The sequence below is a fragment of the Aeromonas sp. MdU4 genome (assembly GCF_041929505.1).
Taxonomy (GTDB): domain Bacteria; phylum Pseudomonadota; class Gammaproteobacteria; order Enterobacterales; family Aeromonadaceae; genus Aeromonas.
In genome coordinates, this window is record NZ_JBHFMW010000024.1 from 115,343 (window position 1) to 346,028 (window position 230,686).

General features: G+C 56.4%; 205 protein-coding genes, 5 tRNA genes, 1 pseudogene and 1 other annotated feature (2 of these 212 cut by a window edge). Of the genes and pseudogenes, 84 read left to right on the top strand and 127 right to left on the bottom strand.

The features are described from left to right. The 5 genes from ACE1BR_RS14085 to potA form a co-directional block, all read right to left on the bottom strand. Positions 1-485 carry the 5' portion of a glutathione S-transferase family protein gene (locus ACE1BR_RS14085; protein ID WP_374871276.1) on the bottom strand. 142 nt of this gene lie to the left of the window's left edge, so the window shows 485 of its 627 coding nt (coding positions 1-485); the start codon lies at positions 483-485; its stop codon lies beyond the left edge, outside the window. Between the two features lie 147 nt (positions 486-632). After that, a complete protein-coding gene (locus ACE1BR_RS14090) occupies positions 633-1,700 on the bottom strand; it encodes an extracellular solute-binding protein (protein ID WP_374871278.1) in 1,068 nt (355 codons plus the stop codon). 81 nt (positions 1,701-1,781) lie between these two features. Continuing rightward, positions 1,782-2,552 (bottom strand): spermidine/putrescine ABC transporter permease PotC, encoded by a 771-nt coding sequence (gene potC, locus ACE1BR_RS14095; protein ID WP_374871280.1) that lies wholly within the window; start codon positions 2,550-2,552, stop codon positions 1,782-1,784. Continuing rightward, a complete protein-coding gene (gene potB, locus ACE1BR_RS14100; protein WP_374871282.1) occupies positions 2,549-3,436 on the bottom strand; it encodes a spermidine/putrescine ABC transporter permease PotB in 888 nt (295 codons plus the stop codon). Before potB ends, potC begins: the two co-directional genes overlap by 4 nt. Further along, complete coding sequence (gene potA / locus ACE1BR_RS14105; protein WP_374871284.1) at positions 3,423-4,526, bottom strand: spermidine/putrescine ABC transporter ATP-binding protein PotA; 1,104 nt, start codon at positions 4,524-4,526, stop codon at positions 3,423-3,425. The genes potB and potA overlap by 14 nt, the downstream gene beginning before the upstream one ends. Positions 4,527-4,727: 201 nt before the next feature. Between potA and ACE1BR_RS14110 the strand changes: the two genes are divergently transcribed. Both ACE1BR_RS14110 and ACE1BR_RS14115 read left to right on the top strand, forming a co-directional pair. After that, positions 4,728-5,465, top strand: a complete 738-nt coding sequence (locus tag ACE1BR_RS14110) for a hypothetical protein (RefSeq protein WP_374871737.1) — start codon at positions 4,728-4,730, stop codon at positions 5,463-5,465. Between the two features lie 16 nt (positions 5,466-5,481). Beyond that, complete coding sequence (locus tag ACE1BR_RS14115; RefSeq protein WP_374871286.1) at positions 5,482-6,168, top strand: DUF2987 domain-containing protein; 687 nt, start codon at positions 5,482-5,484, stop codon at positions 6,166-6,168. Positions 6,169-6,270: 102 nt separating this feature from the next. Here ACE1BR_RS14115 and ttcA read toward each other — a convergent pair whose 3' ends face one another. The 11 genes from ttcA to ccoN form a co-directional block, all read right to left on the bottom strand. Further along, complete coding sequence (gene ttcA, locus ACE1BR_RS14120; RefSeq protein ID WP_374871288.1) at positions 6,271-7,179, bottom strand: tRNA 2-thiocytidine(32) synthetase TtcA; 909 nt, start codon at positions 7,177-7,179, stop codon at positions 6,271-6,273. A 74-nt stretch (positions 7,180-7,253) separates the two neighbouring features. Continuing rightward, positions 7,254-8,201: a universal stress protein UspE gene (gene uspE, locus ACE1BR_RS14125; protein ID WP_374871290.1), complete on the bottom strand. Its 948-nt coding sequence runs from the start codon at positions 8,199-8,201 to the stop codon at positions 7,254-7,256. A gap of 150 nt (positions 8,202-8,351) precedes the next feature. Continuing rightward, on the bottom strand, positions 8,352-9,107 hold the full coding sequence (locus ACE1BR_RS14130) for an FNR family transcription factor (RefSeq protein WP_182925460.1): 756 nt from the start codon (positions 9,105-9,107) through the stop codon (positions 8,352-8,354). 68 nt (positions 9,108-9,175) lie between these two features. Beyond that, positions 9,176-9,862 carry a sulfite exporter TauE/SafE family protein gene (locus ACE1BR_RS14135; protein WP_374871292.1) on the bottom strand — a complete coding sequence of 229 codons (687 nt, stop codon included), beginning with the start codon at positions 9,860-9,862 and terminating at the stop codon, positions 9,176-9,178. Further along, positions 9,846-10,034, bottom strand: a complete 189-nt coding sequence (gene ccoS / locus ACE1BR_RS14140; RefSeq protein ID WP_374871294.1) for a cbb3-type cytochrome oxidase assembly protein CcoS — start codon at positions 10,032-10,034, stop codon at positions 9,846-9,848. Before ccoS ends, ACE1BR_RS14135 begins: the two co-directional genes overlap by 17 nt. Before the next feature lie 138 nt (positions 10,035-10,172). Next, a complete protein-coding gene (locus ACE1BR_RS14145; protein ID WP_374871296.1) occupies positions 10,173-12,557 on the bottom strand; it encodes a heavy metal translocating P-type ATPase in 2,385 nt (794 codons plus the stop codon). 3 nt (positions 12,558-12,560) lie between these two features. Further along, complete coding sequence (locus tag ACE1BR_RS14150; RefSeq protein ID WP_374871298.1) at positions 12,561-13,061, bottom strand: FixH family protein; 501 nt, start codon at positions 13,059-13,061, stop codon at positions 12,561-12,563. Between the two features lie 141 nt (positions 13,062-13,202). Further along, positions 13,203-14,183, bottom strand: coding sequence for a cytochrome-c oxidase, cbb3-type subunit III (gene ccoP / locus ACE1BR_RS14155; protein ID WP_374871300.1), 981 nt, complete (start codon positions 14,181-14,183; stop codon positions 13,203-13,205). Continuing rightward, positions 14,180-14,362: a CcoQ/FixQ family Cbb3-type cytochrome c oxidase assembly chaperone gene (locus tag ACE1BR_RS14160; protein WP_033136848.1), complete on the bottom strand. Its 183-nt coding sequence runs from the start codon at positions 14,360-14,362 to the stop codon at positions 14,180-14,182. The genes ccoP and ACE1BR_RS14160 overlap by 4 nt, the downstream gene beginning before the upstream one ends. A gap of 11 nt (positions 14,363-14,373) precedes the next feature. Further along, positions 14,374-14,988, bottom strand: coding sequence for a cytochrome-c oxidase, cbb3-type subunit II (gene ccoO, locus ACE1BR_RS14165; protein ID WP_374871303.1), 615 nt, complete (start codon positions 14,986-14,988; stop codon positions 14,374-14,376). 16 nt (positions 14,989-15,004) lie between these two features. After that, positions 15,005-16,429: a cytochrome-c oxidase, cbb3-type subunit I gene (ccoN, locus tag ACE1BR_RS14170; RefSeq protein ID WP_374871305.1), complete on the bottom strand. Its 1,425-nt coding sequence runs from the start codon at positions 16,427-16,429 to the stop codon at positions 15,005-15,007. Here ccoN and ACE1BR_RS14175 point away from each other — a divergent pair. From ACE1BR_RS14175 to ACE1BR_RS14220, 10 genes are all read left to right on the top strand, one after another. Continuing rightward, positions 16,421-16,588, top strand: coding sequence for a hypothetical protein (locus tag ACE1BR_RS14175; protein ID WP_374871307.1), 168 nt, complete (start codon positions 16,421-16,423; stop codon positions 16,586-16,588). The two genes, ccoN and ACE1BR_RS14175, sit on opposite strands and share 9 nt — an antisense overlap. Positions 16,589-16,712: 124 nt before the next feature. After that, complete coding sequence (locus tag ACE1BR_RS14180) at positions 16,713-17,174, top strand: hypothetical protein (RefSeq protein ID WP_374871309.1); 462 nt, start codon at positions 16,713-16,715, stop codon at positions 17,172-17,174. Between the two features lie 93 nt (positions 17,175-17,267). Then, entirely contained in the window at positions 17,268-17,726 is a 459-nt protein-coding gene (locus ACE1BR_RS14185) for a GAF domain-containing protein (protein ID WP_374871311.1), read from the top strand. A gap of 102 nt (positions 17,727-17,828) precedes the next feature. Then, the gene (proQ, locus tag ACE1BR_RS14190) at positions 17,829-18,470 is read left to right on the top strand and encodes an RNA chaperone ProQ (RefSeq protein WP_374871313.1); all 642 of its coding nucleotides are present in this window, start codon (positions 17,829-17,831) and stop codon (positions 18,468-18,470) included. 8 nt (positions 18,471-18,478) lie between these two features. Continuing rightward, on the top strand, positions 18,479-20,494 hold the full coding sequence (prc, locus tag ACE1BR_RS14195) for a carboxy terminal-processing peptidase (protein ID WP_374871315.1): 2,016 nt from the start codon (positions 18,479-18,481) through the stop codon (positions 20,492-20,494). A 149-nt stretch (positions 20,495-20,643) separates the two neighbouring features. Then, positions 20,644-23,268 (top strand): aminopeptidase N, encoded by a 2,625-nt coding sequence (pepN, locus tag ACE1BR_RS14200; RefSeq protein WP_374871317.1) that lies wholly within the window; start codon positions 20,644-20,646, stop codon positions 23,266-23,268. A 92-nt stretch (positions 23,269-23,360) separates the two neighbouring features. Continuing rightward, positions 23,361-23,582 (top strand): DUF2835 domain-containing protein, encoded by a 222-nt coding sequence (locus tag ACE1BR_RS14205; protein ID WP_374871319.1) that lies wholly within the window; start codon positions 23,361-23,363, stop codon positions 23,580-23,582. A 279-nt stretch (positions 23,583-23,861) separates the two neighbouring features. After that, positions 23,862-28,700: an NAD-glutamate dehydrogenase gene (locus ACE1BR_RS14210; protein WP_374871321.1), complete on the top strand. Its 4,839-nt coding sequence runs from the start codon at positions 23,862-23,864 to the stop codon at positions 28,698-28,700. A gap of 78 nt (positions 28,701-28,778) precedes the next feature. Next, positions 28,779-29,789 carry a quinone-dependent dihydroorotate dehydrogenase gene (gene pyrD / locus ACE1BR_RS14215; RefSeq protein WP_374871323.1) on the top strand — a complete coding sequence of 337 codons (1,011 nt, stop codon included), beginning with the start codon at positions 28,779-28,781 and terminating at the stop codon, positions 29,787-29,789. Between the two features lie 89 nt (positions 29,790-29,878). After that, entirely contained in the window at positions 29,879-30,415 is a 537-nt protein-coding gene (locus ACE1BR_RS14220; RefSeq protein WP_374871325.1) for a cell division protein ZapC, read from the top strand. Positions 30,416-30,632: 217 nt separating this feature from the next. Here ACE1BR_RS14220 and ACE1BR_RS14225 read toward each other — a convergent pair whose 3' ends face one another. The 8 genes from ACE1BR_RS14225 to ACE1BR_RS14260 are packed head-to-tail and all read right to left on the bottom strand — an operon-like array spanning position 30,633 to position 37,925. Next, positions 30,633-30,872 carry a response regulator gene (locus ACE1BR_RS14225; RefSeq protein ID WP_374871327.1) on the bottom strand — a complete coding sequence of 80 codons (240 nt, stop codon included), beginning with the start codon at positions 30,870-30,872 and terminating at the stop codon, positions 30,633-30,635. Between the two features lie 14 nt (positions 30,873-30,886). Further along, the gene (locus tag ACE1BR_RS14230) at positions 30,887-31,951 is read right to left on the bottom strand and encodes a chemotaxis response regulator protein-glutamate methylesterase (protein ID WP_374871329.1); all 1,065 of its coding nucleotides are present in this window, start codon (positions 31,949-31,951) and stop codon (positions 30,887-30,889) included. After that, on the bottom strand, positions 31,948-32,808 hold the full coding sequence (locus tag ACE1BR_RS14235) for a CheR family methyltransferase (protein ID WP_374871331.1): 861 nt from the start codon (positions 32,806-32,808) through the stop codon (positions 31,948-31,950). Before ACE1BR_RS14235 ends, ACE1BR_RS14230 begins: the two co-directional genes overlap by 4 nt. Next, positions 32,808-33,341, bottom strand: a complete 534-nt coding sequence (locus tag ACE1BR_RS14240; protein WP_374871333.1) for a chemotaxis protein CheW — start codon at positions 33,339-33,341, stop codon at positions 32,808-32,810. Before ACE1BR_RS14240 ends, ACE1BR_RS14235 begins: the two co-directional genes overlap by 1 nt. A 10-nt stretch (positions 33,342-33,351) precedes the next feature. Continuing rightward, positions 33,352-35,034: a methyl-accepting chemotaxis protein gene (locus tag ACE1BR_RS14245; protein ID WP_374871335.1), complete on the bottom strand. Its 1,683-nt coding sequence runs from the start codon at positions 35,032-35,034 to the stop codon at positions 33,352-33,354. A 45-nt stretch (positions 35,035-35,079) separates the two neighbouring features. Next, positions 35,080-37,233 (bottom strand): chemotaxis protein CheA, encoded by a 2,154-nt coding sequence (locus ACE1BR_RS14250; protein ID WP_374871337.1) that lies wholly within the window; start codon positions 37,231-37,233, stop codon positions 35,080-35,082. Next, a complete protein-coding gene (locus ACE1BR_RS14255) occupies positions 37,220-37,540 on the bottom strand; it encodes a lipid asymmetry maintenance protein MlaB (RefSeq protein WP_374871339.1) in 321 nt (106 codons plus the stop codon). The genes ACE1BR_RS14250 and ACE1BR_RS14255 overlap by 14 nt, the downstream gene beginning before the upstream one ends. A 16-nt stretch (positions 37,541-37,556) precedes the next feature. Further along, positions 37,557-37,925, bottom strand: coding sequence for a response regulator (locus ACE1BR_RS14260; protein ID WP_197930010.1), 369 nt, complete (start codon positions 37,923-37,925; stop codon positions 37,557-37,559). A gap of 250 nt (positions 37,926-38,175) precedes the next feature. Here ACE1BR_RS14260 and rlmKL point away from each other — a divergent pair, with 250 nt between their 5' ends. The 4 genes from rlmKL (at position 38,176) to rmf (ending at position 42,925) form a co-directional block, all read left to right on the top strand. Then, a complete protein-coding gene (gene rlmKL / locus ACE1BR_RS14265; RefSeq protein WP_374871342.1) occupies positions 38,176-40,371 on the top strand; it encodes a bifunctional 23S rRNA (guanine(2069)-N(7))-methyltransferase RlmK/23S rRNA (guanine(2445)-N(2))-methyltransferase RlmL in 2,196 nt (731 codons plus the stop codon). Continuing rightward, entirely contained in the window at positions 40,371-40,601 is a 231-nt protein-coding gene (locus tag ACE1BR_RS14270) for a glutaredoxin family protein (RefSeq protein WP_374871344.1), read from the top strand. The genes rlmKL and ACE1BR_RS14270 overlap by 1 nt, the downstream gene beginning before the upstream one ends. A 73-nt stretch (positions 40,602-40,674) precedes the next feature. Then, positions 40,675-42,588, top strand: a complete 1,914-nt coding sequence (locus ACE1BR_RS14275) for an ABC transporter ATP-binding protein (RefSeq protein WP_374871345.1) — start codon at positions 40,675-40,677, stop codon at positions 42,586-42,588. A gap of 157 nt (positions 42,589-42,745) precedes the next feature. Next, complete coding sequence (gene rmf / locus ACE1BR_RS14280) at positions 42,746-42,925, top strand: ribosome modulation factor (RefSeq protein ID WP_005315693.1); 180 nt, start codon at positions 42,746-42,748, stop codon at positions 42,923-42,925. Positions 42,926-43,008: 83 nt separating this feature from the next. Here the strand turns inward: rmf and fabA are convergent, their stop codons facing one another. Both fabA and ACE1BR_RS14290 read right to left on the bottom strand, forming a co-directional pair. Continuing rightward, the gene (fabA, locus tag ACE1BR_RS14285; protein WP_196783564.1) at positions 43,009-43,548 is read right to left on the bottom strand and encodes a 3-hydroxyacyl-[acyl-carrier-protein] dehydratase FabA; all 540 of its coding nucleotides are present in this window, start codon (positions 43,546-43,548) and stop codon (positions 43,009-43,011) included. Positions 43,549-43,646: 98 nt separating this feature from the next. Next, positions 43,647-45,623, bottom strand: coding sequence for a Lon protease family protein (locus tag ACE1BR_RS14290; protein ID WP_374871347.1), 1,977 nt, complete (start codon positions 45,621-45,623; stop codon positions 43,647-43,649). A 215-nt stretch (positions 45,624-45,838) separates the two neighbouring features. Between ACE1BR_RS14290 and ACE1BR_RS14295 the strand changes: the two genes are divergently transcribed. Beyond that, complete coding sequence (locus tag ACE1BR_RS14295) at positions 45,839-47,287, top strand: ISNCY family transposase (protein ID WP_374871349.1); 1,449 nt, start codon at positions 45,839-45,841, stop codon at positions 47,285-47,287. 181 nt (positions 47,288-47,468) lie between these two features. On the opposite strand, the gene ACE1BR_RS14300 is transcribed toward ACE1BR_RS14295, so the two are convergent. Further along, positions 47,469-47,765: a hypothetical protein gene (locus ACE1BR_RS14300; protein ID WP_374871351.1), complete on the bottom strand. Its 297-nt coding sequence runs from the start codon at positions 47,763-47,765 to the stop codon at positions 47,469-47,471. Between the two features lie 71 nt (positions 47,766-47,836). Here ACE1BR_RS14300 and ACE1BR_RS14305 point away from each other — a divergent pair, with 71 nt between their 5' ends. Then, entirely contained in the window at positions 47,837-47,977 is a 141-nt protein-coding gene (locus ACE1BR_RS14305; protein WP_374871353.1) for a hypothetical protein, read from the top strand. Between the two features lie 771 nt (positions 47,978-48,748). Here the strand turns inward: ACE1BR_RS14305 and ACE1BR_RS14310 are convergent. The 6 genes from ACE1BR_RS14310 to ACE1BR_RS14335 all read right to left on the bottom strand — a co-directional run bounded on the left by ACE1BR_RS14310 (position 48,749) and on the right by ACE1BR_RS14335 (position 54,644). Further along, positions 48,749-49,954: a hypothetical protein gene (locus ACE1BR_RS14310; protein ID WP_374871355.1), complete on the bottom strand. Its 1,206-nt coding sequence runs from the start codon at positions 49,952-49,954 to the stop codon at positions 48,749-48,751. A 292-nt stretch (positions 49,955-50,246) separates the two neighbouring features. Next, positions 50,247-50,570: a hypothetical protein gene (locus tag ACE1BR_RS14315; protein WP_374871357.1), complete on the bottom strand. Its 324-nt coding sequence runs from the start codon at positions 50,568-50,570 to the stop codon at positions 50,247-50,249. A 171-nt stretch (positions 50,571-50,741) separates the two neighbouring features. Continuing rightward, positions 50,742-51,305 (bottom strand): hypothetical protein, encoded by a 564-nt coding sequence (locus tag ACE1BR_RS14320; protein ID WP_374871359.1) that lies wholly within the window; start codon positions 51,303-51,305, stop codon positions 50,742-50,744. 810 nt (positions 51,306-52,115) lie between these two features. Continuing rightward, positions 52,116-52,451: a hypothetical protein gene (locus ACE1BR_RS14325; RefSeq protein WP_374871361.1), complete on the bottom strand. Its 336-nt coding sequence runs from the start codon at positions 52,449-52,451 to the stop codon at positions 52,116-52,118. 232 nt (positions 52,452-52,683) lie between these two features. Further along, positions 52,684-53,961 carry a tyrosine-type recombinase/integrase gene (locus ACE1BR_RS14330; protein ID WP_374871739.1) on the bottom strand — a complete coding sequence of 426 codons (1,278 nt, stop codon included), beginning with the start codon at positions 53,959-53,961 and terminating at the stop codon, positions 52,684-52,686. 386 nt (positions 53,962-54,347) lie between these two features. Beyond that, the gene (locus ACE1BR_RS14335; protein WP_374871363.1) at positions 54,348-54,644 is read right to left on the bottom strand and encodes a YebG family protein; all 297 of its coding nucleotides are present in this window, start codon (positions 54,642-54,644) and stop codon (positions 54,348-54,350) included. A 170-nt stretch (positions 54,645-54,814) separates the two neighbouring features. Between ACE1BR_RS14335 and ACE1BR_RS14340 the strand changes: the two genes are divergently transcribed. Then, positions 54,815-55,690: an esterase/lipase family protein gene (locus tag ACE1BR_RS14340; RefSeq protein ID WP_374871364.1), complete on the top strand. Its 876-nt coding sequence runs from the start codon at positions 54,815-54,817 to the stop codon at positions 55,688-55,690. An 80-nt stretch (positions 55,691-55,770) separates the two neighbouring features. Here ACE1BR_RS14340 and ACE1BR_RS14345 read toward each other — a convergent pair whose 3' ends face one another. Then, positions 55,771-57,744 (bottom strand): SDR family oxidoreductase, encoded by a 1,974-nt coding sequence (locus tag ACE1BR_RS14345; RefSeq protein ID WP_374871366.1) that lies wholly within the window; start codon positions 57,742-57,744, stop codon positions 55,771-55,773. Between the two features lie 247 nt (positions 57,745-57,991). On the opposite strand from ACE1BR_RS14345, the gene ACE1BR_RS14350 reads away from it, so the two are divergent. The 4 genes from ACE1BR_RS14350 to ACE1BR_RS14365 all read left to right on the top strand — a co-directional run bounded on the left by ACE1BR_RS14350 (position 57,992) and on the right by ACE1BR_RS14365 (position 61,300). Continuing rightward, positions 57,992-58,564, top strand: a complete 573-nt coding sequence (locus tag ACE1BR_RS14350; RefSeq protein ID WP_374871368.1) for a phasin family protein — start codon at positions 57,992-57,994, stop codon at positions 58,562-58,564. Between the two features lie 91 nt (positions 58,565-58,655). Continuing rightward, positions 58,656-59,843: a patatin-like phospholipase family protein gene (locus ACE1BR_RS14355; protein ID WP_374871370.1), complete on the top strand. Its 1,188-nt coding sequence runs from the start codon at positions 58,656-58,658 to the stop codon at positions 59,841-59,843. Position 59,844: 1 nt separating this feature from the next. Further along, on the top strand, positions 59,845-60,486 hold the full coding sequence (locus ACE1BR_RS14360) for a TetR/AcrR family transcriptional regulator (protein WP_374871372.1): 642 nt from the start codon (positions 59,845-59,847) through the stop codon (positions 60,484-60,486). A gap of 25 nt (positions 60,487-60,511) precedes the next feature. Beyond that, positions 60,512-61,300: a hypothetical protein gene (locus ACE1BR_RS14365; protein ID WP_374871374.1), complete on the top strand. Its 789-nt coding sequence runs from the start codon at positions 60,512-60,514 to the stop codon at positions 61,298-61,300. Positions 61,301-61,406: 106 nt separating this feature from the next. Here the strand turns inward: ACE1BR_RS14365 and ACE1BR_RS14370 are convergent, their stop codons facing one another. Further along, the gene (locus ACE1BR_RS14370) at positions 61,407-62,840 is read right to left on the bottom strand and encodes a wax ester/triacylglycerol synthase family O-acyltransferase (RefSeq protein ID WP_374871376.1); all 1,434 of its coding nucleotides are present in this window, start codon (positions 62,838-62,840) and stop codon (positions 61,407-61,409) included. Positions 62,841-63,097: 257 nt separating this feature from the next. Next, complete coding sequence (locus ACE1BR_RS14375) at positions 63,098-63,433, bottom strand: polyhydroxyalkanoic acid system family protein (RefSeq protein WP_374871378.1); 336 nt, start codon at positions 63,431-63,433, stop codon at positions 63,098-63,100. Positions 63,434-63,692: 259 nt separating this feature from the next. Here ACE1BR_RS14375 and ACE1BR_RS14380 point away from each other — a divergent pair, with 259 nt between their 5' ends. After that, positions 63,693-64,421 (top strand): hypothetical protein, encoded by a 729-nt coding sequence (locus ACE1BR_RS14380; protein WP_374871380.1) that lies wholly within the window; start codon positions 63,693-63,695, stop codon positions 64,419-64,421. 254 nt (positions 64,422-64,675) lie between these two features. Here the strand turns inward: ACE1BR_RS14380 and ACE1BR_RS14385 are convergent, their stop codons facing one another. Genes ACE1BR_RS14385 through prpB form a run of 3 tightly spaced genes read right to left on the bottom strand, consistent with a single transcriptional unit; the run spans position 64,676 to position 68,157 of the window. Further along, positions 64,676-66,121 carry a bifunctional 2-methylcitrate dehydratase/aconitate hydratase gene (locus ACE1BR_RS14385; RefSeq protein WP_374871382.1) on the bottom strand — a complete coding sequence of 482 codons (1,446 nt, stop codon included), beginning with the start codon at positions 66,119-66,121 and terminating at the stop codon, positions 64,676-64,678. 10 nt (positions 66,122-66,131) lie between these two features. After that, complete coding sequence (prpC, locus tag ACE1BR_RS14390; RefSeq protein WP_374871384.1) at positions 66,132-67,259, bottom strand: 2-methylcitrate synthase; 1,128 nt, start codon at positions 67,257-67,259, stop codon at positions 66,132-66,134. A gap of 10 nt (positions 67,260-67,269) precedes the next feature. Continuing rightward, positions 67,270-68,157 (bottom strand): methylisocitrate lyase, encoded by an 888-nt coding sequence (prpB, locus tag ACE1BR_RS14395; protein ID WP_374871386.1) that lies wholly within the window; start codon positions 68,155-68,157, stop codon positions 67,270-67,272. A gap of 147 nt (positions 68,158-68,304) precedes the next feature. Between prpB and ACE1BR_RS14400 the strand changes: the two genes are divergently transcribed. The 4 genes from ACE1BR_RS14400 to rsmF all read left to right on the top strand — a co-directional run bounded on the left by ACE1BR_RS14400 (position 68,305) and on the right by rsmF (position 73,700). Continuing rightward, positions 68,305-68,931: a paraquat-inducible protein A gene (locus ACE1BR_RS14400; RefSeq protein ID WP_374871388.1), complete on the top strand. Its 627-nt coding sequence runs from the start codon at positions 68,305-68,307 to the stop codon at positions 68,929-68,931. After that, positions 68,915-69,517 (top strand): paraquat-inducible protein A, encoded by a 603-nt coding sequence (locus ACE1BR_RS14405; protein ID WP_374871390.1) that lies wholly within the window; start codon positions 68,915-68,917, stop codon positions 69,515-69,517. Before ACE1BR_RS14400 ends, ACE1BR_RS14405 begins: the two co-directional genes overlap by 17 nt. Before the next feature lie 58 nt (positions 69,518-69,575). Beyond that, positions 69,576-72,128, top strand: a complete 2,553-nt coding sequence (locus ACE1BR_RS14410; protein WP_374871392.1) for an MlaD family protein — start codon at positions 69,576-69,578, stop codon at positions 72,126-72,128. 135 nt (positions 72,129-72,263) lie between these two features. Then, a complete protein-coding gene (rsmF, locus tag ACE1BR_RS14415; RefSeq protein ID WP_374871394.1) occupies positions 72,264-73,700 on the top strand; it encodes a 16S rRNA (cytosine(1407)-C(5))-methyltransferase RsmF in 1,437 nt (478 codons plus the stop codon). A 226-nt stretch (positions 73,701-73,926) separates the two neighbouring features. Here rsmF and ACE1BR_RS14420 read toward each other — a convergent pair whose 3' ends face one another. From ACE1BR_RS14420 to yceD, 15 genes are all read right to left on the bottom strand, one after another. Beyond that, positions 73,927-74,199 (bottom strand): RepB family protein, encoded by a 273-nt coding sequence (locus ACE1BR_RS14420; protein ID WP_374871741.1) that lies wholly within the window; start codon positions 74,197-74,199, stop codon positions 73,927-73,929. A gap of 173 nt (positions 74,200-74,372) precedes the next feature. After that, entirely contained in the window at positions 74,373-75,401 is a 1,029-nt protein-coding gene (locus ACE1BR_RS14425; RefSeq protein ID WP_374871396.1) for a tyrosine-type recombinase/integrase, read from the bottom strand. A gap of 273 nt (positions 75,402-75,674) precedes the next feature. After that, positions 75,675-76,454 carry a TatD family hydrolase gene (locus ACE1BR_RS14430; protein ID WP_374871398.1) on the bottom strand — a complete coding sequence of 260 codons (780 nt, stop codon included), beginning with the start codon at positions 76,452-76,454 and terminating at the stop codon, positions 75,675-75,677. A gap of 26 nt (positions 76,455-76,480) precedes the next feature. Next, positions 76,481-77,428 (bottom strand): DNA polymerase III subunit delta', encoded by a 948-nt coding sequence (holB, locus tag ACE1BR_RS14435; RefSeq protein ID WP_374871400.1) that lies wholly within the window; start codon positions 77,426-77,428, stop codon positions 76,481-76,483. Beyond that, positions 77,413-78,039: a dTMP kinase gene (gene tmk / locus ACE1BR_RS14440; RefSeq protein WP_374871402.1), complete on the bottom strand. Its 627-nt coding sequence runs from the start codon at positions 78,037-78,039 to the stop codon at positions 77,413-77,415. Before tmk ends, holB begins: the two co-directional genes overlap by 16 nt. Continuing rightward, positions 78,039-79,040, bottom strand: coding sequence for an endolytic transglycosylase MltG (gene mltG / locus ACE1BR_RS14445; protein WP_374871404.1), 1,002 nt, complete (start codon positions 79,038-79,040; stop codon positions 78,039-78,041). The genes tmk and mltG overlap by 1 nt, the downstream gene beginning before the upstream one ends. After that, the gene (pabC, locus tag ACE1BR_RS14450) at positions 79,030-79,836 is read right to left on the bottom strand and encodes an aminodeoxychorismate lyase (RefSeq protein WP_374871406.1); all 807 of its coding nucleotides are present in this window, start codon (positions 79,834-79,836) and stop codon (positions 79,030-79,032) included. Before pabC ends, mltG begins: the two co-directional genes overlap by 11 nt. Positions 79,837-79,903: 67 nt before the next feature. Next, the gene (gene fabF / locus ACE1BR_RS14455) at positions 79,904-81,145 is read right to left on the bottom strand and encodes a beta-ketoacyl-ACP synthase II (RefSeq protein WP_374871408.1); all 1,242 of its coding nucleotides are present in this window, start codon (positions 81,143-81,145) and stop codon (positions 79,904-79,906) included. 82 nt (positions 81,146-81,227) lie between these two features. Beyond that, positions 81,228-81,464 (bottom strand): acyl carrier protein, encoded by a 237-nt coding sequence (gene acpP / locus ACE1BR_RS14460; RefSeq protein ID WP_005300909.1) that lies wholly within the window; start codon positions 81,462-81,464, stop codon positions 81,228-81,230. Positions 81,465-81,622: 158 nt separating this feature from the next. Beyond that, positions 81,623-82,357 carry a 3-oxoacyl-ACP reductase FabG gene (gene fabG, locus ACE1BR_RS14465; protein WP_374871410.1) on the bottom strand — a complete coding sequence of 245 codons (735 nt, stop codon included), beginning with the start codon at positions 82,355-82,357 and terminating at the stop codon, positions 81,623-81,625. Positions 82,358-82,370: 13 nt separating this feature from the next. Continuing rightward, entirely contained in the window at positions 82,371-83,306 is a 936-nt protein-coding gene (gene fabD / locus ACE1BR_RS14470; protein ID WP_374871412.1) for an ACP S-malonyltransferase, read from the bottom strand. Positions 83,307-83,377: 71 nt separating this feature from the next. Further along, positions 83,378-84,337, bottom strand: coding sequence for a beta-ketoacyl-ACP synthase III (locus ACE1BR_RS14475; protein WP_374871414.1), 960 nt, complete (start codon positions 84,335-84,337; stop codon positions 83,378-83,380). Between the two features lie 7 nt (positions 84,338-84,344). Further along, positions 84,345-85,364 carry a phosphate acyltransferase PlsX gene (gene plsX, locus ACE1BR_RS14480; protein ID WP_041207723.1) on the bottom strand — a complete coding sequence of 340 codons (1,020 nt, stop codon included), beginning with the start codon at positions 85,362-85,364 and terminating at the stop codon, positions 84,345-84,347. A 9-nt stretch (positions 85,365-85,373) separates the two neighbouring features. Then, the gene (rpmF, locus tag ACE1BR_RS14485) at positions 85,374-85,541 is read right to left on the bottom strand and encodes a 50S ribosomal protein L32 (RefSeq protein ID WP_005300935.1); all 168 of its coding nucleotides are present in this window, start codon (positions 85,539-85,541) and stop codon (positions 85,374-85,376) included. 19 nt (positions 85,542-85,560) lie between these two features. After that, positions 85,561-86,082, bottom strand: coding sequence for a 23S rRNA accumulation protein YceD (yceD, locus tag ACE1BR_RS14490; RefSeq protein ID WP_374871416.1), 522 nt, complete (start codon positions 86,080-86,082; stop codon positions 85,561-85,563). Positions 86,083-86,201: 119 nt separating this feature from the next. Between yceD and ACE1BR_RS14495 the strand changes: the two genes are divergently transcribed. Next, positions 86,202-86,783, top strand: coding sequence for a Maf family protein (locus ACE1BR_RS14495; RefSeq protein ID WP_374871418.1), 582 nt, complete (start codon positions 86,202-86,204; stop codon positions 86,781-86,783). Positions 86,784-86,881: 98 nt separating this feature from the next. On the opposite strand, the gene ACE1BR_RS14500 is transcribed toward ACE1BR_RS14495, so the two are convergent. Continuing rightward, positions 86,882-87,544, bottom strand: a complete 663-nt coding sequence (locus ACE1BR_RS14500) for an HAD family hydrolase (protein WP_374871420.1) — start codon at positions 87,542-87,544, stop codon at positions 86,882-86,884. Beyond that, positions 87,544-88,488: a 23S rRNA pseudouridine(955/2504/2580) synthase RluC gene (gene rluC / locus ACE1BR_RS14505; RefSeq protein WP_374871422.1), complete on the bottom strand. Its 945-nt coding sequence runs from the start codon at positions 88,486-88,488 to the stop codon at positions 87,544-87,546. The genes ACE1BR_RS14500 and rluC overlap by 1 nt, the downstream gene beginning before the upstream one ends. A 413-nt stretch (positions 88,489-88,901) precedes the next feature. Here rluC and rne point away from each other — a divergent pair, with 413 nt between their 5' ends. Then, on the top strand, positions 88,902-92,003 hold the full coding sequence (gene rne, locus ACE1BR_RS14510) for a ribonuclease E (protein ID WP_374871424.1): 3,102 nt from the start codon (positions 88,902-88,904) through the stop codon (positions 92,001-92,003). Positions 92,004-92,119: 116 nt separating this feature from the next. Next, positions 92,120-92,487 (top strand): annotated as a pseudogene (locus ACE1BR_RS14515) (IS3 family transposase); the annotation flags it as partial. A gap of 746 nt (positions 92,488-93,233) precedes the next feature. On the opposite strand, the gene ACE1BR_RS14520 reads toward ACE1BR_RS14515, so the two are convergent. The 4 genes from ACE1BR_RS14520 to apbC form a co-directional block, all read right to left on the bottom strand. Beyond that, entirely contained in the window at positions 93,234-94,706 is a 1,473-nt protein-coding gene (locus tag ACE1BR_RS14520; protein ID WP_374871426.1) for an inorganic phosphate transporter, read from the bottom strand. Between the two features lie 417 nt (positions 94,707-95,123). After that, positions 95,124-95,705, bottom strand: a complete 582-nt coding sequence (gene dcd, locus ACE1BR_RS14525) for a dCTP deaminase (protein WP_025326971.1) — start codon at positions 95,703-95,705, stop codon at positions 95,124-95,126. A 63-nt stretch (positions 95,706-95,768) separates the two neighbouring features. Continuing rightward, a complete protein-coding gene (udk, locus tag ACE1BR_RS14530; protein WP_374871429.1) occupies positions 95,769-96,413 on the bottom strand; it encodes a uridine kinase in 645 nt (214 codons plus the stop codon). 110 nt (positions 96,414-96,523) lie between these two features. Then, positions 96,524-97,606, bottom strand: a complete 1,083-nt coding sequence (apbC, locus tag ACE1BR_RS14535) for an iron-sulfur cluster carrier protein ApbC (protein WP_374871431.1) — start codon at positions 97,604-97,606, stop codon at positions 96,524-96,526. Positions 97,607-97,792: 186 nt separating this feature from the next. Between apbC and metG the strand changes: the two genes are divergently transcribed. Then, positions 97,793-99,826: a methionine--tRNA ligase gene (gene metG, locus ACE1BR_RS14540; RefSeq protein WP_374871433.1), complete on the top strand. Its 2,034-nt coding sequence runs from the start codon at positions 97,793-97,795 to the stop codon at positions 99,824-99,826. Positions 99,827-100,001: 175 nt separating this feature from the next. On the opposite strand, the gene ACE1BR_RS14545 is transcribed toward metG, so the two are convergent. Next, positions 100,002-100,826 carry a CHAD domain-containing protein gene (locus ACE1BR_RS14545; RefSeq protein ID WP_374871435.1) on the bottom strand — a complete coding sequence of 275 codons (825 nt, stop codon included), beginning with the start codon at positions 100,824-100,826 and terminating at the stop codon, positions 100,002-100,004. Between the two features lie 15 nt (positions 100,827-100,841). Next, positions 100,842-101,114: an acylphosphatase gene (locus ACE1BR_RS14550; RefSeq protein ID WP_374871437.1), complete on the bottom strand. Its 273-nt coding sequence runs from the start codon at positions 101,112-101,114 to the stop codon at positions 100,842-100,844. Positions 101,115-101,478: 364 nt separating this feature from the next. Between ACE1BR_RS14550 and ACE1BR_RS14555 the strand changes: the two genes are divergently transcribed. After that, positions 101,479-102,669, top strand: a complete 1,191-nt coding sequence (locus tag ACE1BR_RS14555; protein WP_075113460.1) for a class I SAM-dependent methyltransferase — start codon at positions 101,479-101,481, stop codon at positions 102,667-102,669. A gap of 338 nt (positions 102,670-103,007) precedes the next feature. Next, complete coding sequence (locus tag ACE1BR_RS14560) at positions 103,008-104,192, top strand: acyltransferase family protein (protein WP_374871439.1); 1,185 nt, start codon at positions 103,008-103,010, stop codon at positions 104,190-104,192. A 34-nt stretch (positions 104,193-104,226) separates the two neighbouring features. Here ACE1BR_RS14560 and ACE1BR_RS14565 read toward each other — a convergent pair whose 3' ends face one another. After that, complete coding sequence (locus tag ACE1BR_RS14565; RefSeq protein WP_374871441.1) at positions 104,227-104,655, bottom strand: GNAT family N-acetyltransferase; 429 nt, start codon at positions 104,653-104,655, stop codon at positions 104,227-104,229. A 387-nt stretch (positions 104,656-105,042) separates the two neighbouring features. On the opposite strand from ACE1BR_RS14565, the gene selD reads away from it, so the two are divergent. Genes selD through ACE1BR_RS14580 form a run of 3 tightly spaced genes read left to right on the top strand, consistent with a single transcriptional unit; the run spans position 105,043 to position 107,885 of the window. After that, on the top strand, positions 105,043-106,080 hold the full coding sequence (gene selD, locus ACE1BR_RS14570) for a selenide, water dikinase SelD (protein WP_374871443.1): 1,038 nt from the start codon (positions 105,043-105,045) through the stop codon (positions 106,078-106,080). Positions 106,081-106,093: 13 nt separating this feature from the next. Further along, positions 106,094-107,209, top strand: coding sequence for a tRNA 2-selenouridine(34) synthase MnmH (gene mnmH, locus ACE1BR_RS14575; RefSeq protein ID WP_374871445.1), 1,116 nt, complete (start codon positions 106,094-106,096; stop codon positions 107,207-107,209). 31 nt (positions 107,210-107,240) lie between these two features. Then, complete coding sequence (locus ACE1BR_RS14580; RefSeq protein WP_374871448.1) at positions 107,241-107,885, top strand: MBL fold metallo-hydrolase; 645 nt, start codon at positions 107,241-107,243, stop codon at positions 107,883-107,885. A 167-nt stretch (positions 107,886-108,052) separates the two neighbouring features. Here the strand turns inward: ACE1BR_RS14580 and rnd are convergent, their stop codons facing one another. The 7 genes from rnd to ACE1BR_RS14615 all read right to left on the bottom strand — a co-directional run bounded on the left by rnd (position 108,053) and on the right by ACE1BR_RS14615 (position 115,674). Continuing rightward, positions 108,053-109,165 (bottom strand): ribonuclease D, encoded by a 1,113-nt coding sequence (gene rnd, locus ACE1BR_RS14585; protein WP_374871450.1) that lies wholly within the window; start codon positions 109,163-109,165, stop codon positions 108,053-108,055. A 108-nt stretch (positions 109,166-109,273) separates the two neighbouring features. Then, positions 109,274-110,950 carry a long-chain-fatty-acid--CoA ligase FadD gene (fadD, locus tag ACE1BR_RS14590; protein WP_374871743.1) on the bottom strand — a complete coding sequence of 559 codons (1,677 nt, stop codon included), beginning with the start codon at positions 110,948-110,950 and terminating at the stop codon, positions 109,274-109,276. 197 nt (positions 110,951-111,147) lie between these two features. Next, a complete protein-coding gene (locus ACE1BR_RS14595) occupies positions 111,148-112,023 on the bottom strand; it encodes an alpha/beta fold hydrolase (protein WP_374871452.1) in 876 nt (291 codons plus the stop codon). 8 nt (positions 112,024-112,031) lie between these two features. Next, positions 112,032-112,547 carry a Slp family lipoprotein gene (locus ACE1BR_RS14600; protein WP_374871745.1) on the bottom strand — a complete coding sequence of 172 codons (516 nt, stop codon included), beginning with the start codon at positions 112,545-112,547 and terminating at the stop codon, positions 112,032-112,034. Positions 112,548-112,658: 111 nt separating this feature from the next. Beyond that, complete coding sequence (tsaB, locus tag ACE1BR_RS14605; RefSeq protein WP_374871454.1) at positions 112,659-113,360, bottom strand: tRNA (adenosine(37)-N6)-threonylcarbamoyltransferase complex dimerization subunit type 1 TsaB; 702 nt, start codon at positions 113,358-113,360, stop codon at positions 112,659-112,661. A 90-nt stretch (positions 113,361-113,450) separates the two neighbouring features. After that, positions 113,451-115,361 carry an ATP-dependent DNA helicase gene (locus ACE1BR_RS14610; RefSeq protein WP_374871456.1) on the bottom strand — a complete coding sequence of 637 codons (1,911 nt, stop codon included), beginning with the start codon at positions 115,359-115,361 and terminating at the stop codon, positions 113,451-113,453. 67 nt (positions 115,362-115,428) lie between these two features. Continuing rightward, on the bottom strand, positions 115,429-115,674 hold the full coding sequence (locus tag ACE1BR_RS14615; RefSeq protein WP_075113349.1) for a hypothetical protein: 246 nt from the start codon (positions 115,672-115,674) through the stop codon (positions 115,429-115,431). A gap of 184 nt (positions 115,675-115,858) precedes the next feature. Then, positions 115,859-115,983, top strand: a sequence feature (His leader region). Between the two features lie 29 nt (positions 115,984-116,012). On the opposite strand from ACE1BR_RS14615, the gene hisG reads away from it, so the two are divergent. The 8 genes from hisG to hisIE all read left to right on the top strand — a co-directional run bounded on the left by hisG (position 116,013) and on the right by hisIE (position 123,399). Next, complete coding sequence (hisG, locus tag ACE1BR_RS14620) at positions 116,013-116,909, top strand: ATP phosphoribosyltransferase (protein WP_005352174.1); 897 nt, start codon at positions 116,013-116,015, stop codon at positions 116,907-116,909. Positions 116,910-116,921: 12 nt separating this feature from the next. Then, complete coding sequence (gene hisD / locus ACE1BR_RS14625) at positions 116,922-118,247, top strand: histidinol dehydrogenase (protein WP_374871458.1); 1,326 nt, start codon at positions 116,922-116,924, stop codon at positions 118,245-118,247. Beyond that, entirely contained in the window at positions 118,244-119,314 is a 1,071-nt protein-coding gene (hisC, locus tag ACE1BR_RS14630) for a histidinol-phosphate transaminase (protein ID WP_374871460.1), read from the top strand. Before hisD ends, hisC begins: the two co-directional genes overlap by 4 nt. A 15-nt stretch (positions 119,315-119,329) precedes the next feature. Continuing rightward, complete coding sequence (hisB, locus tag ACE1BR_RS14635) at positions 119,330-120,469, top strand: bifunctional histidinol-phosphatase/imidazoleglycerol-phosphate dehydratase HisB (protein ID WP_374871462.1); 1,140 nt, start codon at positions 119,330-119,332, stop codon at positions 120,467-120,469. Continuing rightward, positions 120,469-121,110, top strand: coding sequence for an imidazole glycerol phosphate synthase subunit HisH (hisH, locus tag ACE1BR_RS14640; protein WP_374871464.1), 642 nt, complete (start codon positions 120,469-120,471; stop codon positions 121,108-121,110). Before hisB ends, hisH begins: the two co-directional genes overlap by 1 nt. Positions 121,111-121,115: 5 nt before the next feature. Then, a complete protein-coding gene (hisA, locus tag ACE1BR_RS14645; RefSeq protein WP_374871466.1) occupies positions 121,116-121,877 on the top strand; it encodes a 1-(5-phosphoribosyl)-5-[(5-phosphoribosylamino)methylideneamino]imidazole-4-carboxamide isomerase in 762 nt (253 codons plus the stop codon). Then, the gene (gene hisF / locus ACE1BR_RS14650; RefSeq protein ID WP_374871468.1) at positions 121,877-122,650 is read left to right on the top strand and encodes an imidazole glycerol phosphate synthase subunit HisF; all 774 of its coding nucleotides are present in this window, start codon (positions 121,877-121,879) and stop codon (positions 122,648-122,650) included. Before hisA ends, hisF begins: the two co-directional genes overlap by 1 nt. A 128-nt stretch (positions 122,651-122,778) precedes the next feature. Beyond that, positions 122,779-123,399 (top strand): bifunctional phosphoribosyl-AMP cyclohydrolase/phosphoribosyl-ATP diphosphatase HisIE, encoded by a 621-nt coding sequence (hisIE, locus tag ACE1BR_RS14655; RefSeq protein WP_374871470.1) that lies wholly within the window; start codon positions 122,779-122,781, stop codon positions 123,397-123,399. Positions 123,400-123,432: 33 nt separating this feature from the next. Here the strand turns inward: hisIE and ACE1BR_RS14660 are convergent, their stop codons facing one another. Beyond that, the gene (locus ACE1BR_RS14660; protein ID WP_374871472.1) at positions 123,433-124,959 is read right to left on the bottom strand and encodes a P-loop NTPase fold protein; all 1,527 of its coding nucleotides are present in this window, start codon (positions 124,957-124,959) and stop codon (positions 123,433-123,435) included. Positions 124,960-125,285: 326 nt separating this feature from the next. On the opposite strand from ACE1BR_RS14660, the gene ACE1BR_RS14665 reads away from it, so the two are divergent. After that, on the top strand, positions 125,286-126,587 hold the full coding sequence (locus ACE1BR_RS14665) for a diguanylate cyclase (protein ID WP_374871474.1): 1,302 nt from the start codon (positions 125,286-125,288) through the stop codon (positions 126,585-126,587). Between the two features lie 74 nt (positions 126,588-126,661). On the opposite strand, the gene ACE1BR_RS14670 is transcribed toward ACE1BR_RS14665, so the two are convergent. Then, positions 126,662-128,284 carry an acyl-CoA synthetase gene (locus ACE1BR_RS14670; protein ID WP_374871476.1) on the bottom strand — a complete coding sequence of 541 codons (1,623 nt, stop codon included), beginning with the start codon at positions 128,282-128,284 and terminating at the stop codon, positions 126,662-126,664. 235 nt (positions 128,285-128,519) lie between these two features. Next, a complete protein-coding gene (locus tag ACE1BR_RS14675; RefSeq protein WP_374871478.1) occupies positions 128,520-128,708 on the bottom strand; it encodes a hypothetical protein in 189 nt (62 codons plus the stop codon). Positions 128,709-129,223: 515 nt separating this feature from the next. On the opposite strand from ACE1BR_RS14675, the gene ACE1BR_RS14680 reads away from it, so the two are divergent. Beyond that, a complete protein-coding gene (locus tag ACE1BR_RS14680; protein WP_374871480.1) occupies positions 129,224-129,763 on the top strand; it encodes a glycine zipper 2TM domain-containing protein in 540 nt (179 codons plus the stop codon). Between the two features lie 106 nt (positions 129,764-129,869). Here ACE1BR_RS14680 and xdhC read toward each other — a convergent pair whose 3' ends face one another. From xdhC to mocA, 11 genes are all read right to left on the bottom strand, one after another. After that, positions 129,870-130,355, bottom strand: coding sequence for a xanthine dehydrogenase iron sulfur-binding subunit XdhC (gene xdhC, locus ACE1BR_RS14685; protein WP_374871747.1), 486 nt, complete (start codon positions 130,353-130,355; stop codon positions 129,870-129,872). Beyond that, on the bottom strand, positions 130,355-131,233 hold the full coding sequence (gene xdhB, locus ACE1BR_RS14690) for a xanthine dehydrogenase FAD-binding subunit XdhB (protein WP_374871482.1): 879 nt from the start codon (positions 131,231-131,233) through the stop codon (positions 130,355-130,357). The genes xdhC and xdhB overlap by 1 nt, the downstream gene beginning before the upstream one ends. Further along, positions 131,226-133,544 (bottom strand): xanthine dehydrogenase molybdenum-binding subunit XdhA, encoded by a 2,319-nt coding sequence (gene xdhA, locus ACE1BR_RS14695; RefSeq protein WP_374871484.1) that lies wholly within the window; start codon positions 133,542-133,544, stop codon positions 131,226-131,228. Before xdhA ends, xdhB begins: the two co-directional genes overlap by 8 nt. A 349-nt stretch (positions 133,545-133,893) precedes the next feature. After that, the gene (locus tag ACE1BR_RS14700; RefSeq protein WP_374871749.1) at positions 133,894-135,195 is read right to left on the bottom strand and encodes an NCS2 family permease; all 1,302 of its coding nucleotides are present in this window, start codon (positions 135,193-135,195) and stop codon (positions 133,894-133,896) included. A 375-nt stretch (positions 135,196-135,570) separates the two neighbouring features. Continuing rightward, positions 135,571-136,887 carry a guanine deaminase gene (gene guaD / locus ACE1BR_RS14705; protein WP_374871486.1) on the bottom strand — a complete coding sequence of 439 codons (1,317 nt, stop codon included), beginning with the start codon at positions 136,885-136,887 and terminating at the stop codon, positions 135,571-135,573. A gap of 53 nt (positions 136,888-136,940) precedes the next feature. Then, entirely contained in the window at positions 136,941-138,464 is a 1,524-nt protein-coding gene (locus ACE1BR_RS14710) for a nucleobase:cation symporter-2 family protein (protein WP_374871488.1), read from the bottom strand. A gap of 124 nt (positions 138,465-138,588) precedes the next feature. Further along, positions 138,589-141,468, bottom strand: coding sequence for a molybdopterin-dependent oxidoreductase Mo/Fe-S-binding subunit (locus ACE1BR_RS14715; protein ID WP_374871490.1), 2,880 nt, complete (start codon positions 141,466-141,468; stop codon positions 138,589-138,591). Continuing rightward, positions 141,465-142,241 (bottom strand): molybdopterin-dependent oxidoreductase FAD-binding subunit, encoded by a 777-nt coding sequence (ygfM, locus tag ACE1BR_RS14720; RefSeq protein WP_374871492.1) that lies wholly within the window; start codon positions 142,239-142,241, stop codon positions 141,465-141,467. Before ygfM ends, ACE1BR_RS14715 begins: the two co-directional genes overlap by 4 nt. Positions 142,242-142,337: 96 nt before the next feature. Then, positions 142,338-143,666: a putative aminohydrolase SsnA gene (gene ssnA / locus ACE1BR_RS14725; protein ID WP_374871494.1), complete on the bottom strand. Its 1,329-nt coding sequence runs from the start codon at positions 143,664-143,666 to the stop codon at positions 142,338-142,340. 3 nt (positions 143,667-143,669) lie between these two features. Next, the gene (ygfK, locus tag ACE1BR_RS14730) at positions 143,670-146,780 is read right to left on the bottom strand and encodes a putative selenate reductase subunit YgfK (RefSeq protein ID WP_374871496.1); all 3,111 of its coding nucleotides are present in this window, start codon (positions 146,778-146,780) and stop codon (positions 143,670-143,672) included. Between the two features lie 432 nt (positions 146,781-147,212). Beyond that, positions 147,213-147,878, bottom strand: coding sequence for a molybdenum cofactor cytidylyltransferase (gene mocA, locus ACE1BR_RS14735; protein WP_374871498.1), 666 nt, complete (start codon positions 147,876-147,878; stop codon positions 147,213-147,215). Here mocA and yqeC point away from each other — a divergent pair. Both yqeC and yqeB read left to right on the top strand, forming a co-directional pair. Beyond that, positions 147,877-148,725: a selenium cofactor biosynthesis protein YqeC gene (gene yqeC, locus ACE1BR_RS14740; RefSeq protein WP_374871499.1), complete on the top strand. Its 849-nt coding sequence runs from the start codon at positions 147,877-147,879 to the stop codon at positions 148,723-148,725. The genes mocA and yqeC overlap by 2 nt on opposite strands. A gap of 27 nt (positions 148,726-148,752) precedes the next feature. After that, positions 148,753-150,345: a selenium-dependent molybdenum cofactor biosynthesis protein YqeB gene (yqeB, locus tag ACE1BR_RS14745; protein ID WP_374871501.1), complete on the top strand. Its 1,593-nt coding sequence runs from the start codon at positions 148,753-148,755 to the stop codon at positions 150,343-150,345. A gap of 83 nt (positions 150,346-150,428) precedes the next feature. On the opposite strand, the gene ACE1BR_RS14750 is transcribed toward yqeB, so the two are convergent. The 7 genes from ACE1BR_RS14750 to ACE1BR_RS14780 form a co-directional block, all read right to left on the bottom strand. After that, positions 150,429-151,358, bottom strand: coding sequence for a DMT family transporter (locus ACE1BR_RS14750; protein WP_374871503.1), 930 nt, complete (start codon positions 151,356-151,358; stop codon positions 150,429-150,431). 277 nt (positions 151,359-151,635) lie between these two features. Then, entirely contained in the window at positions 151,636-152,568 is a 933-nt protein-coding gene (gene arcC / locus ACE1BR_RS14755) for a carbamate kinase (protein WP_374871505.1), read from the bottom strand. An 89-nt stretch (positions 152,569-152,657) separates the two neighbouring features. Beyond that, a complete protein-coding gene (hydA, locus tag ACE1BR_RS14760; protein ID WP_374871507.1) occupies positions 152,658-154,091 on the bottom strand; it encodes a dihydropyrimidinase in 1,434 nt (477 codons plus the stop codon). A gap of 109 nt (positions 154,092-154,200) precedes the next feature. Next, the gene (locus ACE1BR_RS14765) at positions 154,201-155,418 is read right to left on the bottom strand and encodes a YgeY family selenium metabolism-linked hydrolase (RefSeq protein ID WP_374871509.1); all 1,218 of its coding nucleotides are present in this window, start codon (positions 155,416-155,418) and stop codon (positions 154,201-154,203) included. 110 nt (positions 155,419-155,528) lie between these two features. Next, positions 155,529-156,728 (bottom strand): diaminopropionate ammonia-lyase, encoded by a 1,200-nt coding sequence (dpaL, locus tag ACE1BR_RS14770; RefSeq protein ID WP_374871511.1) that lies wholly within the window; start codon positions 156,726-156,728, stop codon positions 155,529-155,531. Between the two features lie 130 nt (positions 156,729-156,858). Further along, the gene (ygeW, locus tag ACE1BR_RS14775; protein ID WP_374871513.1) at positions 156,859-158,046 is read right to left on the bottom strand and encodes a knotted carbamoyltransferase YgeW; all 1,188 of its coding nucleotides are present in this window, start codon (positions 158,044-158,046) and stop codon (positions 156,859-156,861) included. A 491-nt stretch (positions 158,047-158,537) separates the two neighbouring features. Beyond that, positions 158,538-159,509, bottom strand: coding sequence for a Wadjet anti-phage system protein JetD domain-containing protein (locus ACE1BR_RS14780; protein WP_374871515.1), 972 nt, complete (start codon positions 159,507-159,509; stop codon positions 158,538-158,540). 224 nt (positions 159,510-159,733) lie between these two features. Between ACE1BR_RS14780 and ACE1BR_RS14785 the strand changes: the two genes are divergently transcribed. Further along, the gene (locus ACE1BR_RS14785) at positions 159,734-160,969 is read left to right on the top strand and encodes an esterase/lipase family protein (RefSeq protein WP_374871517.1); all 1,236 of its coding nucleotides are present in this window, start codon (positions 159,734-159,736) and stop codon (positions 160,967-160,969) included. Between the two features lie 346 nt (positions 160,970-161,315). Here ACE1BR_RS14785 and preA read toward each other — a convergent pair whose 3' ends face one another. The 9 genes from preA to cmoM all read right to left on the bottom strand — a co-directional run bounded on the left by preA (position 161,316) and on the right by cmoM (position 173,712). Beyond that, positions 161,316-162,551: an NAD-dependent dihydropyrimidine dehydrogenase subunit PreA gene (gene preA, locus ACE1BR_RS14790; protein ID WP_374871519.1), complete on the bottom strand. Its 1,236-nt coding sequence runs from the start codon at positions 162,549-162,551 to the stop codon at positions 161,316-161,318. Further along, complete coding sequence (locus ACE1BR_RS14795) at positions 162,545-163,786, bottom strand: FAD-dependent oxidoreductase (protein ID WP_374871521.1); 1,242 nt, start codon at positions 163,784-163,786, stop codon at positions 162,545-162,547. The genes preA and ACE1BR_RS14795 overlap by 7 nt, the downstream gene beginning before the upstream one ends. Positions 163,787-164,142: 356 nt before the next feature. After that, complete coding sequence (gene def, locus ACE1BR_RS14800) at positions 164,143-164,643, bottom strand: peptide deformylase (protein WP_374871523.1); 501 nt, start codon at positions 164,641-164,643, stop codon at positions 164,143-164,145. A 265-nt stretch (positions 164,644-164,908) separates the two neighbouring features. After that, positions 164,909-165,406: a GNAT family N-acetyltransferase gene (locus ACE1BR_RS14805; protein WP_374871525.1), complete on the bottom strand. Its 498-nt coding sequence runs from the start codon at positions 165,404-165,406 to the stop codon at positions 164,909-164,911. Between the two features lie 103 nt (positions 165,407-165,509). Then, entirely contained in the window at positions 165,510-165,923 is a 414-nt protein-coding gene (locus ACE1BR_RS14810) for a septal ring lytic transglycosylase RlpA family protein (protein ID WP_374871527.1), read from the bottom strand. Positions 165,924-166,359: 436 nt separating this feature from the next. After that, positions 166,360-170,787, bottom strand: a complete 4,428-nt coding sequence (mukB, locus tag ACE1BR_RS14815) for a chromosome partition protein MukB (RefSeq protein WP_374871529.1) — start codon at positions 170,785-170,787, stop codon at positions 166,360-166,362. A gap of 3 nt (positions 170,788-170,790) precedes the next feature. After that, the gene (mukE, locus tag ACE1BR_RS14820; protein WP_213391489.1) at positions 170,791-171,510 is read right to left on the bottom strand and encodes a chromosome partition protein MukE; all 720 of its coding nucleotides are present in this window, start codon (positions 171,508-171,510) and stop codon (positions 170,791-170,793) included. Then, complete coding sequence (gene mukF, locus ACE1BR_RS14825; RefSeq protein ID WP_335878169.1) at positions 171,491-172,825, bottom strand: chromosome partition protein MukF; 1,335 nt, start codon at positions 172,823-172,825, stop codon at positions 171,491-171,493. The genes mukE and mukF overlap by 20 nt, the downstream gene beginning before the upstream one ends. A gap of 110 nt (positions 172,826-172,935) precedes the next feature. Next, a complete protein-coding gene (gene cmoM / locus ACE1BR_RS14830) occupies positions 172,936-173,712 on the bottom strand; it encodes a tRNA uridine 5-oxyacetic acid(34) methyltransferase CmoM (RefSeq protein WP_234603236.1) in 777 nt (258 codons plus the stop codon). Between the two features lie 101 nt (positions 173,713-173,813). Between cmoM and elyC the strand changes: the two genes are divergently transcribed. From elyC to pfkA, 3 genes are all read left to right on the top strand, one after another. Next, on the top strand, positions 173,814-174,584 hold the full coding sequence (elyC, locus tag ACE1BR_RS14835; protein ID WP_374871532.1) for an envelope biogenesis factor ElyC: 771 nt from the start codon (positions 173,814-173,816) through the stop codon (positions 174,582-174,584). A gap of 135 nt (positions 174,585-174,719) precedes the next feature. Continuing rightward, positions 174,720-175,475, top strand: a complete 756-nt coding sequence (tpiA, locus tag ACE1BR_RS14840; RefSeq protein ID WP_374871534.1) for a triose-phosphate isomerase — start codon at positions 174,720-174,722, stop codon at positions 175,473-175,475. A gap of 150 nt (positions 175,476-175,625) precedes the next feature. Continuing rightward, positions 175,626-176,597, top strand: coding sequence for a 6-phosphofructokinase (gene pfkA / locus ACE1BR_RS14845; protein WP_163128485.1), 972 nt, complete (start codon positions 175,626-175,628; stop codon positions 176,595-176,597). A 1,553-nt stretch (positions 176,598-178,150) separates the two neighbouring features. Here the strand turns inward: pfkA and ACE1BR_RS14850 are convergent. Then, the gene (locus ACE1BR_RS14850; protein WP_374871536.1) at positions 178,151-179,392 is read right to left on the bottom strand and encodes a dicarboxylate/amino acid:cation symporter; all 1,242 of its coding nucleotides are present in this window, start codon (positions 179,390-179,392) and stop codon (positions 178,151-178,153) included. 269 nt (positions 179,393-179,661) lie between these two features. Here ACE1BR_RS14850 and ACE1BR_RS14855 point away from each other — a divergent pair, with 269 nt between their 5' ends. The 3 genes from ACE1BR_RS14855 to ACE1BR_RS14865 all read left to right on the top strand — a co-directional run bounded on the left by ACE1BR_RS14855 (position 179,662) and on the right by ACE1BR_RS14865 (position 183,131). Further along, positions 179,662-179,946 (top strand): pyrimidine/purine nucleoside phosphorylase, encoded by a 285-nt coding sequence (locus ACE1BR_RS14855; RefSeq protein WP_374871538.1) that lies wholly within the window; start codon positions 179,662-179,664, stop codon positions 179,944-179,946. 153 nt (positions 179,947-180,099) lie between these two features. After that, positions 180,100-181,485 (top strand): L-serine ammonia-lyase, encoded by a 1,386-nt coding sequence (locus tag ACE1BR_RS14860; RefSeq protein WP_374871540.1) that lies wholly within the window; start codon positions 180,100-180,102, stop codon positions 181,483-181,485. Positions 181,486-181,760: 275 nt separating this feature from the next. Beyond that, the gene (locus ACE1BR_RS14865) at positions 181,761-183,131 is read left to right on the top strand and encodes an L-serine ammonia-lyase (protein WP_374871542.1); all 1,371 of its coding nucleotides are present in this window, start codon (positions 181,761-181,763) and stop codon (positions 183,129-183,131) included. Positions 183,132-183,848: 717 nt separating this feature from the next. Here the strand turns inward: ACE1BR_RS14865 and ACE1BR_RS14870 are convergent. Next, entirely contained in the window at positions 183,849-184,127 is a 279-nt protein-coding gene (locus ACE1BR_RS14870; protein ID WP_374871544.1) for a YcgL domain-containing protein, read from the bottom strand. Between the two features lie 107 nt (positions 184,128-184,234). Here ACE1BR_RS14870 and minC point away from each other — a divergent pair, with 107 nt between their 5' ends. The 5 genes from minC (at position 184,235) to mtgA (ending at position 187,360) form a co-directional block, all read left to right on the top strand. Beyond that, entirely contained in the window at positions 184,235-184,960 is a 726-nt protein-coding gene (minC, locus tag ACE1BR_RS14875; RefSeq protein ID WP_374871546.1) for a septum site-determining protein MinC, read from the top strand. An 18-nt stretch (positions 184,961-184,978) separates the two neighbouring features. Then, positions 184,979-185,791, top strand: coding sequence for a septum site-determining protein MinD (gene minD, locus ACE1BR_RS14880; protein ID WP_005336847.1), 813 nt, complete (start codon positions 184,979-184,981; stop codon positions 185,789-185,791). A 2-nt stretch (positions 185,792-185,793) separates the two neighbouring features. After that, entirely contained in the window at positions 185,794-186,060 is a 267-nt protein-coding gene (gene minE / locus ACE1BR_RS14885) for a cell division topological specificity factor MinE (RefSeq protein WP_042012553.1), read from the top strand. A gap of 197 nt (positions 186,061-186,257) precedes the next feature. Continuing rightward, positions 186,258-186,584, top strand: coding sequence for an HI1450 family dsDNA-mimic protein (locus ACE1BR_RS14890; RefSeq protein WP_374871548.1), 327 nt, complete (start codon positions 186,258-186,260; stop codon positions 186,582-186,584). Further along, positions 186,569-187,360 (top strand): monofunctional biosynthetic peptidoglycan transglycosylase, encoded by a 792-nt coding sequence (gene mtgA / locus ACE1BR_RS14895; protein ID WP_374871550.1) that lies wholly within the window; start codon positions 186,569-186,571, stop codon positions 187,358-187,360. The genes ACE1BR_RS14890 and mtgA overlap by 16 nt, the downstream gene beginning before the upstream one ends. A 3-nt stretch (positions 187,361-187,363) precedes the next feature. Here the strand turns inward: mtgA and ACE1BR_RS14900 are convergent, their stop codons facing one another. Then, on the bottom strand, positions 187,364-187,492 hold the full coding sequence (locus ACE1BR_RS14900) for a hypothetical protein (protein WP_374871552.1): 129 nt from the start codon (positions 187,490-187,492) through the stop codon (positions 187,364-187,366). 148 nt (positions 187,493-187,640) lie between these two features. Here ACE1BR_RS14900 and ACE1BR_RS14905 point away from each other — a divergent pair, with 148 nt between their 5' ends. Next, on the top strand, positions 187,641-187,964 hold the full coding sequence (locus ACE1BR_RS14905; RefSeq protein ID WP_374871554.1) for an HI1450 family dsDNA-mimic protein: 324 nt from the start codon (positions 187,641-187,643) through the stop codon (positions 187,962-187,964). Positions 187,965-188,000: 36 nt separating this feature from the next. On the opposite strand, the gene ACE1BR_RS14910 is transcribed toward ACE1BR_RS14905, so the two are convergent. Beyond that, positions 188,001-188,315, bottom strand: coding sequence for a DUF1289 domain-containing protein (locus tag ACE1BR_RS14910; protein ID WP_374871556.1), 315 nt, complete (start codon positions 188,313-188,315; stop codon positions 188,001-188,003). A 1-nt stretch (position 188,316) separates the two neighbouring features. Then, positions 188,317-189,195: a S1 RNA-binding domain-containing protein gene (locus tag ACE1BR_RS14915; RefSeq protein ID WP_193392564.1), complete on the bottom strand. Its 879-nt coding sequence runs from the start codon at positions 189,193-189,195 to the stop codon at positions 188,317-188,319. Positions 189,196-189,426: 231 nt separating this feature from the next. Between ACE1BR_RS14915 and ACE1BR_RS14920 the strand changes: the two genes are divergently transcribed. From ACE1BR_RS14920 to ACE1BR_RS14935, 4 genes are all read left to right on the top strand, one after another. Beyond that, positions 189,427-190,641: a UPF0149 family protein gene (locus tag ACE1BR_RS14920; RefSeq protein ID WP_374871558.1), complete on the top strand. Its 1,215-nt coding sequence runs from the start codon at positions 189,427-189,429 to the stop codon at positions 190,639-190,641. Between the two features lie 170 nt (positions 190,642-190,811). Then, positions 190,812-191,276, top strand: coding sequence for a MarR family winged helix-turn-helix transcriptional regulator (locus tag ACE1BR_RS14925; RefSeq protein WP_374871560.1), 465 nt, complete (start codon positions 190,812-190,814; stop codon positions 191,274-191,276). Between the two features lie 2 nt (positions 191,277-191,278). Then, on the top strand, positions 191,279-191,467 hold the full coding sequence (locus ACE1BR_RS14930) for a DUF4250 domain-containing protein (protein WP_374871562.1): 189 nt from the start codon (positions 191,279-191,281) through the stop codon (positions 191,465-191,467). A 162-nt stretch (positions 191,468-191,629) separates the two neighbouring features. Then, the gene (locus tag ACE1BR_RS14935) at positions 191,630-191,809 is read left to right on the top strand and encodes a hypothetical protein (protein ID WP_374871564.1); all 180 of its coding nucleotides are present in this window, start codon (positions 191,630-191,632) and stop codon (positions 191,807-191,809) included. A gap of 122 nt (positions 191,810-191,931) precedes the next feature. Here the strand turns inward: ACE1BR_RS14935 and ACE1BR_RS14940 are convergent, their stop codons facing one another. Beyond that, positions 191,932-192,519, bottom strand: coding sequence for an FMN-dependent NADH-azoreductase (locus ACE1BR_RS14940; protein ID WP_374871566.1), 588 nt, complete (start codon positions 192,517-192,519; stop codon positions 191,932-191,934). Positions 192,520-192,745: 226 nt separating this feature from the next. On the opposite strand from ACE1BR_RS14940, the gene ACE1BR_RS14945 reads away from it, so the two are divergent. The 4 genes from ACE1BR_RS14945 (at position 192,746) to ACE1BR_RS14960 (ending at position 196,307) form a co-directional block, all read left to right on the top strand. Then, a complete protein-coding gene (locus tag ACE1BR_RS14945; RefSeq protein ID WP_374871568.1) occupies positions 192,746-193,636 on the top strand; it encodes a DMT family transporter in 891 nt (296 codons plus the stop codon). A gap of 85 nt (positions 193,637-193,721) precedes the next feature. Next, on the top strand, positions 193,722-194,900 hold the full coding sequence (purT, locus tag ACE1BR_RS14950; RefSeq protein ID WP_374871570.1) for a formate-dependent phosphoribosylglycinamide formyltransferase: 1,179 nt from the start codon (positions 193,722-193,724) through the stop codon (positions 194,898-194,900). A 129-nt stretch (positions 194,901-195,029) separates the two neighbouring features. Beyond that, complete coding sequence (hxpB, locus tag ACE1BR_RS14955) at positions 195,030-195,689, top strand: hexitol phosphatase HxpB (RefSeq protein WP_374871572.1); 660 nt, start codon at positions 195,030-195,032, stop codon at positions 195,687-195,689. 414 nt (positions 195,690-196,103) lie between these two features. Further along, complete coding sequence (locus tag ACE1BR_RS14960) at positions 196,104-196,307, top strand: CPXCG motif-containing cysteine-rich protein (RefSeq protein ID WP_374871574.1); 204 nt, start codon at positions 196,104-196,106, stop codon at positions 196,305-196,307. Positions 196,308-196,584: 277 nt separating this feature from the next. Here the strand turns inward: ACE1BR_RS14960 and ACE1BR_RS14965 are convergent, their stop codons facing one another. Next, entirely contained in the window at positions 196,585-197,202 is a 618-nt protein-coding gene (locus tag ACE1BR_RS14965) for a riboflavin synthase subunit alpha (RefSeq protein ID WP_374871576.1), read from the bottom strand. Between the two features lie 134 nt (positions 197,203-197,336). Between ACE1BR_RS14965 and ACE1BR_RS14970 the strand changes: the two genes are divergently transcribed. The 7 genes from ACE1BR_RS14970 (at position 197,337) to ACE1BR_RS15000 (ending at position 199,804) form a co-directional block, all read left to right on the top strand. Beyond that, a complete protein-coding gene (locus ACE1BR_RS14970; protein ID WP_005345813.1) occupies positions 197,337-197,543 on the top strand; it encodes a YaeP family protein in 207 nt (68 codons plus the stop codon). Between the two features lie 147 nt (positions 197,544-197,690). After that, complete coding sequence (locus ACE1BR_RS14975; protein ID WP_374871578.1) at positions 197,691-199,070, top strand: MATE family efflux transporter; 1,380 nt, start codon at positions 197,691-197,693, stop codon at positions 199,068-199,070. 170 nt (positions 199,071-199,240) lie between these two features. Next, positions 199,241-199,317 (top strand) — tRNA-Val (locus tag ACE1BR_RS14980). Between the two features lie 13 nt (positions 199,318-199,330). Then, positions 199,331-199,407: transfer RNA gene (locus tag ACE1BR_RS14985), tRNA-Val, on the top strand. An 18-nt stretch (positions 199,408-199,425) separates the two neighbouring features. Continuing rightward, positions 199,426-199,502 (top strand) — tRNA-Val (locus ACE1BR_RS14990). A gap of 109 nt (positions 199,503-199,611) precedes the next feature. Beyond that, positions 199,612-199,688 (top strand) — tRNA-Val (locus ACE1BR_RS14995). A gap of 39 nt (positions 199,689-199,727) precedes the next feature. Next, a tRNA-Val gene (locus ACE1BR_RS15000) sits at positions 199,728-199,804 on the top strand. Between the two features lie 166 nt (positions 199,805-199,970). Here the strand turns inward: ACE1BR_RS15000 and ACE1BR_RS15005 are convergent. The 5 genes from ACE1BR_RS15005 to fadR form a co-directional block, all read right to left on the bottom strand. Beyond that, entirely contained in the window at positions 199,971-201,806 is a 1,836-nt protein-coding gene (locus ACE1BR_RS15005; RefSeq protein WP_374871580.1) for a sigma 54-interacting transcriptional regulator, read from the bottom strand. Positions 201,807-201,988: 182 nt separating this feature from the next. Beyond that, positions 201,989-202,873, bottom strand: a complete 885-nt coding sequence (locus ACE1BR_RS15010) for an AEC family transporter (protein WP_374871582.1) — start codon at positions 202,871-202,873, stop codon at positions 201,989-201,991. Between the two features lie 12 nt (positions 202,874-202,885). After that, a complete protein-coding gene (locus ACE1BR_RS15015) occupies positions 202,886-203,443 on the bottom strand; it encodes a YaeQ family protein (protein WP_374871584.1) in 558 nt (185 codons plus the stop codon). Positions 203,444-203,632: 189 nt separating this feature from the next. Further along, a complete protein-coding gene (locus ACE1BR_RS15020) occupies positions 203,633-203,773 on the bottom strand; it encodes a TIGR02808 family protein (protein WP_005336889.1) in 141 nt (46 codons plus the stop codon). A 264-nt stretch (positions 203,774-204,037) separates the two neighbouring features. Continuing rightward, entirely contained in the window at positions 204,038-204,751 is a 714-nt protein-coding gene (fadR, locus tag ACE1BR_RS15025) for a fatty acid metabolism transcriptional regulator FadR (protein WP_374871587.1), read from the bottom strand. Between the two features lie 324 nt (positions 204,752-205,075). Between fadR and nhaB the strand changes: the two genes are divergently transcribed. Then, positions 205,076-206,656, top strand: coding sequence for a sodium/proton antiporter NhaB (gene nhaB, locus ACE1BR_RS15030; protein ID WP_374871589.1), 1,581 nt, complete (start codon positions 205,076-205,078; stop codon positions 206,654-206,656). 96 nt (positions 206,657-206,752) lie between these two features. After that, positions 206,753-207,274 (top strand): disulfide bond formation protein DsbB, encoded by a 522-nt coding sequence (gene dsbB / locus ACE1BR_RS15035; RefSeq protein ID WP_374871590.1) that lies wholly within the window; start codon positions 206,753-206,755, stop codon positions 207,272-207,274. Between the two features lie 109 nt (positions 207,275-207,383). Here the strand turns inward: dsbB and fdhD are convergent, their stop codons facing one another. The 6 genes from fdhD to ACE1BR_RS15065 all read right to left on the bottom strand — a co-directional run bounded on the left by fdhD (position 207,384) and on the right by ACE1BR_RS15065 (position 214,653). Continuing rightward, positions 207,384-208,229, bottom strand: coding sequence for a formate dehydrogenase accessory sulfurtransferase FdhD (fdhD, locus tag ACE1BR_RS15040; protein WP_374871592.1), 846 nt, complete (start codon positions 208,227-208,229; stop codon positions 207,384-207,386). Beyond that, complete coding sequence (locus ACE1BR_RS15045; RefSeq protein WP_374871594.1) at positions 208,226-210,358, bottom strand: sigma 54-interacting transcriptional regulator; 2,133 nt, start codon at positions 210,356-210,358, stop codon at positions 208,226-208,228. Before ACE1BR_RS15045 ends, fdhD begins: the two co-directional genes overlap by 4 nt. Before the next feature lie 490 nt (positions 210,359-210,848). Next, the gene (locus ACE1BR_RS15050; protein WP_374871596.1) at positions 210,849-211,262 is read right to left on the bottom strand and encodes a hypothetical protein; all 414 of its coding nucleotides are present in this window, start codon (positions 211,260-211,262) and stop codon (positions 210,849-210,851) included. Next, a complete protein-coding gene (locus ACE1BR_RS15055) occupies positions 211,259-211,693 on the bottom strand; it encodes a hypothetical protein (protein WP_374871598.1) in 435 nt (144 codons plus the stop codon). Before ACE1BR_RS15055 ends, ACE1BR_RS15050 begins: the two co-directional genes overlap by 4 nt. Positions 211,694-211,775: 82 nt before the next feature. Then, on the bottom strand, positions 211,776-213,920 hold the full coding sequence (gene fdhF, locus ACE1BR_RS15060) for a formate dehydrogenase subunit alpha (protein ID WP_374871600.1): 2,145 nt from the start codon (positions 213,918-213,920) through the stop codon (positions 211,776-211,778). A 124-nt stretch (positions 213,921-214,044) separates the two neighbouring features. Then, positions 214,045-214,653, bottom strand: a complete 609-nt coding sequence (locus tag ACE1BR_RS15065; RefSeq protein WP_374871602.1) for a 4Fe-4S dicluster domain-containing protein — start codon at positions 214,651-214,653, stop codon at positions 214,045-214,047. An 823-nt stretch (positions 214,654-215,476) separates the two neighbouring features. On the opposite strand from ACE1BR_RS15065, the gene ACE1BR_RS15070 reads away from it, so the two are divergent. The 5 genes from ACE1BR_RS15070 (at position 215,477) to kup (ending at position 220,678) form a co-directional block, all read left to right on the top strand. Beyond that, the gene (locus ACE1BR_RS15070; protein ID WP_374871606.1) at positions 215,477-215,989 is read left to right on the top strand and encodes a GNAT family N-acetyltransferase; all 513 of its coding nucleotides are present in this window, start codon (positions 215,477-215,479) and stop codon (positions 215,987-215,989) included. A 3-nt stretch (positions 215,990-215,992) separates the two neighbouring features. Beyond that, entirely contained in the window at positions 215,993-216,631 is a 639-nt protein-coding gene (locus ACE1BR_RS15075; RefSeq protein WP_374871608.1) for a DJ-1/PfpI family protein, read from the top strand. Between the two features lie 172 nt (positions 216,632-216,803). After that, positions 216,804-217,709 carry a hypothetical protein gene (locus ACE1BR_RS15080; protein ID WP_374871610.1) on the top strand — a complete coding sequence of 302 codons (906 nt, stop codon included), beginning with the start codon at positions 216,804-216,806 and terminating at the stop codon, positions 217,707-217,709. A gap of 58 nt (positions 217,710-217,767) precedes the next feature. Further along, on the top strand, positions 217,768-218,214 hold the full coding sequence (locus ACE1BR_RS15085) for a GNAT family N-acetyltransferase (RefSeq protein WP_374871612.1): 447 nt from the start codon (positions 217,768-217,770) through the stop codon (positions 218,212-218,214). Positions 218,215-218,809: 595 nt separating this feature from the next. After that, positions 218,810-220,678 carry a low affinity potassium transporter Kup gene (gene kup, locus ACE1BR_RS15090; RefSeq protein WP_374871614.1) on the top strand — a complete coding sequence of 623 codons (1,869 nt, stop codon included), beginning with the start codon at positions 218,810-218,812 and terminating at the stop codon, positions 220,676-220,678. A gap of 300 nt (positions 220,679-220,978) precedes the next feature. On the opposite strand, the gene ACE1BR_RS15095 is transcribed toward kup, so the two are convergent. From ACE1BR_RS15095 to ACE1BR_RS15135, 9 genes are all read right to left on the bottom strand, one after another. Continuing rightward, the gene (locus ACE1BR_RS15095) at positions 220,979-223,201 is read right to left on the bottom strand and encodes a polysaccharide lyase family 8 super-sandwich domain-containing protein (RefSeq protein ID WP_374871616.1); all 2,223 of its coding nucleotides are present in this window, start codon (positions 223,199-223,201) and stop codon (positions 220,979-220,981) included. A gap of 192 nt (positions 223,202-223,393) precedes the next feature. Continuing rightward, positions 223,394-224,035, bottom strand: coding sequence for a bifunctional 4-hydroxy-2-oxoglutarate aldolase/2-dehydro-3-deoxy-phosphogluconate aldolase (locus tag ACE1BR_RS15100; RefSeq protein WP_374871618.1), 642 nt, complete (start codon positions 224,033-224,035; stop codon positions 223,394-223,396). A gap of 14 nt (positions 224,036-224,049) precedes the next feature. Continuing rightward, positions 224,050-225,015: a sugar kinase gene (locus ACE1BR_RS15105; protein WP_374871620.1), complete on the bottom strand. Its 966-nt coding sequence runs from the start codon at positions 225,013-225,015 to the stop codon at positions 224,050-224,052. Then, on the bottom strand, positions 225,005-225,532 hold the full coding sequence (locus tag ACE1BR_RS15110; protein ID WP_216953670.1) for a YgjV family protein: 528 nt from the start codon (positions 225,530-225,532) through the stop codon (positions 225,005-225,007). The genes ACE1BR_RS15105 and ACE1BR_RS15110 overlap by 11 nt, the downstream gene beginning before the upstream one ends. Before the next feature lie 52 nt (positions 225,533-225,584). After that, the gene (kduD, locus tag ACE1BR_RS15115; RefSeq protein WP_374871623.1) at positions 225,585-226,346 is read right to left on the bottom strand and encodes a 2-dehydro-3-deoxy-D-gluconate 5-dehydrogenase KduD; all 762 of its coding nucleotides are present in this window, start codon (positions 226,344-226,346) and stop codon (positions 225,585-225,587) included. A 91-nt stretch (positions 226,347-226,437) separates the two neighbouring features. Next, a complete protein-coding gene (gene kduI, locus ACE1BR_RS15120; RefSeq protein ID WP_236354829.1) occupies positions 226,438-227,274 on the bottom strand; it encodes a 5-dehydro-4-deoxy-D-glucuronate isomerase in 837 nt (278 codons plus the stop codon). Positions 227,275-227,394: 120 nt separating this feature from the next. After that, positions 227,395-228,789 (bottom strand): OprD family outer membrane porin, encoded by a 1,395-nt coding sequence (locus ACE1BR_RS15125; protein WP_374871625.1) that lies wholly within the window; start codon positions 228,787-228,789, stop codon positions 227,395-227,397. A gap of 24 nt (positions 228,790-228,813) precedes the next feature. Next, entirely contained in the window at positions 228,814-229,560 is a 747-nt protein-coding gene (locus ACE1BR_RS15130) for an SIS domain-containing protein (protein WP_374871627.1), read from the bottom strand. Then, positions 229,560-230,686: the 3' portion of a glycoside hydrolase family 88 protein gene (locus ACE1BR_RS15135; RefSeq protein ID WP_374871629.1), read on the bottom strand. 31 nt of this gene lie beyond the right edge of the window; the window shows 1,127 of its 1,158 coding nt (coding positions 32-1,158); its start codon lies off the right edge, out of view — the gene reads right to left on this strand; its stop codon occupies positions 229,560-229,562. Before ACE1BR_RS15135 ends, ACE1BR_RS15130 begins: the two co-directional genes overlap by 1 nt.

Here is a 230,686-nt window from a genome sequence, read left to right on the forward strand (position 1 = left end):
GCCACGCTGAACTGCTCGCCCAGTACCCAGGGGCCTGCCAGATAGTGCTGCTCAATCTGGGCAAAGCCATCGCGCATATTGCTGGCGACTTTCTGCTGCATGGCGGCAATGGCCTGCTCGTCATCGGCCCAGCGGCTGCCACGGCGACCGTGGGCATGGGAGACATGCACGGTGGAGGCGAGGAAGCTGCTGACCTCCTGCATGCGGGCCAGCAGGAACGGGTTGTCCAGCGGCGCCAGTTTGGCATCGGGGAAACGCTGCGCCACATAGAGCAGCAGGGCTGGGGTCTCGGTCAAGGTGCCCTGTTCGGTGATCAGGGCAGGCACCCGTCCTTTGGGGTTGATGGCGAGGTATTCGGGCGAACGCTGCTCACCGGCAGCCAGATTGAGCTGGCGGGCAGTAAATGGGGTGCCGGTTTCCAGCAGTGCGATTTGGACAGCCACGGCGCAGGAGCCGGGGGCGAAGAAGAGGGTCAGATCGGACATGAATACTCCTGATTGGCTCAGGCCACCCGCGATATCGGCGAAAGATTGCTTCGCGGAGCACCACGGAGGGTCATGAAAAAAGAGAGGGGGCAGCGTTTGCCCCCTCAACCAATCTACACCCCTGAGGGGGGATGAAAAAGCGCAGAATTAATCGGCTTTGGCCACCATGGCTTTAAGCTGCAGGAAGTACTGTTCGTAGAGGCGGGAGGCATCCCCCACATCGGACTGGAACTCGCCCTTGCGCTTGATCTCGTCGCTCGGGAAGACCATGGGGTTGTTGCGAAACGCCGGGCTGAGCAGGGGAATGGCATCCTTGACCGGGGTGGGGTAGCCAATTGCCTCGGCCACCTTGGCGGCCACATCGGGGCGCATCAGGAAGTTGATCAGGGCGTGAGCCTCATTCACATGCTTGGCCTTGGCCGGGATGGCGAGGTTGTCCATCCAGAGCACGGCGCCTTCTTCGGGGTAGGTCATCTGGATGGAGGGGTATTCGCGCTGGGCGCCGTAGGCCGAGCCGTTCCACAGCATGCCAATATTGACCTCACCGGCGATAAAGGGGTCAGCCGGGTTGTCGGAGTTGAACGCCTTGACGTTGGGCATCAGCTTTTTCAGGTATTCGAACGCTTCGGCGATCTGCGCCTTGTCCTGGGTGTTGGGGCTGTAGCCCAGCTGCACCAGCGCGATATGGAACACCTCGCGGGCATCGTCCATCAGCAGCAGGTTCTCTTTCCACTCCGGTGCCCAGAGCTGCTTCCAGCTGGTAACCGGCTGCTCGATGATATCTGTGTTGGTGCCGATCCCGGTTGCACCCCAGATATAGGGGATGGAGTAGCGGTTATCCGGGTCGTACTCGTGGTTGAGCAGGGTAGGGTCGAGGTGCTTGAAGTTGGGCAGCTGGGCGCGATCCAGCGGTTGTAGCATCCCCTCTTTGGCCATTTTCGAGATGAAATAGGTGCTGGGCACCACTACGTCGTAGCCGTCGCCATGGGTTTTCAGCTTGGCGTAGAGGGTCTCGTTGGCTTCGTAGGTGGAGTAGATCACCTTGATACCGGTCTCTTGCTGGAACTGCTCCAGCAGGCCGTCCGGCACATATTCCGACCAGTTGTAGAAGTAGACCACCTTGTCGTCGGCCGCGTGAGCGCTCTGGCTCAGCAGCGGAGTGGTGAGGGTGAGGGCGGCTGCCAGCAGGGCGCCGGCCTGGTGTTGGATTGTCATCAACAACTCCTTGGGGTTATGGGGCCTTGCGGCCCACCGTGACAGAGTTCGCCAAAGGTGGCGGGGACGAAACGGGCAGGTTCAACCCTGCCGTTTGCGCAGTAACAGTTGTGCCAGCAGCACCATCCCGAGAGAGGCGACCAGCATCAGGGTGGCCAGGGCGTTGACCTCGGGAGAGACTCCCACCTTGACCATGGAGTAGATCTTGAGCGGCAGGATCTCGTAGGCCGGGCCGGTGACAAAGGAGCTCACCACCACGTCGTCCAGCGACAGGGTAAAGGAGAGCAGCCAGCCCGCCATCACCGCCGGCAGGGCCAGCGGCAGTATGATGCGGCGCAGGATGATCCACTCGCCAGCCCCCAGATCCCGCGCGGCTTCCAGCATCCGCACATCGAAGCCACACAGCCGCGAGTAGACGGTGATCACCACGAACGGCAGACAGAAGGTGATGTGGGCAATCAGTAGCGACCAGAAGCCCAGCGCAATGCCGGTCACCACAAACAGGGTCAGCAGGGAGATGGCCATCACGATATCGGGGGACATCATCACCACAAACAGCATGCCGCTCACGTACTGCTTGCCGCGAAAACGGTAGCGAAACAGCGCCACGGCGGTGAGGGTGCCGATCAGGGTGGCCGTGGTGGCGGTGAGGGCGGCGATGGTCAGGGAGTGCTGGGCCGCCTGCATCAGGCTGGCGCTGGCAAACAGCTTCTCATACCAACCCAGAGTAAAGCCGCGCCAGTCGATGCCATATTTCGACAGGTTGAAGGAGTTGGAGATCAACACCCCGATGGGCACATAGAGATAGCCAAACACCAGTAGCAGAAACAGAGCCTTCAGTGCGCGCATCATGCCAGCTCCCCCTTCTTGCTGAGCAGCTTGCCCGCCCGCCAGTAGCAGTAGACCAACAGTGCCATCAGCACCGTCAGCATCACGCTGATGGCCGCGCCAAAGGGCCAGTCGCGGCTGTTGAGGAACTGGGTCTTGATCAGGTTGCCGATCAGCAGGTGCTTGGCGCCCCCCAGCAAGTCGGAGACATAGAACATCCCCATGGCGGGCAGGAACACCAGCAGACAACCGGCGATGATGCCGGGCAGGGTGAGCGGCAAAATGATCCGCACCAGCCGCTGCCAGCCGTTGGCGCCAAGATCCCGCGCCGCCTCCAGCAAACGGCCATCCAGCTTCTCGATGCTGGAGTAGAGCGGCAGCACCATAAAGGGGAGCAGCACATAGACCAGCCCGATGATGACGGCCACCTCGGTATACATCATCTGCAGCGGCCGCTCGACGAGCCCCAGATCCAGCAGCCAGCCATTGATCAACCCCCGGGTGCCGAGCAGCACTTTCAGTGCATAGGTGCGGATCAGGGAGTTGGTCCAGAACGGCACCACCACCAGAAACAGCAGCAACGGGCGGATACGCGTTGGCAGATTGGCCAGCAGCCAGGCAAAGGGGTAGCCCACCAGCAGGCAGATGGCGGTGGCGAGCAGCGCCAGCCAGAGGGAGTGGAGCAGCACCTCGAAATAGAGCGGGTCCAGCAGGCGGCCATAGTTGCTCAGGGTAAAGAGTGGCGCGATAAGCTCGGACTCATCACGGGTCAGGAAGCTGACGCCGATGATCATTAGGTTGGGCAGGAAGACAAACAGTGTCAGCCAGCCCAGGATCAGCGCGATGGCCGTGTTGCGAAAGCCGTTGTGGGCAAAGCTGTGCGGTACCCGCAGATTAGTGAGGCTCATAGGGCAGTACCACCTCCCAGCTGTCGACCCAGTGGATCGCCACCTCCTGACCGAGACGGTAGTCAAAATCGGGGTCATCTTCGTCGAAGAACTCGGAGATAAGCAGCTGTTTGCCACTGTCGAGTTCGATCACCGAATCCAGCGTTGCCCCCTTGTAGTTGCGCTCGCGAATATTGCCCCGCAGCGCGCCGGCCTGATCGTCATCCTGATCGAGAATGCGCAGATCTTCCGGGCGCAGCAGCACAAGTACCTTGTCATTTGGCTGGAACGGCAAGGTGGTATGAAGCAGGCATTCGCGCCCCTCTACCTCGGCCTGCCAGATGCCGGGCTCGGGCTGGCTGATCAGCTTGCCATCCATCACGTTGATCTCGCCGATAAAGCGGGCCACGAACAGATTGGCTGGTGACTCGTAGATATCGCGTGGAGTGCCGCGCTGGATAATCTTGCCGCCTTCCATCACCAGGATACGATCAGACATGGTGAGCGCCTCTTCCTGATCATGGGTGACGAAGACAAAGGTGATACCAAGGCGACGCTGCAGCGCCTTTAGCTCGCTCTGCATCTGCTTGCGCAGCTTGTAGTCGAGTGCCGAGAGGGATTCATCGAGCAGCAGCAGGCGCGGCTTGTTGACCACGGCGCGGGCAATGGCGACCCGTTGTTGCTGGCCGCCGGAGAGCTGATCCGGGCGGCGGTTGGCCAGCTCGGTGAGCTGCACCATGGCGAGGGTCTCCTCGACCCGCTGGCGGATCTCGCTGGCCGGCACTTTCTGCATCTGAAGGCCAAAGGCGACGTTTTCAAACACCGTCATATGGGGGAAGAGCGCATAGCTCTGGAACACGGTGTTGATGTGCCTGTGCTCGGCGGGGATATGGGTGATCTCGTTCCCGGCCAGATGGATGGTGCCACCGTCGACCGATTCGAGCCCGGCCAGCAGGCGCAGCAGGGTCGTCTTGCCGCAGCCGGAGGGGCCCAGCAGGGTAAGAAATTCACCGTCATAGATCTCAAGGTCAAGGTCGGCCAATATCGCCTTGCCGTCATAAAGTTTGCTGATCTTGTTCAGCGCGACAATTACCTGTGGATTGTTCATCATCCGCCAGTCTCACCCCAGCCAGTGGCCATCGTGTTGAAAGAGGGCCGCATTCTATGCAGCCGATGCATGAAATTAAAGGCTTTTTGGCTCTGTTCAGCCGCGAGTAGTCAGGAAAAACGGCTACGAATAGCAGGCCAAATCGCTATAATGTGCCACCTGATTTGGTCGTTTTCGATATTGGATAGTCAATTGAGTAATAAAATGCGTATTGGCGGCTCTCTCGAGCAATCTTTGAACAAGGGCTATCGCCTGGACCTGAAAGGGGTCATCCAGGAAGGATGGCAACAGACCCGCCGTACCGGATTTGGCCTGCTGCTGGCGATTGTCGGTGTCACGGCGATCTGGATCCTGCTCAGCAATATGTTGCTGGTGCCCTATCTGGGTGACGATGACCAGATGAATGTAGCCATGGTATTGAGTCTGTTGATCACCGTGGTGATGGCGCCCATGACCAGCTCCCTCGATATGCTGGGGTTGCAACAGTCGGTCGGCGTGCGCGCCCGGGCAAACCAGGTGTTCGACTTCTTCCGTCATTTTGTGCGCCTTGGCATGCTGAGCCTGCTGGGCAGTCTGCTTACCAGCCTGTTTGGCCCGCTGTTCGATCTGGTGGGGTTGCCTCCCATGCTGGCATTTATTCCCTCGGTCTTGATCGGTATGGGGCTGCTGTTTACCGTGCCGCTGGTGCTGGAGCGTGGCTTGACGCCGCCCCAGGCCATTCTGGTCTCCTTCAAGCTCTTTGTGCGCGGCTGGCCCAGCATAGTGCTGTTCCATGGCGTGATGGCTGCGCTGTTCTTTGTGGCCCTGATCCCCATGGGATTGGGTCTTATCTGGGTGGCACCGCTCTACTTCAACTGCAAGGGGATCCTCTATCGGGATCTCTGCGGGGTGGGGGTAGAGGTCAGCGAGGTGACAGAAGGCCCAAACCATTTCAATGCATGATGCAAAAGGACGTTGAATGACCCGTCGATATGGAGTGACCCAAGTCTTGCGCCAGAGCCTGCTTGCCAGTCTCTTGCTGCCAGGGCTGGCGATGGCTGAGCCGGTGCTGGATCTGCAATACAGTACCTTTTACAGCCAGATGAAAACCTTTGCCAAAGGGGAGTTTGGTCACGCCAGACTGGGGTTTTATCTGACCGATCCGCAAAATGGTCAGCGTTGCGGCTTGGCCGCTGCGCGGGTATCGACGCAGGACAAGGAGGTCGCGGCCGAGGTGACGGTAGACAACGAACTGCGACTACCGTTCGACGATGATCTCAACCTCGACAAAGGGATGGTGCAGGTCACGCTCAAAGAACCACACGCCAGCTGCGATATGGCGGTACAGGTGATGGCCGATGCGCCGAGCGGGCCCGAGCTGCCCTTGGCTGAGCTTGCGGCTCGTCAGCAGCAGATGCAATCGCTGCTCGACAAAATGGCGGGCATGGTCGGCAAACACTTCCTGCCAAAGATGGAAGGAGTGCGGATTACCCTGGTGGAGCAGAGCGGCACCGCTTATCTGATTGATGACGCCCGTCAGGAGGTGCTGCCCTGGCAGGAGGGACACCTGCTGCTGAGCAATAAGCAGCTGGCTGCGTTTGCCGCCGGGCAACTGCGTTTGCAGGGAGACGTGCTGCGGTTGACCCCCTGGCTGCACAAGGGGTGAGGCCGGTGGCGCGGTTACCTCAGTGACCGGCAGATTCAAGAAAGCAAAAAGGAGCGATCATCGCTCCTTTTTATTGCGTGGCGTTTGCCATGTGACTGCGGCTTAGCGCACTTCAATCACATCCAGCATGTCCATCTCGTCGATGTCCAGCAGCGGGGCTTTTGGCATCTCGGGCGGATCAAACGCCTTGTCGCCGCCATCGATGATGCCGGAGTCGCGGTTGATGCTCTTGAAGTCAAACAGCTTGTGATCGAGCAGGTGGCTCGGGATCACGTCCTGAATGGCGGTGAACATGGTTTCGATACGACCGGGGAAGCGGCGATCCCAATCCTGCATCATCTGCTTGATGGCCTGACGTTGCAGGTTCTCCTGCGAGCCGCACAGGTTGCACGGGATGATGGGGAAGGCTTTGACCTCGGCATAGCGAACCAGATCTTTCTCTTTGCAGTAGGCCAGTGGGCGGATCACCACATTCTTGCCATCGTCACTCACCAGTTTGGGCGGCATGGACTTGAGCTTGCCACCGTAGAACATGTTGAGGAACAGGGTCTCGAGGATGTCGTCGCGGTGGTGGCCAAGGGCAATCTTGGTGCAACCCAGCTCCTGGGCGGTGCGGTAGAGAATACCACGGCGCAGTCGTGAGCAGAGGGAGCAGGTGGTTTTGCCTTCCGGTACCTTCTCCTTGACGATGGAGTAGGTATCTTCCTCGACAATTTTGTACTCGATGCCGAGTGAAGCGAGGTATTCAGGCAGCACATGCTCGGGGAAACCGGGCTGTTTCTGATCCAGGTTGACGGCAACCAGATCGAAATGGATGGGGGCGCTGGCTTTGAGGCTCATCAGTATGTCGAGCATACCGAAGCTGTCCTTGCCGCCGGAGAGGCAGACCATGACCTTGTCGCCCTCTTCAATCATGTTGAAGTCGGCAATGGCCTGACCCACGTTGCGCCGCAGGCGCTTCTGCAGTTTGTTAAAACTGTATTTTTCTTTGGCGTTCAGCTCTTCTAGCATGCTCGTAAAACCCGGGACACAAATAAGCGCGTTATTATAGCCATGTCCCGGGGGAGGGCAAGGTGCCAGGCACCTTATGATTGATTGCGACGACTGTCGACCGGGCAGCTGTAGTCGGCCGGTTTGAGGATCAGGATGTCGCAGGAGAGGCGATCAATCACATGTTCGGCGGTATTGCCGAGCAAGGCGGCTGACAGGCCGGTGCGCCCGACGCAGCCCATGATCATCAGGGTCGCCTTGAGCTCTTCGGCCATATCCGGCAATACCTCTTCCGGTAGCCCTTCTGCTACCCGGGTCCAGAGATGACCAATCCCGAATTTGTCGGCATGGTTCAGCAGCAGACTTTCGTGATGTTTGCGGATTGCCTCGTTATAGGCATTGGGGTCAAACTCCGGCAGCTCGATGGCCACGTTGACCGGGGTGCCCGGGTAGGTGTTGATCAGATAGAGGTTGGAGCCCAGCAGCTCGGCGATATCGCTCCCTTCCTGGGTGATCCGCTCGTTGAGCAGTTTCTGATCCGGATCGTCGCTTGAGCAGTTGATGGCGGCGATGATGTTGCCACCCCGTTGCCAGTGACCCTCCTTGACCAGCAGGACAGGGCAGGGGCATTTGCGCAGCAGATGCCAGTCGGTGGGGGTAAAGATGAAGGTTTGCAGGAAGCTGTGATGGTGGGTGGCCTTGACCACCAGATCGTGGTGCTGCTCCAGTACTTCCTGGATCACGCATTCGAACGGGCGATTGTGCCAGATCACCTTCACCTCGCACTCGATCCCCTGCGCCCGATAGGGGGTCAGGATCTCGTCCAGCCACTCACGTCGCTGTGAAATGACACCATCACGCATCTCTTGCCGCTCGTCCACCGAGAGCATGGCAGTCATTTCATACGAGAAGTCATAGATGGTGAGCAGCAGGGTCAGATGGGCGTTTTCGTCCAGCTCGGCGACTTTGACTGCCCGTTCGAGGGCGATTTGACGCTCCTCTTCTGGATTGATAACCACCAGAATATTCTGATATTTGACCATCTTCTCCTCCTTGGAAAAGTCCAATGACGGCAGAATCTTAGCTATTACAGCTTAGCTCAGGAGGAGGGTATCTGGAACGTACCGGATCACATTCCAGAGGAAAGGACCCGGCAGGGAAGGCAGGATAAAGGCAGAATTGTAAGAGAAAAATCAGCCGCAGGGTGGGCGAGTAGCACCGGCCATCATGCCCAGCGCGACCTGGTCCAGCACGGTAATGTATTTGCCTTTGACGCTGATGAGACCGGACTTCTGGAAGCGACCAAGCAGACGGCTGATGGTCTCGACGGTGAGCCCCAGATAGTTGCCGATGTCACCACGGGTCATTGCCAGACGGAACTCTTTGGCAGAGAAGCCGCGCTCGGAGAAGCGTACCGACAGATTGTGCAGGAAAGCGGCGAGGCGCTCTTCGGCATTCTTCTTGGAGAGCAACAGGATCATCTCCTGATCGCCCATGATTTCGTTACTCATCAGCCGCATGATCTGCTGACGTAACTTGGGCATTTTACCAGAGAGATCGTCGAGTACTTCAAACGGGATTTCGCACACCATGGCGGTTTCCAGCGCCTGGGCGAAGGAGGGATGTGCCTGTTTGTGGATGGCATCAAAGCCCACCAGATCACCTGCCAAGTGGAACGCGGTGATCTGCTCGTCCCCTTGTTCGGTGATGGTGTAGGACTTGATGGTCCCGGAACGGATGGCATAGAGCGATTTGAACTCGTCACCCGCCTTGAACAGCTCTTCACCCTTCTGGATCGGCTTCTTGCGCTCAATGATGCTGTCCAGCTGATCAAGCTCATTGTCGTTCAGGGTGAAGGGGATACAGAGCTGACTGATACTGCAATCCTGGCAATGAATTGCACAGCCACCGCTCTGGATACGTCTGCCAGGTTTCTTTTCCGGGATCATAGGCTCATACGAATAATTGATTTATATCAAACAAGTTTACCATCAACTCATCCGTTTTGGATAGGGTTTCAAAAGGACGCAATGCCAATCCATAGGGTATGCACCCCGAACAAAATCAGCAGCAGGGCACCACCAAGGCGCAAACTGCGCAGGGTGAGCCAGTATCTGAGGCGATCGGCGAGCCCCCCCAAGGCGAACAAGGTGGGCAGGGTGCCAAGGCCAAAAAAGAGCATGATCAGTGCTCCACCACTGGCCGAACCGGCCGCCGCACTCCAGGTCAGCATGGAGTAGACCAGTCCGCAGGGAAGCCAGCCCCACACCATGCCAAAGGGTAATGCCTGCAGCGGTGAAGTGAAGGGAAGAAACTTGCCTGCCAGCGGTTTGATATGGGGCCAGAGCTTGGCACCGAGCCGCTCCAGCAGCAGGATCCCCTGCCACCAGCCCGCCAGATAGAGACCGAGGGCGATCATCAGCAGCGCCGCCACGAGGCGCAACCCGACGATGGCATGTTTGCCAGCGCCCAGCTCGCTTGTGGTGGCGAGTAGCCCACCCACCAGTGCACCGGCAATCACATAACTCAGGATTCGGCCGAGGTTGTAGTTGAGCAGATAGGCGAGTCGCCCCCAGAAGTGCTGCTTGTTTGCCGGGATTGCCATAGCAAGGGCGGCAGAGACGCCACCGCACATGCCAATACAGTGGGTAGATCCTGCGAGTCCGACCAGCAGGGCACCAAACAGATCAAGGTTGTTTGTCATCGTCGGCAGGTTTGGCTGGTTTGGAGAGGGGCAAGTCTTCATCAAACAGGATATTGGAGCCCTGTCGGTCGAGATCTTCAAATTGCTCGGAGCGAATGGCCCAGAAAAAGACCGCTCCGGCGATGATGACGAAGAGAATGGCGATGGGGATCAAGACAAAAATTATGTTCATGAGAAGTACCTTGGCATTCATCCGTGGCATGCGTCCCCCATGGTAACCCCGCTCGGGGGGAGGGCCAGCCGCTATCGGTCAAAAGTGTGGCCTGCATCGGAGGCAGGCCACATTTTCAGCTATTTTTCGTTACTGTCCTCATCGGTTCAGACGCATCGAGTTGGTTACCACGATGAGTGAACTGAGCGACATGCCTGCAGCTGCCAGATAGGGCGGCAGCCAGCCACAGGCCGCCAGCGGCAGTACCAGCAGGTTGTAGCCGATGGACCAGGCGAAGTTTTCGATGATGATCTTGCGAGTGCGCAGTGCCAGCGCTCTGGCATCGAGCAGACGGCCCAGATCATCGGCCAGCAGAATGGCGTCGGCGCTGTTCTTGGCAAGGTCAGTACCGCCAGCCATGGCAAAGGAGGCGTGTGCGCCGGCCAGCACAGGGGCATCGTTGATGCCATCGCCCACCATGATGCTGATTTCACCCTCTGCTTCCCGGGCTTTGAGATAAGCCAGCTTGCCATCGGGTGATACCCCCTTGACCAGCTCATCCACACCAAGCTCGCGGGCAATCTCGTCGGCTTGCCGGGAGCTGTCACCGGTCAGGATGGTCGTGTACAGACCGGCAGTCTTGAAGGCCTCGATCAGACCTTTGGCATCGGGGCGTAAGGTATCATCGAGCTCGAAGCGGGCAAGCAGCTGCTGCTCGTTGGCAAGATAAATGGCAAGGCCCTGCGGCAAGCTATTGTCACCATTGAAGCCCAGCCAGCTTGCGCTACCGATACGATAGCGTACTCCTTCCACCAGCCCGGTGATGCCGTGACCGATGACTGGTGTGATCTCGCTGGCCTGCGGCAACGAAACCGCCTCGTCGGCTGGCAACCGGAAGGCGCGGGCGATGGGATGCTCGGACTGAGCCTCCAGCGCCTGAGCGATCCCCAAGCAGCGGTCGGCATCGAGCGTGCCCAGCACAGTGGTGGCGCACAGGCGGATCTCACCGGTGGTGAGGGTGCCTGTCTTATCCATCACGATGCGGTTGGCCTTGGTCAATATGTCCAGCACATGACCGCGGCGCAGCAGTATACCGTTGCGAGTCAGATTGGCGGTTGCCGAGGTCAGCGCGGTTGGAGTCGCGAGCGACAGGGCGCAGGGGCAGGTAGCCACCAGCACGGCCAGGGTGATCCAGAACGCTTGATCTGGCTGATGAAAGTGCCAGAAGGTCCAGACGCCAGCAGCAATCAGCAGCAGTATCAGAATGAAGTGGCGTGACAGTTGATCCGCCATTTGGGCGATGGCCGGTTTGTCATCGAGGGCGTGATCCTGCAGCCGCATGATCTGGGATATGCGTGACTCTTCGATGCGGTGGGTTACCCGGATCTGCAGCGGCGCATCGGTGTTGATGGTGCCGGCATAGACCAGATCGCCCCGCTGTTTGAACAGCGGCAACTGCTCGCCAGTCAGCATCGCTTCGTTGAGGCTTGCTTCTCCCGCCACGATGACGCCATCTGCAGGCAGCGTCGCGCCTGCCAGCACCCGCACCCGATCACCGACCTGCAGGGTCTTGGCTGCCACTTCGCGTTCGCCATCCTGATCGATCAGCGTCGCCATGATGGGCACCAGTCGTGCCAGGTTGGAGCTCGACTCCGATGCCTTGCGCCGGGCCCGCAATTCGAGAAAGCGCCCCAGCAACAGGAAGAAGACGAACATGGTGATGGAGTCGTAGTAGACCTCACCGGTATTGAACACGGTGGCCCACATGGAGGCGATAAACGCCCCGATCAGTGCCAGCGATACCGAGACATCCATCGAGAGATGCCCCTGCTTCAGGCTGCGCCAGGCGTTGATATAAAAGGGTTGGGCCGAGTAGATCATGATAGGGGTGGAGAGCAGCAGGCTTATCCACTTGAAGTAGACCATGAACTCGTCTTCGACGCTGATAAAGAGGTCCATATAGAGCGCCACTGCGCACATCATTACCTGCATCGACCCCAACCCCGCCAGTGCCAGCCGGAACATATAGCTGCGCACCTCTTTGGCGTAGAGAGCCTCCTGCTGATGAGTCTGGAAGGGGTAGGCGCGATAGCCAATCTTGGCAAAGCCCTTGAGAATGTCGCTCAAAGAGAGCTGGGCCGGATCCCACTTGATGCGGGCGCGATGGGTAGTGGTGTTGACGTTGATGTAGCGCAGGCCGCTTAACGTCATCAGGTGGCGTTCGATAAGCCATGCGCAGGCTGCGCAGGTCAGCCCCTCTACGGTGAGCTGGATCTCCCGCACGTTGCCGCTGTCGGTGACAAACTCCTGCTGCACTTCCGCCAGATCGTAATGGGTAAGGGCGGCGAGCTCCTCGGGTACCAGCTCCCCCTTGATGCCTGGTGCGGTGCGGTGATCGTAATAGCTGGCAAGGCCGCACTCCATGATGGTCTCAGCCACGGCCTGACAACCTGGGCAGCACATGGGCCTGACGATCCCCTTTATCTCGAGGGAATAGTCGCTATTGGCGGGAACCGGATCGCCACAGTGAAAACAGCCGGTCATGACCTAGCGTCCTTTCGGATCGAGTTCGACAGGCGTCCGGGTGGGCAGTTGTACCGTCTCTTGCAGGCGCCACTCATGGTTGAACGCATCCACCCGAATGTGCCATTTGCCAGTGAGGGGTTTATCGAAATGGAGACGATAGGTGCCGCTCGCATCGGCGGTGATCATGTGTTCGCTGTCCTGACCGGCCAAGGTCGGGTGGAACAGCGAGAGATAGAGGGCTTGCCCGGCGGGAATATCGCCGCTGATGGGCTTGAGGGTCAGCTCGTTGCCGTCAACCTCCAGCCCAAAGCGGATATTGAGCGCTTCGGAGCGATCAAATTTACTCAAGTCCTGATTGATCTCTTTCCCTTGTTTGTAATAGTCCTCGGCCACCAGATTGACCCCATCCTTGCTGGCAAGAATGGCGGTGGAGATGCTGCCGATAACGGCGGCGGCGGGGAGGGCGATGATAAACCAGGGCCAGAATTGGCGATACCACGGTTTAAATACTGGTTGGGTCATGATGCTACTGCCGTGAAACGAATGATTAACGAGGAAAGTGGTTTTTATGCACCACAAGATAACAAAAAGCCTCGAGGAGTCGAGGCTTTTTGCTGTGTAATCACGTGTTTATCACATGTTACGACATTATATGACTGACCTTTATTTCGCAGGCTGATGAGACAGGCTGTAAACGTAGGAGGCCAGCAGGTGCACTTTGTCCTCGCCCAGGATGTCTTTCCAGGCTGGCATCACACCGTGGCGACCGTGAGTAATGGTCTGTACCACCACTTCGCGTGAGCCGCCGTAGAGCCAGGTGTTGTTGGTGAGATCTGGTGCACCGAAGGCGATGCCGCCCTTGGCATCGGGACCGTGGCAGGCCGCACAGATGGTGAAGCGAGCTTCCCCCTTCTTGGCCTCGACCAAGTCAACTTTGCGACCAGAGAGACTCAGCACATAGGAAGCCACTTCTTGCACTCCGTCTTTGCCCAGAATCTCACCCCAAGCCGCCATGATCCCCTGACGACCGCCCATGATGGTGGTCTTGATTTGATCGGGCTGGCCGCCCCATTGCCATTCGCTGTCGGTCAGGTTCGGGAAACCGCGCCCGCCGCGGGCATCAGAGCCATGGCACTGGGAGCAGTTCTGCAGGAACAGACGCTGACCCACTTTCAGGGCTTCCGGATCCTTGGCGATTTCGGTGATGGCGCGATAGGTCTTGCCATCCGCTTCATAGGTCAGTTCACGGAACTTGGCGCCATAGATCTCGTCAGCCTTGGCGACCTCACGGTCGTATTCCACGGCGCGACCTTCAGCCTTGGCTGATTCGGTGGCAGCTTTGGACTCGGCCAGCGAGCGCACATCCTGGTTGGAACTCTGCCAACCCAGCAGCCCTTTGAAGTTGCCAAGGCCCGGGAAGGCGACCAGATAGATCAGTCCGGTGACGATGAAGAAGAGGAACATGTAGGTCCACCACTTCGGCAACGGGTTGTTGATCTCCTCGATGCCATCGAAGGAGTGACCCATCGGCTTGCCTTCTTCAACGCCCATCTTGTCCTTGCGGCACCACATCAGCAGCAAGAAGCAGCCGAGAATGGTACCCAGGGTGATGACGGTTACGAAAATACTAAACAGAGTGCTCATTCTTGTTTCGCTCCTGCGTTCTTTTTATCAGCACCAGGTTGCTCATCATCGGCAAACACCAGATTGGCCGCCTCATCAAAAGAGGTCTTGCGGCGTTTGCTGTAGGCCCAGACGATGATGCCAATCATGATGGCCATCAACAGCAGGGTATACAGGCCGCGAAATGTGCCGTAATCCATCTTGAGACTCCTTATTTCAGGGCATGGCCCAGTGACTGGAGGTAAGCGATTAGTGCTTCCAGCTCGGTCTTGCCTTTGACCGCTTCCCCTGCACCCTGAATATCAGCATCGGTATAGGGCACGCCGAAGTGATCGCGGAACAACGCCAGCTTCTTGGCTGTCATCTCGCCGGTCAGCACGTTGGTGTCGAGCCAGGGATAGGCAGGCATGTTGGACTCTGGGACCACATCACGCGGGTTGATGAGGTGAGCATGGTGCCAGGCGTCGGAGTAACGACCACCGACACGGGCCAGGTCCGGACCAGTACGTTTGGAGCCCCACAGGAAGGGGTGTTCCCAGACGCTCTCGCCAGCGACCGAGTAGTGACCATAACGCTCGGTCTCGGCACGGAACGGACGGATCATCTGGCTGTGGCAGTTGGTGCAGCCTTCGCGAATGAAGATGTCGCGCCCTTCCATCTGCAGAGCGGTGTAGGGCTTGAGGCCCTCCACCGGCTCGGTGGTCTGCTTCTGGAAGAAGAGTGGGGTGATTTCAACCAGGCCCCCCAGGCTGATGGCGAAGATAATGGCCACCACCAGCAGAGGGACGTTCTTTTCAAGGATCTCGTGACGGTTATTGTTGCTCATGCTTAGACCTCTTCAATCATGCTGGCTGGGCGACAGGTTCCAGGGAACCTTTGGGCGCAGTGATGGTGCGATAGGCGTTGTAGGCCAACAGCAGCATGCCGGTGACGAAGAAGCAGCCACCCAGGAAGCGCACGAAGTAGAAGGGATAGGAGGCCTGCAGCGCTTCTACAAAGCTGTAGGTCAATGTGCCGTCTTCGTTGACTGCACGCCACATCAGGCCTTGCATCACGCCGGAAATCCACATGGCAACGATGTAAAGCACGGTACCCACGGTCGCCAGCCAGAAGTGGACGTTAATGAGCTTGATGCTGTACATGCGGCCCTGACCGAACAGGTTCGGGATCAGGTGGTAAACCGCACCGATGGAGACCATGGCTACCCAGCCCAGCGCGCCTGAGTGGACGTGACCTACAGTCCAGTCGGTGTAGTGGGAGAGGGCGTTGACGGTCTTGATCGCCATCATCGGTCCTTCGAAGGTCGACATGCCGTAGAACGACAGAGAAACGATCAGGAAGCGCAGGATGGGGTCATAACGCAGTTTGTGCCAGGCACCGGAAAGGGTCATGATGCCGTTGATCATGCCGCCCCAAGAGGGGACAAACAGGATCAGTGACATGACCATCCCGAGGGACTGGGCCCAGTCAGGCAGGGCGGTGTAGTGCAGGTGGTGCGGACCGGCCCAGATATAGAGGGAGATCAGCGCCCAGAAGTGCACGATGGAGAGGCGATAGGAGTAGACCGGACGACCTGCCTGTTTGGGCACGAAGTAGTACATCATCCCGAGGAAGCCTGCAGTCAGCAGGAAGCCTACCGCATTGTGGCCATACCACCACTGCACCATGGCATCCATGGCCCCTGAGTACATGGAGTAGGACTTCATGGGACTGAGCGGTACTTCCATGTTGTTGACGATGTGCAGCACGGCGACCGTGATGATAAAGGCGCCGAAGAACCAGTTCGCCACATAGATGTGGGAGGTGGTGCGTTTCATCAGGGTACCGAAGAAGACGATGGCATAGGCAACCCATACCACCGTGATGGCGAGGTCAATCGGCCACTCCAGCTCGGCATACTCCTTGGCTGAGGTATAACCCAGTGGCAGGGAGATAGCAGCGGAGAGGATGATGGCTTGCCAACCCCAGAAGACGAAGGTCGCGAGCGGACCACCAAACAACCTGGTTTGGCAGGTGCGCTGTACCACGTAGAATGAGGTTGCCATCAGCGCACTGACGCCGAAAGCAAAGATCACTGCGTTGGTATGGAGGGGCCGCAGACGACTGTAGGTCAGCCACGGAGTGTCGAAGTTGAGGGCAGGCCAGATTAACTGGGCTGCGATCAGTACGCCAACCGACATGCCGACAATTCCCCAGACAATCGTCATGACGGTAAACTGGCGAACAACGGTGTAGTTGTACTCAGGATGGTTAGTTGTATGGCTCATCGTTATATTCCGCTTCCGATGCTGCTGTTGTTTGGTTTTGTGTCCGGTGAACCGAACTGGCTCCATCAAGCCACCGCCGACCAGTTGTTAACATCTGTTAACGAAAGGAAAAGCAAAAGATGGCTAAATGAAAACTTCATGAGAATGATACTGAACTGACAGGTAAAATAACAGTATAAACAGTGATATATTTGGCTTCGCCAGCGCTCGTTTTGGCTGGTTTTTTACCTTGTTCGAGATCACAAAAAATATATTTTCTTTGCATCTAATCAGGGCTGTTTTAATGAAAGAGAAACTGACTGCGCGTAAAGTATTGCATCTCGCGCTGGTGTTGGTGGTATTGCTGGTTCTTGTTGCTTATCGCACCTGGTTTTCTGCAGCAAGCACCACAAAATCGGTGCAGATAAAAGATCAGATTTGTGATCTTTCCCACAACAGCTGTTCTTTGCAAATTGATGGCAAGCCTCTGACGGTGCTTATCCCCCAATTGCCTGTTCGTGCTGAACATGATTTTGTATTGCGGTTGGAGGGGGGGGATCCGGCGATCACTCCGGTGAAAGCCTGGCTGGAGGGGCGGGATATGTTTATGGGCACCATCCCGGTGAGTTTTGAACAAATAGCGGGTGGATGGCAAGGCTCCACTCTGGTCGGCAGTTGTACCTCTTCGATGATGGTCTGGTTGCTCAATATTGAATGGAGCAATGGCGTACACCAACAATTGGCGCTTTCCATAGCCCGTGAATAACGGCTCAACGGTGACCGCGTGGAAAAAAAGTTTGAAATTTCGCTGCCAGACGTTACCTTCCCTTCACTATCAGGGAGTGAAGTTCATTTAATCATGATTGAGAAAACACAATTCTATCGCACCCTCAATCAGCAGGCCAAGGCGCTGCTGGAGGGGGAAACTGACCTCATCGCCAATCTGGCCAATCTTTCCGCACTGCTTAATCAGGAGCTGGCCGAGATCAACTGGGTTGGCTTTTATCTGTTGCAAGGGGAAACCCTGGTGTTGGGGCCGTTCCAGGGCAAGCCTGCCTGTGTCCGGATCCCGGTTGGGCGCGGTGTGTGTGGTACTGCAGTTGCCGAAGGCAATACCCAACTGGTGGATGATGTGCATCAGTTTGCGGGACACATTGCCTGTGATGGGGCCAGCAATGCCGAAATCGTGATCCCGGTACGTCGTGATGGCAATATAATCGGGGTTCTTGATATCGACAGTCCGATTTTTAACCGTTTCGACCAACAAGACCGGATTGGCCTCGAAGAAACGGTGCAAATTTTGGAAAGCATGCTCTAAGTCATTGCTAGATGGTTCGCAAAAGGCCCCAAGCTCTCTATAATGGGGCCTTTGTTGTGCTCGGGACGTGCCCGTGCGTTTATATGAAAGCCAAGGTTATACATGGAAAACACTGAGAAGCTGAAGAACAGTAAAGAGATCGTTGCCTACCTGGTCGAGAAATTCCCGGCCTGCTTCGTTGCTGAAGGAGAGGCCAAGCCGCTCAAGATTGGCATCTTCCAGGATTTGGCCGAGCGTCTTGCTGACGATGCCAGAGTCTCCAAGACCATGCTGCGTTCCGCACTGCGTCAGTACACCTCCAGCTGGCGCTACCTGCATGGCCTCAAAGCTGGCCAGGCCCGTGTTGATCTGGACGGTAACCCGGGTGAACTGCTGACTGAAGAGCACATCGAGCACGCCAAACAAGCTCTGAAAGAGAGTAAAGAGCGCGTGTTTGCCAGCCGTCGCACCAATACCAAAGAGAAGGATGAAAAAGCCAAGAAGCCTCGTCGTCCTGCTCCCCGCAAAACCGAGAAGGCTGCTGATGCCGCTGCCAAGCCCAAGGCTGAAGCCAAGGCCGTGGTCGCTGAGGCTCCGCTGGTGAAGGTAGATGCTACTACGCTGAAAGTGGGCCAGAACGTGCGCGTCGTCATGGGTAAATTTCCGGTCGCAGCCACCATCAAGGAAGTGACCAAGGACGATGTACAGGTCCAGCTGCAGACCGGCATGATGGTGCGGGTCAAATCAGAGCACTTGGTTCTCTAAGGAGACAAATGTTGAAGCATGGCGTAATTCGTTTTTCCCTCGTTGCCTGTAGCCTGGCGCTTGCCGGGTTTGCACAGGCCATCGAGCCGGTGCTCAAGGAGAGTGATTTGCCTGTGTTGGCTCAAGAGAGCCAACATGCTACGGCCAGCAAGCGAATTACCAATCTGTTTACCCGCTCGCACTATAAACAGTTCAAGCTGGACGATGCTTTTTCTTCCGTGATCTTCGATAAGTATCTGGAGAATCTGGATTACAGCCGCAATCTGTTTTTGGCCTCTGATATCAGCCGTTTTGAAAAGTACCGTAACGGTTTTGACACCGACCTCGAAAGAGGCCGCCTGGCACCCGCCTACGAGATGTTCAACCTGAGTCAGCAGCGGCGTTATGAGCGGTACGAATACGCCCTCAAACTGCTCGATACTCCTTTCGATTTTACCCAGACCGACAACTATGTGTTTGATCGGGAAGGGGCGGCTTGGCCCAAAGATGAAGCAGAGCTCAATGAGCTGTGGCGTCAGCGGGTCAAGTTCGATGCCTTGAGCCTCAAGCTCAGCGGTAAGGAGTGGCCCGAGATCAAGGAGCTGCTTGGCAAGCGTTACAACAACGTCATCAAGCGGATGTCCCAGACCGAGAGCGAGGATGTGTTCCAGCTCTTCATGAACTCCTTTGCTCGTGCCATCGAACCGCACACCAGCTATCTCTCGCCGCGCAGTGCCGATCGCTTCAACACAGCGATGAACCTCTCGCTGGAGGGAATTGGCGCCGTGTTGCAGGCGGATGATGATTTTACCGTCATTCGTTCTCTGGTGCCGGGCGGCCCGGCGGCCAAATCCAACCACCTCAAGCCTGATGACAAGATCACCGGGGTTGGGCAGGAGGATGGCAAGATTGTCGATGTGATCGGCTGGCGTCTTGATGACGTGGTCGAGCTCATCAAAGGGCCAAAAGGCAGCAAGGTCAAGCTGGAGATCCAGCGCGGTAAAGGTGCAACAGCCAAAACCGAGCAGATCGAGCTGACTCGGGACAAGGTTCGTCTGGAAGATCAGGCCGCCAAGTCGAAAGTGATCACCGCCGAAGGCAAGAAGATTGGCGTCATCGAGATCCCGAGCTTCTATGTCAATCTGCATGACGATGTGATCAAGGAGCTCTCCAGCCTTAACAAGCAGAAGATCGATGGCCTCGTGATTGATCTGCGCGGCAACGGCGGCGGTGCGCTGACCGAAGCGTCTGCCTTGAGCGGCCTGTTCTTTGCCAGCGGTCCCGTGGTGCAAATTCGTGATCACATGGGCCGTATCACGGTCAATGGCGATGACGATGGCAACGTCTACTACGGCGGCCCCATGTCGGTGATGATCGACCGCTACAGCGCGTCGGCATCCGAGATCTTCGCTGCAGCCATGCAGGATTATGGCCGCGCCCTGATCCTGGGGGAAAACTCGTTCGGCAAGGGCACGGTGCAACAGCATCGCAGTCTCGCCAAAGTCTATGACTTCTACGAGCAGCCGTTGGGTCATGTGCAATACACCATCGCCAAGTTCTACCGGATCAACGGTGGCAGCACCCAGAACAAGGGGGTCGCGCCGGATATCAGCTTCCCGACACCGGTTGCGCCGGAAGATACGGGTGAGAGCCGCGAGTTCAACGCATTGCCGTGGGACAAGATTGCCTCGGCCAATTACGAGAAACTCGGCAACTTTGCCAGCCAGCTGCCCAAGTTGCAGACGGCTCACGATGCCCGGATTGCCAAGGATCCCGAGTTTGCTTATGTGATGCAGGACATTGCCGACTACAAGGAGGAGAAAGACAAGAAGTCGGTCTCCCTCAACGAGGCGGAGCGTGTTGCAGAACAGGCTAAACAGGATGAGAAAGCGCTCAAACGCACCAACGAGCGTCTGACACGTCTTGGCAAGCCAGCGGTGAAGAGTCTGGATGAACTGCCCGCTGATTTTGAAGCGCCCGACGAGTATCTCGTCGAGGCGGCCAATATCACGGCGGATCTGGCAAAAGTCAGCAAACGCAGCTGATCAGGCTACCAATAATGCACAAGGGCGACTCAGGTCGCCCTTTCTTTATTTGTTTTCAGGCGTATCTGCCGATATGCAAATTGTTTGACCCCGCCAGTTGGTTGTGACAGCCTCTTTCACGCCTTTAACATGCGTGGAAGCAGACAATAATGACCGATCACTCTCAGGCCATGCCGGCCAAATATCGCCAGGATTATCAGGCACCGCTCTACTGGATCGACACCATCGATCTCGATTTCCAGTTGCAGGAACCACAGACTCAAGTCACCGCCATTACCCGTATTCGTCGCAACGGTGAACATAATGCGCCACTGGTGCTGGATGGTGAGCAACTGACCCTCAAAAGCGTTGCCATTGATGGCATTCCCTGTGACCACCACGAGCAGGGCGAGAGCACCCTGACCATCTTCAATCTGCCAGCCGAGTGTGTGCTGACCATCGTTACCCTGCTGGATCCGGCTGCCAACACCGCGCTGGAAGGGCTCTACAAATCGGGTGATGCCTACTGCACCCAGTGTGAAGCTGAAGGGTTCCGCCGCATTACCTACTATCTGGATCGTCCCGACATTCTGGCGCGCTACAGCACCCGCATCACCGCCGACAAATCCCAGTTCCCTTTCCTGCTCTCCAACGGCAACAAGGTTGATAGCGGTGATCTGGGCGATGGTCGCCATTTCGTGCAGTGGCAGGATCCTTTCCCCAAGCCCAGCTACCTGTTTGCCCTGGTGGCTGGTGATTTCGATGTGGAACGCAATAACTACGTTACCAAAAGCGGTCGCAAGGTGGCCCTCGAGATCTTCGTCGATAAGGGCAACCTGGATCGTGCCGGTTTTGCCATGGAGAGCCTCATCAACTCCATGCGCTGGGACGAGCAACGTTTTGGTCTCGAGTATGACCTCGACATCTACATGATCGTCGCGGTGGACTTCTTCAACATGGGGGCTATGGAGAACAAGGGGCTGAATATCTTCAACTCCAAGTTCGTACTGGCCAACCCGGCAACCGCCACCGACAGCGACTACCACGGTATCGAGCGGGTGATCGGGCACGAATATTTCCACAACTGGACCGGCAACCGCGTCACCTGTCGCGACTGGTTCCAGCTCAGCCTGAAAGAGGGTCTGACGGTGTTTCGGGATCAGGAGTTCTCCTCCGATCTGGGTTCCCGTGGCGTCAACCGCATCGACAACGTACGCACCATGCGCGGACCACAGTTTGCCGAAGATGCGGGCCCGATGGCACATCCCATCCGTCCGGATGTGGTGATCGAGATGAACAACTTCTATACCCTGACCGTCTACGAGAAGGGCTCGGAAGTGATCCGCATGATGCACACCCTGCTGGGTGAAGCTGCCTTCCAGGCCGGTATGCGCCTCTACTTCGAGCGTCATGACGGCTCGGCGGCCACCTGCGATGACTTCGTGCAGGCAATGGAAGATGCCTCCGGGGTTGATCTTGGCCGTTTCCGCCGCTGGTATAGCCAATCCGGTACCCCCGAGCTGACGGTGACCGACGAGTACGATGCTGCGAGCGGCGTTTACCGTCTGCATGTGCGCCAGCACACTCCGCCGACTCAGGATCAGCCGCAAAAGCTGCCGCTGCACATTCCGTTCGATATCGAACTCTATGACGAGCAAGGTGCCGTCATCCCTCTGCAGTATCAGGGCAAGGCAATTGGCAACGTACTCGATGTACTGGAAGCTGAGCAGACCTTCGTGTTCGATCAGGTGTCGGCCAAACCGGTTCCTTCCCTGTTGCGGGACTTCTCCGCGCCGGTCAAGCTGCACTTTGATTACAGTGACGAAGCGCTCGCCTTCCTGATGCGTTTTGCCCGCAACGAGTTTGCCCGTTGGGATGCGGCGCAAATGCTGATCAACAAGGCGGTTATTGAAGGGGTTGCACGGGTGCAGCATGGGCAGGGGGTTGAGCTCTCCCGGACGCTGCTGGCTGCCTTTATCGCCATTCTGGAAGATGCCGAGCTCGATCCGGCGCTCAAAGCGGAGCTCCTGACCCTGCCGGGCGAAGCGACGCTGGCCGAGCTGTTCGAGGTGGCCGACATCGACGCCATCCATCAGGTGCGCAACGAGATCACCACCTCACTGGCACAGGCCTTTGGCGCGCAACTGCTGGCAACTTACGAGAGTCTCCACTTGCCGAGCTATCAAGTGGTGCATGCCGATATGGCCAAGCGTGCGCTCAAGAGTGTAGTGCTCGGCTATCTGGCAGCCCTCGATGCCGGCAGTGCCGATCAGCTGGTGCGCCAGCAATATGCCGCCGCCGACAACATGACCGACACTTTGGCCGCGTTGCAGGTGGCAAACCGCTATCTGCTGCCGTGTCGCTCCGAGCTCCTGGCCGCTTTCGAAGGCAAGTGGGCCAAGGATGGACTGGTGCTGGATAACTGGTTGCGCCTGGTTGGCAGCAAGCCAGCGGAGGATGTGCTGAGCGAGGTGCAGCAGGCGATGGCTCACCCGACCTTCAGTATTCGCAACCCGAACCGACTGCGGGCTCTGATCGGCAGCTTCGCCATGAACAATCAGGTGCAGTTCCATGCGGTTGATGGCAGCGGTTACCGCTTCCTGACCGATCTGCTGATCGAACTCAACGAGGTCAATCCGCAGGTAGCATCACGCCTCATTACCCCGCTTATTCAGTTCAAGCGACTGGATGAGGGGCGCAAGGCACTTATCCGCGCCGAACTGACCCGTCTGGCCAACCTTGAGGGATTGGCGCGGGATCTGTTCGAGAAAGTGAGCAAGGCGCTGCAGCAGTAAAACTGATGGGGCAGGGGAGTCGTTCTTCTGCCCCGTTTTTTGACCCTCTCCACTCGACCGCGAGGGAAACAAGAGATCTATAGGGAGTGAACGTGAAGCAATTTACCTTTCGGTTGTCACTGAGCAGTGACGAGGTGATGTTGATGTATCAGGGCCACGCCAGACGGCTGGTGGTACGCAGTGAGCAAGGGTTGACCCTTGAGCTTGGCATCGAGAAAATCCGGCCGTTCGTCACGATCAGTGGAGTACATGGCTACTTTCGTATCAAAACACAGGACGATTATCGCTTTATCAGTCTCGAACGCATAAATTAACAATAATTGAACAGATTACCGACTACTTACCTGTTTTTCGTTATTATCTATCCAAAAAATAGGCATAAAGGCAGTGGTAATTTCTGTTTTTTAGTCTGTAAACAAAATATCTCACAGTTTGAGCCGTGATCTGCACCTTGTTTTTAACATCCCATTAGCACCTTTTCTCGCCTTCCTTGATCCAAGCCATTACACTTCGCAACAACTCTGCACCAAGCGGGTAACCAGGGTGGTTGCCTCTGCGTCGGTGGTGAATGTCGTCCGATAAGGAATATAGAAATGGCATTGAAAGACGCCCCTACCTCAGTTCTGCTCGAAAACGTTCTCGGCCTGATCCACCAGAAATTGCCTGAGAAGAGTGCCTCTCTGGTTGAACGTTTCGTGGCCAAGTTTTACGGCAATATGGCGAGCTCCGATCTGCATGATCGCAACGACAGTGATCTCTACGGTGCTGCGTTGAGCCTGTGGAATGCCCTCAATCAACGTAGCGGCACCGAGCCTTATATCCGGGTCTACAATCCCGAGCTGACCCGCCACGGTTGGCAGTCTCCCCATACCATTGTCGAGGTTATCCTGCAGGACTCCCCGTTCCTGGTGGACTCCATCCGGATGGCGCTCAAGCGGCTCAATATCACTGCCCACATGATGCTGCATCAACCGCTGCACCTTATTCGTGGTGCGGATGGCAAGATCGGCGCCATCCTGGAGCTCGATAACACCGACGGGCAGACCTCGGTTGAAACTGCGTTCCTCATCGAGATCGATCATCTCACCAGCGAAGAGCAGATGGCCGCGCTGGCAGCCGAACTCAACTCGGTGGCAGGGGAAGTGGCGCTGGCGGTCGGGGACTGGCTGCCGATGTTGGCCAAGCTCAATGAAATCATCGATGAACTGCCCAAACGCAAGAGTCCGGTCAGCAAGGAAGAGGTAGCCTCCTGCGTTGCCTTCCTCAAATGGGTAGCCGCCCACAACTTCACCCTGATGGGCTATCGCCGCTACGACGTCAAGGCGGTGGAGGGGGACCACGAGATCCTGCCGCAGGCCAGTTCCAGTCTCGGTCTGATGAAGAACTCCATCAAGGATGAAGGGCAGCGCCTTGGCAATATGCCTGCCAGCGCCCGTCATGCCGCCCTGAGCTCTGACTTGCTGATCCTCACCAAATCTAACAGCAAGTCCCGGGTGCACCGCCCTGCCTATGTGGACTACATCGGCATCAAGCGCTTCGACGAGCATGGCAAGGTGGTCGGTGAAGATCGCTTTATCGGCCTCTACGCCTCCTCCATCTACAACACCAGCGCCACCCAGATCCCGCTCATTAGCCACCGTCTCGAGCGCATCATGGCCTCCTCCGGCCATGAGAAAGGCTCCCACGCCTACAAGGCGCTGCTGAACGTGCTGGAAACCTACCCCCGTGACGAGCTGATCCAGGCCCGTGAAGAGGAGCTGTTGGCTACCGGCCTGGGCGTGCTGGAGATGCAGGAGCGAGACATGTTGCGCCTGTTCGTGCGCCGCGATGTTTATGGCCGCTTCTTCTCCTGCATGGTCTATGTCACCAAGGAGCGCTACAACACCGCCCTGCGGATCAAGACCCAACAGATCCTGCAACAGTATTTCGGCAGTAGTGAAGAGGTGGAGTTCAATGTCTACTTCACCGAAGGGGTGCTGGCACGGACCCACTACATAGTGCGGGTCAACAACAACAACGTGGATGTGGATGTGAACGAAGTACAGAACAACCTGATTGAAGCGGCCCGCAGCTGGGACGACCGACTCGACTCCGTGCTGCTCTCCCACTATGGCGAAGCCCGTGGCAACGAGCTGCGCCGCCGTTTCAGCACCGCTTTCCCCCGCGCCTACAAGGAAGATGTGCTGCCGGGCTCTGCCGTTGCCGATATCATGGCGCTCGATAACCTGAGTGAAGCCGAACCCCTTGGCATGTTGTTCTATCGTGCCCAGGAGGAGGAGAACGACCGTCGGGTACGGCTCAAGCTGTTCCACCGCACTGAGCCCATTCACCTCTCCGACGTACTGCCGATGCTGGAGAGCATGGGGCTGCGTGTCATCGGCGAGACCCCTTATCAGGTACGCACCCCGAGCGGTGATCTGTTCTGGATCCTTGACTTCTCCATGCTGTTGCACGGCGAGCAGCCCTTTGAGCTGGAGCAGAGCCAACAGCGCTTCCAGCAAGCCTTTGCGGCTATCTGGAACAAGCAGCTGGAAGATGACGGTTTCAACCGGCTGGTGCTGGGCGCCAACCTCACTGGCCGTCAGGTCTCGGTGTTGCGCGCCTATGCCAAATACATGCGCCAGACCGGAGTCTCCTTCAGCCAGTCCTATATCGAAGAGACCCTGACTCGTTATCCCGATATCGCCCAGTTGCTGTTTACCTTGTTCGAGCAGCGCCTCGATCCGGCAGGCAAACAGGACGCTAAGGCAGAAGCCAAGCTGCACGAGGCGCTTGCCGCCAAGCTGGATCAGGTGGCCAACCTCGATGACGATCGCATCATTCGCCGCTATGTGGAGATGATCGACGCCACCTTGCGCACCAACTACTACCAGCTGGACAAGGCGGGCAACATCAAGCCCTACGTCTCCTTCAAGCTTGCTCCCGCCAATATTACTGACATGCCGCTGCCGCTGCCCAAATTCGAGATCTTCGTCTATTCGCCACGGGTAGAAGGGGTGCACCTGCGCTGGGGCAAGGTGGCCCGTGGCGGCCTGCGCTGGTCGGATCGCAAAGAAGACTTCCGCACTGAAGTGCTGGGTCTGGTCAAAGCCCAGCAGGTGAAGAACACCGTCATCGTGCCGGTGGGGGCAAAGGGCGGCTTCTACTGCAAACAGATGCCGGTGGGCGCGCCCAGAGCCGTCATCCAGGAAGAGGGCAAAGCCTGCTATCGCCTGTTTATCCGTGGTCTGCTCGATGTGACCGACAACATCATTGGCGGTGAAGTGATCCCGCCGAAATCCGTGGTGCGCCACGACGAGGATGACTACTATCTGGTAGTGGCCGCCGACAAGGGCACTGCCACCTTCTCCGACATCGCCAACGAAATAAGCCTTGAATACGGTCACTGGCTGGGCGATGCGTTCGCTTCCGGCGGCTCGGTCGGTTATGACCACAAGAAGATGGGCATCACCGCCCGCGGTGCCTGGGAGTCGGTCAAGCGCCACTTCCGCGAGATCGGCGTCAACTGCCAGACCACAGATTTTACCTGCGTCGGGATCGGCGACATGGCAGGGGATGTGTTTGGCAACGGCATGCTGCTCTCCGAGCACACCCGACTGGTGGGTGCTTTCAACCACATGCATATCTTCATCGACCCGACTCCGGATGCAGCCAAAAGCTTTGTCGAACGCCAGCGCCTGTTCGAGCTGCCGGGTTCCAGCTGGGATGACTACAACCGCGAGCTGATATCACAAGGGGGCGGCATCTTCCTGCGCTCTGCCAAGTCCATCAAGCTCAGCCTCGAGATGCAGACCCTGCTTGGTACCGACAAGGCCAGTATGGCCCCGAACGAGCTGATCAAGGCGCTGCTCTGCCTGAACATTGATCTGCTGTGGAACGGCGGGATCGGTACCTACGTGAAGAGCGCTCGCGAAAGCGATGCGGAAGTTGGCGATCGCAGCAACGATGCGCTGCGGGTCAATGGTCGCGATCTGCGGGCCCGTATCGTGGGTGAGGGGGGCAACCTCGGCTTTACCCAGCTTGGTCGGGTGGAGTACGCCAGCCAGGGCGGTCGCATCAACACCGACTTCACCGACAACGTGGGTGGGGTGGATTGCTCCGACAACGAGGTGAACATCAAGATCCTGCTTAACCAGTTGGTGGCGGCAGGGGATCTGACCCTCAAGCAGCGCAACCAGATGCTCTATGAGATGACCGACGACGTTGCCCAGATCGTTATCACTAACGCCTATCGCCAGTCCCAGTCCATCTCGGTCACCAGCTTCCGCGGTTCGGAACAACTCAAAGAGCAACAGCGCTTTATTCAGGGGCTGGAGCGGGAAGGCAAGCTGGACCGTGCGCTGGAGTTCCTGCCCTCTGATGAGGAGCTCTCCGAGCGGATGGCGGCAGGGCAGGGGCTGACCCGCCCCGAGCTGGCGGTGCTGGTGGCGTACGGCAAGATGGTACTGAAAGAGCAGCTCAACTGCCCGGAAGTGACCGATGAGCCCTTCCTCGCCAACATGCTGGTCACCAGCTTCCCGGCCAAGATACAGCAGCAGTTCGGTGCCCAGCTTGCCGATCACCCGCTACGCGGCGAGATCATCGCGACCCGGGTGGCCAACATGCTGGTCAACGACATGGGGCTAAACTTCGCCAGCCGAATGAAGGACGAGACTGGAGCCTCGGTGGCGGAAGTGGCCTGCTGCTTCGCTATGGCCCGTGAGGTGTTTGGCATGAACCGGCTGTGGCGCGATATCGAAGGGTGCGACAACCTGGTGGATGCCAAGACCCAGCTCGAGCTGATGTTCTACAGTCGTCGCATTGTGCGCCGCGCCACCCGCTGGTTCCTGCGTGCTCGCAACCGCAGCTGGAGCATCAGCGAGAACATCGCCTTCTTCCGCCCGGCATTCGAGACCTTGAGTCAGCACCTCTATGAGGTGATGGATGAGAGCGAAGTGGCTGAGCACAAGCTGGCCGTGAGCAAGCTGGTGGAGAAACAGGTACCGGAGGCCATTGCCTGTCAGGTCGCTCATATGAGCAGTCTCTTCTCCTGTCTGGATCTGGCGCAGATTGCCGCGGAGCACAAGACTGACATCCTGCGTGCCGCCAATGTCTACTATCGCCTTGGGGCCAAACTGGATCTGCACTGGTTCCTCGACCAGATCAATCATCAACCGGTGGGCAACCACTGGCAGGCGATGGCGCGGGCCTCGTTCCGCGAAGATCTGGACTGGCAGCAGCGCAGTCTCACTTCTGTGGTACTGGAAGGGTGCAAAAATCAGGGAGAATGCGCTACCATACTGGCCGACTGGATTTCGGAGCATGAGCAACTCTTGTCCCGTTGGACCCATATGTTGGCCGACTTCAAGACCACCAGCACTCACGAGTTCGCCAAGTTCTCGGTGGCCTTGCGAGAGTTGAACCTGCTCCAGTTGAATTGCCGGGCACTTTAAATTGCCAAATTAAGGCATCACACCGGCATTACACCCCAAGCCCCGGCCAGTTGCCGGGGCTTTCTTTAAGGAGCAAAGATGTTGTACCCCATCGCAAGGCATTTCCTGTTCAAGCTCAATCCGGAACAGGCGCACGATCTCTCCATGAAATATTTGCCCCGCCTTCTCGGTACGCCACTCGATTGTTTCTTCCGCCAGAATTTGCCGAAACGCCCCGTCACTGTTATGGGGCTTTCTTTTGCCAACCCGGTGGGATTGGCAGCCGGTCTGGATAAAGATGGTGAGTGCATTGATGCGTTAGGAGCCATGGGATTTGGCTTTATCGAGGTAGGCACCGTCACCCCCAAACCCCAGAGCGGCAATGACAAGCCTCGCCTGTTCCGGGTTATTCCGGCAGAGGGGATCATCAACCGGATGGGATTCAACAACAAGGGAGTGGATCATCTGGTAGCCAAGGTAAAAGAGGCTAAATATCAGGGGGTGATCGGCATTAATATCGGCAAGAACAAAGATACCCCCATCGAGCAGGGCAAGGATGATTACCTGATCTGCATGGACAAGGTTTATGATCACGCCGGTTATATTGCCGTCAATATCTCTTCCCCCAACACCCCGGGTTTGCGTTCGCTGCAATATGGCGAGGCGCTGGATGAATTGCTGGCAGCCCTCAAGGTGCGTCAGCAAGAGCTGGCCGCCCAATATAAAAAGTATGTGCCGCTGGCGGTTAAAATTGCCCCGGATTTAAGCCTTGCAGAAATAGATCAGGTTGCCGCCTCACTGGTGCGTAATGGCATTGATGGTGTGATCGCCACCAATACCACCCTTGAGCGCGAGATGATTTATGACATGCCCCATGCCGGTGAAGCAGGTGGCCTGAGCGGTCGTCCGCTGCAGTACAAGAGCACCGAGGTGATCCGCCATTTGGCCAAGGCGCTCGATGGTGCATTGCCGATTATCGGGGTAGGGGGTATTGATAGTGCCATGGCCGCCCGTGAAAAATTGGCCGCCGGTGCCAGTCTGGTACAAATTTATAGCGGTTTTATTTATAAAGGACCGGGTCTGGTCAAAGAGATCGTGACAAATATATAAGAAATAGTAGGGAGCCCTTTATTTGACGTTGCTGATTTTATCTACATGGAATAAAGTCAACTGATAAAATTTCAAGTAAGGGCTCCAACATGTTTATCCAACCGACCGATAGCTGGCAATGGCACTATGATGCCCAGAGTGACCGTCTGATGTTGGACCTGTCTGATAACATGTTATTTGCGACCGAGTATCAAGGGCGACAATTGGTACCCAGCTCGTTTGCTACCCAGCCATTTTGTGTCGATGATGCGGCGCTCTATTATCAGCTGATGGACAAAGCGGCCGAACTGGAGTGGAGTATTCCTCATCAGGTACAATTGGTTCTCAATGCAATAGCCGTTAGCCGTTTTTATAAGCCCCTGATGCCGCAAAGCTGGTTTTTTAGTGAACAGCATCCGGTCATTGCACCAAACAATGGTGATCTGATTTTGATGCATACACCCCATGGCAAAGGGGAATTTATGGTTATTGAGGCGGGTGAACAGGCCAGCGTCTGTTTGAACCTGACCGCCGATCTTATATTGACCACCAGTAAAACGCTGCCCCGTTTCGGCGTGATCAAGGTGATGAACAACCGGATGAAATCTCGCATGGTGGTGACCGAGCAATATCGTCAGGTGAGTTGATCCTCTGCGCTGTTTTACTGGCGTGTTTGATCACTAGCGTCTTATCATTTTTGTCTGAACAACATCCTCATTTTTATTTGTTCTTGCTCTGCTATTCACCATCAACCCGCCCCGCGTTCATGCTGTCGGCTTATCACCAAAGAGATGCCGGATGCAAAAAAGTGGCGGGATATTACTCCCGCCACAACCTCTGATACTCACAACATTTAGACTGGATCTAGTTACGCAAATTAAGTTGAATTGTGTAAACCCTGTCCATGCCAGGCATGTTGAGGTCGGTGAGCAGCAGATCCACATGGTCGATCTGCTGCAATTTATCGAGTGCATCCTGACCATCATTGGCGACATGGATCTGGCCAAAGCCCAGCGCCTGCAACAGGCAGGTCACCTCATATTGCTGGGTGCGAGAATCATCGACCACCAGAGCGCAGCGGCCCTGCCATTGCACTAATGACATAGTTAACCCTCTATTTAATCCGGACGCGCGAGCGTTTGTGTTATCTGGGCAAGTGACATCACTTCATCGACCCCTCCGTGTGCGATCGCCTCTTTGGGCATGCCAAATACCACACAACTGGCCTCATCCTGGGCAATCGTACGGGCGCCGGTATCGTGCAATTCCCGCAAACCACGGGCACCGTCGTCTCCCATGCCGGTCATGATGACGCCAAGGGCATTGTGACCAGCGCTGACCGCGATGGAGCGAAACAGCACATCGACTGAAGGACAGTGCCGCGAGACGGGAGGTCCCTCTTTCACCTCGGCCAGATACTGGGCACCGCTGCGCTGGATCAGCAGATGTTTGCCGCCCGGTGCAATCAGCGCCACCCCGGGAAGGAGGCGATCGCCAGTGACCGCTTCCTTGACTTCAATCTGGGATAAACCGTTCAGCCGCTCGGCAAACGAGGCGGTAAATCTGGCGGGCATATGCTGGACGATGGCCAAGCCCGGGCAGCTTGTTGGCAAACGGGTGAGCAGGTATTCCAGCGCCTGGGTGCCGCCCGTCGATGTCCCTACGGCAACGATCCGTTCGGTCGTTTTGAATTTAATCCGTTCAGCCGGGGGGGAGAGCATGGCATCGGCACTGCGTTTGGGAGACACGGTGAGTTGATTGGAGGCGGGGAGCAGATTGCGCAATTTGGCATTGGCCGCACCACGGATCTCCTGAATTAGCTCATTGGCAGACTGTTGCAGAAAATTTTTGATGCCGACACCCGGCTTGGTGATGATGGAAATGGCGCCTGCTGCGAGTGCCTCCAGGGTAATGCTGGCTCCCTCTTCGGTCAGGGAGGAGCAGATAATGACCGGGGTCGGGCGTTCGGTCATTATTTTCTTGAGAAATGTCAGGCCATCCATCCTTGGCATCTCGATATCGAGAATAATGACGTCTGGCCAGCCTTTCTTCATCTGTTGCATGGCAAAAATGGGGTCAAATGCGGCGCCAATCACTTCGATATCGGGGGATTTGCTCAGCATCTGGGTGAGTACCTCCCGCACCAGTGCCGAGTCATCAACGATCAATACCCGTATTGTCATAGATTATCCTTGGCCAGAGGAGCCTGACAGCGATAGCGAGAAGGCGCTTCCTGTTCCAGCGGGAGATCATGCTGGCGGATGATCTCCGAGTGGCCGACCAGCAGATAACCACCGGGCTTGAGCAGATCGCACAACTGCGACAGTACGCGCGCTTTGGTCGCTTCATTGAAATAGATGAGCACGTTACGCAGAAAAATGACGTCGAAATCCCGCTCAACGAAGTCACTGCAGGTAAGCAGGTTCAAGTTGGAAAAGGAGACCTTTCGGGCCAGTTCTGGCCTGACCCGGATCTTGCCTGAATACTCGTCATGGCCGCGCTGAAAATAACGCAGCCACAAATGGGGGGGGACATGCTGGGCCCGCTCCGCAGCATAGATAGCGCGCTGGGCAAAGGGGATGACCCGGGTGTTGATGTCGGTGCCATAGACTCGCCAGCGCTCGTTAATGCCGAGCTGTTCGGCCAGTACCATGGCCGCAGAGTAAGCCTCTTCGCCGGTGGAACAGGCGGCAGACCAGATACGCAGCGGCTGGTGGCGGTTAGCCAATAGTTGCTCGGCATGGTGTTTTAGCCAGTTGAAGTGCTGCGCCTCGCGGAAAAAATAGGTCTCGTTGGTCGAGAGCAGATTGATCGCGATTTGCCGCTCATTGTTTTCCGAGGCGTGATTGATCTTCTCCCAGTAGCTGTAGTAACTGCTGATATTGAGTGCCCGTAGCCGTTTGGCCAGCCGGGATTGCACCAGCGCCCGCTTGCAGGGAGCAAGGTCAATGCCGGCGGTGGTCAGAATAAAACGCCGGAACAGATCGAACTCCTTTTGGCTCAGTACCGGCCCTTGTTCAGGGGTAACGAGTGATGCCACTAGCATCCCCCTTGCTCGATATTGAACAGCTGGCTGGTGGTCGCTTCCGCCATGGCACTCAGTTCGGCAATCGAGAGGGCCTTGTGCATATCGAGCAGAATGGCGAACTGCTGCGCAATCGTGACTACCCCTTGAATAAAATCGCCTCTGATATGGGCGCCAAAGGTAGGCGCTGGCTCTATGGTATCGGTGGCGATCTCCAGCACTTCACACACGGCATCGAGCAACATGCCGATCTCCTGCTCTTCGCCACTGCTGTTTGACAGGGAGAGGATCGCCACACAGGTGGTCGGTTTGAGCTCGGTCTGGGCCCGGCCAAAGCGGATCGAGAGATCGATCACCGGCACCACGGCGCCCCGCAGATTAATGATCCCCCTGACAAAGCGCGGCATCATGGGCACCGGGGTCATCCCCTCGAACTCAATGATTTCACGGATGCAACTGATATCGACGCCATACAATTCCCCCCCCAGCATGAATGTCACGCAGTGAAAATGGGAGGTTGTTGCCTCAGGAGCTGGTTTCGTGCGCATATGCCGGCTCCTAGTAGTTGGTGAACTTGCCGTCATCAACTTCCCGCTCCAGATCCTCATCGTGGTGCAGGTGTGAATGCGGAGTCAGGATGTTCTTTTTCGGGCTCACACTTTTAGCCACATAGTGTGAACCGTGGAACAGCTGTGGCTGGCGCACATTGCCTCCTCTCAGGGTGAACTGTTGCATCAACTCTTGCAGTTGCAGTGCGGTGGAGCTCAGCTCTTCCGAGGTGGAGCTCAGCTCTTCGGCGGAGGCAGCAGAGGCTTGCATGCCATCGCTGATCTGGGTGACCGCGATATTTATTTGCGAGACGCTGGCTCGTTGTTCGCGGGAGGCAGAGGCGATCTCTTGTACCAGCGTGGCGGTCTGATCGATACCGGGCAGCATTTCCCGCAGCAGGGTCCCCGCCTGCTCGGCCACGCTGACGGAACGGCTGGCCAGTTCACCGATCTCTTTGGCGGCATTTTGGGATCGCTCGGCCAGTTTTCTGACCTCGGCGGCGACAGTGGCAAACCCTTTGCCATGTTCACCTGCTCGGGCTGCTTCGATGGCCGCATTAATTGCCAACAGATCGGTTTTGTTGGCGATGTCGTTGATCACCGTGATGCGGGAGGCGATCTCCTTCATGGCATGGACCATTTCGCCAACCGCTTTGCCACTGTCGGTCGCGCTGCTGGCCGCTTTGGTGGAGATGTTTTCGGTCACCTTGGCGTTGTCCGCGTTCTGGCTCACGGTAGCCGCCATCTCTTCAACCGAGGCGCTGGTCTGCTCGACGCTGGAGGCGAGCTCCGATGCGGTTTGGGAGAGCGAATTGGCGGTGGCCGCAACCTGTTCCGAGGCAGAACCGATTGCCTCCGACATGGCTCCGACTTCGTTGAGGGTGTCCGATAGTCGATGAGCCATGCTCTTGATGGCAAAGAGCAAGCTGGAGGAGTCATCGGCTCTCAGTTTGACCGGGGTGGAGAGATCGCCGTTGGCGACACGGGCGACTACCTGCACGGTATAGGAAGGGTCTCCTCCCAGCTGGCGCAAGATGCTACGGGTCACCAATAAGGCAAGTATCAGACAGATAACAAATGCCATAACCGATATTACGAGAAGGAGTCGCAGGTTCTCCTGATAGATATTCTGGCTTTCGTCTAGAGAGCTTTTCGCCAAGGAGGCATTAACGTCGACCAATTCCCTGAGAACGGCATCCGCCATATCGAAGGCAGGTCGACCCTTCTCACTCATCATGCGGTAAGATTTGCGGTCGGCGTCTATATCCATTCCTTGGGTCTGGGCCAACTTGAGAATGTCATTTTGGTACCCTTTGTATGCTGACCATGTCTGTTCAAAGCGGGAGAGCAGGTCAGTTTCCCGCTGGGTGAGATTGGTTTTACGGTAATTCGCAAGTGATTCCCACATCAGCTTTTCAAACTTGTCCATATTGGCTAACGATTGATCTTTCAAATCAGGATCGACTTCACCGATATAGCGATAAAGGGCGCGATTTTGATAAACCGCATACAGATTACCAGTGGCAATGTCTTTTATTGGTATCAGCTGGTTTGCATGCATATTGACCACCAGCTGAGCCATGGTTCTAGTGGAGCTGTAACTGGTCACTGTCAATGTGATCAGCAGTAGCATCAGGATGGAAAATGACAGCACCAGTTTTGTTCTGACTTGCAAGTTGTGAAACCAGTCCATGGTTTTGACTCCATAAATACCGTTAATGACAGTATGGGGGGCGACTCAATTTCTGATGTTAAATACCGCATCATTCTGTTGATGCAGCATGTGTTGTTCTCGGCGCCGAGCCAGCTCAATCAGCTGTGGCACATCAAGGATCAGTGCTGGCTGACCATTGCCCAGAATGGTGGAGCCGCTGACATAGCGCAGTGATTTGAATAACTCACCCAGTGGTTTGATCACGGCTTGTACCTCACCGACCAGCCGATCTACCACGATGCCAGCCCGGTTGTCGGCATAGTCAACCATCACCACAAAGGCGGGTTCGGTAGCTGGGGGGAGGGCAAACAGTTCGCGCAACACGATGAAGGGCACCCACTCACCACGAATATTGATCTGGCGAGCAGGGGTATCGAGCGCCTCCGGCGGCAGGTCGATACATTCGATCATCATGTCGAGGGGGATAACCAGTGAGGAGTGATCCACTTCGATACGAAAGCCGTCGATGATGGCCAGCGTCAGCGGCAATCGCAGGCGAAAGGTCGTCCCGGTCCCCAGGCGGCTTTCGATGGTGGCTTCTCCGCGCAGAGATTCCAGATTGCGTTTGACCACATCCAGCCCGACCCCGCGGCCGGAAAGATCGCTGACATCGGCCGCGGTGGAGAAGCCTGGCTGAAACAGAAACTGGAATATCTCCTGTTCCCCCAATACCTTGCCCTCTTGTGTCATGCCGAGCGCCAATGCCTTGGCCTGGATCTTTTCCCGATCGATACCACGACCATCGTCACTGACTTCGACGACCACGGCGCCTGCATCGTGGTACGCATTGAGAGTTATCACCCCGGATGCTTGCTTGCCTGCCTGCAGGCGTTGCAGTTCATCCTCGATACCATGGTCGACGGCGTTGCGGACCAGATGCATCAGGGGATCGGTCAGTTTCTCGACCATGGATTTGTCGATATCGGTATCGGCATTGTGAATGTGCAGACTGATGTTTTTGCCGGTCTGCTGGGAGAGTTCATGCACCAGACGGGGAAACCGGTTAAAGATCTCGTTGATGGGCACCATACGCAAGGTCAGGGCATCATCCCGGATCCCTTCGACCAGGGTGTTGACTGTGGCGACTGATTCGACCAGCTCGGCATCGCCCCGCAATTTTGCCTGTAATGTGGTTGCCGAGGTGGCGATCACCAGTTCGCCCACCCGATTGATCAGACGATCCAGTTTGGCCGCCTCAATGCGGATGTAATGACCTTCGGCACGCAACGGCGCAGGCTTGGCCTGGGACGTGACTGAGGGCTCGGTTTTACTCTCCGGCAGGGTTGCGGCGATTTGAATTGGTTGGGGAGAAGATGAATTGCCATATGTGTCGTGTTCTATGGCATCAGCTTCCGAGCGGGTCAGGGCACCGGCAGCCTCCCAGCGAGCCAGCTGCGCTGTCAATGGCTCATTGCGCCATTGGGCCAGCTTGGCGCCCTGTCTGGCATACTCGGCCAGATCCTGATGGGGGGTCAGCAAGCAGATAATGCTGGCATGGGCCACAAAGTCAAATGTGCTGCGAATTCGTTCGGGAGATTGCGCGCTACGCAACGCAATCTCGTAACCAAGGAAACACTCTGTTGGATCGAGCAACTGCAACGGGGGCCACTCATGCCAGACTGGTTCGATAAACCCGATCTCGCCCAGATTGCCGAGGTAGCGGATAAATGCCAGCAGGTCGAAGCCATCCTGATAAAGGGCTGGGTAGAAGCGCAGCGACAGGTGCCACGAGCGCATATCTTGTTCGGCAACTTCGTGCTGGACGGGCAGTGAAACCGGTGGATTGGGCAAACTCTGATGCCCTTGTAGCTGGGAGAGCAGCGCCAGGATCTGCTGGGTCTCGGTTTGCGGCAATTCCGGGTTGTGTTCGGCCCCTTGCAGCAGGTCGCGCAATTGGTCATTACAGGCCAGCAGCAGGTTGATCAGATGTTCATCGAGCTGGATCTCGCCGCTGCGCAGCCGGGTCAGCATGTTCTCCATGGCATGGGCAAAGCGCACCAGCATGGTGAGCCCCAGCATACTGGCCGACCCCTTGATGGTATGGGCGGTGCGAAACATCAGATTGTAGGTATCCGCATTCGCTGGGTAGGTATCTCTGTCAAGCAGGGCGTGTTCCAGATGGTCACACTGCTCGTAGGCCTCTTCAAAAAAGAGGATGCGCGCTTTATTGATATCCATCTTTGGTCCCCGCGATGGTCAGCATGGGTAACAGGCCGAGTTGGCTCAACGCCAGCTGCGCTACACTCTCTTCCCCGGTGCGGATCCGCAAGCGTTTGCTCTGCTGATTGGCTTCCTGCTGCAAAAGGGCGATCAACTGGGCACCGCAACTATCCAGCTCCTCCAACTGGCTGACATCCAGCACGACGATGGCAAAGTTAAGCAAGCCGAAGAGATCATCTTGCAGGTCCCCCAGGGTCATGATGGTGAGCTCCCCCGTCAGGATGGCCGTCGGGGGGGCATGCAGAATATCAAGCTCGAAACTCATCCCTGTAACTCCCCTTTCATGGCTGCATCACTTTGTAGACATCATCGATCAGCTTGAGTGGTTCAAATGGCTTGGTCAGCCAGATGCGCGCGCCAGCGTCGAAACCCTCCTGACGGATCTCTGCCGAGTTTTCGGTGGTCAGCATGATGAAAGGCAGATAACGGGTCGCTGGCTGCGCTTTGACCTGCCTGAGCAGGGTCATGCCGTCCATTCCCGGCATGTTGAGATCCGAAATGATGAGATGAACACGTTGGCGTTCGAGTTGGCCAAGGGCAGCATTGCCATCATCGGCCTCAATGACGACAAAGCCTGCGCTTTGCAACGTCATGGTGATGGTCGCTCGGATGCTGGCAGAATCTTCCACAACGAGGATGGTTTTGGTCATAAAGGCGGCTCATTCACAGGCGTTATTGATATCTGGCTGACATGGGGCGAGACCTCCTAATTGTTGTCCAATAAGTTGATGTGGGTGGACTTTTTAAAAATGGGCCAGCCTGCGCAGGACAAAAATTGGGGGAGGGGATGCAAAGCGGTTTTTCCGACGCTCAAGAAGGGGGCCAATAGGCGCTTGTCACGCCGTTTCTCCCTTCATTGCCAGCCACTTTTGCATGCTCAGAGTCACCTGATGAGGTATAATGCGGGACTATTTTTATGGGTTTCCCGTGAGCGTGATGAAAGAATTTTTTGCAACCTGCCCCAAAGGGCTGGAAAACCTGTTGGCCGACGAGCTGACCACCCTGGGCGCAGAGCAGGTCCGTGAGACCGTGGCTGGCGTCCACTTCAAAGGCGAACTGGCGATTGGCTACAAAGCCTGCCTGTGGAGCCGTTTTGCCTCCCGTATCGTGCTGGTGCTGTCCGAATTCCAGATGAACGACGATCTGGATCTCTATCTGGGCGCCCACACCATCCCCTGGGAAGAGCACTTCTCCGGTACTTCTACCATCGCGGTGGACTTTACCGGTACCAACCCCGCCATTCGCAATACCCAATATGGCGCGTTGAAGATCAAGGATGCTATCGTCGATCGCTTCACCAAGCGCGGTCACGTGCGTCCTGACGTGGACAAGAAGTCGCCGGATATCCGCATCATGGCGCACCTGGGCAAAGGCAAGGCCAATATCACGCTGGACTTGTCAGGCCCGGCGCTGCACCAGCGTTTCTATCGTCAGGGCACCGGTGAAGCACCGCTCAAAGAGAACCTGGCCTGCGCCATGATTGCCCGTAGCGGCTGGGCCGGTGAGCCCATGATGGACCCCATGTGCGGTTCCGGTACTTTGCTGATTGAAGCGGCCTTTATCGCCGCCGACATGGCGCCGGCGCTGCGCCGCGAGCGCTTCGGTTTCGATCGCTGGCTGCAGCACGATAGCGAGCTGTGGCAGAGTCTGATGATGGAAGCGCAAGTGCGCGCCAAACGCGGCATGCAGCGTTGCGAAGTGAAGCTGTTTGGCTGTGATGCCGACCAGCGCGTGCTGCTCAAAGCGCGCGACAACGCCAAAGCGGCCGGTGTTGCCCATCTCATCACCTTCAAGCAGGCCGACGTCACCAAGCTGGAAAACCCGCTGCCGATGCCTGCCCCTGTTGAAGGGGAAGAAGGTCAAGGGGAGGCCCGCCAAGTCGGTATGCTGATCTCCAACCCGCCCTATGGCGAGCGTCTTGGCGAGTTCCCGGCACTGCTGGAAGTGCACCAGGCCCTAGGTGATGCCCTGCGTCGCAGCTTCCAGGGTTGGAAAGTCTCCATTCTTTCCGCATCCCCCGAACTGCTCAGCTGTCTGCGCCTGCGTGCCGACAAGCAATATCGCCTGTTCAACGGTGCCCTCGAGTGTCAGCTGCGCAATTATCAAATCGCCCTGGACTCCGTGGCATCTCAGAAAGAGGTCGCACAGGACTTTGCCAACCGCCTGCGCAAGAATCTGAAAACCCTCGAGAAGTGGGCCAACAAAGAGGGCATCGATTGCTATCGCCTCTATGATGCCGACTTGCCGGAATACAACGCCGCCATCGACCGCTATCAGGACTATCTGGTGGTGCAAGAGTATGCCGCGCCCAAGGATATCCCCGCCCAGAAGACCCGCCAGCGTCTGCTCGACATGGTTCAAGCCGCCATCAAGGTGACCGGCATGGACGGCGAGAAGGTGATCCTGAAGGTGCGTGAGCGTCAGGAAGGCAAACAGCAATATCAGAAGCTGAACTCAGAGCAGCAGAGAATGGAAGTCCAGGAGTACGGTGCCCGTCTGTGGGTCAACCTCTACGACTATCTGGATACCGGTCTGTTCCTCGACCACCGTCAGACTCGCCGCATGCTGGGTCAGATGGCCAAGGGCAAGCGCTTCCTGAACCTGTTTGCCTATACCGGCAGTGCCACCGTGCACGCAGGTCTTGGCGGTGCTAGCGAGACCACCACGGTCGACATGTCCCACACCTACCTGAACTGGGCGCAGGACAACATGCGTCTCAACTCGCTGGTGGGCCGTCAGCACAAGTTTGTGCAGGCCGATTGTCTGAAGTGGTTGTCGGAAGCGGATGAGCAGTACGATCTCATCTTCATTGATCCGCCCACTTTCTCCAACTCCAAGCGGATGGACGAGAGCTTCGACGTACAGCGCGATCACCTGCTGCTGATGCAGCACCTGAAGCGTTTGCTGGCGGCCGATGGCACTCTGGTCTTCTCCAACAACAAGCGTCACTTCAAGATGGATCTGGCCGGTCTCGAGGCTATCGGTCTCAAGGCGCAGAACATCACCCAGAAGACGCGGCCGAAAGATTTCGAGCGCAACCAGCACATCCACAACTGCTGGATCATCACCCATGCGCCAGAGCTGGCCGGGGCGTGATGCTGACCCTGTTTCATACCGACGGTTGTCATCTGTGCGAGCAGGCCTGGACGCTGGTGGAGGAGGCAGGCCTTGCCGCCGCCACCCGCCAGTGCGACATCATGGACGATGAGCAGTGGCTTGCCGCCTATCGGGTGCGTATTCCGGTACTGCGTGACGAGGCTGGCCGCGAGCTCGGCTGGCCCTTCACGCTGGCCGAGCTCAAGGGTTGGGCCACCCGTCAGGGGTGAGAGTGATTTGACGATAAAACGGGGGCAGGCCCAGTCTGCTGCCCGTTTTTTTCATATGAAATAAGGAACAAACATGGCTCTTTTAACATTGCACGGCGCCTGTCTGTCGTTCAGTGATTTCCCGCTGCTCGACAATGCCGAACTGACCATCGAGCGGGGCGAGCGCCTCTGTCTGGTTGGCCGCAACGGGGCAGGCAAGTCCACCCTGATGAAGGTCATCGCCAGCGAATTGCCGCTGGACGACGGGCGTCTGGTGCTGCAACAAGATTTGAAAGTGACCCGCCTTGAGCAGGACCCACCGGCCTCCAGCGAGCTGACGGTGTTTGACTATGCTGCCGAAGGGCTGGCGGGCGTGGGTGAGTTGCTCAAACAGTATCACCACATCTCCATGGAGCTGGCGCACGATCCCTCAGACGCCAATATTCGCAAGATGAGCGAGTTGCAAGAGCAGCTCGACTATCAGAACGGCTGGCAATTCGAGACCCGTATCAGTCAGGTGTTGACCCTGCTGGGACTGGATCCTGATGTGACCCTCGACAGTCTCTCCGGCGGCTGGCTGCGTAAAGTGGCGCTGGCCCGTGCACTGGCCTGCGATCCCGATTTGTTGCTGCTCGATGAGCCGACCAACCACCTGGATATCGAAGCCATCAACTGGCTGGAAGATTTCCTCAAGGATTTTCGCGGCGCTATCGTCTTTATCTCTCACGATCGGGAGTTCATCCACAAGCTGGCAACCCGGATCATCGATCTCGATCGCGGCGCCATCACCTCCTGGCCAGGCAATTACGACGAGTACCTGCAAGGGAAAGAGGAGTGGTTGCGGGTCGAAGAGCTGAAAAACGCCGAGTTCGACCGCAAGCTGGCGCAGGAAGAGGTGTGGGTGCGTCAGGGCATCAAGGCTCGCCGTACCCGTAACGAAGGTCGGGTGCGGGCCCTTGAGGCGATGCGCATGGAGCGCTCCCAGCGCCGCGAGCTGCAGGGCAAGGCCAAGTTGCAACTGGACGAGGTCAATCGCTCCGGCAAGCTGGTGTTCGAGACCGAAGGGCTGGGGCTGGACTTTGGCGATCGCACCCTGTTCAAGGGGCTCGATCTGCAAGTGCTGCGCGGTGACAAGATTGCGCTGGTCGGCCCCAATGGCTGCGGTAAATCGACCCTGATCAAGCTGTTGCTGGGTCAGCTTGAGCCGACCCGTGGCACCGTCAAGGGGGGCACCAATCTGGAGGTGGCCTACTTCGATCAGTACCGCGAACAGCTCGATCCCGAGCAGACCGTGGTGGACAATGTGGGGGAGGGCAAGCAGGAGGTGATGGTGCGTGGCCGCTCCCGCCATATTCTCGGTTACCTGCAGGACTTCCTGTTCGAGCCCAAGCGGGCCCGTACGCCGGTCAAGGCACTCTCTGGTGGCGAGAAGAACCGTCTGCTGTTGGCCAAGCTGTTCCTCAAGCCCAGCAACTTGCTGATCCTCGATGAACCGACCAACGATCTGGATGTCGAGACCCTGGAACTGCTGGAAGAGCTGCTTGCCGATTACCCCGGCACCCTGCTGCTGGTCAGTCACGATCGTCGTTTCATCGACAACACCGTGACAGGTTGCTGGCTGTTTGAAGGGGATGGCCGCATCAGCGATTACGTCGGCGGCTATGCCGACATGATGGCGACTCGCGAGCAGCAAAATACACAGCAACAGGCCAAGAGTGTGCCGACCAAGGCGCCCGAGCCGATCGTTGCCGTCGCAAGCGAAGCGCCGAAGAAGAGCAAGAAGCTCTCCTACAAGCTGCAGCTTGAGCTGGAAGGGTTACCCGCCCGTCTCGAGCAGCTGGAAGCCGAGCTGGATGCGTTGCAAAGCGAGATCAACCAACCTGGTTTCTTCTCGCTGTCGGCAGATAAAACCCAGCCAAAACTGGATGCGCTCAACGCTGCCGAAGCAGCATTGGAGCAGGCATTTGCACGCTGGGAAGAGCTGGAAGGACTCAAAAATCAGGAGTAAGTTCCCTGTAATTAAAACTTAATCCAGTTCAGTGCCTTGTGTCACATAGCCCGGTTAGGGTGAAAGTTTTTGTTTGACCGGGTCAGCTCGCTGGGGTAAAGATGAAAGCGACCGATGAAGAATTGGTCGCTTTTTTGTTCCACGAAGAGGGTCGTAGATGATGAAGAGACAGAAGCGGGACCGTCTGGAAAGAGCTCGTGCTCGTGGTTATCAGGCTGGCGTGGTCGGCAAACAGAAAGAAGCGTGTCCGTATCAATGCCTGGATGCCCGTGGGCATTGGCTTGGTGGTTGGCGTGACGCCATGGAAGGGCGGGGCTCAGGCCTCTTCATGAAGTAACAACACTTCATCACTTATTACAAAAGGAAAGGGGCCGTTGTGGCCCCTTTGCGTTAATGCTGTTTTACCACTAATCAGAGAGATCAGAATGCGGTGGTATCTTTGAACAGGCCCACTTTCAAGTCGGTGGCGCTGTAGATCGGACGGCCGTCGACTTCGACCACACCATCAGCAATCCCCATCACCAGCTTGCGGTTGATGACACGCTTGAAGGTGATCTTGTAGGTCACTTTCTTGGCAGTCGGCAGGATCTGACCAGTGAATTTCACTTCACCCACGCCCAGAGCACGACCCTTGCCGGGGCCGCCTTTCCAGCCCAGGAAGAAACCAACCAGCTGCCACATGGCGTCCAGACCGAGACAGCCAGGCATCACAGGATCACCCGGGAAGTGGCAATCGAAGAACCAGAGATCCGGAGTAATGTCGAGCTCAGCCAGGATCTCGCCCTTGCCGTGCTCGCCGCCGTTGTCATTGATCTTGACGATGCGGTCCATCATCAACATGTTGGGGGCAGGCAGCTGACTGTTACCCTCACCAAACAGTTCGCCACGGCTGCAAGCCAGCAGCTCTTCACGGGTAAAAGAGTTCTTGCCCTGTTCGCACAGAGAAAGGCGGGCTTCCATGGTGGTATTGTCTACGGTCACGCGGTATTTCCTTCAAATGGGTCAAAGCCGGGCCAATTTAGCTTACAGTTGTTCGCTAAACAACTCCGATCACTTCATCAGCGGCCAAACAGGCGTCCCAGCAGGGCTCGCAGCAGTCCGACTTTGGCAGTGGAGCCGTTCAACTCGTCCAACCGATCCTGAATGCGGCCAAACAGGGTATCAGGCATATCAGGCTCACCGGCGACACAGCCGGTCAGCAACTCGATGGCCTCTTCCACATGATCCACCGGGTGGATATGGAACTGACCCGCTTCAACAGCTGCAATCACCTCGTCAGAGAGATTCAGCTGCTGGATGTTGGTGCCTGGCAGAATGATCCCTTGCTTGCCGGTGATGCCGTGGATTTTGCACACCCGGAAGAAGCCTTCAATCTTCTCGTTGACGCCACCCACCGCCTGCACATTGCCAAACTGATCGACCGCGCCGGTTACAGCGAAGTGCTGATAGATAGGCTGACGGGCGAGGGCAGAGAGCAGGGCACACAAACCGGTCAAAGAGGCGCTGTCACCATCGATTTCGTGGTAGGACTGCTCGAACACCAGATTGGCCGACAGGGGGGAGGGGTTCTCGGCACCAAATTTGTTGGAGAGATAACCGTGGATAATCATCATCGCCTTGGCGTGGATATGACCGGCCAGCTCCGCTTTGCGCTCGATGTCTGCCACATCGCCATCGCCGAGGTGGACGGTTGCGGTGAGGCGCACCGGTTCACCGAAGTCATAAGGGTGACCGGAGACCTGAATAACCGACAGGCCGTTGATCTGGCCGATCTCTTCGCCATCGGTTTGCAGCAGGATCTGGCCATCGATGACGCCCTGATCGGACTGCTCAACCAGATAGTTGAGGCGGTAATCCTGCTCCTCCAGCGCACCGCGGATATGTTCGTCGGTCACCACATCGGATCCCAGCTCCCGGGCCAGACTGTCAGACATCCGCATGATGGCGGCCAGCTGCACTTCGGAGAGCGACAGCCACTCCTGATGGTCACACAGGCGGCTGGCATGACGACAAAGGGCGGCGAGGGCGGCAGGCGTGAAGTCCAGCAGTCCCCAACGCTCGCGAACCCAGGCCAGATACTGCAAAAACTCCTGCAGATCCTCCTCAATATTCACCTCTGAGACCAGATCGGCGCGCAGGAAGATACGCTCGGACATATCCCGATCCAGCATCTGGAACTCTGCCACGTCGAGTCGGTCACCCACCAGGATCAGCTTGAGCTTGATGGGGGTCGCTTCAGGTGCGAAGAAGGGGGTCAGGGTTTTCCCTTCCTGATAGGCGTTCCAGTCCAGTTCGCCTTTTTGCATGGCATTTTTCAGCTTGAACCAGAGGTGTGGCTGATCCAGCAGCTCGTCCAGTTGCAAAATAAGGTAGCCACCGTTGGCTTCGCGCAGCAGACCCGGTTCCAGAAGGTGCTGGTTGGCATAGACAGAGCCTTGCTCAGTCTGGTAGTTGATAGAGCCAAACAGGGTATCCCAGTTGAGATCCCGGCCATAAATCACCGGAGCTTCCTGCGCCTCGTGATGGATCAGCAGGTTGATCAGAACGGGGTGCTGGAATTCCAACCCAAGGGCAACATGAGCCGCCAGATCGGAGAGGAAGTCATCGATCTTCGGATCATTGTTCTGCTTGCGCATAATGCGGGTCACGATGCGCTCGGCATCGAGATGGTGGCTCAGCAGCTTGAGCAGTTCGCCAACCATTTCACAGAATTCAATGCCGGTACCCGGTTGCAGTCGCAGCCAAATTGGTTTGTAGGGGTTGTTCAGATTCTCGGTGTAGCAGAGATCAAACAGGTCGCCATCCTTGCCGTGGGAGTCGGCAATCAGCGTCTGGCAAACGCCTTCATAATCTGCACCGGGGAACCCGTTGAGCAGCATGACCGGACAGTCACCATCAAAACTGGCCAAGCGCTTGATGCCAGATATGGCTCTGGGCTGCAGCGCTGCAAAGGGGATAGGTTCAAGCTCACTGAGCTTGGGGAACTGTTCAATCGCAAAAGCGGGTTTTAATTGTTCTGATGTTAATTCAGCCACTTAAGACATCCGGTCGAAGATAGGATCAATTGTTGCCATTATACACAGTTCAATAAGTGGTGACAGGAAACAAGATATTCAATTTAACATAATATACATTATGCGCAGTCTTGGTGTAAGGGCTAAGTTGTAATGTCGCATTCGAGCCAAATTGAAATGTCATCGGGTTCGTGTGTTAAGGTGGTTGTTCTTTGAACAATTCGGAGGGCTCCCCGATGGTACGCAGCGAGATCTGTTTAACCATGAAAGAGATCGACCGACTCAAGACCATCCAAGCAGTTGTTGATGGCCATCTCACCGCAAGCATTGCGGCAGGACGCTTGGGCTTATCCACTCGCCAGGTGTATCGATTAGTAGACCGTTATCGAGCATCAGGGCCATTAGGGTTGCGCTCTCGCCTTGTGGGCAGAGCTAGCAACCATCAGTTGCCAACAGGCATTAAGGAGCGAGCCTACCAGTTGATAGCAATGCACTATCCTGATTTTGGTCCCACATTGGCCTGCGAGAAGCTGGCAGAGCTGCATGGGATCAACCTCGCAAAAGAGACCATCAGGCAAATGATGATTGCCAGTGGTCTTTGGCTCCCTCGTCGGCAACGTGCACCTAAGGTGCAGCAGCCACGTATTCGGCGCGCTTGTTTGGGCGAGCTGGTACAGATTGACGGTTGCGATCACCGTTGGTTTGAGGAACGAGGCCCGGCTTGCACTGCCATTGTATTCGTTGATGATGCTACGAGCCGTATCATGGCCATGCGTTTTGTCGAAAGCGAATCGACATTGGCTTATTTTGAAACATTACACGACTACTTGCTTTCCCACGGTAAACCACAAGCACTCTATAGCGATAAGGCATCTGTTTTCCGAATTAACAAACAAGGAATAGGTGGTGATGGCCAGACACAATTTGCCAGAGCTTTAGATGAACTCAATATTGATGGTATGTGCGCCAATACCAGTTCAGCTAAAGGTCGTGTCGAACGGGCGCATCTGACATTACAAGATCGGTTGGTGAAAGAGCTGAGATTGCAGGGAATAGACAATATAGGCGATGCCAATACGTGGTTACCTTCATTTATTGAAGACTATAACCAGCGGTTTGGGAAAGCTCCTCTGCATGACTTTAATGTTCACAGGGTTATAGATGATCCTGGCAACTTAGATAAAATTCTTGTGTGGAAAGAGTATCGAAAAGTCTCAAAACGGCTTTCATTACAATATGATAAGCGTCTCTATCTGCTTGAGGATACACCAGAGCTGCGAGGACTTATTGGCCGTGAAGTTTCTGTCTTTCACTATCCTTCCGGTCAGATCCTGCTGGTCGATACTCATGACCGTGAACTCAAGTACACCATATATGACAAATTGCCAGTGATTAACCAAGGTGAGATTGTTGAGAACAAACGGCTAGGCCATGCCCTGTTGGTTGCCAAAGCCATCCAGGCCAAACGTGACAATGTCCGTTCTCGTAGTGCACCCAGTACACCTGGGGTTAATCGCCGTCGAGAACGTGTAAAAGGGCAGTACAGACCAAGAGAGTTATCGGAGGTTGATTACCTACAAGCACTTCAAGAAGTAAATGATTCGTTTGTATCTATTGCGGAAAGTCATGCAGAATTAGCATCGATACAAAAATCACCATTGCGTCGAACCCCTCATTCCAAATAAGAGCTGCCTGATAAAGGGGATGTATCCCATCTCCTTATCTTTGCATTGACTCTCGACTCTCTAAAGCCACTCTATATGACATTTCTATCTAGCTGGTTTTGAGACATTTCTAAATGGTGTTGACAGTGAGTTTGGGTTTTACAGACATACATAAGGACGCTTACCGGATTGGATGGCTCTGTTAGCCATGGGAAATGGGCTCAACTTCTGCACGGGCCGCCACTAACACATCTTGCGGACGTTCACGAACCACATCGACAGGTCTTGCACCTCGCAGCCAGCTATTGGCCGCCTGGAACCACAGCGCAACAAACACAGGACCGCGATCGGCTTGCAGAATGCTTATAATCTCGTCCAGTTCTGGTGATGGCGGCAGGTTCAGCTCGTCCAGACTGAGGACATAGCCACGGGCCAGCAGCTCCTCGCGGGTTGCACCATGCCACGTGGGTTTGGCGATGACCTGTTCACGTTCGGCCAAAAAATCGGGATCTACCGGCTCTGAGTCGAAGAAATCATCTCATTTTCCCATCGTTATCTCCTGGAGTACCTATGACTGAATCCGACTATCTGGCAGCCATGATCCGTATCGACGAACTCTGGGGGGCCGAGATCGGCTCGCCTGACGGTGCTGAACTGGAGCAGCTGGTTGCCCTGGTCGAGGCCTATGAGGCCGAGCACTACCCGATCTAATGCCGATAAATAGGGTTATCGGCACCAAAACCTTGAGCGACAATCTGTTCTTTGCCTGGGCGCCGACTGAACTGGCCTGCAAGGCACTCTTACAGGCCATCCTGTGCTTTGACACCAATGTAAAGGCGTTCCGGCAGCTTTCTCTTAGCCTCCGGTAAAGGGGCTGCGTTATCTGTGGAAGCATCCAGTGGGGTTCGCTCCCCTTGCCCACTTCATTAAGGTAACTCAACGGCTCTATGACAAGGCCAAACCCTTGCCGGGGCGCGGGTGTAGACAAGACCTCCGAACTGTTGAGCTTTAAGGTTGTAGCCAAGCCCCCTACCCCGTTTTTACCCCTTCAATGACTGAAATGATGGCGCGAGTCTTGCGCTCTGGATACAAGTCCCACGCCGATATGCGTAAAGAGTTGAAAGCGACCTGCTCTTCCTTGTTGTAGTTTTCCTATTTCGACATGGTTGAGGGGGCCTCAATTATTGGGAGGCCTGCAACAATTTGAGCGGCGATTGTGTGATGTTCCCCTTTGATTGATTGGTTGGGGTGAGAACCACGTGTAATGGCCGCTTTACTCTTTGTTATCTCTCACCACACACTTCCCTTCCAAACCGATATTGAAGGCCCCATTCAGAGCTGCCAGTCGGAAAGGTTGAGGAAGGAGCGTAGCGAGGACGATACCTTGTAGGCTATAGGGCATGGGTGGTGCCTGTGGTTCCTCCTGTCGGAGACAAGCCGCTCTCAAGGTCTTGGGATTTTTAATCATTAAATTCATTAGGATTACTTGGTATTTTCTAGTTGATTAATCCATAGCTCATAGGCTGTGTTTCCATACAGTTGATGCAATGCGCTCGTATTATTTTCAGCCTTCTTGAGTTCTTCTGAAATTGCTTTTTTCAGATTTTCCCATGTTTGCAGATTTTCATAGTCATTATTGTTTGGTGCATATTTAAGAAACTGTTTTAGTTCCTTTGTGAACTCTTTTCTGTTTACATTGAAATTTATCTCAATTTTCTTATTAAGAAGAGATATTAAATCGTCAATGTATCTCAGTAAATCGACTGTCTCCATTTGAGTTTCATTGTTAATCGACATGAATGATGTGGATGGTTCATGAATGAGATTATTTCTATGTATTCTTACTTTATTCAGATGTGCATATAGTTGCTTGCTTATAACATTATATTTTATCAACCTTTTCAAGATCTTATCTATTTTGTGTGGTGGATCTGTTTGGAGGTGTTTTTTATATATCAATTGAGTTAATTCTTCTATTGCTTTCCACGCATAGAATATAAATGTGAACTTTATCCCTAATTGTGCATAGGTTATAGCTAGGTTTCTATTTAATGGAATGAAAAAACTTTGTGTGGCCACCGTCATTTCTATGTATTTTTCAATATTTTTATCAACTTCACTGATTGAAATTCTCTTTGTGCCAATGAACTGAATTGCATAGTGTTTAAAGGTTTTTTCTTCGACGGGGGTATTTACATATAGTTCACATGCGCTGATAAAATTAGTGATTGCTTGACCTTTTTGTGAATGAAATTTCTTTTGATATACACTTTCGTCTTTGCATATAATTATTGACTCGTCGCAATAGCCTGATGTACTAAGTGATTCAGTTGGTAGTATGTTAAGTATATTGATGAAAAAACCCTTTATAATATGATAAGAGGCTACAACCCAATCTTGTTTGAACCATGCATTTTGACATATGTCATTTTGTTTTTCTTTTGGTATTTCAATGCTGACAGCTCCGCAGTAGTGCAGGTTTATGTTGCAATAAGTAAACTCTTCATCAGTTCTGGCTAGCTGGAATTTATATTGATAGGACTTTATTATTGAGTAAGGGCTTATTTGTTTATTTTTCAGGTACTCCATAATCCCAGAAATGTTACTTGACCATATTTCATTATCAACATCGTCTTGAATAAAAAAAACAGGCTCCTTTGGTAACACGCATAGATAGTATTTCTTCATCGCTGGCAGCCTTGATTTATGTGGAGGGAATGATATAGGGGCTCTGTCTGTTTTTTTGTATCTCGTCAGCTGCCCCCTTGTAGTAATTCGGGGGGAATTCTACCCCATCCCCTACCCTCTCGGAACCCTTGAACACTCCACGGCGGTTAGGTCCACTCTGGAGCATGTCCAGGGCTGGATCCGTTCACTTAAAGTGCATGTGCGCAGCCTTCATATTTAGTGGTGTTCGCGCCAATACGCATCATTTTTATCAACCCTAAAAATAGGGACCAACGGCCCCTTGAGACACAACTTAAGCTACAGCCCAATGTCGTCGTGCAGGCATTTTTTTACGAGGAGGCTGTTGGTTAAATTGTGACATTGCACGTTTAAATTCAGCTACGTCTTCATGATGAAGCGTCAAAGCCCAAAGAGCTCTACATTGACCGTAATGAAGTCCATCAGTGTACATAATGGTGTTATCTTGTATGCGCAGTTGATTATGGTGAGCCTCCATTTGGAGCCCTAGGTTGGGGAACCAGATATGCACTGTACCTGAAGTAATAAAGCTGAATTTGGCAATAATATCTCCATCTCCTGCAAGCTTGAATGTTTTTTCTACAACACGTAACTGCATAGTTCGTCCCTCTTATGCTCATATTGACATCCAAGTTAATAGGTTAACACTATGCCCTGTAGGCTCCATGTGAAATCATTGTTACTTGTGAGTCCGATCATGTTTCCATTTCCCTCATGAAGCAAAAAAGGGGCCATAGCCCCCAAAATACAAATAGGCCTCTTTTCTGTATTAGGCTGTGGTGTTAACCATGTATCCGCTGCTTGATTGATCTTCGGGTAATTTGCTTTTGAAGGATGTTAGAAAGTCCTGCAGGGATGGTTTCTTGCCATCTTGGCTGGTTATTCCCCCTGTCAGTGAATCGAACTGCTGTTGTAGCTGACTCAACGTGGGATTTGAGCTGTTCCCGCTGCTCAAGGCAGATATCAGGGAGTCCAGCCCTTGTTTAAACGGGTTGGCACCATTGCCGGCTTCTTTTGCTTCCGGAACTCCACCTTGCCCCCCACCCTGGTTGTCATCCCCATCTCCATCGCCATCTCCTTTGCCACCAAAGCCTTTCATTGCTCCCATCAGGGTATGCATGAGGGATGATAAGGCTGATTTGGTATCCGGGTTGGAGGTATCGACATTGACACCCAGAGATGAGAGGGCCGATGTGACATCACCCATCATTTTATCGCCACCACCGTGGTGATGATGATGTGGCTTTACTTGCTCAGTGTTAGCTGGAGAGGCTGCACTGGTGTTATACGAGGCAGAGACCGAAGAGCTGCTGATTGAGCTGATATCCGACATACCATGTTCCTTACAAGTAAGTGTGGACAGTGGCACCGAATGCCACTTTAGAAACTCTGCATATATCTTGCCACTATCATCATCGCGTTACGTGCTCGCAACATGTTGTTTTATATCACCATCATTTTATTGGGTTTCGTATGAGGTGCGGCAAAGTACCTTATAACAACCATCTTTTGCCGCCATGCATTGGCCGCGCTTCGTTTTCAGTTAGCCTTTGCCTCGCGCTTTCCTCCCGTCGAATGCGGCCATTTGCCGTTCAGATCTCTCCACTTGAATGATAGCTAGTGCCTCTATTCTCCGTCGATCGAACCTTACTCTTGTGGGGAAAATCAGGCAGTCATCCGTCATATAACAACAAGATTGCCATCAAGCGACGCACATGCACCTGAACGTGCGTGGCATGGATAATGCTGTGCATGCATCGCCGCTGTGGTCGTGGCTTGTTTTGTTTGGCGAATAATGGGATCGCAAAAAACCGGAGTGAGTTCCCTTCCTCTGGTTATCTACTATTCGGAATAGTTATTTAGGTCATTACCGACTGGTAATTCATGCCCTTCCCCTGAGATTCTTTACAGCAAACTACAACAGTCCCATTTTGGGACAAGAGTCCATTATTTAGAATTTTCCCCTCCTCCCCCATATGAATAATCATCAGCACATACCGAGCGTTGCTTGCAGCCAATCGAAAGTAATGAGTAGTAGATGTAAAATGGCACGGCTAAAGCACAATAATAAAAAAGGGCCTGCATATTGTAATGCTGGCCCTTCTCTCTTTTGACTGTAATTATTCAGTAATTTACTATCCGATCAGGCGACCAGCCACCGTTTGCGTTTTGGCATCGGGGTCGGTTGATGAGATCTACGAGTACTGGTGCACACCTCGATAATCAAGGTTTTTAGTTCACTCATATCAGCCGGATTGAGAGTCAATGACCAGAATGCTCTGGCTTGGCTATAGTGCATGCCATTGGTATAGAGAATAGTGTCATTTTCAAAGCGAAGCTGATTGCAAGGCGCTTCCATCTGCAGTCCCATTTCAGGAAACCAGATATTCAAAGTGCCCGAGGGGATCAGGGTAAATTGAGCCATCAGTTCGCCTTGTCCGACAACTTTGTACTGTTTTTTGATGATATCTAGCGGCATTGGGTTTCTCGGTATTTCAGCAAGCTATTTGGTTGATTGTTTTCTCTGAGCCGGAATGGATATGTATTCCGTTGATGGCAATGCGCTCGTTCCTTACCGCCCCGTTGTTCCCTGAACCGATTGCCATTGCAGAGGCATATAAAATAACCGCATCAGCTTGTATGAGACCTTAATGAAACATACTTTATTTTAAATGCAGATGGCAGAGCCACGTATCACGTATCTCCGTTCACTATTTTTCTTCATTGTTATCTCTCACGGTAAGGTTTAACCGGTCCAACGGCTTTTGTTGTGCGCTTTCATGTCGCTCGCTATTGCTGGTATGGAGGTATTTCGAGGTGGTGTCGATGCTGTCATGCCCGGCATCAGCCTGAACGTGGGAAAGAGGTCGCCCGTGCAGATTGATGTCGTGAGTGATCCCGGTGTGGCGAATGGCATGGGGGGACAGCTGCCGCATTTCAGCCGCATCCTGCACCAATCCATCCTGTTCTGCCAATTCGGCCCCTTTGCCAATGATCACCATGATCAGATCCCGGAGCTGGCGAATGCCGAGGTTGGCGTTTAGCTCGCCTTGTTCACGACCATGGGCCGCCGCTTTATGGCGAACGAACAGCGGAGTCTGTTCATCCGGTGCTGGCAAAGGTGAGAGGCCAAGAAATAGACGGTAGCGTTCGAGCGCAGCCAGCAGTGCTTGGGAAACGGCTACGGTACGTCGCTTGCCTCCTTTGCTCTGGGGAATGAAGTAGCCCCAGACGCCAGTTTTCCTATCGCGGCGAAACTGCCCCATCACGGGAGTAAAGCCTGGTCTGGCGGCAACTTCCGAAATCCGCAGATAGCAGGCGTACATCAAGATGGTGAGAAAGCGGCTGCGTTCGTGTTGCTCCGGGTGGTCGTTGGCCAGGGTATCTGCGGCTTGCATCACGTATGACCACTGCAATTCGCTAAAGCACTGTACCTGATCATCAGCTTCCTGCTGCTGCGGCCGTTTGACCCGCTGCAGCAGCAGGGCCGGATTGCGGTCCATATACTCCTCCTGGATCAGGAACTGGAAGAAGGCCGACAAGATGGCGAGCTTGGTCTTCATCGCCTGCTCACTCAGGCGATATGGCAGGGTACGACCCAGCTCCCGTTTGCCTAGAAACGGGCGCCATTGCGGATTGGGCAACCGCTCTCCCCACTCCTTGTCGAGGATAAACTGCGCCACGTTGCGGTAGGCGATCAGCGGCTCGGGAGGGGACTGACAGTAGTCGAGGTAGCGAGTCATGATGCGGCGAGTGAGATCTTTCGGGCTGATGGCGACCTCGCGAAAACACCAGTGTAAAAAGGTGGTCAGTTCGCTGCGATAGGTTTTGTAGTTGTTCTCGCTGTTGCGCTGTTCCAGCAGCCAGTCGACTGCCAATTCATATACCAATCCGGCATCGGGCACATCGTTGAGGCTGAGGTTGGCAAGGTACTGATTGACCTGCGGATTGCCAGCTTCCAGATAGACCAGGCTGTCAAATAGCGGCATGGCTGGCGGCAAGGATAATGGGTGTTGAGTCATGGTGTTGCTTGTTGGTGATGAGGTTAATCGATAGAGATCTGTGAACCGAGACGATAGAAAAGGGCTGAACCGTGATGCATCAATGCGGCTTCTATTTATGTTTGTGCAGTCCCTTGCTGTTGCTGGCAGAGGTCATTGGCTGGGGTCATCGGGAGCGATTTGGCCGTCTATCTCACTCTTGTCTGCTTGTTGATTCGGCGGATGTCGCCCATTACAGCACTCTATTCAGTTATGCATTGGATATGCACAGTTGTTAAAAAATTCTCGGGGTAAATAGCCGCAAAGATGCTTTTAAATGTAGTAAAAATGAATGGCTTTAGCTGTTTATCCCGAGAAATAGCAGACCGGGACAGTCAGGCTACCTGTTTGAGCGGCTTCTCTTTGCGTTTGGCCGCTGGAGCATCTTCCTCTTTCGCGCCAGCCTTGCCGCCGCGCAGCAGGGTTTGCAGCACATCACGCTGCTCTGCCAGATAGAATGCCAGACTCTCTTGTTGCTCTGGTGCCAGCTCGACAGGTGCGCCAGCTAACAGGGTCATCAACTCGTCGGCCGTATCCAGCAGCTTGTCATAGGCATCGGCCTCTTTTTTGCTGGCAAAGGTCATTTTCTCCACTCCCCCACGAACAACCACATATTTGATCTCGACAGCCATGATGGCCTCCTCTTGGTGATGATACATAGAGTATATGTATGGATATACAGTATTGCAAATAACCTCACCAGAAAAGAGATCGCAGTGTGTTATCGATAAAACTGGTGCGGGATCAACTCATCTCAAAGTGCCATTTGACATCCAAGCCTGACTGGTCGGATCATGGCCTTATGACGATCGTACAACACCTGTTTATTCTGCTGATGGTCGAGGTGCTGCTCTTTGGGAGCATCGCCCATCTGGTCGTGGGTCTGCCCTGGCCGCTGACCTTGCTGTTTGTGCTGTTTGCCTTGCTTGGTTTGCGCTGTTTAGTGGTGCTCGGCAGTTGGCTCTTTACCCGCTTTTACCCTTCGCCAGCCATCGGTGTCTGGCGCAGAGTGAAGATGATGGCCCAAGAGATGTTGGCCTACCTCTACACCTTCACCTGGTTGTTGCCTTTTGAACCTCTGCTGATGGCTCCCGATCGGTTGCGCCCTTGCCGGCAACCCGTACTGCTGGTACATGGTTACGGTTGCAGCCGCGGGATCTGGCGCATCCAGCGTGCCAGACTGGAAGCGGCCGGTCATGTGGTCGCCACCATTACCCTGATGCCACCCTTTGGCCATATTGACGATATGGTGCCCCTGCTGGCCAAGCGGATCGACGATGTATTGGCGGCAACCGATGCCAGCCGACTGGTATTGGTGGGTCATAGCATGGGGGGACTGGTATGCCGTGACTATCTGGCGGTGTGCGGTGGTGACAAGGTCGCGAGCCTTATTACTCTGGCCACCCCCCATCAGGGTAGCCAGCTGGCGATGCTGGGGTTGGGGGCCAATGCGCGGGAAATGGTGCCCGGCTCAGGCTGGTTACAACGCTTTTCTTGTGTTCCTCTCTGCGTGCCCGGGATCTCGGTGCGCACCAGTCATGACAACGTGGTGATGCCACAGGAGCGGCAACGATTGGCGGGCATGGAAGATATCGAACTGCCTGCCATCGGCCATCTATCCCTGCTCTACTCTTGCCGCACCACTGATCTGTTGCTTGGCCTGCTGGCCCGCTTCTGACATATCCCTGTAGCAATGCACCAAATAAGAGAAGGGCCTGATCACTCAGGCCCTTGTTCATTTTTTAGCGCATCATCCGGTTAGAAGTGGATGCCCTTGATCAGGGTAGAGACGGCGACCTGATCGGCAGTTGCCTTGGACTTATCGCCATCCTTGGGATCGGCAAAGGTGCGGAAACTGGTATTCATGATCACCTGGGCGACGCGTGGTGCCAGCGCATGGACCACTTGGCCGAACACCCCGAGACGGGTCGCCAGCCGTACATGCTTGTTGATGATGGTATCGCACACCAGATCGGTAGCCTCTTCCGGCGTCATCATCGGCACCTGCTCATAGACTTTGGTTGGCGCGACCATCGGTGTTTTCACCAGCGGCATGTTGATGATGGAGAAGCTGACACCCTTGTCGGCAAACTCCGAAGCGGCGGTACGTACCCAGGCATCGAGTGCCGACTTGGAGGCGACATAGGCGGAGAAGCGCGGCGCATTGGTCAACACCCCGATGGAGGAGATATTGATGATGTGCCCTGTTTTCTTCTCAATCATGGTGGGCAGTACCCCCATGATCACCTTGAGCGCACCGAAGTAGTTGAGCTGCATAGTGCGCTCCAGATCGTGGAAGCGCTCGAAAGAGTCTTCAATGGAGCGGCGGATCGAGCGGCCTGCATTGTTGACCAGAATATCGACGCCGCCGTGATCGGCCACGATGCGAGCGGTGATCTCCTCGGCCTGCGCCAGATTGGCGAGATCCCCCTGATAGATCTCGATGGTCAGTCCCAGCTCGGCAAACTCAGCTTTAGTCTCGGCAATCTTCTGTTCATCGCGAGCGATGGTCACGACGATGGCCCCCGCTCCCGCCAGCTTGCGCGCGGTGGCACGACCAATACCCGAAGTGGCACCGGTCACCAGCACGACTTTGCCCTCGACCCGCCCGCGCAGGGTGCGGTCGATAAAGAGCTCGGGGTCGAGATGGCGCTCCCAGTAGTCCCACAACCGCCAGGCGTAGCTGTGCAGCGGCGGTACTTCGATCCCCGTCCCTTTTAGCAGGCGCTGGGTTTCCCGGTTGTCAAAACGGGTGGGATAGCTGATCAGGCGGAAAATATCCTTGGGTAGCCCCAGGTCAGCGATGGCAGCATCGCGAATGCGGCGTACCGGTGCCATGGTCATCAGCATCGCCGTCAAATGGCGGGGAATGAAGTTGAACAGGGAGGCATTGATGCGGATCGCCGGTTCAGGAGCATGAGCTGCGCGCGAGAAGGTGCTGAGCATATCGCCGACCCGCATCGGGTTAGGGTCAGTCAGGTGGAAGGTCTTGTTCTCCTCCCCATCCTGATGGGCAATATGAGCCATGGCATCGACCACAAAGTTGACCGGCACAATATTGATGCGGCCTCCTTCCACCCCGATGGCCGGCATCCAGGGCGGCAACAGACGACGCAATTTCTGAATGGTTTTGAAGAAGTAGTAAGGGCCATCGACCTTGTCCATCTCACCGGTATTGGCGTCTCCTACGACAATACCCGGCCGGTAGATGCGCCACGGAACGGTGCATTCGTTGCGCACGATCCCTTCGGCTTCATGTTTGGTCTGGAAATAGGGCATGTCGAGGTGTTCGGCTTCGTCGAACATGTCTTCCCGAAACAGACCGTCAAACAGGCCTGCAGCAGCGATGGAGCTGCAATGGTGGAACTGGTGGGCCCCCAACCGCTCGGCGAGCTGTACGGCCTGACGGGTGCCTTCGATGTTGACCTGCTGCTGGACCCCGGCTTTGGCGTTGAGATCGTAGATCGCCGCGAGATGGAAAAAGTGATCGATATGGCCAGCGAGTTGTTCCTGTTCGGCAACGGATACGCCCAGCAATGGCAGCGTCATATCACCGAATATCGGGATGGCTCTTTGCTCATCCACATTCCAGAAGGAAAACAGATCCGGCAATTTATCCTGATGAGCGGATCGCATCAAAAAAAAGACCCGGTTGTCGGGTGCGGTTTCCAGCAACTTTTTGATCAATCTGCGCCCGATAAAACCGCTTCCGCCTGTGATGAAATAGTTCATGTCATTGTTCCGTTACTGATTTGGCTGTTACTTGCCGTTAGATATATCACGCTTCATATGGAAATCTTCAATTCAATTGTCGGTTCGTGAGCCAACCCAGATTTCAGCCACTTAGCTATTTCGTTATTAGGTAGAACCCTCTATTTTTTGTCCCTAGACTGGAGTTGAAAAATCAGTAATGCCACAACCGGATTGCCGTTGTTGTTGTCGCCATTACGTTTAACTGTCGTTATTCAAGGAGAAGATCATGGCTAAAAAACTCAAAGCACTGGCGAGTTCAGTGACCGACAACCAACTCACCTCCACCATCAAAGAGTCCACCCAGCAGATTTGGCTGGCGGGTCTGGGTGCCTATGCCAAGGCACAGGAAGAGGGCGGCAAGATTTTTGAAGCACTGGTACAGGAAGGGGAAGCCCTGCAGGCTAAAACCCGTCAGAGCGCAGACGAAAAGATTGCCGCAGTGACCGACAAGACTGCCAATACCTGGGGCCGTCTGGAGCAAGTGTTTGAAGATCGCGTCGCCCGCGCCGTTGCCAGCCTCGGCATTCCGACCCGCAAGGATATCGACAAGCTCTCCAAACGCATGGCCGAACTGACCGACGTGGTTCAGCAACTGCTGGATGCGCAGGAAGAAGAAGCCCCTGCTGCCGAAGCCAAACCGGCTGCCGCCAAAAAGCCCGCAGCCAGGAAGCCGCCGGTAAAAAAGGAGCCGATCGCCAAAGCCAAGGAGGCCGTCGTTGAGCAGGCCGCCGATCTTCTCTCCGCTGCTGAAGACGCAGTGAAAGAGGTGAAGGCCAAAGCGGAAAGCGTACTTCCCTGATCCCTCGTGGTGACGGAAGGTGATTGATACCGGCCCACGCCCCTCGCTGGGCCGGTCTTGTCATGGAGAGTGTCATGGATAGGGAGGTGCTATGAGTACGATCGCAATTGCTCTTGCTGGCGGTGGGCCGCTCGGCGGCATCTACGAGATCGGTGCCTGCGCAGCCCTCTCCGACAGCATCAGTGGTCTGCGCCTTGACCATGCCGACATCTATGTTGGGGTGAGCTCGGGGGCCGTAGTTGCCTCGGCACTGGCCAATGGTATCTCCCCGGCCAAACTGGTGCGGATCCTGCTCAGCGATGATGCGGGCGAGATGTTTGATCCCGCCACCCTGCTGCGCCCCGCGTTTCGGGAATATGCCGACCGCCTGACCTCCATTCCACCGCTGGCGTGGCAGAGCCTGACTTACTATCTGGCGGCCCCCTGGAAGCGCAGCTTGTTTGAATCGCTGCAGGGGCTCTCCAAGGCGATCCCGACCGGGCTGTTTGACAATCGCGGGGTGGATCGCACCCTGACCCAATTCTTCTCTCGTCCCGGCCGCAGCAACGATTTTCGTCAGCTGCGCAGTCGCCTGTTTGTGGTGGCCACCGAACTCGACACCGGTCATCCGGTTGCATTTGGCAGCCCCGGTCTGGATGACGTGCCCATCTCGGCGGCGGTGCAGGCCTCGGCGGCGTTGCCCGGCCTCTTTCCTCCTTCGCTGATCAATGGCCGTTACTATGTGGATGGGGCACTGATCAAGACGTTGCACGCCTCGGTGGCGCTGCAAGAGGGGGCGGATCTGGTGTTCTGCATCAATCCGCTGGTACCGTTCGATGCAGGCATGGCGGCAGGAGAGCCGACCAATCTGGTGGATAGCGGTTTGCCGGTCGTGCTGGCCCAAACCTTTCGCGCCATCATCCATTCACGGATGCATGTCGGGATGGATCGCTACAAACATCAATATCCCGAGGCCGACGCCCTGCTGTTTGAACCCTCTTCCGCCGACGGCGAAATGTTCTTCACCAATGTGTTCAGCTATCGGGATCGCCGCCGCCTCTGTGAGCATGCCTACCAGCATACCCGCCGGGATCTCTGGCAACGGCGTGACGAACTGGCCCCCGTGCTGGCCAAGCATGGTTTGGAGCTCAATCTGGCCTCGCTGGCAGATGAGGAGCGCACCCTGTTGGCGCCCAGCAGTGGCTCGGTCGCCGCCCTCGACAAGTCGCTGGAACAACTGCAACACTGGTTTGCCAAGCGTTATCGCCACGGCATACGTCGTTCACCCACAAAGGAGTAGCATGGATCGCAAACCCAAACGCCGTACCCGGGAGCGGATCCTGACCACAGCCCTCGCCTGCTTCAATCGGCAAGGGGAACCCAGCATCACTACCTCGGCCATTGCGGCCGAGATGGAGATAAGCCAGGGCAATCTCTACTACCACTTCCACAACAAGGAGGAGATCGTCAACGCCCTGTTCGGCGAATTTGAACAGCAGATGGAGCGCCTGCTGGATGCGGTCAGTACCCCTTCCGATGAAGCGGAAGATATCTGGCTCTTCCTCCATCTGATGTTTGAGACCATCTGGCAGTACCGTTTCCTCTACTACGATATCGCGACCCTGATGAGTGGTTATCATCAGGTGGAGCAACGTTTTTCCGTCCTGCTGCGCCGCAAGGAGCAGACTGCTTTCGCCATTTGCCACCACCTGCAAACAGTCGGGCTGATGGAGGGCACGGCACAACAGATGCACACGCTGGCGGCCAATGTGGCGCTGGTGGGCACATTTTGGATCTCTTATCAGCGAGCACTGCACCCCAAGGCGGATGCCGATATCGCCCTCGGCGTCTTTCAGGTGATGCAGCTGGTCGCACCCTATTTGCGGGCAGATGCCCGCGCTCATCTGGGCGCCCTCGCCCATCACTATACCGACAAGGTTTGATTCACATGCAACAGGGAGAATATGCATGAGCACTTCACAACTCGAATTTGTCCCCTTCCCTTACGCCGATGCGGCTTATGACTACTCAGGCGAGAAGCTGGCGGATCACTGGGAACGTCTCCATCAGGGGGATGCCGAGCCCTGGCCAGAGGATGAGCAGGTACAGGATGCCTGGCGGGCCTATCACGCCGGGGATTTTGCCCAAGCCGTTGCGTTGGGTGAGGATGCGGGTGAAGCGGGTCTTAACGTGGCGAACAAGGCGCTGGTGATCCACGCCAGCTACCTGCTTGAGGACAAGTATGCCAAGCGTGCTGCCTTCGAGCGGGCGGCCAGCCATGCCGAGAAGCTGCAAAAACGCCAGCCGGACAATGCCAACGCCTGGTATTTCCATGCCCTGGCCCTTGGCCGCTACAGCCAGGTTATCTCCGTCTCCAAGGCGCTCTCGCAAGGGGTCGGTGACAAGATCAAGGCCAGCCTGGAGAAGGCGCTGGCGCTGGAACCGGATCATGCCGAAGCCCATATCGCTTTCGGGGCCTGGCATGCCGAGATCATCGACAAGCTGGGCGCCATGATTGGCGGCCTGACTTATGGCGCCAAGAAAGAGGAGTCCGAGCGTCACTTCAAAGAGGCATTGGCCCTGATCCCCGACTCCGCCATCGCCCGTATGGAGTACGCCAATGCTCAGGTGATGCTGCACGGCAAGAGCCGCCTGAAAGCGGCGGAAGCCCTTTATGCCGAAGCGGCCGCGTGTGAACCGATGGATGCCATGGAGCGTCTCGATGTGGAGGCGGCGCGCGAGGAGCTGGAGGAGTGATCTCCGTCCTCCATTGATCTGCTCACACCGTTAAAAGCAGGAGGCCAACCTTGGGGTTGGCCTCCTTCGTTTATCGCTCCCGGTTGTTATCACCCAATCGGTTCACTCAACCGAGCAGTGCATCCAGCTCGCTGGGATCGTAGAGCAGCGCAGGCTCCATCAGCACCAACAGCAACAGTTGTTCGAACTCCACGGCAAAACGTGCCACCACCAGATCGGGATCCGGCACCAGCTTCTTGTCGGTGATAAGGCCCAGCTGCACCTTGTGATCGTAAGAGAGGATGGAGACGCCAACGCCGATATCCCCCGCCTGCGGCACCCAAAACAGCGGTTGACGCAGTTTTGCTCCGGCCAGATAGAGGGTCTGTTGCGGGCCCGGCACATTGGTGATCACCGCACTGGCCTTGGCCGAGAGCAGCTCGACGGCTTGCTGCTGTACTGCTTTGGGGGACATGCCAAGGGCGTGCAACAGGTTGAGCACCACCACGGGTTGTAGCGAAGTACGCAGCGCCTGCATCCGGTCACGTACGGTATAGAGCCGTTGCAGTGGATGTTCGACATCGATGGGCAGATCCAGGGCCACCAGCCCGAAGCGGTTGCCGAGCGCTCCATCATCATCCGGCGCACGCATATTGACCGGCACCAGGGCGCGGATCTCCACTTTGTTGGCATCGTCCCCCTTCTCCTGCAGGTAGTGACGAAATGCCCCTGCGGTGGCGGCGATCAGCAGATCGTTGACCGAGCAGCCGAGCACCTTGCCCACCGCCTTGATATCCGGCAGGGCTATTTGCTCCGACCAGGCAACCCGTTTGGTGCTGGCGGTCTTGCCCCGCAAGCGGCAGGGTGAATCATCACCGAGGGTGGCGATATTGCACAGTTCGCTCGCCACATCCCGTCCGGTTTTGAGGTAATCCACCGCTTTGGTGGGATGGGTGACCACTTCCACATATTTTGACCAGAGGGTGCCGGTCAGCTTGAGACCGGCCCGCACCAGACGGCTGCTGCCGTGATGACTGTCGTCCTCCTCCTCGTCATCGCCATCGAGCAGCGGTTCTGGCGATGGTGGACGGGGCGATCCTTCGGGACTGTTATCCATCATGGTGAGCATGGCCCGCACCAGCGAGAAGCCGTCGCCCATGGCGTGGTGGATCCGCACCACCAGCGCTTGCCCGCCCAGAGTGGTGTCGGTCAGGTGCATGTCCCACAGGGGACGCTGGTGGTTGAGCGGCGTCGAGGCGAGATCGGCCACCAGCTTCTCCAGTTCAATCTTGCCCGCCTTGCCCGGCAGGATCACCCGCTTGAGGTGCTGATCGAGATCGAAATCGGGGTCATGGCGCCAGTAGTAGGAGCCGCCTTCCAGTACAGCCCGCTGGTGGAAGCGGGGTTGTACCGAGATGGTGTGGCGTAATCCGGCCCGTAACCGCGCTTCATCAAGCTCCCCTTCAAACATCAGGACGCCGATGATCTGCATCAGATTATTGGGTCTGTCCATGCGTAACCAGGCGGTATCGACGCAGGAGATAAATTCATTCAGTGGCATGCGTGTTTCCCTACAAAATGCATTTACCGCGGCGGCCAATCACCGATGCTCTCAATATCAGAATCCGGATCTTGGTGATAAACATCCAAATGGTGGCGACCGCCGCGAAATTATGAAAAAGAAAAACAACAGAAACAGTAAATATCCGATTTGGACATTGTTCATATATCAATATGGCAAACAGGATGTGCCACCAAATTATTTAAAACAGACATCTTGCGGCAACAGGTTATTAAATGCCGGGATGGCCGATAGTTTCAAACACGTTTGGGGCAAGGCAACCGATTTTCTACATAATCGAGGATCTCCTGTTCCAGTACGCTGCGTACCGGTAACAGCATCAAGCCAAGATGGACTTTCAGTTCCAGGGTATCTTCGTCCAGCGTGAGTGAACCATGTACCCCTGAGCCACGAAACCGCAGCTCGGTCTCCTCGTCATCTGCCCATTCACAGTCGAGCTGATAGCTTTCGCTCATGTCCTGGGCGATGGCCTCGGCAGCGAGTCGTGCGGCGGCCAGTCCCAATGGATGCTGACGGCTGATCTGAATGGTGGAGAGTGCGCTGCTGCCAGCGAGCGAGTCATAAAAGAACATGGAAGATACTCTGAGTCATAAGATATTTATTGATATTAAACACATGTTCACAACAAGTGAAAGGGGCGTTCACATAAATGGGACTCACTTAACAGAGTCGACCGCAATGAACCCTGTGAATGGCTCACGTTATTTATTCCCTCCCCCTTGCGCGCTACACTAATCATCGAATTGACAGCAAAAGCTGCTTGTTTTTCATTCACTTGTATCGCTTTATCACCACATTCCAATCAATGGGCCCGAGGCCAGAGAGCTGTAGATGACGCATCAAGACCACGGCCACGATGACGATAGCACCCTGGGACGGCTCTACCGCCAGCTCAAGCGGGTCGCCGCCTTGCGCGAACAGATGCGTGCTCACCCCGAAGATCAGCAAGATCGTGACCGGTTACGCCAGTGGCAGGCCGACCGACTGGGGCGCACCCATCGCGATCTGCTGGAGAGCGACCGCTACGGTCCCGCCGCCGAGTTTTTCCTGACCGATCTCTATGGCCCGGGGGATTGTGCCCGTCGCGATGCGGACGTGATGCGGGTGATGCCGACCGCCGAGCGACTGCTGCCGGAGTCTGGTCTCAAGGTGCTGGCGCAGGCGATCGAGCTTGATGCCCTATCCGAAGAGCTCGATTACCTGATGGTGGTGGCGCTGCGCCGTATTGGCGGGCTTAACCCCATTACCGCCGAGCACTACACCATTGCCTACCGCGCCGTCGGCGAACAGGATCGCCGTGCGCATCAGATTGTGCTGGTCAGTGAGCTTGGCATGACGCTGGACCGGTTGGCGAGAAAACCGCTGTTGGGCGCAACCCTCAAACTGGTTTCTGGTCCGGCACATCTGGCGGGCTTGGGCGAGCTCTTCTCTTTTGTCGAGCGGGGCTATCAGGTGTGTCACCAGATGGGACGTGCCAACGAGTTTCTCGAGACCATTGCCGGTCGCGAGACGGCGATCATGACGGCGCTCTTTAACGGCGATAGTAGCGTGCTGGCTTAAGACAGTGGCCGCACAGATTGTTGCAAATAAATCGGTTTGAAATAGGCAACTGTTGCGCCAGTGAAACAGTTAATGATGAGCCCCATGTTTCATCAGGGCTGATTCTCACCCAATACCGATGTCCGATCTTCCGTAACAGGCAGCAAGGACATTGTGAGAGCGCGCAAGCGGTTGTCAGATAACGAGGTTGCCAGATGACAAAGCGGGCCGATGGGCCCGCTTTTCGTTTATCGCTGTTCACCAATAGATATCGATCAGATCACCAGCAGATCCATAAAGGCGTGCACCGGGGTGGCGGCAAGGCGCGGCCCATCCTGACAGAGGGCAAGGATGTCGCTGACCCGTTTGGCCGGGAAGCGGGTCGCCAGATTGTGCTGGAATTTTTCTACCAACAGCGGGATCCCCTCCTCCCGCCGGCGACGATGGCCGACCGGATACTCCACCTCGACCTTGGCAGTGTGAGTGCCATCCTTGAAGAAGATCTGAATGGCGTTGGCAATGGAGCGCTTGTCCGCCTCCAGATATTCGCGGCTGTAGCGCTTGTCCTCCTGCACCACCATCTTGTCGCGCAACCCGTCGATGCGGGGATCGGCGGCGACGTCGTCCTCGTAATCCTCGGCGATCAGGCGACCGAAGATCAGCGGCACCGCCACCATGTACTGCAGACAGTGATCTCTGTCAGCGGGGTTGTTGAGGGCGCCGACCTTGCTGATGATGCGAATGGCCGACTCATGGGTGGTGAGCTCGATGCGATCGATCTCGTCCAGTCGCCCCTTCACCTGACCATGCAGCTTCATGGCGCACTCCACCGCGGTCTGGGCATGGAACTCGGCGGGATAGGAGATCTTGAACAGCACGTTCTCCATCACATAGCTGCCGTACCCCTGATGCAGGGCGAACTGGTTGCCCTTGAACAGCACGTCGTAGAAACCCCACTTGGGCGCACTCAGCACACCGGGATAGCCCATCTCGCCGCTCATGGTGATAAGGGCGAGGCGCACTGCGCGAGAGGTGGCATCCCCCGCCGCCCAGCTCTTGCGCGACCCCGCATTGGGGGCATGACGGTAAGTACGCAGGCTCTGGCCATCAACCCAGGCCTGGGATACCGCATCGATTACCTGATCGCGGGTTCCCCCCAGCATATGAGTTACCACAGCGGTGCTGGCAACCTTGACCAGCACCACATGATCGAGGCCGACCCGGTTGAAGGAGTTCTCCAGCGCCAGCACCCCCTGGATCTCGTGGGCTTTGACCATGGCCACCAGCACATCTGCCATGGTGAGCGGCGCCTTGCCCTCGGCCACGCGAGTTCGGGAGAGCCAATCGGCAGTGGCGAGAATGCCGCCCAGATTGTCCGAAGGATGGCCCCACTCGGCGGCCAGCCAGGTGTCGTTGTAATCGAGCCAGCGGATGATGGCGCCGATGTCCCAGGCTGCCTTGACCGGGTCTAGGCAGAGTTGGGTACCGGGCACCCGGGCGCCATGAGGTACGAGGGTGCCGGGGACGATGGGGCCAAGATGCTTGGTACACTCGGGGAAGCGCAGGGCCAAGAGGCCACAGCCTAGCGTATCCATCAGGCAGTAGCGGGCGGTATCGAGGGCCGCCTGACTGACAATGGGGTGGTTGCAGACATAATCGGCAATATCGACCAGCACCTGATCGGGCTCGGGTCTGTGGTTGACGTCGACGTTGGCGGACATCGTGACTTCCTTATCGTTGTTGTAGAGAGACAAAGTGACGGGGTGCCGGGCCGACATAATCGGCGCTCGGACGGATAATCCGGTTGTGTTCGCGCTGCTCCATCACGTGGGCGCACCAGCCGGTGACCCGCGAGCAAACGAAGATAGGGGTGAACAGCTTGGTCGGGATCCCCATGTAGTGATAGGCGCTGGCGTGGAAAAAGTCGGCGTTGGGAAAGAGCTCTTTCTCCTCCCACATCACCTTCTCTGCCTCGCAGGAGACGCGATAGAGGCGATCATCACCCACCGCTGCGGCTAGCTTGGCCGACCACTCCTTGATGATGACGTTGCGCGGATCCGAGGTGCGGTAGATGGCGTGACCAAAGCCCATCACTTTATCCTTGGCCGCCAGTTTCGCCAGCAGTTCGCGCCTTGCCTGCGCCTCATCTTGCCAGGGCTCGATCATCGCCATGGCCGCCTCGTTGGCGCCGCCGTGCAGCGGGCCGCGCAGGGTGCCGATGGCGGCGGTGATGCAGGAGAACATGTCGGAAAGGGTTGAGGCGCAGACTCGCGCGGCAAAGGTGGAGGCGTTGAACTCATGCTCGGCGTAGAGAATGAGCGAGACGTGCATCACCCGCCGTTCCAGTTCACTCGGCGCCTTCTGGTGCAGCAGTGCCAGAAAGTGACCGCCGATACACTCCTCGTCGGTATCAAGGGCGATGCGCACCCCTTCGTGACTGAACTTGTACCAGTAGATCAGAATGCCCGGGAAGGCGGCCAGCAGCCGATCCGCCACTTCATGCTCATGCTCGAAACCATCTTCCGGCTCCAGATCGCCGAGCATGGAGCAACCGGTGCGCAGCACATCCATCGGGTGGGCATCGGCGGGAATGCGTTCCAGTACCTCCAGCAGCGGCTGGGGCAAGGCGCGCAGGCGACGCAGTTCGCGCTTGTACGCATCAAGCTGTTGCTCACCGGGCAGCTCCCCCTTGAGCAGCAGATAGGCGACCTCCTCGAACTGGGCGCTATCGGCCAGCTCCTTGATGTCGTAGCCGCGATAGGTGAGACCGGTGCCGCTCTTGCCCACGGTACAGATACTGGTCTCCCCTGCGCTTTGACCGCGCAGACCTGCCCCGCCCAACGGTTTCTGTTGTCCCATAAGCTGCCTCCTATTCCTTGGCTGAAAACAGACGATCCAGTGTCTGCTCGTAGTGGTGATAGCCGAGAAAGTCGTAGAGCGACTCCCGGGTTTGCATGGTCTCCACGACGGCGCGCTGATGGCCATCCTGGCGAATATGGTGATAGACGTTGAGGGCAGCCTGATTGGCAGCCCGGTTGGCACTCAAGGGGTAGAGCACCATGTCGACGCCGTGGGCTGCGAGCAACTCCTTGTCAAACAGCTCGGTTTTGCCGAACTCGGTCATGTTGGCAAGAATGGGCACTCCGGCCACCTGCTTGAACTGGTCGTACTGAGCCAGCTCGGTCACCGCCTCGGCGAAGATCATGTCGGCACCGGCAGCCACATAGGCGGCGGCACGCTCAAGTGCTGACTCCATCCCCTCCACTGCCAGCGCATCGGTGCGAGCCATGATGACGAACTCGCTATTCTCGCGGGCATCCACTGCTGCCTTGATCCGATCGCACATCTCCTCAAGCGTGACCACCGCCTTGTTGGGGCGGTGACCGCAGCGCTTCTGGGCCACCTGATCTTCCATATGGACGGCGGCAACCCCGGCCCGTTCGAACGCACGAATGGTGCGGGCGATATTGAATGCCCCACCCCAGCCGGTATCGATATCGACCAGCAGCGGCACCCGGGTGGCCGCGGTGATCCGCTCGGCATCGATCAGCACGTCGTTGAGGGAGGTCATGCCGAGATCCGGCAAGCCATAGGAGGCGTTGGCCACCCCGGCGCCGGAGAGGTAGAGGGCTTGAAAGCCGCTGCGTTCAGCCATCAGCGCCATATAGGCATTGATGGTACCGACGATCTGCAGGGGCCGTTCATTGGCTAGGGCGGTGCGAAAGCGCAGGCCCGCCGAGGGGGACAAACTGGACATCATGACTCCTTTCACCTGTCTAGTCTGGCTATCTAATATCACGTTTACGTTAACGTCAATTATACTTTCGTAACATTCAGGCAGCAGGCAAGACAGGGAAACGGTTTTAGGGTAAATTTCACCAATTCCTTCAACAGGTTGAATTGTATGATGGAGCCCAGTTCCGTGATCGTCTGCCCGGCGTGTGACTTGCTGATCCAGCGCAAGGCACTGCCGCTGCGTCGCCATGCCCATTGTCCCCGCTGTCACCAGCATCTCTATGGCCGTTATGCCTTTCGTCCCTCCCAGCTGATGGCACTGACCATCACCGGATTCTTGCTGCTCCCCTCTGCCTTTTTTGAACCGCTGATCTATCTGCGCCTGGCGGGGGTCAACTCCGATGCCAACTTGTTGCACGGGATTTTTGTGCTGCTTGATGAGGGCGAGTTCTGGGTTGCTGCGCTGGTGCTCTGGTGCGCCGTGTTGGCGCCGGTAGGATTGCTGGCAGGGATCTTTGCGCTGGCATCTGGCCTGGCCAAACGCATGCACATCCTTGCACCCACCTTGAAAGTGGTGGAGGTGTTTCGCCACTGGGCCATGCTGGAGGTCTATATCGTCAGCCTGCTGGTTGCCCTGTTCAAATTGATCGATATTGCCGATGTCAGGCTGGGTGGCGGGCTGCTCAGCCTCGGCATTCTGATGCTGCTCAACATGAGTTTGCTGGTCCTGTTTGATCCGGCGCCCTATTGGGATCGGATACCGCTCAAGGAGGAAGGCGATGACCAGCGCCCGTGAAATGGGGCTCTGCGGTTGCCATACCTGTGGCCTGCTGGTGCGCTATCAGGCAGGCAAGGTCTGCCCGCGCTGTGGCAGCAAGCTGCAGGTACGGATCCCCCACTCACTTGCCTGGTCATGGGGTCTGCTGGCGCTGGCCACCTTTATGTTGCTGCCTGCCAACCTGCTGCCCATCACCCACTTCTATAACAAGGGGCTGCTGCAGTCAGATACCATCTTCAGCGGTATCATGACTCTCTATCGCAGCAAGATGGGCGGAATTGCCACCATTGTGCTCACCGCCAGTATCGTGGTGCCGGTGGGCAAAATATTGGGGCTGGGCTGGATCTGCTGGCAGTTGCAACGGAGCAAACCGGTGCGGCGCAAGCGGCAACTCTTGATGTATCGAGTGATCGATTTTATTGGCCGCTGGTCGATGCTGGATCTGTTCGTCATCTCGCTGATGGTGGCGCTGGTCGATCGCGGCGTCATGCTGAGTGTCCGTGCAGGACCGGGTGCCACCGCTTTTGCCGGTGTGGTGGTGTTGACCATGATGTCAGCCCGGATGCTTGATACCCGTTTACTGTGGGACAAAGCGGCCCGTTGAGCTGTTCTCTATTTCTGTGTGTGATGTGCTGGTTAACCCAGCCAAATAAGGAGTCGGTATGATCGGGGCTGAACCCGTCATTGAAAAGCGCCGCTGGTTATCGCCGGTCTGGCTGTTGCCTTTGATAGCCCTGCTGTTGGCAGGTGGTTTTCTCTATCAGCAGGTATTGAGTCGTGGCCAGCTTATCCAGATCAACTTTGCTCAGGGCAACGGCATCTTGCCGGGCAAAACCCAGATCCGTTATCAGGGGGTGGCCGTCGGGGTGGTGCAGGAGCTGGAGCTGGCCGAGGATGGCCGCAAGATTGCGGTGATGGCCAAAATTGACAGCCGTGCCCGGCCGTTGATCCGCAAAGGCTCCGATTTCTGGCTGGTGAGCCCCAAGGCGTCGCTGACCGAGATATCCGGTCTCGATACCCTGGTCTCCGGCAACTACATCAACCTGCAGCCGGGGCGTGAAAGCAACCCGCTGGAAGAGACCTTCGATGCGTTGGAGGGCCCTCCCCCCGGCTATCAGGCTCAAGGGCGGATGCTGCACCTGACCGCCGATTCACTGGGCTCGATAGGGATTGGCGCCAAGCTCTATTTTCGTGGTATCGAAGTTGGTAGCGTTATTAATACCCGTCTGGGCCAGGACAACCAGAACGTCATTCTGGATCTGGTCATTGAGCCGCGGTTTGAACACCTGGTCAAAGCGGATACCCGTTTCTGGAACATCAGCGGTATCAAGGGCTCTTTCAGTCTGGCTGGCGTCAGCGTTGAGGCCGGCAGCCTCACCTCCATCCTGAGCGGTGGCATCGCCTTTGACTCGCCCAAAGCTTCGCCGGAGCCCGAGAAGGGACAGACTTTCGTCCTCTACAAAGGGTTGGCGGAAGCAGCACGCGGTGAGCGTATCGATATTGTGGCTGGCGATCTCCCGGTCAAAGAGGGGATGCCCATCCTCTATGAGGGGATCGAGATTGGTCGTATCGATCCCATTCGTCTCACCGACAAGGGGCGGATGGTCACGGCGCTGATCAATCCGGAGCAGGCCTATCGCATCACCGACAAGAGCCAGCTGGTGTGGGAGAGCGTCTCCCTCTCCCCGACCGGCGTCAAACATGCTGATCGTCTGTTGGCTGGCCCTGCCATTCGCCTCGACTATGTGGCAGGCAAACCGGCACAGAAGATGACCCTGACTGATCGTGCCCCCCAGAGTGGCACCAAAGTGACGCTGCAGGCCGACGATCTGGCCGGGCTGAATCAGGATGCACCGGTCTGGTACAAAGGATTGCAAGTGGGTCGCATCAGCCAGTTGATCCTGGATGCACGGGGCAATGCCAGTGTCGAGTTGGTGATGGCGCCTAACTATGGCCATCTGCTCAACCGCGCCCGCTTCTATCGCGCAGCACCACTGCAGATCGATGCCGATCTGAGCGGTATCAAGGTGGAAGCCAGTCCGGCCAGTGCCTGGTTAAGCGGCGGCATCAAGTTGGTACAGGCGAGCAGCGGCGAGCGAGTCAACCGTCTCTACCCGAGTCAGGAGCTGGCTCTTCTCGGCACTCGGGATGCCAAGCCCCAGCGCTGGTTGCTCACCGCGGATCAGGCAGATGGCATCGGCATTGGCTCACCGGTGCTCTATCTCGGGCTGGAAGCGGGCAAGGTCAAGCAGTTGCGCGCCGTCAAAGAGGGGGTCGAAATCGAGCTCGAAATTGATGGCGTGTATGCCCCCCTCCTCGCCCAGCAGCCACAGTTCTGGAAGAAAGCCGCCCTCGATACCCGGGTCGGGGTCGACGGTGTCAAAGTCAAGGTTGGCAATTTGGCGACCTTGCTGCGCGGGGCTATCGAGTTCGACAGGCTGGCCAATGGCCGCAGCAGCCATCAGCTGTTTGATAGCAAAGAGCAAGCCAAGGCCAAGGTGCGCCAACTGTCACTGGTGGCAGAGAGCAACCCGGGGCTCGGGGTTGGCAGCCCAATCCGTTATCGCGGGGTCGATATCGGCAAGATTGAGCAGATTGAGCTGGAGCCCTCTTTGGGTCAGGTGATCTTCAAGGCTGAACTCGATGGGCATTACGCCGAACGTTTCCTGCAATCCGGTGCCCGTTTTACTCTGGTGCAAGCCAAGTTGGGACTGGGCGGTGTCGCTCATCTCGATACCCTGATCAAGGGGGCATTCGTCGAAGCCCAGCCTGGTAAAGGCGCTGGCAAAGATCGCTTCCCCCTGAGCCAGAGCGGGCCGGTTGGTTTAGCGTTGACGCTCAAGAGCCCGTCGGTCAATGGCCTCTCGGTTGGTAGCCCCTTGCTGTTTCGCAAGATGGTCGTTGGCAGTGTCACCAAGGTGGCGTTGGCCCGCGATGGTAGCGAAGTAGTGATCGATGTGAGCGTAGAGCAGGAGTATGCCCATCTGGTGCGGACCAACTCGCGTTTCTGGAATGTCTCCGGGGTCAAAGCAGATATCGGCCTGACCGGCGGCACTATTGAAGTGGAAACCGTACAGAGCCTGCTAGCTGGCGGTATTGCCTTCAATACGCCGGAGAAGGAGATGGGGCCGACCGTCAAGGCGGGCCACAGCTATCCACTCTACGGCAAAGCCGAGAAAGAGTGGCAGGAGTGGAGCCCGCGCATCCAGCCCTGATCCCTCCCCTTCGCGTATCTCATTCAAGCCCGGCCCTGTGTCGGGCTTGTTATTTTACGGCGCTCATCAGGTTCAGCATATTCCTGGCTTTGTGGTAGGATATCGCCCCTTATTTTCGGTCAACGAGACGGCGCCGTGCACGACAACACCTTCCTTCCCGATTACTTTTTACGTCACATTGCGGCCATCATGCCGACCCATCTCTCGATGGATGAATTTGTGGCCAGTTGTCGGCGTCCGCTGCGGCGCAGTATTCGGGTCAATACCTTGAAGATCGCCGTCTCCGACTTTGTTGCCCTGATGCAACCACTGGGTTGGCTGCTCGACCCGGTACCCTGGTGTGACACCGGCTTCTGGCTGACCCGCAGCGATGAAACAGTGCCTCTGGGCAATACCGCCGAGCATTTGAGCGGGCTTTTCTATATTCAGGAAGCGAGCTCCATGCTGCCGGTGACGGCGCTCTTTGCCAGCGACAAGATCAAAGCGGACGGCATGTTGCTGGATGCCGCCGCCGCCCCCGGCTCCAAGACTACCCAGATCGCCGCCCTGATGAACAACCAGGGGATGCTGGTTGCCAACGAGTTTTCCAGCAGCCGGTTAAAAGTGCTGAGCGCCAATATCCAGCGTTGCGGCGTGACCAATGTGGGCATGACCCATTTTGATGCCAAGGTGTTTGGTCAGTGGTTGCCGGAGACATTCGACGCCATTCTGCTCGACGCCCCCTGCTCTGGCGAAGGGACGGTACGCAAGGATGAAGATGCCCTGCGCAACTGGAGCATCGAGAGCATCGATGAGATTGCGGCGGTGCAGCAAGGGTTGCTGGAGAGTGCCTTCCATGCCCTGAAACCGGGTGGCGTACTGGTCTATTCCACCTGCACCTTGAGCCAGCAGGAGAATCAGGCGGTTTGCCAATCCTTGCTGGACAAGTTTGGCGATGCCTTGAGCTTTGACTCGCTGGCTGATCTGTTCCCCCATGCAGAGCAAGCTTGCACACCTGAAGGATACCTGCACGTTTGGCCCCAAATCTTCGACAGTGAGGGTTTTTTCGTCGCCAGATTGCGCAAGCATCACTCGGTTCCCAACACCATGTTCAAACCGGGCAAGCTGGGTAAATTCCCCTTTGCGCAGCTTCCGGCCAAAGAGGCTGAGCCCATGTTGCGCGAGATTGAAGCCAACTTCGGGGTGGCGCCGCTGGGGCAACTGTTTGGTCGCAATGACGAGATCTGGCTCTTCCCCCAGCTGTTTGAGCAAGTACAAGGCAAGCTGCGTTTCGATCGCATAGGCATCAAGTTGGCCGAGACGTTCAAGAAAGGCTATCGCCTCACCCATGAGTGGGCGCTGGCCTATGGCGATAAAGCGAGCAAGGGCATTGTCGAACTGGATAGCGCCAATGCACGGGAATTCATGATGGGGCGGGATGTCTGGCCAGAGCAGGATGCTGGCGTTGGCGTTGGCGAGGTGATCGTCCGCTATCAGGGGCATACTCTGGGCATGGGGAAATGGGTCGGCAGTCGGGTCAAGAATGCCCTCCCCCGCGAGCTGGTGCGTGACAATAATCTGTTCAATGTATAGCGGGCTGTTCGGTGTATTAGCACTTGAACGAGTCTGAAATACCCACACTCTGGTTGAACTTTTCTTCGGATCTTGAAAAGCCTTGAGCCTTGTCTAAGCTTAAGGCAATCCGAACACCAGTTAGCGCACGGCTCTGCAAGGAGCCAATTCCCCTATGCCAGGTACAAGGAATTCGTACCTGGCTTTTTTTATCTCTTATCCAATGGCTGTTTCTTCACTGCCAGCACTATTCCACAATCTCTTCGACTTGGGTGGCCTTGGTGTTTTCAAACAGGGGTTCCCTACCCAGCTCATGTTGATAGAGCAGATCGATCGCCTGCTCTATCAGTGATGCCTGACTGTCTTCGAGATGGAGACCCAGTACGGCCAATCGCTCGGCATGGCGATTGCTGATCCAGCATTGCAACCGGGTATGGGTCTCCTGCTTGCGTTTTACATGTTGGCGCTGTCGTTCGGCATTGTTTTGGGGGGCCGCCTCTTGCTCTTCACGCACTGTCATTTCCTGGTTCATATGCTCTTGCGATGTTCCATTTCCGGATTTGTTATCTCTCATCACATGCCATTATCCATTGGAAGATGACCCTTCCACCTTGGGCTGTTGGCTGTGCGACAAATATATCATCAGATCAACAAGATATCATTTAACATAAATACCTCAGTGGCGCAGTGATATTAAAGCAAGCCATCGAGTGCATGATCGGAGAATTTGTGGGCGTCATCGAAATACTCCTGCAAGGTGCGCATATCCTTGTGGCGCGTCACCTCGATGATTTTGTTCATCGGCTTGCCGGCAGTGACTGCCGAGGTGATAAATCCACGTCGCAGGCTATGGCCACTGACGTAGAGATCGTCGATGGTCTGACCGGTTCGCCGCTTGATCATCAGGTTAATGCCCTGAGGGCCGAGCGGTTCGGCCATCAGTTGACCCCAGCGATTCATCCGCCGAAACAATGGCCCCTCGCTGATCCGGCTTTTGCGCAACCAGTTTTGCAGTGCCGACACAGGGCAATAGTGCTTGCCCGGGATCAGGGCGATCTCGGTTTCATGCAGCTGATGTTTGCTCGGTTTGAGGCGAAGGCGGATCCCCTGCCCCACAAAATCAAGATCGCACACCTCAATTCGGGCCGCTTCAGAGCGGCGCAAGGCGCCACTGAACATCAGAAGCAGCAGAGTGTGATCGCGTAAACCTGCCAAATCACCGGTGTCGATGCCATCGAGCACCTGGGTCAATGGCTGCAAAGTCAGGGCGCCGGTTTTGCGTTTGCGGTTATCCCCCAACCTGACAATACCGCGCATCATCTCCTTGATTTCGGGATGTTCGGTGGGCATGGGATGAATCCCTTTTTGCTTGAATGCATAACGGATCCCCGCCAGACGTCTCACAAGGGTTGCTGGTTTTCGCGGTTCGCCGTCACGCAACTCACCCTTCCCCTCTTCTTTATCCAGCCATACCCAGTCGGCCAATATGCCATCGGCCTGATCTGCCAGAAAGTTCATGATGTCGTGATGGGTCGTTTGCAGTGGATCCAGCCTGTGCAGCTGGCACCAGAATACAAAAATTCGGGTATCCGCCTGATAGGCATTGAGGGTGGAGTCGGCTTTTGCACTGCGCAAAAAGCGGCGTGCCCGACTATTTAGTTGGGCATCGAAAACAGTCTGCAGCGACTGATGAGCTGGATTGGAAAAGGTTGGATATGCCACGGAACACTATGATTCTTATGGAGTTTGAGTGGATCTTACAGGATCCTTTTCATACATCAAGTATCGATAATGAATATTATCGATACTTATAGCATCCTGTTTTAATACCCTTTGACCACCGTGGATAAACGACACATCGGAATATCATTCAACCCAGCTTTGCAGGAATGATGACTGGTTTGGTGAGAGATAACACACTGTGCTGGTAATATTGAGGTGGGTAATCAGCTTGGTATTTAAAAATGAAAAGCCCCGAACAACGGGGCTTTGTGGTTATTTTTTCGCCAGCTTAAAGAGTTCAAAGAAATTCCGGCTGGTCGCTTCTGCCAATTCACTGAGCGGCATGTGACGCAGATCGGCAATAAACTGGGCAACGTCCCGTACAAACGCAGGTTCATTCTCCCTTCCCCGGTGAGGTACGGGGGCAAGATAAGGCGCATCCGTTTCGACCAACAGTCGATCAAGAGGCAACGCCTTGACTACAGCCTGCAATGCCGATGCATTCTTGAATGTGGCGATCCCCGAAATAGAGATATAGAACCCCATCGCCATCGCCGCTTCTGCCATCTCGAGAGATTCGGTGAAACAGTGCAGCACACCGCCAACCTGATCCGCCCCCTCTTCGCGCATGATCTGCAAAGTATCTTGCTGGGCATCACGAGTATGGATGATCAGCGGCTTGTTCAGCGCACGGGCAACCCGGATATGTTCGCGGAAAGAGGCCTGCTGAACCTCTTTGTTCTCGGGGGAGTAGAAGTAGTCGAGACCGGTCTCGCCTATGGCGATCACTCTTTCATCAGCGGCCTGCGCCAGCAGCAAAGCGGCATTAACTCCAGGTTCCTGATTGAGCGGATGCACCCCGCAGGAGGCAAACACCTGAGGATATGGGGCGATGGCCGACATCATGGTCGGAAATTGTTCTTGCGTCACGCTGACACAGAGAAAGTATCCCACCTCCTGCGCTGCCGCCTTGGCCAGTACATCAGCCATGCTGATCTGCTTGCTGCCATAACTGAGGCGATCGAGGTGACAATGGGAGTCAACGAGTAACATACAAAACCTTTGTTGCGAATGAAGATCTATAACCAGCGACTAAGCCAGTTCATCAGATGAATGGTGGGGTTGGAGAGCTGTCCCGGCTGGCAAGCAGCCTTGAGGCCGACCAACTGCTGCTCGGCATCCAGCAGCTTTTCACTGGAGTGCAGCCCGGCAAACTGCTGACTCAGGATCGCCAGATCCGGCATCGCCAGTTGATGATGACCGCATCCCGCCTGGGTTTTCAGCGCATCGCATAAAAAGAGCTGTACCCAGTGCAGACGAACCAGTGTCTCCTGACCAAGCTGGCTGCACAACGCAGTCGCTTTGATCGGAGATTTGGCAAGTGCGACCAAATCTTCCAGCAGTTCACGACGGGCACCATCTTGCTGCTGCTCAATGTAGTCAAGCACCCGCAGCGGCGCCCCCTGACAGATCCGCACCTGAGCCAAGGTCGCCTGATGTCCCTGCTCTGCCAGCCAGCGTACCGTCTCTCCCTCGCTCGGTAGTTGGCACACATGTTTGTGACAACGGCTGAGAATGGTCGGTAGCAGACGGGAAACCTGGGAGGCGATGAGGATCAGCAGGCTGTCGCCGGCTGGCTCTTCCAGGGTTTTCAGCAGGGCGTTGGCTGCCGATTCGGTCATCCGCTCCGCATCCGGAATGATCACCACCTTGCCACGGCCGAGCTGGGCAGAGCCCTGCAGCCGGGTGCAGATCTCGCGGATTGCTTCGACCCCGATGGTCTTGCTATCGCGCGTGATAGTGCCGAGATCCGGGTGGTTGCCTTTGTCAAATAGCTGGCAAGAGTGGCACTGGCCGCACGGTTCGCCGCGTTGAGGTTGCTGACAAAGATGCAAGCGCGCCAGCCGTTCGGCCAACTGCTCCTTGCCAAGACCGGGATCGCCGAGCAACAACCAGGCATGACCCAGCCTGCCGGCTGCTGCCGTTTGGTTCAGTGCCTGCCAATCGGGGATCAGCCAGGGATACATAGGCGTGCATCCAGCGCAGCTTCAATCGCCGCTTTTACCTGATCCGGTGTTTGCGCCGCATCGATCACCACGATGGAATCATCCCCGGCGGCGAGTTCGAGATAACGGCTGCGGGTTCGTTCGAAAAAGCTAAGCTGCTCCAGTTCGATCCGATCCAGCTCACCGCGATGACGGGCGCGCTGCAGACCGAGTGCAGGGTCGATATCAAGATAGAGGGTGAGATCCGGTTTGAAGTTGCCGAGTACCGCCTGCTTGATGGCACCGATAAGAGCAGCATCGATACCGCGGCCACCCCCTTGATAAGCCTGAGACGAAAGATCGTGGCGATCACCCACTACCCAGACCTCTTCGGCCAGGGCGGGTTTGATGCGAGTCTCAACCAGTTGAACCCGGGAAGCGTACATCAGCAGCAGTTCTGCTTCGATGGTAAGGCGCTCGTCATGCACCTCTTTGACGATGGCCCGCATCCGTTCGGCCAGCGGCGTGCCACCCGGCTCGCGGGTGCACTCGATCCGATCGATGCCGTGGTGCCGCAGATAGTCGGTGACGTAACGAACGGCAGAGCTCTTCCCTGCCCCTTCCAAACCTTCAATAACAATAAATTTAGACATCAGGATTTCTTCAATATGTATTCGCGTACCGCCCGATTGTGTTCATCGAGGGTCTTGGAAAAATAGTGAGCACCACCGCCCTTGGCGACAAAATAGAGATAGTCGGTCGACTTGGGGTTGAGTGCGGCTTCGATGGATGCCTTGCCCGGCATGGCAATCGGGGTGGGCGGCAAGCCATCGATCACATAGGTGTTGTAGGGATTCTTGTCAGTCAGATCACTACGGCGAATGTTGCCGTCATAGCGATCCTTCACCCCGTAGATCACGGTGGGATCAGTCTGCAACTTCATGCCGAGGCGCAGTCGATTGACGAACACCGAGGCAATCTGCGCCCGCTCTTCAGGCAGACCGGTCTCTTTTTCGATGATCGAGGCCATGATCAGCGCTTCATAGGGGGTTTTGTAAGGCAGATTGGCCTGACGCTTGTCCCAGCTCTGCTGCAGGAAGGTCTCCATGTCCTGATGAGCGCGGCGCAAGATCGATATATCACTGGCATGAGTGGTATAGGCGTAGGTTTCCGGCAAAAACCACCCCTCCAGCTTGCCGTTTTCAATACCAAGCTCTTGGGCCAGCTCCGCTTCGGGCAGCTCGACAGTGAGCCGCTCCAGATAAGGTGCGCTGGACAACTGCTTCAGCCAATCTTCAAAGCGGGAACCCTCGACAAAGGTGAGGCTGAAATGAAACTCCTTGCCAGAGGCAAAGAGCGAGAGGGTCTCCTTGAGCAGGGCCCCCTCCTTGATTTCATAAGTACCCGACTTGATGGCAACCAGCTCGGGATGACCACGCAGCCAGAGGCGCACCGCCCAGGGACTGGGTTCGCCATCCCCCAACTCGGCGATCAGGCGAGCAGCATGAGCTCCCTTCTCCACCGTAAAGAGGCGAGTCGGCCCCTTATTGGTGAGCGTTTCCACCTGTTGCCATTTGTAATGCACATAGCCCCCGGCGACGGCCACAGTCAGTGCCGCCCCCGCGAGCAGGGTGTAAAGCCGATTAAACTTCAATGACCAAACGCTCCTGTAAACGGCGACTCAATACCGGGGCGGGATACTGGATATCCTCGATACCGTTGACCGGCACCACCCCCATCAGGGTATTGGTAAGCCACACCTCTTCCGCCTGCCATAGTGACTCCAGTGGAGCCTCTACCACACGCAACTCAATACTCATCTGTTTCAGCATCGCCATAACCTTGCGGCGCATGATGCCATCGACACCACCTCGGGCCAGATCGGGCGTAAACACCGTCTTGCCCCGACGCCAAAACAGATTGGCACTGACCCCTTCGATCAGAAAACCACGACTGTTAAGCACTACTCCTTCGACTGCACCACGGCTGACAAGTTCGCTCTTGAGCAGTACCTGCTCCAACCGGTTGAGAGTCTTGAGCCCGGCCAGCATGGGGGCATCGCCGATCCGCTGGCGACAAACCAGCAGGTTGATCCCCTCTTGTCGCCACTGGGCATACAGGGCAGGGAAAGGCGCCAGCGAAAGAATGCGGGTCGTCTGCTGGCAATCGCTGCCATCATAACCCCGGCCACCCTCCCCCCGGGTCAACATGATCTTGGCAACGCACAGCGCTTCACCTGCAACCAAGGTCTGGAGTTCCCGAGTCAACAATTCCCAGTCCGGTTCAACCATCCCAAGTCGGCTATTGGTCTGCTGCAGTCGCGCCAGATGAGCTGGCCACTGCAAGACCTTTCCTTCTCTCACCGCCATGGTAGTGAAATGGCCATCGCCATAGGCCAGACCACGGTCGCGAGCCGAGATGGTATCGAGCTTCAATCCATTGATAAGCAAAGGGATCCCTCCGATAAAAAAGGCCCGATACCGGCAGTATCGGGCCTCTGTCATTGCCCGCAGGCAATTATACGCGTTTGAAGATCAGGGAACCATTGGTACCGCCGAAACCAAACGAGTTGGAGAGGGCGTACTCGAAGTTACCAGGCTTGGCCACGTGGGGCACCAGATCCAGGTCGCACTCATCATCCGGGTTGTCCAGGTTGATGGTGGGTGGCGCAATCTGGTCGCGCAGGGCAAGCACAGTGATGATCGCCTCAATGGCACCGGCGGCACCCAGCAGGTGACCGGTCATCGACTTGGTGGAGCTGATCATCAGTGACTTGGAGTGCTCGCCAAACACCGTTTTCATGCCACGCAACTCGGCAACATCACCCAGCGGGGTCGAGGTGCCGTGTGCATTGATGTAACCCACCTGCTCGGGGGCAATACCGGCATCCTTGATGGCATTCTTCATGGCGCGAGCGCCACCATTGCCATCAGCGGGAGGTGCCGTCATGTGGTAAGCGTCACCACTCATGCCAAAACCGACCAGTTCGGCATAAATCTTGGCGCCACGGGCCTTGGCGTGTTCGTACTCTTCCAGCACCAGTACACCGGCGCCGTCACCCAGCACGAAACCGTCGCGCTCCTTGTCCCACGGACGGCTCGCCTTTTGCGGCTCGTCGTTGCGGTTGGAGAGCGCCTTAGCCGCGGCAAAACCACCCATCCCCATCGGGGTAGAGGCTTTTTCGGTACCGCCAGCCACCATCACGTCCGCATCACCGTAGGCGATCATCCGGCCAGCCATGCCGATGGCATGGGTACCAGTGGTACAGGCGGTGGTCACTGCGATGTTCGGCCCTTGCAGACCTCTCATGATGGAGAGATGACCGGACACCATATTGATGATGGTGGACGGTACAAAGAAGGGGCTGATCTTGCGCGGGCCGCCGTTAACGAGACTGCTATGGTTCTGTTCAATCAGACCCAGACCACCGATCCCGGAACCAATCGCCACGCCAACGCGCTCGGCATTGTCATCGCTGATGACGAGGCCGGAATCATCCAGTGCCTGAATACCGGCAGCAATACCGTATTGAATGAAGAGATCCATCTTGCGAGCTTCTTTACGGTTGATACCGAACTGCTCGGGATCGAAATCCTTGACCAGACCTGCGAAGCGGGTTGCAAACTCGCTGGCATCAAAGTGATCGATAAGGGAAATGCCGCTCTGCCCGTTGAGCAGGGCTTGCCAGCTGGATTCGGCAGTGTTGCCTACCGGGGAAAGCATCCCCAAGCCGGTCACCACGACTCTGCGTTTTGACACTGAGGTAGTCTCCGAGAGGTAATTTGAAAGGAAACAAATATAAAAGAAGCGGCCCTTGGGCCGCTTCTTTCAGAACAGGAACTTATTCCTGATTAGCGGTGATGTAGTCGATAGCCGCTTGAACAGTGGTGATCTTCTCGGCTTCTTCATCAGGAATTTCGGTATCGAATTCTTCTTCCAGCGCCATTACCAGTTCAACGGTATCCAAAGAGTCAGCGCCCAGGTCGTCGACGAAGGAGGCAGCGTTTTTCACGTCTTCTTCTTTAACACCCAGTTGTTCGATGATGATTTTCTTTACGCGTTCTTCGATGTTGCTCATGACCTGAATTTTCCTTTAAAAATACGCTATTTGCGTCTGGTTGGGGTAGTTTATTCAATTGACGTGAGTTTGCAAGTAGCTTGCCGCTGGTCAAACCACGAAATGTGCCAAACTTCGGCGTACTATCGCAAATTTGAACAGATCTCACGACAAATTGATTACACCATGTACATCCCGCCATTAACATGCAGGGTTTCGCCGGTGATATAGGCTGCTTCATCAGAAGCCAAGAATACCACAGCGGCGGCAATTTCTTTTGGATCACCCAAACGGGCAGCAGGCACCTGGTTCATGATGCCAGCACGTTGCTCGTCATTCAGGGCTCGGGTCATGTCGGTTTCAATGAAACCGGGCGCAACCGCGTTCACAGTAATACCACGGGACGCCACTTCCCGCGCCAACGATTTGGTAAAGCCAACCAGACCCGCCTTGGCGGCAGCATAGTTGACCTGACCCGCATTACCCATGGTTCCCACCACGGAGCCAATGCTGATGATGCGACCATGACGTTTTTTCATCATGGCGCGCAACACCGGTTTACTCAGACGGTAGAGGGAGGTCAGATTGGTATCGATGATCTCGTTCCACTCGTCGTCTTTCATCCGCATCAACAGGTTGTCACGGGTGATGCCCGCGTTGTTGATCAGGATGTCGATGTCGCCAAAGCGCGCCTTGATAGCGGCAAAGACGGCTTCGATGGATTCTGGGCTGGTCACGTTCAGCGCCATACCGCAACCATTGTCGCCCAAATAAGCGCTGATCGCCTCGGCACCGCTCTCGCTGGTGGCCGTCCCGACAACTTTGGCGCCACGGGCCGCAAAAGTTTCGGCAATCGCACGGCCAATGCCACGACTGGCACCGGTCACCAACACAACCTTATCGGTAAAGCTCATCACTTGCTCCTGTTTACTTGATCTGGGCCAGCGCCTGCTCGAAAGAGGCAACATCGTTGGCGTGAATACCTTCCACGCGCTTGTCGATGCGCTTGGCGAGCCCGGTCAATACCTTGCCCGGTCCCATCTCGATTTCGAGAGTAACGCCCTCATTGGCCATCCGCTCGACAGTCTCGGTCCAACGAACCGGGCTGAATAGCTGACGCACCAGCGCTTGCTTGATGGCGGCCGGATCCTGTTCACAGGATACGTCGACATTATTGATGACTGCGATGGTTGGAACCTTGATCTCGATCCCGTCCAGCGCAGCTGCTAATTTTTCTGCGGCAGGTTTCATCAGGGCGCAGTGAGAAGGCACGGAGACCGGCAGCGGCAGTGCACGCTTGGCGCCGGACTCTTTCATCAGCACGTTGGCACGCTCGACGGCCTCTTTATGGCCGGCGATGACCACCTGGCCCGGAGAGTTGAAGTTGACCGGAGAGACCACTTGTCCTTGTGCCGCTTTCTCGCAGTTGGCGGCGATAGCGTCATTGTCCAGCCCGATGATGGCGGCCATGGCACCAGTGCCTTCCGGCACGGCTTCCTGCATGGCCAGACCACGCAGCTCGACCAGTTTGACCGCATCGGCAAAGGCCAGTGCACCGCTGCACACCAGGGCGGAGTACTCACCCAGGCTGTGACCGGCCATCACGGCAGGCGTTGCCCCACCCTGCTGCTGCCACAAGCGCCACAGGGCGACAGAGGCGGTCAGCAACGCAGGTTGGGTGCGCCAGGTTTTATTCAGATCTTCAACCGGACCATCCATCACCAGGGCAAGCAGGTCATAACCCAGCACCTGGCTCGCCTCGGCGAAGGTCTCCTTGATCACGGCATGTTGTTCGGCCAGTTCGGCCAGCATGCCAACGGACTGGGAACCTTGTCCCGGGAAGGCAATGGCAAATTGAGTCATCATTGATTCCTTTTAGATAAGACAAAAATGAAATCGGTGACGAGATGATGGATACACCATCCCGCCGAAGATCAGAGGCGAACCAGCGCGGAACCCCAGGCAAAACCGCCGCCAAAGGCTTCCAGCAGTACCAGCTGACCCGGTTTGATCCGGCCATCCCGAACCCCTTCATCGAAGGCGATGGGGACGGAAGCAGCAGAGGTATTACCGTGCTTGTCGAGGGTCAACACCACCTTATCGAGGCTCATGCCGAGCTTCTTGGCAGTGGCGCTGATGATGCGGAAGTTGGCTTGATGGGGCACCAGCCAGTCCAGCTCGCTCGGCTCAATGCCAGCTGCGGCCAACGTCTCGGTCACGATCTCGCTCAGACGGGTGACCGCCACCTTGAACACATCGTTGCCCTTCATATACATATAGGCTTCGAGCTCGGCACCCGGCATGCCGCGACGGGGCTGCGGCAGCTTGAGCAGCTCACCATAGCGGCCATCGGCATGAAGATGGGTGGAGAGGATGCCCGGCGTTTCGCTGGCGCCAATCACCACCGCACCGGCTCCATCGCCAAAAATAATGATGGTGCCGCGATCTTCCGGATCGCACATACGCGACAGCACATCGGCCCCGACGACCAGCACGTGACGGGCGGCGCCGGACTTGACGAACTGATCGGCAATGGAGAGCGCATAGGTAAAACCGGCGCAGGCGGCAGCCACGTCAAAGGCAGGAATACCCGGTACACCAAGTAGCCCCTGCAGCTCGCAGGCCGCAGCGGGGAAAGCATTTTCAGCACTGGTGGTAGCCAGCACTATCATATCGAGATCGGCAGCGGTCAGACCCGCCGCCTCCAGGGCCCGCAGGGCGGCCTGGTAAGAGAGGGTGGCAACGGTCTCATCAGCACCGGCAATACGGCGCTCACGGATCCCGGTGCGTTCCACGATCCACTCATCACTGGTCTCAACCATCTGCTCGAGATCGGCGTTGGTACGCACTGAACTCGGCAGGTAGCTGCCAGTACCCAGAATTTTGCTATGCATAGAGTTCTTATAGATCCCTGTCAGAGAAGACAGCTTCAAGGCGATCTGCTATTTGCAGTGGAAGTTGATGTTTGGCCTCTTGTGCGGCCAGCAGGATCGCATTACACAGGGCGCGCCGTTCGGCCCGCCCATGACTTTTTACCACAATGCCGCGCAATCCTAACAGACTTGCCCCGTTATACTGGTCGGGGTTCAGGTAAGAAAAACGCCGTTTGAACATAAATCCGGCGATCCGGCCAAGAAAAGTGCGCTTTTTGCGGGGATATCCGGCCAGTTGGGCCATCATCCGCACTACCCCCTCCGCCGTCTTGAGGGCGACATTGCCAACAAAACCATCGCAGACGATCACATCGCACTCGCCACTGAAGATGCGATCCCCTTCAATGAAACCGACATAGTTGAGTGCGTTGCACTGGCGTAACAATTCGGCACTGTGACGCACCAAATCATTGCCCTTGATCTCCTCCTCGCCAATGTTAAGCAAGGCAACCCGTGGCGACGCAATGCCTTCGACCTTTTCGGCCACGACAGAGCCCATCACGGCAAACTGCAGCAAGGTATCGGCATCGCAACTGACGTTGGCGCCGAGATCCAGCATCACGGTGCGCTTGCCGCTCAATGTCGGCAATGCCTTGATGAGGGCGGGTCTGTCTACCCCTGGCAGGGATTTGAGCACGCACTTTGCCATCGCCATCAGGGCACCGGTATTGCCAGCACTGACGCAGGCATCGGCCTCACCGGCTTTCACCAGATTGAGTACCACCCGCATGGAGGAGTCTTTCAGAGTTCGCAACGCCACGATCGGTTTATCGCCCATGCCAACCACTTGGGATGCATGTACAAAACGAACACGGGGATGATTCAGCAAGCCATGTTGCTGCAGCAAAGAAGAGGTCTGGTGCTGGTCGCCGACCAGGATCAGTTTTAGCTGGGGTAAAAGAGACAGTGCCTGCACGGCGGCAGGCACTGTTTCCGAGGGGCCAATATCTCCCCCCATGATGTCTAGCGCGACAGTTTGCGTAGACAAAGGCAATCCTTAAGCGATTACCTTTTTACCGCGGTAGAAACCATCGGCAGTCACGTGGTGACGACGATGAATTTCGCCACTGGTCTGATCAACAGTCAGGGCAGCGGTGGTCAACGCATCGTGGGAACGACGCATGCCACGCTTGGCACGGGTTTTACGGTTCTGTTGTACGGCCATTGTAGGCTAACTCCTAAATTCACTTACGTTTAAGCTCTTCAAGAACTGCAAAGGGATTCGGCCGCTCATCAGCAGGTTCGATTTCACCCCAGGTCATCTCCATGTTTCCTCTCGGGCAGGCATCCAAAGGATGCATTGCGACTTGAGGCAACGAGAGGATGAGTTCATCCTCCAGGATTTGATGAAGATCTATCTCGCCGTTTTCGTCCAACTCAATGGGCTCATAAGCTTCCGGCAGTTCTTCCTCGTTTGTTCTTTCGAACAGCGGAGTGTAGATAAATTCAGCTTCACAGAGGTGTTCGAATGTCTCTCCGCAACGTTGGCAAACCAGGTCAACCTTGGCATGGGCAGTGCCTTTCATAACGGTCAACTTCTGGACATCTTTGCCAAAGTGCAGTGATACATCGATATCACTCTGCAAGCCAGCGGTTGATTCCTCCAGCCTGGGCATCTGCGACTTTTCCACTATCCCGATGTAATCGAGCAGCTTCAAGGCACTACGGACTGGATCAACCTTAACGGGCAACTTCACCTTTTGCATAGGGCGCGAATAATATAGGTCCAACAACTGATAGTCAAAGGAAAAAGTCCTTACCGCCGATGATTTTAACGTCACAAGTCCCTAGAATGCCGGTACCTGCTTTCATCGGTAACTCGATTATGCCACAGAATCTGATCCTCGCCTCAACTTCTCGCTATCGCAAAGCCCTGCTGGAGAAGCTCGGCCTCCCCTTTGAATGTGCGGCTCCTGACGTAGACGAACGACCACTGGCAGATGAATCCGCTCAGGAGCTGGTGGCCAGACTTGCCCGGGCAAAGGCCCAGGCCATTGCAAATAGTCGTGATCACGGGCTGATCATCGGATCTGATCAGGTGTGTGTCTGCAATGGCCGCATCCTCGGCAAACCGGGCACCATCGACAATGCCATAGCACAGCTGATGGCGGCCCAGGGGCGCAGCGTCACCTTTTACACCGGCCTGTGCGTACTTAACGCTGCAACCAATGAGATTCATCAATTGATTGAACCGTTTACGGTTCACTTTCGCGATCTCGACGAATCCGCCATTCGCCGCTATGTAGAGGCTGAACAGCCCCTCGATTGCGCGGGCAGCTTCAAATGCGAAGGGATGGGTATCGTGCTGTTCAAGGGGTTGGAAGGGCGCGACCCCAACGCATTGATCGGTCTGCCGCTGATCGGTCTGATCGAACTGCTGGAGCGCCACGGCATCGCCCTGCCCTGATTGTGGGCAAATAGATGAGCTAGACGATATATAAAAAGCCCGGTCAATTGGCCGGGCTTTTTATATCAATCAGACTGATGTCTCTCAAAGAGAGGCGTCTACAACAGCGCGCGAAGAGCCGTCATAGAGTCAACAACTGCCACAGGCTCGTAACGACTGAGGGCATCGCAGCTATCCACCCCCCATGTGACACCAATTCGCGGCATGGCGATCGCCTCAGCCATCGCCATATCGTGCACAGAGTCGCCGATCATCACGGCCTGCCGGGGTGAAAGCCCCAGCTCGTCCAGGATCTGTTCAAGCATCAGCGGATCAGGCTTGGAACGAGCCTCATCTGCGCCACGACTGGTAACAAACAACGGGCGCAGCCCGGTCTCATCCAATACCCGATCCAGCCCACGGCGTGATTTGCCGGTGGCGACTGCCAGTTGCAGTCCCCGTGAATGCCAGTCATGCAGCAGCTCCCCTGCCCCGGCAAACAGCGGGCTGGGGGTCGCATCGTGCAGATAGTGATGACGATAACGATCGATGAGTGCGGCAATCTCACGCTCATCGATGGTAGTGCCACTGTCGCTACATAAGGGGAACAGACGGGACATGGCAACATCGAGGCTCAATCCGATGATCTGCCGAATCTGGGCTGGTGTAGGTACCGCCAGCTCACAATCTCTGGCTGCCCCCTGCACACAGGCCACAATCCGGCCCACCGAATCCATCAGGGTTCCATCCCAATCGAAAATGGCGAGCCGGATATCCTGCATCAGCGTGGCAAACCGTTGAGGAAGTTGTCGAGCTCAGGTGCCAGCGGTGCTTCTACCTGCATCTCGCGACCATCGGCCGGATGGGTAAAGCTGAGCTTCCAGGCATGCAAAAAGAGCCGTTTCAGCCCTTGGCTGCGCATTTTCTCGTCAAACGCCGCTTCACCATACTTATCGTCACAGGCGATCGGGTGACCGGCATGCAGGGTATGCACACGGATCTGGTGGGTACGTCCGGTGATGGGGCTGCACTCAACCAGGGTCGCCTCAGCAAATTGACGCACGATGCGGAACCGGGTTTCAGATGGCTTGCCATCGGCGCTGACCCGCACCACCCGTTCACCGGATTGCAGATCGTTCTTGCGCAGCGGTGCGTTGACCACTTTTACATGGGCCTGCCACTTGCCGCGTACCAGCGCCAGATACTGTTTGCGCATGGTCTTGACGCGCAACTGCTCATGCAGGCTACGCAGGGCGCTGCGCTTCTTGGCGACCAGCAGCACGCCGGAGGTATCGCGGTCGAGGCGGTGCACCAGTTCGAGGAAACGGGCTTCCGGACGCAGGGCACGCAGCCCTTCGATAACGCCAAAGCTCAGGCCGCTGCCACCGTGAACAGCCATGCCGGAGGGCTTATTCAGCACGATCATGGCATCGTCTTCGAACAGGATCTGGCTCTCCAGACGCTGGATAACTGTCAAGTTTGCCGAAGGCAGCTCATTTTTCTCGGCAACGCGCACGGGGGGAACCCGCACCTCGTCACCTGCGCAGAGTTTGTACTCCGGTTTGATGCGCTTTTTGTTTACCCGCACTTCGCCTTTGCGAAGGATGCGATAGATCAGGCTCTTGGGGACGCCCTTTAGCTGAGTCTTGAGAAAATTGTCGATGCGCTGCCCTTCATGCTCAGCTTCGATGGTGAGCAGCTGCACTTGTTGTTGTATCTGTGTCATGGCGCGGATTTTAACACTGCCAGCGCCCCTTGGCTGCATGGTTTGTTGAAAAATGGCGCCTTGCTATGAAAGAGGTTTAAATGGGATAATAAACAAGGTTTTGTCATTGTGTTCAAGCCTTGTACTAAGTGGCCAAAAAGTATGCCACCCAATCCCGAAACACCGTGTCTACAAGAACATGACGGTTCCCGGGTGCGAGGTACAACGCATGGAGAACACAAACATTACCGTTTATTTGTCTCCATTTCGGCATCCTTATTCATCCCTTCTCGAGAAGTGATGACCAGAGCGCCCTTAGTTTGCGCCTCATGCATACCCCAACCGGGAGGTTGCCCCAGTATGCTGAAGACCCGAGGCCGGCGCTGGCAGGACCCAGATGGAGGAAATCAAAATGACACAATAATGAGAACTCAATGAAAAGAATGCTTATCAACGCGACTCAAGAAGAGGAGTTGCGCGTAGCGCTGGTTGACGGACAACAGCTCTACGATTTGGATATTGAAAGTCCGGGACACGAGCAGAAAAAAGCGAACATTTACAAGGGTAAGATCACCCGTGTAGAACCCAGCCTTGAAGCTGCTTTTGTCGACTACGGCGCCGAGCGCCACGGTTTCCTGCCGTTGAAGGAGATCGCCCGCAATTACTTCCCCTCCGGTTACTCCTATCAGGGTCGTCCCAACATCAAAGAAGTGGTCCGCGAAGGTCAGGAAGTTATCGTCCAGATCGACAAGGAAGAGCGTGGCACCAAGGGTGCAGCCCTCACCACCTTTATCAGCCTGGCTGGTAGCTACTTGGTGCTGATGCCCAACAACCCCCGTGCCGGTGGCATCTCCCGCCGCATCGAGGGCGATGAGCGGACCGAACTGAAAGAAGCCCTGAGCGGATTGACCGTGCCGGAAGGCATGGGCCTGATCGTGCGTACCGCAGGTGTGGGCAAGTCTCCGGAAGAGCTGGAGTGGGATCTGAACGTTCTGCTCAATCACTGGGATTCCATCCACAAGGCCTCCCTGGAGCGCGCCGCACCGGTGCTGATCCACCAGGAAAGCAACGTGATCGTGCGTGCCATCCGTGACTATCTCCGTCGCGATGTGGGCGAGATCCTGATCGACAATCCGGTGATTTTCGAACGCGCCAAGGCGCATATCGAGCTGGTACGTCCCGATTTCCTCAACCGTGTGAAGCTGTACAAGGGCGAAGTTGCCCTGTTCAACCACTTCCAGATTGAGAGCCAGATTGAGTCCGCCTTCCAGCGTGAAGTGCGTCTCCCCTCCGGCGGCAGCATCGTTATCGATCCGACTGAAGCCCTGACCTCCATCGATATCAACTCCTCCCGTGCCACCAAGGGCGGCGATATCGAAGAGACCGCACTGCAAACCAACCTGGAAGCGGCCGACGAAATTGCCCGTCAATTGCGTCTGCGCGACTTAGGCGGCCTGATCGTTATCGACTTCATCGACATGACGCCGGTTCGCCATCAGCGCGAAGTGGAAAACCGTCTGCGTGAAGCGGTGCATCAGGACAGGGCCCGCATTCAGCTGGGCCGGATCTCCCGTTTCGGTCTGCTGGAGATGTCTCGCCAGCGTCTGCGCCCCTCCCTCAACGAGTCCAGCAGCCATATCTGCCCCCGTTGCCAGGGTCAAGGCGTGATCCGTGACAACGAATCACTCGCCCTGTCCATCCTGCGTCTCATCGAAGAAGAGGCCATGAAGGACAACACCGAGCAGGTTCACGGCCAAGTGCCGGTGGATGTTGCCGCCTATCTGCTTAACGAGAAGCGTGCCGCCATCGCCAGTCTGGAACAGCGCAATGATGTGCGTGTTTACATCATTCCTAACCAGCATCTGGAAACTCCGCACTACGAAGTGACCCGCATTCGCCAGAACGAGATCCCGGAAGCAGCCAGCTACGAGCTGAAAACCGAGATTGCCAAGCCGACCTACCAGCCGAAACAGGCCCAGGTGATCGAGCGTGAGCAACCACTGTTGCAAGGCTTTGCCCAACCGGCACAACCAGCTCCTGTTGCACCGCAACAGCCTGTAGCGCCCGTTGCTGCGGCCCCTGCCGAAGCCGGTTTCTTCAGCAAGCTGATCAAAGGCATTACCGGCTTGTTCAGCAGCGATGCCACCCCTGCCGAAGTGAAAGCGCCCGCCGAGAAACCGGCCGCGCGTGAAGCTCGCAAAGAGGAAGGTCATCGTCACCAGCGTGATGAGACCCGCGCCCGTGGCCAGCGTCCCCGTCGTGACGACAATCGCAACAACCGCAACAATGCGGAAGCTGGCGAGAAGCGTGAAGGCGGCAACCGCGAAGCCGGTGAAAACCGCAATCGCCGCCCACGTAAAGAGCGTGAGCCCCGTCAGGAACGTGAAGCCCGTAGCGAGACCCGTGGTGAAGTGCGCAACGAACAGCGCATGGAACGTGAACCCCGTCAGGAACGCGAACCTCGTCAAGAACGTGCGCCACGTCCGGCCCGTGAACCGCGAGCTCCCCGTGAGCCGCGCGCCGAGGTCGTTGTTGAAGCGGTAGAAGCCGTTGATGCAATCGCCATCGAGCCGCGTCAGGAGAAAGAGCAGAAAGTGGCCGAACGCCGCGAACGTCGCCAACTGCGCAAGCAGATCCGCGTCGATGTCGCTGCTTCTGACACCCCTGCCCTGCCGGCTGACGAAGTACCAGCGCAAACTGATGTGATCGATGCAACCGTTGGTAACGAGCAGGAAGAGCAGAGTGAAGGGCAACGCCGTTCACGTCGCACTCCGCGCAGCCAGCGTATCGAAGGCCAGCGGCGCAAGCGCATCAACGAAGATGCCCGCAGCCAGCGTGATGAAGAACAGCAAGGCACAACTACCCTGACCGCAGCAGCCCAAGCTGACGCCGCTCAGGTAAAAGTGGAAGAGCCTGCCGTTCCGGTTGTCACCATTCCGAGCGCCGAAGCCATTGCCGCAGCCCTGCAGGCCTCTGCAGCATTGACCGAGCACGTGGTTGCCGAAGCCATCGCTGAAGAAGCTGCCGAGCAGGCCACTGCCCAGGTTGAAGCAATTCAAGCCGATGTTGCCGCGAGCCCGGTTGTTGAAACTGTCGCTGAAGTCGTGGTTGCAGCAGAGCCAGAAGTCGCCGTTGTCGCGGCTCCGGTTGCCGAGGTGATCACCGCCGACGTGGTTGAAACCGCTTCGGTGGATGAAGTCCCTGTTGTAACCGCGCCAGTGCTGGAAGCTGCACCGGCCGCCGCTGCAGTCGAGATGCCAGTTGCTGCTGTAGTCGAAACCCCGGCCGCTGTCGCTACCGTTGTGGTGGAGGAGACTCCGGTTGTCACCAAACAGGTTGCTCACGGTGCTGGCTTGCTGGCTCGTGCCCGCAAGGCATCCGCGCCGATGGCAACCCCTGCCGAAGCCCCTGCTCTACCTGCCCGTGAGCCGGTAAACTACCCGCCACTGGTACGCAACGAGGTAAGCACATCAGGTCGTCATGGTGGCAGCACTGCCGCCGTCAACGTGGCAACCTGCCCAGCCGGTCGCCCATAAATAAGCGACCCGGGTAAACCGTTAACAAAAGCCACACCAACCGGTGTGGCTTTTTTATTACTCTTGTCCCGCCCTGAATATGGTTTATACCTTTCCTCCAATAAATGGAGAGCCCAATGGGACAAGGAGTGAAACGGACACAGCGCGATTACTCGCTGACTTTTAAACTGACGCTGGTCGAGCAGATTGAAAAAGGCGAGCTCACCTAAAGACAGGCTCAGACGCGTTATGGTATTCAGGGCCGCTCCACCGTTCTAGTATCGTTGTTGCTTAAACATGGTCGGCAAAATTGGAGCCTTGGAGTCAAGAGGCTTCTGTGCGTGCCTGCAGGAGTATCACCATGCCTGACCCCGACAACCAGACGCCCGAACCGGGTATCAAGGATCTTGAGCAGCAGCTGGCACTGATGAGCCATAAGGCCCAGTTCTTTGAAGCCGTGGTCGATGTACTCAAAAACGACTACGGTGTCTCCATCGTAAAAAAGCGACCCAGCAAGTCCATAGGCTAACCATCGTCAGGCTTTACCGGTTTACTACAGGCGCATTCGGGTTGCCGACCTGCGTCACGCACAGGGGCTGCAGGTAGTGCGCTTCGTGCGCAAGGTTCCACGGGTGGGTACCCGCAAGCTGCATTATCTGCTGCAGCGCCAGGACGATGACAAGTAAAAGACATCAAGACGTCATATCTGAAGATATGGCACCAGAGCCAGTCTCCCCCACGACTGTTCTCTCATTTTTCTGCATAACGCGGTTTAATGGCCATGAGATGTAAAATCTTATTAATATTTTGTCTTCAAAATTTGGTTTGTTGGCATATAAATGCGTTGTAATAAAGAGGACAGAATTACCTACTGGGGTGGGATCAATCCAGTTTGCACTATCAACTGACACTGCTAGAAACTGGTTTTTGGCTACCCCCATAATGGGCGGTTTACTTTCCATACTAACGCTGTATCAGCGTTCTCACGTCGCTCAATAGCCAACACACCGCAATACCACATAACCTGACTGTATCAATCAAGCCGGTGAACAGTCGCATAGCCTTTTTCTGTACACCATCAACAACGTAATCTGCAAGATCTACGGTCAAGCATTCCGATGTCTCCTCCCTTCGGCACAGGAAGTGAGATTAATGCTCACCAAGGAAATAGATAGCTAGCCGGCTCAGATGATTTAAAAAGATCTCAGGCATGAAAAAAGGGCCCGAAGGCCCTTAGAAAAAATAACGATGTTATCCACCGAACAGATGGTGGCTGACGATGAACAGACCGCCGGAGAGCAGCATGGTCAGCGGCAGGGTCAGCACCCAGGCCATCAGGATAGTCTTGATGGTCTGGCTCTGCAGGCCCGATTTGTTGGCCACCATGGTACCTGCTACCGCTGAGGAGAGGATGTGGGTGGTGGAAACAGGCATACCGGTCAGACTGGCGATACCGATGGAGGTAGCAGCAGTGATCTGGGCCGCAATACCCTGACTGTAAGTCATGCCAGTGGAACCAATTTTCTCACCTACTGTGTGAACGATACGACGCCAACCAACCATGGTGCCACAACCGAGAGCCATCGCGATGGAGACGATCACCCAGGTAGGGGCATATTCAGCAGTCGCGGTCAGATCCTTGCGCCATTTGGCCAAATCTGTCAGCTCCTTGGCTGGCAGCGGCAACTTGGCAACCTTGCGGGCAGTATCATCGATGCAAAGCAATAAACGACGTACTTCACGGCGATCAGTCAGGTTCAGCTCTTCATAAGTACGAACTGCACCCAAGCGAGAATCGAGGGTTGCCATCGCCTGCAGTACGCCATCAGCAGAACAGTGGGTCATCAACTCTTCCTGTGCCTTTACCGGTGCAGAGAAGTTGATCACGCCACCGAGTGCAGCCTGGTTGCGCTGGTAGATCTCCATGATGCGCTGGTTGGCATCCTGAGTCCGGTCCAGATCATAGGAACGACTGCTCATATCCAACGCGAAATAGGCTGGCGCCATACAAATCAGCACCAGCATTACCAGACCAATGCCCTTCTGACCATCGTTGGAACCGTGCACAAAGCTCACCCCCATGGCAGAGGCTACCAGGGTCAGACGCGCCCAGAACGGCGGGTGCTTCTTGCCATCCACCAGTTGACGCTCTTCGGGTGTTTTGTGGATCTTGTTGCTGGTCCAGATGCGCTTCATCGCCAGCAGCAGCAGCGCCGCGATGATGAAACCGATGGTGGGAGAGATGATCAGGGAAAGCATGATGTCGATCGCTTTACCCACGTTGATCCCTTCTGTCACCGGTTTATGGGTGATCCAGGCATAGGCGCCGCCTACCCCCAGAATGGAACCGATCAAGGTATGTGAACTGGAGGCCGGGATCCCGAAGAACCAGGTACCCAGATTCCACACGATGGCGGAAAAGAGCAGCGAGAAGACCATGATCAACCCTTGGGTGGAGTCCATCCCAAGCAGCAGGTCGATGGGCAGCAGATGGACAATGGCATAGGCCACACCCAAGCCGCCGAACATGACGCCAAAAAAGTTGAAGATCCCCGATGCGACCACCGCCAGGTGAGCCGGCATCGCCTTGGTATAGATAACCGTTGCTACCGCGTTGGCGGTATCGTGAAAGCCATTGATAAATTCATAGGCAAGCACAAAAAAAACGGCCAATACCAAACCGATTGACCACCACAAACCCAAACCACTAAACATTTCAAACATAAAAAAAAGCCTGTTTATGAGTTGCGGCGGATTATGCCAGATGGCGGCCAACACCATAGCCATCATTGAAATATTTCAGCCATAAAAAAAAAGAGCTTTTTGGAAAAAAATATCCTAGAGCCAGTCACCATGCGGCTTGCCGCAGATTAATTAAAGCAAACAATGATTGCCGTAAAAGCGTAAATCTGTTGATAATTCAGCCAACAAATGGCCATTACTCTCTTTTATTCCCTCTGAAAATCCCAAAAAAAGCGTAAAGAAACCAGTGACAAACCCTTCTCATCCGACCAGATGGTGCAACTTTATACAATCCCGTCAGTGGCCCACCCGGTTCATTGCCCTCGCCAGACACCCATAAATAAAAGGAGCACATACGTGCTCCTCTTCAAAACGATAGCAGATAGTATCCGGCTCGCCTCAATCCTGGTTGATCCGGCTGGCAACAGCACCCTGCTGGCTCTTGTACTTGGCATTTTCCCGTTTGTTGTACGGGCGGGCGGCGGCGCCGGAGAGCATCTCGAAGTTCAACGCGCCGATCTTCATCTTGGGGCGCAGCGCCAACGGCAGTTTGCCGCCGTTGTAGAACTCCAGCACGATGCGACCAGACCAACCCGGATCGATCCGGTGCGCGGTCACGTGCACCATCAGCCCCAGACGCGCCAATGAAGAGCGGCCGTCGAGCCAACCGACGATATCAGCCGGCAATGTGACTGATTCATAGGTAACGGCCAGCGCCAGCTGACCCGGGTGAAGATAGAAGGCTTCGCCATCGGGGATGTGGATCTCGTCACTCATTACCCGATCGATGGCATCGGCCATCTCGCTGCTCGGACCGCTCAGATCGATATAGGGGGCGGTATGATCGCGAAACACCCGAAATTCGTTACCCAGCAGCACATCGACACTGACACCACTGATCCGCTCTACACCGGGCCGTGGCTCAATGACGATCTTGCCTTCATCCAGATGGCGTTCAATATCGGTATCACACAGACGCATTGGGCGACTCTCCTGACAAATTGTGCTTTTAAAAAAGCCGGGCATCACCCGGCTTGTTTCAACTTAACCAATCAACATGTGGCGAATACGCGCCTTGAGCATGTCGATCGCGATACGATTCTTGCCACCACGGGGCACGATCACATCGGCATACTGCTTGGATGGCTCGATAAACTGCAGGAACATCGGACGTACCGTTTTCTGATACTGCTTGAGCACGGAGTCCATGGTCCGGCCACGCTCCTGCACATCACGCACCAGACGACGCAGCAGACAGATGTCGAGCGGGGTATCCATAAAGATGGAGGCATCCATCAGATCCCGCAGACGGCTGTCGGTCAGCAACAGGATCCCCTCCAGAATGATCACCCGGCGCGGTGCAAACGGGGTCACTTCATTCAGCCGGGTATGTTCGGTGTAGGAGTAGCGGGGAATGTCAACTGCATCCCCCTTGACCAGCTGACTCAAGTGCTGCACCAGCAGGTCGTGATCCAGTGCGTTGGGGTGGTCATAGTTGGTCTTGACCCGTTCTTCCATGGTCATGTGGGTCTGATCACGGTAGTAACAATCTTCGGTGATCACACCAATCTGACCTGCGCCCAGTTCGGCCACCAGCTCTTCATAAATGGTCTGGGCTATAAGACTTTTGCCAGACGCAGATGCGCCCGCAATACCGATGATCACACACGAATGTTGAGTATCAGACATGACAAATACCTAAAAGAGAAGAGCAGTGGGGATGGTTTAAACCGATCCATTATATAAAAAAGGGTGGGTCATGCCCACCCTCAATTCCCTTTCAAGCGACCGATAGTCGATTATTCATCCAGCGACATGGCATAGAGGGGGGTCGCAATCGGTTTTGCGCTGAAAAAAAGTTCAGCCCCGACCCTGCGCGCCAGCTTCAAATAGGCCTGAGCCAGGCTCCCTTCCGGGGCGCCAAACACCGTCGGGCAGCCATCATCCATGTGCTGGCGGATATCGATGTGCAGCGGCAACTGACCAAGCAGCGCCACTTGGTACTGCTCTGCCATCTTCTGGCCGCCACCGGTACCAAACAGCGGCTCATGATGACCACAGGCGCTACAGACGTGGTAACTCATGTTCTCGATAATACCGAGCACCGGGACATTGACCTTGTTGAACATGGCGATCCCCTTGCGGGCATCGGCCAGCGCTACATCCTGCGGCGTGGTAACGATCACCGCCGCCGACGTCGGCACCTGCTGCGCCATGGTGAGCTGAATATCGCCAGTGCCCGGCGGCATGTCCACCACCAGATAATCCACTTCGCCCCAACGGGTTTCACCGAGGATCTGCGCCAGCGCCTTGCTCGCCATCGGGCCGCGCCAGATGGTGGCATCCTGCTCGGAGACCAGATAGCCGATGCTGTTGCTCTTGAGACCACAAGCCATCACCGGCTCCATCAGCTTGCCATCATGGCTGACCGGGCGCTCCTTGAGGGTGCCCATCATGGTAGGGATGGAGGGACCATAGATATCGGCATCGAGAATGGCGACCCGCGCCCCCTCTTTTTGCAGCGCCAGCGCCAGGTTAACCGCGGTGGTGGATTTGCCCACCCCGCCCTTACCGGAGGCGACCACAATGATGTTGCGAATACCCTGCACTGCCGCCAATCCCTGTGCCCGCGGCATACTGGCGACTTCTATCTCCAGTGCCCAGTCGATACGGGCAGCGCCGGTGGCACTGCGCAGTCTGGAATCGTAGCTCTCTTTGAGCTGATCGAGCAGCGAGAGACCGGCAAACGGCAATACCAACCGGATGGAGAGCCCCTGCTCTTTATAAATCACATCACGCACAAAACCGGCATCGACCAGATCCTTGTGCCAGCCAGCTGGCTTAAATTCGGCGAGGATCTGTTTTACTGAATCAATCACCATTAACTCCTCATTATCTTGTCTTTATCTTGAGGTGAACGGTTACCGCACACAAATCAGTGGCTTGCCTGCCATAGCGATGACAAGTCCTGCCAAGGTTGGCACAGCCACAACCCTAGGCAGGCTACCCCCAATTCGGGTAACATGCACGGCACTCTATCATCCCAACAAGCACATCAAGAACGTAATATGGCAACTGATCCTCGTAAAATGCTGGTAACCTGCGCCCTCCCCTATGCCAATGGCTCCATCCATCTTGGCCACATGCTGGAACACATCCAGGCCGATATCTGGGTTCGTTATCAGCGAATGCGCGGTCATCAGGTTCACTTCATCTGTGCCGATGATGCTCACGGCACCCCGATCATGCTCAAAGCGCAACAGATTGGGATCACCCCGGAAGAGATGATTGCGGCCGTTTCCAAAGAGCACCAGACCGATTTCGCCGGTTTCAATATCAGCTTTGACAACTATCACTCCACCCACAGCGATGAGAACCGCGAGCTGGCGGAGCTGATCTACGGCCGTTTGAAAAATGGTGGCTTTATCAAGAGCCGCACCATCTCCCAGCTGTTCGATCCGGAAAAATCGATGTTCCTGCCGGACCGCTTTGTCAAAGGCACCTGCCCCAAGTGCAAATCACCGGAGCAGTATGGCGACAACTGCGACAGTTGCGGCGCCACCTACAGCCCGACCGAGCTGATTGATCCGAAATCCGCCGTTTCCGGCGCCACACCGGTGATGAAGGACTCCGAACACTTCTTCTTCGACCTGCCGCAATTTGAAAAATGGCTCTCTGAGTGGGTGCGCGGCTCCGGCGCCATTCAGGAAGAGATGGCCAACAAGATGCAGGAGTGGTTCGAGAGCGGCCTGCAGCAGTGGGACATCACCCGTGACGCCCCCTACTTCGGTTTCGAAATCCCGGGCGCACCGGGCAAGTTCTTCTACGTCTGGCTCGATGCTCCCATCGGCTACATGGCCTCCTTCAAGAACCTGTGCAACAAGCGCGGCGACATCGACTTTGACAGCTACTGGAACAAAGACTCCAGCGCCGAGCTGTACCACTTCATCGGTAAAGATATCGCCTACTTCCACTGCCTGTTCTGGCCATCCATGCTGGAAGGTGCCAACTTCCGCAAGCCGACCAAGGTCAACGTACACGGCTATGTGACCGTCAACGGTGCCAAGATGTCCAAATCCAAGGGCACCTTCATCAAGGCATCCACTTACCTGAACCACCTGGATCCGGAGTGCCTGCGTTACTACTACGCCGCCAAGCTCAACAGCCGCATCGACGATCTGGACCTGAACCTCGATGACTTCGTCGCTCGCGTCAACGCCGACGTGGTCAACAAGCTGGTCAACCTTGCCTCCCGCAACGCCGGCTTTATCGCCAAGCGTTTCGACGGCAAGCTGGCTGCCACCTGCGCCGAGCCCGAGCTCTACGCCGAATTCGCCAACGCCCGCACCACTATCGCCGAGGCGTACGAGAACCGCGAGTTCAGCCGCGCTATCCGCGAGATCATGGCACTGGCCGACAAGGCCAACCGCTATGTGGATGACAAAGCCCCCTGGGTCATCGCCAAGCAGGAAGGGGCTGACGCCCAGTTGCAGGAAGTCTGCTCCGTCGGTATCAACCTGTTCCGCGTGCTGATGGCTTACCTCAAGCCGGTGATGCCGCTGTTGGCCGAACGTGCCGAAGCCTTCCTGGGTGAAACCCTCTCCTGGGATGGCGTGGCCCAGCCATTGACCAACCATCAACTGACCCCGTTCAAGGCGCTCTTCTCCCGCATCGAACCGGCCAAGGTAGAAGCCATGGTGGAAGCCTCCAAGGAAGATCTGGCCAAAGAGCAGGCACCGAAAGTGACCGGCCCACTGGCAGACGACCCCATCAGCGAAACCATCAGCTATGACGACTTTGCCAAGATTGACCTGCGCGTCGCGCTGATCAAGAAGGCCGAAGCGGTACCGGAAGCCGATAAGCTGCTCAAGCTGCAACTGGATATCGGCGGCGAGACCCGTCAGGTGTTTGCAGGTATCAAGTCCGCCTACAACCCGGAAGATTTGGAAGGCAAGCTGACCGTGATGGTGGCCAACCTGGCCCCGCGCAAGATGCGTTTCGGCATGTCCGAGGGCATGGTGCTAGCCGCAGGCCCGGGCGGCAAGGATCTCTGGATCCTGGAGCCGCAGGAAGGCGCCCAGCCTGGCATGCGCGTCAAGTAAGCGTATCGCTGACTGCGAGCACAACAAGATGGAGAAGAGAGGCCAAACGGCCTCTCTTTTTTTGTCTCGCATGTTTGTCATGGAGAGTTGCTGCGGTTTGTTGGCGTGGGTAACGGCCACATATTGCTATCCAAGCTTTATCGGCCATTCAGCATGGCTGGGCTGGCTTTTTGGGCTAAGTATCTGGCGACTCGGCAAGCCATCCGTGTTGCGCCCCTGCCAGCATCGCCAACTTGAGCGCCACCAGCTCCGCCTGCTGGCAGTCCAGTTGACGCAAACGTGCGGTGATCTTCCCCTTTAACTGCTGCCGCCGCTTCGTCTGCTGGTTAATGCGTCCTTTCCCTGCTCGCAACATCCGCCGCCATTGGCGCCAATCCTGCAACTGGCCGAGTCGCTCCTGCCAGTGAGTCAGGGTATGCAACCAGCCCTGCTCCCCAGCACCCAGCTCCAACAGCAACTCAACCCCGTAACGGGCTTGTTTGATCTCGAGACGCAACCGATGCCAGCAGCGCAACTGCTGGCGACGAGAATAGACCGATTTCCGGGCAGATAACCCGTGTTCGCCAAGGCCGGCGAGCACCTCATCAAGGCGTAGCGCCAGATGCCGCTGATAAAGCTGCACCAGCGCACGGTCATTCTGGACCTGCGCCACCGCCGCAAGCCAGCGGGCCAGTCGCCCCGACAACATGGGCACGCGACAGACAGGCTCATTGATAACGGTCATGGTGGCAGGCAGCTTGCCAAAACGCTCGGCGTAGACCTGAGCATCGCGCAGGGCAGAGAGTCGCCCAACCGCACGCAGCAGACGCCGTTCCAGCTCGGGGTGATAAACCAGTGGTCGCCACAGGGCGAGCAAGGCCAACAGACGGCGGGCCGCGATTCGGTAGCCGTGTACGGCCGGTTCGCTGGCCTCTTTACGCACCGCCCGCGCAGCCTCCTGATATCGGGCAGTCCAGCGTTTTGCCTGAGTCAACAACAGACATTCCTTGTCAGCGTCCATCTCGACCCCGCGCCCTCAGTTGGTGTGAAAGCCCTGACCGGTGGGCGGCAGCGCCTCTTCATACTCCATGCTGGTCACTCTTGCGGTGCGCGGGCCATGCTCCAGCCAGCCCAACATCATCTGTACCCCCTGCGTGGGGCCACTGATCAGGATCTCTACCGAGCCATCCTCTAGGTTGTAGGCATGGCCCCGCAAACCCAGTTGCAAAGCACGCTCGCGGGTAAAATAGCGAAATCCGACCCCCTGCACCTGCCCCCACACCCGAATAACAAAAGATTGCTCTCCCATTTCTCACACCTTCCGCTTAAGAAAAAATTCCCGAGATGATGACGAGCGCGACATGCTCTCATCGGCAGGATGCTGCTCCATTATGGAAGAAGTTAAATTCCGCAGGGTTGACCGCTCTCTCATTCATCTCACTATCAATGAAAAATTCCAGATCCCTGACTTGCTGCCTGCCAGACTGCCCCCTGGCCACGCCATCTTCCCCAGATAACGCCAACATCAACATTCTGCAAACCACGCAGTCTAACGTTTGGCCATTGTCCTGCCGCCAACTGAGTCAGGCCGTCATATACCAGCAAAGACTGGCTTAGCCGCCCTATTACACATAGAATGTGGCCCCTTTTCTTTCTACCATCGGCAAACACCCATGAGCGTTTTCATCTATCTCGTCAAAGGCCGCGAAAAATCCCTGCTGCGCCGTCACCCCTGGATCTTCTCCAAGGGGATTGAGCGGGTTGAAGGCAACCCCGTTGACGGCGATACCGTCGAGATCTATGCCAACGATGGCAAGTGGCTCGCCCGTGGCGCCTGGTCAGGCAGCTCCCAGATCCGTGCCCGGGTCTGGACCTTCGACAAGGATGAGACCGTCGATCTCGACTTCTTTATCCGCCGCCTCAAATATGCCCAGGAGTCCCGCGATCCGCTGATCAAGCGTCAGGGTCTCACCGGCTACCGCCTGTGCGCCGCTGAATCCGATGGTCTGCCGGGTCTGACCATCGACCGTTATGCCGATTTTCTGGTGTGCCAGATCCTCTCTGCCGGTGCCGAGTTCCAGCGTGAACTGATAACGCAAGCGCTGCGTACCCTCTACCCCGAGTGCAGCATCTATGAGCGCTCCGACGTGGCGGTACGCAAGAAGGAAGGGCTGAAAGAGCGCACCGGCGTCATCTATGGCGAGACGCCGAACGAGCCGGTGGTGATTGAAGAGAACGGCGTCAAGATCCTGGTGGATATCCGCAACGGCCACAAAACCGGTTTCTATCTGGATCAGCGGGACAACCGTCAGGCTGCCGCCAAGTACACCGAAGGCAAGCGGGTGCTCAACTGCTTCAGCTATACCGGTGGTTTTGGCGTTTATGCCCTCAAGGGCGGTGCCAAAGAGCTGGTCAACGTCGATCTCTCCCAGAATGCGCTGGATATTGCCCGCCAGAATGCTGAGCTGAACGGGCTGGATACCAGCAATACCCAGTTTATCCGTCACGACGTGTTCAAGCTGCTGCGTGAATACCGCGAGAAGGGCGAGAAGTTCGACGTCATCGTGCTGGATCCGCCCAAGTTTGCCGAAAGCAAGGCCCAGCTGCTGGGTGCCTGCCGTGGCTACAAGGACATCAACATGCTGGCGTTCCAGCTGTTGGCGCCGGGTGGCGTGCTGCTGACCTACTCCTGCTCCGGCCTGATGGAGCAGAGCCTGTTCCAGAAGATCGTTGCCGATGCGGCGCTCGATGCCGGTCGCGATGCCCAGATCCTGGAGCTGCTCTCCCAAGCCTCCGATCACCCCATCGGTACTGCCTATCCGGAAGGCTTCTACCTCAAGGGTCTGGTGGTGCGCGCCCGCTGATCGGCCGCCATCGCCCCTTTGTGATCAATCAGGCCCCTTGCGGGCCTGATTGTTTTGCGGTGCGGTATATTGGTTTGAGTAACACTCGCCACCATCCCTATTCCACCCTATCTGCTTGCACTTCTTTCCCAACCTGTTCTCCACTTTTTCTTTGTTTAAATTTTTTTGCACAATCCGTGCACATTTATGATTCAAATCACATCCGTATGACTCTCTCTTTCGTAGTGTGAACCCGCCTGCGGCAGCCAAGCCGGGGCAACCGACCCGTCAGGATTGATGGGCGGCCCAACAACAAAAATCGATGTCAGGCCAAGCTGAACATCACAAGGGATCACCTTATGAATCAATCATTGCCGCTGTTAACGCCGCTGCGGGGCATCGCTGCCCTGATGGTGGTGCTGTTCCATGCCCGATTATTGCTCTTTCCCCAGTGGATGGAACCGATCGCAAGCCACACCCAACTCATCGAGAACGGCTACCTCTGGGTCGATCTGTTCTTTATTTTGAGTGGCGTGGTGCTGGCCCATGTCTATGGCGAGGCTTTCACCCGCACGCCACGCACCGTGGGCTATGGCCGCTTTCTCTGGCTGCGGCTGACCCGCGTCTACCCCCTCTACCTGGTGACGCTGGTGCTACTGGTGGGCTGGGAGCTTTACAAGGCGCAGCACGGGGTGGGCTTCTATGCCGGCCCATTGTTCAAGATGTGGGAGTGGGAAGGGATGCCGCCTTTCGGTTCCCCCTTCACCCCGGCCGAGGCACTGCCAAGCGCCTTCCTGCTGCTGCAGGTGGTGACCGATCACGGGCTGACCTGGAACTTCGCCGCTTGGTCTCTGAGCGTAGAGTGGATCAGCTACCTGCTATTCCCGTTGCTTATTCCGCTGGCGGTGGCCCGCAGTCGCTGGAGCCATCTTGCCCCCCTGCTGGCGCTGACGGTGCTGGCCTTTATCGTGCACAGTCGCGGCACGCTCGATGTCACCAGCGGGGCGCTGGCGGTGGGACGCGGGGTGAGTGAATTTGTACTCGGCCTCTGGCTACTGCCCAGGATCAAGGCCGCACAACCCTTGCCCATGATGCAGCGGGATCTGCCGCTCTTGTTCGCCTTTGTGCTGCCCTTCGCGCTGATGCAGTTCGCCATGACGCCGCAACTGACCCTGCTGCTGATCGGCTCCTACGTACTGCTGATCTGGATTTCAGCCGCTCAGGGGGAGCGCCAGAGTCTGCTGCTGCGCCTGCTGGATAACCGTTTCACCAACTGGCTGGGGGATCTCTCCTACTCCATCTACCTGCTCCATACGCTGGTGCTGCTCACCGGCTGCGAGCTCATCCACTATCTGGCACCGGGGCTCACCGAGTGGTGGTATGGCCAAACCAACCCGCTGTTGGGGGTAGTAGCAACCCTGTTGATGCTGGCGGTGCTGATCGGCCTCTCGACGTTGAGTTACAACCTGCTGGAGCGGCCGCTGCAACGGCGTCTGCGCCGTTGGGGCAAGGCACGGCAACCGGCGCTGGAGCGGGCTGGATAAGTTAACCCCGCCCTGTCTGGATGAGTTGGCGGTCTTATGCCAGCTCATCCAGCATCAGCTCATCCAGACTATTCATCACCCAGGCACTCGGGTGCTGGCTAAATCCAAGCTTGGGGTAGTAGCCCACCGCCTGCGGCGCAGCCAGCAAGATCAACTTGCAGCCCGGCTGCAATTGCCAGAATGTCTCGCGAATAAGTGCTTTGCCAATCCCCTGCCCCTGCACTGACTCGGCCACCGCCAGATCCGAGAGGTAGCAACAAAAATGAAAATCGGTCACCGAGCGGGCAACACCGACCAGGGTTTCGCCCTGCCAGGCGGTGATCAGCAGATTGGCGTTATCCAGCATGCCCTGCAGGGTTGCCAGCTTGTCCAGCGGCCGTCTCGCCCCCAGCGAGGTCTGCGCCAATAGCGCTGCAAACTGCGCCGTAGTGATGGGGGGGTTAATCAAAAATGTGGTAGTCACAAAGCTCTCCTCTTGGTGGCGCGGTGGTTGTGCGCGCTGTTGCTCTCTTTTAGATGTTCTGTTTACCGGGTTCGGTGTTGCACCAATCAGTCCCCGCCTCATCCAGACCAATGGCGAGCAATTCCCTGCTGTTTATGTGAATTCCTGTTCGAACCCCAAGGGACAGATGTGGCATAATGCTCCGTCCTGTGGCCCTTGGCGGGGCTGCGCTGGCGCACCTTGTCGCCCTCTTGTTCCCCGTCCGGCCTGGCGGTCCTCCATAACTGCCAGTCATCGCTGCCCCTGTTGGCACCGAGGCCACCCATATTTGCGGCTTCTTGTCTTCCAATCTACAAGGCCGCCCATTGACCAAGACGGCTCCACAGAGCCTCTGCATAAGGGGTAAGTATGTCTTCCATTCGTCTGACCCAATACAGCCACGGTGCTGGCTGCGGCTGCAAAATCTCTCCCAAGGTACTCGACACCATCCTCAAGAGCCAGATCCCGGGCTTCAACGACCCGACCCTGATCGTTGGCAACAGCAGCAAGGATGACGCGGCCGTGGTCGATATCGGCAACGGTCAGGGCATTGTCTCCACCACCGATTTCTTCATGCCCATTGTCGATGATCCCTTTACCTTTGGCCGCATCGCCGCCACCAACGCCATCAGTGATATCTACGCCATGGGCGGTAAGCCCATTGTTGCCATCGCCATCCTTGGCTGGCCCATCAATACCCTGCCTGCCGAAGTGGCCCAACAGGTGATCGACGGTGGCCGTCAGGTGTGCCATGAAGCGGGCATTTCGCTGGCCGGTGGCCACAGCATCGATGCCCCAGAGCCCATCTTCGGCCTCGCGGTGACCGGTATCGTGCCCCTTGACGCCATCAAGCAGAACGACACCGCCAAGGTGGGTGACACCCTCTATCTGACCAAGCCTATCGGCATCGGCATCCTCACCACCGCCCAGAAGAAGAGCAAGCTCAAGCCCGAACATGAGCAACTCGCCCCCAACGCCATGTGCACCCTCAACAAGATCGGCCAGCGTTTTGCCGAGCTGCCGGGTGTGCACGCCATGACCGACGTCACCGGCTTTGGTCTGGCCGGTCATCTGCTGGAGATGTGTGAAGGCTCTGGCGTCAGCGCCCGTCTCGACTTCAAGGCGCTGCCGCTGCTGGATGAGGTGGATTACTACCTCGCCGAGGGCTGCGTACCGGGCGGCACCCTGCGCAACCACGACTCCTACGGCCACAAGCTCGATGCCATGGATGATCGCACCCGCAACATCATGTGTGATCCGCAAACCAGTGGCGGTCTGCTGGTCGCCGTAGGTAAAGAGAGCGAAGCCGAGCTGCTCGCCATCGCGCGCGAAGCTGGCCTTGAGCTTTCGCCCATCGGCCAGATCAAGCCCCTTGAGGGATCCCGCTTTATCGAGATTGTCCAATGAGTGAGATAGCCCAATGAGTGAATTGCCACTGGCCACGGACTACGCCCGGATATTTTTAGGCGATGTGCCGTTGATTGATGTGCGCGCCCCCATCGAGTTCAAGGAGGGGGCCTTCCCCTGCTCGACCAATCTGCCATTGCTGACAGACGATGAGCGCGCCCAGGTGGGGACCTGCTTCAAGAAGCAGGGTCAGGCCGCCGCCATTGAGCTTGGTCACAAGCTGGTGGGGGGAGCGGTGCGAACAGAGCGACTCGAAGGCTGGCTGGCGCAGTTGCGCCAGCAACCCGATGCCCTGCTCTACTGCTTTCGCGGCGGCCTGCGCTCGCAAACCGTACAACAGTGGCTCCATGAAGCAGGGGTTACTCGCCCCCGCGTCGCCGGTGGCTACAAGGAGCTGCGTCGCTTTTTGATCGACACCCAGGACAAGGCCTCTGCCGAGTGCCACTGGACTGTGTTGACCGGCATGACCGGCTCCGGCAAGACCCATATGCTGGACCATGTGGCCCAGGCGCTCGATCTGGAAGGCCACGCCCACCACAGGGGCTCCTCCTTCGGTCAACTGCCCGGCGGCCAGCCCAGCAACATCAACTTCGAAAACAACATGGCCATCGAGCTGCTCAAGCGTCGCCATCAGGGCGAGCAGGCCTTCGTGGTGGAGGACGAGAGCCGCCTCATCGGCCGCTGCTGCCTGCCTATTTCCCTCCATGAGGCCATGAGTCAGGCGCCGCTGGTGGTGGTGGATGTGCCGCAGTGCGATCGGGCCGAGCAGATCCGCGAAGATTACGTGCACGATCTCTGGCTGCGTTATCAGGCCATGTATGGCCAGGAAGCCGGTTGGCCGCTGTTTGCTGCCTATCTCACCGATGCGCTGGCCCGCCTCAAGCGCCGTCTCGGCGATCAAGCCCACCGCGAGCTGGATGCCCTGATGCAAACGGCCCTCACCGAACAGGCCAACAGCGGCTCCACCGAGTTGCATCTGGCCTGGATCACCCTGCTGCTGACCCGTTACTACGACCCCATGTATCTCTATCAGCTTGGCAATAAGAGTGAGCGGATCGTGTTCAGAGGTGACAAGCAAGCCTGTCTCGACTACTTCGCCGAGCAGCATGCCAACGGGCAACAGGGCTGACCCCGTCGCCTTTCCAACAAGAGGACCCCACATGTTGAAATTCGAGGTGATCCCGGTCACCCAGTTCGCCCAGAACTGCTCCCTCATCTGGTGTGACAAGACCCACCAGGCGGCGCTGATCGATCCGGGTGGCGAAGCGGACAAGCTGATGGCGGCCATCGCCAAGCGCGGCCTGACCCTGACCCACATCCTGCTGACCCACGGTCATCTGGATCACGTCGGCGCTGCAGCCGAGCTGCGGGAGAATACCGGCGTGGCCATCACCGGCCCCCACAAGGAAGACGCTTTCTGGCTCGACATGCTGCCCCAGCAGAGCCAGATGTTCGGCTTCGCCCATACCCCCGCCTTCACGCCGGATCGCTGGCTTGAACAGGGTGACAAGGTGCAGCTTGGCCAATGCGAGCTGGACGTTTACTTCTGCCCCGGCCACACCCCGGGCCATATTGTGCTGCTCTCCCAAGCCGAAAAACTCGCCTGGGTCGGTGACGTGCTCTTTGCTGGCAGCATCGGCCGCACCGACTTCCCCCGTGGCGATCACGCCACCCTGATTAAGTCGATCACCGAAACCCTGTTGCCGCTGGGTGACGAGATCGTCTTTATCCCGGGCCATGGCCCCAGCTCCACCTTCGGCCGCGAGAAGGTGAGCAACCCCTACCTGACCCAGCCTATCTGGTGATCAAAAAAGGCAGCGGTTTTCCGCTGCCTTTTCTATCTTCATTCCAATTCCGGCCATCCACGAACACCCTGTTTTCCCCAGATCGGCAAGCCTATCGTTATCTTTCGCCCAATAAAAATCCCCACCCGAGGGTGAGGATTGATTCATCGGTGCAACAATAAGCGCTCTTATTGTTCCAAAAGGTGACCTACCAGCTCATGGCGCCACCCTTGCAGCAGCATGGGTTTATCGGCACGGGCACGCTCCGCATCTCCCATCCGCCAGCTCCAGGTGAAGTACTGATGGATGATCTTCTTGCTGGCAATCAGCTCGGGCGGAATATTGCTGGCCTTGGCCTTCTCTTCCACCATGGCCTTGATGCGCTTGAGCTCGGCCTTGTACTGGGGGAAATCCACCAGCCGGCGAATGGGCTCGGGCCAGCTGTCAGGATCGCTCTGCTGGGCGCGGGCGACGATATCGAGCATCCGCTTGCCATGGATCTTGATCTCGATGGGGGCCAGCCCCAACTCGTTCAGATCACGCATGGAGGTCGGACGACGCTCCGCCACCTTGAACAGGTGCAGCTCTTTCACCACGAAGTTGAGGGCCAGATCGCGGCGCACCGCTTCTTGCTGACGCCAGGCGGCCAGCTCGCGCAGGATGGCAAGCTCGCGGCGGCCCAGTTGCCAGGCATTGACGATCTCGAGGTAAGCCTGACGGGGATCGCTGCCCTGGGTCTTGCGGGCAGAGTGGTTCTGGCACTCCTGCTCGAACCAGGCAAACTTGCCGCTTTCCCGCAGTTTGGCCATCACCTTCTCGTAGAGAGGCATCAGGTAGAAGACATCCGCAGCTGCATATTCGAGCTGACGTTCTGTGAGCGGACGGGCCAGCCAGTCAGTGCGCGCCTGATCTTTTTCCAGCTCGACACCGAGGAATTCGTTAACCAGCGCACCAAAACCGACCGAGACGCCGTACCCGAGAAATGCCGTAGCCAGCTGGGTGTCGTGCATCTGGTTGGGCAGGTGGCCCGCCTGATGCTGGATCAGCTCCAGATCTTCGCCAGAGGCGTGCAGGATGGCAATCTGCCCTTCCCTGCCCAGCCGTTGCCAGAGGGCGGAGAGATCCAGCGTCAGCGGATCCAGCAGCGCCAGACGCTCGCCATCATAGATCTGGAACAGGCCAAGCTGGGGATAGTAGGTGCGGGTGCGAACGAATTCAGTATCGATAGCCAGAGGAACGTCGGCCAGAGCAGCGAGATAGTGCTCCAGGTCGGCTTGCTGAGTGATAAGTTGATAGTGCATCTGTGCCTGCGCAGTTGATCAGGGCCAAAAAGAAAAAACCGTGGGCTGACCCACGGTTTTGCATAACGACGGCGCTGGTTTGCAGAGAGGTCTGCAGCCACAATCCGGTTATTGCTTGGCAATCTCCTCGTCGCGCAGTACGCGGCGCAGGATCTTGCCCACATTGGTCTTGGGAAGTTCGTCACGAAATTCTACCAGTTTCGGCACCTTATAGGCAGTCAGATGTTTGCGGCAGTGGGCAATAATCTCGTCCTCCTGCAATTTTGCATCTTTCTTGACCACAAAGATCTTCACCAGCTCGCCGGAGACCTTGTGCGGCACGCCGACGGCCGCCACTTCCAGCACTTTCGGGTGCAGCGCGACCACATCTTCGATCTCGTTCGGATAGACGTTGAAACCGGAGACCAGGATCATGTCCTTCTTGCGGTCAACGATCTTGAAGAAACCCTGCTCGTCGCACACGGCGATATCGCCAGTACAGAGCCAGCCATCCTGCATCACTTCGGCGGTCGCCTCGGGGCGCTGCCAGTAACCGGTCATCACCTGTGGGCCGCGTACCTGCATTTCGCCGGGGGTACCGAGGGCGTGAACCACCTGACCGTTATCATCCACCAGACGGATCTCGGTGGAGCAGACCGGCAGGCCGATGGAGCCATTGTAATCGGTCAGATCGTAAGGGCAGACGCTCACCAGTGGCGAGCACTCGGTCAGACCATAGCCTTCCAGCAACGGGGTGTCGGTCAGTGTCTTCCACTTCTCTGCGACCGCACGCTGCACCGCCATGCCGCCGCCGATGGTCAGCTTGAGCCTGTCAAAGGAGATACCCTGAAACTCTTCGTTGTTGATCAGCGCATTGAACAGGGTGTTGACGCCGGTAATGCAGGTGAAGGGGTACTTCTTGATCTCTTTGACAAAGCCCGGAATGTCGCGCGGGTTGCTGATCAGCAGGTTGTAGCCGCCGATGCGCATAAAGAGCAGGCAGTTAACGGTCAGGGCGAAGACATGATAGAGCGGCAGCGCGGTGACCACGAACTCCTTGCCACGCTCCAGCATGGGGCCATAGACGCCGAGGCACTGCTCAACGTTGGCAATCATGTTGCGATGGGTCAGCATGGCCCCTTTGGAGAGGCCGGTGGTGCCACCGGTGTACTGCAGGAAGGCGAGATCGTCGTTGGTGATCTCCGGCTTGATGTACTGCAGGAAACGTCCCTTGGTGAGCGCCTGACGCATGGTGGTGGCATGGGGCAGGTTATATTTCGGCACCAGCTTCTTGACGTACTTGACTACGAAGTTGACCAGGGTGCCTTTGGCCAGACCCAGGTTGTCACCCATCCGGGTCAGAATCACGTGCTTGACCGGGGTATCGTAGACCACTTTTTCCAGGGTATGGGCAAAGTTGGAGACGATAACGATGGCCTTGGCGCCAGAATCCTTGAGCTGATGTTCCAGCTCGCGCGGGGTGTAGAGCGGGTTGACGTTGACCACGATCATGCCGGCGCGCAGGATGCCAAACACGGCGATGGGGTATTGCAACAGGTTCGGCATCATCACCGCGACCCGATCACCCTTCTCCAGCTTCAGCTCGTTTTGCAGATAGGCGGCAAAGGCGCGAGACTGCTCTTCCAGTCGGCGGTAGGTGATGGTCTGCCCCATATTGACGAAGGCGGGCTGATCGGCGAACTGGGTCACCGAGGATTCGAACATCTCGACCAGGGAGCTGTATTGGTCTGGATTGATCTCGGCAGGGACCCCTTCCGGATAACGTTTCAGCCAGACTTTTTCCACAAACTTCTCCTGCATAACTAGCACCTGTGCGCTCACTGTGTTGCCTCCGTCCCGGTTCACATCCATTTTAATCGGTTGTTTTAAGCTGATGCTCTAATGCCGCACATATTTACACAGCGCAACATCAATTAACAGTCAATTAACAATGAAAAATGTGAGGGAGAAAACAAACCTGGAATTATTGAAAGCTGGTGATTCTACCGAACTTGACAAAACTTTACGATATAAACGGCCGTATCGACCGAATTTTCCATATGAAAATGATGGTTTCCACCCAATATGACCCGCTCGATCTGCTGAAAGGCATCATGACGAGCCTGCCATTGGGTTTCCAGGGCTGCAAAGCCCTGCTCCCCCTGGATCAACAATACCGGACAACGGATGGCCGCCATCAATGCCCGGGCCTGTCCTTCGCTCATTCGAAGAGGCGACAGATCCCGCAAACGGGGATCGCTGCGCCACTGCCAGCGCCCTGCCCTCACCTCAAGTTGTCGTTCGCAGATTAAGCGTGCCGCCTGCGGCGTGATATCAGCCACTTTGCAACGGGCGAGCACCGCTTCATCAATGGAGGCAAAACCACCGGAACTCCGCTCGCGAGTACGACTGCGATTGAGGATGGCCTTTCTGATCTGGGCAGGAACTGCGTCGTCAGGCTGAGTGAGCGGCCCCATCCCCTCCAGCATGATCAGCCGCTCCACCTGCTCGGGAAAGACCCCGGCATAGGCCGAAGCGATCAGCGCCCCGAGGGAGTGGCCGAGCAGATTGAAGCGCGACCAGCCTGCTGCCTGCGCGATCTGGTAGAGATCGTCCAGCCAGTCAACAAAGACATAGGGAGTGGTTTTATGATCGGAATGACCGTGCCCCGACAGATCGACACAGATGAGATGAAAATCCCCCAGATGCGGCGCCAGCGGCAAGAAGCTGGCGCTGTTGTCGAGCCAGCCATGCAGGGCAATCAGCAGGGGTTTGCCCTGCTGATCATCAGCGGATTGGTTCTCCAGCAGGGCCACATGCCGCCCATCCGCCAGCGTAAGCAGACGCTCGTGCATGGTGCTCATCATAGCGTTGATCATGGCAAGCCTTAACGACGCAGCGGCCGTCTCGGCCAGAACGGATCATAGAAGGGGTCGTAGAAATAGGGGTCCATATAGCGCACCTCCACCTCCTTGACCGGCGGCCACAGCTTGCTGCCCGTCACATTGAGCACCGAGAAGCGGTACTTGTGCTCGCCAATCTGGCTATCAACCGGTTGGCCTATGGTCCCCAGCACCGTCAGGCTGCGTCCCTTGGCGTAGAGGGTCGGATCGACAAAGCCTTTCATGATGGCCAGAAAGCGGCCCGGGCTCTGCTCGGTCTGCTCCGGCACGCCGTTGGCTTTGAGCGGCAGATAGACCACTTCAATGACGCTCTGATCTGCCTTGTTGTGCACTGCCGAAATAACGCCGCTCCAGCGGGCCGGTTTGCCCTCCATCCCGCCAAGGGCAGGTTGATAGGCCACCAGCTGGTTTTCAGGCTCATAAACCAGCTCCTTGGGGACCGAGCTGCAGGCCCCGAGCAGCAGGGCCAGCACCCCGACCACCATCCCACGTTTCATCATGTCGCTTCTGGTATTACGCATCATGTCACTCTCCTGTTGCCAGCGCGGCCTGCCCAGGCCACCCGTTTGTGTTGCAGCTGATGAGTGGCAAGAGCGACATGCCTCTTGCCCTTATTCGCGACCCGGCAGTTTTTTCCAGGTCACTTTGTCACGCAAATAGACCGGCGTCGCCTGCTCTACCGGCACCGCCTCGCCCGCCAACCAGGCGGCGCGGGCCAGCGGCAGCATGTCTTCTGCCGCCGGGAAGCGCACCTGACTCACCGCCAGCTCATCGGCAAGGCCACTTAAAATTTCGCCGTAGGTTTCAAAACCGGTACCAACGCAGGTCACAGGGCCCGCTAGCTTGCCACGGGCGTCAACCAGTGCAGCGGGATCGCTCACCACCTCGTCACCCACCAGCTGCATGCGGCCATCGAGCAGCTCATAGCGGCCGAAATAGACCTCGTTCATCCGCGCATCGATGGCGGTCAGTACCTGCTCGGCGCCGTCGAGACGATAAGCCCCTTGTGCCATGGCAGCCAGGGTCGAGATACCGATCAGCGGCACCCCCGCGCCAAATGCCAGACCCTGCGCGACGCCAATGCCGATCCGCACGCCAGTAAAGGAGCCCGGGCCGCGACCGAACGCAATGGCGTCAAGGTCACTTAAACTTATCCCGGCATCCTCTAACACAGCCTGAACCATGGGCAGGATTTTTCGGGTGTGATCCCGTGGCGCCTCCTCCCAGCGGGAGAACAGCTTGTCACCCACCAGCAAGGCGGCGGAGCAGGCTTCGGTGGCGGTATCTACGGCCAGGATCTTCAACTCGTTCATGCTTTCCAATCTCTATAAAATCAGTCAATTACATAACCGGCAAGCGAGAGATGCTCACCCGTTGTTCAAATCTGTTATCTGGCGGCAAACTTATTCACCGCGATCGAAAAAGCTCCCCAGCGTCCCCAACTCCCGGGTGCGAGGGATGGCGGGCAGACTCTTGATAAAGGTGGCGCCGTAAGGTTTGTTGACCATTCGTGGATCACAGATCACCAGCACCCCGTGATCACTGCGATCACGAATAAGCCGCCCCACCCCCTGTTTGAGGGCAATCACCGCCTTGGGCAACTGCAGCTCGGCGAAGGGATCGCCCCCCTTGAGCTTGCAATCATCCACCCGCGCCTTGAGCAGCGGATCATCGGGGCTGGCAAACGGCAGTTTGTCGATGATAACACACGACAACGCCGCCCCTCGCACGTCGATCCCCTCCCAGAAGCTGCTGGTCGCCACCAGCACGGCGCGGCCATTTTCGACAAACTCCTTGAGCAGTCGCTGCTTGTTATCCTCCCCCTGCAGCAGCACGGTGCGGCCAATCTCCCGGCGCAACACCTCGGCCACCTGACGCATCACCTGATGGCTGGTGCAGAGGAAGAAACAGCCCCCCGGCGTCTTGTTGATAAGCGGGATCATCAGATTGGCCAGCTGCTCGCCGCGACCAAAAGCGTTGGGCTCCGGCAGATAGCGGGGCACACAGAGCCGCGCCTGCTCGCTGTAATCAAACGGACTGTCGAGGATAAGCTCGGCGCTGCCCGCCAGCCCCAGCTCGGCCTTGAAGTGATCAAAACGCATGTCCACCGTCAGGGTGGCGGAGGTAAAAACCCAGGCTACCTCCGGTTTTTGCACCTCGGCACTGAATCGCTCGGCCACCGACAGCGGCGTCAAGTTGAGGGAAAAATGCAGTCGCGAGCAGTCATACCAGTAAGAGAAGCCGGTCTGATTGACCGCCAGCACCTCGCCAAGGCGGGTGCGCAGCTCGCAGATCCGCTCGAAGGCGTGATCCAGCTGCTCACCACGCCCGAGTGCGAGTTTGAGCACCTCGTAGCAAAGCCCGATGGCATCGTTAAGACGAGCCAAGGCCTGCCCCCAAAGCGATTGGCGCAGCATGTCGCGGGTATTGCCGCGACCACCATCCACCCCGAAGGCAAGCCGCAGATCCTGACTGGCGATGGAGAGCCGGTCCGCCGCCTTGCCGAGCTGGGCCATGTCGTGCGCCTCGGCCCGATAGGCCAGCTGGATATCCTGCGCCAGATCCTGAATGGTGCGGCTGCCCACCGACTTGCCGAAGTAGTTGGTGGCGATCTCCGGCAGCTGGTGCGCCTCGTCAAAGACATAGACTTGCGCCTCCGGCACCAACTCGCCAAATCCGGTATCTTTCACCGCCATATCGGCGAAGAAGAGGTGATGATTGATCACCACCACCTGGGCATCCATGGCGCGGCGACGGGCCACCACCAGATGGCAGTCGTCGTAATAGGGGCAATCGCGACCAAGGCAGTTGTCGTTGGTACTGGTGACATGAGCGAGGATCTCGGCGTTCTCCTGCAATCCAGGAATATCCCCCACATCACCGTTATCGGTGGCAGTAGACCAGGATTTGACCTTCACCAGATCGTTGAGCACTTCAGGCTTTTGCAGATGGGATTCGCTCAAGAGCCGGTTCATCCGCTCGATGCAGAGATAGTTGCTGCGCCCCTTGAGCAGGGCCACCGGCGGGGTATAGGAGAGCGCACCTGTGATGGTCGGGAGATCCCGATAGAAGAGCTGTTCCTGCAGGTTTTTGGAGCCGGTGCTGATCACCACCCGCTTGCCGGACTCCAGCGCAGGCACCAGATAGGCGTAGGTCTTGCCCGTGCCGGTCCCCGCCTCCACCAGCAGACGGCCACCACTCTTGATGGCGCGTGCGACCGCTTCGGCCATCTCCAGTTGAGGAGCGCGTGCTTTGAAACCGTCAATATGGCTGGCCAGAGGGCCATCGGGCTTGAACAGGGTCTGGATGGTCAAAAGGGCGTCCCGCAGCAAAAGCGGCCATTATGCCAAAAGCGCGGCAAAAGCGGGACAGATAATCTGCCTAGACGAACAGATCGATCTGATGGTCGGGATCCGGTTTGTGATCGTCCTCTTCCGCCTTTGGCTGATCACGCTTGGCGGGCGTGCTATACGCCTGCTGGCGCTGTTGGGAGTCACTGTTATCAGTGCTGGTCTTGCGCAGCTGATGTTTCTTGCTGATCTGGTTCACTTCCCGCTTGATCTCTTCGCTGCCGGGCGCGGCGGGTGCCCGGGGCAAAATGGGGAACAACAGGTCCTGGCTGGGCATGATGGCGACTCCTGCAGGGGTTATTGTCTAGTTATCGACCAGAAAACCGTTTTCTCCACTTTAATCGATCAAATCACAGTTTCCGGTTGCATTTTCTGTCAAGGCAGGTAGTTTAAATCAGGCGTCAATTACGACATCTTATTTTGTAAAGGATTGATTACATGAAGTTCACCACCCTGAAGACTCATCACCACCATCATCCCGACTAGTCTTTCAGGAGGTTGACTGCTGGAAGACACTTAACTGGTGACTTCCAAAAGGACCGCAAGATTCATAAACCCTCGGAAGCACACACTTCCGAGGGTTTTTTCGTTTTTGACTAGAAGGAAATCGAGCAAATGGAAACACAACGTCTGCGTATCGCCATGCAAAAGTCCGGTCGTCTGAGCCAGGACTCCCAAGCCCTGTTCAAGAGCTGCGGCCTCAAGATCAACCTGCGCGAGCAGCGCCTTATCGCCCATGTCGAGAACATGCCTATCGATATTCTTCGGGTGCGCGATGACGATATCCCGGGTCTGGTGATGGAAGGGGTAGTCGACCTTGGCATCATCGGCGAAAACGTGCTGGAAGAGGTGCAGCTTATTCGCGCCTCACAGGGACTGCCCTTCGAGGTCAAAACCCTTAAGCAGCTGGACTTCGGCGGCTGCCGCCTCTCGCTGGCGGTGCCGGAAGATGTGACCTACACAGGGCCACAGAGCCTCGCCGGCAAGCGCATCGCCACCTCCTACCCCGGGCTGCTCAAGCGCTTTTTTGACGAAAAGGGTCTTGGCTTCAAGAGCGTGATGCTGGGCGGCTCGGTAGAAGTGGCTCCCCGTGCGGGCTTGGCCGATGCTATCTGCGATCTGGTCTCCACCGGAGCCACGCTGGAAGCCAACGGTCTGAAAGAGGTGGAGGTGATCTACCGCTCCAAGGCGGTACTGGTACAAGCCCCCAACCCCTTGTCCGATGCCAAACAGAAGCTCATCGACAAACTGTTGCCCCGCATTCAGGGGATGCAGCAGGCCCGCGAGAGCAAGTACATCATGCTGCACGCCCCCAAAGACAAGCTCGATGCCATAACCGATCTGCTGCCGGGTGCCGAGCGCCCCACCATCATGCAACTGGCCGGAGACACCAATCAGGTGGCCCTGCACGTCGTCTCCAGCGAGACCCTGTTCTGGGAGACCATGGAGCAGCTCAAGGCTCTCGGCGCCAGCTCCATTCTGGTGCTGCCCATCGAAAAAATGATGGAATAAGGAAGGGACATAATGCAGACCCTGATCTGGAAGACCCTCTCCCCCGCCCAGCAGGCCGACGTACTTACCCGTCCCGCCCTCAATGACGAGGCCGATATTGGCGCCGTGGTGCGGGAGATCATCGCTGCGGTACGTAGCCAGGGCGATGAGGCCCTGCGCGAGCTGAGCCTGCGCTTCGAGCGCGCCCCCCGTGAGCAGCTGCGCGTCAGCGAAACCGAAATTGAAGCTGCCTGCGCACGACTGGATGACGACATCAAAAACGCCATCGAAGCAGCGATTGCCAATATTCGCACCTTCCACGCCGCGCAAGTGCAGCCGGTAGTGCGGGTGGACACCCAGCCCGGGGTGGTGTGCGAGCTGCGCACCCAACCCATCAGCCGGGTCGGCCTCTATGTGCCGGGGGGCAGCGCGCCGCTCCCCTCCACCGTGATGATGCTGGCCATTCCAGCAGCTATCGCCGGTTGCCGTGAAGTGGTGCTCTGCACCCCGTCCCCCGCCAGCGACGAGATCCTGTTTGCCGCTCGCGCCTGCGGCGTCGAGAAGGTGTTCGCCATCGGCGGCGCCCAGGCCATCGCCGCCATGGCTTACGGCACCGAAAGCATTCCCAAGGTGGACAAGATCTTCGGCCCGGGCAACGCCTATGTGACCGAAGCCAAGGGGCAGGTTTCGCGCGACTGGCGTGGCGCCGCCATCGATATGCCAGCCGGTCCCTCCGAGGTACTGGTGATTGCCGACGAGAGCGCCACCCCGGCCTTTGTGGCGGCGGATCTGCTCTCCCAAGCCGAGCACGGCCCCGACAGTCAGGTGGTGCTGGTGACCACCTCGCCGCTGCTGGCCGATGCCATCGCAGGAGAAATCAAGAGCCAGCTGGCCAAGTTGAGCCGCCGCGATATCGCCGCGCAGGCGCTCGGCAGCAGTCTGGTGATCCTCTGTGAGGATCTGGCCGAGGCGTGCGCCATCTCCAACGCCTACGCGCCGGAGCACCTGATTGTGCAAACCCGAGCGCCCCGTGACCTACTGGATCAGCTTGAAAATGCCGGTTCCATCTTCCTGGGAGCATGGACCCCCGAGTCGGTCGGCGATTACGCCAGCGGCACCAACCACACCTTGCCCACTTATGGCTATGCCCGCACCTGCTCCAGCCTTGGCCTCGCCGATTATCAGCGCCGCTACACGGTGCAGGAGCTGAGCGCCGAAGGTATTCGCGGCCTTGGCCCCATTGTCGAGCGCATCGCAGAGGCCGAAGGGCTTGATGGCCACAAAAATGCCGTCACCCTCAGGTTGAACGCCCTGGCCGCCGCGCCCCAACAAACAGCACAGCAGAAGGATTTGTCATGAGCATTGCCAATCTGGCGCGCCGCGTGGTGCGGGCCCTCACCCCTTATCAATCCGCCCGCCGCATCGGCGGCAAGGGCCACGTCTGGCTCAACGCCAACGAGGCGCCGCAGGCCTATCCCTTCACCATCGAGGGGAGCCGTCTCAACCGCTATCCCGAACCCCAGCCGACCGAGGTGGTGAACGGTTATGCCGCCTACGCCGGAGTCAACCCCGATCAGGTGCTGGTCAGCCGCGGCGCCGACGAGGCCATCGAGCTACTAATCCGCACCTTCTGCGAGGCAGGTGAAGATCAGATCCTGATCTGCCCACCCACCTATGGCATGTACGCCATCAGCGCCGAGACCTGCGGCGTCGGCATCGTCGAGCAGCCGCTGACTGCCAGCCGCCAGCCTGACTGGCCCGCCATCGCCGATCGCCTCAGTGACGTGAAGCTGGTGTTTCTCTGTTCCCCCAACAACCCCACCGGGGATCTGGTGGGTCGCGATGGTCTCATAACCCTGCTGGAAAAAGCCCGGGATCGCGCCATCGTGGTGGTGGACGAGGCCTATATCGAGTTCTGCCCCGAGGCGTCCGTGGTGGACCTGCTAACCCGCTTCCCCAATCTGGTGGTGACCCGCACCCTATCCAAAGCCTTTGCGCTGGCGGGGATCCGCTGCGGCTTTACTCTGGCAAGCCCAGAGGTGATCGCCATGCTGGCCAAGGTGATCGCCCCCTATCCCATCCCCGAGCCCATCGCTCAGATCGCGGCGCAAGCACTCTCCCCCATGGGACTGGAGCTGATGCGCGAGCGAGTGGTAGAGCTCAACAAGCAAAAAGCCGCCTTCAAGGCAGCGCTGGCCAAGCTTGCCTGCGTGAAGGAAGTGTTCGAAGACAAGGGCAACTTCGTGCTGGTGCGCTTTGTGGATAGCGCAGCCGTCTTTGCCGCCATGAAGGCCGCCGGCATCATCCTGCGGGATTTCTCGACCAAGCCGGGCCTTGATAACAGCATTCGCGTCACCATCGGCTATCAGGGCGAGATGGATGCCGTGCTGGCGGTATTGCGTGATCTGCCCTCTCCCACTTTGTAAGACAAGGATGTAGCGATGAAGACCCCGTTTTTGTTTATCGACCGCGACGGCACCCTGATTGAAGAGCCGGTCACCGACAAGCAGGTGGATAGCCTCGCCAAGCTGCGCTTCGAACCCATGGTGATTCCGGTGCTGCGCGAGTTGCAGGCCGCTGGCTACGTGCTGGTGATGGTAACCAATCAGGATGGGCTGGGCACCGCCAGCCTGCCGCTGGAGAACTTCCAGCCACCCCACGACCTGATGATGCACCTGTTTGAATCGCAAGGGGTGAAGTGGGAACAGGTGCTGATCTGCCCGCACTTCCCCACCGACGGTTGCAGCTGCCGCAAGCCTCACCTCGGGTTGGTGAAGGAGTACCTCGCCTCGGGCCGCATCGACTTTGCCAACTCCTTCGTTATTGGTGACAGACAGACCGATCTGCAGCTGGCCGAGAACATGGGCATTGGCGGTATTCGCTACCACCCGCAGGATCACGACTGGCTCGCCATCCGTGATCAACTGCTCACTGTTCTCAGTCCAGATAAGGGCCGCGTAGCCTCGGTGGAGCGCAATACCAAAGAGACCCGCATTCAGGTAGCTGTGGACTTAGACCCTTCTGCCACAAACAAGAGCTGCGGCAACCAGATCGCCACCGGTATCGGCTTCTTTGATCACATGCTGGATCAGATCGCCACCCACGCCGGTTTCCAGCTCAAGCTGAACGTCAGCGGCGATCTGCATATCGACGATCACCACACGGTAGAAGACGTGGGGCTGGCGCTGGGTCAGGCGCTGCGCCAGGCCCTTGGCAACAAGCGCGGGATCGGCCGTTTCGGCTTCGTGCTGGCGATGGACGAGGTACAAGCAGTGATCGATGCGCGCCCGCTGACCGAGCAGGAGGTGAGCACAGCGCTGGATCTCAGCGGCCGTCCCTACTTCGTGTTTGATTGCCCGAGCGGCTTTGGCCGCGACAACGTGGGCGAGATGGCCACCGAGATGGTGCCCCACTTCTTCCGCTCACTCTCCGATGCCATGGCCATCACCCTGCAGATGAAGGTGGGCAGCGGCAACACCCACCATCAGGTGGAGGCGCTGTTCAAAGGCTTTGGCCGCGCCCTGCGTCAGGCCATTCGGGTGGAAGGGAGCGAGCTCCCCTCCAGCAAGGGAGTGCTGTGATGGATGTGAGCAAGCAGAAGCTGGTTATTATCGACACCGGCTGCGCTAACTTGGCCTCGGTCAGGATGGCATTCGAGCGCCTCGGCGTGCAGCCGCTGGTCTCCAGCCTGGCCGCCGATATCGAACAGGCGGACAAGCTGATCCTGCCCGGTGTAGGCACAGCGGTGGCGGCTATGAAGAATCTCAACGAACGGGGGCTGGTGCCCCTTATTCGCGCCGCCAAGCAGCCGCTGCTGGGTTTTTGCCTCGGCATGCAGATGCTGGCGGAGGCCTCCGAAGAGAGCATGGGCACAGAGGGCTCGCCAGATACGCTTATCGACTGTCTTGGCATAGTGCCGGGCAAGATCCGGTTGATGGAAGTTGGTAACCTGCGCCTGCCCCATATGGGCTGGAACCAGATTGAGCACGACGAGACCCATCCTCTGCTCAAGGGGATCCCGAGCGGCAGCTACTTCTACTTCGTTCACTCCTATGCGCTGGAGGTGACCGGGGCAACGCTGGCGACCTGCGACTACGGCAAGCCTTTCACCGCCATCGTGGGCGGGGTTGCAGAGCGCAGCAACTTTTTTGGCGCCCAATTCCACCCGGAGCGCTCAGGCGCAGCCGGTGCCCGCCTACTGAAAAACTTTTTGGAGCTGTAACAAGGATGATTATCCCAGCCATTGACCTTATCAACGGTCAGGTAGTTCGCCTCTATCAGGGGGATTACGAGCAGAAGACCGAATACAGCAGCAGCCCGCAGGCCCGCTTCGATGAATATGTCTCCCAGGGGGCGGTGCAGCTCCATCTGGTGGATCTGGACGGCGCCAAGGATGCCAAGGCGCGCCAGTTGCCCCTGCTGACCCAACTGCTGTCGGCCACCGAAGCGCCGGTTCAAGTCGGCGGCGGCGTTCGCACGGAGCAGGATGTGGCAGATCTGCTGGCCGCCGGTGCCAGCCGGGTGGTGATTGGCTCCACCGCGGTCAAATCCCCGGATCTGGTGGCGAGCTGGATGGAGAAATACGGCCCCGAGCAGATCGTGCTGGCGCTGGACGTCAACATTGATGAGCAGGGCAATCGCCATATCGCGGTGGCAGGCTGGCAGGAGAACAGCGGGGTGACCATCGAAGCGCTGATCGAGCGCTTCCTCCCCGCCGGTCTCAAACATGTGCTCTGCACCGACATCAGCCGTGACGGCACCCTGGCTGGTACCAACGTCGAGCTCTATCGTGATCTCTGCACCCGCTATCCGAGCGTCGCCTTTCAGGCCTCCGGTGGCATTGGCGGCATAGAAGACATCGAGGCGCTCAAGGGCTCCGGCGTCAAGGGGATCATCCTTGGCCGCGCCCTGCTGGAGGGCAAGTTCTCGGTAGGTGACGCCATCGCCTGCTGGCAAACTCCGGCGGCCGATACCACAGGAGGCAACTGATGCTGGCAAGACGCATAATCCCCTGCCTCGACGTGAAAGATGGCGTGGTGGTCAAAGGAGTGCAGTTTCGCAACCACGAGGTGATGGGCGGCATTGTCGAGTTGGCTCGCCGCTACGCCGAAGAGGGCGCCGACGAGCTGGTGTTCTATGACATCACCGCCTCCAGCGATGCCCGGGTGGTGGACAAGAGCTGGGTGAGCCGGGTGGCGGAGGTGATCGATATCCCCTTCTGCGTCGCCGGTGGCATCAAAAGCGTCGAAGATGCCCGCCAGATCCTCGAGTTTGGCGCCGACAAGGTCTCCATCAACTCCCCGGCCCTTGCTGACCCGACCCTGATCAGTCGACTGGCCGAGCGTTTTGGCGTGCAGTGCGTGGTGGTGGGCATTGACTCCTACTTCGACGCCGACACGGGCCACTATCAGGTCAAACAGTTTACCGGTGACGAGAGCCGCACCCGCACCACCGCCTGGCACACCCTCGACTGGGTAAAGGAGGTGCAAAAACGCGGCGCAGGCGAAATCGTGCTGAACGTAATGAATCAGGACGGCATGCGCCAGGGTTATGATCTCGACCAGCTCAAGCTGGTACGCAGCGTCTGCAAGGTGCCGCTGATTGCCTCCGGTGGCGCCGGTGCCATGGCGCACTTTCGCGATGCCTTTAGCCTCGCCGATGTGGACGGGGCGCTGGCAGCCTCTGTGTTCCACAAAGGCCTTATCCCCATTCCCGAATTGAAACGCTGGCTGAAAACCGAAGGAGTCGCCATCCGTGAATAACTTCTCTGATAACACACAAACAACCGCCAGCGAGCGCCCCCTTGCCGAACAGCTCGATTGGGAAAAGTGCAAATGCGCCATGATCCCCCGCCCTGAGTGCCGGTCTGATAATAGAGGAGCCGATACCCGTGCATAATTCCAACATTTTAATTGAACAGCTCGACTGGGAAAAATGTGACGGCATGATCCCCGCCATCGTCCAGCACGCCGCCAGCGGCGAGGTGCTGATGCAGGGCTTTATGACCCGTGAGGCGCTGGAGAAGACCCAGACCACCGGTCAGGTCACCTTCTTTAGCCGCAGCAAACAGCGGCTCTGGACCAAGGGTGAAAGCTCGGGCAATGTGCTCCAACTCGTGGCCATCAGCACCGACTGCGATCAGGACTCCCTGCTGATCGCCGCCAACCCCGTCGGCCCCACCTGCCATAAAGGGACTACCTCCTGCTTCCATGGTCACCCGCTGCCGCCCCTCGGTTTTCTGGCAGAGCTGGAACAGGTGTTGGCCGCCCGCAAAGGGGCCGATCCGGCCACCAGCTACACCGCCAGCCTCTACGGAAAAGGCACCAAGCGCATCGCCCAGAAGGTTGGTGAGGAAGGTGTGGAAGTGGCGCTGGCCGCCATGGCCAAGGATCGGGAGGAGCTCATCAACGAATCCGCCGATCTGCTCTACCACCTGACCGTACTGCTGCAAAACGAAGGGTTGGGATTACAGGATGTAGTGCAGCGACTTTATGAGCGGCATAATAAATAATCTGATAAGAAAGCCGGGTTATCCCGGCTTTATTTAGTCAAGATGTACGGCCAGCTCAACCAAATTTTTATATAGAGAAAGATTACACTCTAATAAAGAGAGTTCTTTTTTGGCTAAAATAGCATTTTCTTGCATATTCAGAGTTCCATTCGCAACAAACTTCTCAACAATCTCTTTTAATTCACGATCATTTCCATGTCTATATAAATCATTCAACATAAACTGATACGAGTAACATATTATTTCACCAAGGGAAACCTTGTAAAAGGTATCCTCAAATGGATTCTCTATATCACTTTTTCCTTGTGTACGAGATACAACGCTTCCAATTTCAGTGTTAGCTCTAATAAAAACATCCATAGTCACATCTTTTTTAAGACTAATTTTATGCGCAAGAGTTTTTTCATTGAGTTTATCTTGAGCGTATGAAAGAGTACCATCAGAAACACCAGAGTATAATTGATAGTCTTTTTCATGTAATGCGAAGAGATACATAAGAAAAACTAGGTTAACTTTTCTTCTTGGTTTTCGCATAACAAAAAGCAAACGATCTATGATTTGTTCTGTTTGCCTTAAACTTAGTTCTAAACTATCACTAACCGCAGTAACTACTTCCAATAAGACTCGCTGATTGATCAATTCAGGCCACACCATCGTTGAACCATCTGGTAATGTCCTAACTTCTAATATATTAGAGATGAATTCACGTCTGGACTTTCTATTTAATGTAAACCTTCTCTGAAAAAATCGCCCAAGATAATTTTGGGCATCAAATCCTTCGCCATAAATGACCTTGATAGCATGCTGTAACTGCTCAGTATCCGTTGCCAATACAAACACCACACCTTTAATATCAAAGATATGCTTGATGGTTTCCAGCATTTCCACTGCATAAGAGGGACGACAACGATCCAGCTCATCAATCAAAATAAAGGCGGGATAATCCAAGCGACCTTGCCCATCCAACTGGTCTAAGTTTGCTGAAACTGCCGCTTCAACCCATTTCCGGATCTCTTGTTTAAGATACTGGATAGATTCATAACGCTCTTTGTGATTGCTACAAAGCGTATCAACCAGCTTATCTGCATCTTCTCCTTCCACAGAAAAATCACTATCTTCCAGTCCAGCTTTTTGAATGGCTGACTTGAGTACCAATTTTCCACCAACCTTGAGCAACCCCAATAACTTGGACTTGATGCCATCAGGTATGGCAACCGTCTTTCCTGTAGCATCTCTCAATTGCTCAATAATCGATGAAATCACCGTCAGCAAGGGATCATCGGAAAAGTCCTGCTGCCAGGCATCGATATAGACGGTGGGATAGTGCGCTTTCAGCTCCATATACCAGCGCTTGATAAACCAGGTTTTACCCGCCCCCCATTCGGCATTGAGGTTGAGCACATAGTTGCGCTGCTTGCCTTCGGTGGCGAGGTAGTTGGTCAGAAATTTGGCATAGCGGGCGCGTTCCAGCCGATCACCGGCCAACTCTTCACCGCCCGCAATAGCCCCCGGCCCGTCCCACTTGATTGCTGCATCCCATTCAAACGGTGCCACTGCCATCTCGAACCTCCCCATGTTGCGTTGCAGGGATGATATCAGGGGCACCGTGAAAATAGTTTGATTAAAGACCTGTTTGTTTCTCCTGTTCTCCCTTCGAACCAACGGGATGTCATCTCTATTGATGGATTGGAAAGTAGCGCAGAGCTCGCGGCCGGTGTCATCTGAACAGGCATAGACTCAGCTGATTTCCTTTTCCCCCCAACCATGTGACATAACGCAGAACCTGCAGAAATAAACGCGAAATATGTCGAGATCAGTGCTTAATTTAAAGCAGTTGATGCAAATTGGTCTATTTTGTTCAGCCCACTCATCGCAACGACCCAAGGATGGCCAACGCCATGAAGGATGACCCCTTCTCTCCCCGATTACAGCATGAACTGGATCACCTCAAATCCATCTTCAACGAGACGGACGTCTACATGTTTACCAAGGATCTGGATGGCCGCTACACCTACGCCAACCAGGCTGTGCTGGAGCTGTTTGGCTGCACACTGGCCGAGTTGCAAGGTCAGGATGATCGTGGCTTCTTTGATCTCGAGTACTCAGACAACCTGCAAAACAATGACCGGCAGGTACTGGAACAGCGGGTGGCGATTGCCCGAGAGGAGGTCAATTACCTGAAAACAACCGGTGAAAAAAGGGTCTATTGGAGCGTAAAAAAGCCAATGTACGACAGGGATGGCAACCTGAGCGGCCTGTGTGGCATCTCCACCGATATCACCGAACACAAACTGATCGAGGCCCGCCTGGCGGAGCAGCACAAGTTACTGGAGATCATCCTCGCCAACGTCGATGCCCATATCTATATGAAAGACAGCCAGCACCGCTTTCTCTACGCCAACCAAAAGGTCTCCGATCTGCTCGGTGTGCCTGCCGAGCAGATCATCAACCGGCGCGATGACGAGTTGATTGCAGCAGCCAACGCCTGCAAGCTGTGGCGACTTGACGATCGGGTATTCGAAACCGGTGAACTGCAAGCCGGAGAAGAGACGCTAACCGATAGCGAGGGTCATCAGCACTACTACTGGTCAGTCAAGGTACCCTTTATGCTTGCCAATGGTACGCCAACGCTGATCGGTATTTCATCCGATATCACCGAACTGCATCAGCTCAAGGAACAACTGCACCAGCAATCGGTACGGGACAGTCTCACCAGCCTCTACAACCGTCGTTTTTTCTTCGAGATGTGCGACAAGAACCTGAGCATGAACATGCGCCACCACCTCACCTCGGTGCTGATGGTGCTGGATGTGGACCAGTTCAAGAGCATCAATGATCGTTATGGCCACCCGCTAGGGGATCGGGCGTTGATCCATCTTGGCGAGGTGATGCAGTCAGTGCTGCGCAGTGAAGATGTGCTGGCCCGGATCGGTGGCGACGAGTTTGCCATTTTGCTGCCCAACACCACGCTGTCGGCCGCATCATCGCTGGCCGAGCGGTTACGCCAACATGTGATGCAAAGTCCCTTGCCCCTGCCAGATGGCGATGAGCGGATCATCACCATCAGCGCCGGACTGGTGGAAAACAGGGAGGGTGAACAGATGGAAAGTCTCTATGCCCGCGCCGATCAGATGCTCTATCAGGCCAAGCAGGCAGGTCGCAACTGCGTCGCCAGCAAGGAGAGATAGCAAACCAACCAACTGGAGGGCTCCGCCCTCCAGTTATCTTCCCCCCTTGCCATGCCCGGTAGTGATAACCGCCCCTACTCCAGTTGCTTTCGCAACACATACTTTTGAACCTTGCCAGTGGATGTCTTGGGCAAGGGCGTGAAGATAATGCGCTTGGGCGCCTTGAAGTGAGCCATCTGTTCCCGACAAAAAGCGATAAGCTCCGCCTGGGTAATATCTCGCCCCTCCTTAAGCTTGACGAAAGCACAGGGCACCTCACCCCATTTGTCATCGGGCATGGCTATCACGGCGGCCTCGTCCACATCGGGGTGGCGATATAGCACCTCTTCTATCTCCAGACTGGAGATGTTCTCCCCGCCCGAGATGATGATGTCTTTGGCTCGGTCCTTGATCTCCACATAGCCGTCAGGGTGCCACACCGCCAGATCGCCGCTGCGAAACCACCCCTCCGCCATCGCCTCGGCGCTGGCCGCGGGATTTTTCAGATATCCCTTCATCACCACATTGCCGCGCAGCACTATCTCCCCCATGGTTTTGCCATCTTTGGCCACCGGCTCGCCGGTGACGGGATTGATAACCCGTATCTCTCCCTGCAAGGGAGAAGCCACCCCTTGACGAGCCTTGAGACGAGAAAGGGAGACCGCATCTTGCCCCTGCCAGCTTTTTTGCGGTTCGCACAACACGCAGGGGCCATAGGTTTCAGTGAGACCATAGACGTGAGTCACAGCGATCCCCATCGCCTCCATCCCGGCGATCACGGTCGCTGGCGGCGCCGCCCCAGCCGTCATTACCTGAATGGGGTGATCCAACCCCTGCTTGAGCGCTGGATCGGCGTTGTTGAGCATATTGAGCACGATGGGGGCCGCGCAGAAGTGGCTCACCTTGTGCTCGTGCAGCGCCCCGTAAATGGCGGCCGCCTGCACATGGCGCAGACAGACACTCACCCCGGCAGTAACCGCCAGGGTCCAGGGAAAGCACCAGCCGTTGCAGTGAAACATCGGCAACGTCCAGAGATAGACCGGATGCTTGGGCAGCTCCCAAGAGAGCACATTGTTGATGGCGTTGAGGTGGGCCCCGCGATGGTGATAAACCACCCCCTTGGGATTGCCAGTGGTGCCCGAGGTGTAGTTGAGCGAAATAGCCTGCCACTCATCCTCTGGCAACCAGCCGGGTTCATCACCGTTGCCAGTGGCAATAAAGGCCTCATAGGTCAGTTCACTGATCAGCGCCCCCTCCCGGTAGAGGGGATCATCGATGGCGATGATCAGCGGTTGGCTCTCCAGCAGATCCAGCGCCCTGCGCACCACTGGGCCAAACTCCCTGTCCACCAGCACCACCTTGCTCTGGGCATGCTGGAAGATAAAGGCCATCGACTCGGCATCGAGCCGGGTATTGATGGTGTTGAGCACGGCGCCGCTCATGGGCACCCCAAAGTGCGCTTCAAACATCGCCGGAATATTGGGAGCAACGATGGAGACGGTATCCCCCTCCCCGATACCATAGCGCCGTAAAGCAGAAGCAAACTGGCGACAACGGTGGGCGGTCTCACCCCAGCTCTGGCACAGCGAGCCATGGATCAGCGCCGGATAGTCGGGATAGACCCGCTCCGCCCGCCCCAAAAAGCTGATGGGGGTCAGGGGCTCGAAATTGGCGGCGGCTTTGGCAAGGTCGCGCTCATAGATGTTCTGCACTGTCATCAGGTTCCTTCCTCACAGGTGGCACAAAACGGGCAGTTCCGGGATCATTCCGAGATCAACAAGCGACATGGGCATCCTGCCCGTTGCTGGTCTCTTATAGGGATGACAGCCTAACAGGGCGCCAGTGGCGGCAGGTATTAGCAAAACGTCTTAGAGCAACACCCGAAGGATATGTGCGAGGAGAGTACCGACAAGAGAGCCCCCGCCAATGGCGGAGGCTTTACCGCAATCATCGTTAGTGACGCACCCGTCCCTGCTGGCGGAAGCAGAATAGTTTGAGACTGATGTCGGCGATATCCGCGGGTAACTCCTCTCCCTGTTCGGCAAGAGGCTGGTAGAGCGATGAGAGCAGACGTTCGGCCTGCTGCGCGGTGATGATGTTGGCCTGGATGGCCGGGGTGATCCAGCTGGGTAACATTGACATATCTCCCCCTCATTGATCCGGTGGTCGAAGGTGCTTATTTCCGTCGTCTTCAGGTGGTGCTAATCCTGCCTTACCCCTGCCGACCCGTTCACCCTCTGCCTACCACCCAATCAAAGCAAAATGCTTGCCGTAATCTCTTATCGGCCAACATCCAATGGAGCTATAGCCATTTATCAGCCACTTGCGGGCCATATCAAGGGGCTGCAAGTCAGCCAGGCCGCGATCACTTGAGCGGTTACCGTCAGCAGTTTGCCGTTCTGGCAGGCTATCTGCTCCTCTTATTGCAAAATGCGACTCAAAACGCTCCTTACCTCCCGTTTATCTCCTCTCCTGCGCCGGAAACTGGTCACTTTTACACCGTTGTCGCCAAAGTCAGACACTTTCTCTGGTGGCTGTTTTTTGACCTTGCCAGCTGTTGTCGCAAGCCCGCTCCCCTCGCCTTGTCCGGCCAACCGGTTATGACAAGATGGCGCCAGATTGGAACAGCCCGGATGGGTATGCAGGAGAACAATAAAATGAACAGATCCATGATGGCAGGTATCGGTATTGGCGTGGCATCGGCACTGGCCTTGTCGGCGGCCGCCAGCGGCTCACTCTTCACACCCGCTCCTACCTTCGCCGAGGTCGTTGCCAGCAAACCGATCACCGAGACGTTCAAAAGCCCCAAACAGACGTGTCGTAACGTCACCGTGACCCACCGCAAGCCGGTGCAGGATGAACACAAGATCCTCGGCACCGTGGTCGGGGCCGCGCTGGGTGGCGTACTCGGTAACCAGTTTGGCGGGGGCAGTGGCAAGAAGGTGGCGACCGCAGCCGGAGCGGTCGCGGGGGGGTATGCCGGTAATCAGGTGCAGGGCAATATGCAGGCGGGAGATACCTATACCACCACCGAGCAGCGCTGCAAAACCGTGCAGGAGAGCAGCACCCGCACCATTGGTTATGATGTGACCTATCGCCTCGCAGGTCAGGAGGGGGTGATCCGCATGGCACAGGCACCGGGGGCAACCATTCCGGTCAAGGATGGCAAACTGGTGATCGACCAGCCAAAAGGGTAACCACTAGACCCCTTGCAAAGACAGGCCCGCCTCTCTCTAGGCGGGCCTGTCTTTATGAGCTATTGCCATGTTTGCATCACAGGGATGCAAACCGTTCACACTCCTGTTATCCCTCCTTGCAGCATTTTTTCACCGCCCGCACGATGTTCTGATAGCCGGTGCAGCGACAGAGGTTACCGGAGAGACCACGGCGGATCTCCGCATCCGTCAGCGGACGGCGCTCGGTCTTGTCGAGCAGGGCCGCGCTGGCCATCACCAATCCGGGGATACAAAAACCGCACTGTACCGCCCCTTCGTCGATGAAGGCCTGCTGCACATCGGAGAGTTCATTCCCTTTGCGTTCCCCCTCTACGGTGCGAATGGATTTACCATCGGCCCACACCGCCAGATAGAGGCAGCTGTCGATGGCGGTACCATCCACCCGCACGGTACAGGCGCCGCACTCACCGACACTGCACCCCTCTTTCACACTGATCAGCCCCTGCTGGCGCAGGAAATGAAGCAGCGACATGGTCGGCGACACTTCATAGGAGTAGGGTCTGCCGTTGATCTCGCAATGGATCTCCACGGTAGGACAAGTTTGCGATGGCATCATAGGATCTGGCCTCCGGCACGTTCGACTGCGCAGGCGACCACCCGCTGCGCCAGGGTTTTGATAAGGTGCAGGCGAAACTCTTTCTCCGCCCGCCAGGAGGATCGCGGCGCAACATCGGCCACTACTGCCTCGGCAATGGCAGCCAGGGTAGCACGGGTCAAGGGCTGACCTTCAGCGGCAGCCTCCGCATGGGGAGTACGGATCGGGGTCGGCGCCGCAACCCCGTAGGCCAGTCGCAAACTCTTGAAGTGGCCATTCTCAATCTGGCAGTAGGCGGCGCAGCCAATGGTGGCAATATCCATGGCATCGCGCATGGCGTACTTGAAGTAGTGGGAGCCAACATGAGGATGGGGATCCGGCGCGAAATGAAACGCGACCAACACCTCGGCAGGCTGCAGTGCCACCTTGCCAGGACCGGTGTGAAAACCGGCGATGGGGATACGACGAGTACCATCCGGCCCGGCGATCTCCAGCTCAGCCTCCAGCGCCACGGTCGGCGCAGCCGAGTCGGCACTGGTGGCGCCGTTGCAAATGTTGCCGCCATAGGTCGCGACGTTACGGATCTGCGGACCAGCGATGGTCGCCGCAGCCTCTGCCAGCATGGGCAGACGACGCTGCACCAGCGGATGCTCGATAATCTCGGTAAAGGTGGTTCCGGAGCCGATGCGGATCGAGCCGTCAGGCAGTTCGCTCACCCCTCTGAGTTCCGGCAAATCGTGAATATCGACAATATGGCGATAAGCCGCATTGAGATGATGCAACTGGATCATCACATCGGTCCCCCCCGCCAACAAACGGGCCTCGGGATCGGCCTGACGCAGTGCCACGGCTTCGGCCACGCTATGGGCCTTGTAGTAACGGGCAATATCAAACATGGCGGTGCTCCTCGCTGGACCCTTCATCAATCAATCCCGCTCGGGCAAACTCCCGATAGAGCGTCTTGGGTGTAATGGGCAACTCGTTGATGGCAACCCCGGTCGCCATGCGGATCGCATTACGAATGGCGGGGCCCGGTGAGATGATGGGCGGTTCCCCCAGCGACTTGTGACCATAAACCGATTGAGGTTCATAGGTCTGGACAAATTCACACTCCAGCTCGGGCAAATCCAGCATGGTGGGGAACTTGTAGTCAAGCAGGTTGGGGTTGCGTACCACGCCGGTTTTGGCGTCGATGATCAGCTCCTCGAACAGGGACCAGCCAATCCCCATCCCCATGCCGCCGTGCACCTGCCCTTCCGCCAATTGCGGATTGAGGATCTTGCCTGCATCGTGCAGGTTCATAATCCGATTGATGGTCACCTTGCAGAGATCGATGTCAACGCTGAGATCGACAAAGGTGCAACCAAAGCTCGGCGGGTTGGTGGTGGTCTTGTGGGAGACTTCAGAAGTGATCTGGCCCCCGATGGTGAGGTGGTAATAAGCATTGACCGATACCTCGGCCACGCTGATCAACACCTTGTCCTGCGCTCCGGCCAGCACCACGTAACCGTCGACCAGGGTGAGCGATCCCACATCCTGATGACAGAGCTGGGCAGCCAGCGACAGGATGCGCGCCCGCAATTGCAAGGCGGCCTGATGAATGGCGGGAGCGGCAACATAGCTTTGACGGGAACCAAAAGAACCCGGATCATAGGCCGTGATGTCGGTATCCTGAGTCGAGATGACCCGGATTTGCTCAAACGGAATACCCAGGGTCTGGGCGGCCATCTGGGCAAAGACGGTATCCGACCCCTGCCCAATCTCGGTGGCACCGATCTGCAGATTGACGGTACCATCCTGGTTTAGCAGCATGCGGGCACCGGCAATCTCGACCCCGACCGGGTAGGTATTGGAGCCATAGCTAAAGCAGGCTACCCCGACCCCGCGCCGAACCCGGCTAGCCGGATCCTGCGCCAGACACTCGGCCCGCAGGCGATCCCACTCGAACAACTCTCTACCACGCCGCAGGCAATCGGCCAACCCGGCACTATAAATGGTCTTCTGGTTGACCTGATTGACATCCCCTTCCCGCGCCACGTTGGCGATACGCACATCAAGGGGGTCGAGGCCCAGCTTGGCGCAAGCGTCATCCATCATGCTCTCGATGGCGAACACCACCTGAGGCGCCCCGTAACCACGCATGGCACCAGCCGTCGGCAGGTTGCTATAAAAGGTGCGGGCATCGTAACCGAAGGCGCTGCGCGGGTAGAGATAACTGATCTTGTTACCACCGGCACTGGCGATAGAGTGGCCATGAGAGGCATACCCGCCCGTATTGGAGAGAACATCGAGCTGATAGCCCTTGAGCGTGCCATCCCGATCCAGCCCCAGCTTGCCTTCAATAGTAAAACCGTGGCGAGTTCTGGAGGCAAAGAAGCACTCTTCACGGCTCAAGGTCACCTTGACCGGCACACCGCCGAGCTTGTAGCTGAGAAACGCCGCCATCGGCTCTTCCAGCACATCCTGCTTGTTGCCAAACCCACCGCCGATATAGGGCTTGATCACCCGCACGCTCGACCAGGGCAGACCGAGGGATTTGGCCACTCGGCTGCGCACGATCTGGGGGATCTGGGTACTGGAAACCACCACGATATGATCCGCCTGATCCATATAGGCGTAGCAGGTCACTGTCTCCAGATGGCAATGCTGCACCACCGGGGTCCGATAGTGACCCTGAAGTTGCAAATCGGCCCCGGCAATGGCCTGCTCCGGCTCGCCCGCCCGCAGCTGACTTTGCCGCAACAAGTTGCCCGTCGGGTGAATGGGGTGAGCCCCCTCAGCCAGCGCACTCTGGGCATCGGTCATCACCGGCAGCGGCTCGTAGGTCACCTTGACCAGCGCGGCGGCCTTTTCGGCGACCAGCGGATCACGAGCCACCACGATGGCGACGCCATCGCCGAAGTGGCGCACATGGTCGGTGAGCAAGCGTCTGTCTTTCACATCCCGCTTGGCCTCATCGAGAGACCAGGCGTGGCCTGCGGTACGATAACAGGCAGTGGGTACATCTTCGTGCGTGAATACGGCCTCGACCCCGTGCAAGGCCAGAGCCTCGCTGGCGTCGATGGAGAGTACCTTGCCGTGAGCGATATTGCTGCGCACGTACTTGGCATGCCGCATCCCGAGCATGATGCTGTCATCGGTATAGCGGGCACTGCCAGTCGCTTTAGCTTCGGCATCGACCCGCTTGAACGGTAATCCTATGGACATATGCAAGTCCTTTTTCGAAGGGAAAAACTAGAACCGGTATAAAAAACAGCAAGATATGCGCCTGTTTCCCGCAAGCTCGACAGCAATGGGAAGAAGTGTGAAGAGGATCCCAACTAAACCTGCTTTCAGCCACCATCGCGGCAAACCGGGGAAAAGAAGCAAGAGATAGCGGCGAAACATCAGGCAACAGGCGGGTCAACGCGGTGCAACAGCTATCAATCTGGTAGAGGTTTTTATCAAAATGGTAGCAAGGTGACACTGATCAGTACCCACAAGGTGATAGGCAGGCACCGGGCAATCACCATAAAAAAGGGGCCGCCTGAGCGACCCCGAAATGGGCGGGTTATCCCTAAATAGCCCACCCCCCAGCATAGAAAATCACCAGCGCCACAGCGATGATGACAGTCCCCAGATTCAGTTTGTGCCACTCTTTGGCACAGACTCGGCCAATCACCAGCGAACTGAAGCCCAGCATGATACCGGTGACGATATTGCCGGTGAGCACGATAAAGACCGCACAGACCAGGCCGGACATGGCACCGACGAAATCGTTGAAATCCAGCTTGCTCACATTGCTCAGCATCAGCAAGCCCACATACATCAGCGCTGGCGCAGTAGCATATCCTGGCACCAGATAGGCGAGCGGCGAGAGGAACAGCATCAACAGGAAGAGAATGCCGACCACGGTCGCCGTCAAACCGGTACGCCCACCCGCGGCGGTACCTGCAGCGGATTCGATATAGACACCGGCAGGCGCCGTTCCGACCACACCAGACAAAATACTGCAGACAGAGTCAGAGGTTAGCGCTTTGCCGCTATTGATGATGTGACCATCCTTGTCCAGCAGGTTAGCCTGCCCCGCCACCGCGCGGATGGTACCAGTGGCATCAAATACTGCCGTCATAACCAGCGCCAACAGGCTGGGGATCACCAGCGGCGAGAGCGCCCCCATGATATCCAGACTGAAGATCAGAGACTTGCCCTCCCCATCGGCCAGACTCGGCATAGCCACCAGGCCGTGGTACGTCACCGCCGGATCTATCGCGAGACCAAGCAGCGAGATGGCGATAATCACCAGCAAAATACCACCGGGCACTTTGAGCTTCTCAAGACCGAAGATCACAGCCAGCCCGATCAGTGTCATGACAACGGGCAAGGAGGTGATGGAGCCCAGGGTCACCGGGAATCCGTCCATCGGATTCTTGATAACCAACCCCACTCCGTTGGCAGCAATCAGCAGCAAAAAGAGTCCGATCCCGATCCCCGTGCCATGGGCAATCCCGGTTGGCAGGTTGTTGATGATCCAGGTACGGATGCCCGTCGCGGAGATAATGGTGAACAGGATCCCCATCAGGAAAACCGCCCCCAGCGCCACCGGTACCGGAATATGTTGGCCCAGCACCAGGCTAAACGCCGTGAAGGCAGTAAGCGAGATAGCGACCCCAATCGCCATGGGCAACTTGGCCCACAGCCCCATCAACAACGAGCCCAAACCGGCCACCAGACAGGTCGCCACAAACACGGCCGCAGGCGGAAAACCGGCCTTGCCCAGCAAGCTGGGAACCACGATCACCGAATAAACCATGGCAAGGAAAGTCGTCAGCCCCGCCAGCACCTCCTGCCTGACATTGCTGCCCCGCTCACTGATCATAAAGTAACGGTCAAGAGCACTGATTGGTTGTTGCTGCACTGCATGCTGGCTGGCATCACTATTGGCCAGCTCTTCCACGCTGTTAATCCTGCTATTTGCTTGGGTCATACCCAACTCCTTCACAAGCACCTGAATGTTCCATCACAAAATGGCGGCAGGATCTGTGGGTCTGTCTATCGACACGCTGTCTGTTGAATGACAGAGACCAGGACGGGCAGCAGTGACTCAAACGTTTGCCTTGCTGGTCAAAAAACCGAGCCATTTCATGTTCTATTTAGGGGATACCCCCTGTCGTACTGCGGAACCGGCATCCCCGTTGGGGCATGCCAGCCTCCGTATCCAGCGGGGCTGCGCCGAGGCAGCCCCATCCATCATCTACCCCCGTTCGTGTACCAGTTGGCCATCCACATAAGTGCGGTAGATGGATCTGTCATCCCCCAGGGTCAACAGCACGAACAGCTTGTCCCGCAGAGTGGTGGAGTTGTCATAACGCAGTTGCTGCAGCGGGGTGGCGACCGGGTCGAGCACCACGAAATCCGCCTCCTTGCCCACCGCAAAGCTGCCGATCTTCTCATCAAGCCCCAGCGAATGGGCACCGCCCAGGGTCGCCAGGTAGAAGGCCTGATAGGCCGACAGCCGTTCGCCCTGCAATTGCATCACCTTGTAGGCCTCGTTGAGGGTCTGCAGCATGTTGAAGGTGGTGCCCGCGCCGATGTCGGTCCCCATCCCCACCTTCACCTGCTTGTGCCACGCCTTGTGCAGCTTGAAGAGGCCGCTCCCCAGATAGAGGTTGGAGGTGGGACAGAAGGCGATGGTGGAACCGGTCTCCTTGAGGCAATCCCACTCCTGCTCTTCCAGATGAACACAGTGGGCAAAGACGCAGTTGTGACCGGTCAGCCCGTGCTGGTGATAGACGTCCAGATAACCCTTGTGCGCCGGGAAGAGGGATTTCACCCAGGCGATCTCATCCTTGTTCTCGCACAAATGGGTGTGCAGATAGGTGGTGGGAAACTCTTCGCGCAACCGTCTGGCCATCGCCAGTTGCTCGGGTGTCGAGGTGGGGGCAAATCGTGGTGTGATGGCATAAAGCAGACGACCATTACCGTGCCACCGCTCGATGAGCTGCTTGCTCTCCAGGTAGCTGCTCTCGGCAGTGTCGAGCAGATAATCGGGCGCATTGCGATCCATCATCACCTTGCCCGCGATCATCCGCATATTGATGCGGCTCGCCGCTTCGAACAGGGCATCTACCGACTCGGGGTGGACAGTGCCGAACACCAGCGCCGTGGTGGTGCCATTGCGCAACAGCTGCTTGATAAAGAAGGTAGACATCTCGCGAGCGTACTCGAGATCGTCGTAGCGCCGCTCGGCCGGGAAGGTATGGCGGTTGAGCCACTCCAGCAACTGCTCGCCATAGGCCCCCACCATCTCGCTCTGGGGATAGTGAATATGGGTATCAACAAAGCCCGGCACTATCATCTTGCCGCGATAGTCGCGTACCCGCACCGCGGCCGGTATGCGATCCTTGCCCTCCTCCCACTGACCGAACCAGTCGATGCAACCGTTGCGAATGATCAGCAAGCCATCCTCGACGAGACGGGCATTGGCCTCAATCTCCTCTGGCTGATCCACCACCCGGGTGATATCGAAGAAACTACCGCGCACTGCTTTGACAGAGTTGTCGTATTTCATAACCGTTTCCCTGTTTCTTGTATTCTGTTTTAACGATGTGGCCGGTTTGACAATCAGACCCGCTCGGCTTGCGGTACAGCAATCTGACCGGACTTCGCTTGTTGCTCAACCTTACTGTCGTGACTGTGGACAGTGACGATCACATCCGGCTTGTCACTCAACTGGATCACCTCGACCACATCGCTGATGCTGGCAGCCTTCTTGGCCGCAGCCTTGGCCTTGCGTGTGCGGCTCTGGGGCAAAAGCAGATTCATGATGATGGCGGTGATACCACCGGCACAGATGGGGTTCTCTACCAGCACATAGAGCGCATCGGGCAGCACTCTGAAGACACTCGGGTCATAAGAGACACCGAGACCAAGCCCCAGTGACGTCGCCACGATGAGACTCTCCCGGCGGTCGAAACCATAACTCATGATGATCCGGCAGCCTGCGATGGCAATCATCGAGAACATGATGGTCATCGCCCCCCCGAGAACAGGGGATGGAATGGTGGTAAAAAAGCGCCCGACAATCGGGAAGATGCCCATGATCACCAGGATCATGGCGATGAATTTACCCACATGACGAGAAGCTACCCCGGTCATCTGGATCACCCCGTTGTTCTGGGAGAAGGTGGTTAAAGGGAGTGACCCCAACGCCGAGGCGATCACGGAGACCAGACCATCGGCCAGCACGCCACCGGAGAGACGACGGGTGTACTCCTCCCCTTCCACAGGACGATGAGACACCATCGCGGTTGCGGTCAAGGCGCCAACAGCCTCCAGCACACTCAACAAATAGATGGTGCCCGCCACCAGGAATGAACCGAAATCAAAGGAGAAACCATATTTGAACAACATGGGCACCGTCACTAACGGCAACCCCTGTAGCACTGAAAAGTCGACCATGCCCAGCATAATGGAGGCGATGTAACCGACGAACAGACCAATGGCAATGCCCCCCATCCGTAGCAAGGGACTCTTGCAACAGTTGAAGCCAACCACCACGGCCAATACCAATAGACCAACACCAATATTTTCATAGTTGCCAAAAGTACCGCTACTCTTGGCGGCCATGCCCCCACCAAAGTCGATGATGCCAACTTTGATAAGACACAGACCGATCATCAACACCACGATGCCACTCACGGTGGGGGTAATCACCCGGGTCAGATAAGGCAATGCAAAAGATGCCGCCATGACCAGGAATGCACCCACAAATGAAATACCGAGCAAACAAGAGACCATCTGGGCCTCATCGATCCCCTCTTTTCCCATCGACGTTCCGAGGGTGATCATCACGGTCACAAACGAGAAATTCACTGACTGGATAGAGAGCAGACCGGAGCCGATGGGTCCGTAACGATGAACTTGTAACCAGGTGCCGATGCCAGAAGCGAGCATCGACATCGAGACCAGATAGGTCGTGATCTCGGGTGAAAGATTAAGTGCAGCCCCGACAATCAAGGCTGGTGCTACCATGGGGACCAATATGGCTAGCAGATGGGTAACTGCCCCGACCAGAGATTGGCCGAATGGCGGCCGGTCTTCCAAGGCGTAGATCAGGTCAGAGTCCTTGCGCGATTTTTCAGACATCCTTAATTACTCCCGGTGTATCGAAAAAAGCTTCAGTAACCCCCGCGTATCACACCCCACAGTGACCAGGGAGCATCCGGTAGGCGGATAAGGATCCGCCTACCGGTATCTACCAGTGCAGTGATTACAGCTTGCCCAGTTCGCGCAGGATCAGCTCCGGCGTGAAGTGCCACTTGCGCAGCCAGACACCACAGGCATCATGGATAGCGCTGGCGATGGCTGGCGCAGCTCCGTTTACCCCGATCTCCGAAATGGACTTGGCACCGTAAGGACCGATCTGGTCATTACTCGGTACCAGGAACGCCCGGAAGTCGCGCGGAATGTCGCCAATCTTGGGCGCACCATAGCTCTTCAAATCACGGGTGAGCGGAATGCCCTTGCTGTCGTAGCAGATCTCCTCGGTCAGGGAGTGACCGATAGCCCGCATGGTCGCCCCGTAGATCTGACCAAGAGCCAGTTCTGGGTTGATGGGGGTACCACAGTCAAGCAGGGCGTAGAACTTGTCGAGACGGATCTGGCCGGTTCTGACGTTGACTGCCACCTCGGCGAAGTTGGCACCAAACGGGAATGCCAGTTCGGAGGTGATAAAGCTGCCGGTGCCAACCAGAATACCGAAGCCGGTACCTGTCTCGGCTTTGTGAGCGATGCTGGCAAGAGAGACCTCCCCTTGCTTGCCGCGCACAATACCAGGGTGCACCATCTCCACATCCGCCACAGGCTCACCCAACATGGCCGCACCGTGGAACAGGATCTTCTCTTTCAGGTTCTCGGCTGCCATCTTGGCCGCATTGCCGGAGAAGCAGGTACCGGACGAGGCATAGGCGCCGGTATCGAACAGGGCGTGGTCTGTGTCACCGGAGATGACATGCACATCGCTGAGCGGGCATTTGAGCACCTCGGCAGTCAGCTTGGCTACCACGGTGTCCAGACCGGTACCGATATCGGCACCACCGGAGTGAACGATAAAGGTACCGTCAGACTCCAGCTTGACCATGCAGTTGGCCTGATCGATGTCCGCAATCCCCGATTTTTGCATGATGATGGCAACACCACGCCCGATGCGCCAATCGCCGTCGGCAGGTTTGGGGCTGTCCCACTGGATCAGTTCACGACCCTGCTTGAGGATCGGCTCCAGCGCACAGCTCGCCGCCCGGGGAATGGAGCTTGGCATCTTGCCTTCACCGATAGCGCCCAACACCTTGAGCTCATCCCCTTCATGCACCCGGTTGCGTTCCACCATGTCGAGCTGATCGATACCCAACTGCTCGGCCAGCTCGGCGATGGCCATGGTCAACGCGAAGTTACCCTTGGGTGCGCCATAGCCCTGATAGGCACCGGTCGGGCAGATGTTGCTGTAGTAGGTGTTGACGGTAAAACGCACGTTGTCGCACGGATAGAGCGGCAGCGAGAGGGCCGGACCATTGCTTGGCACCGTCAGGGAGTGGTTGCCGAAAGGACCGGTGTTGGCACGGAAATCCATCTCGATGGCAGTGATGGTGCCATCTTTCTTGGCGCCGAGTTTCACTTTCACCTTGGCCACGTGGCGGGAGGTGTTGCTGATGAACTCCTCTTCACGGGTGTAGCGGAAGAGCACCGGACGACCGGTGGTCTTGGTCGCCCAGGCACACACCTCTTCCAGCAGGATATCCTGCTTGGAGCCAAAACCGCCCCCGACCCGCTCCTTGATGACATGCACCTGGTGCTGCTTCATACCGACGATACGGGCCACTTGACGGCGCACGTGCCACGGTACCTGAGTCGAGGCATGGATCACCAGGCGCTCACCATCCATGTAGGTGAAGCAGATATGCGGTTCGGTCGGGCACTGCTGGGCCTGAGTCGATTCGTAAGTGCGCTCCAGCACTGCATCCGCCTCGGCAAACGCTTTGTCTACGTCACCAATCTGGCCATGGACGCTGGCAGCCAGGTTCTCGTGCGGACGGGAACCGATGGGGAAATTGATGATGATATGCTCATCGCCACGACGTACCGAGCAGGCGTTCTGCTGTTCCAGATCTGCCGGGGCACCGGCCATGTAGACGATGGGCTCGTCGTGCACCAGCGGTGCATTGGGGGCCATCGCCTCATCGATGCTCATGACCGCAGGCAACACCTGGTACTCAACCTCAATGAGCTTCAGTGCGGCCAGGGCGATCTCTTCACTCTCGGCGACCACAGCAGCAACCCGATCACCTACGTGACGCAGTTTGCGGCTAAACATGCGGCGATCGAGCGGTGACGGCTCGGGCGCGCTCTGGCCACCCGGGGTATAAAAAATATCCGGGCAGTTGAGATGGGTAATGACATGGATCACCCCGGGCAGCGCTTCGGCGCGGCTCACGTCGAGTTTGGTGATCACGGCATGGGGATGGGGACTGCGCAGCATCTTGATGATCAGCGCATCATCGGTCACCCGATCTTCCACGTAGCAGGGCTTGGCCTGCACCATCTTGGCGGCATCCACCTTCGGGCAGTTCTTGCCAACATGGCGCAGCTCGTCACGAAACTCCGGAGCGATCTGGCACAGATAATCGGGATCTTTCATCCGTGCGCAAGCGAGTTCGATGGCCTGATAGAACTGCTGGTAGCCACCATCACGGTGGAACAGGCCAGAGAGGGCATCGTCAATTTGATCACGGGTAGGGTTGGGGTGGCGATCAAGCAGGTCAGTGACAATCAGGGCGGCAGCCGGATCATTGTAACCGGACTGCACCACGCCGACGTCCACCATCGCCTGCTGCACCAGGCTGAGCTGGTTCCAGCTCCCCAGCGACTCGGCAGTGCGCACGTCAGCGCCATCCAGCTGTGCGGCTATCAACAAGGAGGCGTTGATCACCTTGCCGTTGAAGAGAATGGCATCGGAGCCGGCAAAACCAAAGCCGTCATCACTGTTGCGTACCGAGTGCATCCGGCACTGCTTGAACAGCATCTGTTGGGCATTATCACCCGCTTTGCAAATGACGGTACGCAGGGCACCATTCATTGTGAAGTTGAGTTCCATCATGCCTGTACCTCCTGCTGCTGGCAGTCCACCAGCAGATCTGCCACCACTACCCCGCTGATATAGCGCTTGTAACTCACGCTGCCAGCCAGGTCCTCACGGGGAGAAATCAGCTCGCTCACCGCAGCTTCCAGCGAGGCATCATGCAGACCACGACGCTCCACATCCCGCAGGCGCATCGGCTGCGGAGTCACGCCAGAAAGGGCAACCCGCATCTCGCCGAGACGATCGAGGGCCACTGCGGCAGTGATGACGGCCAGACCATCGGCATTGCGACTGACCCGGCGAGTCGCACAGCGCAAATCGGGCTCCGGCAGCACAATGCCGAGGATCAGCGCATTGCGCTGGCCTGCCAGATAGGTGTCGATGGGTTGCAGCTGGTTGTTCTCCAGCACCACCACCGCTTCGAGTACCAGCAGCATCGGCAACAGGGGGGAGTCCTGCAGTTGGCTGGCAATTTCGCCACCAATGGTGGCCTGATTGCGCACATGGCGGGAGTAGACAAATCCCAGCGCGTCGCGCAGGGCGGCCGGAGTACGCGGATCATCTTTCAGGGTCTGCAGGGTAACGGTGGCGCCAATATGGAGCTGACCGTGTTGCTGCTCAATCTGGTTCAGCCCCAGCTTGTCCAGCGAGATGGCGACCTTCTTGTCGGTGCGGGTCGGTGCGGCGTTAAGCTTGCTGCCGCCCCCCATGTAGACGGCGTCGTTGCCGAAACTGGCTTTGAGTTCCAAAGCCTGACCCAATTGCTCGGGTCGGAAGAATTGCTCAATCATGTGTCGTCCTTACTCTTGATGCCCGCCGCAGGGAAGAGCCGCGCAGCGGGTGATCAGTTGCACTATGTCCGGTGTCATACCGTGCGGACCGCTAGCTTAGGCCAGCTGGTCCATCCGTTGCCACAGGCGGCTGGCCACTTTGCTGGCCTGCTCATAAATGGGCGCGATATCAAACGGGAATTCGCGATCCTGATAGACCATGCGACCCTCAACCATCACGCTGTTGACGGTGGCAGAGCCCATGCCAAAGGCGAGATGGCCGCCGAGGTTGCGCGGCGCCAGCGGGGTTGGCGCATCGTAGTCGCAGATGGTGAGGTCAGCCTTGTAGCCAGCCTCCAGTCGACCAAACCTGGCGCCGAAGTTGCGCTCCAGCAGGGTGTTGCCGTTCCACAGGAAGCGGGCAAAGCTGTCTGGCCACAGGGCGCCACCGGCATCCTTGTGTTTGAAGTAGGCAAACTTGAGCTCTTCAAACATGTCGGAGCCGATACCGTCGGTGCCGAGTGCCAGATTGCGGTACTCCGGCAGGTGCATGTTGTAGCCCACATGGTTGTTCATGTTGGAGCGGGCGTTGTGTACCAGGAAGGCATCGCGGCTGTTGAGCAGCTCGATATCCGAGGGGCTCAGGTAGATGCCATGGCCCACCAAGGACTTGCTGTCAATCAGGCCAAACGCGTCCAGACGGGCAATCGGCTCCTTGCCATAGTGGTGATGACCGTGGGCCATGTCATAGCGATCTTCTGCCACATGGATATGGAGGCCGCGACCGGTCACCTGCACCGCTTCGCGCAGCATGGCCAGCCCTTCGTCCGGCACGGTGAAGGGGGCGTGGGCACCGATGTGTGCTTCGACCAGATAGGGCTCTGCACCTTTGGCTTTGGCCGCATCGATCCCCTGGGCAAACTGGATGTTCTCCTCTACCCCGGCCTGCAGCTCGGCGAGGCCACCGTTGCGATCGGTGGTCTCGAAGCAGGTCATGCCACGCAGACCCGCCTCCATAAACCCTTTGCGCAGGATGTTGAGGGAACCCTTGATGTAGCTCGGTGACGCGTGGTGATCGATCACCGCGCTGCAACCGCTCTTGATCGACTCCAGCGAGCAGATCAGGCCGCTGTAGTAGAGGGACTCCTCGTCAAGGGCCCGATCAAGCCGCCACCAGAGGTTCTTCAGGGTGGAGATAAAATCCGGGCAGGGGGCGATGTTGGCCATGATCCCCCGCGACAGACCGGAGTAGAAGTGGTTGTGAGCACAAACAAGACCCGGCATCACCAGCTTGCCACCCATCTCACGATAATTCGCCTCCGGGTAGAGGGCCCGCAGATTGGGCCCTACCGCTTTGATAAGCGATCCTTCGATGGCGATATCCACCCCTTCCTGTACCCGGGTCGGTTCCAGTTCAACGGCGGTGACGTTTTTCAGAATAAACATGACTTACTCCTCCACTGAGCCCAGCAGATAACGGTGATGGGCGTGGACATGGCTGATGATGCGGCACATATCGGCAAGGGCGGCAGGTGCATCCTTGATCTGGCTCTGCTCGTCGATGCCCAGACGATAGGTCTCTTCGCCCTGACGGATCCGCAGTTCACCCCCTTCCGCCAGATAGAATCCGGGGTTGCGGCTATTGTCGAAGTCCTTGGACAGACTGAAGATGGTGACCTTGTCGTGGTAGGGTTTACCCTGCCACGGGCAGAACTGGGCACAGTTGCCGCACTCGTTGCAGTAGGCATCCAGGTGCAGGGTCTGGAACTTGTCCTTGAAGCCCGGCACGGCGATAGCCACGTTGGCCCGGTTGGGGCAGACATCCACGCACTTGCTGCAGATGGTGTTGCACTCGAGACAACGGTGCGCCTCTTGCGCTACAAAGGCATCGCGCTCGCTCTTGTCAACCATGGTGACGGCGATGCTCCCCTTGCGGCGGTAGATCTCGCCCTTGTCGGACGGCTGGACTTGCACCTCGGCCTGACTGCCGGCGATATGCTCGCGGGCCAGTACCAGATCGGCGGCACGGCGGGCACCACCGATGGCACCGACGATGGAGGACGGACCGCTCTGCACGTCACCGATCAGGAAGACGTTGCGACGGCTGGTTTCGCCAGTCTGGGTATCCACGTCAGGCCAGCCATCGCTGCCAAGGGGAATGCCCATCGCTTTGAGCACCTCGCAATCAGGCTGCTCGCCGATGGCGGTGATCAAGGCATCCATCTGCATCACTTCGGTCTGCTCGGTGGCCACCGGACGGCGACGGCCCTGCTCGTCAGGCTCACCCAATGCCATCATCCGCACGGTCAGCTTGCCATCTTTTTCAAAGCGCTCCGGATTGGTGAGGAAGCAGAAGCGCACCCCATCTTCCACCGCTTCCAGATACTCCTCGCGATAGGCAGGCATCTCTTTTTCGCTGCGACGGTAGATCACGGTCACATCACGTACACCGGGCACCTTGAGGGCTGCGCGGGCGCAATCCATGGCGGTGTTACCGGCACCGATCACCGCCACATGGCGGCCCAGCGGCAGCGGTTTGCCCTGATTGAAACTGCGCAGGAAGTTGAAGGATTTGTAAATCCGCTCGTGACCCCCTTCCAGACGCATGCCGCCATTCTTGTCGGCACCGATACCAACGAAGACATAGGCAAAGCCCTGAGCGTGCAGTTTGTCGACGGTGAGCTCCGGATCGCAGCCAAACTCGAATTTGACCCCGTGAGCGGCGACGAAGTCGATGTCGTGCTGGATCAGTTCAGCCGGAATACGGAACTCGGGAATGATGTGTTTGACCACACCACCGGCGTCCGCTTCGCGCTCGAACACGGTGACTGGGTGACCGGCACGGGCCAGGAAGTAACCGGCAGAGAGACCCGCCGGGCCGGCGCCAATCACAGCAACCGGGTGCTTGTCACCGCTGCCTGCCGGCTTGTGCCAGCGCGCCTTGTAACCTTCCCAACCACGCTCCAGCGCGACCTTCTTGAGCTCGCGGATATTGAGCGGGCTATCGTAGTCGAGACGGGTACAGTTGTACTGGCACTGGTGATCACAGATATGACCGGTGATGGCAGGCAAGGCGTTGCGCTGATAAATCAGCTCAAGGGCCGCCACATACTCCCCCTCGCCCATCAGGCGAATGTACTCGGGGATATCCTGATGCACGGCGCAGGCGGTGACGCAGGGTGCCACGTAGCAGTCGGTCATCGGCAGACCACCGCCCACCTCGATACGGTCCTCGGATTTCCACTCCTTCTGGGTGTAATCCATGGTGAGTGCCTTGGCCGCCAGGGCTTCCAGCTTCTCGACATCGACCTGGGTCATGGCCCAGCTATCGGAGGCGTCGATCTCGTTGAGGCACTCGATCTGGCGCAGGTAACCACCCGGTTTCAGCAGGTCGGTCGCCATGGTGATGGGGCGAATACCGGTCTCGAAGATTTCGGCAATGTTGAACTTGCTGGCACCGCCCGAGTAGGAGATAGGCAGCTTGCCATCAAAGGCACGGGAGAGCACGGCGGCCACATTGATGGCGAGCGGGAACAGGGCCCGACCGGACATGTACATCTCATCGCCGGGCAGCGCCCCTTTGCGGTTGATGGTGCCTAGGGTGTTGGTGAGTTTGACCCCGAAGGTGAGCCCCTTCTCGGCGCCCAGCGCCAGCAGACGGGTCAGCATCGCCTTGGCCTGATCCAGCTTGAGGTCATGGTCGAACGACTCTTCGCTCAGCCCCACGTAATCAAAACCGCAGTTGTCGAGGATCTCGCGCACTCGCGGATAACCCAGCAGGGTCGGGTTGAGTTTGACGAAGGTATTGAGCCCTTTCTCTTCCAGCATGTAGCGGCAGATGGCTTCAATCTCGTTGGGCGGGCAACCGTGCATGGTGGAGAGGGTGAGACCGTGCACCATATCGGCCGGAATACGATCCGCCAGCTGTTGCAGACGGTCACGACGCTCACCCAGACCCAGCTCGGCGATAAACTGCTCGTCGGCAACCAGTTCGCGCAGCACTTGTTGATACTCGGCAAATTTCGGGCTGGTGCTGGCATCCTTCAAACTGTGGATGAACTGCTGCATCGGTGGCTGTTTGATGCCATCGAGGTTGTAGCCCACGCTCATGTTAAAGATGAAGGACTTGGCCTCCCCTTCAAGGCGGGGATCAAACACCTCTTCCAGCAGATAGAGGGCAAACCAGGCTTTCAGGTACTCATCGAACGCCTTGGGCAGAGTGAACTCGGTCGACCACTCGGTGTTGAAGCACTCATCCTCGGCATCTATACAGGGTTTTTCCAGTTCGAGACGGTCCAGGATCTGCACCGTCTTGAGCTCGATAAAACGCCCGCCAGTCAGCCAGGAGGTCACGATATTCTGGGCCAGTTGGGTATGAGGACCGGCCGCCGGACCGATGGGGGTTTCACAGGTTTCACCGAACACCTTGATCTTGCGTTCGTCCTGCTTGCGATAGAATTGCGCGGCGGGAATACCAAAAATACTCTGGCTCTCTTTATATTCCGCAAAAATGCGGGTCAGAAGGTTCTTGAAGGGAACGGGTCGCATAATATCGCCCATGATGATCTCCTTGCAGTAGCTCTGCTCATTAACAGCGTGAATGAATGGGGCATCTCGAATGGAAGTCCCCCTTGCCAGAGATAAGAGCAACTATCAGGCCACCCTAGCAGGGAAAATATTTTTTAAGGTAAAAGCGTGAGATAGCTCCAATTAATGCGGTGGCTGAACGAGATATTCAACATGGTGGTTGAGAGTGGTTCTCAATCACTTGACAGACGGTCCACAGGATTGGTTAAAAAGAATGCTAACTATCGAATCAAATGCGAGAAATATCACTTTGATAAACTCGTCTCGCTCATTTTTATCGAAATTAAACCCCGTTGGTATGGCCGGGGTTTAATAGTGGATGGGGTTATCAATACCCTCAGGAATAATCGGTGATACGCCAGTAGCCGCCGTTTTCCACGCTTCACCATCTAACCACCACGGGGATCAGCGTAGTGCAGCGTCTGGCATCTCTTCCGGCTGCGCGCTCATGACTCCGGCGAGCAGCGCCTGATAACGTGCGGGCGTGTCCACATCGAACAGGATGGCAGGAGTATCAACCGGTACCAGGCGGTGTGGGTGCCCTTGCAGCCAACGCCGGACCGACTTTTGTGGCGGAGCGGCCGCCAGCGCGGAGGCAAGAGACTTGGGGAGCAACACCGGATGGCCCGCCTCGCCCATATGAGCGGGAAAGAGTACGTCATGACCCCGTGCCAGCCACAGTTGTTGATAGACCTCACGGGGAATGCAGGGAAGATCCCCATGAGTAATGAAGAGGTAGTCGGCGTCACTGGCGGCAAGGGCGCAACGAATAGAGCTGCCCAGCCCCTGCTGATAGTCGGGGTTATGGACGATCACCACATCTTCCCGGTCGCCATAGCGCGCCGCAAGCTCATCGCCACGATGGCCCACCACCAGAATTACCCGCTGACAAAATGCCAGGGCGTTTTTGAGACTTGCATCAAGCATTGTCCCCTGATAATACGGTAGCATCATTTTCCATGTGCCCATTCGGGAAGACAAACCCGCCGCCGTTATTATACAGTCACACTGCGCTTGTCCCTGGCAACGCATCGCCCCATCCGCCTCGGTATTTATTTCGGTCGTTATCATGTCATCACCACAGCCTATTGCGCTCGCATTTCCGGATATTGATCTGCTATTAAGCCAATTTACAAAAAATATAGCCAACCACACCACATTAATTAGTCTTTGTGGTGCTGGAGGAAAAACCAGCACCCTGTTCTGGTTGGCTGAATATTTTTATAAACAGGGTAAAAGGGTGCTAATTACCACTACCACCAGGATGTTTCTGCCTACCCCGTCACATTATCGTGAATTAATCCTTGAAGCCGATCCCGTCCGGCAACTTACCCGCTGTCAACAACTGCCTGATGGGCCTGCGCTGGTAGCCCTGTTCAGCCACATTGATCAAGCCAGCGGCAAGGTGGCGGGCCCAACGCCCCAGCAGGTTGATCTGCTCAAGGGGCAGCAACGCTTTGATCTGATCCTGGTCGAAGCCGATGGCGCTCATCACAAGTTATTGAAAGTGCCAGCTTTGCATGAACCTTGCATACCCCAAAGCAGCGATTGGGTGATCGCCCTGACGGGCGGCGCCATGATCGGCGCCAAGGCCGACCCACAACAGATCCACCGTTGGGAGCAACTCCAGGCGATGTGCGGGATTGCGGCCGGTGACCCACTGGATTGGCCACTCTTTCACCGGCTGATCACTCACCCGCTCGGGATGTTCAAAGGCACCCCGAGCAAGGCGCGCCGGATCTGGTTTATCAATGGCGATTATCAAAATGAGACGGCATGGCAGCCGCAATTGATAAACCTGCTGGCCCGGCATCCCGAGCTCCACGCCATCTGGCAGGGCGCCGTACGCGAGCCGCAGGCCATTCGCCATGCATTCGGCCATTTCTCTTTGGATGAGGCACCGCCGCCTCAATCATGATGCTTTAAGGATAATAAGAGGTACCTTATGAATCTTTTTTCACACGCAGCCAGACTGGAACAAGAGAACACCCCTTTCGCCATCGCCCAGATCATCGAAAGCCGTGGCTCCACTCCCCGCCATCAGGCCCAGATGCTGGTGATGGCCGATGGCCAGATCCTCGGCACCATTGGCGGTGGCATGATCGAACGGGTAGTGATCGATGAAGCTGTCGCCGCCATTGCCGAACGCAAACCCCGCATTGTCCACGGCCGAATGGCCCGCAACGGCGAGAATGCCGTTGGCTCAGATTGTGGTGGCGCCATGTCGGTCTATATCGATGTCTATGGTCTGCGGCCACGACTGGTGCTGATCGGTGCTGGTCACGTCAACCGGGCGGTGGCCCACGCCGCGGCACCGCTTGGCTTTGATGTCCATGTTGGCGACTGCTATGAGGGCAGTTTAAATCCCGACCTGTTCCCGGCAGGCACCCACCTTAAACAGGCCGACACCATCAGCGCGGTGATCGAGGCGCTGGCCATCGAGCCCAGCAACTATGTCATTATCGCCACCAACCATCAGGATAAAGAGGCGCTGGATCGCCTGATCGAGCGTCCCCTCGCCTATCTGGGACTGCTCGCCAGCAAACGTAAAGTACAGACCTTTACCCAGACGCTGCGCCAGCAAGGGATAAGCCAGGATCAGCTGCAACAGCTGCACGCCCCCATCGGTTACAACATCGGTGCCGAAACGCCGGAAGAGATCGCCATCAGCATTCTGGCGGAGCTGCTGCAGGTGAAGAACGGCAAGGCGGGTGGTCTGATGCAGGATGATGTGCGCCTCAAGCGCGATCAGCTGGTAGTGATGCGCGGTTCGGGCGATATCGCCACCGGCGTGGCGCTGCGCCTGCACAATGCGGGCTTCAAGGTGGTGATGCTGGATCTGGACAAACCCACCGTGATCCGCCGCACCGTCGCCTTTGCCCAGGCGATGTTCGATGGTGAAACCCGTGTCGAGGGGGTACGCGCCAAGCGGGTCGACAACGTCGAGCAGGCGTTCGAGCAACTTGAACGAGGGATCATTCCCCTGCTGATTGACCCCGACGGCGCCACTCTCGCCGAGCTCAAGCCCCGCTATCTGGTGGATGCCATTCTGGCCAAGCAGAACCTCGGCACCCACAAGGATATGGCCCCCATCACTGTCGCCCTCGGCCCGGGCTTTGAGGCGGGACGGGACTGCGATGCCGTGATTGAGACCAACCGTGGCCATCACCTTGGTCGGGTGATTTATCAGGGCCCAGCCCAACCCAATACCGGTATTCCCGGGGTGATCGAAGGTCACTCCGCCCGCCGGGTGGTGCGTGCCCCCGTCGCCGGGGTAATGAAGAGCATTATCAAACTCGGGGATCTGGTGCAGGAGGGGGATGTAATTGCCCACGTCGGGGATACCCCCATTATCGCGCCGCTCTCTGGCATGGTACGGGGCCTGCTGAGCGATGGCATCGAGGTGACTGTCGGCTTCAAGATCGGTGACATCGACCCCAGAGGCGAGCGGGCCGATGCGACCACCGTATCGGACAAGGCCCGCGCCATCGGCGGGGCCGTGCTGGAAGCCATGATGCATCTGGCCCAACGTCGATAAGCCAGCGCCCCACTCCAGCGCACCAAACCAAAGGGCCCGCCATCATGGCGGGCCCTTTTTTCATGTCTTTGTCGGCAATGGGCTCACCCGTGCCTGATCCGGGTCTCCCCCGCCACCGTCACCACGGTTCGCTTGCCCCGGTAGCTAATCACCATCAGCGCCAGCACGATCAGCAAGATGCCACTCCCCTCCACCGGCCCCGGGTTCTCACCCAGCAGCCACCAGGAGAGCAGCACCCCCGTGACCGGTACCGCCAGCGTGCTGAGGCTGGCGATCCCGGCAGGCAACTTCTTCAGTACCACCAGCCAGAGACTCCAGGCAATGGCGGTTGCAAAGATGGCGCTATAGGCCAGGGCACCCACCAGATAAGGTTGCCAATCCAGCGGACGCTCCGGTACCCAGGCGGCCACCAGCGCCATAATGAGGCAGGCATAGACCATCTGCCAGGTGGTGAGCGACATCAGATCGACCTTGGGGTAGCGAACATACATCCGCTTGGCGATGATGACGCTGATCCCCCAGCAGATACCGGAGAGGATCGCCAGGAGCGCACTCTTGAGGGATTCAAGGTGCAGCAGCCAGGGCTGGATCACCAACAGCAGGCCACAGGCCGCTCCCCCCACCGCCAGATAGTGCAACTTGCGCATCCGCTCGCCGAGAAACAGCACGGCAAAGAGCACCACCCAGAAGGGCATGGTATAGGTCAGGATAGCCACCTTCCCCGCGCCACCACTGAGCAAAGCCCACTGGGCCAATCCACCCATGCCACAGCTTTGAAACAGCGCGATGGCCAGGGTATAACGAAACGGCGTTGGTTTGAGGTAACGCCTGCCGCGTATTGCCAACACCAGCAGCAGTAGCAGCGAGCTGCAGAAATAGCGCAAGGCGGTAAACTCGAATGCCCCCGCATATAACATCACCTGTTTCATCACGATCCAGCTGTAGCTCCAGATAGCGGTGATCAGAAACAGCCCGGCCAACGCGACTACATCCACTTTTCTTGTTACTGACATCAGTTATCGCCTTATGCCCGGTTAATGCCAAAGACAGGGTCACCCAATATGTTGCCCTCTCCCGCACCATTAACCCCTTGAGCATGCCAATTTCATCTCTTAAAAAAGCGCCGACTTGCTCTGCCATGCCCCCGTCACGGGCATGAGAGAGCATCGTCAACGAACCGGGTACCAATATGAAAACAGACCACTCCCCGGCCCCAAAACAGACGGGGAACCCAAGGTTCCCCGTCATGCATCTCTGACATCAGACACGATGTCACCGGGCAGGTCACCCTTATTGGCTGATCACAGTCCCGGTCTTGCCGGCAATCCCCTCGGCTGCCTTCTCCAGCAAGGTGATCAGAGACTTGCGCCCCGGCATGGAGGTCGCGAACGACAGTGCCGCCTCGACCTTGGGCAACATGGAGCCTTTGGCAAACTGTCCCTGCTCGATAAAGCAATTGGCATCGGCCACGCTCAGGTTATCGAGCCACTGCACATCGGGCTTGCCGAAGTTGATGGCCACTTTCTCCACGGCGGTGAGGATGATCAGCATATCGGCATCGATCAGCTCCGCCAGCTTGGCACTGGCCCAATCCTTGTCGATCACCGCACTGGCACCGCGCAGGTGATTGCCCTCACGCAGCACCGGAATGCCACCACCACCGACGGTAATAACAACCTGACCAGCGGCCAGCATGGCAGAGACGGTCTCTTTCTCGATGATGTCGATGGGTTTGGGGGATGCCACCACCCGGCGATAACCACGACCGGCATCCTCTTTCAGGCGCTCACCCTTGGCCATCAGAGCCTCGGCCTCCTCCTTGCTGAAGAAACCGCCGATGGGTTTGCTGGGATCGAGGAACGCAGGATCGTTCTTATCCACCTCAACCTGAGTCACCAAAGTGGCAACCGGCTTTTGAATACCACGCGCCAGCAAGGCTTCACGCAGGGCGTTCTGCAGGTCATAACCGATGTAACCCTGACTCAGGGCCACACAGACCGACATCGGCAGATGGGGCGCCTTGGGGTCGTGGCGAGCCGCCACTTCGAACGCCTGCTGGATCATCCCCACTTGTGGCCCGTTGCCGTGGGTGACCACCACTTCATGGCCCTCGGCAATCAAATCGGCAATGGTGTGAGCCGTGCTCTGCACCGCGGTCATCTGTTCTGGCAGATTGTTGCCCAGCGCATTGCCCCCCAGGGCCAGTACGATACGTTTTTTCATCTTGTTATCTCCAATGATGGATAAGCCGGCGCGATACCGGCCCCCTGTAGTTGTTCACAATGTCGGTATTAAAAGAGCTGCTTGGCTGTTCAGGCCCCTGCAGCGTGCAGCGCCCTGGCCGGTGAGGAGACCTCTGCGGCGAGCACCGGGTCAAACGGCGCTCTGGCCAAAAACCGGCCATGGCCCCGTCGCCCCGTAAATTCGCCATCGCGGGCGACGATCTCGCCGCGACTGAGGGTCATTCTGATCTGGCCGGGGCAACGCATCCCCTCGTAGGGGCTGTAGTCACCGTTGTCATGCAGCGCGGCGTGGCGAATAACCGTCTCGCCACGGGGATCCATGATCACCAGATCGGCATCGGCACCCACCTGCAGGTTGCCCTTGCGCGGCCACAGGCCAAAGAGACGAGCCGGATTGGTACTGGTCAGCGCCACAAAGCGCGACGGCGAGATGCGCCCACCCAGCACCCCATGAGAGAAGAGCAGCAACATCCGGTTCTCGGCACCCGGCAGGCCATTGGGGCTGCGACTGAAATCCCCCCCCGAGAGAGCCATGCGCTGGGCGTGGGAGAAGTTGCAGTGATCGGTCGCCACCGTGTCGATGTCACCCTCGGCGATCCCAACCCACAGCTTGTCCAGTTCACTGCGCCCACGCAGTGGCGGGCTCAGCAGGTAATCCACCCCGTTTTCCCGGTGGTAGCAGGCGTCATCCAGCAGCAGATACTGCGGGCAGGTCTCCACCCAGACCGGTTGACCCTGACGGCGCGCCAGTTTCAGATACTCCAGCCCCAGCCCGTTGGAGAGGTGGACGATATAGAGCGGCGCATTGTCCGCAAGACCCGCCAGGTTGATCATCCGGGCGACCGCCTCCGCTTCACACTCCAGCGGGCGGCTCTGCGGGTGATACCAGGGTTCATGGTGGCCTGCGGCCAACAGGGCAGCCCGGCGCACCGAGATGGCGGCGTCGTTCTCGGGGTGGACGGTGGCGATCGCCCCCACCTCCTTGATACGGGCCAGGGCGCGCAGCACGTCGTGATCACCCAGCTTGTACTGGTAGGTGAGATAGAGCTTGAAGCTGCTGATCCCCTCCTCCTGCACCATGGCGGCCATCTCGTGCAAAATGGCATCGTCTATATGCTGGACAACCCCGTGAAAACCGTAATCGATCACCGCCTGGGTGGCGGCGTAGTCGTGATAGCGGGCCAGCTGGTGATGCAGGTTGCACCCCGCCGGACCAAATCCCATGTGATCGACGATGGTGGTGGTTCCACCACAGGCGGCGGCACGGGTACCGCTGAAAAAGTCATCGCAACTGCGGGCAATGCCCACATCGATGTTGAAGTGGGTGTGGACATCGATACCACCGGGCATCACATAGCAACCGCTGGCATCGATCACCTCAGTCTCGCCGTCGGGTTGGATATCAGCAGCGCAGGCCCTGATCACCCCGTTCTCGATAAGCAGATCCTGACGATACTCCCCTTGGGCATCGACCAAGGTGCCGTGTTTGACAAGCCGTTTCATTCTTTCCACCTCACACCTCAAGGTCCTCAAGCAACAGTGCCCCGCCTCAGAGGAGACGGGGCACTTGCAACAGACGGGCGGCGATAGCGGTCACCGCCCGGCAGACCCCTTACTTGTCCAGCTCGGCCAGATAGAGCATGGGGATCACTGCGTACATGGCGGCGCACTTGACCAGATGCTCTTTCCAGGTCTTCTCGTTCGGCGCGTGAGCTTCCGGCTCTTTACCCGGGCCAAAACCGATCACCGGAATACCGTGGCGACCCATGATGGAGACCCCGTTGGTAGAGAAGGTCCACTTGTCGACCACCGGCGCCTTGTTGAACAGCTGGGTGTAAGCCTTGGAGAGGGTCTTGACGGTGATGTGATCCTCTTCCACTTTCCAGGTCGGGAAGTAGCACTCGGTCGGGTAGACCAGACCGGTATAGGCCGGACGATCGTACTGATACATGGAGACTTCGGCACCAGCGGCTTTTACAGCCGGCAGGGCACGGATCTCGTCCAGCGCACCTTGCCAGGTCTCGCCCCAGGTGAGGCGGCGGTCGATGGAGACAGCGCAGCTATCGGCCACGGCGCAACGGCTCGGGGAGGTGAAGAAGATCTCGGAGACTGTCAGGGTGCCCTTGCCGAGGAAGTCGTCATTGCCCAGGTTGTGGCTCAGCTCCTGCAGCTCGCCCAGGATCGGGCCCATCTTGAAGATGGCGTTGTCACCGCGCTCCGGTGCGGAGCCGTGGCAGCTGACACCCTGAACTTCAACACGGATCTCCATGCGACCACGCTGGCCACGGTAGATCTGGCAGTCGGTCGGCTCGGTACTGACCACGAACTCGGGGCGGATCTTGCTCTGCTCGATGATGTACTGCCAGCACAGACCGTCGCAGTCCTCTTCCTGTACGGTACCGGTTACCAGCAGGGTGTACTCGTCTTCCAGACCCAGATCCTTGATGATCTTGCCTGCATAAACCATGGAGGCCATGCCGCCTTCCTGGTCAGAGGCACCGCGACCACCGATGATCTCGTGATCTTCCATCCCCTCATAGGGGTCGAAAGTCCAGTTGGCACGGTTGCCGATACCGACGGTATCGATGTGCGCATCCATGGCAATCAGGTGCGGACCGTGGCCGATATAGCCCAGCACGTTACCCATGGGGTCAATCTCGACCTTGTCGAAACCGACTTTCTCCATTTCCTCTTTGATGCGCAGCACGACGCGCTCTTCATCGCAGCTCTCGCTCGGGATGGCGATCATGTCGCGCAGGAACTGACTCATCTCGGCCTTGTACTGGTAGGCCTTCTCCAACACCATTTCAAACGGAATTTGCTTGCTCATTGTGATTCTCCATAACAACTGAGAGTGCAGTGCCTGTTTGTCGGCACCACGCTGTACCCTTCACTGCGCCCTGCCAGCAGGGCGCAATCAATGTTTCAATTCATGTTTTGTTAGTCGCAGGCGGGGTGTTTACCTTCCCAGACCACTTCCCGGTAGTGCTTCACATCGGTATCCCCTTCGGTGTTGATGATCAGCACCACGGAGTCACGAGTCAGTCCCAGGCGAGCCATCAGTGCCTCGCGATCCGGGTGGTGGCGCACTGCCGCCAGCACACCGGTACCGACCGAGCCGGATTCACCGGAGATGATGCGAGGGTCATTGCCAAGGGGGTTGCCGAGCACCCGCATACCCAGTGCCGACACCTTGTCATGGCAGGAGATGAACTGGGTGGTGCAGCCCTTGAGCAGCGGCCAGCCAAGCGGGTTGGGCTCGCCACATGCCAGACCGGCCATGATGGTGCGCATATCGCCACCCACATTGACCATCTCGCCCGCGACACCGGAGCGGTAGATACAGTCGGCCTGATCCGGTTCAACCACGATGCTGTGCAAGTTTTTCGCACCAAAGCAGTCAACCAGATAACCGAGCACCCCGCCTGCCAGCGCCCCTACCCCGGCCTGCAGCAGCACGTGGGTCGGTTGCTTGATGCCCATATCCTGCATCTGCTCGACCGCTTCGTCGGCCAGGGTGGAGTAACCCTGCATGATCCAGGTCGGGATCTTGGTGTAGCCTTCCCAGGCAGTATCCTGGACGATGTGCCAGCCGCGCTCTTCCGCCATTTTCATGGTGAGGCGAACGGTATCGTCGTAGTTCATGTCGGTCACGATGCACTCGGCACCCAGATTCAGGATGTGATCCACCCGCTCTTGCGCAGAGCCCTTGGGCATGTAGACCACCGCATGCTGACCCACCTGCTTGGCAGCCCAGGCAACACCGCGACCATGGTTACCGTCGGTGGTGGTGGCGAAGGTCATCGGCTCCTTGATGGTGCGCTTGATGAGATCGAAGGAGAAATCCTCAACCGCCACCCCATATTTTTCACAGAGCAGGTTGGCAATGGCATAGACGCCACCCAGCATCTTGAAGGCATTGAGGCCAAAGCGCTTGGACTCGTCTTTGACCAGGATGTTTTTCACCCCGACATAGGCGGCCAGCTCTTTCAGGTCGCACAGGGGAGTCGGTTCATAACCGGCCAGTTTTTTATGGAATGCACGGGCCTTTTGCGCTTCGACACGGGAAAAGAGTGGTGACGGTTCTCCGGTAAAAAAGCGGTTATCGGCAATATCCATCTTCAAAGAAAATTGGGACATTATTACCTCACAGAGAGTTGTCTCACCGAGCAACACATTATCCTTGGTGACCACCGGGGGAGAAAACTCGTTATTATTATTCCGCTGTTGCAGTGGACAGGGTGATTATTCACCCTGTCCGGCACTGCAATTATTTAACGCGTTTCTGGGCTTCTTTAATCAGATTTTCCAGCGTTTCAGCAGGGGCAGAGAATTTACGAGCCATGATCATTGCAGCGATGATATAAGGCTTCCAGCTTGCTTCTTTGTAAGTGGCGATACGGTATTTCTCGAATACCCCTTCGGTCACTTCCCCTTCTTTACAGGAGACACCGGAAATATCAGCTGGCAGGCAGTGCATATAGAGTGCTTCGCCACCTTTGGTGAGCTTCATCATCTCTTCAGTGCAGTGCCAATCTTTGTGCTTGGCGTTCTGCTCCAGGCACTTCTTCTCCAGATCCTTGAGACCGGCGTGGTCATTGGCACGCAGCAACTCGGTACGTTGCTCCATGACCTGATAAGGAGCCCAGGACTTCGGATAAACGATGTCGGCATCCTTGAAGGCCTCTTCCATGGAGGTCACTTGACGGAAGCTGCCGCCGGATGCCTTGGCATTCTCTTTGGCCACTTCGATCACGTCCGGGATCAGGTCATAGCCTTCCGGGTGAGCCAGGGTCACATCCATGCCGAAGCGGGTCATCAGGCCGATGATGCCCTGCGGCACGGAGAGCGGCTTGCCGTAGCTCGGGGAGTAGGCCCAGGTCATGGCAATTTTCTTGCCCTTGAGGTTTTCCAGGCTGCCGAAGTGCTCCTGCAGCCAGGCCAGGTCAGCCATGGACTGAGTCGGGTGGTCGATGTCACACTGCAGGTTGACCAGTGCCGGACGCTGGGGCAGAACCCCCTTCTCGAAGCCTTCGTCCAGTGCCGCGCCCACTTCACGCATGTAGGCGTTACCAGCCCCCAGATACATGTCATCACGGATGCCGATGGCGTCGGCGCAGAAGGAGATCATGTTGGCGGTTTCACGTACGGTTTCACCGTGGGCAATCTGGGATTTGCCCTCATCCAGATCCTGTTGTGCCAGACCCAGCAGGTTCAGTGCAGAGGCGTAGGAGAAGCGGGTTCGGGTGGAGTTATCGCGGAAAACCGAGATACCGAGCCCGCTGTTAAACAGCTTGGTGGAGATATTTTCAGCACGCAGGGTTTTAAGAGATTCAGCCAGTTTCAATACCAGCTCCAGCTCCTGCGGAGTTTGTTCCCAAGTCAGCAGAAAATCTTTTTCATGCAGGTTGGATTTCAGTGCTTTGATCTCTTTGATTAATTCATTAACAGCTTTCATCTTTCGCCCCAATCATTGGATGATATATGGATAGCTCCCCTTGCACTCACGATGTCACCAGCATCCCGGTTGTGGGTGAGCTCGTCGGTTAGCGTCGATATAAGGCAATCAATAACCATGCCAAATTACAAAAACATGGGCGAATAATAACAATATAAAAAAGTGTGTGATGCACAGCACAAAAACAGGCGCTATTTTTGGCTTTTAGCAAACAAAATGGCCTGTACCAACCTGATACCAGAAAAATGCATCCAGGAAATTTCGAGGGAAGATATTTAAGCGAGTGTGAGAATTATCACCCATGAGGCGTTTGAGGGATAGAAATGATATAACCGGGGTTTGCATTATCAATATGATAATCGGCTGAACGCCACTGATATCACCACGCGGATATAGCTGATATATAGCATCCGATTAAGCCACTCTCATGCTGACACAGCGCCCCGTTCACTTGCCGCACTGACACGGGATGGACAGACCCCGTTCATGCTTCAATCACTCGTGGCTGGCAACAGCCAACTCCGCCAGTGGGGCGCCCGAATCAACACCTCCTGCTCCAGCCACAGCGCTTCGCTCTTCAGCTCATCGAGCCAGGGCAACGGCGCTCTTGTCGTTTTTTCAGCCCGCCAGGGCACCTTGCCACTGGCCGCAGCGAACGTGCGGACCGGGCGAGCATAGTGCTCCAGATAGGAGTGCAGATCACTGGGGAGCCAGAGCATGGCAGGACGATGAAGTTCGCGCGCCAGCTCCATTGCAATATCGACTCCCCGTTGATCGAGATCGCCAAAATGAGCCCACGCGGTCCCCTCTGGCAACAGGGGGATCAGCAGCTTGGCCAGCGTGGTATTGCGGCCGGGGGCAAACAGCAGCAGTTGCCCGGGCTGCAACGGGTAGTCGACAAAGGCCCCCTTGTTCTCCACCGTGATGACCTGATCGCCTTGCCACTCGACCGCTGCCAGTGTGAGCAGAGCCCGCTCCGGCAGGGCCAGTTCCCCCAGCAGGCTCATTATCACCGCCATATCGTGGTGCTGACCCTGCCGATCGACCAGCGAGAGCGGCTCGAGTGTGCGGATCCGGATCACCTCATCCTGGGTCAACGTCAGATCGACGAGCTGTGGATCCGGGCATTCACTGCGCGAGTGCTTGCTGTCGCCATGCCAGAGCGCATGAAAGGTGGCCTGATTGAGCCGTGATGGCAACTTCACGCCAAGGCTTCGCATCTGTGCACGCTTGTCCGGTGCTGGGGGCACCACCTTCGCCAGCTGGCTGGCGAGATAAACCCGACCCGCCTCGGTCAATACATGACGGGCACTGCGCCCCACTGACTCGACTCCGCCCACCGCTTGCAACAGCTCCAGCAACTCGCGCCCATGCTTGCTCGCAAGCGATTCTCCCTTCTCGTTCTGGTTATCGAGCAATCGGGCACACAGATCTTGCACCCGACGCTCATCAAACAGCGACATACTCACTTCCCACCCATGGTGTCATGTGACCAAGTAGAGGTGATTTTTCACGCAGTTACCGTGACCCGCTTCGCACGGGAGTCACAGGGCTCTTGCTGCCACCCCACCGTGCCGCACTGGTAAACCCGCAACAAAGGGCGCAAGCTGGACGGGTGTAGACCGACCATGCTGCCACACGGCAACAGCGGCCGAGCACGGGATACCCGCATCCACGAGGCATCGCCATGACCAACGCTACAGAGCAATCTCCCTCATCTTCCTGGCATCTTTCTGATATCCGCGAGCTGGCACAGCTGCTGACCCTTGCTCTGCCCGCCACCGTGCACATCACCGAAGCGGTACATCAGGCGGTGCTCAGCGGCATGGGATTCAAGGGACGGGATGAGGGGAAAACCGCGGGGATCACCGGGCTGGTCTACCAGGGGGTACACAAGGCGGCCAATACCCTCGGCAGCGGCATCAATACCCTGCTTACCCATCTGCCGCCCACCCCGCCCCTGCACCATATTCCTGAGACGCCCAAACGTGCCGCCCTGATTGCCACCCTCAATGGCGTGCTGGGTGACAAGCTGGTCGAGCAGCAGAACGCCCTTGCCACCCCGATGACTCTGCGCTATCAGGGCAAACCGCTCGACTGGCAAGCCATGCCTGCCGACCTGCCCCGTGCAGGTCGGGTACTGTTACTGGTTCATGGTCTGTGCATGAACGATCTGCAGTGGCAAACACGCTATCAGGACGAGCCGGTCAATCATGGCGACTCGTTGGCCAAGGCACTTGGCTATGTGCCCCTCTATCTGCGCTACAACTCCGGCCTGCCCATCGCGCAAAATGGAGAGGCGCTGGCGCTGCTACTGGAACAGTTAGTCGCCCACTGGCCGGGCAACCTCGAAGAGATCACGATCATGGGCTACAGCATGGGAGGACTGGTTGCCCGCAGCGCCTGCCATCATGCCAACAGCCATGGGCTGGGCTGGCCTGCCCGCCTTGCCAATCTGATCTTTCTCGGCACGCCACACCATGGTGCGCCACTGGAACACGCCGGTCACTGGCTGGAGCAGCTATTGCCCGCCACCGCCTACAGCGAGCCGTTTGTCAGGCTGGCCAGACTGCGCAGCGCAGGTATCAAGGATTTGCGCCATGGCAAGGTGATCGAACCACTCGACAACACCGACAGTCACACTCTGCGCCACGATCCCCGTACGCCACTCCCCTTGCCTGCGGGGGTCAACTGTTTTGCCATCGCCGCCACGACCGCCGCCAAGCGCAGTCTGCTGGCAGACCGGTTAATTGGCGATGGACTGGTGCCTTTGCGCAGCGCTCTCGGCCAGCATCATGAAGCACGCCATCAGCTGCACTTCCTCCCCGCACACACGCTGATTGTCTATCGCACCAGCCATATGGCCCTGCTCGCCAGCCCGCAGGTGGGTCAGCAACTGTTGCGCTGGCTCACCCCGAGTTGATATGAGAGTGCGCCTCATCGGGCTAGCTGGTTATTAATTCAACAGAAAGCTGGTTCACCGGGTGTGCCTGTGGCACTCTGGCACGTCAAAGGAAGAGACCCACTGTGACACCTCATGTGTCCCCATAGCAAAGGAGCGCCACCGATGGCCAAAGCAAGCAAGAAAGAGATCAAGAAGAAGATCGCGGCCCGTCTTGAAAAGATTGCCAAGCATGAGAGCAAGATCAAAAAGCTGAAGAAAGCCCTGAAATAGGGACAGGCAACATAAGAGACGCCGCCCGCTGGCGGCGACTCAATATTCATATGCCCGGTGCAGGGAGATCTGTACCGGGCATATTTCTGGGTGATTACAAGGTTACCGCATGGGCCTCTTCACCGGGTTTGAACTTCACCTCACCCAAACTGATGCAAGCGACCGGGCAGACATGACCACACAGCAAGCACCCGACACATTTTTCAGTGTCGCAATGGGGCGACCGGCTCTGTTCATTCCACTCCATCGCCTGGTGTCCACCGTCATAGCACGAGATATAGCAGCGGCCACAGCCGACACATTTCTCCTGGTTGATATGCGGATAAACGATATAGCTACGATCCAGCTCTTCTGCGGGCACAATATTGGCATTAGCCAGGCCAACCATCTGCTCCAGAGAGTCAAATCCCTGATCAGCCAGATAATGCGACAAGCCGCTCGCCATATCTTCCACAATCCGGTAACCATATTGCATGATGCCGGTAGTGACCTGCAGGGTCGCCGCCCCCAGCAGCAAAAATTCAGCCGCATCCTCCCAGGTTTCAATGCCGCCAATTCCGCTGATTGGGAAATCGCGCAATTCCGGGTGCGTGCGCAGTTGTTGAATAAAACGCAGTGCTATCGGTTTTACTGCCTTGCCGGAATAACCGGAGATACTGGATTTACCGTTTACCACCGGCATACCCAGCTTGCGATCCAGATCGATATTGGTGATGGATTTAATGGTGTTGATGGTGGCGATACCATCAGCACCGCCCCGTTTGGCCGCCAGTGCGACATCACACATATCGCCGATATTCGGCGTCATTTTGGCCAGCATCGGCAGGGATGAGCCACGTTTTACGGCGCGGCAATATTTTTCAACCAGCGCCGGACTTTGCCCTACATCGCTCCCCATGGCATGGGATGTCATTTGCGGACAGGAGAAGTTGCACTCGATCATATCTGCCCCCGCCTCTTCCACCAAGCGAGCCAGATCTTCCCATTGCTGTTCATTTTCTCCCATGATGGAAGCAATCAGCACTTTATCCGGGTAGTCCTGCTTTAACCGTTTAATGGCCGCCAGGTTCTCATTGAGAGGATGCTCGGCAATTTGCTCCATATTCTTGAAGCCAATAAAACCGGTATCTTCCTTGGTCAAATGATCAAAGCGTGGAGACACTTCGTTGGCAATAAAAAAACCGATGGTTTTGAATACAATGCCGCCCCAACCCACATCATAAGCCTTGGCACACATCTCGTAGCAATTGCCGACCGGTGAAGAGGAGAGGCAAAACGGATTGGGAAATTTCACGCCGCAAAAGGTGATAGACAGATCTCTGGTTAACATGAGCAAGCCCCCTCCAAGTGGTGATGAATGGCCTGTGCGGCTTCTTTTCCGGTTTTCACGGCATATACAACGGTCTTGTCACCTTCGATAATGTCACCCGCAGCAAAAATAACGGGATCGGAGGTTTGGTAGCCCTTGGTCTCAATCTTATTGCGCGACGGTTGCAGCGCGCCAAATGCATCAAGCTGAGCCTGCTGGCCGACCGCCAGAATAATATGTTCCGCCTCCAGCGTGAGTACGCCGGGCAGACGTACATGTTTAAACGTCACCTTGTTGTCAGCGACATCCACCGGGGTAAAACCATCGATGATCGACACCCCAAGCGCCTGGGCACTGGCAAACTCTTTTTCACTGGCGGGGAACTCGGCCAACTCCTCCCTGGCGACACAGGTCACCGAAGAGCAACCCAGCACTTTCAGCGTGCTGGCAACATCCATCGCCACATCACCGCCACCGATGATTAACGCACTGCGGGCAACGGCAATATCACCGCCTGCCTGGCGCGCTCGCTGGAGAAAATCGACTGCAATCTCAACTTGTTGCGCCTGTTCAAATAGCGGCAACCTGCCACCTGCCGACAGGCCGACCGTGACCAGCACGGCGCGGTTCTCGCTCTTCAGCTGCTCCAGCGTAATGTGCTTGCCCACTTCGCAATTGCATTTGAGCTGAACACCCAGCTCCACGATCCGGGCAATTTCACTGTCCAGAACCGACTGAGGCAGACGAAACTCAGGTATACCATGGCGTAGCCACCCACCCGGTTGCGCCTGTTTTTCATAAATCGTCACGTCGTAACCCAAATTACTCAAGGTCACACTCGCCTGTAACCCTGCCGGGCCGGCACCGATAATCGCCACTTTACCCAACGTCTTGGTACCGGGCTGATAAATCTTCATCGCCGTTTGATGTTCAAAATCGGTAATAAAACGTTGTAAGCGAGCAATATCGATAGGCTTGTCAATTCCTGAACGACTACAGCCACGTTGACACAATTTTTCAGTCGGGCAGACGCGAGCACAGACCGCCCCGAGGGCATTATTTTCCCGAATGGTTTCGGCAGCCCCCTTCAAATTTCTAAAATAGAGTGACCGGATAAACTTGCCGGGATCAGTCTGAGCCGGGCATGCCTGGCTGCAAGGTGCATCGTGGCATAATAAACAACGCGAAGCCTCTTTAATGGCCAATAAAGGCGTAAAAGCAGGACTCAGCTCATCCAGATAATTTTGTTGTGGCATGTAATCTTCCTTAATGCTTTTGTAAATTAAGGCGAACGCCTGATATCAGAGCATGGTTATTTAAAAACTGCTGCAAGGCTAAGCATTGAGGAAGGTGTTTTCTGTGAAAGGTTTCACAGATTACGAACTCAAAAATAAAACAGCCAAAATATAAACAGGTGGTGATAAATCCATCATCTGCACCTTCTATATTTCTTTCTAACTGAAGAAAATCTGCTGTCTGGCGACGGAGATCAGACCATCACAAATAAAACAACCAGCATGAGTAGTGATAATGATGCGTATTGTTTTCATTTAACATTGCCATGCCGGGTAATGCTGCAAATAACATGCAGCAACCCGGTACATGATCTTCATCACTGAACTTTTTTGGTTTTCTTGACGCGCTTCAGCGCCATGCTGCGCTTGAGTGGCGACAAGTAATCAATAAACAAATGCCCTTGCAGATGATCAATTTCATGCTGCATGACAATTGCTAAAAATTCGCTGCTCTCGATGGTAACCGGTTTACCATCTCGATCCAGTGCAGATACCACCACTGAACGGTAACGCTCCACGTCAGCGTAATAATCGGGTACCGAGAGACATCCCTCTTGCCCGAGTACCTTGTCAGCACCGCTAATCACCTGTGGATTAATCAAGACCAGCGGCTGATCCCTCTTTTCCGAAATATCTATGATGACGATAGCCTCTTTGCGCCCCACTTGCGTTGCGGCCAAGCCGATACCATTTTCAGTGGCATACAAGGTCTCCAGCATGTCATCAATCAAGCTCTGCACGGCATTAATATCATCAACTGATGCTGATTTAATTTTCAATCGGACATCAGGGACCGTCAAAATATCCAGAATGGCCATCCTCTCCTCCATTAAACATCGTGTTCATACCAATGAACGGGACAAAGAGATAAAATCCTGATCCCCCTCCACCACCTTGTAATCAAGGCGTTCATAAAACTGGGCGGCTGCTAAAACTAAGTGCAACACCTGATTTTGTAGTAAAAACTACAGGAACATGTCTCATATCTGCATCACTACCACGAATTAATTGATGCTTCCCAGCATATTACCCCACACATTCAGCGCAAAAAACAATAGAAACATTGTCATATCATGCTCTTCATTAAATAATTTTGGCCATTATGTATTCATCAACATACTCACCATCGACCTTCATTGAATTTCGCTTTATTCCCTCTGTCTCAAAGCCGCAAGCATGATAAAGAGCGCAAGCGCGAGCATTGTGACACATGACACTCAACTCCATGCGGGTAAAAGCATGGGCTGTGGCCCACTCCTCCAGCGCAGAAAACAACTTTTTACCAAATCCCTGTCCGGTTGTGGATTGTTGAATACCGATAACACAATACAAGACATGTTTGTTGCGATTTGCTGGTTGACCAATGCCGACAATAAAGCCTGCAATCTCATCGTGCTCTGCCAGTACCAGCATGACTTTGTTGTTTGCATCGACAAACGAAGCCAATATTTGAGCTTGCTCAACCTCTGTCGTAGTGCGCTCTCCCGGCTCATAGAGCATAAAGGTTGTTTCACTGTCGAGTCTATTCATTAACGCCAAGACATTATGTGCATCAGATACACATGCTTTTCTCACTTCCATATGATGGCCTCAGATTTAATAATTAATGTCAAGTTATGCACATATTTATGATGGTTTATCGCTTTTATATCATCTGAAGTTCTCCACCTCCAGTTGTTCGATATTAAAGAACCTCAACCTTCACCTTGATAATCCCATCTCGGATATTGGCAATCGAACTGAAGGCGGATTTGGAGAGATCAATAATCCGCCCGTTTTTAAAGGCGCCGCGATCATTGACCTTGACTACCACGCTCTTGCCGTTGGCGAGGTTGGTAACCCGCACCATGGAGCCAAAAGGCAACTCCATATGGGCGGCGCTATTGGCGTTGTTGCGATAGAGCTCGCCGCTGGCGGTCTTTTTACCGTGATAGCGGTCGGCATAATAGGTGGCATAAACGCTCTCGCTATAGCCGCGCCAGCTACCGCCATGGCTCTCGTCATATCGGCTGCTGCAAGCGGCCAGTAGCAGGCAAAGAGATAACAGCAGCCCTTTCTGGATATATTGCACCTTCCCTTCTCTCCCTTGGTGACTCATTGATTGCCTCATCCGCGCTTGCCGCAAATAGCACGCCAGAGTGGCCATAAGGTGCTAGCCGGACAAGGGGTAATGACTATCCCGGCGCGCAATGATCATGAAATCGGCCCCTGCACAGCCCCCGCACCCACTGCCTTGCCAGGTTTATTCCCGTCCTGATTGTTGCAAAATTATCGCGCCAAAATCACTTAACGTTGCACAGGCGAAACAATTTACCTTGCCACTCCCCGGCTTCGTTCACTACAGCCCACTAACCCATCATGCCCGATCACCCTGTGACAAGCTGGCAAGAAGGTGCTGTGCCACCGGGTTGGCACAGAGGCAATGTCATGAGCAGGGTCGTTACTTTGCCATATTTTGCCAATAAAAAGGGAGGCAAATGCCTCCCTCTCACCTATTTACCCGTCATCCCCTGTCAGGATGGGCCAGACGCAGATCAGGCAATCAGCTTGTCATCGCTAAAGCCGAAGCCGCGCAGACCCACCACATGCACATGCTCGTGCTTGCCCTGCACCTTGCGGATGAGCTTGTAGGTGGTGCCCTTCTCTGGGCTGATGTTCTCGGGTGCCGCGATAAGCAGCTGCATATCCTGCCGCTCGCACAGCTCGAACAGGGTGGCGATGGATTTGCCATCCAGACGGGCCGCTTCGTCAAGGAACAGCAGACGGCAGGGGGCGATATCCTTGCCGCGCAGACGGCGGGACTCTTCCTCCCAACTGATCAGCACCATCAGCAGGATGGCCTGACCGGTACCGATCGCCTCGCCGGTGGAGAGCGCGCCGCTCTCGGCCCGCAGCCAGCCATCGGCGCCGCGCTGCACCTCGATCTCCAGCTCCAGATAGTTGCGGTAGTCGAGCAGCACATCGCCCATCACCTGATAGCTGCGATCCCCCTGCTCGATCTGCGGATTGAGGCGCTGGAACAGCTTGGCCATCGCTTCGGAGAAGCTGAGCTCCTTGTCGGCGAACAGATCGTTGTGCATGGCGGTTTGATCGGCGAGCGCCGTCAGCAGACGGGTGTGGGCCTCGCGGATATTGACGTTGAGGCGCACCCCGCGCACCAGACCGAAGGCGATGTTCTGCAAGCCCTGGTTGAGCACCCGGATGCGGTTCTGCTCGCGGCGGATGATGTTGGTGATCTTGGCCGCCACCTCGTGAGAGGAGAGCGACAGATGGGTTTCCCGCTGCTTGAGCTCGTCTGCCAGACGGGCCAGCTCGATCTCCATCTCCTCGATCGCCTCTACCGGATCATCGGAGCGGATGATGTCGTTGCGGATGCGATCTTTGAGGTAACGGTAGACCTGCACGTAGAAGGCGACCTTCTGTTCGGTGCTGCGATTACCCTCGGAGAGACGCAGCGCATCGCGCAGGGCCTCGTCGTGGGCCACCGCCACCCGCAGGGCGCCAAGGGCCTTGTCCGACATGGAGCGCAGCTCGTCGCTGTCGAGGTACGCCAGCTCGCGCTTGTTGAGGCGCTTCTCGACGTCGGTCTCCCGCGCCAGTCGCACCACCCGCGACCAGCTCGCCTTGTGACCCACCAGAGATTTACGGGCGCTGTAGTAATCCTTGCCTTCGAGCTTGAGACGACCACCAAGGGATTCGATCTCGCGCTTGGTGACCTGCAACTGGGCCTCGGCGCTGGTGCGACGGGAACGGGTGCGGATCAGCAGCTCTTCGATCTCTTTCTTGTGAGCGCGCGCCTTCTCTTCCATATCGTCAGAGAGCGTCAGCCCCATGGCCGCCAGCTCCTGCTCGAACTCGGTCAGGGTCTGGCGCTTGGCCGAGGCACTGGAATCGAGGGCGGTGCGCAGCTGCAACGCCTCGGTGTGGCGCTGGGCAATCTGCTTGTGCTGTTCACCGGCGGTGCGGGCCGCCAGCTCGGCAGCTTTAAGCTTCTCTTTGAGTCGCTCGCTCATCTCGGACGCTTTGCCCAGCAGGTCTTGCGCATCCTGATAGGCAAAGTGCGGCAGACGGGCCACCAGCTGATCGAGGGCGTAGCAACGGCGCTTCTGCTCGGCCAACAGGTCGCTCACCTCATCATAGGCCGCCTGCAGCGCAGCAAGATCCTGCGGATCCTGACGCAGTACTTGCACTACTGTTTCGAGTTTTTCGAGCGCCTTACCGTGTTTGGCGATAAAGGCTTCGGCCTGTTTTAGCGCTTCCACATCGGCGTGAGCCGCCTCGAGGCGGGCCGCCAGATCTGTCTCGGCAAACAGGTGGGCAAAGGGCAGCATCCCCTGCACCAGCTGGATATGGCGGGTCAGCTGGGCAGCAGCTGCTTTGGCATCACTCAGCTGCTTGTCGCACTCGCCGATGGCCCCTTGCAGCGCGCGCAGCTCTGCCTGTTTGGCCTGCACTTCGGCTTCGGGGTCGGGGCGGAAGGCGATATCCAGATGCTGGCCGATAAAGTCGCGGAAGTGGCCGTAGAGACGGTGGTACTTCTGCTGCTCGAAGGCGGCCTTGGCGTAACCCTCGATGAGCCCTTCGCGCTCAAGGTCGAGCTGCTCGATCCGCTTTTCCCGGGCGGCGCGGCCAAACAGCGGCAGCTCGGGATAGCGGGAGAAGCGCACCTGACGCTTGCTGGTGCGCACCAGCACGGCGTCCCCCAGCTCGTCGGCCTCCACCAGATCCTCGTCAAAGGAGTCGGGGTTGCCCTGGATGAGGTAGATATCTTCCGGGCAATCTTCCAGCTTTTTCAGCCGCTCGATGGCGCCCTCAAGGTCGAGCACCACCAGGGCGCTGCGAGCCGGGCCGTAAAGCGCGGAGTAGTAAGGGGCATCGTCGATGGAGATGTCGTCGTAGACATCGGAGAGCAGCACGCCCCCCACCTGCTCGGCAATGCGGGCAAGGCGCGGATCTGCCTCGCCAGCCCCCAGCTGCAGGTTGCGAATTTGCAGCTCCAGCGCCTGTTTCTGCGCCGCGATGCGGTTGCTCTCCTGCTCGAACTCGCGCTCCTTGTCGAGCACAGTCTGCATACCGGCCGAAAGCTCCTCGGCGGTGGCGAGCGGCAGGCCGCTCTGCTCGCGCAGCTGCTCGAGTTTTTCAAAGGATTTCAGCCAGCGCGGGGCCAGCTTGGTGAGTTCCGCAATATCGCGACCCAGCTGGACACCCTGATGCTCGAGGCTGGCGCGGCGCTGGTTCACCTCCGCCTGCTGCTCGGCCAGTTCCTCCTGACGGGTGCGCTGGGCTTCGAGGAAGATCTCCAGCTCATCGCTGCTGGCAATCAGCTGACCGGATGCCTGCTGCAGCTCATCACGCAGCTTGAAGAGATTCTTCTGGCTTTCGCTCTCTTTCTCGAGGCGAGCCAGCGCGGCGCGCAGCCCCTGCCCCTGCGCGATGCGGGCCTTGTCTTCGATGTGACGCTTGAGCAGCGCCTGTGCGGTGGGCCAGGCGGCCTCGCGCACTGTTTCCGGAGCGATGCTGAGTAGCAGCGCCAGCGCCGCTTCGTGCTCGGCCACCGCCGCCTTGGCCAGCGCCAATTGCTGTTCGGCCCCCAGCACCCGGCTGGTGAGGCTCTGCTCGGCGGCGCGGAACTGATGCAGGGTGTCGCTCGCCTGTTCGGCGGTCAGCCCCGGCAACTCGCACTGCTCGCGGGCATTTTCCAGCGCCTGTACCGCCTGACGGTACTGGATGGCGCGGGTCTGCTGGATATCGAGCGCCTGCTGGTAGTCGGCCAGCTGGGTCTTGAGACTGTCTACCTCTGCCTGTGCCAGCTCCTTGCGCTCTTCCACTTCCAGCAGCTGACCGTGGATCTCCTCCACGATCGCCTGCTGTTGCTCCAGCTTGTCGACCAGCTCCGCCAGATCGGCGCGATACATCTCGATCTTCTTCTGCAGTGCAACAGCCGCCATCACCTTGGCCAGATGCTCGGCGGCAGATTCCAGCTCGTCGGTCAGCAGTTTCTCGCGGTTGGTAAGCTGCTCCACCTCATCAGCCAGATAGATGGCGCGCTGCTTCTCTTCGGCCAAAATACGGCGCTTGTCGGACAGCTCCTGACGCGCCTTGAGGGCCAGCTCGGAGAGACGGTTCTTCTCGGCGGCGTTGCGCACATAGTCCGCTGCCACATAGTGGGTGGTCTCGGTGATCAGGTTCTTGAACAGATCCCGCTGACCCTGGGTCTCTTTAATGGCTTCCAGCGTGCGGCGGTTTTCATAGATGGCCGCCTCCATGTCCGCAAACGCCTTGCGCACCCCGGAGTTCTCCGGCAGCAGGTATTCGCGCAGGGAACGGCTGATGGACGAGGAGATGCCGCCGTAGAGGGAGGCTTCGATCAGGCGATAGAACTTGCCGCGATCCTTCTGGTCGCGCAACTTCTTCGGGGTAATGCCGAACTCGAACATAAAGTTGTGATAGTCGGTCACCGTATTGAACTTGGCGACCTTGATAGCCCCCAGCTCGGCGGCGGCCCCTTTCAGATCGGTAAAGGCGCGCACCCGCCCCTTGCCGTCATCCAGTTTTTCCAGCAGCAGATCGGTAGGTTGCAACTGCTCCGGTACATCCACCAGCGCGAACGGGGTGATGTTGACCTTGTTGTCACGGTTGGCCACCTGCTCGAGGTGTACGCCGACCCAGATCCGCTGTTCGCGGCTGTTCATCACTTCCAGCAGCGAATAGCAGTGGCCGCGCTGCAGCTTGCCGTAGAGCCCCTTGTCGCGGGAGGCGCTGCTGGAGCCCGCTTCCGTGGTATTGCGGAAGTGAAGCAGGGACTGGTCTGGGATGAGCGCCGCGATAAAGGCCGCCATGGTGGTGGACTTGCCCGCGCCGTTACCGCCAGAGAGGGTGGTGACCAGCTGGTCGAGATCGAAGGTTCGGGCGAAGAAGCCGTTCCAGTTGACCATGGTCAGGGATTTGAACTTGCCTCGCACTGTTTATACCTCCAGATCCAGTTGTTCTTCATCGAGGTCCGCCTCGATATCGTCAAACAGCGAGTCGCTGCTCGGCATCTCGTCGTCGTGGAAGATGGCTTCCCCTTCCTGGATCATCCGCAGCTGCACGGCGCGCGGATCTTCGTCAGAACGCACGTCGGCGGCGAAACGGAACACCGATTCGTTAACCCGGAATTTGTCGCTGTTGCCAAGGGCGGTGATCATGCCGAGGCGACGCAAACGACGCATGGAGGTACGGATCTTCTCGAGCAGCTTCTTTTTGTCGAGATCGGTACCGCCGGAGCGGCTGTTGACCATCCGCAGCAACTGCTTCTCGTCGGCCAGGCTCAACACCTCCTCTTGCAGCTCGCCCATGGCGAACACCCCTTCCGAGGCGAGGCGATCCGGGCTCAGGTAGAGGTAGCAGAGCACCTTGCCCACCAGCATATCGAGCTCGGAAAGCACGGTGGTGCCGATGTCGGCACTGGGGCGCGGACGCAGGTAGAAGAAGCCTTCCGGCGCCTTGATCAGCTCCACCTGATAGCGGCCGTAGAAGATCTCCAGCTCGCTGTGGTACTCCACCAGCGCCGAATGCTGTTCGAAATCGTCGGCACTGATGTGACGGCCGGAGCGCAAGGCGGTGTCGATGCGCGGAAACAAGGGGTTGGCAATCGCCTCTGCGAGCCGCAGCGGCAAGGGAAACTCAGTATTGATCAATGACATAGGCCTGAACCTTGGATCCAGCTTGGTTAATGGGTTTCCATGCGGGTTGGCGGTGCAGCTCGCGCTCGCCGCTGGCATGGCCCAGGCGCACGGCCTGGTCGATCAGAAGACGCGCCACATCAAAATGGGCGTGAGCCGGGTAATCCAGCAGGTATTCCCGCAGTACATCGGCCAAGTCCAGCTGCTGGCCCTGCTCGGGATAGCGGGCCAGATAGCGCTCGATGCGCTCCGCCAGCTCCTGGTTGATGTCCACCATCTCCATGTACTCCATCTCGAGGGGCACCTCGCCGGTCACCTCCTCGTCGTGGATGGCGATGGTTTCGTCGCGCAGCTCCAGCAAACGGGGCTCCTCGGCAATGCGCAGCAGCCAGTTGTGCTGCTCGAAATTGCGGATGGAGTCGCGCAGCCGCTGGCTGAAAGCGCGGTTCTTGTCCATGTCGATGGCGTTGCGAATGAACTTGTGGACGTGTCTGTCGTAGCGGGACCAGAGCTCGATGCACTGCTGGCCCCAGCTGGTGATGACGTCAAGACGACCTTGCAAGGCGTGAGTCAGCTCCTCAACGTGGAACAGATCGTCGCGCCCTTGCGCCGCTTCCTGAATGTTGAGCAGCCCCGCCTGCAGGCGGTGGCCGGCGGCGTCCAGGGTATCTTGCAGTTCGCGCAGGGTCTGGCCAGTTTCGTGCAGCAGTTTTTCACAGCTGTGGATGGCATCGACCCAGTTCTGGGTCAGCAGGGCCGCGATCTCGCTTTTGACCTGATTCTGCTGCTCATCCATGGCGCGCTGGGTGAGATCGATGCGCCCCAGGGTCTCCTCCAGCGAGAAGGTGAGCCGTGGCAGTACCTCGGCATCCCACTGCTCGCGGGTGTTGGTCTCGAGCGCCGCCTTGCGGGCGGTGTCGAGCTCGGCCGCCAAATGCTCGAGCAAAATGGAGAGCTTGATGGAGTCGACCTGACGCTGATCGAGAAAAAAGTCGACGATACCGATCCCAAGACGCGACAGGCGATAGAGGCTCTCCCCCGCCACCATGTCGGTGTTGAAGCGCGACAGCAACTGCTGGCGAATAAGGTCGTTGATGGCGTTGTTGGCGCGACCGGTGAGGGTCTCGTCCATCTGGCCAAAGGCGTTGCTGACGTAGCCAAAGGCATCGTGCAGCGCCGCCTCCGACATGTCCGATTCATCTTCGGACAGGGTCTTGATTGCAATCAGAAAGGCCAGTCGGTCGGTGGGGAGGCTCAGCGCCAACCCCTCCTGCCTGACCCACCCTACTATCTCCGGCAAAGAACGCTCGGGCAGGGTACGGGATGTACTCATCATGATGTTGTCATCTCGTTGTTGTCATTGAGCGCGACATCTCGCGCATGGCTACATCCGGTAGCATCAAAAAAATCACGTTATCCCGGGCATCAGCAAGTGAGTTGCGCCCATCAGTTGGCGGGCTTTTGCGCCATCACATGGATATAACGCCCCAGCGCCACAAAAGGCTCCTGACGGCAATATTGCTGCTCCATGGCCAGCAGATCGTCGAACTTCTCGACCTGATCCTGCTTGTGGCGCATATAGTCGTGGATCACCCGTACACCGGTCTTGCCGATGATTTTGAGTCCGCCGCGCCCAATCCAGTCATAAACCTGCTCCGGCAGCTGCGGATTGGTGGGCGTAAGCGCAGTCTGGCGCTTCTTGCGCAGACCCAGTCGCACGTAGTCAAAATTGCCCACCACCAGACTCTGGAACAGCAGACCATGACGGTTATAGAAAAGCAGCGACAGTATGCCCCCGGCATTGACGAAAGGGAACAGACCGAGCAAGGTCTGGCGCGGCTCGGCGAGCCACTCCAGCACCGCGTGGCAGAGCACCAGATCAAAGGTGCCGGTCACATGTGCTTTAAGATCTTGAATGGGGCAATGGATGAGACGAATGTTGTCTTCCAGCCCCTTCTCGGCGATCTGGCTGCGAGCCAGTTCCAGCATCTCGGCAGAGAGATCACACAACTCGACCTGATGGCCCATGGCCGCCAGCTTCTGGGCGAAATAGCCAAACCCGCCTCCCGCATCCAAGATGCGCAGCGGCCGGTTGCCAAGGCGAGCCAGGCAAGCTTCGATGTCGCTCCAGACAATGGTGGTGCGGATACGCCCCTTGGTGGAGTCGTAAATGTTGCGGGCGAACTTGTCGGCGCGTCCGTCAAAACTCTGATCGTGCTTCAAGGAGAAACTCATCTTTTGCGCCACAGGGTTGTGGCCATCCCAAAAAAGAGAGGTATTCTGTCACATCCCGAATTTGCTGAAAACTCAAGGAAGTGTCTGCCATGTTTGTGGTTAAAAAGTGGCTGGGTCAGCTGCTGATGCCGCTCCCCTTCTCCCTCTCCCTGCTGCTGGTCGCCCTGTTGCTGCTCTGGTTCACCCGTTTCCAGAAAACCGGCAAGCTGCTGGCGACCCTCTCGCTGCTGATTGTGGCCCTGATGGGGATGCGGCCGGTGAGCTATGAGCTGGCCCGCGGGCTGGAGCAAACCTACCCGCCGTTCGAGGTGAGCCAGCATCCAAAAATCGACGCCATCGTGGTGCTCGGCAACGGTCATGTCAGCGATCCGGCGGTGCCCGAGCGCTCCTGGCAGAACAATATCGCCCTCGCAAGAACCCTGGAAGGGGTGAGACTGGCACAAGCCTATCCCGAAGCCGAGCTGGTTTTCTCCGGCTATGTATCGGGCGATCCCCTCTCCAATGCCGAGGTCAATGCAAGGATGGCGACGAGCCTCGGCATCCCCCGTTCGCGGATGACGTTGTTTGAAAACAACAAAGACACTCATGATGAAGCAGTCAGTATCAGCCGCCACCTTCAGGGAAAAGAGGTGGCGCTGGTCAGTTCCGCCACCCACCTGCCCCGTGCCATGGCCCTCTATCAGGGTCAAGGGCTCAACGCCGTGCCAGCCCCCACCGATTACACTGCCAAGCAGAGCCAGGTGGCCCAACCGCTCTACAGTTATTTACCCAAAGGTCGTTATCTGATGTATTCCGAGGCTGCCATCCACGAATGGATTGGGGTATGGTGGGCACGCTTGCGGGGGCAGGTTAACGAATGAGCGATCAAGCGTTTCATTCCTGATTTGGATCAGGAAAGCGAAAAAAAATTACGTCATTTGCCGCCGGGTCAGCTATCTTGGGCTCGGTTCAATTCATATAATGTCGCGCAATCAAATGCCTAGGAGATATACAAGATGAGACAGCACCTGGTAATGGGTAACTGGAAACTGAACGGCACCAAGGCTTCTGTTGAAGCTCTGATCAAAGGACTGACCCCGGCTGCTGCCGCTCATCCTTCTGTACAAGTCGCCGTCTGCCCGCCGGTTATCTTTTTGGGTCTGGTTGAGCAACTGACCGCTGGCAGCAAAATTGCCTACGGTGCCCAGAACGCTGACGTTCACGAGTCTGGTGCCTTCACCGGCGAAAACGCCCCCTCCATGCTGAAAGCCTTCGGTTGCACCTACTCCCTGGTCGGCCACAGCGAGCGTCGCACTCTGCACGCAGAGACTGACGACGTGGTTGCTGCCAAGTACGAAGCGATCCAGAAAGGCGGCCTGGTGCCGGTTCTGTGCATCGGTGAAACTCTGGCTCAGTTCGAAGCCGGTACCACCAATCAGGTTGTCGAAACCCAGCTGAAAGCCGTTATCGACCGTTGCGGCATCGCCTCTTTCAACAACGCCGTTGTTGCTTATGAGCCGGTATGGGCTATCGGTACTGGCAAGACTGCCACTCCGGAGATCGCTCAGTCCGTTCACGCCCACATCCGCCAGTACCTGGCCGGTTTTGATGGCGCCGTTGCTGCCAAAGTACAGATCCTGTACGGCGGTTCCGTCACTGGCGCCACTGCTGCCGACCTGTTCGGTCAGCCAGACATCGACGGTGGCCTGGTCGGTGGTGCGTCCCTGAAAGTGGACGACTTCTCCCAGATCATCGCTGGCGCTGCCAAGTAATCCTGCATTACTGGCAAAGAGAGGGGCTGGTCCCCTCTCTTGTATCGCTTTTCCTATGGTGGCCCCCGCATCCCATACGAAAGCCGATATAGTAAAAGTGGCTTGTCTATTTAAACATTCGTATTTGACAACTCAGATCCAGAGGCACTCATGACCAAACAAATCAAACGTATTGGTGTTCTGACCAGTGGTGGCGACGCACCGGGTATGAACGCAGCCATCCGCGCTGTGGTTCGCGCCGGTTTGCATCATGGCCTGGAAGTTTACGGTATTTATGATGGCTACCTCGGTCTGCACCAGGATCGTATCGTCAAGCTGGAGCGTCACAGTGTCTCCGACGTGGTCAACCGTGGCGGTACTTTCCTCGGCTCTGCCCGTTTTCCAGCGTTCAAAGATCCCGCAGTGCGCGCCGAAGCGATCGAAAACCTGAAAAAGCACGGTATCGATGCACTGGTGGTGATCGGTGGTGACGGTTCCTACATGGGTGCCAAGAAGCTGACCGAAGAGGGTTTCCCCTGCATCGGTCTGCCGGGCACCATTGACAACGATATCGCCGGTACCGACTTCACCATCGGTTTTGATACTGCCCTGAACGTGGTGGTAGACGCCATCGACCGTCTGCGCGACACCTGCAGCTCCCACCACCGCATCTCCGTGGTCGAGATCATGGGCCGCCACTGTGGCGATCTGGCCATGTCTGCCGCCGTTGCTGGCGGTGCCGAGTACGTGATCGTACCGGAAGTGGCGTTTGACAAAGAGAAACTGCTGCAACAGATCAAAGAAGGTGAAGTGAAAGGCAAGAAGCACGCCATCATCACCATCTGCGAGCACGTCACCGATGTGAACGCGCTGGCCAAAGATATCGAAGCCCTGACCGGCCGTGAAACCCGCGCCACCATCCTGGGCCATATCCAGCGTGGCGGTGCCCCGACTGCTCGTGACCGCATCATGTCCAGCCGGATGGGTGCCTATGCCGTTGAACAGCTGCTGGCTGGCCACGGTGGCCGCTGCGTCGGTATCCAGCGCAACGAGCTGGTACACCACGACATCATCGACTGTATCGAGAACATGAAGCGTCCGTTCGATCAGGAGCTTTATAACCTCTCCACCACCCTGTTCTAAGCCATGCGGCTTTTTACCAGCAGTTGATGACAAAAACCCTCCATCGGAGGGTTTTTTTATATCTCTAGCAGGTTAACGGGGTCAGATTGTGCGCTGTCCACACCCTGCATTCAGGCCTTGCCACATCTCACGTACTGACACTACCCCGCACGGCCGCCATTATCCCCACACATGAAGCCACCCCATCTGCGACACCTCTCGCCATCAATACTGAAGCGAGCGCGGCTTGCGCAACAACTCTTGGCACGGCCCCATGATTGCTGCGATATACCAGGCAGCCCCCAGCGCTTCCCCAGTCATATGCCTGTTGGTTCTGTCTGACCCAGGCATCGGTGCCGAAGGTAGATAGCAAGCCAGCGCCAATATCACCTGGACCCGTGCCAGCAGAGACATCCGGCTTGGCAACAACCGACCCTTTGCTTATGCCCAGGCTTGTATGGCGATGGCATTTCTCCTCCAACCGGCACAATTGGCGGTGATAAAACCAGCTACGGCGGTCCCGCTTACTCCCCTTGCGATGGTTTGCCACTGGCAAATCGGGGTATTACTGCAAAACAACGACCATCGCTATGTCATAACAAGAAGGGGCAACAAGGGTTGGTAACCGCTCAACCTAAGGTTACTTCTTTTGGGTGAGCTATCTACGTCAGGCATCGTCAAACAACCACCATAGACACTTTTATGGCCGCCCTGATGCCATTTTCAGGATAATAATTTGTTAAACCAATAAATGGTGTCATATAAGGCCACATGCAAAATCCAACAGCAGATCAATAAAACATTGAATTTAAATGATAATTTTTCATCACCATACCAAACAAAGCCTGCACCATCCGCCATGACTATAAAACAACCTCAATATAGCAAAAACAATGCTTTCGCTTGAGCGACAAAGAAAGGGTCTCATTTTAACAATTTACACCTTGATTCGGTCTCTTATTGTGGTATCTTGTCAGCATCAACCAACAACCTGGGGAGAGAAAAATGAAAGAGTTTGTTGTTACTGCCGTTTTCACGGTGTTTTTCACCCTGGTTGCTGTCTCTCTACCCTCACTGTCACAGTTCTGAGCCGGATAGAGAGGCATCAATCCGGACTGACCCTCTTTGGCTAGTTTATTTAATCGCCACCAACTGGCGTTTTTCAATGACAATGCCGAGATGGTCAACATAGATATGATTTCATTACGTTGACGCTGATTCTTTCGCCATAAGGGTGGAGCCAGGATGGTTCAACCACACTCTGTTTGGCCTGATGATGTAGAACCAGCAACAGATCATATCCTGGGGGAGCGTGGCTCCCCTTCTTGTTGCCTGCCATTTGGCAACCACCTACCCCAACCGCACCTACAGACTATCAGCCCCCCGGTTTAGGTATTCGGCACTGTTCCCCACCAAGTAATGCCCATTCACCACAGTGCAAACCGTCAGCAGCCCCTTGCTAACACCTTCCCACCCACGCCATTCCGGCAGATATAAAAAAGCCCCCACCATCATGGAGGGGGCTCGCATCACGCAGTTTCAGCTCGAGACTGTTATGTCTCAGCTCAAGGCGGTTATGCCTTGTTCCAACGCTGTGGGTCATATTCCGGGCTGAAGCGGTCAACAATGACAGCACAGGCTGCATCACCGGTGATATTGAGGGAGGTGCGGATCATGTCGAACAGACGATCCAGGGCAAACAGCAGCGGCAACCCTTCGATGGGGATACCGGCCGCCAGCAACACGGCAACCACCAGGAAGCTTGGGCCCGGCACACCGGCCTGACCGATCGCCCCCAGAGTGGAGGTCAAGATGATGGCAGCCCAGGCTCCGACACTCAGATCGATGTTATAAACCTGAGCGAAGAAGATAGCGACCAGACCGTAATAGATAGCGTTGCCGCTCATATTGATGGTCGCCCCCAGCGGCAACACAAATGACGCGGTTGCATTGGTTACCTTCAGGTCATGCTCGCAGGTCTCCATATTGACCGGCAAGGTCGCCATGGACGAGGCGGTAGAGAAGGCAACAATCTGCGGCTTCTTCATGGCAGAGAGATACTTCATCACCGGCGTATTGGAAAAGATCGCCACCAGCAGCGGATAGACGACAAAACCGAAGATCACTATCGCGGCCACATAGACCACAAACAGTTTGAGCACCAGGGTCAGCACGTCGAAACCATAGGTACCGATGGCATCAGCCATCAGGCCAAATACCCCGAGCGGCGCGATGATCATCACCTTGTTGATCATCCAGACGAAGGCATCTACCAGAGTATTGAGACCATCGATCAGCGGCTTGGCACGCTCGCGCGGCTGCTTGGCCAACGCAATGCCAAGGAACATGCAGAACACCAGGATCTGCAGGATATTGGCCTCGTTGAGAGACTGGAACACGTTGGTGGGGATCATACCGAGCAGGGTCGCAACCGCATCTGGCAACGCCCCTTTATCAGCATAGTCACCGCCAAACATGGACGAGACCGAAGCGAAATCGACCCCGACACCCGGCTTGAAGATCTGCCCCATAACCAGCGCCAGCAGCACGGCCAGGGCTGAGGTAATAAGGAAGAAAGCCAGAGTAGCCGCGCCAATCTTGCCTGCCGCCGGACTGGCGCCCAGATTGGCGGCGCCGGAGAGGATGGCAACCGCCACCAACGGGATCACCAGCATTTTGATCAACTGGATAAACAGGGTACCGAGCGGTGCAAACACGGTGGCTTGTTCACCCATGAACGCGCCGACCACTGCGCCCAATACCATGGCCACCACAACCTGGAAGCCAATGTTTTTAATGAGTCCTTTAGTTAACACTATATGTTCCTTTATGTAGCAAAATTCACACTTTCCCAGTGCAATTAACCAAACAGGGGAATGCACATCTGCGCATTCCCCTGTTTGGCGGTGTTATCTCACATTTAATGGCGGTTTTAAATCCACAAATAATTAACCTTAACTATTAATAAAATTGCCAAAAAGAGCAGATTCAATGCAGCCTCAGCGATTTTTACCCCCTCCCTCATGACAACTGGCAAAAGATTGTGCTAGCTTGGCTGCACAAACGTATTCACAAGGATGTAAAGATGCTGAAAGTTAACGAGTATTTCGACGGAAATGTAAAATCGATCGGTTTCGAACAAAAAGGCGAAAAATCTACCGTTGGCGTAATGAACATCGGGGAGTATCTGTTCAACACCGCTGCCCCCGAGCGGATGACGGTGATCAAAGGCGCACTGACTATCCAACTGGCCGATGAAGATGAGTGGCACACCTACAGCCAGGGTGAATCATTCCTGGTGGCAGGGCACTCCTCCTTCAAGCTGGAAGTGAAAACACCCACCGCCTATCTGTGCGAATTTCTCGACTGAGCAAGCTGGTTGAAGGGGCTGTCCCCTTCAACCCTTTCCACCTGCCTTGTGCCACGATAACGGTGTCCAAGTCACAGCACGGCACATCCCCGCTTTTCATCTACGGCAAAAATCCTAGAATAAACAGACATAAACCATCACCGGATTGATGTCATGATCAGTGTGTTTGACCTGTTTTCCATCGGAATTGGCCCCTCCTCTTCTCATACCGTCGGCCCCATGCGCGCCTCCTATGCCTTTGTCCAGCAGCTGAAATTGCAAGGTCATCTACCGCACATTACGCGGGTCGAAGTGGAGTGCTACGGCTCGCTGGGGCAGACCGGAAAAGGCCACGGCACCGGCAAGGCGATCATTCTGGGATTGGCCGGTTTTGAACCCGAATCGGTCGATATTGATGCCATTCCGGCTCTGCTGGCCAAGGTAGACAAGGAGCAGAGCCTGTTGCTGGCGGGTGAACAGCCGAGCCACTTCCCCCGCAGCGGCGCCATCATCTTCAACCGCCGCAAGACCCTGCCCGCCCATACTAATGGCATGACCCTGCGCGCCTTTGCTGCCGACGACACCCTGCTGTTTTGCCAGACCTACTACTCCATCGGCGGCGGTTTCATCATTGAGGAGAGCCACTTCGCCAGTGCCAAGGAGGAGTCAGCCAGAACGGATGCCGAGCACCCCGTTCCCTACCCTTTCGACAGCGGCGCCCAATTGCTGGCCCATTGTCAGGAGAGCGGCCTCTCCATCTCGGGGCTGATCCTCGCCAACGAGCGGGTCTTTCGCAGCGACGAGCAGATAAAAAGCAGCCTTCGCAAGATCTGGCAGGCAATGCAGGGCTGCGTCGAGCGGGGTTGCAAGAGTGAAGGGGTGCTGCCGGGCGGCCTCAAAGTGCAGCGCCGTGCCCCGGGGCTGTTTCGCCAGCTCAGCGGCGAGAGCAACTTCAACAAAGATCCGCTGATGGTGATGGAGTGGGTCGATCTGTTTGCGCTGGCGGTCAACGAAGAGAACGCCGCCGGTGGCCGGGTAGTCACCGCCCCCACCAATGGCGCGGCTGGCATCATTCCTGCCGTGCTGCACTACTACGATCGCTTCGTCCACAAGGTGGATGATGAGACCCTGGTACGTTACTTCCTCACCGCCGCCGCCATCGGCATCTTATATAAGAAGAACGCCTCCCTCTCCGGTGCCGAAGTGGGCTGTCAGGGGGAAGTGGGTGTCGCCTGCTCCATGGCGGCCGGGGCGCTGACTGAACTGCTGGGAGGCAGCCCGGCCATGGTGGAGAATGCCGCCGAGATCGGCATGGAACACAATCTGGGGCTTACCTGCGATCCTATCGGCGGGCTGGTACAGGTGCCCTGCATCGAGCGCAACGCCATGGGGGCAGTCAAGGCGATCAATGCCGCCCGCCTCGCCCTGCGTGGCACCGGCGAGCACAAGGTGTCGCTGGACAAGGTGATCAAAACCATGTGGGAAACCGGCAACGACATGAAGACCAAATACAAGGAGACGGCCCGTGGCGGCCTCGCCGTTAACATTACCGAATGTTAAAAAAGGTGAATTGACTCCATTTGGTTCCGAAATGCCCGGCATCGCCGGGTATTTTTATAGGTAATCGCTTAACAAAATGGATAAGCGCAAAAATAAATTTTATACTCGCCGCTCAGATTCAACAAAAATAGATCTATTTCAACTTTTTTTAGGTCTTGAGCCGTTACACTACGGTTATCTGGTTCTGTGACCTGCGCTACCAAGCGCGTTCCAAGGATCGCTCAAATTTCTGTGAGTGGGCATGCCGCCCCCTTCTACCCTGAGGTAATAGTGACATGATCAGCGTTTTTGATATCTTCAAAATCGGTGTAGGCCCCTCTTCTTCCCACACTGTTGGCCCGATGAAAGCGGCCAAGCAGTTTGTTGACGAACTGCGTGCAGGCGGCAAGATCCGCGATATCACCCGTATCAATGTCGATGTTTACGGCTCCCTCTCCTGGACCGGTAAAGGCCACCACACCGACACCGCCATCATCATGGGCCTGGCTGGCAACCTGCCGGAAAACGTCGATATCGACGCGATCCCCGAGTTTATCTCCCGTGTTGAACAGACCGAGCGCCTGCCGATCGGCCTGCACTGCCACACCGTCAGCTTCCCGCGCGATGCCATGGTATTCCATGATGAAGCCCTGCCGCTGCACGAAAATGGCATGAAGCTGAGCGCCCTGATCGAAGATGAAGTGGTCTACAGCAAGACCTACTACTCCATCGGTGGCGGTTTCATCGTTGACGAAGAGAACTTCGGCAAAGCCGATAGCGGCGACATGTCCGTACGCTATCCGTTCAAGAGCGCAGCTGAACTGGTTGCCCACTGCAGCCAGACCGGCCTCTCCATCTCCGCCCTGATGCTGGAGAACGAGAAGTGCTTCAACACCCCGGAAGAGATCTACAAGAAATTCGGCAAGATCTGGAACACCATGCGTGAAGGTATCGAGCGCGGCTGCCGCACCGAAGGCGTCCTCTCCGGTCCGCTGCGCGTACCCCGTCGTGCTGCACCGCTCTACCGCCAGCTCAACACCAACGAGAACCTCTCCAACGACCCGATGAACATCGTTGACTGGGTCAACATGTTCGCTCTGGCCGTGAGTGAAGAGAACGCAGCCGGTGGCCGCGTAGTCACAGCCCCGACCAACGGCGCTGCTGGCATCATCCCGGCCGTACTGGCCTACTACGACAAGTTCATCCAGCCGGTTGGCCGTGACGAGTACACCCGCTTCTATCTGGCTGCCGGTGCCGTCGGCATCCTCTACAAGATGAACGCCTCCATCTCCGGCGCCGAAGTGGGCTGCCAGGGTGAAGTCGGTGTCTCCTGCTCCATGGCCGCTGCCGGTCTGACCGAGCTGATGGGCGGTAGCCCGGAGCACGTCTGCGAAGCCGCCGAAATCGGCATGGAGCACAACCTGGGTCTGACCTGTGATCCGGTTGCCGGTCAGGTACAGGTGCCTTGCATCGAGCGTAACGCCATCGCCGCCATGAAGGCTGTCAACGCTTCCCGCATGGCCCTGCGTCGTACCTCCAAACCGCGTGTCTCTCTGGACAAGGTGATCGAGACCATGTACATCACCGGCAAGGACATGGACTCCAAGTACCGTGAAACCTCCCGTGGTGGTCTGGCTATCAAGGTCATGCAGGTCGCTTGCGAATAAGGGCTTCAACCCTCAATGCAAAAAGGCGGGGAATCCCGCCTTTTTATTGCCTGCCATTTTATTGCCTGCGATTGCAACCTAACGCCCCATTTTGATCCCCTTCACAGCGCAATCCGCACCTTTTTTCCTGCCAACAACCTGCGACTGATTACTCACGCGCCACAACATGCCTGATGCACGCTCATCAAATATCCCCTACCGTTATCCTGCACATGAGTACCTGGATGATTGCCCTAACCCATCATGTCTGCAGTGACTCGATATGCCACTGGCAAGCTAGCGCAAGTCACGCCTCATCAGCGGCTTGATGCCTGGTAATCGGGAGTGCAAACAGGGTGTTACGTCATCAGCCAATACCAGCGGCGCGAGTGAGCCTGTGATGTCCCCGATTTTCCATCACTCATCCGCGGCAAACATATCGCACCAGAGCAGAGCGCTGAAAATAATCGACGATGGCGTGCAGGGCACTGGAAATTGGTCAGCGCAAAACCTTGTCACACGCTATTTTTGTGAGCATCAGCAAAGGTTGATGATATGGTACTCAGAATGGATTGACTTTGTATTTAAACGGCGAGAAATGAATATAGCGAAGGCGATGGTTTAATTTGGCCAAATCTTGTCACTGGATTATCGCAGGGGATGCCAACAGCGGTGAAGCCACCGCTTAGCGGCATAAAATTAACCCCGTTGAGTAATCAACACAACGGGGCCGGATATTCAGGATGGTTTTTTCAGGCTGGCCTTGTGTTGTTCCAGCAAATTCTCGGGAGGGGGCGGCACCTGCAGGTAGAAACCCTGGCTGGCCAGTGCAGCCATCACCTTGCCGACATCGGCCAACCCCAAGGGCTTGGCTGGGTCCAGCTTGGTCATCAGCACCAGTTCGGGACGCCCGAATGCGGCCAGTAATGGAGCAGGTACGCGGGAAAAATCCTCTCTTCTTTCAACAAAAAGGTAGGTCTCGGCTTTTTTGCGACTTTTATAGACTGCACACAACATGGAAATTGATATAATCCGACGAGTTTATTGCCTCTGATGGGGGCAAACTATAACATCAGGAATTGAATAACAATAACGGATTAGCATCTCTGCCTCGGGGAAGATTCATGGTTGAGCGCGATAACGAATTGAAAGGGACCACCTTCACTATTTCTGTGTTGCATATCAGCGATGGCGAGCCTGAGCGGATCCGTCAGTTGTTGGCCGAAAAAGTGGCCCAGGCCCCTTACTTTTTTAATTGTGCGCCGCTGGTGATCAACGTCTCACGACTTGAACATATCCCCGATTTCGAACAGCTGAAGGAGCTGGTGGAGTCCGAGGAATTTGTGCTGGTCGGCATCACGGGCGCGCGCAATGAAGAGATGAAAACGGCCGCCAAAGCGGTGGGTCTTGCTGTGATGGCTTCGGGCAAGAGTCGTACAAGCGAGCCCCTGCCAGAGCCGGAGCCCGTGGTGGCACCAGCCGCCCCCGTTACGCCCCCCGAACCAGAACCCGCTCCCCTGATCCCGAGCAAGGTACATGTGGGGCCGGTGCGTTCCGGCCAACAGATATATGCCGCTGGCACCTCACTGGTGGTGCTGGGGTCTGTCAGCCCGGGCGCCGAAGTGCTCGCCGATGACAGTATTCATATTTATGGCACCCTGCGTGGCAGAGCCATAGCCGGCGCCCGGGGCAACACCCAGGCACGGATTTATTGCCAGCAATTACAGGCCGAGCTGCTCTCCATCGCAGGCACATTCCAGCTAAGCGATGCACTGCCGGCAGGCCTGATCCAGCAACCGGTCCACATCCGGTTGGACAATGAACAACTCCGAATAGACCGTATCAAATAGAGTTACAAGGAAGCGAGAATGGCGCGAATCATAGTCGTTACATCGGGTAAAGGTGGCGTTGGCAAGACCACAACCAGTGCGGCCCTGAGCACCGGCTTAGCCCAGCGTGGCCACAAAACTGTGGTCATCGATTTTGACATCGGTCTGCGAAACCTGGATCTCATCATGGGCTGCGAGCGGCGCGTGGTGTATGACTTCGTCAACGTCATCAATGGGGAAGCAAACCTCAATCAGGCGCTGATCAAGGACAAGCGCAGCGAAAACCTCTTTATTCTGCCCGCGTCCCAGACCCGGGACAAAGATGCCCTCACCCGTGAGGGGGTCGAGAAGATCCTGGATCAGCTGGCCGAGATGAAGTTCGATTACATCGTCTGTGACTCTCCGGCGGGGATCGAAGCCGGTGCGCTGATGGCCCTCTACTTTGCCGACGAAGCGATCGTCACCACCAACCCGGAAGTCTCTTCCGTGCGTGACTCCGACCGCATCCTTGGCATCCTGGCCTCCAAGTCCCGTCGCGCCGAGCGTGGCGAAGACCCCATCAAGGAGCACCTGCTGCTGACCCGCTACTGCCCGACCCGCGTCAATCGCGGCGACATGCTGAGCGTGCAGGATGTGCAGGAGATCCTGGCCATCCCGCTGCTCGGGGTGATCCCGGAGTCCCAGGCGGTGCTGCGCGCCTCCAACTCCGGCGAACCGGTCATTCTGGACAAGGAGTCCGATGCCGGTCAGGCCTATGAAGATGCGGTCTCCCGTCTGCTCGGTGATGCCAAGGAATTTCGTTTTCTGGAAGAAGAAAAGAAGGGCTTCTTTAGCCGACTGTTCGGGAGTTAACCATGTCATTATTGGATTATTTTCGTTCCAACAAGAAACAGAACACCGCACAACTGGCCAAAGAGCGGTTGCAGATCATTGTTGCCCACGAGCGTTCATCCAGAGGGGGGCCGGATTACCTGCCCCAGCTCAAGCAGGACATCCTCGACGTGATCCGTAAATACGTCAACATCGATCCGGACAAGATCACTGTCCAGCTGGATCAGAAGAGTGATGAGCTCTCGGTACTGGAGCTCAATATCACCTTTGCCGATGACAAAAAGGGATGAGCTGACGCCCTATGCGTGACCCCTTTCCCCAATGAAGACCGGATCCGCTCGCTGGATCCGGTTTTTTATTGTCACAAAAACAGGCCACTGCGACTCGCCTCATCTCGCCAAGGGGTCAGCCGACCGCTAGAATAGCCCCTTCCCCGCAGACATGGGTCAGCGTGGACACATATTCTCTTTTCTGGAACAGACCGCTTATGTCTTTGAATGACGAAATGCACAGCGTCGAAGAACTGCTCGACACCGCCCTCGAACTCTTTATGGAGCTGGCCTCCGACAATCTGCCGGAACAGGAGATCGCCCGCTTCAATCAGGAGTTCAACGACCGCGGCCTGCTGGCTGAAACCGATCCGGCTGATGACTGGGAAGCGGATGTCGGTTTTGCGGTGAGCGATGCCGACTATGCCGAAATTTGGGTTGGTCTTGGCAACGAGCAAGAAGAGTACGAACACCTGTTTGCCCGCATGCTGCTCTCCCGCCGTGTTGACGAGAAATTCTGCCACATCGAATGGCTGCCCCAATAATTCCGGATCCCGATGATCCGAGCCAGTATGCCTGGGAGTCAGATCCCCTGCAGATGGTACCGGCGCGCCCTGCCCCCTCGCTGGGGCGCAAAGTGCTGAAGTGGGCAGGCAAGGTGCTGCTGGCCGGACTGATCTGCTCGGTCGTCTCAGTCATGCTGTTGCGTTTTATCGATCCCCCCATGTGGAGCTGGCGTATCGAGCGGGCCCTGTTTCCGCCCGCCAAAATAGCGCAAGTTCACCATGAGTGGGTCGATTTGAGCGCTATCTCCAAAGAGTTGCAGCTGGCGGTCATTGCCGCTGAGGATCAGCGCTTTGCCGACCACAACGGCTTTGACATGGATGCCATCAACGCTGCGCTCAAGCACAACCAGCACAGCGAGCGGGTGCGCGGAGCCAGCACGCTCAGCCAGCAGACCGCCAAAAACCTCTTTATGTGGAGTGATCGCAGCTTCCTGCGCAAGGGTCTGGAGGCCTGGTTTACCCTGCTGATGGAACTGGCGTGGGACAAGGCCCGCATTCTCGAGGTCTATCTCAATATCGTGGAGTTCGGCCCCGGCATCTATGGTGCCGAAGCGGCGGCCAATTACTATTTCGGCAAACCAGCCAGCCGCCTGACCCGCTATGAGGCTTCGGTACTGGCTGCGGCCCTGCCCAATCCGTGGCGCTATCGGGTCAAGCCCCCTTCGCCCTATGTGCAGAAGCGCTCGGTCTGGATCCGCCGCCAGATGGGGCAGCTGGGTCAGGTGACCCTCAATCGGGTCTATCAGGCCGATTGACGATCAGGGTTCATCGAGCTTATCCGATGGGCCCAGATGGCCACCTACCATCCCGCGGTGGAGCGGCAGATAGTGCCACCACCAGGTCTCCCGCCGTCGTTTGATCTGCTGCCGCCGAACCCGCTGTTTCATCGCGTCACTCCTGCCAGCTACCCTGCGCATTAACCATACCCGCATAATGGCCCGTTGGACAGGCCAGCCACCGGCCCGGCGCACCGATCTGGCCGCCACCACCAATAATTGCTACAGTAGCGCACCTCGATGTATCTGGAGTGATTTCATGGAACAGCGTACCCCGGATCAGCTGGTCGAATGGGCCTATGATCAGTTTCTTGAGCAGGCCGCCGATATGCTGGCCCCCGAACAAATTGTCGACATCACCCTAGAGTTTGAACAGCGTGGCGCCGTGGAGGCCACCCTGCCCAATGCCGACTGGTCGACCGAGCTGGGTGAGCCGGTCGATATGGAACGCTGGGTCGAAGTGTGGGTCGGTTTGCTGGATCATCAGGATGAGTTTGAGGTGATCTTTGCCACCTTCCTGCTGCCCCGGCTGACCACCGAAGATCAAGTCCATGTGCGCTGGCACCGCCAGCAGCAGGCATAAAAAAGGCGCCATCGGCGCCTTTGTTGTTTCTGCTCGTTACTCACCCTGGCCTGCGATGGCCTTGGCCAGACAGCGGCGGCACCAGCAGGCGCTGGCCTCCTGCATCGGCAGTACCGGCAACTGGCTACACCAGCACTGCTCGATGCTCTGACCGGCGGAGACGGCGCAATAGGCCGGTTCACCACACCCCGGACAACGGTGGGTGCTCTTGCTACCATCCAGCTCGGCCATCACCGCCAGCTGGGCCTTGCTCTCCATCGCCGACCAGTGGCCGATCTCGGTCAGGGTGCGGCCACAACCAAGGCAAAGCCCATCCTTCGCCTGGCACAGGCCAACACAGGGGCTCGGCATCTTATTCGCTATCCTGCGCCTGTTCGTCTGCTTGCACCTGGGCGGCACCGGCGTCGGTCAGGGTAATGGCGTTATCTTCGATGACAATCTTGCCCTGCTTGTAGAGACCACCGATCGCCTTCTTGAAAGTGCCCTTGCTCATGCTGAACAACTTGTAGATGAGCTCGGGTTCGCTCTTGTCACCTACCGCCAGACTACCGCCCTGCTTTTTCATCCGGCTCAGAATGCGCTCACCGGCATCATCCACCCGTGCCAGACCCGGCTTTTGCAGAGTCAGATCCAGCTTGCCATCCTCGCGCACCTGTTTAACCCAGGCGGTTTGTGGCCGACCGGTCATCACCCGGCCAAACACTTCGTTCTTGAACAGCATGCCGGGATACTGACCGTTGACGATCACCTTGATGCCAAGGGGTGAATGTTCGCCCGGCAGCGCGGTCACTTCGTCACCGACCTTGAAGTTGCTGCCGGCCGGGGTCAAGAAACGCTCGATGCGGCTGGTACCGACCATGCGCCCTTCGTTATCCAGTTGCAGACGCACCAGATAGACATGGCCCACCTGCATCGGCTTGTTCTGCTCGCGGCTGGGCACAAACAAGTCCTTTTTCATGCCCCAGTCGAGGAAGGCACCAATCTTGTTGGCATTGACCACCTTCAGACCGGCAAATTCGTCCACCATGGCAAACGGCTTGTCGGTAGTGATCACCGGCTCGCAATCGGCATCCAGATAGAGGAAGACCTGCACGCTATCCCCCTCTTTCACCCCTTCCGGAAGTTGACGCTTGGGCAGCAGCAGTTCACCGTACTCATCGGCCGCAAGCCAGGCGCCACGGTCTTCGAGTTCAACAACGGTGAGGGTGTTCATCTTGCCAATCTGTATCATGGTGCTCTCTTTTTTCATTACCCGGGTGGGCCAACTGATCATGGCCCCTATGGGCGCGCATGTTACCTCAAGAGCGGTGATCTGGCCTAGCCCCCAAGCCACTACAGGCCGCCCTTTCGCCGCTATCTTACCCCCCAGTGGTGATTAAATCGCCAAACAGCTGGCCGTTTACTGCAAATAACCCCACTTTTCGGTAGACTCCGCGGCTGTTCAAATCCAGAGGAGCTGTCGATGAACCCATCCACTCGTACCCGCCATCTTAATCAATGGATCCAGAACCACAGCGATCAGGACATGACCTATCCGGCCCTGCACGGCTTTCTCTGTGCCCGCCTGGTGGGACCAGAACGTCCTGACTGGCAACACCCGCTGGCTGGTTTGCTGGAGCAGGATACCGAGCTGGATGAGAAGAGCGCAGAGGCCCTGCGCCACCTGATCGCCGAACTGGAAGCCCAGGCCGACGACGCCCAGCTGGCCCTGCCGAGCCAATGCCGCCTGCCCAGCGACAACCCGGAGCAGGTGTTCGAGCAGAGCCACCCGCTCGGCCAGTGGTGCTACGGCTTCAGCCAGGGCTTCGCCACCTGGCCCAAGCCGAAGGATTTGAACGACCCGACCACCCAGTACCGCTTCAGTCTGGCCGCCGAGCTGAGCCTGTTTCGCGACAAACCCATGGCCCAGATGCTCTATAGCGCCGCCGCCAGCGAGCTCCCCTTTGTCGAGTTCTGCAAACGCCAGCGCCAGAACATGAAAACCGCCCTCAACCAGCTGCTCAACCTCGACCAGTATCAGGCCGCCCCCAGCGCCGATGTGGCGATGAATAGCGAGCAAGCCCAGCAGTGGCAGCGCTGGTTCGAGCTGGCCGACAACTGCCGCGCTCATCAAGCCCGCCTCGGCTGGTTTGACAAGATCATCGCCGATGCCACCCCGCTGTTTGACGATGCCTTCTGGCAGCAAATAGCAGGCCATGGCTGGAGTGCACCTGAACTGCGTCCCCTGCTGGCCGCTCGCGCCGGTCGCGCCGACTGCCTGCTGCGCCTTGGCAAACTGGGTGAGGCCAAAGCGGAGTATCTGGATCTACTGACACTCTGTGTGGCCGATGAACCGGGTTGCCGCTACAACCTCTCCACCCTCTATACCCTGCAAGGGGATTGGCAGGCGTTGGCCGCCCTGCTGGTGCGCTTCGATGAAGCCTCCAGCTGGTTGCTCTACAACAAGGCGCTGATGGTGTTTGCCACCGAGGGTGCCGAGGCGGCCAAGCCCCATCTATTGCTAGCCATCGGGGCCAACCCCCACATTCCGGCCTGTCTGCTGGGTCAGCGCAAGCTGCCCAAACAGGAGCCGCAGAGCTGGCAAGCGGGCAGCCGTGACGAGGCGGCGCTCTACGCCCTGCACACCCGCGAGGCCTGGCTCAAGCAGAACGCCCTTATCTGGTTGCGTAAAGGCTAAACAGTGATGGATTAAAATCCCGTCGGTCAGACCCGGTTTTTCCATAAGGGCGTGCGCCACCGCACATTTCATCACAACCGGGTCAGACAAATCGGTTTGCGTTTCGTATCATCAATGTCAAAGTATCAAAAGAAACTGCATCTGATGCAGCCGTCACAGCAGGGTGTAATATGTCAAAAATCATAGCGTTACTCGCTCACTACCCGCCCTATCAGTTGGTACATGCTGCCGAGATGCTGCGGGATACCTTCGAGCAGTTTTATGAACAGCGTTACCAGCTGACCGTGCCACAATGGCGCCTGATGATGGTGCTCGGCCCCAACTACCCCATCAGCCAGAAAGAACTGGTCGAGGCGAGCGGCATGGACAAGGTGCGTATCTCCCGCGAGATCCGCCGTCTGGTCGAAAAAGGGATCATCTTCACCGAGAGCAGCGAACAGGACAAACGCATCAGCCTGGTCTCGCTGACCAATACCGGCCTCGCTCTCTTCCTGCAGCTCAAGAGCGAAGCGGGCAGCTGGCAGCATACCCTGACCGACTATCTGCCAACCGAATCCCGCGAGGCAATCCGCCAGCATCTGCATAGCGTCAGCTCGGCCATCGAACAGTTGCAATCGCTGGATCAGGAGCAGTAACCATGGACCTGAAAAAGTTCGCCACCATGGAGATCAACATGCTGCTGAGCGTCATCAATATGCAGCTGCGTGATCGCTATGACGATCTCGAGGATCTCTGCAAGGCACAGGAGATCGATCAGGCGGCACTGGAAGCGCGGCTCGCCAGCGGCGATTTTCACTACCAACCAGCGCAGAAACAATTCAGATAAGGGTAGGTAGCGAGATCCTGATCACAGCGCCAGCCATGGCGCTGGCTCCATGGAAAAAACCTGATATGGTCTGAACAGCCCCAACAGAGTGGTGTACGGATACATCACTCTGTCACAAGAGGGCATTAGATTCGTTTCAGGTGAACAAACAAGGATGACTCCATGATATTAATGACGCGGCAGAGCATGTTGATCACGCTCTGCGCCCTGTTGATGATCAGCCTCTTCACGCCCCAATTGCCGCAAAGTACCGAGCAGTGGTTGACCACCCTGCTGCTCGGCTTGCTGGTTGCCGTGTCCCTGCTGCTGGTGCGCGGTTGTCGCCGCTTTATGATGGAGTAACTCGCTACCGCACCCTTCCGCTGACCCCGCTGACAGCAATAGCGCCAACCAAAAAAACAAACGCAGCCTGAAGGCTGCGTTGTCGTATATTGCGGGGCAATAAGCCTGAGATGGCGAGAGCCTTAGATGGCCACTGTGTCCAGTTGCGCCTTGGCTGCGGCAATTCCCTTGCTCTGGGCATCCGGGCCCATCCCCATCCCCTCGGCGTAGATGAAATCCACCTCCTTGATACCGATGAAACCGAGCACGGTACGCATATAGGGGGTCACCAGATCGGTGGCGCTGCCAACGTGCATGCCGCCGCGGGGGCTGATCACCAGCGCACGGGTGTTCTCTACCAAACCGACCGGACCGGTTTCGGTATAGCGGAAGGTAACACCGGCACGGGCAATCAGATCGATCCAGCTCTTCAGCTGGGTCGGGATGTTGAAGTTGTACATGGGGGCCGCAATCACCACCAGGTCGCTCGCTTTGAGCTCGGCGATCAGCTCGTCGGACTGGGCAATGACCGCCAGCTGACGTTCACTCAGGTTATCACCACCGCGCAGGCCTGAGGCCAGCTCGCCATCCAGCACCGGCAAATTGAGGGTCGCCAGATCGCGCACAGTGACGGTGTCACTCTGGTGCTGGGCGAGGAAGCCGTCGATCAGGGCGTTGGATTGGGAATATTGACCCAGGATGCTGGATTTGAGTACGAGGATATTGGCCATGGTGAAACTCCATTTGGTTGTCGGTTGAACAGCTTGGCTGTCGATGGAGGTCACTCTAAACATTGCGCTTATTCGCTGATAGCGAAAATAGATGCTCAACTTGTTCAAAATTTTTGATATTGGATCATTTCCTCGCCAGCCACGGCATCCAGCACGCATCTGCCCTTGGCAGAACAAACGATTGCCGTTATGATCCGCCGCACTTTTTTCCAGCGATCCGGATCCCATGGTACCCTCGCGCAGGCACTCTCCTCTGGCCGGTGCAGTCTGGATGATGGTGGCAGGACTCTGCTTCGCCGCCGTCAACAGCCTGAGCCAGTATGTCAGTTTCAAACTTGGCCTTCCCTCCACCCAGGTCGCCTTCCATCAATACCTGATCGCCCTGGTCTGCCTCATCCCCTGGTTGATCCGCCATGGCTTGCGTCAATCCTTGCTGACCAACCAGTTCCGGTTACATCTGCTGCGCGTGCTGCTGGCGGTGATCGGCATCCAGTTCTGGCTGTGGGCACTGGCAGTGCCGATCCCCATCTGGCAGGGGATCGCCCTGCTGATGACCTCGCCCCTTTTTGCCACACTCGGCTCCGCCCTCTTTCTCAAAGAGCAGGTGAGCCGGGCCCGCATTCTGGCTACCCTGGCAGGTTTTGTCGGTGCCATGGTGATCCTCGCCCCCTGGACCGATGACTTCAGCTGGGCCTCTCTGCTGCCAGTGGCCGCCGCCCTGTTCTGGGCTGGCTACTCCCTGCTGGTGCGCTATCAGGCAGCCAACGAGTCATCCCATACCATCGTGGTCTACCTGCTGATCTTCAGCACCCCGTTCAACGCCATGCTGGCCCTGCCACAGTGGCAGTGGCCGAGTGCCGAACAGTGGCAGCTGGTCGCGTTGGCCGGCGTGCTGTCTGCCCTGGCGCAAATGTCCATTGCCCGCGCCTACAGCGTGGCGGAGGCCTCGTTCGTCCAGCCTTTTGATTTTGCCAAGCTGCCGATGAACGTACTGGCAGGCTGGCTGGTGTTTGGCTGGGCACCGCCCGGCCGACTGTGGCTTGGCGCCGCCATCATCATAGGCGCCATTACGTTGCTGACCCATCTGGAGCAGCGCGCTCACAAACCCGTTTCCTGAGGTACGCCATGCGTGCCTCTTTTTTTGCCCGCTATTCGTGCGATAGCGATCATCAACAATGACCAACGACATCAGGAGAGATCGTATGTTTGGAACCGCAACCCGCCCCGGCGCTACCCGCGCCCTGCTGCTGGGCTCCGGCGAACTTGGCAAGGAAGTTGCCATCGAGTTGCAGCGCTTCGGCATCGAAGTGATCGCCGCCGACCGCTATGCCAATGCCCCTGCCATGCAGGTGGCCCACGCCGCCCGGGTGCTGGACATGCTCGATGGCGCCGCCCTGCGCAAGCTGGTCGCCGAGATCAAACCCGACCTCATCATCCCCGAGATTGAAGCGATCGCCACCGATACCCTGGCCGCCCTTGAGCAAGAAGGCGTCAAGGTGGTGCCCAACGCCCGCGCCACCCAGCTCACCATGAACCGGGAAGGGATCCGCCGCCTCGCCGCCGAAACACTGGGTCTGCCCACCTCCCCCTACCGCTTTGCCCAGAGCAAGGAGGAGTTTGTCGCCGCCGTCGAGGCCATCGGCATGCCCTGCGTAGTGAAGCCGGTGATGAGCTCCTCCGGCAAGGGACAGAGCGTGCTGCGCGATCTCGCAGGGTTGGACGATAGCTGGACCTACGCCCAGGAGGGTGGCCGCGCTGGTCGTGGCAAGGTGATTGTCGAGGGCTTCGTCCCCTTCGAGTACGAAATCACCCTGCTCACGGTACGCGCGGTCGATGGTATTCACTTCTGCGAGCCGATCGGCCATCGGCAGGAAGATGGCGACTACCGCGAATCCTGGCAGCCGCAGGTGATGAGCGAGCTGGCGCTGGCCCGCTCCAAAGAGGTCGCCGCCAAGGTGGTCGAGGCCCTCGGCGGCTATGGCCTGTTCGGGGTCGAGCTCTTCATCAAGGGTGATGAGGTGTGGTTCAGCGAAGTCTCGCCGCGCCCCCACGATACCGGCATGGTGACCCTGATCTCGCAGGATCTCTCCGAGTTCGCCCTGCATGTGCGCGCTATTCTGGGGCTGCCGGTCGGCGCCATCACCCAGTACGGGCCGAGCGCATCCGCCGTGGTACTGCGCGAAGGGCACAGTCAGGATATCCGCTATCAGGGAGTTGGCGAGGCGCTGGCGTTAGTCCCGGGTGCCCAGCTGCGGCTGTTTGGCAAGCCGGAGATCGCTGGTCGCCGTCGCCTCGGCGTCGCACTGGCCCGCGCACAGGATTGCCCGGAAGCGGTGGCAAAGGCGAAGGCGGTCGCAGCCAAGGTGGACGTCATTTTCTAAGCGTTCTCTTTTTGTTGCAAAAAAACAAACGTTTGCCGACGTGATCGGGCGCAAGGGGCATGGCAATGCCCCTTTTGCATTTGCCCGTCAGGCTTATAATCCCCTCTTCAAATTTGTCAGGAGTACAAGATGTTAGCTGCCGTGATCTTCGATATGGATGGTGTTCTGATCGACTCGGAACCCTTTTGGCAACGGGCCCAGATTGCCGTTTTCTCCGAGCTTGGCAATCCCCATACGGTGGAAGATTGTGAGTCAACCATCGGCGTGCGCATCGATCAGCTGGTTGCTCACTGGCATCGCCTGCGTCCGTGGAGCGGCCCGACTCAGGAAGAGGTGGTGCAGCGCATTCTGGATCAGGTCAACGCCCTCATTCTGAGTGAAGGTCAGGCCAAGGCTGGCGTGCTGGAAGCGCTCGATCTGATTGAAAAACAGGGTCTAAAAGTGGGTCTGGCGACCTCCTCCCCCTTTGCCATGGCAGAAGCGGTGCTCGGCAAACTCGGCATCCGCGATCGCTTTATGGCGGTTCACTCCGCGGAAATCGAGCGTTTCGGCAAGCCGCACCCGGATGTCTATATCCACGCCGCCGAAAAACTGGGAGTCGAGCCTGTCCATTGTCTGGCCATTGAAGACAGCTTTACCGGTCTGTTGGCAGCCAAGGCGGCGTCTATGAAAGCACTGATCGTGCCGGATCCTGCTTTAGTGGGAGACCCGCGTCTGGCCATCGCCAACTACCAGCTGAGCTCGCTGGCTGAACTCAATCACGAGATGCTGGCCAGCTGGGCCAACTAAGCGGTCAGCATCACGCTGCGGGGCAATCGGATATCACCCATCCGGCTGCCCCGTTTTGACTAGCGCCTGCCACTTTACCTGCAAAAAGCGATCGACAAACGACCCTCATGATACCGGCTGGATGGCCAGCCCCCCCCCCTGCTGAGCCATTAAATCGCCTCCTGAGCCAGATTATTGCCCTCTTTTCCCTCATTTATTACCAACCATAAGTTGGCAATAGCGAGTGTTTATAGCCAATTAAAAACCGTAATGTTGGCCATTTTACCCGCTCCGGCATCCGTTATGTCCCTTCTCCGATCCGGGTTTGATCCCTGTCATAGCGCACGCATAAACGTGCGCTCGCTCGCGGTTAGCTGGCCCCACAGCGGCTAGAATCAAGGGAGATAAGCGGCCCCAGGGCCCGAGGAGGTTATCATGATCGAGTACACCAGCAAGCGCATCGTCTGCCCCCACTGCGGCCACCATACCCGGGTCGAGCTGGATGCCAGCCAGGGTGATCAGGAGTTTTACGAAGATTGCATGGCCTGTTGCAATCCGATCCATCTGCGGCTCCATCGCGACGAAGCCCGCGACCGCCTCCAGCTCTTTGTGGATGCCGATGACGAGCAGATGTTTTGACCGCGAGTCACAAAAAAGCCGAGCTGATGTTTTGACTGCGAGTCACAAAAAAGCCGAGCAGATGTTTTGACCGCGAGTCAAAAAAAGCCGAGCTGATGTTTTGACTGCGAGTCACAAAAAGCCGAGCAGATGTTTTGATTGCGAGTCACAAAAAGCCGAGCCGATGTTTTGGCTGTGGCCAAGCTGTGGCCAAACAGATGTGTTAACCGCGAAATGACAAGGGCCTGCATCATGCAGGCCCTTTCTCTGGTGCGCATGAAACGCTGTTATTGCGCCTTCACTTCTCCCCGCGCGCCGCCAGCACTCGCTCCACCGTGTCAACAATCGCCTGAGTCTGCGGATCGAGCTCGATGTTGGTCTGCCAGCCCGCCTTGACCCAACCCAGGTTGGTGCGAGCCATGGTCTCGGGGATAAGGTGGACGCAGAACGCCTGCTCACCCACCTCGCCGATAGTCAGACTGGCACCGTCAATACCGATGTAGCCCTTGGTCAGCACATATTTCATCAGATCGGGGGCGAGGCGATACCACACCTGACGGTTGTTGGGGGTGTCGATCACCGAGGTGACTTCCGCCATCCCGATGATATGACCGGACATGGCATGACCGCCGATCTCGTCGCCAAAGCGGGCGGCCCGCTCCACATTGACCTTGTCCCCCACCTGCAGCAGGCCAAGGTTGGTCAGACGCAGGGTCTCCTGCATCAGATCGAAACTGACCAGATCGCCCTCAACCCGGGTCACGGTGAGGCAACAGCCGTTGTGGGCGACCGAGGCGCCAAGGGTCAGCCCTTCCCCCCACGCCAGACTCGGCATGCGGATCACATGGGTTCGCAAATTGGGCTGCTCCTCGATGGCCACCAGTTCGGCGGTCCCCTGCACTATGCCAGTGAACATCTCTCGTCTCCTGCTACGACAAAAAGGGCAGGTTAACCCCGGGCAGCAGGTGAGACAAGGGCACAAGCTGACAAGCTTGCGCGCGATCGCTATAGTGACGGCGTTCAAATCAGGGTTAACAAGGAAAAGAAGAAATGCAGGTATATCAATGTTGTGAAGCCATTCGTATCGCCTATAACCAGATTGGCTCCGGCGAACAGGGCTATGTGCCAAACGCCATCGCAGCCACCATCCGCGCCCTCAACGCCGTCGCCGCCGATGAGCGGGTGCCCGCCGAACTGCGCGAACAGGCCGCCTATGCCGCCGCCAACCTGCTGATCAGCGATCACGAAGACGCCTGATCCTGCCCCCGGGTCGGCAACTATTTCGTCCTGGATGAATTTCAGGCTAGAATGCTTCCCCCACCCTTTGCACTTTCGCCCGAAAGTGCAAAGGCTCTTCCCGATTTCCGCTCTTTCTCTATCTATCTGATCCACTCGGAGGTGTCAGTGCAACGTTATTGGTCCGAGGCGAGGCAGCTCGTTCGTCTAGCCAGCCCCATTCTGGTCGCTCAGGTGGCTCAGGTCGCCATGAACTTCGTCGATACCGTAATGGCGGGTCAGGTAAGTGCGGTCGATCTGGCCGCCGTTTCGGTGGCCACCAGCTTCTGGCTACCGGTGATCCTGCTGGTGCAGGGCATCTGCATGGCACTGACCCCCATCGTCTCCCAGCTCAACGGCGCCCGCAAACGGGATGAGATCCGCCCGGCGGTCCATCAAGGATTCTGGCTGGCATTGATCGTCACCCCTATCGCAATGGTGGCACTCTATTTCAGTCCACTCGCGCTGCAGTACATGGATGTAGAGCCGGTGATGGCAGCCAAAACCACCGGCTACCTGCACGCCATTCTCTGGGGTCTGCCTGCCTTTGTGATGTTCCAGGTGCTGCGCAACTTCAGTGAGGGGCTCTCCCACACCATGCCCACCATGGTGATCGGCTTCGTCGGACTAGCGGTCAATATTCCTGCCAACTACATCTTCATTCACGGCCACTTCGGCATGCCCAAGCTGGGCGGTGTGGGTTGTGGCGTGGCCACCGCCATCGTGCTGTGGGCCATGCTGCTGGCGATGATCCTCTATGTGAAGATCTCCCGTCACTTCACCGAGATCCGCCTCTTCTCCCAACTGGCGAGCCCCAACGGCAGCCGGATCTGGCGCCTGTTTCGCTTAGGCTTCCCCATCGCCATGGCCATCTTCTGCGAGGTGACCCTGTTCACTGTGGTGGCCCTGATGCTGGCGCCCTTCGGGGCCGAGACGGTAGCCAGCCACCAGATTGCGCTGAACTTCTCCAGTCTGGTGTTTATGCTACCGCTCTCCATCGGGGTAGGTGTCACCATCCGGGTCGGTCACAGTATTGGCGAAGGCCAACCCCATCACGCCCGGGTCGCAGCCCGCACCGGTCTGCTGCTGGGTATGAGCGTCGCAGCACTCACCGCCACGGTGACCGTGCTGCTGCGGGAGCATATCGCCAACATCTATACCGATGACCTGCAAGTGATCGGCCTGGCCGCAACCTTGCTGTTCTTCGCCGCCGTGTACCAAATCTCCGATTCGGTGCAGGTGGTTGCGGCCGCCGCGCTGCGGGGCTACAAGGATACCCAGGCAATTTTTTACGTCACTATCGTCGCCTACTGGGGACTCGGACTGCCGACCGGCATGATCCTGGGTCTTACCGACTGGCTGGTGCCGCGGATGGGCCCACAGGGCTTCTGGATTGGCTTTATCGTTGGCCTGACCAGTGCCGCCCTGATGCTGGGGGCAAGATTGCGCTACATCTATGGCCGCTTTGCAACACCACAGGCATGTACCACATTGTCACGGGCACAATAAACGCCGCAAACAGGGGCTCGGGAAGGGACAACTCGCCTGCAAAATCAACAGGCTGCGCAAGAACTGGGCAAACAGTCTCCTTTGTGCATATGGCCTGTTGACAGCTTTGGGGGGCATGGGTAGTATGCCGACCACGCCAGCAATGCTGGCGTAGTGAAGTAAGAGAAAGTGGGTTTATAGCTCAGTTGGTTAGAGCACTACCTTGACATGGTAGGGGTCGTTGGTTCGAATCCAATTAAACCCACCACTTTTTCTGTGATGCGTCCTTAGCTCAGCTGGTTAGAGCACCACCTTGACATGGTGGGGGTCGGTGGTTCGAATCCACTAGGACGCACCATTACAGAACACTGATTATGCGTCCTTAGCTCAGCTGGTTAGAGCATCACCTTGACATGGTGGGGGTCGGTGGTTCGAATCCACTAGGACGCACCATTCAGTTTGAAAGAAATGCAGATGTGGGTTTATAGCACAGCTGGTTAGAACAGTACTTTGACATGGCGTAGGCGATGTCGTTGGTTCGAATCCGGTTGAATACAGATGTGGGTTTATAGCTCAGTTGGTTAGAGCACTACCTTGACATGGTAGGGGTCGTTGGTTCGAATCCAATTAAACCCACCACTTTCCTGCAAAAGAAGTAAAAGTCGCACTGCGCACCTTGCGTCCTTAGCTCAGCTGGTTAGAGCATCACCTTGACATGGTGGGGGTCGGTGGTTCGAATCCACTAGGACGCACCAAATTTGAAAAGCCCGCTCATCGAGCGGGCTTTTTGCATTTCAGGTTGCCAGTTACATGGCGAGCGACCCTCTCGAGCACTTCCCTTCACTGCACAAGCACATTGCCAGCAAAAAGCCCGTGTCATTATCTGAACGACACGGGCCAGATACACACACCGCCACACCATCAAGCATGCACGGCGATATCGTACTTCTTTATCTTGCGATAGAGGGTGGCAATGCCAATTCCCAGTGCCTGCGCGGCCAGTTTCTTGTTGCCAAGCCGCTGCAGCGTCTCTTCGATCATCTGCTTCTCCATGCTTTCAAGGCCGCTCTCGCCCGGCGCATGCTCCAGCAGCTTGTCAGGCATCACTGCCGCCGGTCCAGCCACAGGTACATTGAACGCCGCATCCAGATTGGTCACCGGGATAGCGTGGGCAGCCGCCGGATAGGACTCCTGATTGCGGATAATATTGGGGGGCAGCAGACTGGCGTCGATCACCTCACCCGCCTGGCTGACGTTGACCAGATACTCGATGAGATTGCTCAGTTCACGCACGTTGCCCGGCCAGCGATACCCTTTGAGCAACGCCATCACCTCGGGAGCCAACCCGGGATAGACGATGCCAATCCGGCTGGTGTGGAGGTTAAGGAAGTAGTGAGTGAGCAGCTCCACGTCCCCTTCCCGCTCGCGCAGCGGCGGCAGGTTGAGCGGGATGACGTTGATACGATAGAAGAGATCTTCGCGAAACTTCCCTTCGGCGATGTATTTATCAAGATGCTGATGGGTTGCTGCGATGATGCGGATATCCACCGGCACCGGCCGACTGGCACCGATGGGAGTCACTTCCCGCAGTTCCAGCACTCGCAGCAGTTTGGCCTGCATGGTGAGCGGCATATCGCCGATCTCGTCGAGAAACAGGGTGCCCTGATGCGCCGCCTGAATAAGACCCTGCTTGCCGCCACTGGAAGCGCCGGTGAATGATCCTTTCACATAACCAAACAACTCGCTCTCAAGCAGCTGTTCAGGGATGGCGGCACAGTTGATGGCGATAAAGGGCTTGTCATTGCGAGGGCTGAGCCGGTGAACGGCGCGGGCTACCACCTCTTTACCGGTACCGCTCTCGCCACAGATCAGGACACTGGAAGGACTCTGCGCAATCCGGTGCAACAGCCGTTTGAGAGTACGCATCGGTTTACTATCGCCGATCAGCAGTTCAATCCGGTCATCCGGATCCGGCTCCTGAACCAGCCCGGAGTGGGATTGATGAAACGCCATCAGGAACAGCTGCTGCCCTTGCACATGGTGGAGCTGGCCGATGATCAGCTCCTGACGATCCTCCAGCGTAATGATGTGCTGCAGATGGCCACTCAGCCCATGCTGGGAGAACGTGAGCGGGCGGATCCCCACCTCGCGACCCTGCAGTTGTTCCTGCTGGCAGCCCAGATGATTGAGCGCCGCCTCATTGGCATAAAGCACCTGACTCTTGTCATCGAGCAGCAGACAGCCCTGATCCATGTGAGTCATCAGGTTGAGGAACACCTTGTTCACGCCATCTGACAACCCGCGTGAGTCGAGCAGCTTGGCCACGAAGATGGTCGAGATGTGGCGCACATAGTCGCACACATCCTGCAAATTGTTGTTAAGGCGGGCCTGCTGCTCGGTATTGAACGCCACCAGACTGATCACCCCGATACAGCGCTCATCCACCATGATGGGCACCCCGAGGAAAGCCCGTTCCCGACAGCTATCCTTGCAGGTACACCCATCACAGACAGGATCATCGCTGGTGTGGGTAACGATCTTCTCCCGCTGATTATCAATCACATAGCGCAGCAGGCGGGAATCCCCCTCCAGCTGTCGTCCGAAGAACTTGCCGTAAGGCCCGGTGCCTGCCACCCGTACCATATCGGCATCTACAATCTCGACTTCAAGTTGCAGCACACTCGCCAGCATCTTGGCAAAACGCAAGATGGTTGGCTGGATCTGCATCAACAGACATTGGTTACTCACGGATCTCATCCATCATTTCCTTTATTATTGTGCTCCCCCTAAAGGGATTCATGCTGGCCAGATACTAAGGGATATCAGGCCGCACTACTTCGGGGGGGATCACGAAAAGAGAAAATGAGCAGCATCATCTGCTGATTAACAAAGCAGTTGAAAATTCGAGAGATTTTACAATATACAGAGCAGGATTTTGTTTAACCGGGTAGATGGAGCGCCAACCAGACCGCCAGCGGGATCACCAGCACCGACAGGGCATTGCCGCCGAGCACGATACTGGCCACCTTGTCCGGCTGACAGTGGTACTGCTCGCAGAGCATGTAATTCAACACCGCTGGCGGCAGAGAGACCGACAACATCAGCAGCGGGATCCACTCTGCCTTGAGCGGTAGCAGCCAGATCGCCAGCAACAGCGACAACCCACCCGCCAGCAGATAAAGCAGATTGCACTTAAGCGCGAGGCCAAGGTGATCGAGTTCCCCTTCCATCAAGCGAATCCCCAGCGCAAACAGCATTAGCGGCACCGAGATCTGGCCCAGCAATGAAGCCGTGGTGACCAGATACTCCGGCAACACGATCTGCAGGTTGGCCACCAGCAAACCAGCCAGCGCGGCCCAAAGCACCGGGCTGCGTAGCCAGAGCCAGCGGGAAGTGTTGGCCGAGAGGATAAACATGCCGACCGAGAAGTGCAGCAGATTGGAGAGCACAAAAAGGATCACGATGGCCCCCAGTTGCTGCTCGCCAAAGGCCAGCACCATCAAGGGGATACCGAGGTTACCGGTATTTCTGAACATGGCGGGCAGGATCAGCGCCGCCCGCTCAATGTCCCTGAGCCTGAGCATGGCAAGCAGCAGACCGGGTAGCAGGATAACCAGCGCCCCTGCCGCAATCAGCGGCAGATGCTCCCCCAGTGCCAGCGGATACTTGACCAGTGCGGAGAAAACCAGCGCCGGAGTAAACAGCTCGATATTGGCCAGATTGACGTAACCAAGGGCAGCGCCGGGTCGCAGGCTCCCATATAGAGCGCCGAGCCCCACCACCCCGAACACCGGAATGACAATATTGAGCAGTGCACTGAGCATGGGCGAAATCCGTTACAGTTCGCGGGCCGGTTTGCCCATCAGCACGACCGGATCCAGCGTCACCTCCTGTGTGCCGTTGCTGACCCACAACTGACCATCGGAGACGGTGCAGGTGAGATGCATGGTCCGCTCGACCATTGCGGTGAGTGGCAGAGTCTGGCTATCTGAGAGCTCGATGATACTGAGGTTGTCATGCTGACTCAGCTTGCCCTGGTTCTGCTTCCACCAGACGCTGGTGCCACGACCACCGTAGAGATAAAGCACCACCTTGCGGGCACGGTTGCAGGCCTTTTTCAGCCGCTTCTCGTCAGGCTGGCCCAGCTCGATCCAGAGTTCGATCTCGTCCGAATAGTTCTTGCACCAGAGTTCAGGCTCATCATCTGCGCTGAGCCCCTTGGTAAACTCCAGCCGCTCGGCAGCATGCCAGGCAAAAGCCGCCAGCCGGATCATCATCCGTTCATCGGTTTCAGAAGGATGACGGGCCAAGGTGAGGGAAAAATCCTGATACAGATTGCGATCCATATCGGACAAACTGATCTGGGCCTTGAATACGGTTGCCTTGAGAGCCATAGAGAACCTTGAACACCGAACAAAAGAAGGGTGAGTTGAAAAATAAGGGCGCCAGTGTAATCAAAATCGGCGACCGGTTCGACCACTCTGACCAAAGTTTTCCCCTTCCCTGCCGGGATAAGTGCTTTAAAAGACACAAAAAACAAATGCCAGTCCGAAGACTGGCATTTGACGGCATGGAGAAGCGACTCACTTCTCGGCGGATTGTACTCCGAACGCGTTGAGCAACAGGCAGCAGGTCACTGCCACGGCGACAAACCCGCTCAGAAAGATAAAGGGCATGGCCCCGTATCCCAGTACTGTCCAGATGGTGTGTTCAAGAAGACTCATTGTTATGTCCTTCATCCGGTGAAAGAGGTGTTCCTTCTGGCGGATGTAGGCTCCGCTCTTGATGTCACCATTTGACCTTAATCAGGAGTTGGGTCCTATGCCACCAAAGTGATAAATGCAGGGTTCATTTGCGCTGGATCAAGCTTTTTGGCCAAATATCCATGCAGTTCAAACAATTACCCATAACTACGCCCGCATGGCTTGCAACATGTGCATATAAAAAACGCGCCGGGTGGCGCGTTTTTGTCCTGAGATGATCAGAGATCAATTGTCACACAGATCGCTTGGCATATCCTGGCGCAGGCGGGTCCACAGCTTGCCGGACTCGATACCGTACTGGCGAACCGTCATAAACACGGCTTCGTGATCCTTGCGCTCGGCCAGATTGAGCAAAGTCTTGTAATAGGCATCCGCCGTCTCGCGCGCCTGCTTGTCGGAGAAGTAATAGCTCCCGACCCGGCTGTACAACCCTTTGAACCCATTGAGGATCAAGGCATAGATCGGGTTGCCAGAAGCAAATGCCAGCTGGTGGTGCAGCCGATAATCGAACTCGGCATAGGCTTGTGCGTTATTCTCAACCGCATCGGCGCCACGCAGGATCTCGGCGGCCTGCTCCGGATTATGGCGGATCGCCCCGCGAATAAAGATGGTGCAGATGTGAGTACGGGCGGAGAGCAGCTGGGCTACCAGATCCGGCACCTTGTCCTGATCCAGACGCGCCAGGGTTTCAAGAATGTTGAGGCCGGAGGTTTCCCAAAAATTGTTCACCTTGGTTGGCTTGCCATGCTGTATGGTCAACCAACCGTCACGAGCCAGTCGCTGCAATACTTCGCGCAACGTGGTCCGAGTCACCCCGATCAACTCGGACAATTCACGCTCGGCGGGCAGAATAGATCCGGGAGGAAAGCGATTGTTCCAGATGGACTCGATAATGTATTCCTCGGCAAACCCTGCTGGGCTCTGCGCTTTTATAACCATGAATTGACTCTGTTGTAATGCGTAAAAAGGCTGACGAATGATATCAAAGCGATGATGGCTGGCAAGCATAAGGTCAGTCCTCTGCTCACATCCAGCAAATATAGTGTTATTAAATTGTATTTAATCACCACAGGGGAGCCAGCTAGCCCCGACAAGGCGGTTATAAAACAGACACATAGACAGAGATTCATCGGCTATTATTTATAATCATTGCGCTTTTTGATTAAAATCACGAGTGATCAGACAGATAATCCGAAGATACAGGTCGAGTCATCCTTAACTGCAGAGAAGCAGATCCTAACAACAAAGTTGAGACCCATCATCATGCCAATAAGCCTAGGGCAGGCATTTGCCAAGAACTTCTTGGGCAATGCGCCACAGTGGTATAAAAGCGCCATTTTACTGTTTCTGGTGATCAATCCGATCGCTTTCCACCTTGATCCCTTCATTGCGGGCTGGTTACTGGTCGTGGAATTTATCTTCACCCTGGCCATGGCACTCAAGTGCTACCCCCTGCAACCCGGCGGTCTGCTGGCCATCGAAGCCGTGCTGATCGGCATGACCTCCACCGATCAGGTCAAACATGAACTGGTTGCCAATATCGAAGTACTGCTGTTGCTGGTGTTCATGGTGGCAGGCATCTATTTCATGAAGCAGTTGCTGCTGTTTGTCTTTACCAAACTGCTGATCGGGGTGCGATCCAAGATCCTGCTCTCGCTCTCCTTCTGTCTGGTCTCTGCCTTTCTATCCGCGTTTCTCGATGCCTTGACGGTCATTGCCGTGGTGATCAGCGTCGCCACCGGCTTCTATGCCATCTATCACAAGGTCTCTTCCGGCAAGGAGTTTGGCAATCCCCATGACCACAGTCATGATCAGGAGGTCGCGGAACTCAATCGCCAGGATCTCGACGATTTTCGCGCCTTCCTGCGCAGCCTGATGATGCATGCAGCCATCGGCACGGCGCTGGGCGGCGTCTGCACCCTGGTCGGCGAGCCACAGAACCTCATTATCGGCGAGCAGGCTGGCTGGCACTTTGCCGAGTTTGCCGTGCGCATGGCACCGGTGACCCTCCCCGTCTTTATCTGCGGTCTGCTCACCTGTGTAGTGGTCGAGCGTTTCGGCTGGTTTGGCTACGGCGCCCTGCTCCCCGATAACGTGCGAGCCATCATGGAGGAGTACAACCGCTATGAAGAGGCCAAACGCACACCTCAAGACAAAGCCAAGCTGATTGTGCAGACGCTGATCGCCATCTGGCTGATCATCGGTCTCGCACTACACCTGGCCGCCGTCGGTCTGATCGGGCTCTCGGTCATTGTACTGGCCACCTCGCTGACCGGCATTACCGAGGAACATGCGCTGGGCAAAGCGTTTGAAGAGGCACTGCCCTTCACCGCGCTGCTGGCGGTCTTCTTCAGTGTGGTCGCCGTCATCATCGATCAGGAGTTGTTCAAGCCGGTGATCCAGTGGGTACTCTCTGCCGAACCGGAACAACAGTTGGCCCTTTTCTACATGGCCAACGGTCTGCTCTCCATGGTCAGTGACAACGTCTTCGTCGGCACCGTCTACATCAACGAGGTGAAGACCGCCCTGCTCAACGGCGCCATCAGCCGCGAACAGTTCGATCTGCTGGCCGTCGCCATCAACACCGGCACCAACCTGCCGTCAGTCGCCACCCCCAACGGTCAGGCCGCGTTCCTGTTCATGCTCACCTCGGCGCTGGCACCGCTGCTGCGCCTCTCTTATGGTCGCATGGTCTGGATGGCGCTGCCCTACACCCTGGTATTGGGGCTGGTCGGCTTCTTCGCCGTAGAAATGCTGCTTGGCCCTACCACCCAGTGGTTCTATCAACAAGGGTGGCTGGTGCTCTCGCAGGGGGCGGCTAGCGTCGCACCGGCTCTGCACTGATCCCGACAAACCGTCACAAGGGCCCGCTTGGGCCCTTTTCTTTTCCGCCCTGCTCTGCTCTAATTCAGCCACTGTTTTTACTGTGAGATCAATGAGATGATCGCGTTTCTCCGCCGTTTGGCAGCCAATCGACTGGCTTGGGGGTTGCTCGCCAGCTCCGCGCTATTCCTTGAGCTGTGTGCCCTCTTCTTCCAGCATGTGCTGGGCTTGCACCCTTGCGTGATGTGCGTTTACGAACGGCTGGCAACTCTGGGGGTACTCAGTGCCGGTCTGCTCGGCATGGTGGCTCCCGAGAAGTGGTATGTCCGCTGGAGCGCCATGTTGCTGTGGGGCTACAGTGCCTTCCGCGGCTTCCAGCTGGCGCTCAAGCATGTGGACTATCAGGTCAATCCTTCCCCGTTCAACGTCTGCAGTCCGTTCGCCGACTTCCCGAGCTGGGCCCCGCTCGATCAGTGGCTTCCCTGGCTCTTTATGCCGGAAGGTGATTGTGCCGAGATAACCTGGCAGTTCTTCGGTTACTCCATGCCCCAATGGCTGGTCGTCATCTTCGCCGCCTATCTGCTGGTCTTTACCATCGTGGCCATCGGCAATCTGGTGAAAGGGCGCTGCTGCAACTGAGTCACTCAGCTCATCACCATATAAAAAAACAAGGGGAGCCAATATGGCTCCCCTTGTTATTTCATGTGTCTGCTCTCTTTGCCTGATAAGTTGGCTCGTAGCCATGCCGTCACTTAAGCAGGATACGCTGACAACCGCTGTAGATCTCGGCCCGCCCGGGGCGGCAAAAACCCACCAGCGTCAGCCCGGTCTGCTCGGCCCGCTCGACCGCGAGCTCGGTAGCGGCGGAGATGGCGAGCAAGATCTCGACCCCGGCGCTGGCGCACTTTTGCACCATCTCGAAGCTGGCGCGACTGGTCACCAGAATGGCACCGTCACGGCGACCCGTGCGGCACAGATGGCCCACCAGCTTGTCCAGCGCAATATGGCGCCCCACATCTTCGCGAATGGCGAGAATGTTGCCCGCACCATCCAGATGCACGGCGGCATGGGTAGCTCCGGTGCGCTGGCCCAGTTGCTGGAGCGGGCGCAGTGCGGTCAGCACCTTGTCGATATGGCCCACCGCCAGACGCTGGCTGTCGGGCAGCACTGGCTGGGTGCGGATCACCTGCTCCAGACTCTCGCTGCCACAGATGCCGCAACCGGTGCGGCCCGCCATCGTGCGCCGCTTCTCTTTGAGGCGATGGACGCAGCGATTGGCGAGGGTGATGTGCAGCTCAATCCCCTGACAGCCGTCAACCTGCTCGATGTCGTGGATATCGAGCAGGCTGTCGATGATCCCTTCCGAGAGCGAGAAGCCGATGGCGAAATCCTCGAGATCGGAGGCCGAGCACATCATCACACTGTGGGCGATGCCGTTGTAGACCAGCGCCACCGGCGTCTCGGAGGGCAACTCCATCTCGCAGTCGCTGGTTACCGTATCGGCACGGTAGTGCACCACCTCGCGATGGGCGGCGCAGCGAGCCAGTTCACTCTGCTCGCCACGCTCCTCCAGCAGAATGGTGTCGCCCCTCATGGTGCGACCCCGTCGATGATCTCGGGATCCCGGGCCGAGATGCCGAGCCGCTTCATCTTGGAGAGCAGCGTGGTGCGCTTCATGCCAAGGCGTGCCGCGGCCCCCCTGTCACCGGCGACGATGCCATTGCAGTCGCGCAGGGCGGCGATGATCGCCTCGCGCTCATCCTGCTGCCCCTCCTCGACAAACAGCGGCGAGGCTGGCTCGTCATAGACCAGGGTCTCAATCTTGTGGTAGCCCTTGAGCGGCATCAGTTCGTCCGGCGAGAGGTTGAGCACGTGGCCGCGGGTCATCACCACGGCCCGCTCGATGACATTCTCCAGCTCGCGAATATTGCCGTACCACGGCAGCGACACCAGCATCTTCATGGCATCGGCGGGGATCGAGGTGATAGTGCGGCGCATCCGCTTGGCGATCTTCTTGATGAAGAAGTTGACCAGCAGCGGAATATCTTCGCGCCGCTCGCGCAGAGGCGGCAGCTCGATGGGAAAGACGTTGAGGCGATAGTAAAGGTCGCTTCTAAAGCGCTTGTTCTTGACCATGGAGAGCAGATCGCAGTTGGTGGCCGCCACCAGTCGTACATCCACCGCGATGGGGTTGCTGTTGCCCACCCGCTCCAGCTCATGCTCCTGCAATACACGCAGCAGTTTGGGCTGCAAATCGAGCGGCATGTCCCCCACCTCATCGAGGAACAGGGTGCCCTTGTGGGCCCGCTCGAAACGGCCGATGCGCTGGGTCAGGGCGCCGGTAAAGGCCCCCTTCTCGTGGCCGAACAGATCGCTCTCGATAAGACCGGTCGGAATGGCAGCGCAGTTCACCTTCACCATCTCGTGGTCGCTACGCATGCTGAATTGATGAATGGCCTGGGCAATCAGCTCCTTGCCGGTGCCGGTCTCGCCGAGGATCAGCACGGTACTGTCGCTCTCGGCCACCAGCCGCACCTTCTCCAGCACGTTCGCCATCACCGCGCTCTGGTAGATGATGTGGGGGAACTCCCCCTGCGGGTGCGGATCGCTGATGCGGATGGTCTTCTCTTTGGCCCCGTTGGTGTTGGAGATCTCCTGCTGTGCCTGCACGTTGTTCATGGCAATCGCCGTGCGCGCCGCCACCTGCTCCAGCAGCGAGATGTCGATATCGGCAAAGAAGTCGGCATTGGGATGGGAGAGGATCAACACCCCCAGTAAATTGCCGCGATAACGCAGCGGCAAAACGCAGGAGCTCTCGGCATCGGGCGGCAAGATCTGGGAGGTAAAACGGCAGCGATTGCCGCAGCCGTTACCGTGCTCGCGATAGACGAAAAACGGCTCGCTGTGGCCAAGGGCCCCTTGCAGGCACTTCTTCTCGAAACAGGAGTGATCGATGATGCCCGGCTCGTCGCTCTGGTGCTGATTGACCAGATAGCTCTTGAAGCTGTCGGAGGTGGCGTTGTACTCGGCCAGACACAAGCTGCTGATGGCGAAGTGGTGCTGCAGGATGGTAAACAGGCTCTTGGGCAGTTCGGCGATGCGCACCAGTTTGATCACCGCATTGGTCACATCCACCAGAATTTTGCAGCTGTCGCGTTCAAGGCGCAGGGAGTTGGCCTGCTCCAGGGTGCGCTCCTTGTCGAGCACGTTTTCCAGCGCAATGGCGATGATGGCCGCCAGCTGGGTCAGCTTGGCCAGGGTCTCCATGGTGAAATCGTCGAGCTGGGTGTTGATAAACTCAACGCTGCCAAGGTGACTGCGAGCAGTGGTAATGGGCAGCTGGCAGTATGATCGCAACCCGTCATAGACCCCTTCCGCCGCCAGCGCGGGGGCATGATTCTCAAAGCGGGCGGCAGAGAGAATGATGGCGGCGGCCTGGGTATCGACGGCGGGACGCGCCGACACATGCAGTTCAGCCTTGCGGCAGACCAGGTGCTTGGGGCCCTGCTCCCCCATAAAGTAGAAGATTGCCTCCTCGCCAGCACCCATGTTGAGGATCAGGTTGACCCGGGTCACGCCGCCGAAACAGGCATCTATCTTGTTCAGTTTTTTTATAAAGTCGTCGAGGGTGACTGCCGACAGCAGGGTTTTGGACAGGGAAAGGAAACCGTCGTCCCAAATGGGGGAGATTTCGTCCAGAGGAATGGCACTCACATTTAGCATTCTGGCCTCACGTTACGGCTATGCAGGCAAAACATCAGCAAGGACGGGAAGCTCCGTCAGATGTCACAATAAAACACGTAGTCCATTAACGTTTAATTATAAAAATCAATAGTCATTGAAGTGGCATTGCACTGAGCGTTGAATCATAAGGTAGCCCTATTTTCAATACAACCATGGGGGCAAATAAGTAGACTCATGGCTCCGGGTCAGCTTTTTACACACGTTAATCCGCCGCTCCACTCAGCGCGGAGCCATTATCGCCAGTGGGCTGTCGTTTTTCAGCAAGCTTTTGTCACGAGTTGTCACGCGTTATCGCAAGCCCGCACCAAGCCAACTCTCTGATATCCCGACATGCATGCACCATCCTTCGCCCGCGTCCGGGTCTTGAGTCTCCCGAACCCGATGCCAGCTTCTCTGGCTCACGAGATCCCGTGGCATCCCTGCAACAGGGGGCATATCGGTATCATCACGTGGATTGTGTCAGCGGCACTCAATTGGCGATGAGCTGTTGCCCTTCGGCCAGGCCGGGCTGCCAGACGGCGTCCAGCATCAATTTGAGTAGCAGCTCGGGCGGATTATCGAGAAACCGGCCCGTTTCCTGCGGCAAACGGCCATCGGCCCGATAAACCTGGCTGGCCTGAACCTGCCCGCTTGCATCGACGATCTGGATGATACCGTTGAGTTCTCCCCGCTCACCGGGCTGACAAGAGAGTCTAAGCTCGCGCGTCTCCCCCAACAGGGTGAAAGCCCGACACAGTGGCGGGGTATCCTCGTAATCGGGCCAGTTGAAGAACTTGTATTGCTTGGCGAGGGTGCCCGCCCGCTGGCAAAACTGGTCAAACAGCTGGGCGATCCCCTGATACTCCAGATCCAGCAGCTGCGCTTGCTCTTCAATACGTTTCATATATTTGACTCCTTTCTACCCATTTGTTCAAAAATTGATTTTCCAATATTGCCCGGATGGCACTTGAGCCCACCGAAAATAAAGCCAGCGGATAACAGCTGAAAAACCACCAATAACCAGCTGATATTTTGTGATATGTCTACCGACACCGCCTGATGGGTCAAATAGACCACCAAAGCGGAGAGGCCCAGCAGCAACGTATTCACCAGCGTGGTGGAGAGAAAAGCCACAAGCCAGGCCAACTGCACGCTCAGAGCCGCCAGCACGGCGCCCATGGCGATGCGCGCGGCGATAAAACAGCCGAAGAAACCAAAGCCCAGCAGAAATATCAATTCGTCGTACCAGAAGTAACACCCCATCCCCAACAACATTGCCAACAAATAGGCGGAAACATAAAAAATCCCGAATGAGATAGTTAATTCACGGCTCATGGTGGACACCTGCCAGCTGAAAAAAGGATGAGGGGATCCCGGCCCTGTAAACAGAGCCTGGATCCACTTTATTTAACGATGATTACCCTTTGGCGGCGCTGCGCAATTTTGCCTTGAGCGCGCTGTATTCAGTCTGGACGTACACTTCCGCCTCAGCCTGACCTTCAATACGCTCAATCTTCACCGCACAGTACTTGTACTCGGGGGTGTAGGAGACCGGATCGACATGCTCGATGGTGAGCTCGTTACAGGCCCCAATCCACCACTGGTAGGTCATGTAGACCACCCCGGCGTTGACCCGCTCGTTGTAGTTGGCCCGAGTGATCACCTTGCCGCGCCGCGACGAGATCCAGACCAGCGCCTGATCCTTCACCCCCAGCTTCTGCGCATCGCTCGGGTGGATCTGCACATAGCCCGGCTCGTCGGCCAGAGTCTGCAGCGCCGAGCAGTTGCCGGTCATGGAGCGGCAAGAGTAGTGCCCTACCTCGCGTACGGTGGAGAGCACCAGCGGATACTCGGCACAGGGCTGCTCCAGCGGCGGCCGCCACTCGGAGGCGATCAGCTGACCCTTGCCGCTCGGGGTGGTGAACACGTTCCCCTCGAACAAGGTGCTGGTGCCCGGGTGATCCTCGGTCGGGCAAGGCCACTGCACGCTCTTGAGATCGGCCATCTTGTCATAGCTGACCCCGGTATAGAGCGGGCAAAGGGCGCGCATCTCGTCCCAGATCTCCTGAGTATTCTGGTACTCCATGGGATAACCCATAGCGGTCGCCATCAGCGAGAAGATCGCCCAGTCCGGTTTCACGTTCTGTGGCGGCGTGACCGCCTTGTAGAAGCGCTGGAAGCCGCGATCCGCCGAGCTGTAAACCCCCTCGTGCTCGCCCCAACTGGTGGCGGGCAGAATGACGTCCGCCATCTCGGCAGTCTGGGTCATGAAGATATCCTGCACGATCACCAGATCCATCCCCGCCAGGGTACGGCGGAACTGACCCAAGTCAGCTTCGGTCTGGGCCGGATCTTCACCAAAGATGTAGAACGCCTTGCACTTGCCCTCCTCCACCTTGTGACCAAGCTCGGTCAGCCGGTAGCCCGGTTTCTGGGACAGAGACTCCACGCCCCACGCCTTGGCGAACTTGGCACTGATCTCGGGGTCGCTGACCGACTGATAACCCGGGAACTGGTGCGGCAGCATCCCCATGTCGCAGGTGCCCTGCACGTTGTTCTGCCCGCGCACCGGACCGCAGCCGGTGCCACGACGCCCGAAGTTGCCGGTCAGCAGCGCCAGACCCGCCAGCCCCTTGACCACATCCACCGCCTGACCGTACTGAGTCACTCCCATACCCCAAAGGATCATGGAAGCCGGCGACTCGGCATAAGTGCGAATGGCGGCGCGGATATCCGCAGCCTTGAGGCCAGTGATCCCCTCGACATATTCCGGGGTGTACTTGGCCACTGTCGCCTTGAAGGTCTCGAACCCTTCGGTGTAGTTGGCGACGAACGCCTTGTTGTAGAGCCCTTCGTTGATCAACACGTTGGCGAAAGCGTTAACCAGCGCCATGTTGGAACCGTTTTTGAGCGGCAGCCACTGATCGGCGATACGGGCGGTCTCCACCATACGGGGATCACACACAATCACCTTGGCCCCGTTTGCCTTCGCCTTGAGGATATGGCGGGCGACGATGGGGTGAGAGTCAGCAGCATTGTAACCAAACACCAGCAGGCACTTGGTCTCTTGAATTTCGGGAATGGCGTTGCTCATGGCGCCGTTGCCTACAGTTGTCTCCAGACCGGAGACTGAGGGTGCGTGTCACACCCTCGCGCAGTGGTCGACGTTGTTCGTCCCCAGCACTGCGCGGGCAAATTTCTGCATCACATAGTTGGCTTCGTTACCCGGGCCACGGGCCGAGCCGGTGGTCATGATAGCGTCGGCACCGTATTTCGCCTTGATGGCAGCCAGACGGCTGCTGGCAAAATCGATCGCCTCATCCCAGGAGACAGACTCGAGCTTGCCACCGCGCTCGCGGCGGATCATCGGGCTCTTGAGACGGGGGGTCAGCAAGTTGGTGTCGTTGAGGAAATCCCAACCGTAATAGCCCTTGAGGCAGAGCTGCCCCTCGTTGGTCCGGCCGTTGGCGCCTTCGGCACCCACCACCTTGTCGTTTTCAACCAGCAGGTTGATTTTGCAACCGGTGCCGCAATAGGGGCAGACGGTAATGACTTTTTTCATGACTCACACTCTTGTTTGTTAACGGAAAAACGCAGTTAACGGTAAAAAATCTTGCACAAGACACCGCAGAGAGACAGCGCCCCGGGCCAACAAGGGCCGTCCGGCGCACGCCATCCCCATGGCCTTATGCAGAGACCGGCTGGCGCTGGCAGACCGCCATCGCCTCGGCACTGGCCAGCTGCTTCTGGCGATTCAGATCGCCGAGCGACTCAGGGGTCACCAAACGCAGCGCCTGGGTCGGGCAGACCTCGACACAGGCCGGGCCCGCCTCACGGTGACGGCAGAGATCGCACTTCAAGGCTTGCGCCTTGGTCTGTGGCCGCTTGAACAGCGAATCAGCCGCAGGGGCCACCTCTTTCACCACCACCGCCATGGCGCCGTAAGGACAGGCCACCACGCAGGATTTGCAGCCAATGCAGCGCTCCTGATGCACCTTGACGCAACCATCCTCACTGACGATGGCATTGTTGGGGCAGGCCATGGCGCACGGCTTGTCTTCACACTGGCGGCAGAGCACCGGCGTAGTCACCTTGCTGCCCACGATCACCTTCAGGCGCGGCTGGAAATAGCTGTCCTTGGAGACCAGATGTCCATCCTCGATGGCAAGATGCAGGCCGCCCTCCCGCTCAACGGTACCCGTGCAGGACGTTGACTGGTGTGAAACGGCGCAGGCCACCTCACAGGTACGGCACCCAATACAAAGACTGGGATCTGCAATCACGAAGCTGTTCATAGAGAGGGATCCTAAATGGTTCGTTACTGCCGCACTGGCATCGCCCGGCGTGCCCGAGTGCCATCACCCCGAGGGACCGCACCCGCACACACCGACAATGCAGCCGGCACAGCCACAAAGCATTTATCAGACCAAAAACAGAAGTGTTCGAAATAAAGTTCACAAAGCACTGAAAATAAAAGGGTAATCTGAATTTACAACTGGAGTTTTCGAGCCAGTGACGATGACGTTCGCCCCGCAGAACTGTGATCGACACGACAAAAGTGACGAGCTCGACACCGGCTGTCACGCCCCTGCCCAAGCGGATTATCGGTAGGATAAACGGCGCCAGATCGGGTGTGCTTTACCCGCGAGTAAACCCGCGTTCGGAGGGAAAAAATCTGTGCAAATGTGCCCTGCAAGGGCCAATACCGAGTGCGAACATAGCCACCGGAGGGATTCTGAGAGTGGCCTTTGTTTGGTTTTACTATCGAGTCTTCCAGACATCATTAAGGAAAACAGAACAAAAATACGCCCTATATTGACCAATTTATTGAGCCAGAGCCGGTTTTCAGCCCCTACCCCTTCTGTTTTTTATCCCTCCGGTTACTATGGCTCACTTGGCAACCAGCTCCGTTGGGATGTTTTCATAACGCATTTCGCTCAAAGAGGCAGGTGACAGGTAGCAAACTGGCATTCAGGATACGAGTGCAGGACGAAATATTGACTATAAAATGCAACGCTTAACTATGTGTATCTACCGAGGCGCGTCAATTTATAGCCGAATAATGAATTTTTCATCGCATAGGCGTATAGGATTTTTTTAGTATTCTTTGGAGAACAAATGGAATTGGTTAAAGCGTCAAAGGATCTACACTGGGAAGTAGCCTCTAGCTTACTGACTCAGACAGTAGAACGATGCCAAAAGAATGGAGTCCCATTGTGGACACATGAGCAAGTAAATATATCCTCTCTGAAAAGTTCATACTCATTCGAAAGTCTCTATCTCTTACAACATCAGAATGATTTTGTAGGCTGTGTATTTATTAGTTTCGACCACGATGTCTTTTGGCAAGAGATGTCTACTCAAGGTAGTTTATTTTTTCATAAATTAGCCATGGGTAATGACCATAACTCAAAAGGATTAGGTACATTGGCCCTAGCTAAAATATTGGCACTTGGGAAAAATCGGGGATGTACGTGGTTAAGGTGCGACTGCCATGGAGGCAGATTACGTTTAAGAAACTTCTATGAGCAGTTCGGTTTTGAGATCCTTGATAGACAAGAAATGTTTGGCTTCGATGTAGCACGCTACCAAATGCCAATAAATCATTACTCGCAACCAACTCTGAGGTGATGCATGTATAAAATTGGAATTATTCTATTTGATGATTTTACCGATGTAGACTTCTTTTTGATGTACGATCTGCTTGGTAGAACAACAGATAGCTGGACAGTAAAAATTTTAGGAACAAAACCCTTTCACCAATCTAATCTTGGCATTTCAGTAAAAACTGATGGTGATATTTCTGAGGTTAGTGAACAAGATGCCATACTTATCACCAGCGGTAAACGTGGCATTCCTGCAGCGCTCAAGAATCATGACTTTATGTCCTCGTTAATACTGGACCCCAACAAACAGCTCATAGGCTCAATATGTTCAGGCTCATTCATTCTTCATGAGTTGGGGTTACTTAAAAACAAAAAATTAACTACCCACCCTGATGCAAAAACTGCTTTACAAGCGCTCGGGGGGGATGTGCAAGATTTACCTCTAGTCGTAAATGGCAATATCGCTACTGCAGGTGGTTGCCTTTCGTTGATGTATTTAATAGGTTGGCTCGCAGAGCGACTATTCGATGTTGAAAAGCGAAAGATGATTCAAAATCCGTTAATACCAGCAGGGCAGCTAGATATTTTTGAGCAGCTGATATCATCAACCATTAAGTCTGCAGAAATTAATAATATTAATGATAATACAGCCTTGGAGAAAACATGATCTTTTACAGTGCAATACCGTAGGGTGCAATAAGCGCAGCGCATTGCACCTCTGCTCTTACGCATTAAGTTAGTGGTGCAATTCACTTCGTTCATTGCACCCTACGATGGTTGTGTTTGCTGGTTATGCGTTGCCAGCCCCTTAAGGAGAACGCTAAATTCATGGAGGATCAATGACATCTAGGGAACTACTGGAGCAAGCAGTACATAGCAGCGCGGTTATTCATCAGCCACATGCACTGAAAGCCTATTTATCAGCTCAATTTCTTGCGAAGCACCTTGGGCAACCGGAAGCCTTGTGGCAACAAACCGGTAAATTGATTGCCAAGGATGGATTGCAGGTTTCAACGGTACTCACCGATAAGGTGCAGCATGTCACTTTTTCCAATGTGCGCAGACATCGGATTCTGGCGCGCGGTATCTATCCCGCAGCCTATCAGGCGCTTTCCCAGTGGCATGCCGAGTGCGGCTTTAACGATATCTTTGCATTCTATATCGCCAAGGCGGCCAGAAAGCCTGAATATCTATCCCATAATGTCACCATCTTGCTTGCGCTTAATACACTCTACCCAACCCTTCCCCCCGAGTGGCAGCCTGCTTTTTTAAATCGGGTCACCGAGTTTGTCACCGCGACCTTCCCCAATGAAGAAGACAGAGAACGTGGCGAGGCCAGCACCACCGCACACCCGGTGATGCTGGAAGATCTATTGCACGCCTGCTTGCAGCAGCCCGGCTTTTTTGGCCATAACCTGATCACCCTGGCCTGGATAGTACGCTGCAAAACGTCATTATCTGATGCGCAATATGAAGCCATGTTGGGTAATCTCAATGTACAAGCCAACACGCCCCCTGAAGATCCCGAGGATAAACTGGATTTGCAATTGTGGGGCCTGTGCGCCACCACTCATGACCCTGATGCATTTATTGAACAAATACGATCGTTGGTTTTTGACAGCCACTTTAATCTGCACCAGATTACCTTGGCAGACGCCCTTTGTTTCTTGCAGCAGCAATACCCTGAACATACCGCTGCATTGAGCAGAGTGGCCGCGTATCAAACTTGGCAATGTGCAAAATGAAACGCCGTCATCCTTTAATTAACATGAGGTTGATACCATGATCTCACTCAGAAACGTCATGCGACGCGATCTGGATGACATCCATCACTTCGCACAAGCTATTCATAGCGAGCAATTTATGTCTCGCTATTTGCCATATGGTGACAATTATGAACAGATGGTAACCAATGCCTTGGTCTGGAAAATCATCCTGGTCGAGAACAGTGCCACAGGGGTGATCTGGCTGGACAAAACGGAAACAATTAATGAGGTTGTCTTGGGCATAATGTTATTTTCCCCGACTCAGTTCGGCAAGGGCATTGGTCAGGCTGCGATCAAACTCGTCATCGACGAGTTGCAAACCATCAAATGGGCGGGTCTCATTAAACTCAATGTGAGAATAGAGAATGAGAGAGCGATTGCATGTTATCAGCGCTTGGGTTTCGACGTGACAGGGGCAGGCTCAAAATATACTCATGGCAAGCAGATTTCGTACCTTAGCATGGTTAACCTGCTGCAATCGTAGTCCGTAGGGTGCAATAAGCACAGCGCATTGCACCTCTGCTCTTGCGCATTTAATTAGTGGTGCAATGCACATTGTTCATTACACCCTGTGTTTATATCCTCTCTTTTTTACTTGATAGTGACTGCTGTTATGACGGCCACTTTACACTCCCTTCCCTCTCACACATCAAATAAAGACTCTATCGCTCCCCTATTCATCCCTTTTTACCCACTGCGCATCCATTTATTGGTCAGCATTTTATCGTCTATTTTTCAGCCGTTTCGATAAAAAATAGTGACCAATAGAGAACCTCAGCGAAAACAGATGGTTGCCTACATCGCACCGGCTAATTTCAATCGCCGGATAATTAATAATCTTACTAAAAAGGTCCTTTTGATTATTTATACCTGAGCATGATCCCACAGAGTGTGTGTCATTATAAGCTTAATGACAGATGAACAGACTGTGTTCCATGACAAGCAGATCACTATTCGGTTAGCTCCCTTTCCCATCGCAATCCATTAATTCTCTCCCGATTAAATATCACGACTTTCCTGATAGGTCGGGCACCTGTGCGTTGGCAAACGTGTAAACATCAAACTGACAAGATGAACTCATGAACTGTGATAAACAACAAGCCATGTCCGGCGTTATGCTGGCGGCGATTGGCGTAGTCTATGGCGATATCGGCACCAGCCCGCTCTATACCTTGCGCGAGTGCCTGTCAGGTCAATTCGGGTTCGGGGTTGAACCCGCCTCCATTCTCGGTTTCCTCTCGCTGATCTTCTGGCTGCTGGTGCTGGTGGTATCGGTCAAGTACCTCTCCTTTGTGATGCGGGCCGATAACGCCGGTGAAGGGGGCATTCTCACCCTGATGTCGCTGGCGACCCGTAACGCCTCCACCCGCTGGACGCCGCTGCTGATCATCCTCGGCCTGATTGGTGGCAGCTTCTTCTATGGTGAGGTGGTGATCACCCCGGCGATGTCGGTGATGTCGGCTATCGAGGGGTTGCGCCTGGTGACCCCGACCCTGGACCCTTATATCGTGCCGCTCTCGGTGCTGGTGCTGACCCTGCTGTTTGCCATTCAGAAACATGGCACCGCCATGGTGGGCAAGCTGTTTGCCCCCATCATGCTGACCTGGTTTCTGACCTTGGCGGTGCTGGGGCTGCGCAGCATCCTCCACAATCCCGAAGTGCTGGGGGCGCTCAACCCCATCTGGGCGGTGCGTTTCTTTATGACCTACCAGAGCGCCTCCTTCTTTGCCCTCGGTGCCGTGGTGCTGGCCATCACCGGGGTGGAGGCGCTTTACGCCGATATGGGTCACTTTGGCAAAAACCCGATCCGCCTCGCCTGGTTTATCGTGGTGCTGCCCTCCCTGGTACTCAACTACTTCGGCCAGGGGGCGCTGCTGCTCGACAATCCGGCGGCCATTGCCAACCCCTTCTTCCTGCTCGCGCCGAAATGGGCGCTGCTGCCGCTGCTGTTGCTGGCAACCATGGCGACGGTGATCGCCTCGCAGGCGGTGATCTCCGGGGTCTTCTCCCTCACCCGGCAGGCGGTGCGGCTCGGTTATCTCTCACCCATTCGCATCGTCCACACCTCCGAGCAGGAGTCCGGCCAGATCTATATTCCGGTCATCAACTGGATGCTCTATCTCTCGGTGGTGATTGTGATCATGAGTTTCGAGCACTCCAGCAATCTGGCGGCGGCGTACGGTATCGCCGTCACCGGCACCATGGTGCTCACCTCGATCCTCTCCTGCTCGGTAGCCAAGAACAGCTGGCACTGGAACAAGTATCTGGTGGCCGCCCTGTTCGCCCTGCTGCTGGCGGTCGATGTGCCACTGTTTGGGGCCAACCTCGCCAAGATCTGGTCCGGCGGCTGGCTGCCGCTCACCCTGGGTGCGGTGATGTTCACCGTGATGACCAGCTGGAAGAGCGAGCGTTTTCAGCTTATTCGCCGCCTGAACGAGCACGGCAACTCGCTGGAGCCGATGATCGCGTCACTGGAAAAATCCCCGCCGACCCGGGTAGCCGGCACTGCGGTCTATATGTCGCGGGTGGTCAACGTGATCCCTCATGCGCTCCTGCACAACCTCAAGCACAACAAGGTGCTGCACGAGCGGATCATCCTGCTCACCCTGCGGGTGGAAGATGTGCCTTACGTCCACAATGTGCGCCGGGTCTGCATCGAGCAGCTCTCCCCCACCTTCTGGCGGGTAGTGGCGAGCTACGGCTGGCGCGAGACCCCCAACGTGGAGGAGATCTTCCACCGCTGCAATACCGAGGGACTGAGTTGCCGGATGATGGAGACCTCGTTCTTTATGGCCCACGAGTCGCTGATCATGAAGGAGCGCCCCTGGTACCTCTACCTGCGCGGCAAGCTCTTTATGCTGCTGCAGCGCAACGCCCTGCGCGCCCCGGATCAGTTCGAAATCCCGCCCAATCGGGTAGTCGAACTGGGCTCGCAAGTGGATATCTGATGATATAAAGCATGCCAGCAAGAGAGAGGGAGGCATTGGCCTCCCTCTCTCATTCTCTTTTAGTCCTGCAAATAACTAGCGAAACTGACAAGTACAGATAATTAATATGACTTGCAGGCTCACCAACATTAAGCATGGCAGCAGATTACGGGGTTACTATATAGATGCACCTACCACAACCAATATTTCATGCTGAGATCCCGTGCTAAAAATAAATTATTGTCGGCATGATGCGCCAATTGATTTATTCATAAAAAGCCCCGATAGCAGGCTATCAGGGCTCAATAGACAGACCTCTAGTTACAGTGTTAATGACACCACATTGGTCAGCTGATAGTTTGGCGCTTTGATTGTTCCAGCCCCACCGCCATTCGAGTTATAGAAGCTGATATTAGCTTCTACGAACTTCTGCGTCGGATCAGCAAAATGAATAACCGGATGATTTGTACTAGCTTGAGTCACAACATACATACCGGCCTTATCACTCTCCAAGGTAAAGCTCATTCCGCTCCACTGATGAGCATCACGCAGTACAAGCTGAAGCACATCATCCTTATGATCATAAACAGCTAGCACACCATCTTTATTATAAGTTTGGAAACGCTGCAGATCTATTTTCTCGATAGACTCTTTTGTTACATTAGGATAGATAGCATAAGCAAAGGTATCTTGTGCTGGATATTCACCATGCTCAATCCATGCCGTGAATATGCGACCAGAGACCTCTTTATTACTTTGAGAAACGTTCACATCAGACCATTTCCCGGTCCGCTCATCAGCACTAATGTGATACTTACTGCCATCTAACGGAATATAAGCAATACGATTATGTAGTACGTACCTCAGATCATGGCCATTGAACTGGTGGTCACCAGCATCAATTTTTAAACTTTGGCCATTTTGCAATCCAATATCGATCGCTCCCCGATACCAACTCTGATCAATCGAAGAGGTGACCTGACCTGATTTATCAGCAGTAATATTTGATGCCATTGAAATAATAGCATCGCGGAATACAAAATCAGACTTGTGTACAATCAAACCATCTTTCGACTGGCTGTGGACCAGTATCGCATTATTGTCAGCAGACATTGTCCCTGCAAAAGCATCACCCACCTTGCTACCTGGACGTAAACTTTGCCCTTCCCTACCTGTCGCGCCAGGTACTTTATACCAGTCCCAAAGCGGGAAAATATTATAATACTCATCTCCAGATAGACGGACTGACCGAGAGCCCATCGAAATTAATGCCCCTCGCAAGTTCTCTTCATTGATGACTTCAATTGGCAACGTCCGGCTGGAATGAGTCAGGGCTGAATACTGAAAATATTTTTCATTTTTCAAAAGATAGTCTGCATTCCAGTAACCTTTAACTTCCCGATATGGCATCTCCTCAGGCTTAGCCTGCCCGCTAGTCACCAGATTGACTAACTTATAATGCTCGGCCTTCTCAGGATTTAACTTTTCCAGAGTATCGGTAAAAAAGCCCCGCCCCAATTCGTTCTCTCTGGAGAGACCACCCCTTCCTGTTGTCAGATGGTCTTTATATTTTCCTCTATATGTTGGATACATTCCTTGATCCATAAAACTCTCAAGAGCCTGCTGGCTACTTGCCGACATGGGCAAATACCCACGGGTAATCTTCTCTACTTGTAGAGTTCGATTAACCAATACAGTTCCATAAGAGTTCGTATTTAGCATGTTACCATGTGCTAAAAATGATTTATCTGCACTAATGCCCACATCTTCACGGGCAATCTCGCTTTGCGCCCAATGAGTATAGTTTTTTAGACGAACGGGGTCATCACGTACAATACCACTATATAAATTCGAGAAGGAGATATCTATTGCATTGGCACCTCGTCCATACGCTAAATAGAACCGTTCATTCAAGTATGGTGCTGCGACCAACTCCTGGTATGCCTCTGGGTTAACAGGTATAGTACGGGCCTTAATATAAATTAATAACTCACCTACACTCTGCGGTAAACCGATGTAATTAAACCACCAATTTTTACTAGAATAATTAGCTGAAGCGAAATGACTCATCCCTGCAGACATAACCGCAAGCAGTGATTTATTTGAGCTTTCGCTACAACCAGTTTTTTGTTGATAGCAACGGGCCAGCATAAGTAACCGATCGATATGATCCTTGGGCGGGAATATCGCATTATTGGTTGCAATGTAACTCAAGTCCGTCCACTGCCCTTTTTCTATATCGAATGTCCCCCCATCTGATACCGATGTGACCCAAGGTTTGACATTGATAGCATCTATAAAATCTGGCTGAACTTCATCAAGCCGGTCTGCAATCTGCCTGGCAATTCCGTCAATAATTTCTCTATCACTTGGCTGAAGTGGTTCACTTTCAGTACTGGTTGCCATATCCACAGCACTTTTATTATTACCTGTTATGATGTTTTGTTCTGAATTAGTGCTGCCATCATCATTAGTACAACCGGCCAAAGAGGTAACACCTAACATCAATGCCAAAACAGAATATTTACTTAAACTGCTGGTCATCTAACAGCCATCCTTATTTTAATTAAAATAATAACTATAGAAATGGCCATCAGATGATGGCCATATAAATGAACACACATCAAACTTTATTATTGAAACTAAAACCTAACCCATCAAAAAAATACGGGTGGTATTTAACAACGAGTCGTTAGTCTCGCGTTATTTTAAGCTAGCTATATTGTGTCTATCGTTCTATTTAGATAGTTCACCATCCAACATATCTATTGCGTCACGAGTGAGTCGGCCGATCTCTTCCCACTGTTTCTCTGCGATCAGTTTCTTGTCGACCATCCAGGAGCCACCACACGCAATGACCCGCGGGATCGCCAGGTATTCAGCGATATTGTGAGTCGAGATCCCGCCGGTGGGCATCAGCGTGATCTGGGTATAAGGTGCCAGCAGCGCCTTGATCATCGCACTACCACCCGATGCTTCGGCCGGGAAGAACTTCAGGGTCGTCAGCCCCATCTCCAGCGCCGCTTCAATGGTGCTGGGGTTATTGACCCCCGGGATGATGGGGATGTCGAGCTCCTGACAGGCCTTGACCGTATTGGGGTTAAAACCGGGGGAGACGATAAAGGTGGCGCCCGCCTCTTTGGCTGCGATCACCTGCTCGCGGTTAAGCACGGTGCCCGCGCCAATCAGCATCTCTGGCTGGCTCTGGCGCAGCAGCCGGATCGCCTCGGCCGCGGCAGCGGAGCGGAAGGTGATCTCGGCAACCGGCAGGCCGTTATTGGCCAGCGCCGCCCCCAGTGGAATGATGTCTTCAGCCTGCTCGATGGCGATCACCGGGATCACTTTCAGGGCTTGCAGTTGTTCAGTAATGGATGACATTCGGTTGACCTCGTTTAGTGTGATGCCGGTTTGATGAAGCTGTCGGTGACACTGCGGGTGGCACTTTCCGGAATAATTGCCCCCTTGTGCTGAATGATGATCCCCGCCAATCGGTGGCCCATGCGGGCGCACTCGTCGATCGCCCGTCCTTGCAGGTAGCCAGCCAGAAAACCGGCATTGAAGGAGTCACCGGCCGAGGTGGTATCCACCACCTTGCTGACCGCTTGGGTAGGGATAGTGATGGCGGGTTCCCCGGTTTGCAGGGCCTGGTAACAGCAACCAGCCGCCCCCTGTTTGACCACCGCCTGCTGCACTCCGGCCGCCTTGAGGCGCTGCAGGGTCTGGGCCACATCCTCGTCCCCCCACAGAGCTTGTTCATCGTCGTCGGTGACCAGGGCCAGCGTAGTGATGGCCAGCAGTTGCTGGTAACAGGCCCGGGCGTCGGCCGGACTCTGCCACAGGGCGGGGCGATAGTTGCTGTCAAAGATGATCGCTACGCCCGCCCGGTGCAGTTCAGCCAGCCACTGCAGCAGCGCCTGCCGATCTGCGGCGGGCAGGATCGCCAGTGAAATGCCGCTGAGATAGAGCGCATCCACGTCGCTGACGGCCTGCTTGAGCTGTGACAACTGCGGGTGCTGCATCAGGTAACGGGCAGCCGAATCGTTGCGCCAGTAGAGGAAGGTGCGTTCGCCGTGTTCATCAAGCTGGATAAGATAGAGGCCTGGATGGTGCTGTTGATCGATGAGCACCGCGCTGGTGTCGATCCCGGCCTGTTGCCAGCGCGCGATGATTTGCTGGCTGAGAGGGTCTTGGCCCATGGCGGTCAGATAGCTCACCTGAATATCGGTGGATTGGGAGGCACGCGCGAGATAGATGGCGGTATTGAGGGTATCGCCCCCAAATGCCTGCTGCATGTCGCCAAAAGGCGTGCCATTGAGTTCAATCATGCACTCCCCGAGCAGGGCAATCTTACTCAACATAATCGATTTTCTCCTTGTTTATCCGGATCCCATAAACCGTTAAAATCGTGTAACTGTTGATGAGGAAAAAACCCCCTTCCAATAAAATTCCCCCCCATGATCCCGCCCAGATATTGTGGATCAACCAAACGACAGTGCTGGCCAGCATACATAACCGCAGGGGCCCACCATCCAGCCGAAACAAAGCGTAAGTGCTGAGCGTTGTTCCCAACACCGTCAGAAACTGCATGGGATGTTCCAGATATGGAATTACAAGACCACATGATGCAATCATGAATATCAACATGACTGCTTGGGTACGGTAATAACCTGACACCCACGTTCTCACCGCACATAACAGACAACTAATTGCAGCAGCTACCGCGCCCAGCATTAAAAAATGTATCGATAAAAGCGCACCATTGAGGCAAAGCAGTGATCGCAGTTTCATATCTTGCCGTTGTATAAATGCCAACGCACCAATCATACAAGCCAGCAATCCGATCAATTGCGCTAAAATCTCAACATAATTAGTCATACAGTATTCCAGAAAAACGCCTATCAGGTGGTAATGCAGCAATGCTTGATCATTAACGAGCCAGCCAGCCACCATCCACGGCCAGGGTATAGCCATTAATATAATCTGAAGCTGATGATGCTAAAAATACCACTGGCCCCATCATGTCATCCGGAATACCCCATCGACCAGCAGGAATACGCTCCAGGATGGCAGCATTACGCTCATCATCAGCACGCAGTGCAGCGGTGTTATTGGTTGCCATATAACCGGGAGCAATAGCATTCACATTAATCCCATGACTGGCCCATTCATTGGCCAGCAAACGGGTCAGTCCCATTACTCCACTTTTTGAAGCCGTATAAGAGGGAACGCGGATCCCGCCTTGATATGAAAGCATGGATGCGATATTGATGATTTTGCCACCATTTCCCTGTGCCATAAACTGCTTGGCAACCGCTTGCGACATAAAGAAGAGGCTCTTGATATTGATGTCCATCACCTCATCCCAGTCTTTTTCACTGAAATTGATCGCATCATCACGGCGAATAATACCGGCATTGTTAACCAATACATCAATGTGACCAAAATGCGATACGGCCTGCTCAATCAACAGTGGCAGCTCGCTAACTTTACTGACATCAGCCTTGAGACTCAAAAACTTTTGGCCAATCGCTTCAACTTTGATCATTGTGTCCGTTGGTTCAACAATATTGATACCAACAATATCACAACCAGCTTGTGCCAAGCCCAATGCCATTCCTTGTCCAAGGCCGGTATCACAACCGGTTACGACAGCGACTTTACCTTTCAGATCGAATGCGTTAAGAATCATGCTATTTCCTATGGCGCGAGATTACGTGCACCAGATTTAAAGTAAGATGCCGGTCGAAGCGAATCGACCGGCAATATAGATATACGATGTTTTAGCGCAGGTCCTTGATAGCAACATGATCCATGTCACCAAATACCTGGTTTTCACCGACCATACCCCAGATGAACGTATACGCCTGTGTACCCACACCAGAATGGATGGACCAACTGGGAGAAATGACTGCTTGCTCATTTTGCACAACAATATGGCGAGTTTCAGCTGGCTTACCCATCATATGGAATACGGCAGCATCGTCCTGCATATTGAAATAGAAATAGACTTCCATGCGGCGCTCATGAGTATGGCACGGCATAGTGTTCCACAAACTACCATCCTCAAGTTGGGTCATCCCCATCAGCAGCTGACAGGTTGGCAATACATCAGGAACCAGATACTTGTAAATAGTACGGCGGTTGCTGGTAGCAGCATCACCCAAGGTTGTCGGAGCAGCTTCATCCTGAGTGATCTTTCGAGTCGGGAAAGCAGTATGTGCCGGGGCGCTATTGTAATAGAATTTTGCAGGTTTATCGCTGCTAACACTGGCAAAACTCAGTTCACGGGCACCCTTGCCAACATATAATGCCTCGGCACTACCAATTTCGTAGGTAGCACCATCAACCATGACAATCCCCGGGCCACCGATATTAATAAGCCCCAGCTCACGACGCTCCAAAAAATAGGTCACACCAAATGCCTTGCCAAGATCATTGGCGAAACCCAACTCTGATGTAACAGGCATTATTCCGCCAAAAACGATGCGATCAATATGGCTATAGGTCATACTGACCCGATCGGCCGCAAAAATATCCTCAACTAAAAATTCGTTACGCAAGCCTTCGGTATCAAGTTGCTTTGCATGTTCGCTATGAATACTTTCACGAATATCCATGATTTATCTCTTGTATCAGGTAGATAGTAAAGAGTGATGATATAGCCGATGGGCTATCAGTCATGTAGGTGTACATTCATCATGTAGCGCCATCAGCTATCAACTCTCATATAGAATGCATTAGTTCAACAGACTCAAAGAGTGAGTGAAAATAACTCTGATATCATTTCTGTCTTGCTTGGCGTTGGTGTCTTTAGACCTGAACAGTGCCGGCAGTACCGTCATATTGATATCCTTCACTGCACCCGCATTAAATTTATAGGTGATCAAAAAATCCAATGACTGCATGGTGCCATCATAAGTTCTTTGCTCTTTTACTTTCGACACATCAGATACCACATGCCATGCATAGTTTGCGGACGTACCAAGTGTTAGATTCGGGAGGCCAAAATCGAGCATGTTATATTTGATGCCAACCTTAACAGCTTTCGCTCCTGCCACATTATAATCTTCTAATGAGGATAATGTTTGCTGGAAATCTCGTTTGTCAGAGTTAGCCCATGGTGTCAATCTAAAATTGTAATCCTTAGTTGATTCTGATTTATTTTGGCTATAGCCAGTAAAATATGTCACGTTATCTTTGGCAAGTGAGAAACCAGCACCGACATAGTACTCCAGTGATGGATCTTTAACGTTGGATTTTTCCTCAAGATATTTACCGCCCTGGTAATAGCCAGTGGAAGTCAGAACCGCACCATTATCAAACTTATGATTATCAGTCACCAACAGATGCCAGTTCTTCCGGTAACCTTCACCTTCACCATATGCCAGGTCATACAAGGTGTCACCAGTATTATATGAAATGCCCGCCGAGTGAATATAGTCAATAATCTTTCCTGGTTTAACACCACTCAGATTTGATGCTTCATTCTGGTGCCAGGTATTCGTCATATCATGGAAAGAATCTGTCCAATCATTTCTGAATTGATCTGCCCACGCATATGTCAACTTCCAGTTATACAATGCCAGTGAGCTATCAATACCACGATAGGCATGAGGGTTTAGGCCCCAGCTATTCTTGATAGTACCTGAGTTTATCGTTGTATATCCGCCTGAAATTTTAAACAAAACATTGTCATCACCATACTTTGCCTTTAACGCAGCAATGGGGATGGCAGCATAACTGCTCTCACAAGGATTTAATGTACCATCACCTTTGCAATCGTAATCATAAAGCAGGATTTCAGACTGACCTACCGACGATCCCAACTTGATATTGCTGGCAGCCATAAAGTCCAAACCAATAATGTCTTTATAATAGCCACCATTAAAATCAAGCGCGATATTGGCAGTCTGGTTCTTAATGCCGCCCTGAGAGCCATCAGCTGAATATGAGCCAGTATTAGCATCCTTAACATCACGATGTCTAAAATACAAAGCACTATTGAGACTTAGTCTTGAGTCATTAATAAATGCCTTTTGAAAATCATCACTGACAGCACTGGCGTTAGCATTTCCATATACGGACATCAGCCCCAACATAATCAAGGTTGGAGTAAAAACATTTCCTTTCATAGCTTGTCACCTTTAGAGGATATTTTAATTATTAGCGGTTAACTCTGGAACTTTGTCTTTATACCGCTTCAGAAGTAATTCATTATGCTCGGACGAACCTGAAATGTTGCCACTTTTAAATACTGGAGGATTTATACCAGCATCAGCCATCTCTTTTATTAATTCAGAAAACAATGACTGAATGATATATATACCATTAATCGATGATATTGGTGTGAACGATGTACAATCACCGTGATTCAAAATTGCATCACCAATAGGCACATTATTATCAATCGTGATGCTAGCAACATCTCTTAGGTTTTTCCCGGAAGAGTGTCGAGATGATTGCGTATCGCAATACTGATAGCTGGTAATTCCTATCGTCAATGCACCATACGATTTTGCCCAGCTAATCGCTTCCACTGGAGCAGGATTAATACCAGAAGTAGATATAACAATCAGCGCATCTTTATCAGTAATATTATATGCCGATAATTGCTCTGTGATATACCCTTCTTGCTTTTCCAAGTATGACGATCTTGCGGCACCTTCATGCAACATCAACGGCTCAATAAAAATTGGCCGCACACAGGCAATCCCGCCAGCCCGATAAAAAACATCCTCAGCAAAGATATGTGAATGGCCACAGCCAAAGATATAAATTATGCCATTATCACAAACTTTATCTGACAGTTTTTTAGCAATATCAGCAATAATCTGACGCTGCGATTCATGAATAGTTGACAAGCTCGTCATCACGCAATTAAAAAATGTATCTTGCATTTTCATTACCAATAAGTTCGCCATTGATTTGAATAAACTCTATACAGGGCTTCCATATAATAGTAGTCCCCCCATATGTTGCATTCATCTATGCCTTTGCCGAGCGCAAAGGCATAGACACCATGTTTCAATAACCCGTCACAATCCTCATCACCTCTCGATGTCATGTGGTCACTGAGGCTTTTTAGTAATTTTCGAGATATATGCTGGTAATCTGCATGCTCAAATATCTTGCTCGCTTCAAGTAGCCCACAGATGGCAATTGACAATGCTGAACTGTCTCTGGGTTGCTTATCTTCAGCCTTAAAATGGAGATCCCAATATGGAATGCCATCTTCAGGCAAATGTGAGAAAAAGTACTCACATACTGCCGTATATTTTTCACTATCAGCCAGTTCTGGATGATACTTATAAGTTAATGGCAACCCTAGCAGAGCCCATGCCTGACCACGGGCCCAGCATGATGAGTCACTATACCCCTGAAATGTTTCACCTTTCAGTGGCAACTTACTGACTCGGTCAAAAAAATAGGTATGATAACTTGAATTATCTTCTCTGAAGATATTTTCAGTCACTCGCTTGAAGTGATTCACTGCTACGCTAGCGTAATTATCATCACCTGATATTTCGTGAGCCCGATATAACAATGGCAAGTTAATCAATGAATCGATGATGAGTCGATATTCTTGATCATTATCCATATCTCCCCAAGCTTGAATAAATTTAGCATCAGAGTGATATCTGGCAATTAACTTGTCGGCTGCCAATACAATGGCGGAGTCGAACTCTTCAGTTTTAAAGACCTGCTTGGCTGCAAGCAATGACAGGCTGTAAAGAAAGCCGATATCATGGTGATCCAATACGACATGATTCGTCAATCTGGACACAAAGCTATCGATTATTTCTTGCAGCTTGTTTTTAAAAAACACATCACCAGTAAACTCATATGCGATGAGCAACATGCCGGTCCAAAATCCATTGGTCCAATCGTTGTTATCTTTTAGCAAATACCTGTTATTAACAGCACAAGCTGATGGAAACTTGTCACCCATCTTTATTGCAAGGGTTTTAATCTTATGACAAGCCCATCTCAACTCATCTTTGACTTCCACATCAGTAATTGGAGTCAAGG

Bases quoted from the DNA above. Each gene is read 5' to 3' on its own strand.
- ACE1BR_RS14090 (WP_374871278.1), bottom strand. From the start codon at position 1,700: ATGACAATCCAACACCAGGCCGGCGCCCTGCTGGCAGCCGCCCTCACC.
- potC (WP_374871280.1), bottom strand. From the start codon at position 2,552: ATGATGCGCGCACTGAAGGCTCTGTTTCTGCTACTGGTGTTTGGCTAT.
- potB (WP_374871282.1), bottom strand. From the start codon at position 3,436: ATGAGCCTCACTAATCTGCGGGTACCGCACAGCTTTGCCCACAACGGC.
- potA (WP_374871284.1), bottom strand. From the start codon at position 4,526: ATGATGAACAATCCACAGGTAATTGTCGCGCTGAACAAGATCAGCAAA.
- ACE1BR_RS14110 (WP_374871737.1), top strand. From the start codon at position 4,728: ATGCGTATTGGCGGCTCTCTCGAGCAATCTTTGAACAAGGGCTATCGC.
- ACE1BR_RS14115 (WP_374871286.1), top strand. From the start codon at position 5,482: ATGACCCGTCGATATGGAGTGACCCAAGTCTTGCGCCAGAGCCTGCTT.
- ttcA (WP_374871288.1), bottom strand. From the start codon at position 7,179: ATGCTAGAAGAGCTGAACGCCAAAGAAAAATACAGTTTTAACAAACTG.
- uspE (WP_374871290.1), bottom strand. From the start codon at position 8,201: ATGGTCAAATATCAGAATATTCTGGTGGTTATCAATCCAGAAGAGGAG.
- ACE1BR_RS14130 (WP_182925460.1), bottom strand. From the start codon at position 9,107: ATGATCCCGGAAAAGAAACCTGGCAGACGTATCCAGAGCGGTGGCTGT.
- ACE1BR_RS14135 (WP_374871292.1), bottom strand. From the start codon at position 9,862: ATGACAAACAACCTTGATCTGTTTGGTGCCCTGCTGGTCGGACTCGCA.
- ccoS (WP_374871294.1), bottom strand. From the start codon at position 10,034: ATGAACATAATTTTTGTCTTGATCCCCATCGCCATTCTCTTCGTCATC.
- ACE1BR_RS14145 (WP_374871296.1), bottom strand. From the start codon at position 12,557: ATGACCGGCTGTTTTCACTGTGGCGATCCGGTTCCCGCCAATAGCGAC.
- ACE1BR_RS14150 (WP_374871298.1), bottom strand. From the start codon at position 13,061: ATGACCCAACCAGTATTTAAACCGTGGTATCGCCAATTCTGGCCCTGG.
- ccoP (WP_374871300.1), bottom strand. From the start codon at position 14,183: ATGAGCACTCTGTTTAGTATTTTCGTAACCGTCATCACCCTGGGTACC.
- ACE1BR_RS14160 (WP_033136848.1), bottom strand. From the start codon at position 14,362: ATGGATTACGGCACATTTCGCGGCCTGTATACCCTGCTGTTGATGGCC.
- ccoO (WP_374871303.1), bottom strand. From the start codon at position 14,988: ATGAGCAACAATAACCGTCACGAGATCCTTGAAAAGAACGTCCCTCTG.
- ACE1BR_RS14175 (WP_374871307.1), top strand. From the start codon at position 16,421: ATGGCTCATCGTTATATTCCGCTTCCGATGCTGCTGTTGTTTGGTTTT.
- ccoN (WP_374871305.1), bottom strand. From the start codon at position 16,429: ATGAGCCATACAACTAACCATCCTGAGTACAACTACACCGTTGTTCGC.
- ACE1BR_RS14180 (WP_374871309.1), top strand. From the start codon at position 16,713: ATGAAAGAGAAACTGACTGCGCGTAAAGTATTGCATCTCGCGCTGGTG.
- ACE1BR_RS14185 (WP_374871311.1), top strand. From the start codon at position 17,268: ATGATTGAGAAAACACAATTCTATCGCACCCTCAATCAGCAGGCCAAG.
- proQ (WP_374871313.1), top strand. From the start codon at position 17,829: ATGGAAAACACTGAGAAGCTGAAGAACAGTAAAGAGATCGTTGCCTAC.
- prc (WP_374871315.1), top strand. From the start codon at position 18,479: ATGTTGAAGCATGGCGTAATTCGTTTTTCCCTCGTTGCCTGTAGCCTG.
- pepN (WP_374871317.1), top strand. From the start codon at position 20,644: ATGACCGATCACTCTCAGGCCATGCCGGCCAAATATCGCCAGGATTAT.
- ACE1BR_RS14210 (WP_374871321.1), top strand. From the start codon at position 23,862: ATGGCATTGAAAGACGCCCCTACCTCAGTTCTGCTCGAAAACGTTCTC.
- pyrD (WP_374871323.1), top strand. From the start codon at position 28,779: ATGTTGTACCCCATCGCAAGGCATTTCCTGTTCAAGCTCAATCCGGAA.
- ACE1BR_RS14220 (WP_374871325.1), top strand. From the start codon at position 29,879: ATGTTTATCCAACCGACCGATAGCTGGCAATGGCACTATGATGCCCAG.
- ACE1BR_RS14225 (WP_374871327.1), bottom strand. From the start codon at position 30,872: ATGTCATTAGTGCAATGGCAGGGCCGCTGCGCTCTGGTGGTCGATGAT.
- ACE1BR_RS14230 (WP_374871329.1), bottom strand. From the start codon at position 31,951: ATGACAATACGGGTATTGATCGTTGATGACTCGGCACTGGTGCGGGAG.
- ACE1BR_RS14240 (WP_374871333.1), bottom strand. From the start codon at position 33,341: ATGCGCACGAAACCAGCTCCTGAGGCAACAACCTCCCATTTTCACTGC.
- ACE1BR_RS14245 (WP_374871335.1), bottom strand. From the start codon at position 35,034: ATGGACTGGTTTCACAACTTGCAAGTCAGAACAAAACTGGTGCTGTCA.
- ACE1BR_RS14250 (WP_374871337.1), bottom strand. From the start codon at position 37,233: ATGGATATCAATAAAGCGCGCATCCTCTTTTTTGAAGAGGCCTACGAG.
- ACE1BR_RS14255 (WP_374871339.1), bottom strand. From the start codon at position 37,540: ATGAGTTTCGAGCTTGATATTCTGCATGCCCCCCCGACGGCCATCCTG.
- ACE1BR_RS14260 (WP_197930010.1), bottom strand. From the start codon at position 37,925: ATGACCAAAACCATCCTCGTTGTGGAAGATTCTGCCAGCATCCGAGCG.
- rlmKL (WP_374871342.1), top strand. From the start codon at position 38,176: ATGCGGGACTATTTTTATGGGTTTCCCGTGAGCGTGATGAAAGAATTT.
- ACE1BR_RS14270 (WP_374871344.1), top strand. From the start codon at position 40,371: ATGCTGACCCTGTTTCATACCGACGGTTGTCATCTGTGCGAGCAGGCC.
- ACE1BR_RS14275 (WP_374871345.1), top strand. From the start codon at position 40,675: ATGGCTCTTTTAACATTGCACGGCGCCTGTCTGTCGTTCAGTGATTTC.
- rmf (WP_005315693.1), top strand. From the start codon at position 42,746: ATGATGAAGAGACAGAAGCGGGACCGTCTGGAAAGAGCTCGTGCTCGT.
- fabA (WP_196783564.1), bottom strand. From the start codon at position 43,548: ATGGAAGCCCGCCTTTCTCTGTGCGAACAGGGCAAGAACTCTTTTACC.
- ACE1BR_RS14295 (WP_374871349.1), top strand. From the start codon at position 45,839: ATGGTACGCAGCGAGATCTGTTTAACCATGAAAGAGATCGACCGACTC.
- ACE1BR_RS14305 (WP_374871353.1), top strand. From the start codon at position 47,837: ATGACTGAATCCGACTATCTGGCAGCCATGATCCGTATCGACGAACTC.
- ACE1BR_RS14310 (WP_374871355.1), bottom strand. From the start codon at position 49,954: ATGAAGAAATACTATCTATGCGTGTTACCAAAGGAGCCTGTTTTTTTT.
- ACE1BR_RS14315 (WP_374871357.1), bottom strand. From the start codon at position 50,570: ATGCAGTTACGTGTTGTAGAAAAAACATTCAAGCTTGCAGGAGATGGA.
- ACE1BR_RS14320 (WP_374871359.1), bottom strand. From the start codon at position 51,305: ATGTCGGATATCAGCTCAATCAGCAGCTCTTCGGTCTCTGCCTCGTAT.
- ACE1BR_RS14325 (WP_374871361.1), bottom strand. From the start codon at position 52,451: ATGCCGCTAGATATCATCAAAAAACAGTACAAAGTTGTCGGACAAGGC.
- ACE1BR_RS14330 (WP_374871739.1), bottom strand. From the start codon at position 53,961: ATGCCGCTATTTGACAGCCTGGTCTATCTGGAAGCTGGCAATCCGCAG.
- ACE1BR_RS14335 (WP_374871363.1), bottom strand. From the start codon at position 54,644: ATGGCTGTCGAGATCAAATATGTGGTTGTTCGTGGGGGAGTGGAGAAA.
- ACE1BR_RS14340 (WP_374871364.1), top strand. From the start codon at position 54,815: ATGACGATCGTACAACACCTGTTTATTCTGCTGATGGTCGAGGTGCTG.
- ACE1BR_RS14345 (WP_374871366.1), bottom strand. From the start codon at position 57,744: ATGAACTATTTCATCACAGGCGGAAGCGGTTTTATCGGGCGCAGATTG.
- ACE1BR_RS14350 (WP_374871368.1), top strand. From the start codon at position 57,992: ATGGCTAAAAAACTCAAAGCACTGGCGAGTTCAGTGACCGACAACCAA.
- ACE1BR_RS14355 (WP_374871370.1), top strand. From the start codon at position 58,656: ATGAGTACGATCGCAATTGCTCTTGCTGGCGGTGGGCCGCTCGGCGGC.
- ACE1BR_RS14360 (WP_374871372.1), top strand. From the start codon at position 59,845: ATGGATCGCAAACCCAAACGCCGTACCCGGGAGCGGATCCTGACCACA.
- ACE1BR_RS14365 (WP_374871374.1), top strand. From the start codon at position 60,512: ATGAGCACTTCACAACTCGAATTTGTCCCCTTCCCTTACGCCGATGCG.
- ACE1BR_RS14370 (WP_374871376.1), bottom strand. From the start codon at position 62,840: ATGCCACTGAATGAATTTATCTCCTGCGTCGATACCGCCTGGTTACGC.
- ACE1BR_RS14375 (WP_374871378.1), bottom strand. From the start codon at position 63,433: ATGTTCTTTTATGACTCGCTCGCTGGCAGCAGCGCACTCTCCACCATT.
- ACE1BR_RS14380 (WP_374871380.1), top strand. From the start codon at position 63,693: ATGACGCATCAAGACCACGGCCACGATGACGATAGCACCCTGGGACGG.
- ACE1BR_RS14385 (WP_374871382.1), bottom strand. From the start codon at position 66,121: ATGTCCGCCAACGTCGACGTCAACCACAGACCCGAGCCCGATCAGGTG.
- prpC (WP_374871384.1), bottom strand. From the start codon at position 67,259: ATGGGACAACAGAAACCGTTGGGCGGGGCAGGTCTGCGCGGTCAAAGC.
- prpB (WP_374871386.1), bottom strand. From the start codon at position 68,157: ATGTCCAGTTTGTCCCCCTCGGCGGGCCTGCGCTTTCGCACCGCCCTA.
- ACE1BR_RS14400 (WP_374871388.1), top strand. From the start codon at position 68,305: ATGATGGAGCCCAGTTCCGTGATCGTCTGCCCGGCGTGTGACTTGCTG.
- ACE1BR_RS14405 (WP_374871390.1), top strand. From the start codon at position 68,915: ATGACCAGCGCCCGTGAAATGGGGCTCTGCGGTTGCCATACCTGTGGC.
- ACE1BR_RS14410 (WP_374871392.1), top strand. From the start codon at position 69,576: ATGATCGGGGCTGAACCCGTCATTGAAAAGCGCCGCTGGTTATCGCCG.
- ACE1BR_RS14420 (WP_374871741.1), bottom strand. From the start codon at position 74,199: ATGACAGTGCGTGAAGAGCAAGAGGCGGCCCCCCAAAACAATGCCGAA.
- ACE1BR_RS14430 (WP_374871398.1), bottom strand. From the start codon at position 76,454: ATGTTACTCGTTGACTCCCATTGTCACCTCGATCGCCTCAGTTATGGC.
- holB (WP_374871400.1), bottom strand. From the start codon at position 77,428: ATGTATCCCTGGCTGATCCCCGATTGGCAGGCACTGAACCAAACGGCA.
- tmk (WP_374871402.1), bottom strand. From the start codon at position 78,039: ATGTCTAAATTTATTGTTATTGAAGGTTTGGAAGGGGCAGGGAAGAGC.
- acpP (WP_005300909.1), bottom strand. From the start codon at position 81,464: ATGAGCAACATCGAAGAACGCGTAAAGAAAATCATCATCGAACAACTG.
- fabG (WP_374871410.1), bottom strand. From the start codon at position 82,357: ATGAGCTTTACCGATAAGGTTGTGTTGGTGACCGGTGCCAGTCGTGGC.
- fabD (WP_374871412.1), bottom strand. From the start codon at position 83,306: ATGACTCAATTTGCCATTGCCTTCCCGGGACAAGGTTCCCAGTCCGTT.
- ACE1BR_RS14475 (WP_374871414.1), bottom strand. From the start codon at position 84,337: ATGCATAGCAAAATTCTGGGTACTGGCAGCTACCTGCCGAGTTCAGTG.
- rpmF (WP_005300935.1), bottom strand. From the start codon at position 85,541: ATGGCCGTACAACAGAACCGTAAAACCCGTGCCAAGCGTGGCATGCGT.
- yceD (WP_374871416.1), bottom strand. From the start codon at position 86,082: ATGCAAAAGGTGAAGTTGCCCGTTAAGGTTGATCCAGTCCGTAGTGCC.
- ACE1BR_RS14495 (WP_374871418.1), top strand. From the start codon at position 86,202: ATGCCACAGAATCTGATCCTCGCCTCAACTTCTCGCTATCGCAAAGCC.
- ACE1BR_RS14500 (WP_374871420.1), bottom strand. From the start codon at position 87,544: ATGCAGGATATCCGGCTCGCCATTTTCGATTGGGATGGAACCCTGATG.
- rluC (WP_374871422.1), bottom strand. From the start codon at position 88,488: ATGACACAGATACAACAACAAGTGCAGCTGCTCACCATCGAAGCTGAG.
- rne (WP_374871424.1), top strand. From the start codon at position 88,902: ATGAAAAGAATGCTTATCAACGCGACTCAAGAAGAGGAGTTGCGCGTA.
- ACE1BR_RS14520 (WP_374871426.1), bottom strand. From the start codon at position 94,706: ATGTTTGAAATGTTTAGTGGTTTGGGTTTGTGGTGGTCAATCGGTTTG.
- dcd (WP_025326971.1), bottom strand. From the start codon at position 95,705: ATGCGTCTGTGTGATACCGATATTGAACGCCATCTGGATGAAGGCAAG.
- udk (WP_374871429.1), bottom strand. From the start codon at position 96,413: ATGTCTGATACTCAACATTCGTGTGTGATCATCGGTATTGCGGGCGCA.
- apbC (WP_374871431.1), bottom strand. From the start codon at position 97,606: ATGGTGATTGATTCAGTAAAACAGATCCTCGCCGAATTTAAGCCAGCT.
- metG (WP_374871433.1), top strand. From the start codon at position 97,793: ATGGCAACTGATCCTCGTAAAATGCTGGTAACCTGCGCCCTCCCCTAT.
- ACE1BR_RS14545 (WP_374871435.1), bottom strand. From the start codon at position 100,826: ATGGACGCTGACAAGGAATGTCTGTTGTTGACTCAGGCAAAACGCTGG.
- ACE1BR_RS14550 (WP_374871437.1), bottom strand. From the start codon at position 101,114: ATGGGAGAGCAATCTTTTGTTATTCGGGTGTGGGGGCAGGTGCAGGGG.
- ACE1BR_RS14555 (WP_075113460.1), top strand. From the start codon at position 101,479: ATGAGCGTTTTCATCTATCTCGTCAAAGGCCGCGAAAAATCCCTGCTG.
- ACE1BR_RS14560 (WP_374871439.1), top strand. From the start codon at position 103,008: ATGAATCAATCATTGCCGCTGTTAACGCCGCTGCGGGGCATCGCTGCC.
- selD (WP_374871443.1), top strand. From the start codon at position 105,043: ATGTCTTCCATTCGTCTGACCCAATACAGCCACGGTGCTGGCTGCGGC.
- mnmH (WP_374871445.1), top strand. From the start codon at position 106,094: ATGAGTGAATTGCCACTGGCCACGGACTACGCCCGGATATTTTTAGGC.
- ACE1BR_RS14580 (WP_374871448.1), top strand. From the start codon at position 107,241: ATGTTGAAATTCGAGGTGATCCCGGTCACCCAGTTCGCCCAGAACTGC.
- rnd (WP_374871450.1), bottom strand. From the start codon at position 109,165: ATGCACTATCAACTTATCACTCAGCAAGCCGACCTGGAGCACTATCTC.
- ACE1BR_RS14595 (WP_374871452.1), bottom strand. From the start codon at position 112,023: ATGATCAACGCTATGATGAGCACCATGCACGAGCGTCTGCTTACGCTG.
- ACE1BR_RS14600 (WP_374871745.1), bottom strand. From the start codon at position 112,547: ATGATGAAACGTGGGATGGTGGTCGGGGTGCTGGCCCTGCTGCTCGGG.
- tsaB (WP_374871454.1), bottom strand. From the start codon at position 113,360: ATGAACGAGTTGAAGATCCTGGCCGTAGATACCGCCACCGAAGCCTGC.
- ACE1BR_RS14615 (WP_075113349.1), bottom strand. From the start codon at position 115,674: ATGCCCAGCCAGGACCTGTTGTTCCCCATTTTGCCCCGGGCACCCGCC.
- hisG (WP_005352174.1), top strand. From the start codon at position 116,013: ATGGAAACACAACGTCTGCGTATCGCCATGCAAAAGTCCGGTCGTCTG.
- hisD (WP_374871458.1), top strand. From the start codon at position 116,922: ATGCAGACCCTGATCTGGAAGACCCTCTCCCCCGCCCAGCAGGCCGAC.
- hisC (WP_374871460.1), top strand. From the start codon at position 118,244: ATGAGCATTGCCAATCTGGCGCGCCGCGTGGTGCGGGCCCTCACCCCT.
- hisB (WP_374871462.1), top strand. From the start codon at position 119,330: ATGAAGACCCCGTTTTTGTTTATCGACCGCGACGGCACCCTGATTGAA.
- hisH (WP_374871464.1), top strand. From the start codon at position 120,469: ATGGATGTGAGCAAGCAGAAGCTGGTTATTATCGACACCGGCTGCGCT.
- hisA (WP_374871466.1), top strand. From the start codon at position 121,116: ATGATTATCCCAGCCATTGACCTTATCAACGGTCAGGTAGTTCGCCTC.
- hisF (WP_374871468.1), top strand. From the start codon at position 121,877: ATGCTGGCAAGACGCATAATCCCCTGCCTCGACGTGAAAGATGGCGTG.
- ACE1BR_RS14660 (WP_374871472.1), bottom strand. From the start codon at position 124,959: ATGGCAGTGGCACCGTTTGAATGGGATGCAGCAATCAAGTGGGACGGG.
- ACE1BR_RS14665 (WP_374871474.1), top strand. From the start codon at position 125,286: ATGGCCAACGCCATGAAGGATGACCCCTTCTCTCCCCGATTACAGCAT.
- ACE1BR_RS14670 (WP_374871476.1), bottom strand. From the start codon at position 128,284: ATGACAGTGCAGAACATCTATGAGCGCGACCTTGCCAAAGCCGCCGCC.
- ACE1BR_RS14675 (WP_374871478.1), bottom strand. From the start codon at position 128,708: ATGTCAATGTTACCCAGCTGGATCACCCCGGCCATCCAGGCCAACATC.
- ACE1BR_RS14680 (WP_374871480.1), top strand. From the start codon at position 129,224: ATGAACAGATCCATGATGGCAGGTATCGGTATTGGCGTGGCATCGGCA.
- xdhC (WP_374871747.1), bottom strand. From the start codon at position 130,355: ATGCCATCGCAAACTTGTCCTACCGTGGAGATCCATTGCGAGATCAAC.
- xdhB (WP_374871482.1), bottom strand. From the start codon at position 131,233: ATGTTTGATATTGCCCGTTACTACAAGGCCCATAGCGTGGCCGAAGCC.
- xdhA (WP_374871484.1), bottom strand. From the start codon at position 133,544: ATGTCCATAGGATTACCGTTCAAGCGGGTCGATGCCGAAGCTAAAGCG.
- ACE1BR_RS14700 (WP_374871749.1), bottom strand. From the start codon at position 135,195: ATGATCAGTGAGCGGGGCAGCAATGTCAGGCAGGAGGTGCTGGCGGGG.
- guaD (WP_374871486.1), bottom strand. From the start codon at position 136,887: ATGAAATACGACAACTCTGTCAAAGCAGTGCGCGGTAGTTTCTTCGAT.
- ACE1BR_RS14710 (WP_374871488.1), bottom strand. From the start codon at position 138,464: ATGTCTGAAAAATCGCGCAAGGACTCTGACCTGATCTACGCCTTGGAA.
- ACE1BR_RS14715 (WP_374871490.1), bottom strand. From the start codon at position 141,468: ATGATGGAACTCAACTTCACAATGAATGGTGCCCTGCGTACCGTCATT.
- ygfM (WP_374871492.1), bottom strand. From the start codon at position 142,241: ATGATTGAGCAATTCTTCCGACCCGAGCAATTGGGTCAGGCTTTGGAA.
- ssnA (WP_374871494.1), bottom strand. From the start codon at position 143,666: ATGTTTATTCTGAAAAACGTCACCGCCGTTGAACTGGAACCGACCCGG.
- ygfK (WP_374871496.1), bottom strand. From the start codon at position 146,780: ATGGGCGATATTATGCGACCCGTTCCCTTCAAGAACCTTCTGACCCGC.
- yqeC (WP_374871499.1), top strand. From the start codon at position 147,877: ATGTCATCACCACAGCCTATTGCGCTCGCATTTCCGGATATTGATCTG.
- mocA (WP_374871498.1), bottom strand. From the start codon at position 147,878: ATGATAACGACCGAAATAAATACCGAGGCGGATGGGGCGATGCGTTGC.
- yqeB (WP_374871501.1), top strand. From the start codon at position 148,753: ATGAATCTTTTTTCACACGCAGCCAGACTGGAACAAGAGAACACCCCT.
- ACE1BR_RS14750 (WP_374871503.1), bottom strand. From the start codon at position 151,358: ATGTCAGTAACAAGAAAAGTGGATGTAGTCGCGTTGGCCGGGCTGTTT.
- arcC (WP_374871505.1), bottom strand. From the start codon at position 152,568: ATGAAAAAACGTATCGTACTGGCCCTGGGGGGCAATGCGCTGGGCAAC.
- hydA (WP_374871507.1), bottom strand. From the start codon at position 154,091: ATGAAACGGCTTGTCAAACACGGCACCTTGGTCGATGCCCAAGGGGAG.
- ACE1BR_RS14765 (WP_374871509.1), bottom strand. From the start codon at position 155,418: ATGAGCAAGCAAATTCCGTTTGAAATGGTGTTGGAGAAGGCCTACCAG.
- dpaL (WP_374871511.1), bottom strand. From the start codon at position 156,728: ATGTCCCAATTTTCTTTGAAGATGGATATTGCCGATAACCGCTTTTTT.
- ygeW (WP_374871513.1), bottom strand. From the start codon at position 158,046: ATGAAAGCTGTTAATGAATTAATCAAAGAGATCAAAGCACTGAAATCC.
- ACE1BR_RS14780 (WP_374871515.1), bottom strand. From the start codon at position 159,509: ATGTCGCTGTTTGATGAGCGTCGGGTGCAAGATCTGTGTGCCCGATTG.
- ACE1BR_RS14785 (WP_374871517.1), top strand. From the start codon at position 159,734: ATGACCAACGCTACAGAGCAATCTCCCTCATCTTCCTGGCATCTTTCT.
- preA (WP_374871519.1), bottom strand. From the start codon at position 162,551: ATGTTAACCAGAGATCTGTCTATCACCTTTTGCGGCGTGAAATTTCCC.
- ACE1BR_RS14795 (WP_374871521.1), bottom strand. From the start codon at position 163,786: ATGCCACAACAAAATTATCTGGATGAGCTGAGTCCTGCTTTTACGCCT.
- def (WP_374871523.1), bottom strand. From the start codon at position 164,643: ATGGCCATTCTGGATATTTTGACGGTCCCTGATGTCCGATTGAAAATT.
- ACE1BR_RS14805 (WP_374871525.1), bottom strand. From the start codon at position 165,406: ATGGAAGTGAGAAAAGCATGTGTATCTGATGCACATAATGTCTTGGCG.
- ACE1BR_RS14810 (WP_374871527.1), bottom strand. From the start codon at position 165,923: ATGAGTCACCAAGGGAGAGAAGGGAAGGTGCAATATATCCAGAAAGGG.
- mukE (WP_213391489.1), bottom strand. From the start codon at position 171,510: ATGTCATTGATCAATACTGAGTTTCCCTTGCCGCTGCGGCTCGCAGAG.
- mukF (WP_335878169.1), bottom strand. From the start codon at position 172,825: ATGATGAGTACATCCCGTACCCTGCCCGAGCGTTCTTTGCCGGAGATA.
- elyC (WP_374871532.1), top strand. From the start codon at position 173,814: ATGTTTGTGGTTAAAAAGTGGCTGGGTCAGCTGCTGATGCCGCTCCCC.
- tpiA (WP_374871534.1), top strand. From the start codon at position 174,720: ATGAGACAGCACCTGGTAATGGGTAACTGGAAACTGAACGGCACCAAG.
- pfkA (WP_163128485.1), top strand. From the start codon at position 175,626: ATGACCAAACAAATCAAACGTATTGGTGTTCTGACCAGTGGTGGCGAC.
- ACE1BR_RS14855 (WP_374871538.1), top strand. From the start codon at position 179,662: ATGCTGAAAGTTAACGAGTATTTCGACGGAAATGTAAAATCGATCGGT.
- ACE1BR_RS14860 (WP_374871540.1), top strand. From the start codon at position 180,100: ATGATCAGTGTGTTTGACCTGTTTTCCATCGGAATTGGCCCCTCCTCT.
- ACE1BR_RS14865 (WP_374871542.1), top strand. From the start codon at position 181,761: ATGATCAGCGTTTTTGATATCTTCAAAATCGGTGTAGGCCCCTCTTCT.
- ACE1BR_RS14870 (WP_374871544.1), bottom strand. From the start codon at position 184,127: ATGTTGTGTGCAGTCTATAAAAGTCGCAAAAAAGCCGAGACCTACCTT.
- minC (WP_374871546.1), top strand. From the start codon at position 184,235: ATGGTTGAGCGCGATAACGAATTGAAAGGGACCACCTTCACTATTTCT.
- minD (WP_005336847.1), top strand. From the start codon at position 184,979: ATGGCGCGAATCATAGTCGTTACATCGGGTAAAGGTGGCGTTGGCAAG.
- minE (WP_042012553.1), top strand. From the start codon at position 185,794: ATGTCATTATTGGATTATTTTCGTTCCAACAAGAAACAGAACACCGCA.
- ACE1BR_RS14890 (WP_374871548.1), top strand. From the start codon at position 186,258: ATGTCTTTGAATGACGAAATGCACAGCGTCGAAGAACTGCTCGACACC.
- mtgA (WP_374871550.1), top strand. From the start codon at position 186,569: ATGGCTGCCCCAATAATTCCGGATCCCGATGATCCGAGCCAGTATGCC.
- ACE1BR_RS14900 (WP_374871552.1), bottom strand. From the start codon at position 187,492: ATGAAACAGCGGGTTCGGCGGCAGCAGATCAAACGACGGCGGGAGACC.
- ACE1BR_RS14905 (WP_374871554.1), top strand. From the start codon at position 187,641: ATGGAACAGCGTACCCCGGATCAGCTGGTCGAATGGGCCTATGATCAG.
- ACE1BR_RS14910 (WP_374871556.1), bottom strand. From the start codon at position 188,315: ATGCCGAGCCCCTGTGTTGGCCTGTGCCAGGCGAAGGATGGGCTTTGC.
- ACE1BR_RS14915 (WP_193392564.1), bottom strand. From the start codon at position 189,195: ATGATACAGATTGGCAAGATGAACACCCTCACCGTTGTTGAACTCGAA.
- ACE1BR_RS14920 (WP_374871558.1), top strand. From the start codon at position 189,427: ATGAACCCATCCACTCGTACCCGCCATCTTAATCAATGGATCCAGAAC.
- ACE1BR_RS14925 (WP_374871560.1), top strand. From the start codon at position 190,812: ATGTCAAAAATCATAGCGTTACTCGCTCACTACCCGCCCTATCAGTTG.
- ACE1BR_RS14930 (WP_374871562.1), top strand. From the start codon at position 191,279: ATGGACCTGAAAAAGTTCGCCACCATGGAGATCAACATGCTGCTGAGC.
- ACE1BR_RS14935 (WP_374871564.1), top strand. From the start codon at position 191,630: ATGATATTAATGACGCGGCAGAGCATGTTGATCACGCTCTGCGCCCTG.
- ACE1BR_RS14940 (WP_374871566.1), bottom strand. From the start codon at position 192,519: ATGGCCAATATCCTCGTACTCAAATCCAGCATCCTGGGTCAATATTCC.
- ACE1BR_RS14945 (WP_374871568.1), top strand. From the start codon at position 192,746: ATGGTACCCTCGCGCAGGCACTCTCCTCTGGCCGGTGCAGTCTGGATG.
- purT (WP_374871570.1), top strand. From the start codon at position 193,722: ATGTTTGGAACCGCAACCCGCCCCGGCGCTACCCGCGCCCTGCTGCTG.
- hxpB (WP_374871572.1), top strand. From the start codon at position 195,030: ATGTTAGCTGCCGTGATCTTCGATATGGATGGTGTTCTGATCGACTCG.
- ACE1BR_RS14960 (WP_374871574.1), top strand. From the start codon at position 196,104: ATGATCGAGTACACCAGCAAGCGCATCGTCTGCCCCCACTGCGGCCAC.
- ACE1BR_RS14965 (WP_374871576.1), bottom strand. From the start codon at position 197,202: ATGTTCACTGGCATAGTGCAGGGGACCGCCGAACTGGTGGCCATCGAG.
- ACE1BR_RS14970 (WP_005345813.1), top strand. From the start codon at position 197,337: ATGCAGGTATATCAATGTTGTGAAGCCATTCGTATCGCCTATAACCAG.
- ACE1BR_RS15005 (WP_374871580.1), bottom strand. From the start codon at position 201,806: ATGAGATCCGTGAGTAACCAATGTCTGTTGATGCAGATCCAGCCAACC.
- ACE1BR_RS15010 (WP_374871582.1), bottom strand. From the start codon at position 202,873: ATGCTCAGTGCACTGCTCAATATTGTCATTCCGGTGTTCGGGGTGGTG.
- ACE1BR_RS15015 (WP_374871584.1), bottom strand. From the start codon at position 203,443: ATGGCTCTCAAGGCAACCGTATTCAAGGCCCAGATCAGTTTGTCCGAT.
- ACE1BR_RS15020 (WP_005336889.1), bottom strand. From the start codon at position 203,773: ATGAGTCTTCTTGAACACACCATCTGGACAGTACTGGGATACGGGGCC.
- fadR (WP_374871587.1), bottom strand. From the start codon at position 204,751: ATGGTTATAAAAGCGCAGAGCCCAGCAGGGTTTGCCGAGGAATACATT.
- nhaB (WP_374871589.1), top strand. From the start codon at position 205,076: ATGCCAATAAGCCTAGGGCAGGCATTTGCCAAGAACTTCTTGGGCAAT.
- dsbB (WP_374871590.1), top strand. From the start codon at position 206,753: ATGATCGCGTTTCTCCGCCGTTTGGCAGCCAATCGACTGGCTTGGGGG.
- fdhD (WP_374871592.1), bottom strand. From the start codon at position 208,229: ATGAGGGGCGACACCATTCTGCTGGAGGAGCGTGGCGAGCAGAGTGAA.
- ACE1BR_RS15045 (WP_374871594.1), bottom strand. From the start codon at position 210,358: ATGCTAAATGTGAGTGCCATTCCTCTGGACGAAATCTCCCCCATTTGG.
- ACE1BR_RS15050 (WP_374871596.1), bottom strand. From the start codon at position 211,262: ATGAAACGTATTGAAGAGCAAGCGCAGCTGCTGGATCTGGAGTATCAG.
- ACE1BR_RS15055 (WP_374871598.1), bottom strand. From the start codon at position 211,693: ATGAGCCGTGAATTAACTATCTCATTCGGGATTTTTTATGTTTCCGCC.
- ACE1BR_RS15065 (WP_374871602.1), bottom strand. From the start codon at position 214,653: ATGAACAGCTTCGTGATTGCAGATCCCAGTCTTTGTATTGGGTGCCGT.
- ACE1BR_RS15070 (WP_374871606.1), top strand. From the start codon at position 215,477: ATGGAATTGGTTAAAGCGTCAAAGGATCTACACTGGGAAGTAGCCTCT.
- ACE1BR_RS15075 (WP_374871608.1), top strand. From the start codon at position 215,993: ATGTATAAAATTGGAATTATTCTATTTGATGATTTTACCGATGTAGAC.
- ACE1BR_RS15080 (WP_374871610.1), top strand. From the start codon at position 216,804: ATGACATCTAGGGAACTACTGGAGCAAGCAGTACATAGCAGCGCGGTT.
- ACE1BR_RS15085 (WP_374871612.1), top strand. From the start codon at position 217,768: ATGCGACGCGATCTGGATGACATCCATCACTTCGCACAAGCTATTCAT.
- kup (WP_374871614.1), top strand. From the start codon at position 218,810: ATGAACTGTGATAAACAACAAGCCATGTCCGGCGTTATGCTGGCGGCG.
- ACE1BR_RS15095 (WP_374871616.1), bottom strand. From the start codon at position 223,201: ATGACCAGCAGTTTAAGTAAATATTCTGTTTTGGCATTGATGTTAGGT.
- ACE1BR_RS15100 (WP_374871618.1), bottom strand. From the start codon at position 224,035: ATGTCATCCATTACTGAACAACTGCAAGCCCTGAAAGTGATCCCGGTG.
- ACE1BR_RS15105 (WP_374871620.1), bottom strand. From the start codon at position 225,015: ATGTTGAGTAAGATTGCCCTGCTCGGGGAGTGCATGATTGAACTCAAT.
- ACE1BR_RS15110 (WP_216953670.1), bottom strand. From the start codon at position 225,532: ATGACTAATTATGTTGAGATTTTAGCGCAATTGATCGGATTGCTGGCT.
- kduD (WP_374871623.1), bottom strand. From the start codon at position 226,346: ATGATTCTTAACGCATTCGATCTGAAAGGTAAAGTCGCTGTCGTAACC.
- kduI (WP_236354829.1), bottom strand. From the start codon at position 227,274: ATGGATATTCGTGAAAGTATTCATAGCGAACATGCAAAGCAACTTGAT.
- ACE1BR_RS15125 (WP_374871625.1), bottom strand. From the start codon at position 228,789: ATGAAAGGAAATGTTTTTACTCCAACCTTGATTATGTTGGGGCTGATG.
- ACE1BR_RS15130 (WP_374871627.1), bottom strand. From the start codon at position 229,560: ATGAAAATGCAAGATACATTTTTTAATTGCGTGATGACGAGCTTGTCA.